The sequence below is a fragment of the Occultella glacieicola genome, from assembly GCF_004353825.1.
Classification (GTDB): Bacteria; Actinomycetota; Actinomycetes; order Actinomycetales; family Beutenbergiaceae; genus Occultella; species Occultella glacieicola.
The window spans coordinates 287697-513337 of sequence record NZ_SMNA01000001.1 but is presented as its reverse complement, the minus strand read 5'-3'; the positions used below and the strand labels follow the sequence as shown (position 1 = coordinate 513337).

General features: G+C 71.8%; 220 protein-coding genes, 1 tRNA gene, 1 pseudogene, 1 riboswitch and 1 other annotated feature (1 of these 224 only partly in view). Of the genes and pseudogenes, 110 read left to right on the top strand and 112 right to left on the bottom strand.

The features are described from left to right. Positions 1 to 231 precede the first annotated feature (231 nt). Positions 232 to 1329 (top strand): phospho-N-acetylmuramoyl-pentapeptide-transferase, encoded by a 1098-nt coding sequence (mraY, locus tag EXU48_RS02360; protein WP_133105949.1) that lies wholly within the window; start codon positions 232 to 234, stop codon positions 1327 to 1329. On the opposite strand, the gene EXU48_RS02355 is transcribed toward mraY, so the two are convergent. After that, complete coding sequence (locus tag EXU48_RS02355; protein ID WP_133105948.1) at positions 1319 to 1528, bottom strand: hypothetical protein; 210 nt, start codon at positions 1526 to 1528, stop codon at positions 1319 to 1321. The two genes, mraY and EXU48_RS02355, sit on opposite strands and share 11 nt — an antisense overlap. A gap of 26 nt (positions 1529 to 1554) precedes the next feature. On the opposite strand from EXU48_RS02355, the gene EXU48_RS02350 reads away from it, so the two are divergent. Beyond that, on the top strand, positions 1555 to 2079 hold the full coding sequence (locus EXU48_RS02350; protein WP_133105947.1) for a CGNR zinc finger domain-containing protein: 525 nt from the start codon (positions 1555 to 1557) through the stop codon (positions 2077 to 2079). Between the two features lie 342 nt (positions 2080 to 2421). Here the strand turns inward: EXU48_RS02350 and EXU48_RS02345 are convergent, their stop codons facing one another. After that, the gene (locus EXU48_RS02345; protein WP_207947585.1) at positions 2422 to 2940 is read right to left on the bottom strand and encodes a GNAT family N-acetyltransferase; all 519 of its coding nucleotides are present in this window, start codon (positions 2938 to 2940) and stop codon (positions 2422 to 2424) included. A gap of 128 nt (positions 2941 to 3068) precedes the next feature. On the opposite strand from EXU48_RS02345, the gene EXU48_RS02340 reads away from it, so the two are divergent. After that, on the top strand, positions 3069 to 3662 hold the full coding sequence (locus EXU48_RS02340) for an N-acetyltransferase (protein WP_133105946.1): 594 nt from the start codon (positions 3069 to 3071) through the stop codon (positions 3660 to 3662). A 32-nt stretch (positions 3663 to 3694) separates the two neighbouring features. On the opposite strand, the gene EXU48_RS02335 is transcribed toward EXU48_RS02340, so the two are convergent. The 3 genes from EXU48_RS02335 to EXU48_RS02325 are packed head-to-tail and all read right to left on the bottom strand — an operon-like array spanning position 3695 to position 6062. Beyond that, complete coding sequence (locus EXU48_RS02335) at positions 3695 to 4231, bottom strand: AAA family ATPase (protein WP_133105945.1); 537 nt, start codon at positions 4229 to 4231, stop codon at positions 3695 to 3697. 48 nt (positions 4232 to 4279) lie between these two features. Then, entirely contained in the window at positions 4280 to 5071 is a 792-nt protein-coding gene (locus EXU48_RS02330; protein ID WP_133105944.1) for an ABC transporter permease, read from the bottom strand. Next, positions 5064 to 6062: an ABC transporter ATP-binding protein gene (locus EXU48_RS02325; protein WP_133105943.1), complete on the bottom strand. Its 999-nt coding sequence runs from the start codon at positions 6060 to 6062 to the stop codon at positions 5064 to 5066. Before EXU48_RS02325 ends, EXU48_RS02330 begins: the two co-directional genes overlap by 8 nt. A 91-nt stretch (positions 6063 to 6153) precedes the next feature. On the opposite strand from EXU48_RS02325, the gene EXU48_RS02320 reads away from it, so the two are divergent. The 5 genes from EXU48_RS02320 to EXU48_RS02300 all read left to right on the top strand — a co-directional run bounded on the left by EXU48_RS02320 (position 6154) and on the right by EXU48_RS02300 (position 9978). Next, positions 6154 to 6849: a TetR/AcrR family transcriptional regulator gene (locus EXU48_RS02320; protein WP_133105942.1), complete on the top strand. Its 696-nt coding sequence runs from the start codon at positions 6154 to 6156 to the stop codon at positions 6847 to 6849. 169 nt (positions 6850 to 7018) lie between these two features. Beyond that, the gene (locus tag EXU48_RS02315) at positions 7019 to 7318 is read left to right on the top strand and encodes a DUF1540 domain-containing protein (RefSeq protein ID WP_133105941.1); all 300 of its coding nucleotides are present in this window, start codon (positions 7019 to 7021) and stop codon (positions 7316 to 7318) included. A gap of 130 nt (positions 7319 to 7448) precedes the next feature. Beyond that, positions 7449 to 7826 carry a YciI family protein gene (locus EXU48_RS02310; RefSeq protein WP_133105940.1) on the top strand — a complete coding sequence of 126 codons (378 nt, stop codon included), beginning with the start codon at positions 7449 to 7451 and terminating at the stop codon, positions 7824 to 7826. Next, positions 7823 to 9058 (top strand): RNA polymerase sigma factor, encoded by a 1236-nt coding sequence (locus EXU48_RS02305; RefSeq protein WP_133105939.1) that lies wholly within the window; start codon positions 7823 to 7825, stop codon positions 9056 to 9058. The genes EXU48_RS02310 and EXU48_RS02305 overlap by 4 nt, the downstream gene beginning before the upstream one ends. 65 nt (positions 9059 to 9123) lie before the next feature. Further along, the gene (locus tag EXU48_RS02300) at positions 9124 to 9978 is read left to right on the top strand and encodes a phosphotransferase family protein (RefSeq protein ID WP_133105938.1); all 855 of its coding nucleotides are present in this window, start codon (positions 9124 to 9126) and stop codon (positions 9976 to 9978) included. Between the two features lie 13 nt (positions 9979 to 9991). On the opposite strand, the gene EXU48_RS02295 is transcribed toward EXU48_RS02300, so the two are convergent. Then, positions 9992 to 10882 (bottom strand): sigma-70 family RNA polymerase sigma factor, encoded by an 891-nt coding sequence (locus tag EXU48_RS02295; RefSeq protein WP_133105937.1) that lies wholly within the window; start codon positions 10880 to 10882, stop codon positions 9992 to 9994. Positions 10883 to 10974: 92 nt separating this feature from the next. Here EXU48_RS02295 and EXU48_RS02290 point away from each other — a divergent pair, with 92 nt between their 5' ends. After that, positions 10975 to 11781, top strand: coding sequence for an SDR family oxidoreductase (locus EXU48_RS02290; RefSeq protein WP_133105936.1), 807 nt, complete (start codon positions 10975 to 10977; stop codon positions 11779 to 11781). A gap of 188 nt (positions 11782 to 11969) precedes the next feature. Here EXU48_RS02290 and EXU48_RS02280 read toward each other — a convergent pair whose 3' ends face one another. Both EXU48_RS02280 and EXU48_RS02275 read right to left on the bottom strand, forming a co-directional pair. Beyond that, complete coding sequence (locus EXU48_RS02280; RefSeq protein WP_235856790.1) at positions 11970 to 12581, bottom strand: GNAT family N-acetyltransferase; 612 nt, start codon at positions 12579 to 12581, stop codon at positions 11970 to 11972. 56 nt (positions 12582 to 12637) lie between these two features. Next, entirely contained in the window at positions 12638 to 13393 is a 756-nt protein-coding gene (locus tag EXU48_RS02275; RefSeq protein ID WP_133105935.1) for a class I SAM-dependent DNA methyltransferase, read from the bottom strand. A gap of 137 nt (positions 13394 to 13530) precedes the next feature. Here EXU48_RS02275 and EXU48_RS02270 point away from each other — a divergent pair, with 137 nt between their 5' ends. Both EXU48_RS02270 and EXU48_RS02265 read left to right on the top strand, forming a co-directional pair. Then, complete coding sequence (locus EXU48_RS02270) at positions 13531 to 14436, top strand: DUF4349 domain-containing protein (RefSeq protein WP_133105934.1); 906 nt, start codon at positions 13531 to 13533, stop codon at positions 14434 to 14436. Positions 14437 to 14507: 71 nt separating this feature from the next. Next, the gene (locus EXU48_RS02265; protein WP_133105933.1) at positions 14508 to 15494 is read left to right on the top strand and encodes an epimerase; all 987 of its coding nucleotides are present in this window, start codon (positions 14508 to 14510) and stop codon (positions 15492 to 15494) included. Positions 15495 to 15499: 5 nt separating this feature from the next. On the opposite strand, the gene EXU48_RS02260 is transcribed toward EXU48_RS02265, so the two are convergent. From EXU48_RS02260 to EXU48_RS02250, 4 genes are all read right to left on the bottom strand, one after another. Continuing rightward, the gene (locus EXU48_RS02260; protein WP_165962657.1) at positions 15500 to 16171 is read right to left on the bottom strand and encodes a PspA/IM30 family protein; all 672 of its coding nucleotides are present in this window, start codon (positions 16169 to 16171) and stop codon (positions 15500 to 15502) included. Further along, positions 16164 to 16775 carry a hypothetical protein gene (locus EXU48_RS24410; RefSeq protein ID WP_165962656.1) on the bottom strand — a complete coding sequence of 204 codons (612 nt, stop codon included), beginning with the start codon at positions 16773 to 16775 and terminating at the stop codon, positions 16164 to 16166. Before EXU48_RS24410 ends, EXU48_RS02260 begins: the two co-directional genes overlap by 8 nt. Positions 16776 to 17018: 243 nt before the next feature. Further along, positions 17019 to 17699: an ABC transporter ATP-binding protein gene (locus EXU48_RS02255; protein ID WP_133105931.1), complete on the bottom strand. Its 681-nt coding sequence runs from the start codon at positions 17697 to 17699 to the stop codon at positions 17019 to 17021. A 32-nt stretch (positions 17700 to 17731) separates the two neighbouring features. After that, on the bottom strand, positions 17732 to 18793 hold the full coding sequence (locus EXU48_RS02250) for an ABC transporter permease (protein ID WP_133105930.1): 1062 nt from the start codon (positions 18791 to 18793) through the stop codon (positions 17732 to 17734). A 200-nt stretch (positions 18794 to 18993) separates the two neighbouring features. Here EXU48_RS02250 and EXU48_RS02245 point away from each other — a divergent pair, with 200 nt between their 5' ends. Together EXU48_RS02245 and EXU48_RS02240 are read left to right on the top strand one after the other, a co-directional pair. Next, positions 18994 to 20403: a sensor histidine kinase gene (locus tag EXU48_RS02245; RefSeq protein ID WP_235856789.1), complete on the top strand. Its 1410-nt coding sequence runs from the start codon at positions 18994 to 18996 to the stop codon at positions 20401 to 20403. Continuing rightward, complete coding sequence (locus tag EXU48_RS02240; protein WP_133105929.1) at positions 20400 to 21041, top strand: LuxR C-terminal-related transcriptional regulator; 642 nt, start codon at positions 20400 to 20402, stop codon at positions 21039 to 21041. The genes EXU48_RS02245 and EXU48_RS02240 overlap by 4 nt, the downstream gene beginning before the upstream one ends. Here the strand turns inward: EXU48_RS02240 and EXU48_RS02235 are convergent, their stop codons facing one another. Together EXU48_RS02235 and EXU48_RS02230 are read right to left on the bottom strand one after the other, a co-directional pair. Next, positions 21042 to 21764: a hypothetical protein gene (locus EXU48_RS02235; protein ID WP_133105928.1), complete on the bottom strand. Its 723-nt coding sequence runs from the start codon at positions 21762 to 21764 to the stop codon at positions 21042 to 21044. A 2-nt stretch (positions 21765 to 21766) separates the two neighbouring features. Next, positions 21767 to 22462, bottom strand: coding sequence for a type III secretion system chaperone family protein (locus EXU48_RS02230; RefSeq protein ID WP_133105927.1), 696 nt, complete (start codon positions 22460 to 22462; stop codon positions 21767 to 21769). Between the two features lie 205 nt (positions 22463 to 22667). On the opposite strand from EXU48_RS02230, the gene EXU48_RS02225 reads away from it, so the two are divergent. Continuing rightward, the gene (locus EXU48_RS02225; protein ID WP_133105926.1) at positions 22668 to 23786 is read left to right on the top strand and encodes a GNAT family N-acetyltransferase; all 1119 of its coding nucleotides are present in this window, start codon (positions 22668 to 22670) and stop codon (positions 23784 to 23786) included. Positions 23787 to 23895: 109 nt separating this feature from the next. Here EXU48_RS02225 and EXU48_RS02220 read toward each other — a convergent pair whose 3' ends face one another. The 6 genes from EXU48_RS02220 to EXU48_RS02195 all read right to left on the bottom strand — a co-directional run bounded on the left by EXU48_RS02220 (position 23896) and on the right by EXU48_RS02195 (position 31515). Next, complete coding sequence (locus EXU48_RS02220; RefSeq protein WP_133105925.1) at positions 23896 to 24873, bottom strand: pirin family protein; 978 nt, start codon at positions 24871 to 24873, stop codon at positions 23896 to 23898. 49 nt (positions 24874 to 24922) lie between these two features. Further along, a complete protein-coding gene (locus EXU48_RS02215; RefSeq protein ID WP_235856788.1) occupies positions 24923 to 26383 on the bottom strand; it encodes a peroxidase family protein in 1461 nt (486 codons plus the stop codon). Between the two features lie 128 nt (positions 26384 to 26511). Continuing rightward, positions 26512 to 27393: a VOC family protein gene (locus EXU48_RS02210; protein ID WP_133105923.1), complete on the bottom strand. Its 882-nt coding sequence runs from the start codon at positions 27391 to 27393 to the stop codon at positions 26512 to 26514. 266 nt (positions 27394 to 27659) lie between these two features. Continuing rightward, complete coding sequence (locus EXU48_RS02205; RefSeq protein WP_133105922.1) at positions 27660 to 28658, bottom strand: ABC transporter ATP-binding protein; 999 nt, start codon at positions 28656 to 28658, stop codon at positions 27660 to 27662. Continuing rightward, entirely contained in the window at positions 28658 to 30391 is a 1734-nt protein-coding gene (locus EXU48_RS02200; protein WP_133105921.1) for an ABC transporter permease, read from the bottom strand. The genes EXU48_RS02205 and EXU48_RS02200 overlap by 1 nt, the downstream gene beginning before the upstream one ends. 11 nt (positions 30392 to 30402) lie before the next feature. Continuing rightward, a complete protein-coding gene (locus EXU48_RS02195) occupies positions 30403 to 31515 on the bottom strand; it encodes a thiamine ABC transporter substrate-binding protein (RefSeq protein ID WP_133105920.1) in 1113 nt (370 codons plus the stop codon). A gap of 57 nt (positions 31516 to 31572) precedes the next feature. Further along, a riboswitch (TPP riboswitch) is annotated at positions 31573 to 31675 on the bottom strand. Positions 31676 to 31775: 100 nt separating this feature from the next. Between EXU48_RS02195 and EXU48_RS02190 the strand changes: the two genes are divergently transcribed. Next, positions 31776 to 32024, top strand: coding sequence for a DUF4235 domain-containing protein (locus EXU48_RS02190; protein ID WP_133105919.1), 249 nt, complete (start codon positions 31776 to 31778; stop codon positions 32022 to 32024). Between the two features lie 38 nt (positions 32025 to 32062). On the opposite strand, the gene mnhG is transcribed toward EXU48_RS02190, so the two are convergent. The 8 genes from mnhG to dcd all read right to left on the bottom strand — a co-directional run bounded on the left by mnhG (position 32063) and on the right by dcd (position 40329). After that, positions 32063 to 32443 (bottom strand): monovalent cation/H(+) antiporter subunit G, encoded by a 381-nt coding sequence (mnhG, locus tag EXU48_RS02185; RefSeq protein ID WP_133105918.1) that lies wholly within the window; start codon positions 32441 to 32443, stop codon positions 32063 to 32065. Beyond that, positions 32440 to 32781 (bottom strand): monovalent cation/H+ antiporter complex subunit F, encoded by a 342-nt coding sequence (locus EXU48_RS02180; RefSeq protein WP_133105917.1) that lies wholly within the window; start codon positions 32779 to 32781, stop codon positions 32440 to 32442. The genes mnhG and EXU48_RS02180 overlap by 4 nt, the downstream gene beginning before the upstream one ends. Further along, positions 32778 to 33407: a Na+/H+ antiporter subunit E gene (locus EXU48_RS02175; protein WP_235856787.1), complete on the bottom strand. Its 630-nt coding sequence runs from the start codon at positions 33405 to 33407 to the stop codon at positions 32778 to 32780. Before EXU48_RS02175 ends, EXU48_RS02180 begins: the two co-directional genes overlap by 4 nt. A gap of 2 nt (positions 33408 to 33409) precedes the next feature. Next, positions 33410 to 34948, bottom strand: coding sequence for a Na+/H+ antiporter subunit D (locus EXU48_RS02170; protein WP_133105915.1), 1539 nt, complete (start codon positions 34946 to 34948; stop codon positions 33410 to 33412). Beyond that, positions 34945 to 35466 (bottom strand): Na(+)/H(+) antiporter subunit C, encoded by a 522-nt coding sequence (locus EXU48_RS02165; RefSeq protein ID WP_207947584.1) that lies wholly within the window; start codon positions 35464 to 35466, stop codon positions 34945 to 34947. Before EXU48_RS02165 ends, EXU48_RS02170 begins: the two co-directional genes overlap by 4 nt. Further along, positions 35463 to 38384 (bottom strand): Na+/H+ antiporter subunit A, encoded by a 2922-nt coding sequence (locus EXU48_RS02160; protein WP_235856786.1) that lies wholly within the window; start codon positions 38382 to 38384, stop codon positions 35463 to 35465. The genes EXU48_RS02165 and EXU48_RS02160 overlap by 4 nt, the downstream gene beginning before the upstream one ends. Before the next feature lie 357 nt (positions 38385 to 38741). Beyond that, a complete protein-coding gene (locus EXU48_RS02155; protein WP_133105913.1) occupies positions 38742 to 39743 on the bottom strand; it encodes a hypothetical protein in 1002 nt (333 codons plus the stop codon). 4 nt (positions 39744 to 39747) lie between these two features. Beyond that, positions 39748 to 40329, bottom strand: a complete 582-nt coding sequence (gene dcd, locus EXU48_RS02150; protein WP_133105912.1) for a dCTP deaminase — start codon at positions 40327 to 40329, stop codon at positions 39748 to 39750. A gap of 80 nt (positions 40330 to 40409) precedes the next feature. On the opposite strand from dcd, the gene EXU48_RS02145 reads away from it, so the two are divergent. Together EXU48_RS02145 and EXU48_RS02140 are read left to right on the top strand one after the other, a co-directional pair. Further along, positions 40410 to 40480: transfer RNA gene (locus EXU48_RS02145), tRNA-Gly, on the top strand. A 301-nt stretch (positions 40481 to 40781) separates the two neighbouring features. Further along, positions 40782 to 41018, top strand: a complete 237-nt coding sequence (locus tag EXU48_RS02140) for a hypothetical protein (RefSeq protein WP_133105911.1) — start codon at positions 40782 to 40784, stop codon at positions 41016 to 41018. On the opposite strand, the gene EXU48_RS02135 is transcribed toward EXU48_RS02140, so the two are convergent. After that, positions 41015 to 42220, bottom strand: coding sequence for a YihY/virulence factor BrkB family protein (locus EXU48_RS02135; RefSeq protein ID WP_133105910.1), 1206 nt, complete (start codon positions 42218 to 42220; stop codon positions 41015 to 41017). The genes EXU48_RS02140 and EXU48_RS02135 overlap by 4 nt on opposite strands. Positions 42221 to 42343: 123 nt before the next feature. Here EXU48_RS02135 and EXU48_RS02130 point away from each other — a divergent pair, with 123 nt between their 5' ends. Further along, the gene (locus EXU48_RS02130) at positions 42344 to 43966 is read left to right on the top strand and encodes a S49 family peptidase (protein WP_133105909.1); all 1623 of its coding nucleotides are present in this window, start codon (positions 42344 to 42346) and stop codon (positions 43964 to 43966) included. 37 nt (positions 43967 to 44003) lie between these two features. On the opposite strand, the gene EXU48_RS02125 is transcribed toward EXU48_RS02130, so the two are convergent. The 7 genes from EXU48_RS02125 to EXU48_RS02095 form a co-directional block, all read right to left on the bottom strand. Continuing rightward, a complete protein-coding gene (locus tag EXU48_RS02125; RefSeq protein WP_133105908.1) occupies positions 44004 to 44399 on the bottom strand; it encodes a type II toxin-antitoxin system VapC family toxin in 396 nt (131 codons plus the stop codon). Continuing rightward, entirely contained in the window at positions 44392 to 44649 is a 258-nt protein-coding gene (locus tag EXU48_RS02120) for a type II toxin-antitoxin system Phd/YefM family antitoxin (protein WP_133105907.1), read from the bottom strand. The genes EXU48_RS02125 and EXU48_RS02120 overlap by 8 nt, the downstream gene beginning before the upstream one ends. A gap of 100 nt (positions 44650 to 44749) precedes the next feature. Beyond that, a complete protein-coding gene (pgi, locus tag EXU48_RS02115; RefSeq protein WP_133105906.1) occupies positions 44750 to 46432 on the bottom strand; it encodes a glucose-6-phosphate isomerase in 1683 nt (560 codons plus the stop codon). 99 nt (positions 46433 to 46531) lie between these two features. Next, positions 46532 to 47212 carry a cation transporter gene (locus tag EXU48_RS02110; protein ID WP_133105905.1) on the bottom strand — a complete coding sequence of 227 codons (681 nt, stop codon included), beginning with the start codon at positions 47210 to 47212 and terminating at the stop codon, positions 46532 to 46534. Next, on the bottom strand, positions 47212 to 47547 hold the full coding sequence (locus EXU48_RS02105; protein WP_133105904.1) for an ArsR/SmtB family transcription factor: 336 nt from the start codon (positions 47545 to 47547) through the stop codon (positions 47212 to 47214). Before EXU48_RS02105 ends, EXU48_RS02110 begins: the two co-directional genes overlap by 1 nt. 66 nt (positions 47548 to 47613) lie before the next feature. Beyond that, positions 47614 to 49896 (bottom strand): LLM class flavin-dependent oxidoreductase, encoded by a 2283-nt coding sequence (locus EXU48_RS02100; RefSeq protein ID WP_133105903.1) that lies wholly within the window; start codon positions 49894 to 49896, stop codon positions 47614 to 47616. 2 nt (positions 49897 to 49898) lie between these two features. Then, positions 49899 to 50831 carry an LLM class flavin-dependent oxidoreductase gene (locus EXU48_RS02095; RefSeq protein WP_133105902.1) on the bottom strand — a complete coding sequence of 311 codons (933 nt, stop codon included), beginning with the start codon at positions 50829 to 50831 and terminating at the stop codon, positions 49899 to 49901. Between the two features lie 125 nt (positions 50832 to 50956). On the opposite strand from EXU48_RS02095, the gene EXU48_RS02090 reads away from it, so the two are divergent. Both EXU48_RS02090 and EXU48_RS02085 read left to right on the top strand, forming a co-directional pair. Then, the gene (locus EXU48_RS02090) at positions 50957 to 51478 is read left to right on the top strand and encodes a MarR family winged helix-turn-helix transcriptional regulator (protein WP_133105901.1); all 522 of its coding nucleotides are present in this window, start codon (positions 50957 to 50959) and stop codon (positions 51476 to 51478) included. A gap of 26 nt (positions 51479 to 51504) precedes the next feature. Continuing rightward, a complete protein-coding gene (locus EXU48_RS02085; RefSeq protein ID WP_133105900.1) occupies positions 51505 to 51831 on the top strand; it encodes a hypothetical protein in 327 nt (108 codons plus the stop codon). A 6-nt stretch (positions 51832 to 51837) separates the two neighbouring features. Here EXU48_RS02085 and EXU48_RS02080 read toward each other — a convergent pair whose 3' ends face one another. Next, on the bottom strand, positions 51838 to 52668 hold the full coding sequence (locus EXU48_RS02080) for a helix-turn-helix domain-containing protein (protein WP_133105899.1): 831 nt from the start codon (positions 52666 to 52668) through the stop codon (positions 51838 to 51840). 71 nt (positions 52669 to 52739) lie between these two features. On the opposite strand from EXU48_RS02080, the gene EXU48_RS02075 reads away from it, so the two are divergent. Further along, a complete protein-coding gene (locus EXU48_RS02075; protein ID WP_133105898.1) occupies positions 52740 to 53555 on the top strand; it encodes a phytanoyl-CoA dioxygenase family protein in 816 nt (271 codons plus the stop codon). Between the two features lie 101 nt (positions 53556 to 53656). Then, positions 53657 to 55135 (top strand): acyltransferase domain-containing protein, encoded by a 1479-nt coding sequence (locus tag EXU48_RS02070; RefSeq protein WP_165962655.1) that lies wholly within the window; start codon positions 53657 to 53659, stop codon positions 55133 to 55135. A 203-nt stretch (positions 55136 to 55338) separates the two neighbouring features. Here the strand turns inward: EXU48_RS02070 and EXU48_RS02065 are convergent, their stop codons facing one another. Next, positions 55339 to 56298, bottom strand: a complete 960-nt coding sequence (locus EXU48_RS02065) for a 5'-nucleotidase (protein WP_133105897.1) — start codon at positions 56296 to 56298, stop codon at positions 55339 to 55341. Positions 56299 to 56454: 156 nt separating this feature from the next. Here EXU48_RS02065 and EXU48_RS02060 point away from each other — a divergent pair. Continuing rightward, positions 56455 to 57712, top strand: a protein-coding gene (locus EXU48_RS02060) for an IS3 family transposase (protein WP_133105896.1) whose coding sequence is annotated in 2 segments (ribosomal slippage) — positions 56455 to 56744 and positions 56743 to 57712 — 1260 coding nt in all. Because the reading frame shifts where the segments join, the coding sequence is not laid out codon by codon here. Beyond that, positions 56739 to 56869: a sequence feature (AL1L pseudoknot), on the top strand. (Overlaps the previous gene by 131 nt.) Positions 57713 to 57973: 261 nt before the next feature. Further along, entirely contained in the window at positions 57974 to 60331 is a 2358-nt protein-coding gene (locus EXU48_RS02055) for a P-loop ATPase, Sll1717 family (protein ID WP_133105895.1), read from the top strand. Between the two features lie 277 nt (positions 60332 to 60608). Here the strand turns inward: EXU48_RS02055 and EXU48_RS02050 are convergent, their stop codons facing one another. The 3 genes from EXU48_RS02050 to EXU48_RS02040 all read right to left on the bottom strand — a co-directional run bounded on the left by EXU48_RS02050 (position 60609) and on the right by EXU48_RS02040 (position 63123). Further along, entirely contained in the window at positions 60609 to 61667 is a 1059-nt protein-coding gene (locus EXU48_RS02050) for an IS110 family RNA-guided transposase (RefSeq protein ID WP_235856785.1), read from the bottom strand. 311 nt (positions 61668 to 61978) lie between these two features. Continuing rightward, positions 61979 to 62296, bottom strand: coding sequence for a YciI family protein (locus EXU48_RS02045; RefSeq protein ID WP_235856784.1), 318 nt, complete (start codon positions 62294 to 62296; stop codon positions 61979 to 61981). Between the two features lie 119 nt (positions 62297 to 62415). Then, the gene (locus tag EXU48_RS02040) at positions 62416 to 63123 is read right to left on the bottom strand and encodes a M50 family metallopeptidase (protein ID WP_235856783.1); all 708 of its coding nucleotides are present in this window, start codon (positions 63121 to 63123) and stop codon (positions 62416 to 62418) included. 213 nt (positions 63124 to 63336) lie between these two features. On the opposite strand from EXU48_RS02040, the gene EXU48_RS02035 reads away from it, so the two are divergent. Together EXU48_RS02035 and EXU48_RS02030 are read left to right on the top strand one after the other, a co-directional pair. Beyond that, positions 63337 to 63528 carry a hypothetical protein gene (locus EXU48_RS02035; protein WP_133105891.1) on the top strand — a complete coding sequence of 64 codons (192 nt, stop codon included), beginning with the start codon at positions 63337 to 63339 and terminating at the stop codon, positions 63526 to 63528. 77 nt (positions 63529 to 63605) lie between these two features. Continuing rightward, positions 63606 to 64127 carry a hypothetical protein gene (locus tag EXU48_RS02030; RefSeq protein ID WP_133105890.1) on the top strand — a complete coding sequence of 174 codons (522 nt, stop codon included), beginning with the start codon at positions 63606 to 63608 and terminating at the stop codon, positions 64125 to 64127. 114 nt (positions 64128 to 64241) lie between these two features. Here the strand turns inward: EXU48_RS02030 and EXU48_RS02025 are convergent, their stop codons facing one another. Next, positions 64242 to 64940 (bottom strand): hypothetical protein, encoded by a 699-nt coding sequence (locus tag EXU48_RS02025; RefSeq protein WP_133105889.1) that lies wholly within the window; start codon positions 64938 to 64940, stop codon positions 64242 to 64244. An 83-nt stretch (positions 64941 to 65023) separates the two neighbouring features. Next, entirely contained in the window at positions 65024 to 65992 is a 969-nt protein-coding gene (locus tag EXU48_RS02020) for a small ribosomal subunit Rsm22 family protein (protein WP_133105888.1), read from the bottom strand. Between the two features lie 138 nt (positions 65993 to 66130). On the opposite strand from EXU48_RS02020, the gene EXU48_RS02015 reads away from it, so the two are divergent. The 4 genes from EXU48_RS02015 to EXU48_RS02000 are packed head-to-tail and all read left to right on the top strand — an operon-like array spanning position 66131 to position 70771. Continuing rightward, positions 66131 to 68704 carry a circularly permuted type 2 ATP-grasp protein gene (locus tag EXU48_RS02015; protein ID WP_133105887.1) on the top strand — a complete coding sequence of 858 codons (2574 nt, stop codon included), beginning with the start codon at positions 66131 to 66133 and terminating at the stop codon, positions 68702 to 68704. Next, on the top strand, positions 68701 to 69702 hold the full coding sequence (locus EXU48_RS02010) for a transglutaminase family protein (protein WP_165962654.1): 1002 nt from the start codon (positions 68701 to 68703) through the stop codon (positions 69700 to 69702). The genes EXU48_RS02015 and EXU48_RS02010 overlap by 4 nt, the downstream gene beginning before the upstream one ends. A gap of 46 nt (positions 69703 to 69748) precedes the next feature. Then, positions 69749 to 70225: a PPOX class F420-dependent oxidoreductase gene (locus EXU48_RS02005; protein ID WP_133105886.1), complete on the top strand. Its 477-nt coding sequence runs from the start codon at positions 69749 to 69751 to the stop codon at positions 70223 to 70225. Between the two features lie 12 nt (positions 70226 to 70237). After that, positions 70238 to 70771 carry an AAA family ATPase gene (locus tag EXU48_RS02000; RefSeq protein WP_133105885.1) on the top strand — a complete coding sequence of 178 codons (534 nt, stop codon included), beginning with the start codon at positions 70238 to 70240 and terminating at the stop codon, positions 70769 to 70771. 58 nt (positions 70772 to 70829) lie between these two features. Here the strand turns inward: EXU48_RS02000 and EXU48_RS01995 are convergent, their stop codons facing one another. The 4 genes from EXU48_RS01995 to map form a co-directional block, all read right to left on the bottom strand. Next, on the bottom strand, positions 70830 to 71384 hold the full coding sequence (locus EXU48_RS01995) for an isochorismatase family protein (RefSeq protein WP_133105884.1): 555 nt from the start codon (positions 71382 to 71384) through the stop codon (positions 70830 to 70832). Then, positions 71381 to 71518 carry a hypothetical protein gene (locus EXU48_RS24705; protein WP_207947583.1) on the bottom strand — a complete coding sequence of 46 codons (138 nt, stop codon included), beginning with the start codon at positions 71516 to 71518 and terminating at the stop codon, positions 71381 to 71383. Before EXU48_RS24705 ends, EXU48_RS01995 begins: the two co-directional genes overlap by 4 nt. Before the next feature lie 70 nt (positions 71519 to 71588). Continuing rightward, a complete protein-coding gene (locus EXU48_RS01985) occupies positions 71589 to 72485 on the bottom strand; it encodes an aminoglycoside phosphotransferase family protein (protein ID WP_207947582.1) in 897 nt (298 codons plus the stop codon). 124 nt (positions 72486 to 72609) lie between these two features. Further along, positions 72610 to 73377 (bottom strand): type I methionyl aminopeptidase, encoded by a 768-nt coding sequence (gene map / locus EXU48_RS01980; protein WP_133105883.1) that lies wholly within the window; start codon positions 73375 to 73377, stop codon positions 72610 to 72612. 1235 nt (positions 73378 to 74612) lie between these two features. On the opposite strand from map, the gene EXU48_RS01975 reads away from it, so the two are divergent. The 4 genes from EXU48_RS01975 (at position 74613) to EXU48_RS01960 (ending at position 77373) form a co-directional block, all read left to right on the top strand. Then, positions 74613 to 75071: a (deoxy)nucleoside triphosphate pyrophosphohydrolase gene (locus EXU48_RS01975; protein ID WP_133105882.1), complete on the top strand. Its 459-nt coding sequence runs from the start codon at positions 74613 to 74615 to the stop codon at positions 75069 to 75071. A 68-nt stretch (positions 75072 to 75139) separates the two neighbouring features. Continuing rightward, positions 75140 to 75751 (top strand): TetR/AcrR family transcriptional regulator, encoded by a 612-nt coding sequence (locus EXU48_RS01970; RefSeq protein ID WP_133105881.1) that lies wholly within the window; start codon positions 75140 to 75142, stop codon positions 75749 to 75751. Between the two features lie 45 nt (positions 75752 to 75796). Then, positions 75797 to 76549, top strand: a complete 753-nt coding sequence (locus tag EXU48_RS01965; protein ID WP_133105880.1) for a DUF5995 family protein — start codon at positions 75797 to 75799, stop codon at positions 76547 to 76549. 116 nt (positions 76550 to 76665) lie between these two features. Next, on the top strand, positions 76666 to 77373 hold the full coding sequence (locus EXU48_RS01960) for a biliverdin-producing heme oxygenase (protein ID WP_133105879.1): 708 nt from the start codon (positions 76666 to 76668) through the stop codon (positions 77371 to 77373). Between the two features lie 8 nt (positions 77374 to 77381). Here the strand turns inward: EXU48_RS01960 and EXU48_RS01955 are convergent, their stop codons facing one another. Both EXU48_RS01955 and EXU48_RS01950 read right to left on the bottom strand, forming a co-directional pair. Beyond that, positions 77382 to 79265: an NHL domain-containing thioredoxin family protein gene (locus EXU48_RS01955; protein WP_133105878.1), complete on the bottom strand. Its 1884-nt coding sequence runs from the start codon at positions 79263 to 79265 to the stop codon at positions 77382 to 77384. A 56-nt stretch (positions 79266 to 79321) separates the two neighbouring features. Further along, entirely contained in the window at positions 79322 to 80341 is a 1020-nt protein-coding gene (locus tag EXU48_RS01950) for an acyltransferase family protein (protein ID WP_165962653.1), read from the bottom strand. A gap of 159 nt (positions 80342 to 80500) precedes the next feature. Here EXU48_RS01950 and EXU48_RS01945 point away from each other — a divergent pair, with 159 nt between their 5' ends. Then, positions 80501 to 83203, top strand: a complete 2703-nt coding sequence (locus tag EXU48_RS01945) for a lamin tail domain-containing protein (RefSeq protein WP_165962652.1) — start codon at positions 80501 to 80503, stop codon at positions 83201 to 83203. Between the two features lie 106 nt (positions 83204 to 83309). On the opposite strand, the gene EXU48_RS01940 is transcribed toward EXU48_RS01945, so the two are convergent. Further along, entirely contained in the window at positions 83310 to 84698 is a 1389-nt protein-coding gene (locus EXU48_RS01940; RefSeq protein ID WP_133105875.1) for a dicarboxylate/amino acid:cation symporter, read from the bottom strand. Between the two features lie 255 nt (positions 84699 to 84953). Here EXU48_RS01940 and EXU48_RS01935 point away from each other — a divergent pair, with 255 nt between their 5' ends. The 3 genes from EXU48_RS01935 to EXU48_RS01925 are packed head-to-tail and all read left to right on the top strand — an operon-like array spanning position 84954 to position 87775. Beyond that, on the top strand, positions 84954 to 86123 hold the full coding sequence (locus EXU48_RS01935) for a winged helix DNA-binding domain-containing protein (protein ID WP_133105874.1): 1170 nt from the start codon (positions 84954 to 84956) through the stop codon (positions 86121 to 86123). Between the two features lie 52 nt (positions 86124 to 86175). Then, positions 86176 to 86535, top strand: coding sequence for a YciI family protein (locus tag EXU48_RS01930; protein ID WP_133105873.1), 360 nt, complete (start codon positions 86176 to 86178; stop codon positions 86533 to 86535). A gap of 7 nt (positions 86536 to 86542) precedes the next feature. Then, complete coding sequence (locus EXU48_RS01925; RefSeq protein ID WP_133105872.1) at positions 86543 to 87775, top strand: RNA polymerase sigma factor; 1233 nt, start codon at positions 86543 to 86545, stop codon at positions 87773 to 87775. Here EXU48_RS01925 and EXU48_RS01920 read toward each other — a convergent pair. Next, positions 87747 to 88349 carry a hypothetical protein gene (locus EXU48_RS01920; RefSeq protein WP_133105871.1) on the bottom strand — a complete coding sequence of 201 codons (603 nt, stop codon included), beginning with the start codon at positions 88347 to 88349 and terminating at the stop codon, positions 87747 to 87749. The genes EXU48_RS01925 and EXU48_RS01920 overlap by 29 nt on opposite strands. A 135-nt stretch (positions 88350 to 88484) precedes the next feature. Between EXU48_RS01920 and EXU48_RS01915 the strand changes: the two genes are divergently transcribed. From EXU48_RS01915 to EXU48_RS24405, 3 genes are all read left to right on the top strand, one after another. Next, entirely contained in the window at positions 88485 to 88901 is a 417-nt protein-coding gene (locus EXU48_RS01915) for a hypothetical protein (protein ID WP_133105870.1), read from the top strand. Continuing rightward, on the top strand, positions 88886 to 89500 hold the full coding sequence (locus tag EXU48_RS01910) for a hypothetical protein (RefSeq protein ID WP_133105869.1): 615 nt from the start codon (positions 88886 to 88888) through the stop codon (positions 89498 to 89500). The genes EXU48_RS01915 and EXU48_RS01910 overlap by 16 nt, the downstream gene beginning before the upstream one ends. Before the next feature lie 255 nt (positions 89501 to 89755). Continuing rightward, a complete protein-coding gene (locus EXU48_RS24405) occupies positions 89756 to 89908 on the top strand; it encodes a hypothetical protein (protein ID WP_165962651.1) in 153 nt (50 codons plus the stop codon). Between the two features lie 19 nt (positions 89909 to 89927). Here EXU48_RS24405 and EXU48_RS01905 read toward each other — a convergent pair whose 3' ends face one another. Further along, positions 89928 to 91037 carry a winged helix DNA-binding domain-containing protein gene (locus EXU48_RS01905; protein ID WP_133105868.1) on the bottom strand — a complete coding sequence of 370 codons (1110 nt, stop codon included), beginning with the start codon at positions 91035 to 91037 and terminating at the stop codon, positions 89928 to 89930. A 79-nt stretch (positions 91038 to 91116) separates the two neighbouring features. Continuing rightward, a complete protein-coding gene (locus EXU48_RS01900) occupies positions 91117 to 92004 on the bottom strand; it encodes a LysR substrate-binding domain-containing protein (RefSeq protein ID WP_133105867.1) in 888 nt (295 codons plus the stop codon). A gap of 103 nt (positions 92005 to 92107) precedes the next feature. Here EXU48_RS01900 and EXU48_RS01895 point away from each other — a divergent pair, with 103 nt between their 5' ends. The 6 genes from EXU48_RS01895 to EXU48_RS01870 are packed head-to-tail and all read left to right on the top strand — an operon-like array spanning position 92108 to position 98758. Continuing rightward, positions 92108 to 93094: a hydroxyacid dehydrogenase gene (locus EXU48_RS01895; protein WP_133105866.1), complete on the top strand. Its 987-nt coding sequence runs from the start codon at positions 92108 to 92110 to the stop codon at positions 93092 to 93094. After that, a complete protein-coding gene (locus EXU48_RS01890; RefSeq protein ID WP_207947581.1) occupies positions 93091 to 94272 on the top strand; it encodes a mandelate racemase/muconate lactonizing enzyme family protein in 1182 nt (393 codons plus the stop codon). The genes EXU48_RS01895 and EXU48_RS01890 overlap by 4 nt, the downstream gene beginning before the upstream one ends. Positions 94273 to 94277: 5 nt before the next feature. After that, a complete protein-coding gene (locus EXU48_RS01885; RefSeq protein WP_207947580.1) occupies positions 94278 to 95141 on the top strand; it encodes a sugar phosphate isomerase/epimerase family protein in 864 nt (287 codons plus the stop codon). A gap of 47 nt (positions 95142 to 95188) precedes the next feature. Beyond that, a complete protein-coding gene (locus EXU48_RS01880) occupies positions 95189 to 96190 on the top strand; it encodes an ABC transporter permease (RefSeq protein WP_235856782.1) in 1002 nt (333 codons plus the stop codon). Then, a complete protein-coding gene (locus EXU48_RS01875) occupies positions 96187 to 97074 on the top strand; it encodes a carbohydrate ABC transporter permease (protein WP_207947579.1) in 888 nt (295 codons plus the stop codon). The genes EXU48_RS01880 and EXU48_RS01875 overlap by 4 nt, the downstream gene beginning before the upstream one ends. A gap of 46 nt (positions 97075 to 97120) precedes the next feature. Next, a complete protein-coding gene (locus EXU48_RS01870; RefSeq protein ID WP_133105865.1) occupies positions 97121 to 98758 on the top strand; it encodes an extracellular solute-binding protein in 1638 nt (545 codons plus the stop codon). 51 nt (positions 98759 to 98809) lie between these two features. Here the strand turns inward: EXU48_RS01870 and EXU48_RS01865 are convergent, their stop codons facing one another. Further along, positions 98810 to 99412 (bottom strand): rRNA adenine N(6)-methyltransferase family protein, encoded by a 603-nt coding sequence (locus EXU48_RS01865; protein WP_133105864.1) that lies wholly within the window; start codon positions 99410 to 99412, stop codon positions 98810 to 98812. A 72-nt stretch (positions 99413 to 99484) separates the two neighbouring features. Continuing rightward, positions 99485 to 99940: a DUF6463 family protein gene (locus tag EXU48_RS01860; RefSeq protein ID WP_207947578.1), complete on the bottom strand. Its 456-nt coding sequence runs from the start codon at positions 99938 to 99940 to the stop codon at positions 99485 to 99487. A 96-nt stretch (positions 99941 to 100036) separates the two neighbouring features. Between EXU48_RS01860 and EXU48_RS01855 the strand changes: the two genes are divergently transcribed. Together EXU48_RS01855 and EXU48_RS01850 are read left to right on the top strand one after the other, a co-directional pair. Next, positions 100037 to 100756: a dienelactone hydrolase family protein gene (locus EXU48_RS01855; protein WP_133105863.1), complete on the top strand. Its 720-nt coding sequence runs from the start codon at positions 100037 to 100039 to the stop codon at positions 100754 to 100756. A gap of 18 nt (positions 100757 to 100774) precedes the next feature. Then, positions 100775 to 101485, top strand: coding sequence for an LmeA family phospholipid-binding protein (locus EXU48_RS01850; RefSeq protein ID WP_133105862.1), 711 nt, complete (start codon positions 100775 to 100777; stop codon positions 101483 to 101485). Between the two features lies 1 nt (position 101486). On the opposite strand, the gene EXU48_RS01845 is transcribed toward EXU48_RS01850, so the two are convergent. Continuing rightward, complete coding sequence (locus tag EXU48_RS01845; RefSeq protein WP_133106076.1) at positions 101487 to 103511, bottom strand: S9 family peptidase; 2025 nt, start codon at positions 103509 to 103511, stop codon at positions 101487 to 101489. Between the two features lie 352 nt (positions 103512 to 103863). Here EXU48_RS01845 and EXU48_RS01840 point away from each other — a divergent pair, with 352 nt between their 5' ends. Further along, positions 103864 to 104847, top strand: coding sequence for an acetylxylan esterase (locus tag EXU48_RS01840; protein ID WP_133105861.1), 984 nt, complete (start codon positions 103864 to 103866; stop codon positions 104845 to 104847). 189 nt (positions 104848 to 105036) lie between these two features. Then, the gene (locus tag EXU48_RS01835; protein WP_133105860.1) at positions 105037 to 105933 is read left to right on the top strand and encodes a hypothetical protein; all 897 of its coding nucleotides are present in this window, start codon (positions 105037 to 105039) and stop codon (positions 105931 to 105933) included. Positions 105934 to 105975: 42 nt separating this feature from the next. Here EXU48_RS01835 and EXU48_RS01830 read toward each other — a convergent pair whose 3' ends face one another. Then, positions 105976 to 108000 carry a cytochrome c oxidase assembly protein gene (locus EXU48_RS01830; protein WP_235856781.1) on the bottom strand — a complete coding sequence of 675 codons (2025 nt, stop codon included), beginning with the start codon at positions 107998 to 108000 and terminating at the stop codon, positions 105976 to 105978. A gap of 162 nt (positions 108001 to 108162) precedes the next feature. Between EXU48_RS01830 and EXU48_RS01825 the strand changes: the two genes are divergently transcribed. The 8 genes from EXU48_RS01825 to EXU48_RS01785 all read left to right on the top strand — a co-directional run bounded on the left by EXU48_RS01825 (position 108163) and on the right by EXU48_RS01785 (position 115787). Beyond that, positions 108163 to 109185 carry an AAA family ATPase gene (locus EXU48_RS01825; protein ID WP_133105859.1) on the top strand — a complete coding sequence of 341 codons (1023 nt, stop codon included), beginning with the start codon at positions 108163 to 108165 and terminating at the stop codon, positions 109183 to 109185. A 79-nt stretch (positions 109186 to 109264) separates the two neighbouring features. Beyond that, on the top strand, positions 109265 to 110155 hold the full coding sequence (locus EXU48_RS01820; protein ID WP_235856780.1) for a DUF58 domain-containing protein: 891 nt from the start codon (positions 109265 to 109267) through the stop codon (positions 110153 to 110155). Then, positions 110142 to 110669, top strand: a complete 528-nt coding sequence (locus EXU48_RS01815; protein WP_133105857.1) for a DUF4381 family protein — start codon at positions 110142 to 110144, stop codon at positions 110667 to 110669. The genes EXU48_RS01820 and EXU48_RS01815 overlap by 14 nt, the downstream gene beginning before the upstream one ends. After that, complete coding sequence (locus EXU48_RS01810; RefSeq protein WP_133105856.1) at positions 110663 to 111703, top strand: vWA domain-containing protein; 1041 nt, start codon at positions 110663 to 110665, stop codon at positions 111701 to 111703. Before EXU48_RS01815 ends, EXU48_RS01810 begins: the two co-directional genes overlap by 7 nt. Beyond that, complete coding sequence (locus EXU48_RS01805; RefSeq protein WP_133105855.1) at positions 111700 to 112785, top strand: vWA domain-containing protein; 1086 nt, start codon at positions 111700 to 111702, stop codon at positions 112783 to 112785. The genes EXU48_RS01810 and EXU48_RS01805 overlap by 4 nt, the downstream gene beginning before the upstream one ends. After that, the gene (locus tag EXU48_RS01800) at positions 112782 to 113726 is read left to right on the top strand and encodes a hypothetical protein (protein ID WP_133105854.1); all 945 of its coding nucleotides are present in this window, start codon (positions 112782 to 112784) and stop codon (positions 113724 to 113726) included. The genes EXU48_RS01805 and EXU48_RS01800 overlap by 4 nt, the downstream gene beginning before the upstream one ends. Positions 113727 to 113808: 82 nt before the next feature. Further along, positions 113809 to 114039: a hypothetical protein gene (locus tag EXU48_RS01795; RefSeq protein WP_328591615.1), complete on the top strand. Its 231-nt coding sequence runs from the start codon at positions 113809 to 113811 to the stop codon at positions 114037 to 114039. A 1298-nt stretch (positions 114040 to 115337) separates the two neighbouring features. Continuing rightward, positions 115338 to 115787, top strand: a complete 450-nt coding sequence (locus tag EXU48_RS01785) for a hypothetical protein (protein WP_133105853.1) — start codon at positions 115338 to 115340, stop codon at positions 115785 to 115787. Between the two features lie 444 nt (positions 115788 to 116231). Here the strand turns inward: EXU48_RS01785 and EXU48_RS01780 are convergent, their stop codons facing one another. The 4 genes from EXU48_RS01780 to EXU48_RS01765 all read right to left on the bottom strand — a co-directional run bounded on the left by EXU48_RS01780 (position 116232) and on the right by EXU48_RS01765 (position 121228). After that, entirely contained in the window at positions 116232 to 117698 is a 1467-nt protein-coding gene (locus tag EXU48_RS01780; protein ID WP_133105852.1) for a dihydrolipoamide acetyltransferase family protein, read from the bottom strand. A 32-nt stretch (positions 117699 to 117730) separates the two neighbouring features. Next, positions 117731 to 118747 carry an alpha-ketoacid dehydrogenase subunit beta gene (locus EXU48_RS01775; RefSeq protein ID WP_133105851.1) on the bottom strand — a complete coding sequence of 339 codons (1017 nt, stop codon included), beginning with the start codon at positions 118745 to 118747 and terminating at the stop codon, positions 117731 to 117733. Then, the gene (pdhA, locus tag EXU48_RS01770; protein ID WP_133105850.1) at positions 118744 to 119907 is read right to left on the bottom strand and encodes a pyruvate dehydrogenase (acetyl-transferring) E1 component subunit alpha; all 1164 of its coding nucleotides are present in this window, start codon (positions 119905 to 119907) and stop codon (positions 118744 to 118746) included. Before pdhA ends, EXU48_RS01775 begins: the two co-directional genes overlap by 4 nt. A gap of 178 nt (positions 119908 to 120085) precedes the next feature. Beyond that, on the bottom strand, positions 120086 to 121228 hold the full coding sequence (locus EXU48_RS01765; protein WP_133105849.1) for a histidinol-phosphate transaminase: 1143 nt from the start codon (positions 121226 to 121228) through the stop codon (positions 120086 to 120088). A 101-nt stretch (positions 121229 to 121329) separates the two neighbouring features. Here EXU48_RS01765 and EXU48_RS01760 point away from each other — a divergent pair, with 101 nt between their 5' ends. Beyond that, positions 121330 to 121722 carry a phage holin family protein gene (locus tag EXU48_RS01760; protein WP_133105848.1) on the top strand — a complete coding sequence of 131 codons (393 nt, stop codon included), beginning with the start codon at positions 121330 to 121332 and terminating at the stop codon, positions 121720 to 121722. A 2-nt stretch (positions 121723 to 121724) separates the two neighbouring features. Here EXU48_RS01760 and EXU48_RS01755 read toward each other — a convergent pair whose 3' ends face one another. Then, on the bottom strand, positions 121725 to 123287 hold the full coding sequence (locus EXU48_RS01755) for a hypothetical protein (RefSeq protein WP_133105847.1): 1563 nt from the start codon (positions 123285 to 123287) through the stop codon (positions 121725 to 121727). Further along, a complete protein-coding gene (locus EXU48_RS01750) occupies positions 123284 to 123586 on the bottom strand; it encodes a hypothetical protein (RefSeq protein ID WP_133105846.1) in 303 nt (100 codons plus the stop codon). Before EXU48_RS01750 ends, EXU48_RS01755 begins: the two co-directional genes overlap by 4 nt. Between EXU48_RS01750 and EXU48_RS01745 the strand changes: the two genes are divergently transcribed. From EXU48_RS01745 to EXU48_RS01735, 4 genes are all read left to right on the top strand, one after another. Further along, positions 123585 to 124253: a DUF1016 N-terminal domain-containing protein gene (locus tag EXU48_RS01745; RefSeq protein ID WP_235856779.1), complete on the top strand. Its 669-nt coding sequence runs from the start codon at positions 123585 to 123587 to the stop codon at positions 124251 to 124253. The two genes, EXU48_RS01750 and EXU48_RS01745, sit on opposite strands and share 2 nt — an antisense overlap. Continuing rightward, entirely contained in the window at positions 124253 to 124408 is a 156-nt protein-coding gene (locus EXU48_RS24925) for a hypothetical protein (RefSeq protein ID WP_235856778.1), read from the top strand. The genes EXU48_RS01745 and EXU48_RS24925 overlap by 1 nt, the downstream gene beginning before the upstream one ends. Before the next feature lie 78 nt (positions 124409 to 124486). Further along, positions 124487 to 124972, top strand: a complete 486-nt coding sequence (locus EXU48_RS01740; protein ID WP_133105845.1) for a low molecular weight protein-tyrosine-phosphatase — start codon at positions 124487 to 124489, stop codon at positions 124970 to 124972. Continuing rightward, entirely contained in the window at positions 124969 to 125766 is a 798-nt protein-coding gene (locus tag EXU48_RS01735) for a fructosamine kinase family protein (protein WP_133105844.1), read from the top strand. The genes EXU48_RS01740 and EXU48_RS01735 overlap by 4 nt, the downstream gene beginning before the upstream one ends. A 13-nt stretch (positions 125767 to 125779) precedes the next feature. Here EXU48_RS01735 and EXU48_RS01730 read toward each other — a convergent pair whose 3' ends face one another. Then, entirely contained in the window at positions 125780 to 126214 is a 435-nt protein-coding gene (locus EXU48_RS01730) for an SRPBCC family protein (protein WP_133105843.1), read from the bottom strand. A 47-nt stretch (positions 126215 to 126261) separates the two neighbouring features. Here EXU48_RS01730 and EXU48_RS24700 point away from each other — a divergent pair, with 47 nt between their 5' ends. Further along, positions 126262 to 127146 carry an AraC family transcriptional regulator gene (locus EXU48_RS24700; RefSeq protein ID WP_133105842.1) on the top strand — a complete coding sequence of 295 codons (885 nt, stop codon included), beginning with the start codon at positions 126262 to 126264 and terminating at the stop codon, positions 127144 to 127146. A 59-nt stretch (positions 127147 to 127205) separates the two neighbouring features. Next, the gene (gene purB, locus EXU48_RS01720) at positions 127206 to 128651 is read left to right on the top strand and encodes an adenylosuccinate lyase (RefSeq protein WP_133105841.1); all 1446 of its coding nucleotides are present in this window, start codon (positions 127206 to 127208) and stop codon (positions 128649 to 128651) included. 13 nt (positions 128652 to 128664) lie between these two features. Here the strand turns inward: purB and EXU48_RS25270 are convergent, their stop codons facing one another. Further along, a complete protein-coding gene (locus EXU48_RS25270) occupies positions 128665 to 129177 on the bottom strand; it encodes a TetR/AcrR family transcriptional regulator (protein WP_133105840.1) in 513 nt (170 codons plus the stop codon). A gap of 84 nt (positions 129178 to 129261) precedes the next feature. Here EXU48_RS25270 and EXU48_RS01710 point away from each other — a divergent pair, with 84 nt between their 5' ends. Then, positions 129262 to 130842 carry an MFS transporter gene (locus tag EXU48_RS01710; protein ID WP_133105839.1) on the top strand — a complete coding sequence of 527 codons (1581 nt, stop codon included), beginning with the start codon at positions 129262 to 129264 and terminating at the stop codon, positions 130840 to 130842. 12 nt (positions 130843 to 130854) lie between these two features. Here EXU48_RS01710 and EXU48_RS01705 read toward each other — a convergent pair whose 3' ends face one another. Beyond that, a complete protein-coding gene (locus EXU48_RS01705) occupies positions 130855 to 131778 on the bottom strand; it encodes a Ppx/GppA phosphatase family protein (protein WP_133105838.1) in 924 nt (307 codons plus the stop codon). A 43-nt stretch (positions 131779 to 131821) separates the two neighbouring features. Next, complete coding sequence (locus EXU48_RS01700) at positions 131822 to 133021, bottom strand: DUF2330 domain-containing protein (RefSeq protein WP_133105837.1); 1200 nt, start codon at positions 133019 to 133021, stop codon at positions 131822 to 131824. Between the two features lie 141 nt (positions 133022 to 133162). Here EXU48_RS01700 and EXU48_RS01695 point away from each other — a divergent pair, with 141 nt between their 5' ends. Both EXU48_RS01695 and EXU48_RS01690 read left to right on the top strand, forming a co-directional pair. Continuing rightward, entirely contained in the window at positions 133163 to 133462 is a 300-nt protein-coding gene (locus EXU48_RS01695; RefSeq protein WP_133105836.1) for a metal-sensitive transcriptional regulator, read from the top strand. A 42-nt stretch (positions 133463 to 133504) separates the two neighbouring features. Then, positions 133505 to 133732, top strand: a complete 228-nt coding sequence (locus tag EXU48_RS01690) for a heavy-metal-associated domain-containing protein (RefSeq protein ID WP_133105835.1) — start codon at positions 133505 to 133507, stop codon at positions 133730 to 133732. A gap of 96 nt (positions 133733 to 133828) precedes the next feature. Here EXU48_RS01690 and EXU48_RS01685 read toward each other — a convergent pair whose 3' ends face one another. From EXU48_RS01685 to EXU48_RS01660, 6 genes are all read right to left on the bottom strand, one after another. Then, positions 133829 to 134287, bottom strand: a complete 459-nt coding sequence (locus EXU48_RS01685; protein ID WP_133105834.1) for an Hsp20/alpha crystallin family protein — start codon at positions 134285 to 134287, stop codon at positions 133829 to 133831. 146 nt (positions 134288 to 134433) lie between these two features. Then, the gene (locus tag EXU48_RS01680) at positions 134434 to 135315 is read right to left on the bottom strand and encodes a CHAD domain-containing protein (protein ID WP_133105833.1); all 882 of its coding nucleotides are present in this window, start codon (positions 135313 to 135315) and stop codon (positions 134434 to 134436) included. Between the two features lie 180 nt (positions 135316 to 135495). After that, a complete protein-coding gene (locus tag EXU48_RS01675) occupies positions 135496 to 136299 on the bottom strand; it encodes an ABC transporter permease (protein WP_133105832.1) in 804 nt (267 codons plus the stop codon). Further along, complete coding sequence (locus tag EXU48_RS01670) at positions 136296 to 137207, bottom strand: ABC transporter ATP-binding protein (protein WP_133105831.1); 912 nt, start codon at positions 137205 to 137207, stop codon at positions 136296 to 136298. The genes EXU48_RS01675 and EXU48_RS01670 overlap by 4 nt, the downstream gene beginning before the upstream one ends. Continuing rightward, complete coding sequence (locus EXU48_RS01665) at positions 137207 to 137509, bottom strand: transcriptional regulator (protein WP_133105830.1); 303 nt, start codon at positions 137507 to 137509, stop codon at positions 137207 to 137209. Before EXU48_RS01665 ends, EXU48_RS01670 begins: the two co-directional genes overlap by 1 nt. Then, entirely contained in the window at positions 137506 to 138198 is a 693-nt protein-coding gene (locus EXU48_RS01660; protein ID WP_133105829.1) for a hypothetical protein, read from the bottom strand. Before EXU48_RS01660 ends, EXU48_RS01665 begins: the two co-directional genes overlap by 4 nt. A gap of 135 nt (positions 138199 to 138333) precedes the next feature. Between EXU48_RS01660 and EXU48_RS01655 the strand changes: the two genes are divergently transcribed. After that, on the top strand, positions 138334 to 139617 hold the full coding sequence (locus tag EXU48_RS01655) for a BNR-4 repeat-containing protein (protein WP_133105828.1): 1284 nt from the start codon (positions 138334 to 138336) through the stop codon (positions 139615 to 139617). 54 nt (positions 139618 to 139671) lie between these two features. Further along, a complete protein-coding gene (locus EXU48_RS01650) occupies positions 139672 to 140259 on the top strand; it encodes an HIT family protein (protein WP_133105827.1) in 588 nt (195 codons plus the stop codon). A 142-nt stretch (positions 140260 to 140401) separates the two neighbouring features. On the opposite strand, the gene EXU48_RS01645 is transcribed toward EXU48_RS01650, so the two are convergent. Next, complete coding sequence (locus tag EXU48_RS01645) at positions 140402 to 140629, bottom strand: hypothetical protein (protein ID WP_133105826.1); 228 nt, start codon at positions 140627 to 140629, stop codon at positions 140402 to 140404. A 110-nt stretch (positions 140630 to 140739) separates the two neighbouring features. Here EXU48_RS01645 and EXU48_RS01640 point away from each other — a divergent pair, with 110 nt between their 5' ends. The 5 genes from EXU48_RS01640 (at position 140740) to EXU48_RS01620 (ending at position 147834) form a co-directional block, all read left to right on the top strand. Beyond that, on the top strand, positions 140740 to 141561 hold the full coding sequence (locus EXU48_RS01640; RefSeq protein WP_133105825.1) for a CPBP family intramembrane glutamic endopeptidase: 822 nt from the start codon (positions 140740 to 140742) through the stop codon (positions 141559 to 141561). A gap of 78 nt (positions 141562 to 141639) precedes the next feature. Next, the gene (locus EXU48_RS01635; protein ID WP_133105824.1) at positions 141640 to 144405 is read left to right on the top strand and encodes a lysylphosphatidylglycerol synthase transmembrane domain-containing protein; all 2766 of its coding nucleotides are present in this window, start codon (positions 141640 to 141642) and stop codon (positions 144403 to 144405) included. Between the two features lie 132 nt (positions 144406 to 144537). Continuing rightward, entirely contained in the window at positions 144538 to 145773 is a 1236-nt protein-coding gene (locus EXU48_RS01630) for a PP2C family protein-serine/threonine phosphatase (protein ID WP_235856805.1), read from the top strand. A gap of 65 nt (positions 145774 to 145838) precedes the next feature. Then, positions 145839 to 146312 (top strand): Fur family transcriptional regulator, encoded by a 474-nt coding sequence (locus EXU48_RS01625; RefSeq protein WP_133105822.1) that lies wholly within the window; start codon positions 145839 to 145841, stop codon positions 146310 to 146312. 13 nt (positions 146313 to 146325) lie between these two features. Next, a complete protein-coding gene (locus EXU48_RS01620) occupies positions 146326 to 147834 on the top strand; it encodes a catalase (RefSeq protein ID WP_133105821.1) in 1509 nt (502 codons plus the stop codon). A 207-nt stretch (positions 147835 to 148041) separates the two neighbouring features. Here EXU48_RS01620 and EXU48_RS01615 read toward each other — a convergent pair whose 3' ends face one another. Then, positions 148042 to 148419 carry an ankyrin repeat domain-containing protein gene (locus EXU48_RS01615; RefSeq protein ID WP_133105820.1) on the bottom strand — a complete coding sequence of 126 codons (378 nt, stop codon included), beginning with the start codon at positions 148417 to 148419 and terminating at the stop codon, positions 148042 to 148044. Positions 148420 to 148488: 69 nt separating this feature from the next. Between EXU48_RS01615 and EXU48_RS01610 the strand changes: the two genes are divergently transcribed. Both EXU48_RS01610 and EXU48_RS01605 read left to right on the top strand, forming a co-directional pair. Continuing rightward, positions 148489 to 148989: an RNA polymerase sigma factor gene (locus EXU48_RS01610; protein WP_133105819.1), complete on the top strand. Its 501-nt coding sequence runs from the start codon at positions 148489 to 148491 to the stop codon at positions 148987 to 148989. Further along, on the top strand, positions 148986 to 149612 hold the full coding sequence (locus EXU48_RS01605; protein ID WP_133105818.1) for a methylated-DNA--[protein]-cysteine S-methyltransferase: 627 nt from the start codon (positions 148986 to 148988) through the stop codon (positions 149610 to 149612). Before EXU48_RS01610 ends, EXU48_RS01605 begins: the two co-directional genes overlap by 4 nt. A 13-nt stretch (positions 149613 to 149625) precedes the next feature. On the opposite strand, the gene EXU48_RS01600 is transcribed toward EXU48_RS01605, so the two are convergent. The 8 genes from EXU48_RS01600 to EXU48_RS01565 all read right to left on the bottom strand — a co-directional run bounded on the left by EXU48_RS01600 (position 149626) and on the right by EXU48_RS01565 (position 159625). Then, positions 149626 to 150660 carry a DUF916 domain-containing protein gene (locus tag EXU48_RS01600; protein ID WP_133105817.1) on the bottom strand — a complete coding sequence of 345 codons (1035 nt, stop codon included), beginning with the start codon at positions 150658 to 150660 and terminating at the stop codon, positions 149626 to 149628. Between the two features lie 111 nt (positions 150661 to 150771). Continuing rightward, positions 150772 to 152160, bottom strand: a complete 1389-nt coding sequence (locus EXU48_RS01595) for a hypothetical protein (RefSeq protein ID WP_133105816.1) — start codon at positions 152158 to 152160, stop codon at positions 150772 to 150774. 104 nt (positions 152161 to 152264) lie between these two features. After that, a complete protein-coding gene (locus EXU48_RS01590; protein WP_133105815.1) occupies positions 152265 to 153539 on the bottom strand; it encodes a hypothetical protein in 1275 nt (424 codons plus the stop codon). Beyond that, positions 153536 to 154825 carry a hypothetical protein gene (locus EXU48_RS01585; protein ID WP_133105814.1) on the bottom strand — a complete coding sequence of 430 codons (1290 nt, stop codon included), beginning with the start codon at positions 154823 to 154825 and terminating at the stop codon, positions 153536 to 153538. Before EXU48_RS01585 ends, EXU48_RS01590 begins: the two co-directional genes overlap by 4 nt. Then, a complete protein-coding gene (locus EXU48_RS01580; protein ID WP_235856777.1) occupies positions 154822 to 155799 on the bottom strand; it encodes a heme ABC transporter ATP-binding protein in 978 nt (325 codons plus the stop codon). The genes EXU48_RS01585 and EXU48_RS01580 overlap by 4 nt, the downstream gene beginning before the upstream one ends. Next, positions 155796 to 157037, bottom strand: a complete 1242-nt coding sequence (locus EXU48_RS01575; protein ID WP_235856776.1) for a FecCD family ABC transporter permease — start codon at positions 157035 to 157037, stop codon at positions 155796 to 155798. Before EXU48_RS01575 ends, EXU48_RS01580 begins: the two co-directional genes overlap by 4 nt. Beyond that, positions 157034 to 158173 (bottom strand): heme/hemin ABC transporter substrate-binding protein, encoded by a 1140-nt coding sequence (locus EXU48_RS01570; RefSeq protein ID WP_235856775.1) that lies wholly within the window; start codon positions 158171 to 158173, stop codon positions 157034 to 157036. The genes EXU48_RS01575 and EXU48_RS01570 overlap by 4 nt, the downstream gene beginning before the upstream one ends. A gap of 87 nt (positions 158174 to 158260) precedes the next feature. Further along, a complete protein-coding gene (locus EXU48_RS01565; RefSeq protein ID WP_133105813.1) occupies positions 158261 to 159625 on the bottom strand; it encodes an LssY C-terminal domain-containing protein in 1365 nt (454 codons plus the stop codon). An 88-nt stretch (positions 159626 to 159713) separates the two neighbouring features. Here EXU48_RS01565 and EXU48_RS01560 point away from each other — a divergent pair, with 88 nt between their 5' ends. The 4 genes from EXU48_RS01560 (at position 159714) to EXU48_RS01545 (ending at position 163543) form a co-directional block, all read left to right on the top strand. Further along, positions 159714 to 160136 (top strand): MmcQ/YjbR family DNA-binding protein, encoded by a 423-nt coding sequence (locus tag EXU48_RS01560; RefSeq protein ID WP_207947577.1) that lies wholly within the window; start codon positions 159714 to 159716, stop codon positions 160134 to 160136. A gap of 68 nt (positions 160137 to 160204) precedes the next feature. Further along, positions 160205 to 162190 (top strand): ABC1 kinase family protein, encoded by a 1986-nt coding sequence (locus EXU48_RS01555; RefSeq protein ID WP_133105811.1) that lies wholly within the window; start codon positions 160205 to 160207, stop codon positions 162188 to 162190. 96 nt (positions 162191 to 162286) lie between these two features. Beyond that, complete coding sequence (locus tag EXU48_RS01550) at positions 162287 to 162754, top strand: MarR family winged helix-turn-helix transcriptional regulator (RefSeq protein ID WP_133105810.1); 468 nt, start codon at positions 162287 to 162289, stop codon at positions 162752 to 162754. A 198-nt stretch (positions 162755 to 162952) separates the two neighbouring features. Next, positions 162953 to 163543 carry a GNAT family N-acetyltransferase gene (locus tag EXU48_RS01545; RefSeq protein WP_133105809.1) on the top strand — a complete coding sequence of 197 codons (591 nt, stop codon included), beginning with the start codon at positions 162953 to 162955 and terminating at the stop codon, positions 163541 to 163543. A gap of 6 nt (positions 163544 to 163549) precedes the next feature. Here EXU48_RS01545 and EXU48_RS01540 read toward each other — a convergent pair whose 3' ends face one another. Further along, positions 163550 to 164140, bottom strand: a complete 591-nt coding sequence (locus tag EXU48_RS01540; RefSeq protein ID WP_133105808.1) for a YqeB family protein — start codon at positions 164138 to 164140, stop codon at positions 163550 to 163552. Between the two features lie 59 nt (positions 164141 to 164199). Between EXU48_RS01540 and EXU48_RS01535 the strand changes: the two genes are divergently transcribed. Then, positions 164200 to 164808, top strand: a complete 609-nt coding sequence (locus EXU48_RS01535) for a TetR/AcrR family transcriptional regulator (protein ID WP_133105807.1) — start codon at positions 164200 to 164202, stop codon at positions 164806 to 164808. Position 164809: 1 nt separating this feature from the next. On the opposite strand, the gene recD is transcribed toward EXU48_RS01535, so the two are convergent. From recD to EXU48_RS01485, 10 genes are all read right to left on the bottom strand, one after another. Continuing rightward, entirely contained in the window at positions 164810 to 166666 is a 1857-nt protein-coding gene (gene recD, locus EXU48_RS01530) for an exodeoxyribonuclease V subunit alpha (RefSeq protein WP_133105806.1), read from the bottom strand. Then, a complete protein-coding gene (locus EXU48_RS01525) occupies positions 166663 to 170088 on the bottom strand; it encodes a UvrD-helicase domain-containing protein (protein WP_207947576.1) in 3426 nt (1141 codons plus the stop codon). Before EXU48_RS01525 ends, recD begins: the two co-directional genes overlap by 4 nt. Continuing rightward, a complete protein-coding gene (gene recC / locus EXU48_RS01520; RefSeq protein WP_133105805.1) occupies positions 170085 to 173564 on the bottom strand; it encodes an exodeoxyribonuclease V subunit gamma in 3480 nt (1159 codons plus the stop codon). The genes EXU48_RS01525 and recC overlap by 4 nt, the downstream gene beginning before the upstream one ends. Positions 173565 to 173597: 33 nt before the next feature. Continuing rightward, positions 173598 to 173954, bottom strand: coding sequence for a hypothetical protein (locus EXU48_RS01515; RefSeq protein WP_133105804.1), 357 nt, complete (start codon positions 173952 to 173954; stop codon positions 173598 to 173600). Between the two features lie 39 nt (positions 173955 to 173993). Next, on the bottom strand, positions 173994 to 174605 hold the full coding sequence (locus tag EXU48_RS01510) for a copper resistance CopC family protein (RefSeq protein WP_165962649.1): 612 nt from the start codon (positions 174603 to 174605) through the stop codon (positions 173994 to 173996). 234 nt (positions 174606 to 174839) lie between these two features. Continuing rightward, positions 174840 to 175463 carry a hypothetical protein gene (locus EXU48_RS01505; RefSeq protein ID WP_133105802.1) on the bottom strand — a complete coding sequence of 208 codons (624 nt, stop codon included), beginning with the start codon at positions 175461 to 175463 and terminating at the stop codon, positions 174840 to 174842. 189 nt (positions 175464 to 175652) lie between these two features. Then, positions 175653 to 176099, bottom strand: a complete 447-nt coding sequence (locus EXU48_RS01500; protein WP_133105801.1) for a hypothetical protein — start codon at positions 176097 to 176099, stop codon at positions 175653 to 175655. Between the two features lie 41 nt (positions 176100 to 176140). Continuing rightward, a complete protein-coding gene (locus EXU48_RS01495; RefSeq protein ID WP_133105800.1) occupies positions 176141 to 176947 on the bottom strand; it encodes a sulfite exporter TauE/SafE family protein in 807 nt (268 codons plus the stop codon). After that, on the bottom strand, positions 176947 to 177957 hold the full coding sequence (locus EXU48_RS01490; RefSeq protein ID WP_207947575.1) for a Gfo/Idh/MocA family protein: 1011 nt from the start codon (positions 177955 to 177957) through the stop codon (positions 176947 to 176949). The genes EXU48_RS01495 and EXU48_RS01490 overlap by 1 nt, the downstream gene beginning before the upstream one ends. 87 nt (positions 177958 to 178044) lie before the next feature. Next, a complete protein-coding gene (locus EXU48_RS01485; protein ID WP_133105798.1) occupies positions 178045 to 178590 on the bottom strand; it encodes a hypothetical protein in 546 nt (181 codons plus the stop codon). 83 nt (positions 178591 to 178673) lie between these two features. On the opposite strand from EXU48_RS01485, the gene EXU48_RS01480 reads away from it, so the two are divergent. The 3 genes from EXU48_RS01480 to EXU48_RS01470 all read left to right on the top strand — a co-directional run bounded on the left by EXU48_RS01480 (position 178674) and on the right by EXU48_RS01470 (position 182494). Beyond that, positions 178674 to 179600, top strand: coding sequence for a DNA-3-methyladenine glycosylase family protein (locus EXU48_RS01480; RefSeq protein WP_133105797.1), 927 nt, complete (start codon positions 178674 to 178676; stop codon positions 179598 to 179600). A 104-nt stretch (positions 179601 to 179704) separates the two neighbouring features. Then, positions 179705 to 180946, top strand: coding sequence for a hypothetical protein (locus tag EXU48_RS01475; protein WP_133105796.1), 1242 nt, complete (start codon positions 179705 to 179707; stop codon positions 180944 to 180946). 93 nt (positions 180947 to 181039) lie between these two features. Continuing rightward, positions 181040 to 182494 carry a hypothetical protein gene (locus tag EXU48_RS01470; RefSeq protein WP_133105795.1) on the top strand — a complete coding sequence of 485 codons (1455 nt, stop codon included), beginning with the start codon at positions 181040 to 181042 and terminating at the stop codon, positions 182492 to 182494. 67 nt (positions 182495 to 182561) lie between these two features. Here the strand turns inward: EXU48_RS01470 and EXU48_RS01465 are convergent, their stop codons facing one another. Beyond that, positions 182562 to 183263 (bottom strand): GAP family protein, encoded by a 702-nt coding sequence (locus tag EXU48_RS01465; RefSeq protein WP_133105794.1) that lies wholly within the window; start codon positions 183261 to 183263, stop codon positions 182562 to 182564. Between the two features lie 125 nt (positions 183264 to 183388). Next, entirely contained in the window at positions 183389 to 184624 is a 1236-nt protein-coding gene (locus EXU48_RS01460) for a winged helix DNA-binding domain-containing protein (RefSeq protein WP_133105793.1), read from the bottom strand. A 161-nt stretch (positions 184625 to 184785) separates the two neighbouring features. On the opposite strand from EXU48_RS01460, the gene EXU48_RS01455 reads away from it, so the two are divergent. The 3 genes from EXU48_RS01455 (at position 184786) to EXU48_RS01445 (ending at position 188023) form a co-directional block, all read left to right on the top strand. Beyond that, positions 184786 to 186408: a helix-turn-helix transcriptional regulator gene (locus EXU48_RS01455; RefSeq protein ID WP_165962648.1), complete on the top strand. Its 1623-nt coding sequence runs from the start codon at positions 184786 to 184788 to the stop codon at positions 186406 to 186408. 174 nt (positions 186409 to 186582) lie between these two features. Continuing rightward, positions 186583 to 186978, top strand: a complete 396-nt coding sequence (locus tag EXU48_RS24910) for a hypothetical protein (RefSeq protein ID WP_235856774.1) — start codon at positions 186583 to 186585, stop codon at positions 186976 to 186978. Beyond that, positions 186887 to 188023: a methyltransferase domain-containing protein gene (locus EXU48_RS01445; RefSeq protein ID WP_207947574.1), complete on the top strand. Its 1137-nt coding sequence runs from the start codon at positions 186887 to 186889 to the stop codon at positions 188021 to 188023. Before EXU48_RS24910 ends, EXU48_RS01445 begins: the two co-directional genes overlap by 92 nt. 85 nt (positions 188024 to 188108) lie before the next feature. On the opposite strand, the gene EXU48_RS01440 is transcribed toward EXU48_RS01445, so the two are convergent. After that, a complete protein-coding gene (locus EXU48_RS01440) occupies positions 188109 to 189206 on the bottom strand; it encodes an NADH:flavin oxidoreductase/NADH oxidase (protein WP_133105791.1) in 1098 nt (365 codons plus the stop codon). Between the two features lie 280 nt (positions 189207 to 189486). Here EXU48_RS01440 and EXU48_RS01435 point away from each other — a divergent pair, with 280 nt between their 5' ends. Further along, positions 189487 to 191166 (top strand): LuxR C-terminal-related transcriptional regulator, encoded by a 1680-nt coding sequence (locus EXU48_RS01435; protein ID WP_207947573.1) that lies wholly within the window; start codon positions 189487 to 189489, stop codon positions 191164 to 191166. Between the two features lie 123 nt (positions 191167 to 191289). Continuing rightward, positions 191290 to 192366, top strand: coding sequence for a flavin-containing monooxygenase (locus tag EXU48_RS01430; protein WP_133105790.1), 1077 nt, complete (start codon positions 191290 to 191292; stop codon positions 192364 to 192366). Between the two features lie 3 nt (positions 192367 to 192369). Here EXU48_RS01430 and EXU48_RS01425 read toward each other — a convergent pair whose 3' ends face one another. After that, a complete protein-coding gene (locus EXU48_RS01425; RefSeq protein WP_133105789.1) occupies positions 192370 to 193191 on the bottom strand; it encodes an LLM class F420-dependent oxidoreductase in 822 nt (273 codons plus the stop codon). Positions 193192 to 193317: 126 nt separating this feature from the next. Between EXU48_RS01425 and EXU48_RS01420 the strand changes: the two genes are divergently transcribed. Continuing rightward, entirely contained in the window at positions 193318 to 194112 is a 795-nt protein-coding gene (locus EXU48_RS01420) for a MerR family transcriptional regulator (protein WP_133105788.1), read from the top strand. Positions 194113 to 194169: 57 nt separating this feature from the next. On the opposite strand, the gene EXU48_RS01415 is transcribed toward EXU48_RS01420, so the two are convergent. After that, positions 194170 to 194739: a 1-acyl-sn-glycerol-3-phosphate acyltransferase gene (locus tag EXU48_RS01415; protein WP_133105787.1), complete on the bottom strand. Its 570-nt coding sequence runs from the start codon at positions 194737 to 194739 to the stop codon at positions 194170 to 194172. A gap of 230 nt (positions 194740 to 194969) precedes the next feature. Next, positions 194970 to 195932 (bottom strand): helix-turn-helix transcriptional regulator, encoded by a 963-nt coding sequence (locus EXU48_RS01410; protein WP_133105786.1) that lies wholly within the window; start codon positions 195930 to 195932, stop codon positions 194970 to 194972. Positions 195933 to 196018: 86 nt separating this feature from the next. On the opposite strand from EXU48_RS01410, the gene EXU48_RS01405 reads away from it, so the two are divergent. Both EXU48_RS01405 and EXU48_RS01400 read left to right on the top strand, forming a co-directional pair. Next, positions 196019 to 196585 carry a VOC family protein gene (locus tag EXU48_RS01405; protein WP_133105785.1) on the top strand — a complete coding sequence of 189 codons (567 nt, stop codon included), beginning with the start codon at positions 196019 to 196021 and terminating at the stop codon, positions 196583 to 196585. A gap of 32 nt (positions 196586 to 196617) precedes the next feature. Beyond that, complete coding sequence (locus tag EXU48_RS01400; protein ID WP_133105784.1) at positions 196618 to 197472, top strand: SDR family oxidoreductase; 855 nt, start codon at positions 196618 to 196620, stop codon at positions 197470 to 197472. Between the two features lie 12 nt (positions 197473 to 197484). Here EXU48_RS01400 and EXU48_RS01395 read toward each other — a convergent pair whose 3' ends face one another. Further along, positions 197485 to 198486: a glyoxalase superfamily protein gene (locus tag EXU48_RS01395; protein WP_133105783.1), complete on the bottom strand. Its 1002-nt coding sequence runs from the start codon at positions 198484 to 198486 to the stop codon at positions 197485 to 197487. A 299-nt stretch (positions 198487 to 198785) separates the two neighbouring features. Beyond that, positions 198786 to 200186 carry a dihydrolipoyl dehydrogenase gene (lpdA, locus tag EXU48_RS01390; RefSeq protein WP_133105782.1) on the bottom strand — a complete coding sequence of 467 codons (1401 nt, stop codon included), beginning with the start codon at positions 200184 to 200186 and terminating at the stop codon, positions 198786 to 198788. A gap of 111 nt (positions 200187 to 200297) precedes the next feature. Here lpdA and EXU48_RS01385 point away from each other — a divergent pair, with 111 nt between their 5' ends. From EXU48_RS01385 to rox, 3 genes are all read left to right on the top strand, one after another. Then, positions 200298 to 201536 (top strand): Nramp family divalent metal transporter, encoded by a 1239-nt coding sequence (locus EXU48_RS01385; protein WP_235856773.1) that lies wholly within the window; start codon positions 200298 to 200300, stop codon positions 201534 to 201536. A 160-nt stretch (positions 201537 to 201696) separates the two neighbouring features. Next, a complete protein-coding gene (locus EXU48_RS01380) occupies positions 201697 to 202155 on the top strand; it encodes a GNAT family N-acetyltransferase (RefSeq protein WP_133105780.1) in 459 nt (152 codons plus the stop codon). Between the two features lie 17 nt (positions 202156 to 202172). Continuing rightward, positions 202173 to 203630 (top strand): rifampin monooxygenase, encoded by a 1458-nt coding sequence (gene rox, locus EXU48_RS01375; protein ID WP_133105779.1) that lies wholly within the window; start codon positions 202173 to 202175, stop codon positions 203628 to 203630. Here rox and EXU48_RS01370 read toward each other — a convergent pair. The 6 genes from EXU48_RS01370 to EXU48_RS01345 all read right to left on the bottom strand — a co-directional run bounded on the left by EXU48_RS01370 (position 203624) and on the right by EXU48_RS01345 (position 208977). Beyond that, the gene (locus tag EXU48_RS01370) at positions 203624 to 204271 is read right to left on the bottom strand and encodes a hypothetical protein (RefSeq protein WP_133105778.1); all 648 of its coding nucleotides are present in this window, start codon (positions 204269 to 204271) and stop codon (positions 203624 to 203626) included. The genes rox and EXU48_RS01370 overlap by 7 nt on opposite strands. A 276-nt stretch (positions 204272 to 204547) precedes the next feature. Continuing rightward, positions 204548 to 206224, bottom strand: coding sequence for an ABC transporter permease (locus tag EXU48_RS24395; RefSeq protein WP_165962647.1), 1677 nt, complete (start codon positions 206222 to 206224; stop codon positions 204548 to 204550). Between the two features lie 3 nt (positions 206225 to 206227). Then, positions 206228 to 207133 carry an ABC transporter ATP-binding protein gene (locus EXU48_RS01360; protein ID WP_133105777.1) on the bottom strand — a complete coding sequence of 302 codons (906 nt, stop codon included), beginning with the start codon at positions 207131 to 207133 and terminating at the stop codon, positions 206228 to 206230. Continuing rightward, on the bottom strand, positions 207130 to 207828 hold the full coding sequence (locus tag EXU48_RS01355; RefSeq protein ID WP_235856772.1) for a TetR/AcrR family transcriptional regulator: 699 nt from the start codon (positions 207826 to 207828) through the stop codon (positions 207130 to 207132). Before EXU48_RS01355 ends, EXU48_RS01360 begins: the two co-directional genes overlap by 4 nt. A gap of 124 nt (positions 207829 to 207952) precedes the next feature. Then, positions 207953 to 208498 (bottom strand): class I SAM-dependent methyltransferase, encoded by a 546-nt coding sequence (locus EXU48_RS01350; RefSeq protein WP_207947572.1) that lies wholly within the window; start codon positions 208496 to 208498, stop codon positions 207953 to 207955. Between the two features lie 11 nt (positions 208499 to 208509). Then, complete coding sequence (locus EXU48_RS01345; protein ID WP_207947571.1) at positions 208510 to 208977, bottom strand: DUF6069 family protein; 468 nt, start codon at positions 208975 to 208977, stop codon at positions 208510 to 208512. 175 nt (positions 208978 to 209152) lie between these two features. On the opposite strand from EXU48_RS01345, the gene EXU48_RS01340 reads away from it, so the two are divergent. The 4 genes from EXU48_RS01340 to EXU48_RS01325 are packed head-to-tail and all read left to right on the top strand — an operon-like array spanning position 209153 to position 212122. Continuing rightward, positions 209153 to 210367: a sensor histidine kinase gene (locus tag EXU48_RS01340; protein WP_207947570.1), complete on the top strand. Its 1215-nt coding sequence runs from the start codon at positions 209153 to 209155 to the stop codon at positions 210365 to 210367. After that, the gene (locus EXU48_RS01335; protein WP_268958135.1) at positions 210364 to 211074 is read left to right on the top strand and encodes a response regulator transcription factor; all 711 of its coding nucleotides are present in this window, start codon (positions 210364 to 210366) and stop codon (positions 211072 to 211074) included. Before EXU48_RS01340 ends, EXU48_RS01335 begins: the two co-directional genes overlap by 4 nt. Before the next feature lie 20 nt (positions 211075 to 211094). Beyond that, on the top strand, positions 211095 to 211736 hold the full coding sequence (locus tag EXU48_RS01330; RefSeq protein ID WP_133105773.1) for a hypothetical protein: 642 nt from the start codon (positions 211095 to 211097) through the stop codon (positions 211734 to 211736). Next, a complete protein-coding gene (locus tag EXU48_RS01325) occupies positions 211733 to 212122 on the top strand; it encodes a YchJ family protein (protein ID WP_133105772.1) in 390 nt (129 codons plus the stop codon). Before EXU48_RS01330 ends, EXU48_RS01325 begins: the two co-directional genes overlap by 4 nt. A 65-nt stretch (positions 212123 to 212187) precedes the next feature. On the opposite strand, the gene EXU48_RS01320 is transcribed toward EXU48_RS01325, so the two are convergent. Together EXU48_RS01320 and EXU48_RS01315 are read right to left on the bottom strand one after the other, a co-directional pair. Further along, entirely contained in the window at positions 212188 to 212871 is a 684-nt protein-coding gene (locus EXU48_RS01320; protein ID WP_133105771.1) for a response regulator, read from the bottom strand. 124 nt (positions 212872 to 212995) lie between these two features. After that, positions 212996 to 214153 (bottom strand): histidine kinase, encoded by a 1158-nt coding sequence (locus EXU48_RS01315; protein WP_133105770.1) that lies wholly within the window; start codon positions 214151 to 214153, stop codon positions 212996 to 212998. A 156-nt stretch (positions 214154 to 214309) separates the two neighbouring features. On the opposite strand from EXU48_RS01315, the gene EXU48_RS01310 reads away from it, so the two are divergent. The 3 genes and pseudogenes from EXU48_RS01310 to EXU48_RS01300 all read left to right on the top strand — a co-directional run. Continuing rightward, a complete protein-coding gene (locus EXU48_RS01310; protein ID WP_133105769.1) occupies positions 214310 to 214849 on the top strand; it encodes a hypothetical protein in 540 nt (179 codons plus the stop codon). Next, complete coding sequence (locus EXU48_RS01305) at positions 214846 to 216381, top strand: multicopper oxidase family protein (protein ID WP_133105768.1); 1536 nt, start codon at positions 214846 to 214848, stop codon at positions 216379 to 216381. The genes EXU48_RS01310 and EXU48_RS01305 overlap by 4 nt, the downstream gene beginning before the upstream one ends. 120 nt (positions 216382 to 216501) lie before the next feature. Beyond that, positions 216502 to 216789: pseudogene (locus EXU48_RS01300) on the top strand (AfsR/SARP family transcriptional regulator); the annotation flags it as partial. A gap of 158 nt (positions 216790 to 216947) precedes the next feature. Here the strand turns inward: EXU48_RS01300 and EXU48_RS01295 are convergent. Next, positions 216948 to 217832: an MFS transporter gene (locus EXU48_RS01295; RefSeq protein WP_133105766.1), complete on the bottom strand. Its 885-nt coding sequence runs from the start codon at positions 217830 to 217832 to the stop codon at positions 216948 to 216950. An 87-nt stretch (positions 217833 to 217919) separates the two neighbouring features. On the opposite strand from EXU48_RS01295, the gene EXU48_RS01290 reads away from it, so the two are divergent. After that, complete coding sequence (locus tag EXU48_RS01290) at positions 217920 to 219590, top strand: HNH endonuclease signature motif containing protein (RefSeq protein ID WP_165962646.1); 1671 nt, start codon at positions 217920 to 217922, stop codon at positions 219588 to 219590. A gap of 273 nt (positions 219591 to 219863) precedes the next feature. On the opposite strand, the gene EXU48_RS01285 is transcribed toward EXU48_RS01290, so the two are convergent. Continuing rightward, complete coding sequence (locus tag EXU48_RS01285; RefSeq protein WP_165962645.1) at positions 219864 to 220460, bottom strand: SACE_7040 family transcriptional regulator; 597 nt, start codon at positions 220458 to 220460, stop codon at positions 219864 to 219866. Positions 220461 to 220691: 231 nt separating this feature from the next. Here EXU48_RS01285 and EXU48_RS01280 point away from each other — a divergent pair, with 231 nt between their 5' ends. The 5 genes in view from EXU48_RS01280 to EXU48_RS01260 are tightly spaced (at most 50 nt apart) and all read left to right on the top strand, a layout consistent with a single transcriptional unit that may run on beyond the window. Next, positions 220692 to 222260: a carboxyl transferase domain-containing protein gene (locus EXU48_RS01280; protein WP_133105763.1), complete on the top strand. Its 1569-nt coding sequence runs from the start codon at positions 220692 to 220694 to the stop codon at positions 222258 to 222260. Positions 222261 to 222267: 7 nt separating this feature from the next. Continuing rightward, positions 222268 to 224328 (top strand): acetyl/propionyl/methylcrotonyl-CoA carboxylase subunit alpha, encoded by a 2061-nt coding sequence (locus tag EXU48_RS01275; RefSeq protein WP_133105762.1) that lies wholly within the window; start codon positions 222268 to 222270, stop codon positions 224326 to 224328. A 50-nt stretch (positions 224329 to 224378) separates the two neighbouring features. Then, entirely contained in the window at positions 224379 to 224993 is a 615-nt protein-coding gene (locus tag EXU48_RS01270; protein WP_235856771.1) for a biotin transporter BioY, read from the top strand. Beyond that, positions 224990 to 225496, top strand: a complete 507-nt coding sequence (locus EXU48_RS01265) for a MaoC family dehydratase (protein WP_133105760.1) — start codon at positions 224990 to 224992, stop codon at positions 225494 to 225496. The genes EXU48_RS01270 and EXU48_RS01265 overlap by 4 nt, the downstream gene beginning before the upstream one ends. Next, a protein-coding gene (locus EXU48_RS01260) for an HpcH/HpaI aldolase/citrate lyase family protein (protein WP_133105759.1) crosses the window boundary here: on the top strand, positions 225493 to 225641 show its beginning. It continues 691 nt past the right edge of the window; only the first 149 of its 840 coding nucleotides appear in the window; its start codon is at positions 225493 to 225495; the stop codon falls past the right edge of the window. Before EXU48_RS01265 ends, EXU48_RS01260 begins: the two co-directional genes overlap by 4 nt.

The window sequence follows — 225641 nt, the reverse complement described above, 5'->3', positions numbered from 1 at the left end:
AGAGCTGGTGCAGCGCCCCCGGAGGTACCCGCCGAGCCTGGCGAGAGCCCTCCTGACGTCGGGTCGGGTTCCGTGTGTCTGCGCCGGATCGGAACGCGTCGTCGCCTACCCTTGCTTGCGGACGTCGGGAGCGCGACGGCGCGAGGAACAGCAAGGGGACCGAGGAACGATGCGCTGGGACCAGCGGAACCACCTCACGAACAGGTCGATGACCTGCCGGGGGCTCCGCCCGTGAGGCTGGTCGTGATCGGCGCCCTCGTGGCGTTCTTGATCGGGCTGCTCGGCACCCGCTTCTACATCACCCTCGCAACCCGCCGGGGATGGGCCCAGTTCATCCGCGAGGACGGGCCGACCAGCCACCTCACCAAACGCGGCACCCCTCAGATGGGCGGCCTCGTCATCATCGGTGGCGCTCTCATCAGCTACGCGGCGGCGCACCTCTTCACGTGGACGCCGCCAACGGCCTCAGGTCTTCTCGTCCTGTTCCTGATGGTCGGTATCGGATTCGTCGGGTTCCTGGACGACTGGACCAAGATCAGGCGCGAACGTTCGCTCGGGCTTCGGTCGTGGCAGAAGCTGGTCGGACAGACGGTCGTCGCGGTCATCTTCGCCATCCTGGCCTCCACGTTCGCGCGTGACGGCGTCACGCCCGCCAGCTACAACATCTCCTTCGTCCGCGACACTGCGGTCGATCTGGCACACTTCGGTCCGCTCATCGGCCTGGCCCTGTTCGTCGTCTGGGCCAACCTCATGATCGCCGGAGCGAGCAACGGCGTGAACCTCACGGACGGACTCGATGGCCTGGCGGCCGGCGCCTCGGCCATGGTGTTCGGCGCGTACGTGCTGATCGGGGTCTGGCAGTACAACCAGAGCTGTCGACTGGACCCGTCGGCCCAGTGCTATGAGGTCCGCGACCCGCTCGATCTCGCCGTCGTAGCCGCATGCGTCACGGGCGTCTGCTTCGGTTTCCTGTGGTGGAACGCCTCGCCGGCGCGTCTGTTCATGGGTGACACCGGCGCTCTCGGCCTCGGCGCCGCACTGGCCGGGTTGGCCATCATGACCCGCACCGAACTGCTCCTCGTGATCCTCGGCGGACTGTTCGTCATCCAGACGACCGCCGTGATGCTTCAGGTGAGCTACTTCAAGCTCACCAAGCGCCGCAATGGCGGCGTAGGCAAGCGACTCTTCCGGATGACACCGATCCACCATCACTTCGAACTGCTCGGCTGGGAACAGATCACCGTCACGATCCGCTTCTGGATCATCTGCGGACTGTGCGTAGCGACCGGACTCGGGATCTTCTACGCAGAGTGGCTCATCAGCGGCTGACGAGCAGTTTGCTGAGCGGTGCGGGCGGCGTGTCGTAGCGCTGCTGGAGATCCACCCGGCGGACTCCGCAGATCTCGCATCTCACGTAGAGGATGTGACCCGACGAGGTCGGGTGGCCGGACTCGGTCGACCATGCGTGTTCGTGCGGCGAGCGCTCGGCCCGCACGTGCGATGGGAGTCGGACGTGGCTGGTGGTCATGGGGTCCACCATGCTGTAATGGTCTTATGCATCTCAACCCTTACGGTGAGTATGCGGTCCTGCTCGCGGCCTCCCTCGCCAACGCCTGGCCCGCCGACCGCGCGGGGATCGAGGCGAGGACTCGAGAGTTCGGCATGACGATGGCATTTCCCACGGCGTCGGATGACCACAAGGCCGTGCGTCAGGTCATCGACGACTGGCTCCGCGTCGTCGATGCCGCCGATCCGGATCGGCGTGCGGTGCTGCTGAACGCGGAGATGGCCGCGGCCGCGGCCTATCCGCGGCTGACGGATCACGACGACGAGGGATGGCACCTGCACTATCGGGACGACCCCCAGTCCCTCCCGTCGGTGCTGCGCGCCGTGATCAGCGTGGGGACCTCCCTGCACCTCGTCACGCGGGGGATGCACAGGCTCGGCCGGTGCGCGTCGGAGCCCTGCACCGCGGTCGTGGTCGACATCACCCGCAACGGGCGGCAGCGCTACTGCTCCGTGCGATGCGCCAACCGCGCGGCCGTTCGACGGCACCGCGAGCGAACTCTCGCCTCCTGAGTGCAGTGGATGGGGCGTCGGCCCGCGGTCGCGACTGTCGACGGCCGAGACGTCGTGGTGGACCATGTGCGATGTCGGGTCCCGCTGGTCCGACGGTATCGGTCCGCCACGGAGGGAGGAGTCCGAGGTGCTGGAGGGCGAACTCACGGTCGAGCTCGGCCGGGCCGAACCCCGCGTCCTCGGAGTGGGGCAGAAGCTCACGATCACGCCGCGAACTCCGCACCGGATGTGGAACGCCGGGCCCGGTCGGGCGCGTGCGAACTGGCGGATCACGCCGGCGCAGCGCACGATCGAGCAGTTCCGATTCATGGCTCAGGGGACCGGACTCTACTCCGGCCGGGGTCAGCGCGAGGCGGGGAACGGCACGCCACTGCGCACCATGCGGATCTCGCGCACACCGTCCTCCACCTGCACCGCGCCGTCGGCAACGAATCCGTGCTTGCGGTAGAACGCCTGCGCCCGCGGATTCGGGTCCGCCACCCAGAGCGCGGCCGGTTCGCGAGTGCCGACGACGGCGTCCAGCAGCGCCGCGCCGGCGCCGGATCCGTGATGCTCGGCGAGCACGTAGAGCACGTAGAGGTGCAGGTTCCAGCCGGGTTCGGCAGCGGCCGGCGGGCCCGCCATCGCGACCCCGATCACGGCGCCGTCCCGGACCGCCACGGCGACCCGGTTCGCGCGGTAGCGCTCGTCGACCAGGGCAGCCGTCCAGAACCGCTCGCGAAAGGCAACCTGTCCGGGATCGTCGAGTACGCCGTCTGCCATCAGACCGCGATAGGTCTCCTGCCACGAGCGGACGATCACCCGTGCCATGGCCCCGACGTCCTCGAGCCGGGCTGGGCGGACCGCCACCGTGATGTCCATGTCCGAATCCTCCCAGGCGAAGGCGCCGACCACGCCGGCCGGCAAATTCGAGCGACAGCGTCGAGGGCCGACTGCTAGAACGGCAACCGAGCCACGCCTTCACCGCCGAGCCACCCAGGAGCCAGATCGTGCCGTGCACGGACCCGGAACTGGAGATCCCGGAGCGCCTGACGACGGCGGCGTTCCTCCTCCGGCCGATCCTGGCCACCGACGCCGAGCTGGACCACGCAGCCGTGATGGAGAGCCGGGACTACCTGCGCACGTGGGAGCAGTCGAGCTGGCCCGAGGACGGCTTCACCGTGGCCGCCAACCGGAAGGATCTCGAGGGCCTCGAAGAACGCCATGTCGACCGTCGGGCATTCACCTACACGGTGCTGAACCCGGACGAGACCGAGTGTCTCGGCTGCGTCTACCTGATGCCGACCGACGCGAGCATGTTCGACGGCGCCCGCATCACTGCGGTCGGGAACCACCTGTGGTCGGATTACGACACGGCCGTCTACTTCTGGGTCCGACGCTCGGCCCTGGAGACCGGTACCGATCGCGTGCTGCTCGACGAGCTCCGGGCATGGCTCGCCCGGGACTGGAGCCTCGGCGGCCATCTCATCGTCACCAGTGAGGGGTTCACCCAGCAGGTCGACCTGATCGAACGTACCGACCTGCAGCTGCGCTTCGAGATCGAGGAGTCCGGCAAGCCGGGCCGGTACCGCGCCTACTCCTAGCCGCCCGGCCCCGTGACCCGCGGGGCGCGAGGTCACCTGGCCAGATGGCGCTCGACCTCCGCAAGGATCGGCGCAAGGCGCTGCTCGGGAGAGGTCGACTCGGCGTCGAGGAGCACGTCATGGTCGAGAGCGGGCAACTCACGCTCGAACTGCGCGTAGACCCGCTCCAGGAAGCCCCGGTCCTTGCTGATCCCACGCGTCGGGTCGCCCTGCGCCCGCTCCCACGAACGCCGCACGTCGGCGACCAGGACCACCGTGATCACCGCGGTCGGACCGGGCACGCCCGCCAGCACCTGGTCCACCTCCGCCCGGGTCGAGGCGCCCTCGTCCACGACGACCTCGAGCGGCACCCGCGTCCAGTGCCCGACCAGCCGGGCGTGGATCTCGTGCGCCCAGGCCCAGTCCGGCAGCGTGGGGAGGGCCATCTCGGCCACCGTGTCGAGGTCGACGAGGGCCACGGAACGTCCCTGGTCGCGCAGGCGGTCGGCCACGGCACGGGCCAGGGTCGACTTCCCGGCCGCGATGGGTCCGGCGATCAGTACGAGCACCCTGGCCACGTCGTCACTCACCCGCCCATGGTGCCGGTTCCCACGAGGGAACCCCAGCCGATTACCGCATCACGGCCGGCGCACCAGCGCCCGAACCGAGACCGCCACGCCGGCCGCGCACCACACCGTCAGCACTGCCAGGTCCCGCAGGCTCGCCTCGAACACGTCCGAGGCCAGGCCCGCCCGGATCAGATCGGCCGCGGCCCGGACCGGCAGCACGTCGTGGACGGTCTGGAACCAATCCGGCAGCTGTTCGACCCGGAAGGTGATCGGCGAGAACAGCAACACGAAGAACACGAGCACCTGCGTGGACAGTTGCGCGAGCAACGGTGGCAGGCTCACCGCGATGGCATAGCCCACCGCCGTTGCCATCAACGTCGCGAGCAGCGTCGCCACGACCAGGATCGGCCAGTCGACCGAGAGCGCGATGCCATAGCGCAATTGCGCGACCATGACCCCGACAGCGACGCTCGGCAGCCCGATGATCAACCACACGGTCAGGTCGGCCGCCAGCAGCAGCGGCCGCGCGATCGGCAGGCCTCTCATGTAGCTGAACGTGCCGTCGGTGCGGGACCGGGAGACCCCCTGCGGCACCATCACGAACCCGATGGTGAGCAGCAGGACGGTCGGAGTGCCGGTGGACAGGTAGAGCGCAGTCGCCGCGTCGATGTTCGGGATGATGAACCCGAACCCGATGATGATCCCGGCCGCGAGCATCGCCTGGACCACGACGATGAGCGGGAGCATCGCGCCGATGCCGGCGAACGTCCAGCGCAGCAGCGTGACGTAGGTCGTAGAGAGCCCGACCTGGATCGGTGACCGGCGGGGCTCGAGGCGGCCGGCAGTCGCGAGGTCAGACATGGGCGGCCGCCTCGGTCCCGGCCGGGGCCGGCACGGTGTCGTCCTCGACGGCGGTCAGCGAGAGGTAGGCATCCTCAAGCGTGACCGGTCCGACGGCGTAGCCGTCCACGCGACCACGCTCGCGGAGCGCCGCCGCCCAGGTGACGGCGGCCGCGGCCTCCTCGGTCCCGATGGTGTGCAGCACCCGGCGGCCCACGCGGACCGTGCGGCGAACCGCGAAAGGCACCCTTGCGCCGTCGGGCGCCCCGACGTCGGCGGCATCGGGCGGGAACTGCAGCTCGAGGCGCAGATCAGTGCCGGTCGCGCCGCGCAGGCGCGCGGGCGAGCCGGTCGCGGCGACCCGGCCATGGTTCAGGACGATGAGGTCGTCGACGATCCGTTCCGCCTCGGCGACGTTGTGGGTGACGAGCAGCACGCCAGAGCCGGCGTCGGCACGGGCACGCACGGCCTGCCAGAGCAGCCGGCGGCGGGAGGCGTCGATGTCGTTCGTCGGCTCGTCCAGGATCACCAGTGGCGTGGGCGCGACGATCGCCATCGCGAAGGCGGTGAGCCTCCGGATCCCGCCGGAGAGGCCGCGATTCTCCGGCAGGGCCCTTCGGTCGATCCACTCGGTGATGTCGAGTTCCTCGGCAAGACTCTCGGCGGCGGCACGCGCGGCCCTCGTGGACAGCCCGCGGAGCCGCCCGGCCATCTCGATGGCCGACCGGGGGGTCAGCCCGTCGATGGGCGCCTGGCTCTGGGGCTGCAGGGCGACGTACCGCCGGGCCGTCGCCGGTTCCGCCACCGCGTCGATGCCACCGACGCGGATCGAGCCGTCGTCGGGCCGGAGGAGACCGACGACCTGGGAGACGAGGGTCGTCTTGCCGGCGCCGTTGTGGCCGAGCAGCCCGACCACGGTGCCGGACCGAACTCGAAGTGAGACACCGTCGTTGGCGACCACCGAGCCGAAGCGTCGGGTGACGCCGTCGACGCGTAGGACGTCGTCGCTCATGCCACTCCTTAGATACCGTTGGTATTGGAATACTCACGGTATTCGCGTACCGCCGGTACGTCAATGCTCGGGTTCGACCTACGATGACGTGATGGCCTCCCTCCCCCGCTCCCGCCGGGAACAGCAGCAGCAGACCCGCGACGCGCTCGTGGTCGCCGCACGGCAGGCGTTCGCCGAACATGGCTATCACGCCGCGAACCTGGAAGCGATCGCACGCGAGGCGGGCTTCTCCAAGGGAGCCGTCTATTCCAACTTCGACGGCAAGGCCGACCTGTTCCTCGCGGTGATCGACGCGAACGTCGAGATTGCGTTCGCGGACGGCGGTTGGAACATCACCACGGACGACCCGATCGAAGCGGAACACGGCGAGGGCCTCTCGGCGGCGATCGAGGGATTCGCGCTGGCGACCCTGGAGTTCATCGCGACCGCTGCTCGGGACTCGCGACTCAGTGCGGAGATGGGCAAGCGGATGGACCTCCTGGTCGACGGCTACGGCGCCGTGGCCACGCAGTCCGGGAGTGCGGACGACGTGCTGCCGACCGCGGAGCTCGGTGCGCTGCTTGCCGCGCTGGATCAGGGGGCGGCACTGCTCTCCCTTGGCGGCAGCCGCGCCATCGACCAGCGGGTTCTGCGCACCGGAATGCGCCGCATCCTCACCGCGGGCCCGCTCGAGGACACCCCCGGCGGTCGCGGCGAACCCGCCGTCCACGACGCCGCAGTGCGACAGCGGATCCGCGCCTCGATCATGACCCAGGACGTGAGCCCGACCGCCGAATCCTACGGTTGAATGATTAACGCATTCCGGCCGTCACGTTATTGACGAACTACTTTCGCATTGCGCGCGTCGCGTTATTCCGGAGAATCCGGTTAGGCAGTACTGCCTTGCTATACACATCGGCATTTCAGGATTACCGTGTGCCTATTCCTACCTCGACCTACGCCACACGGAGGACATCATGACCTCGCTCGCCGATCTCCCCTCCGTCACCGAGTGCACGGTGGCCGGCTGCTCCTACAACCACGACGGCTGCCACGCCGCGGCCGTGACGATCGGTGGCACCGGCGTCGACGCGCAGTGTGCCACCTTCATCCCGCTCACCACGAAGGGTGGGCTGTCCACGGTGCTTGCCGCGGTCGGCGCCTGCCAGCGCGTGGACTGCGTGCACAATGTCGACCTCGAGTGCAGCGCACCCGCCGTCCGGATCGGCGCCGGCACGGACCTGGCCGACTGTCTCACGTTCGAACCGCGCGCCTGACCGAACCTCACCCGATGGGGTCCCGAGCCACGCGGCTCGGGACCCCATCGGCGTTCCGGTGTCCATTCGGCGACGGCGTCATCGTCATCACCCTGTACGCACCCGATGACGAACGAGGAGTATGAGAGCCATGCGGTACACGATCATGCTGCACTACCCCGAGCAGAGCACCGAGACGCTCGGCGAGGAGGCCTGGGCGGAGGGTGAACGAGCCTTCAGTGCCTACGCGAAGGCGCTGCATCAGGCGGGCGTCCTGCTCTCCGGCGAGGTGCTCCAGCCCTCCACCAGCACCACCACCCTGACCACGGTCGACGGTGAGCTGCGGGTCCAGGACGGCCCGTACGCCGACACCAAGGACCAGCTGGGCGGGACGTTCGTCGTCGACGTGCCCGATCTCGACGCCGCCCTCGACTGGGCGAAGCAGGCGCCCGCCCTCGCGTGGGGCGGGGTCGAGGTCCGCCCGGGCGCGACGTACGTCCGGGAAGGCCGGTGGGAACCGAACGCATGAGCGTGCCCGAGGCGCGGGCGGCGGCCGAGCGTGCCGCCCGCGCCTCCTACGGCCGGCTGGTCGCGATCCTCGCGGCCCCGACCGGGGACCTCATGCTCGCCGAGGACGCCCTCTCCGACGCGCTCGAGCGCGCCCTGCGCAGCTGGCCCGAGCGGGGGGTCCCGGCGAACCCGGAGGGGTGGCTGCTCACGGTCGCCCGCAACCGCCAGCGGGACGTCTGGAGATCGGCCGCGCACCGGACCGCCCGGCCGCTCAGCGAGGTGGTCGTCGAGGCGGCGCGGACGACCTCGCCCCTGGACGCGGTCGACCCCGACGCGATCGGCGAGCGCCGCCTGGAACTGTTGTTCGTGTGCGCGCACCCGGCGATCGATGCTGCGTCCCGGACCCCGCTGATGCTGCAGGCGGTGCTCGGCCTCGATGCCGCCCGGATCGCGCGGGCCTACGGGGTTGGCAAGGAGGCCATGGCCAAACGCCTGGTGCGGGCCAAGCGCCGGATCGCAGGCACCCGGATCCCGTTCACCGTCCCGGGACGGGAGGCCAGGTCCGAACGGCTGCCCGGCGTCCTCGAGGCCGTCTACGGGTGCTACGCGGTCACCCTCACGGGCGGGCCGGACGAGGCTCCCCGACGATCCCCGGACTCCCTCGCCGGCGAGGCCCACTACCTGGCCACCACGCTCGCGACCCTGCTCCCGGACGAGCCCGAGGCGCTCGGCCTCGCTGCGCTGATCGCACTGTCGCTGGCTCGGGCGCCCGGTCGGGGCACGGACTATGTGCCGCTCGCGGAACAGGATCCGGCGGACTGGGATGCGGACCTGATCGCCGAGGGTGAGGCCTACCTGCGCCGGGCGTCCGCCGCCGACCGGCTCGGCCGGTTCCAGCTCGAGGCGGCCATCCAGGCGGTCCACTGCGACCGCCGGCGCACCGGGATCACGGACACCCGCGCGCTGCGCACGCTGTACTCGGCGCTGGTCACGCTCGCCCCGACCCTGGGCGCGCAGGTCGCGCTCGCCGCAGCGGTCGGCCGGCTGGACGGCCCCGATGCCGGCCTGGCAGCGCTGCCCGACGGTGTTGACGACTTCCAGCCGGCCTGGGCCGCCCGTGCCCACCTGCTCGCCGAGGCCGGCCGCTTCACCGAGGCTGCGGCCGCGTTCGACCGGGCTGCCACCCTCGCGCTCGATCCGGCTGCCCGGGGCTACCTCGCTGACCGCGCGGCCGGGCTCCGCGCACGCTGACCCGCGCGGGACCCACGGGTGGCCGGCGAGCCGAAGCAGGGGGCGGACCCGGATACGGTGGGTCGATGGAGCTCGAGACCCGGTACGTCCGGCCACCGCAGGAGGCCCTCGACGCCCTGGTCGCCGAGGGGTTCGCGGCCGCCGGCGAGTCCCCGGAGGCCTCGGCGGTCACCTGGATCGAGGTCGGCTCCGCCTCGATCGTGGTGCTCGGCGGGCGGACCGCGCTGCGGGTGGCACGCCAGCCGTCCGGGGCGCCGGAACTCCTGCGCGCCCAGGCGCTGGTCGACTCGTTACCGGACCTGCCGTTCGCGGTGCCGAGGTCCATCGGCGAACCTGTGACCGTCGAGGGCCACCTCGCGATCCCGACCCTGCGGGTCGAGGGCGAGCCGCATCCGCCGCATCAGGGCGAGCCGGGACCGTTGCGGGCACTGCTGGAGGCGGTGCACGGCATCGACCCCGAGCCGGTGCGGGTGCACCTGGCCGAGCCGCGCTCGTTCATGGGCGGCGCGGACTGGGAGCGGGTACTGCGCGATCGCGTCGTCCCGTTGTTGGGTTCGAACGTCCGAGACGAGGCCCGACGGCGCATCGACGCCCTCGTAGGTCTCGAACCCGTCGAGGTGGTCGTCAACCACGGCGACCTCGCCGGCTCGAACGTGCTCTGGCGCGACGGCCGGGTCAGTGGTGTCCTCGACTGGGACCTGACCGCGTTGGACGACCCGGCCGAGGATCTGTCGAGCCTCGCCTCCTGGCACGGCTGGGCGCTGGCCGCGCAGCTCGCCGATGCCGCCGGCGTGGCCCGGGCCGAGGTGTTCCACGGTTGCGGCCCCCTGCAGGTGGTCGCCTTCGCCGTGCTCAACGACCGACCGGCGGACGAGCTCGCCCGGGTCGTGGCGCGCGCCGAGGCACGGCTGGCCGGCTGAGGCGTCGGTCCGCTCACACCCCGAGGGGCGGCAGATCGAGCTCGGCCAGCCGGTCCGTGTCGGCGAGGACGTCGATGGCCAGGATTCGCCCGGTCCGCACGGTGAACGCCATCACGAACTGCGCCCGCCCGTGTGGTGCGACCACCACGCCGGCGACGCCGTTGACCAGGACCGGGTGCACGAACGGGGACAGCCTCGCCGCGGTGAACGCCTGCCGCGATACGGCAGCGGGCCCGTGCAGGGTCATCGACATCTGCGGACGGGACCGGCCGCCGTCGGACCGGAGTACGACGTCGGGATGCAGCACCGCGACCAGCGCGTCGAGGTCGCCGTCCCGGGACGCCGCGAAGAAGGCCTCCACGACCTCGCGCTGGGCACGCACGTCCGGGTCCGGCTCGGTGACCGAGGCGGCCACGCGCCGCCGTCCCCGGCTGGCGAGCTGGCGGGTGGCGGTGGGAGACCGCTGGAGCATTGGCGCGATCTCGTCAAAGGGCACCGCGAACATGTCGTGCAGCACGAAGGCCAGCCGCTCGGCCGGCGGCAGCGTGTCCAGCACCACCATCAGCGCCAGACCGACCGAGTCGGCGAGCACCGCCTCCTGCTCCGGGTCCGGACCGGCCGCCGGCCCGAGCAGCGGGTCGGGCACGTGCACGACGTCGTCCAGCTCGTCCTCGCGACGGTTCGCCCGCGCCCGGAGCCGGTTCAGGCAGGTGCGCACCACCACCGTGGTCAGCCAGCCCGCCGGATTCTCGACCCCGTCCAGACCGGCCCGGTCGGCGCGGAGCCAGGCGTCCTGCAGGGCGTCGTCCGCTTCGGCGAGCGAGCCGAGCATCCGGTAGGCGACCGCGCGCAGCCGCGGTCGGGCCCGCTCGAACAGCGCGGTGAGGTCGTCGCCGTCGTCCATGTCACATCCTTCCGTCCGTGGGTGTCACAGGGGTGACCCGCCGCACCGGCCTGGTGTGACCGGGACCCCGACGCAACCCTTTGGAGAACTTCATGACCTCCCCCATTCTCGTCACCGGCGGTACCGGCACCCTCGGCCGGCTGGTCCTGGCGCGGCTGCGCGCCGCCGGCCGCGACACCCGGGTGCTCAGCCGCCGCCCCCACGACGACGGGCCCGGCGCTCGCTACGTCGTGGGCGACGTCGCCACCGGCGCCGGCCTCGACGCGGCGTTCGACGGCGTCGACACGGTGCTGCATCTGGCCGGCGGTCCCAAGGGCGACGCCGCGGCGGCCCGTGTGGTCGCCGACCACGCGCGCCGCGCCGGGGTCGGCCACCTGGTGGCGATCTCGGTCGTCGGCGCCGGTGCGGTGCCCCTGGGCTACTTCCGCGAGAAGGATGGCCTGGAACGGGCCATCGCTGCGGCCGGCGTCCCCTGGACGGTCCTGCGCGCCGCCCAGTTCCACGACTTCGTGCTGATTCTCGCGACGTCGCTGTCCGCAGTACCCGTGGTGCCCGTGCCGCGGATGCGGCTGCAGTCGGTCGACGCCGACGAGGTGGCCGCGCGACTCGTGGACCTCGCCCTCGGGGCACCGGCCGGGCTCGTCCCGGACCTCGTCGGTCCCGAGATCTACGACGCGCCCGATGCCGTCCGGGCCTACCTGCGTGCGCGGGGCTCACGCCGCCGGGTGGTCAGCTTCGGGCTCCCGGGCAAGGTGGGCCGCGCCTACCGGGAGGGCGCCAACCTGAATGTCTTCGCCGGGACCTTCGGCGAGCAGACCTGGGCGGACTTCCTCGCCGAGCGGGTGGGGGTCGCCGGCAGGCCCGGGTCGTCCCGAGCCGAGCGGCGCCCGGCCGGCTGACCACCCATGCGCCCGGAGCCAGTACCGCGCCCATGGACCACGGCGACCGGGACTGCCACGGGCGTAGGTCCGGATCGCGCGACGGTCACCCGACCGTACTTCGTCGCCCAGCCGGGCGACCCTCCGGAGGCGTTCGCGGCCGAGGCGTCGCGGCACCCGGTCTTCGCCCTGACCCCGGCACCCTGATCTCAGAAGTCGATGCGCATGACGACGCGTCGCTTGCTCGGCGCGGCCACCTGCGTGAATCCGGCCCCGGCGAACGCGGCGATGGTGCCGACGTGCAGATCCTGCTCGATCGCGCCCGCCGGCCGGGTCGGGTACCCCTCGAGGGCGCGGGCGCCGCGCGCCCGCGCATGGTCGACGGCGGCCCGCACCAGGGCGTGGCTGATCCCCATCCGGCGATGGCCGGCCCGGGCGAACACGCACGTCACGGCCCAGATCCCGGCATCGGCGCGGTCCTCCTCGCGGCCGTCCCACGGCACCCGGTACACGCGCACGAGACCGTCGTGGTGCGGACGCGGCGCCACCGCGCACCAACCGACGGGCTCGTCGCCGTCGTAGGCGACCAGGCCGCTCGTGGTGTCGGACGTCGGGTTCTCGCACTCGGTCTGCTCCCGGAGCCGGGCCGCGCGCTCGGCGACCGGGAAGTTCCCGAACGCCTCCCCCGGGGCGAGCCGGTACCGCTGGCACAGGCACCGCGAGCCCTCCCCGCGACTGCCGAAGATGGCCGCCAGGTCGTCCCAGGTGGCCTCGTTCGCCGGCACGATCCGTAGTTCGGTCATCGCCGCGCTCGGTGCCATCGCGCCGCTCCCCTCGTCGGGACCGGACCCGAACCCCGGGGCCGCTCCCGGCGAGCCTACGCGGGCAGCCGGTACACCGACACGTGGGACGGGGACTCGGCCGTGAACTCCGTACCGGCGAAGTCCGCGTGCCGGCTCTCCAGCTCGAAGCCGGCCAGCCGTGCCATCAGGTCCAGCTCGGACGGCCAGATGTAGCGGTGCGGGGTGCGGCCGAGCGTCGCCTCGCGACCGTCCCCGAACCGGAAGTGGTGGGAGACCACCCGCTGGTTCAGCACGTCGTAGGTGTCCAGGCCGATGTAGTCCTCGCGGGCCTGCCACACCATCGCCGGTGCCCCGGGTGGGAGGCTGCGCAGCGTCGGCACCCACAGCTCGATCACGAACGCCCCACCCGGCCGGAGGTGGCGGGCCGCATTGGCGAAGCAGGCGACCTGCTCGTCCTGCGTGAGCAGGTTCGCGATCGTGTTGAACACGAGATAGACGAGACCGTACTCACCCGGGCCGGCCTGCGCCGTCGCCATGTCCCCGAGCACCACGGGGATCTCGGCCTCGCCGACCTTCGTGCGCAACTGCGCGACCATCGGTTCCGAGAACTCGATGCCGGTGACCGGCACCCGCCGGGCGAGCGGGACCGCAACCCGGCCGGTGCCGATCGCGAACTCCAGGGCGGGGCCGCCGTCGGCGAGCGCCGCGAGCCGCTCGACGGTCGGTCCGAGCACCTCCGGGGCGAACATGCCCTCGCCCGGGGTGTCGTACTCGGCGGCCGCGGTGGCGTCCCAGAGGTCGGACTGGCTGAGGTCCTCGATGCGCGTCATGTCCTCGATGCTCACGCCGAGGCCCGACGGCGTCCAGAGGTTTTCGAGGACTCCACCGGTCACGCTGGTGGCACGGTTCGGCCACAACTTGGCAACGACCCGCCCGCTGGGACCGATCCGCACCTACGGTTCGGGGCATGAGACGACCGCGGTGGGGCCTCGCTCTTCTTCTCGCAACGATGCTGCTGGCCGGCTGCAGCAACGCCGGTTCCGGATCCGGCGACTCCGGCGCCGACCCCGGGTACCTCTCGGGCGGCGACGGTGGCGGCGGAGTCGCCGAGCAGGAGGCGGCCGACCGGGACCTCGGCGGCGACGAGAACCGGCAGATCATCACCACCGGGTACGCGACCGTTGTCGTGGACGACCCGGCGGAGGCCGCGGACCGGGTGGCGCTGCTCGCGGAGACGGCCGGAGGACGGGTGGACCAGCGTTCGGAGGTGGCCGCCGGGTCCCAGGGACAGGACTCGCCGGGCTGGGCGAGCCTGACCATTCGGGTGCCGGCGGACGAACTGAACCGGCTGATCGAGGACCTCGACGACCTCGGCGACGTTCGCGACCTGAACCAGACCTCCCAGGACGTCACCCAGACGGCCGTGGATCTGGACGCCCGGATCCTCGCCCTGCAGGCCTCGACCGACCGGCTGCTGCAGATCATGGCCGACGCCGAGGACAGCGGGGACCTGATCGCCGCGGAGTCCGCGCTGAGCGACCGGCAGGCCGAGCTCGAGTCGCTGCAGGCCGAGCGCGCCTACCTGGCGGACCAGGTCTCGATGTCCACGCTCCAGCTCCAGCTCGAGGCGCGGGAGGAGGCCACGATCGAGGCCGGCGGCTTCCTCGGCGGTATCGAGACAGGGTGGCGGGCGCTCGTCACCTTCGCGAGCGGGCTGCTGGTGTTCCTCGGCGTGATCGCACCGTGGCTGCTCGTGGTCGGGGTCCCGGTGACCGCGATCGTGTGGTTGACCAGGCGCCGGCGCCGGCGCACCACGGCGGCCGTCCCCGGGGCGCCGCAGCCTCCCGACGACGGGGCCGCGCAGGAGGCCTGACCACCACGGCCGACGGCGTCCCCCGGGTCCCGGGGTGACGGCGCGGGGCCCGGCATGGTTGGGTCGGCATCATGACCCACCAGCCCCCCGCCCCGGAGCGGCCCCGCGCCGTCGTCGCAGGCAGCTCCGGCTTCATCGGGAGCGCCCTGATCGCCGACCTGCGCCGCCGCGGCTACGACGTGAGGCGGGTCGGGCGGTCCGGCCCGGACGCCCGCTGGGATGCGCCCGACGAGATCGACGCCGTCGTCGACGGCGCCGACCTGCTGGTGAACCTGGCCGGCAAGAGCGTCGGCTGCCGCTACCACGACCGGAACCGCAACGAGATCTACCGGTCCCGGATCGCGACCACCCTGGCGCTGCACCGGGCCGTCGCCCGCGCGGCGCAGCCACCCCGGCTGTGGCTAAACGCGAGCACCGGCACGATCTACCGGCACGCGATGGATCGTCCGCAGACCGAGGCGGAGGGCGAGCTCGGCGGCGGGTTCTCGGTGGACGTGGCGCGCAACTGGGAGCGGGTGTTCGGCCACGGCGACCTGCCCCGGACCCGCCGGGTGGCGCTGCGGATGGCGATCGTGCTCGGCGACGACGGGGCGCTGCCGATGCTGCGTACCGCGGCCCGCTTCGGGCTCGGGGGCCCGGAGTACGACGGGTGGTGGCTACCGCACCGTCGCTACCGCGGCATCGGGCCGCACCCCACGACGTCGAAGCCGTTGGACCACCACACCGGTGGGCGACAGCGGTTCAGCTGGATCCACATCGAGGACGTGCTCCGCGCGGTCGAGTTCATCGATACCCGCGAGGACCTCTCCGGCCCGGTGAACCTGGCCGTACCGGAGGCCAGCGACAACACCACCCTGATGGCGGGCCTGCGGGGCGCCGTCGGCGTGCCGGTCGGGCTGCCGGCGCCGCGGTGGCTGCTGGAGATCGGGATGCTCGTGCTGCGCCAGGAGTCCGAGCTCGTGCTCAAGAGCCGGTGGGTCGCCCCCGAGAAGCTACTCGCCGCCGGGTTCGAGTTCCGGCACACGGACCTGGGCGCGGCGCTGCGCGAACTCGCCTGAGGCGGCTAGCCCTGCGGGTGGTCGAGCCCGGTGATCAGCCGCTGGTTCGCCGCGATGGTCCGCTCCAGGTCCGCGAACGCGGCCCGCACCTGCGGGGAGTCAGGGTCGTCCCAGGCGATCTCGTCCCGGGCGGCCGTCTCGGCCTGGATCCGGCGCAGGTGGTCGCGCGCCTGCGCGGTCTGATCGGTCTGACCACCGGCGGCGCCGAGCGCGGACTGGATGTTCAGGGCGGCGGTCGCCGCGTCCCGGTCGGCGCGCAGGTCGTGCAGCTGCGCGGTGGCCTGTCCCAACTGGGACTCGAGCAGGTCGAGACGCTGCTCGAGGTGGGTGACCTGGCCGTCCAGGACGCCGAACCGCTGCCGCAGGGCGTCCCGGCGCCGTTCGGCGTCGACGGCGTCGCTCAGGTGCCGCCTGGCGATCGTGTCCTGCCCGTCCGCCACAGCCCGCCGAGCCCGTTCGGTGGCGGCGCGGGCCTCGTCGTCGGCGCGTCCCGCCTGCAGATCCGTGCGCCGCCTGCTCACGGCCAGCTCCACGAGCGAGCGCCGGGCGGTGGCCAGCAGCGCCTGCTGTTCGGACAGGTGCGCGGCGAGCCGCTCGGCGGGGTCGCCCGTGGGGGTGCCGGCTCGGCGCACCCGAACCAGGCGGACCAGCCGGGCCCGGATGCTTCCCTCAGCCACGACCACCCGTCCCGGAGTCCGGCAGGGCGTCGCGCTCCGCGCGGTGGACGTCCCAGGTCCGCAGCGCCTCACCCTCGATCTGCAGGCGATCGGCGGCCGCTCCCAGTTCCGCGGCGGCGCTGTGGTTGCCCATCGCCGACTCCCGCAGCCCGGTGGCGAGCCGCTGGTACTCGCCGACCTCGCCCGCGAGCCGCCGGGTGATCCGGTCCCGCAGGGCCGGATCCGGTTCCCGCTCGACGAGCCGGAGCCGTTCGTCGAGACCGTCGGCGACCGACTCCAACTGCTCGGCGATGGCCGGCAGGTCCCCGACCGGACGGCCCTGCGCCCCGGCCGCGGCGAGGGCCCTCGCGGTCGCCTCCCGCTCCCGTGCGATGGTCAACTGGAGCCGTGCGCCGTGGCGACCTGCGCCGTCGGACATCACACTGCGGGCGCCCAGCAGCCCGCGGTCCATGCCGCGGCGAAGCGCCTTCGAGCGGCGCACCCGACGCACCACCAGCCAGAACGTGGTGCCCACGGCCGCGACGCCCACGGCAGCGGTGCCGGCGAGCACGGCGAGGGTGGTGACGACGAACTCGGTGGCAGCGGTGATCGTCTCGGCGGGCATCTGCACTCACCTCGATCTCGGCCGCTGGGGTGGGGTTTCCACTCTACGACGCCGCGGCGGGTAGCACCGAGGGTCGATCGGGGCGGACCGGGCACGACCGCAGCGACGGGACCTGACCTGACTGCCGCGGCGGCACCATGCGCCGAGACCGTCGGCCGGCCCTCGAGTCAGCCAGGTGTTCGGGACTGAATCGAGGGCCAGGTGACTACCTCGGCGGCTCCGGTGGGACGCTCGGCGCGGTGCTCAGGCCGCGGCGAGCACGCGGGCCCGGCCGTCGGTGATCTCGACGACCTGGTCGGCGTGGGCGAGGTGGTCCCGGTCGTGGGTGACCACGATCGTGGCCAGGTCACGCTCGGTGGTGAGCCGGCGCAGCAGGTCCAGGATCGCGGCCCCGCGCTCGGTGTCCAGCGCGCTGGTGGGCTCGTCGACGAGGAGCACGGACGGGTCGTTCATGAGCCCACGGGCGATCGTGACCCGCTGGCGCTGTCCGCCGGAGAGCTGGTGCGGGCGGCGGTCGGCCCGGGCGGCGAGCCCGACGGCGTCGAGCAGTTCCGCGGCTCGCTCGCCGGCCGCCGTGGTCACCCCGCCCGCGAGGTGCGCCATCACGGTGAGCTGTTCGAGCGCGGTCAGGGAGGCGAGCAGGTTCGCGGACTGGAACACGATGCCGATCCGCTTGCGCCGGACGCTGGTGCGCTGCGCCCGGCTCAGCCCGACCAGGTCGGTGCCGTCGAGCAGGACCTGCCCGGAGTCCGGGGTGATCAGGGTCGCGGCCACGGCCAGCAGGCTGGACTTGCCCGAGCCGGACGGTCCGACGACGGCCGTGAGCGCACCCGGCTCGGCGTGCACGGTGACGTGGTCGAGAGCGGTGAGGCGGCCGTCCCCGTCGGGGTAGGTGAGGGTGACGTCGTTGAGGTGCATGGTCATGGCGGTTCTCCTGGTCAGGTGGGGTTGGGGGTTCAGCGGGCGCTGCCGAGCGCCGTCAGTGGGTCCACAGTGGCGATCCGGCGCAGTGAGGCGGCCGCCCCGACCAGGCCGAGCACCACCAGTAGCGCGGCCGGCAGCAGCACGGTGGCCGGGTCGAGGACGAACGGCACCGCGGCCGAGGCGAGCGCCCCCAGACCGGCGGCGAGCGCCGCGCCGAGCCCGGTCCCGAACAGCAGCAGCACGAACGCCTGCCCGACGGCGTCGCGCAACAGATAGCCGGTGGACGCGCCGACCGCCTTGAGGATCGCGATCTCGGGGCTGCGCTGCACTGTCCAGACCGTGAAGAACGCACCGATCACGAGCGCGGAGATGGCGAGCAGCAGCCCCCGCATGAGTTGCAGGGAGCCGTTCTCGGAGGAGTAGGAGCCGATCGCGTTCAGCGAGTCGGCGACGGTGACGGTCTCGGTGCCGAGGTCGGCGTCCGCCGCCGGGAGGTCCGCGGCGCCGGCGTGGATCGCGAGGACGGTTGCGGCGGTGGGGTCGGCGCCGGTCGTCGGCCGGTCCGCCGTGGAGATCCACGCGACGGGGGCGTGGGAGTAGGAGTCCCGCCCGGCGACCGCGGCCACCTCGAGCTCGGTCCCACCGACGGCGACGGTGTCGCCGGCGACCACACCGAGATCCTCGGCGGCCTGCTCGGCGAGCACCACCTCGCCGCCTCGCACGGCCGCCGGCGGCAGCGTGGAGGAGCCGCCGACGGCGAAGAACGCGACGCCGGTGGAGCGCTCGCCCGACTCCACCCGGGACATGCCGAGCGCGATCGGCTCGACCGAGGCGACGCCGTCGACCCCGGTCCAGGCCTCTTGCGTGCCCGCCGGGATCACGGAGTCGGAGAACGAGATGTCCTGCCCCTGCGCGGGTGCGGCGAACACCAGGTGGTCGGCGTCCAGGTCCGTGATGGCCGAGACGTTCTCGCGGCCGAGGCCGGCGGTGAGCCCGGACAGCAGCACGACGAGCAAGGTGATGAGGGTGACGACGGCGCCCATCAGGGCGAACCGTCCCTTCGCGAACTTCAGGTCCCTGAGGGCGACGAACACGAGTGATCTCCAGGCTGTGGATCGTGGGGCCGCACGGGGGCGGGCCGGGCCGCCGGGTGGGCGACCTCGATCAGCGTCCCGCTCGGGCCCCCTGCCCCACATCGCCCGCCGGACGGCACCGCGGGCAGCGATGGTCGGAGCACGCGATCCAACGTTCGACGGATGCCGCGCCCCCTGCGGCTCCGTAGGCTGAGACGGCCATGACCACCCTGCCGACCCTGCCAGCCATGCCGACCAGGCAACGCGCCACCGGGTCCGCCGGCACCTCGGCCGTGCCGTGGCTGCTGCGGCTGTGCCTGCACCTTCTGGTCGCGGCGCTGCTGGTCCTCGCCGTCGCGCGGGCGTTCGCCGCCGACGGCGGAACACCGGTCGGGGTCATGGTCATCGCCATCGTGGTGGGTCTGGTGTACGCGGTCGGCCCGCTGGCGCCGGCCGTGCGGCCGGGATCTCGGGCAGCCGGCCTCTGGCTCGCGGTGCTGCTCCTGGCCTGGCTGGTGCTGCTCTGGCTCACCCCGGATGCGATCTGGCTGGCGTTCGCGTGGTTCTTCCTGCTGCTGCACCTGCTCTCCTGGCGCACGGGCCTGGTCCTGGTGGCGCTGACGGCCGTCGCGGCGGTGGCCGGGTTCGCCTGGCACCAGCCGGCGTTCACCCCGGCGATGGCGATCGGCCCGTTCCTCGGCGCGGCCGTGGCCGTGGCCGTGGTGTGGGGCTTCGGGCAGTTGAGCGCGGAGTCGGAGCGGCGCCGGGCACTGATCGCCGAACTGCTGCAGACCCGGGCCGAGCTCGCCGTTGCCGAACGCGAGCAGGGCGTGCTCGCCGAACGGGAGCGCCTGGCCCGGGAGATCCACGACACGCTCGCCCAGGGCCTGTCGAGCATCCAGCTCCTGCTGCTGGCGTCCGGCCGCCGGCTCCGGGTCTGCTCCGACCTCCCCGGCCGATCCGATCTGGCCGAGGTGGCCGACCTCGTGGAGCAGGCCCGCAGCACCGCACAGGAGAACCTGCGCGAGGCCCGCCGTCTCGTCGCCGCACTCGCCCCGGCGGACCTGCAGGGCGGCTCCCTCGTCGCGGCCCTGGAGCGGCTCTGTGCGCGTACCACCGAACGCGCGGCGCTCCCGGTCGCGTTCCACCTGGAGGGCCGGCCGATCGCCCTGCCGACCCCGGTGGAGGTCGCGCTGCTGCGGGTCGCCCAGTCCGCCCTGGCCAACACCACCCGCCACGCCCGGGCCGGCCGGGCCACCGTGACCCTGACGGTGATGGACCAGCAGGTGTCCCTCGACGTGGTGGACGACGGCGTCGGATTCGAGTCCGGCGGCCTCACCGCCGCCGGGGTCGAGCACCCCAGGCCGGGGCCCGACGGCGGGTTCGGGCTGACGTCGATGCGGTCCCGGGCCGCCGAGCTCGGCGGCAGCCTGACCGTGGAGTCCACTCCGGGAGGCGGCACCGCCGTCGCCGTGAGGTTCCCGATCGGATCGGATGCAACAGGCGCGGCCGACGCGACCGGCTCGACGCCCTCGACCGGCTCGACCGAACGGGCGACCGCCGCCGGACGGACTCACCCGGGCTCCGCCGTCGGGCCCGACGACGCGGCCGCGGAAGGACCACGAACATGATCACCATCCTGCTCGCGGACGACCACCCGGTGGTGCGCGCCGGGCTGAGGGCCGTCCTGGAGACCGAGCCGGACCTGCGCGTGGTCGCCCAGGCCGGCACCGCCGACGAGGCGGTGCGAACAGCCGTCGACCTGACGTCGGCCCAGCCACCCGGCCTCGACGTGGTGCTGATGGACCTGCAGTTCGGTCGCGAGATGGCCGGCGTGGACGCGACCGCCCGGATCACCGCGCTGTCGGCGGCCCCCCGGGTGCTCATCCTGACCACTTACGACACCGACGCGGACATCCTCGCGGCGGTCGAGGCGGGCGCCTCGGGGTACCTGCTCAAGGACGCGCCGCCGGACGAGCTGCTCGCCGCGGTCCGGACCGCGGCGGCCGGGCAGTCCGCGCTGGCGCCCGCCGTCGCCCTGCGGCTGATGGACCGGATGCGCACCCCGGACCAGTCGCTGTCCCGGCGCGAGACGCAGGTCCTCACGTTGGTGGCGGACGGGCGCTCGAACCAGCAGATCGCCCGGGAACTGTTCATCTCCGAGGCGACCGTGAAGTCCCACCTGGTGCACATCTTCACCAAGCTCGGCGTGGACTCGCGGACCGCGGCAACCGCCGCCGCACGCCGTCGTGGACTGATCCGCCGCTGATCAGGCGTCGACCACTCCGGCCAGCGGGTCGTACCCCATGTTCAGCCACAGGTGCCGGGGGATCGCCTCGACGATCCCGTAGAGGAGGTTCAGGTAGGGGTCGATGTTCTGGATCTGCTGCGCCCCGTGGACCCACAACAGGAGGTCGCGCCCTTCGACGGTGATGTGCCGGCCGACCGCGTCCGGCGCCAGCAGGCGCTCCATCAGACGCGGGTGGATGAAGTCGAACGGGTACTGGCCCGGCGGGCCCTGGATCCGCCACACCTCGTTGAAGGCCGCCGACTCGAACTCGATGTCCTGGCCACCGAAGAACTTGGCGATCGATGAGCCCGCGCCGTCCGGGCTGAGCTGCAGCCACGGCAGCGGGACCGGCAGTTGCAACGCGAGCACGTGGTGGTGGTGCGTGGTGCTGTTCTCGCCGCTGCTCGTGACGTAGGTGTAGGTGAAGCTGAGGGCCTGCCGGCCGTGGAACAGGCCCGTGAAGACGTCGGTCGCACTGCGCCTGCTGCCCTGCCCGAACGGCGGGCTCTGCCAGCGGCGCTCCAGGCCGTGCACCTGGGGGTCGTAGCGCCAGCCGCGCGAGGCGGCCCAGTGTGCGTTCGCGGCCCGCCGGCGGCGGTTCGCGCGCCGGACCAGCAGCACCAGGCCGACCACGGCCGCGACCACGCCGCCGAACACCAGGGCCACGATGGCGAAGGCTGCCAATGCGGGGGTCAGGTCCACCGCTACTCCGCGAGCGGGTCGTGGCCCACGTTGAGCCACAGGTGCCGGGGGACCCGGTCGACGATCCCGTACAGCAGGTTCAGGTACGCGTCGATGTAGGCGAGTTGCTGCCGGCCGTTGGCCCAGAGGTAGATGTCCTCCCCCTCCACGGTGATGGACCGACCGACCGCGTCCCCCTGGAGCAGACGCTCCATCATCCGTGGGTGTATGAAGTCGTAGGCGAACCGGGCGGAGGAGGCCCTCACCCGCCAGGCGTCGTTGAAGGCCGCGGACTCGAACTCGATGTCCTGGCCGCCGAAGAACTTCGCGATCGCGGTACCCGCGCCCTCCGGGGTCAGCTGGAGTCCGGGCAGGGCCGTCGGTAGATGCAGGGACACCACGTGGTAGTGGTGCGTGGTCCTGTTCTTCCCGCTGCCGGTCGTGTACGTGTAGGTGAAGCTGGAGATCTGCTCACCGTGGAAGGTCCCGGTGAGGACCTCGCTGGCCCGCCGGGAGCTGCCCTGCCGGAACGGCGGGCTCTGCCACCGGTTCACGAGGGTGGGCACGTTCGCCGTGTAGACCCATCCACGCTGGGCGGCGAACGCCCGGAGCCGTTCCTGGCGCTTCTTGTTCGCCCGCCAGCCGATGATCGCGAGCACCGCGAAGATCACCACGAACAGGATCCAGATGCCTCCCGGGAAGAAGCCGTTCCCGTCCATGTGGTCCTCCTGTCGGTGGTGATCGACCGGCGGTTCGACCGGCGCTGGGCCGGTCGTGCGCCGGTACTGGCAAACGTCCAGCAGCGTAACAACGCGCGCCGCGCGCAGCGGACGCCGCCCACGGGCAGAACTGCCCCCGAGGGCGGCCGCCGTCGGGCGGGTAAATGTCTGGCGCACCGGCCCGGTGCGGGATCACCCTGAGGTCATGGACACGATCGCCACCACGTTCCGGATCAGCGAGGCACCGACGCCCGCCCGATCCGATGAAGCCCCCGACTGGCGGGTGCGCGGCGCCACCGCCGTCAGTGCCGCCGGCGTGCTCGAGATCCTCGGCAACACCGACCTGGCCGACTCCGCCGAGACCATCACCGCCTCCCGCGCGAACCAGAAGACGGCTCGCAAGCACCTGCTCGTCGGCCTCGACGCCAACACCGCCGACGGCGACCCCGACTCCGTCCTCGGCGCCGCCTGGGTCTACCTGCCGCTGAAGGACAACACCCACATGGCGTTCATCGAGGTCGAGGTCCTCGCCACGGCGCGGCGGCACGGACTCGGCGCTCAGCTCTGGGACGCCGCCGTCGCGATCGCCCGCGGGGCCGGCCGCACCAAGGTGATGGCCGACGCCGGCATCACCACCGAGCCGGACGCCGCGTCCCCCGACGCTCTGGTCCCGCCGACCGGGACCGGCCGCTTCGACGGCAGCACCCCGGGGGCCCGGTTCGCACTGGCCCGCGGTTTCGCACTGGAGCAGGTGGAACGCCACTCGCAGTTGCCGCTGCCCGTGGACCCGGACACGCTGGTCCGGTTCCGGCAGCAGGCGCGGGCGAAGGCCGGGTCGGACTACGACCTGGTCACCTGGATGGGCCCGGTACCTCAGGAGTGGGTCGAGCAATACTGCGTGCTGCAGACCCGGATGAGCACGGACGCCCCGTCCGCCGGCCTCGACCTGCAGGAGGAGGTGTGGGACGCCGACCGGGTCGCCAACCTCGACTCCGTCCGGGCCGCGATGGGCAAGATGACCTACACCACGGCCGCCCGTCACGTCCCGACCGGAACCCTCGCCGGCTACACCGAGATCGAGACCGCACCGGGCAAGCCGGACGTGCTCTACCAGGAGAACACCCTGGTGCTGGCCGAGCACCGGGGCAAGCGCCTGGGCATGCTGGTCAAGGCCGCGAACCTCGAGCTGATCGCCCGCGAGGTCCCCGCCGCTCGCCGGGTGCACACCTGGAACGCCGAGGAGAACAACTACATGCTCGACATCAACGTGGCTCTGGGCTTCCGCCAGGCCAGCGTCTGGGCGGCCTGGCAGCTCGCCCTCTGACCCGACCCGCCTCCCCCCAAAGCGCTGACATAGCACCTCCCACTCTGAGATCGCACCGCGCGACGGTGCGATCTCAGGGTAGGAGGTGCTATGTCAGCGCTGCCCTGGGCTAACTGGCGGGGCGGCGTCGCCGGGGGGACAGCCGCACGTTCGGCAGGTCCGGTGACGGGATGCGCTGCTCACCGTGGCCGGCCACGAACCCGAACCGGCGCTGCTCCGGCGGCAGGTCGGCATCCGCCTGCCAGTCCGCCCGGGCGGCGGCGACCTCCTCGTGGGAGCGGCCCACGAAGTTCCAGAACATCACCAGGTCCTCCTCGAACGGCGTGCCGCCGAGCAGGACGAACCGGGCGCCGTCGGGTCCGGCCGCGAGCGTGAGGTCGGACCGGCCGGCACCGAGGTAGGCGAGCGGTCCGGGCTCGAGGTCACGGCCGTCGACCACAAGGCTGCCGGAGATCACCAGGACCGCGTGCTCGAAGTCCGGGCGGAGTGCGAGGGTGGAGCGCGCTCCGGAGCCGAACGCGGCGTCCGCGCCGAGCAGCGGCGTGTGCACGACCGCCGGCGATACCACCCCGCCGAGGCAACCGACGAACACGATGATCCGGACGCCGTCGGCCTCCAGCACTGGCAGGTCCCTCACCTGCTGGAAGGAGGGCTCGCCCTCGGCGGCCCCGCTCGGCAGTGCCGCCCAGAACTGCAGCCCGAGCAGCTCCCCCGGCTCGGAGAACTCCGAGTGCGAGATGTTCCGCCCGGAGGTCATCAGGTTCAGCTCGCCGGGCCGGACCCAGACGTCGTTGCCGAGGCTGTCGCGGTGGTGGATCTCGCCGGACATCGGCCAGGTCACGGTCTGCAGCCCGGTATGCGGGTGCGGCAGTACCTCCATGGGCACATCGGTGGACGGCCCGAACTGGTCCAGGAAGCACCACCCGCCGACGGTCGGCAGGGCTCGCTGGGGTAGGGTCCGGCGCACCAGGATGCCGCGGATCCCGCCGAGCGGGACCTCCCGGGCGTCGAACACCTCGAACCGCGATTCACAGGTGCCCGACGGCGTCGCGAGCGTCTCGGTCGGCCGCACCTCGAGGTTCGTCATGGCCCCAGCATCTCAGGTGGGTCCGCCTCCGTCTCAGGCACAGGGCGGGTCAGGCGAGCGCGGCGACCACCCCCGCCTTGGTGAGCAGGTCCACCATCGTGAACCCGTCCCCGGTGCCGTATCGCGGCAGCCACTCCGGGTCCTGGCTGAGATAGGAGTTCGCGTCACCCTCGATCAGCCCGGTGAACACCTCACCGACGATCCGTCCGCCTACCGGCCCCAGATGCACACCGTCGGCCACCACGTCCGCCTCCCGCAGGATGTAGAACCACAGCGGCGTGCGTCCCTTCAGCGCCGTGGCCTCCACGTCCGCCAGGTCGGCGGGATCGAGCAGCGGCAAGTTCATGGCCTTCGCGACCCGTTGCCCGGACGGCACCTGCATGGTCAGGCCGCGCAGCAGGTTCCGGGCGGCGAGCGAGGTCGACTGTCCGGGGGTCTGACCCATGAGCGCGAACAGGGCCGTCGAGAGTGTCGTGTCGATCTTCTTGTTACGCCGCGCCCGGCCATCGCCGAAGTCGAAGAACGTCTGCCAGTCGATGAACCGCCGTGGCGCACGGCACCCACCGCGCAGGTCGTCCGGATCGTCGGAGGTGCTGGCGGGGTCGAAGATCGGCGCGAAGAACTGCTGGGCGGTGTCGATGGCGCTGGTCCCGAAGTTCGCGCGGTAGGTGGGCCGCACCTGCGAATGCCCGAACCGGTAGGCAGCGACCGAGAATTCCACCGGGATGTACGGCGAGTTGCGCCAGCTGTAGTGCTTGCGCCCGTTCGTGAGGATGTCGGTGCACAGGTCCGCGCCGATCGTCAGCGGCAGGAACTCGTGCAGCACCATCCACTGGTAGTGCCAGCGCACCTCACGATGCGCCTCGGCGAACACGTCCTCGGCGGAGTAGGCGCTGCCGAGTTCGTCCCGCACGTCCGCGACCACGGCGTTGTGGAACTTGAGCATCGCCAGGTGCAACTGGTCGACGATCAGGTTCTCGTCGTTGCGCGGGTCGCCCAGGATGGCGGTGTTCTGGGCGTTGCGCGGAACGTCGTAGCGGGTGGTGCCGTCCACGCTGAACGGCTCGCAGCCCGGGATCGGGTCGACGAGGAAGGTGGTCTGGCCACGGTCGACCCAGCGGTCGTACAGGTGCGGCGAGACCCCCGGCCCACCGCCGTAGACGCTGTCCAGATCCAGGGCGGGGATCCGGAAGTTGCGGATCGACTCGGGGTCCTGCCGACGGGCCAGGCTGGAAGTCGGGTCGAACGTCATGTCATGGTCGAGGAACTGACCGAGGAAGGTCATCCCCGCCGTCATCGTCGGGTTGTCCGGGTTGTGTTCGCTCAGGACCGGGTCGGTGATCGACGCGATCGGGTCGGTCACCAGATCACCGGCATCCATCGGCCCACCGGGCGCGCCGAGGTCGGTCAGCGCGTCCCGGATGAGTGGGGTGTCCGAGGCGAACGGGGGCAGGGTGGGGAACAACCTGCCGAACTTGCCCTGGTCGTAGAACTGGGACCGGGGCGTCATCACTCCTGCGTCTGCGTCTCCATGGCTCATAGCACATGATGAGCGTCCCGCCCGGACCGCCGATACGCCCTTTCGGGCACCATTTGGGGTCAGGATCGGACGGGCCCGGCGGTGCCGCCAGGCTCCGGTCAGACGGCGGTGGGGCGAACCTCGACGAGGGTCTTCCACGGGTCGTCGAACCGGAGCACGGCACCGTCGTGGCGGCGTTCGATCCCCTGCGCGGCCAGGCGGGCGGCGAGCGCGTCCAGGTCGTCGGTGGTCGGCACCTCGATGCTGACCTGGCCGAGGCCGAGCGAGGCGGCCCGCGGGCCGGCGCCGGCGCTGTTCCAGGTGTTCATGCCGATGTGGTGGTGGTAGCCGCCGGCGGCAACGAACAGCGCCTGGGCGCCGAACCGGGCCATCACGTCGAAGCCGAGCACGCCGACATAGAACTGCTCGGCGACGTCGATGTCACCGACCTGCAGGTGCACGTGTCCGATGTTCGCGACGGCGAGCTCCGGCTTGGTCAGCGCCTGGTCGGTGAGGTGGTCGCGCAGGTACGCGTTCGGGTCGAGCGGCAGGGTCGCCATCTGCACGCCACCGCCTGCGGTGCGGGTCCACACCTCACGCGGGCGGTCCCAGTACAGCTCGACGCCGTTGCCCTCGGGGTCGTCGAAGTAGAACGCCTCCGAGACCAGGTGATCGGAGGACCCGGTGAAGCTGCGCGGTGCGAACCGGGCCGTTGAGTTCACCGAACCGGCGAGCCCGGCCTGGGTGTCGAACAGGATCGCGGTGTGGAACAGGCCGGCGTCGCGCCGGTTGAACTCGGGCAGGTCCTTCTCCTGGCGCAGGTGCATGATTGGCGTGGTCCCGCGGCCGAGGATGGCGCTGGGGCCCTCGTGGGCGATCACGTCGAGGCCGACGCCGGTCGAGTAGTAGGCGATCATCGCGTCGAGGTCGCGGACCATGAGGTCCACGACGCCCATGGCGGTGTCCTGTGCGAGTTGATCGTGGTGGGCGATCGTGGCCATGTCTCCGGCTCCTTATTAGTTGACTCTTCAAGTATCGTACTCCCAGCAACGCGAGAGCGCCAGCGGTATTCCCGTGAGCCACGCCACCAGCGTCCAGCCGCGCGATCGAGAGTGCCGTTATGGCTGCCACTTCCGCACGCTCAGCCGACCCGGGCCAGAACGCCCGCCGCCGCTACACGCGGAAGAGCAGGTCTGGCCACTGCCGCTCGCTCGGCGCGCAGCCCGGGCCTGGACGCGGGTGCGTCCGCGCCATGTCCTTGGGCAGGTCAGAGGTCGACGAGGCCGGCCGGGTCCAGGCGCAGCCGCACCAGGTCACCGGTCTCGATCGCGGCGACGCCGGCGGCGACGGCGCGCTGTTCGCCCCAGTCGGGCAGGTCCACCGTCACGGTCGTGCGCCCGCGCGAGAATCCGACGGCGGTGACTCGCCCGGTCAGGTCGCCGTCATCGTTCGAGCCGGGCGGGCCGGGCGTGTGCGAGGAAGCGGCGACGACCCCGACCACCTGGAGCGCCTGCGGCCCGAGCCCGAGCCGCCCGCCACCGCCAACCCGGACCACCCGGTACCCCAGGAACGCGGCGACGTCGGAGTCGGCGGGGGCCGCCCACAGCGCGGCTGGGGTGCCCACCTGGACCAGTTCCCCGGCGCGCATCACGGCGACCCGGTCGGCGACGGTGAAGGCCTCGTCGTGGTCGTGGGTGACGTACAGGGAGGTGGTGCCGGCGCGCCGGAGGATGTCGTGCAGGTCGCTGGCGAGGCGTTCGCGCAGGGCCCGGTCCAGGGCCGAGAGGGGCTCGTCCAGGAGCAGCAGCCGGGGTCGGGGCGCGAGCGAGCGGGCCAGTGCGACCCGCTGCTGCTCGCCTCCGGACAGCGTGGCCACCGGGCGCCGCTGGTAGCCCGCCAGGCCGACCAGCTCCAACAGTTCGTCCACCAGGTCCCGGCGCTCGGCCGCGGGCACCCGGGCCATCTCGAGACCGTAGGCGACGTTCCCGGCGACGTCGCGGTGCGTGAACAACTGGCCGTCCTGGAACATCAGCCCGAACCCTCGCCGGTGCACCGGGACGTCGGCCAGGTCCGCCCCGTCCCACGCGACCCGACCGGCAGCGAGCGGCTCGAGGCCCGCGACCGCGCGCAGCAGCGAGGACTTGCCGCACCCGGAGGGCCCGAGCAGGGCGACCACTTCACCGACCGCCACGTCCAGATCGACCCCGGCCACCGCCGTCGTCCCGGCATAGGTGACCACGGCACCGGCGATACCCAGACCACCCATCAGAACTCCCCCGCGCCCTCGCGGCGCAGCCGTTCGGCCACACCCATGATGGTCGCGGTGAGCAGTGCCAGCACCACGGACGCCGCGAGCGCCATCCCGTAGTTCTCCGGTCCCGGCTGCCCGATCAGCCTGAAGATGACCACCGGGAGCGTCGGCCGGTCCGGGCGGGACAGGAACGACGTGGCCCCGAACTCCCCGAGCGAGACCGCGAACGCGAACCCGATCGCGAGCCCGAGGGAGCGGATCAGGAACGGCCCGTCCACGGTCAGCAGCACCCGCCAGGGCGCCGCGCCGAGGACGCCGGCCGCCTCCCGCAGGTGTGGGTCGATCGCCCGGAGCACCGGCAGCACGGTGCGCACCACGAGCGGGATCGCCACCACCGCCTGCGCGATCGGGATCAGGATCGCGGAACTGCGCAGGTCCAGCGGCGGGTGGTTCAGCGTGATCAGGAACCCGAACCCCACCGTCACCGCGGACACCCCCAGCGGCAGCATGAACACGGCGTCCAGCCACCACACCGCGCGCCTGCCCACCGGGTTGCGGGGCCGGCGGGATACCACGAGCGCGACCAGGGTGCCCATCAGCACGGCGAGGAGGGTGGCGTCCACGGCGATCCGCAGCGAGTTCGCGGCGGCCTCCCAGACCGGGACGGTCAGCGCGTTGTCCCCGCCGGTGGTGCCGAGCGCCGCGTAGTTGCCCAGGCCCCACCCGTCCGGGGTGCGCAGGGAGCGCACGAGCAGGTTCCCGAGGGGTAGGGCGAGCAGGGCCCCGACGACGGCGGAGGTCACCATGGTGGGAAAGAGGTCACCGCCGGGGCGGCGTCCGTCCCAGAGGCGTAGCCGCTGCGCGGCCCGCTCGTCGCGGCGGGCGCCCTGCAGGTCGAGCGCGCGTTCGCGGCGGGCCCGGGCCCGGGAGAACAGGGCCAGTGAGATCCCGACCACGACGAGCTGGACCACGGACAGCACGGCCGCCGTGCGCAGGTCCAGGAACTGGGTGGTCTGGACCCAGATCTCGGTCTCGATGGTGCCGTACCGGGTGCCGCCGAGGACCATGACCACCCCGAACGCGGTGGCGCAGAACAGGAAGACCACGGACGCCGCGGACACGATGGCCGGGGTGAGGGCGGGCAGCGTCACGGTCAGGAACGCCCGCCACGGCGGTGCGCCGAGAGCCCGGGCGGCCTGCTCGGTGCGCGGGTCGAGCCGCTCCCACAGACCGCCGACGGTCCGGACCACCACGGTGTAGTTGAAGAACACGAGCGCCAGGACGATCGCGGTGAAGGTCCCGTCCAGCCCGAGGAAGCCGAGCGGCCCGCCCTCGGTCAGCAGTGACCGGAAGGCGACGCCCACCACCACGGTCGGCAGCACGAACGGCACCGTGACGAACGCCCGCACCAGGGCCCGGCCCCGGAACGTGCGCCGGTACAGCACGTACGCGCCGGGCAGCCCGAGCAGCACCGAACCCGCGGTGCCGAGCAGCGCCTGGACGAGCGTGAGCCGGATGATCCGCCAGGTCCGCGGGCGGGCGAAGACCTCCGCGAAGCCGGAGAGGTCGAGCGCCCCGTCGGTGACGAACCCGCGTCCCACCAGGGTCGCGACCGGCCACGCGAAGAACACGCCGAGGAAGACGAGCGGGATCGCACCCGCCGTCACCCAGGCGAGCGCGCCGCCCCACCGGAGGGTGCCGGCGCGGCCGCCGGGGCGCCTCGTCGCGGGTCTCGCGTGGCCGGACATCGCTCGGTTCCTCAGCCGATCACGGTGTCGGTCCAGGTCTCGATCCACGCGTCCCGGTTCGCGTCGATCTCCTCGGTCGCGACCTCGAACGGCTCGGGGGCGAGCGGCGCGAACGCGGTCCAGGACTCGGGCAGGTCGATGCTGTCGTCCACGGGGTAGACGTACATCTGGCCCGGGATGTCCGCCTGCACCCCGGCGGAGAGCAGGAAGTCGATGAATGCCCTGGCCCCCTCGGGGTTCTCGGCCCCGGCCAGCACCCCGGCGTACTCGACCTGCCGGAAGCAGGTGTCCAGCAGGGCTCCGGTGGGGGCGGCGTCCGCACCCTCGGCCACCTCGAACGCCGGCGACGTGGAGTAGGAGAGCACGATCGGGTACGCGCCCTGACCGGAGGAGCCGGAGAAGTCCACGGAGTAGGCGTCGGACCAGCCCTGCACCACCTTGAGCCCGTTCGCGGCCAGCTGGCTCCAGTAGTCCACCCAACCGTCCTCGCCGAACGCGCCCACCGTGGCCAGCAGGAAGGCGAGCCCCGGGGAGGAGGTGGCCGGGTTGGACACCACGGTCAGCCCCTCGTACTCGGGCGCGAGCAGGTCCTCGAGGGTGGCCGGTTCGGCGATGCCGTGCTCGGCGAACCAGGTGTGGTCGACGTTCAGGCAGACGTCGCCCACGTCGATCGGGGTGAGCGAGCCGGCGTCGTCGGCCAGGTACTGCTCGGCACTGGCCGGCAGGTTCCCGGGTGTGTACGGCTCGAAGACCCCGGCGTCGATGGCGCGGCTGGCGAAGGAGTTGTCGACGCCGAACGCGACGTCCCCGAGCGGGGCGTCCGAGGTGAGGATCAGCTGGTTCACCAGGGCGCCGCCGTCACCGGGGGCGCTGAACTCCAGCGTGTAGCCGGAGTCGGACTCGAACTGGGCGATCAGGTCCTCGGACAGGCTGAACGAGTCGTGCGTGACGACCCGCAGCAGGCCGCCGCCACCGTCCTCGCTGGACTCTCCGGCGCCGTCGCCCCCGGTCAGCGAGCAACCGGCGAGCGCCAGCCCGACCGACACCGCGACCGCCCCCAGGCCGGCAGCGGCGCGGCGGCGGCGTGCGGGTGCGGCACCCGGAGCGTGTGTGTGATGGAACATGTGCTTCCTCCTCAACGGACATTGAGAAGGGGTCCAGATGGCGCGTGAACGCCACCTGGGAGAGAAGACTCGACTCCCTTCGCCGGTGCTAACCGGTGCAGGTTCGAGGGTCTGCGGCGGGCCGCACTCTCAGCGCTGTCGCGCTCCCCTGTCGTTTGTGGGCTCAACCGTACACCGCGCCCGGGTGCTCGCCTCGCCGGGCGGTGCGCGGTCCTTGACGGATAGGCTGGGGGCGCCGACCCGCAATCCGAGGAGCCCGCATGAACGCCCAGAAGATCGTGACCACCGTCGCCGCCATCGCCGCCGGGTTCGCCGCGAACAAGGTCATCGAACTGGCCTGGAAGGGCGTCACCGGGCACGAGCCGCCCACGGCGGACGATGGCGAGATCAGCCTGACCGAACTCGTGGTGTTCGCGGCGGTCAGCGGCGCCGTGGTCGCGTTCGCGCGGACGTTCGCCACCCGGACGGCCGGTAAGTGGTTGTCCTCCGGGGACCTCACGAAGGGCTGAGCAGCCCGCACCGGTGGTCACCGGCGCCCGACGACGGGTCAGCGGCCCGCTTGCTCGCGGTCCGTCTCCTCGCGAGCGGCCCGCAGGTCCTCGGTGAGTTCGTCGACCACGAGCAGGTCCGAACGCACCTTGCCGGTGCGGTAGCCGGCCCGCCCGACCATGTGCGCCGAGACGGGCGCGGTGATCAGTTGGAAGAGCACCACCAGGGTGAGCTTCCACCCCAGCTGTGAGTCACCCAGCGACAGGGCCAGGCCGGTCATCATCAGCACCAGGCCGAGCACCTGGGGTTTGGTCGCGGCGTGCATGCGGGCGAGCAGGTCCGGGAACCTGGTCACGCCGATGGCGGCGATCAGGGTGAGCAGGCTCCCCAGGACCAGGAGCACCGACGAGGCGACGGTGACGACGTCCGAGGCGTTCACGACTCCTCCTCCAGTTCGGCCCGCACCTTGGCGTCCGCCTCGGCGATCTCCTCGGGGGTGAGGATGCGGCGTTCCTCCTCGGGTTCGGCGGCCGCGAACCGGGCCAGCGTCACGGACCCGACGAACCCGACCAGGGCGAGCACCATGAGCACCGGCACCAGGTCGGAGCGTCCGGTCCAGGCCGACAGGATGGTGAGGCAGCCGATGATCGCGGCCACCATCACGTCGATCGCCACGATCCGGTCGAGCATGCTCGGCCCGCGCTCCACCCGGCTCATCGCAAGTATGGCGGCCGCCGTGAGCAGCACCCCGCACGTGATCAGCACACCCACACTCATCGGGTCACCGCCTGGTCGTCGCCGGCCGGGCCGGAGGGCCCGACGGCGGTGGTCGGGTCGGGCCCGTCGGTGCGGCCCCGCTTCCACGGCCGGGGCGGCAGCCCCGCCTCGGCGATGTCGGCGTCGGTCGCGAGCGCGTACAGCACCCGTCGCTCCTGGGCGAGCACGTCCGCCTTCGCCTTAGCGATCCCGCCCGCGGCCGGCACATCCAGGACGTGCACGTACAGGGTGCCGGACAGCCGGTGCGCCTCCACGATGATGGAACCGGGCACCAGGGAGCAGAGCACCGCGGTGAGGGTCAGGTAGAGGTCCGAGTGGGACCGCAGGGGCACCCTGATCACCGCGCCGTGCGGGTCGTGCCCGAACCTAAGGGCCTGGCGGGCCACCTGCACGGAGGCCAGGAGGACGTCGACGGCGAACTTCCCGAGCAGGATCGCGGTACCGATGAAGGAGACCCGGCCCTCGAAGCCGATCCGCGGCATCGGCATCACGGTCATCACGAAGAGCCCGATCAGCGCGCCGGCGAGCACGTTCGCCAGGCTCAGGTCGCCCCAGAACAGCACCCAGAGCACCGTGAGCCACAGCACCATCGGGATCTTCTCGAGCCACTTGCGTGATCCACTCACCCTCATCCGTCGTCACCCCCGGCCGCGTCGGAGTCGCCCTCGCCCCGGTCGCCATGCACCAGCACCGCGTCGACGTACGGGGTCTGGGCCTGCAGGTCCCGGGCCGCCGCGTCGGTGTAGTGGTACAGCGGGCCGCCGACCACCGCGAACAGCACCCCGAGGGCGGCGAGGACCGCGGCCGGGCCGAACATCGAACGCGGCGTGCTGTCGCCGGGCAGCTTCTCGGGGGCGTCCTGCCAGAACGCCTTGTTCCAGGCCTTGACCACGGCGTAGAGCGTGAGCAGGGACGTGAGCAGGCCGCCGGCGACCGTCGCCAGGGCCAGCGGCGACCCCAGTTCCAGGCCCGCCTGGAGCAGGCCGACCTTACCGAGGAAGCCGGACATCGGCGGGATCCCGGCCAGGTTCATCGCGGGCACGAAGAACAGGATCGCTAGGGCCGGCGCGAACTTGCCGAGGCTGCCGAGCTTCTCCAGCGACGTGGTCCCGCCACGGCGCTCGATGAGGCCGGCGACCAGGAACAGCGCGGTCTGCACGGTGATGTGGTGGGCCACATAGAAGATGGCCGAGGACAGTCCCGTCTGGTTCGCCAGCGAGATCCCGAAGATCATGTAGCCGATATGGCTGACCAGCGTGAAGGACAGCAAACGTTTGATGTCGTCCTGGGCCACGGCGCCGATGATGCCCACGAGCATCGTCAGGAGCGCCGCCCACATCAGGACGGTGTCCAGGGCGCCGTCGGTGAACAGCAACGTCTGCATCCGGATGATCGCGTACACCCCGACCTTGGTCAGCAACCCGGCGAACACGGCGGTGACCGGGGCCGGCGCCGTCGGATACGAATCGGGTAGCCAGGCCGAGAGTGGGAACACCGCGGCCTTGATCGCGAAGCCCATCAACAGCATCACCTGCAGGACCAGGCGCACCCCGGGGTCGATCTCGAGCAGCCGCTCGGACAGCTGGGCGAGGTTCAGCGTGCCGGTCGCCGCGTAGATCATCGCGATCGATATCAGGAACAGCACCGAGGACAGCAGCGAGACGATGACGTAGATCGACCCGGCCCGGATCCGTTCGCCGGTCCCACCGAGGGTGAGCAGGACGAACGAGGCCGCGAGCAGGATCTCGAACCCGACGTAGAGGTTGAACAGGTCCCCGGACAGGAACGCGTTGGCGACCCCGGCGGAAAGGACCAGATAGGTCGGGTGGTAGATGGCGACCGGCGCACCCTCGTTGCCGTCGGCGATGCCCTGCGCCAGCGAGTACAGGAGCACGCACAGCAGCACGATCGCCGAGACGAGCAGCATCAGGGCGGAGAGCCGGTCACCGACGAGCGCGATCCCCACAGGCGCCGACCAGCCACCGACGTTCACGACCTGCGGGCCCTGGGTGTGGGTGACGAAGATCAGGCCGATGGCGACCGCGAGCACGATGCTCAGGGCGGCCACCGAGATCGCGCCCTGGACCCGCGGGCGCCGGGACATGGCCAGGGCCAGGCCGGCCGCGATCAGCGGGACGACGACCGGTAGCGGGACGAGCCAGGTCATGATCGCTCTCCCTTGACCTCGTGGTCCTCGGCACCCAGCTGCGGCCCGTGTCCGGTGACCAGGGGTACCTCCTCGGTCTCGTCACGTGCCTCGGCGGCCTCGATGGCCAGGTTGGTGCCGACGTCGTCCGCTCGCCGGTCCACCGCACCGCGTTCGGCGCGGCGCGCGATCCGGCGGTCCTCGAGGTCGTCCTGCACCTCGTCATGGCCGTGCAGCTGCCAGCTCCGGTAGGCCATCGCGAGCACGAAGGCGGTCAGGCCGAGGTTGATGACGATCGCGGTGAGGACCATCGCCTGGGGCAACGGGTCGGCCATCTCCTCGTTGGGACCGCTACCGATCAGCGGTGGACCGCCGGCGGCTCCCCCGGCGATCAGCATCAGGACGTTCACGCCGTTGCTGATCAGGGTCACGCCGATGATGACGCGGGACAGGCTGCGCTCCAGGAGCAGGTACACCCCGGTACCGACGAGGACGCCGACCACGATCGCGAGGGTGACGTTCGGTGTCATGTCGATCATCGGGGGCCACCTCCGGCCAGGGCGTCCTCGAGGGGCTGGGCATCGTCCGCGGTGGATCGCGGCGAGTCGTGGGCGACGTCCGGCGCCGCGCGGCCCTCGGCCTCGCCCTGGCGGTCCACCTCGGCGCCGAGCGAGCGCAGGATGTCCAGCATCAGGCCGACGACCACCAGGAACACCCCGATGTCGAAGAAGAGTGTGGTGACCAGGTGCACGTCGCCGAGGTAGCCGAGGTGGAAGTCGATCACCGCGGACTGCAGCACCACACCGCCGAACGCGAGCGGCACAGCCCCGGCGCCGGCGGAGAGGAACAGCCCGCTGCCGAGGAGAAGACCGGGCAGGACCGGCGCCGCCTCGCCGAGCTCGTACCGGCCGCCGGCCAGGTAGCGGACGGTCAGCGCGATACCGGCCACCAGGCCGGCGACGAACCCACCGCCGGGTGAGTTGTGCCCGGCGAAGAGCAGGTAGACGGCGAACACGAGCATCGTGTGGAAGATCAGCCGGGTGGCGACCTCGAAGATCACCGACCGCCGGTGCGGCGCGAGGGCGACGCCGGCGCTGATCCACCGGCGGTTCCGGGTGCTGCGCACCGGCTGAGTCCGGGACCGCCGTACCAGCGCGTCGTCACCCGGGGAGTCGCTGGCCCAGACCGAGCCCCGGTCCATGTCATGGTCGCGGATCCGCTCGACGCGGCCCGCCCGGGCCCGGAGGAACACCAGGGACGCGACACCGGTGGCGGCGACCAGCAGGACCGAGATCTCACCCATCGTGTCCCAGGCCCGGATGTCCACGAGCGTGACGTTGACGATGTTCCTGCCGTAGCCGAAGTTGTAGGCCTCCTCGGGGAACAGCTCCGCGATGGTGTCGGTGACCCGCGCGTTCGGGATCACGAGCGCCACGAACGTCACGGTCACCCCGACGATGGTCGCGAGGATCGCCCGCCACCACCGGCTCGCCTTGAGCGGCCGGTTCGAGAAGTAGGCCGGCAGCCGGCGCAGGACCAGGATGAACACGACCAGGGTGATCGTCTCCACCAGGGCCTGGGTCAGGGCCAGGTCGGGGGCGCCCTGCAGCGCGAACAGCAGCACGACCCCGTAGCCGGTGATGCCCAGCAGGACCACGGCCTTCAGCCGGCGCCGGGCCCGCGCGGTCAGGAACGCGGCCACCGCGATCACGACCGCCACCCCCGCCTGGACCGGGTAGTCCCAGGGCTTGAGCGCACCGATGCGCAGCCCTCCGGCGTAGGCGGAGGTCCAGATCATCACCACGGTGGTGAGGAGGATCAGGCCCAGGTAGACGGGCAGCGAACCACGCTGGGTGATCGAGGTGACCGCGACCGAGATGCTGTCCAGCCGGCGCATCGTGCCGCGGTAGGTCCGGTCCGCGTCCGGACCGACGGAGACCAGCTCCTGGGCCCGTTCGATCGCGGTCCGGCCGAGCATCAGGAGCAGTCCGGCCACGATGATCACACCGGTCAGCAGCAGCGGGATCCCGAAACCGCCCCAGAGGGTCAGGTGCCCGGGCTCGCCCTGGGGGTAGGTGTCCGCGTACGGCGCCAGCAGGGTCTCTCCGGCCACCGGGAACAGGCCGGCGAACAGCCCGGCGAAGGCGAGCACGTTCGGCGCCACGTAGAGACCGGTCGCCTCCTTGTCCACCGACGTGTCCGGCACGCCCTTCTTCCGGGCGAACGCACCCCAGAGGAAGCGCATCCCGTAGGCGAACGTGAGGATGGACCCGATCACGACGACGACAAGCACGGCCACGGACATCGGGTCATCGAGGTGCACGAGAGCCTCGAGGGCCGCCTCCTTGCCGACGTAGCCGGCGAACGGGGGCAGCCCCACCATCGAGAACGCGGCGAGCACCCCGGGCACGGTGGCCCACGGGAGGTGCTTGGCCAGCCCGGAGAGCTGGCGCAGGTCCCGGGTGCCGGCGGCGGCGTCGATGACGCCGACGGTCAGGAACAGGGCGGCCTTGAACATGGCGTGTGCGCCGATGAGGGCGAGCCCGGCGAGCGCGACGGCCCGGTCGGCCTGCCCCACCAGCAGGATCAGGAAGCCGAGCTGGCTGACGGTGCCGAACGCGAGGAGCAGTTTCAGGTCGTGCTGACGCAGCGCACGGTAGCCGCCGAGGATCATCGTGGCGCCACCGGTGAGCAGGATCATCCACTGCCACACCGGCGTCTCGGCGAAGCCGGGCGCGAACCGGGCGACCAGGTACACACCGGCCTTCACCATCGCGGCGGCGTGCAGGTAGGCGCTCACCGGTGTCGGAGCGGCCATCGCCCCGGGGAGCCAGAAGTGGAACGGCACGAGCGCGGACTTGCTGATCGCGCCGACGAGGACCAGCACGATCGCGGCGGTCACCAGCCCACCGCCTGCCGGCGGTGCGGCGATCAGTTCGGAGATCGTGTACGAGCCACCCTCGGCCTCGCCGAGGATGAGGAAGCCGAACAGCATCGCGAGCCCGCCGAGGGTGGTCACGATGATCGCCTGCATCGCGGCCCGGCGGGCGCCCTTGCGGTCGAAGTAGTGCCCGATCAGCAGGTAGGAGAACACCGTGGTGAGTTCCCAGAACACGTACAGCACGAGCGTGTTGTCCGTGGTGACGAGCCCGAGCATCGCCCCGGCGAATGCGACGAAGACCCCTGCGAACCGGCCCAGGAACTTGGCACCGGAGGCGAAGTACCAGGCGCAGTAGCCGAGCACGATGGCGCCGACACCGCCCACCAGGATCACCATGAGCCAGGACAGGACGTCCAGCCGGAAGGACAACGACATGTCCAGCGCCGGGATCCAGGACACGTCCAGCGTGGGACCGCGCCCGTCCACCACGGCACCCGTGTTCACGACCGCCCAGACCGCCGCCGACCCGGGCACCAACGCCAGCGGCAGGAACCCCTTGCGACCGAATCGCCGCATGATGGCAGGCGCAGCCACGGCGGCGAGAAGGTGCAAAGCGAGTAGCTGCAGCACGTCCGCTCCTGATCAGTGGGCGTGGTCAGATTGTCAGTCGAACTTTGGCGTCACGCGAATGGGGATTTCGGTGGAACCGGCGGTGCTTAGGTTGTAAGGAGTGAAGGTGCGGCCATGCACGCCGACCCTGTTCGGGCGGCGTGATGGAGTGGATGGGAACCGTTCGGATCCTACCAAGGTGAGAGACCCTCCCGTCCCCGGCGTCCGCGATCCGGGGGCCGGACCACGGGCCGGGTCCGGGCTCGCCCGAGTGAGGTCCGGCGATCGGTCGAGCGCCCGGTACTGGTCCGGATCAGGCCCGGTTCACGGGTCGACGAGGAATCCGTCGTCGTCCGTCGTCTCACCGCCGATGGCCTCCAGGAGAGCCCGCGCGGCCCCCTCCACGAGCGCCGTGGCCCGGTCCCGGGCGGCGACCATCCGGGCGCCGGTCGGCCCGGCGTGGTAGGCCTCGGGGTCCACCGGGAACCAACGCACGTCGTAGCGGATCACTCCGGACCGGGCCCAGTCCAGGCCCTCGAGCACCAGGGGCACGGACACCTCCGCCTCGACCTCGACGGCGATCGTGCCGCCGTCGGGCAACGGGCACACGGCACCGTAGGCCTCGGTGGCGGGTTCGGCCGCGAGCGCATGCGCGTCGTAGGCGTCGGCCTCCGCGTGGATCCAGGCCCGTTCGCCGTCGTCCAGTTCCTCGGTGCCGGCCGGTGCGGCGGCTGCGGGCCGCGGCGTCGGCGACGCCCGGTGCGCGCCCGCGTCGGGCCCCGGGTCCGCACCCAGGTCCAGGCTCACCCCGGGCAGCGCCGGGGTCAGCACGTGCACGAGGGCGTCCGGATGCAGCCACACCTCGGAGTGCACGGCCAGGTCCACGCCCGGCTCGGGGACGATCAGGGCGCCGGTCCCGGCCACCCGCAGAGTCCCACCGAGCCGGCGGGCGGCGGCCTGGGCGAACTCGACGATCGCGAGTTCGTGTCCCTGCGGCTGCCCCCCTGCGAACGCGTCCAGGATGCCGCCGAGGCCGCGCAGGTGCTCGGGTACCGGGTCGCCGCGCTCGGCCGGGACGGTGATCGCGTACGCCTGGGTCAGTTCGACCCCGACGCCGAGCAAGCCGGGATCGGCGACCTCCCACGGGCCCTCGATGGCGGCCGTCGGGGTGAGCGCGAGCGTCGTGGCGTTCACCCGGCCCGCCTCCGGGAACCGGCTCAGCGCGAGAGCCTCGACCTCCTCGTCGGTGACGTCCGCGCCGAGCAGCAACAGGTGCTGCACCTCGGCGAGGCCGACCTGCAGGACCCGGGCTGCGCCGTCGGGCATGGCCCTACCGACCCACGTCGGTGCGGTGGAACCCCAGGTGCGAACGCGACGCCGTCGGGCCCCGTTGGCCCTGGTAGCGCGAGCCTTGGGCGCCGGACCCGTACGGGTGCTCGGCGGGGCTGGACAGCCGGAAGTAGCACATCTGCCCGATCTTCATGCCGGGCCAGAGCAGGATCGGCAGGGTCGCGACGTTCGACAGCTCGAGCGTGACGTGGCCGGAGAACCCGGGGTCGATGAACCCGGCCGTGGAGTGCGTCAGCAGTCCGAGCCGACCGAGGCTGGACTTGCCCTCGAGGCGGGCCGCGACGTCGTCCGGCAGGCTGATCAGCTCGTACGTGGACCCGAGGACGAACTCGCCGGGATGGAGCACGAACGGGTCGCCGGGGGCGGCCTCGACCATCCGGGTGAGTTCGGGCTGGTCCAGGGCGGGGTCGATCACGGGGTACTTGTGGTTGTCGAAGAGGCGGAAGAACCGGTCCAGCCGGACATCGACGCTGGAGGGCTGGATCATCGTCTCGTCGAAGGGATCCAGGCCGATCCGCCCGGTGGTCAGTTCGGCGCGGATGTCGCGATCGGAGAGCAGCACGCGCCCACGTTAGCGCGCCGGGGTGAAACCCATCCCCGGCACCGGGTATGCTGGCGGCGCGTTCGGGTCACCGGGCGCATGCGGGTGTAGTTCAGTGGTAGAACTTCAGCTTCCCAAGCTGATAGCGCGAGTTCGATTCTCGTCACCCGCTCGCAATGAGACGGCCGCCCGACGAAGTCGAGGCGGCCTTTCTCATGCGAGGGGTGCCGAGACTCGGGAGGAGGAACGCCCGGCGAGGCACGAGCCGGTCGTGACGACGGCTCTCGTCACCCGCCGAGACTCGGGGCGGCTCTCATCACCCCCCGGACCAGAGTGCGGCCACGTGTGTAGGCTCTGGTCACCCGCTCCGACGATGGGGAGACACCCTGACGACTGCACCTGCCGGACAGGAGAGCCCCGCGGCCGCCCCGGCGGTCACCGACGAGTCCCGTCGGCGCACGCTCTCAACCGCCGTGAGTCGGGCCGTCGAGCAAGGGGCTCGGCTCGAGTACCAGAGCGACTTCAACGCCGTCGTCGTCTTCGGTACGACGCCCAACCACATCCTGCACCTGCTGCTCTCGGTCTTCACGGCAGGTCTCTGGCTGATCGGCTGGCTCGTGGTGACGATCACGCAGCGGGAGAAGCGCGTGCTTCTCGAGATCGACGACCGCGGCAAACTGGTGATGACGGAGCCGCAGCGCCGTCGCTAGCGCGACCTCCGCAACGGCGCTGGCCGCTCACGCCTGCTCGGTGCCGCGGACCCTTCCTCACGCGTCCCGTCGCCGGACGACCCGGCGCCCACCGGAACCGCGTCCCCGCGGAGCAGGTCCTCCAGTTCGGCGATCGCCTCCTCCTCCCGCCGGCGTGCGGCCCGGCGCCGGTAGAACGGCGCGTCCCGACGTTGCGCCGTCGCGTCCCGGATCTTCTCGACGGCGGCCAGCACCTCGGCGATCCGGACGTCCTCCTCCCGTTCGGGCGCCGGCTCCGCCGCGAGCGACAGCCCCGCGTCGGTGACGGTGACCGCGACCCACGAGGCCGCGACGAGCAGCACCACGCCCGCGAAGCGGCACCACAGCAGCAGCCCGATGAACACCGCGAACGTCGCGAGCAGCGGGTTGGAGGGCGAACTGCTGAGCAGGTACCCGGCCGCGAGCTGCAGCACCACGGTCGCGGCCCCGCCGAGGGCGGCGCCGGGGACGATGAGCCGCCAGGGGACGCTCGCGCCGGCGAGGAACTTGAAGATCCCCGCGATGGTCAGGGTGTTCACGGCGAACGCCACCAGGTTCGTCGCCAGGCCGATCACGAGGCCGAACGCGGGCGACATGGTGCTCCAGCCCAGGGCCGCGAAGATCGTGGAGAGGAACCAGGAGCCGGCACTGCTCAGCACCCCGCCGGCGAGCAGCATCAGGCTGAAGACGAGGGCCATGACGAAGTCGCGCGCCTTCAGCAGCACGTACTGACGAGTGTCCGGCGGCAGGTCGAAGATGGCCCGCACGGCCAGCCGTGAGTAGGAGATCCAGCCGATCGCGGTCCAGATGAACACGATCACGGCGATCAGCCCGGTGATGCTCAGCAGCGCCGACGCGTCCTGGGCGATCGTGTACACCTGCTCCTCGGTGAGGACCCCGTTCTCCCCGATCAACCCGGGCAGATAGGAGTCGATGAGCGCGATCAGGGCGTCGATCGCGCGGGTGTTCGCGCCGAGCCAGAGTCCCACGCTCGCGAACGCGACGTAGAGCGTCGCGAAGATCGCGAACAGCGCCTGGTAGCTCACTCCGGCGGCGAGCACGAACCCGCGGTTCCGGGTGAAGTGGCTCCAGACCCGGGCCGGGAACAGACCGAGGGCCCGCTCGGCCACGGCCGCCACCCGCCGTGCGGGTGCGGCGGCTCGGCCTTTCACGGTGCCGGACATGCGCTGCCCATCACCCCCGCTTCCGACGTCGGGACGCGGTGCCCCGATGGCGTGGCCCCTTGAACGGCCTGGCGGCGGCATCCTATCGGGGCCCCGCCGGGACGGCCGGGTTAGCCTCGAACCATGCGCGCCCTCCCCACTCCCCTGGCTCCCCTGCTCGGACGACGCCCCGGCCCGGACACCGAACCCGACCGGGTGATCGTCGACCTGTCCGGCCCCTACCCCGCCCAGCGCCGCCCCGGCCTCGCCGCCCTGCTGCAGCGCACCTCCTCGCTGGACTCCCTGGCCGAGCGCCTGGACCGGATCGGGGAGGCCGACTGGGTGAAGTCCGTGGTGGTGCGCGTGCGCGGGCTCACCGCGGATCTGGCCACGGCGGGCGCGATCGCCGGGCTGCTGGCCCACCTCGCCGAACGCAAGCACGTGGTCGCCTACCTCGAGCAAGTCTCGATGACCGGGCTGCTCGCCACCGCCCCGGTGCCGGACGTCGTCGCGCCGGAGTCCGCGGACGTGTCCGTGCCCGGGCTCGCCGGCGAGCAGATCTACCTCGGCGCGTTCCTGCGCGGGCACGGCATCGGGTTCGAGAACCTGCGGATCGGCGAGTACAAGTCCGCGCTCACCCCGTTCAGCCAGGACCACATGGACGACGCCCAGCGCGAGCAGCTCGGCGCCTACCTCGACTCCGCCGAGTCGTCCTGGGTGCACGCGCTCGCCGCCGGTCGTGGCGTTTCCGAGGACGCGGCCCGCGGTTGGCTGGACGCCGGGCTGACCTCGGCCGCGGAGCTGCTCGAGGTCGGCCTGATCACCCGGATCGCCTACGACGACGAGCTCGTCACCGTCGCCGACACGTCGCTGGCCCGCACGCTCGATCTGCTGCGACGGCAACACACCGGCGCAGGGCGCCGAACGCCGCTGCGCGTCCGGCCCGACGGCGTCGCGGTCGTTCCCGTGGTCGGCGCCATCGTCTCGGGGTCGAGCGGGGGCGGCCCGCCGGTGCCGGTGCTGGGCGGCCCGCGGGCGGGGTCGGACACCGTGGTCGCGGCGCTCCGGCGGGCCGATCGTGACGAGCACACCAAGGCGATCGTGCTCTTCGTGGACTCCGGCGGCGGGTCCGCGCTCGCCTCGGACGTGATCCACCGGGCCGTGGTCGCCTGCCGCAAGCCGGTCGTGGCCGTGATGGGGTCCGTGGCCGGGTCCGGCGGGTACTACGTGCTCGCCGGCGCCGACCATGTACTGGCCAGCCCGTTCACCCTGACCGGCAGCATCGGTGTGGTCATCGGCAAGCCGGTGCTCACCGAGTTCTCGGACCGGCACGGCTTCAACGCGGAGCCGGTGGGCCGCGAGGACGCCCTCGCCCTCAGCACCGCCCGCCCGTTCACCGACGCCCAGCGCGAGCGGATGACCAAGCTGATGGGCGAGGTCTACGCCAGGTTCGTCGACCGGGTCGCGACCGGCCGCGGGCTGACCCCGGCGCGGGTCGACGAACTGGGGCGAGGCCGGATCTGGAGCGGACGCGACGCCGTCGGGCTCGGCCTCGTCGACGCGCTCGGCGACCTGCGTGACGGACTCGCCTACGCCCGCCGGCTGGCCGGGCTGCCGGCGGACGCACCGGCCCGGCCGGTGCGGACCGGGCTCACGGTGCCCGGGCTGCCCACGCTCGGCACCGACCCGGCCGCCGCTCTGGAGGCGTTGTGGCCGTTCGGCACCGAGCACGTGTTGGCCTGGATGGACCCGGTCAGGATCCGCTGATGGTCAGGGCGTCGTCGAGGCGCAGGAGCCCGCGCGCTCACGACGGCACGAAGATCTCGATGTACTCCGCCAACCCGGCGAAGTCGGCCGGGTTGCGGGTGACGAGGCGAGCATCGTGGGCGTGGGCGGTGGCCGCGATCAGAAGGTCCATCGTCCGCCGGCGAGGTTGGCGACCCGCCGCGCCCACGGCTGCGGCGAGCTGCCCATAACTGGCAGCGACGGCTTCATCGACAGGCAGCGGATCGAAGTTGCGCTCGATCATGCTGAGCCGGCGCAGACGTTCGGCCCGGACCTGAGCATTCCGGGCCACGAGCACCCCGAAGTGCAACTCGGCGAGCGTCGCCGCACTGATCGCCAGGTCCCCGCTGATGGCGGCCGGTTCCACGCCGATGACCACGCTGGTATCCAGGATGCTGCGATCAGTGTCACTCACTCGAGCGTTCCCACGGATCGCGCAGATCTCCGTCGACTAGGTCACGGTCAGCCGTCCAGTGCTCGTCTGCGGGGCCACGGAAGAGCCCGTCCAGTGCGCTCCAGGAACGCCATCGTGCAGGCCTGGCGGGCACGAGGCGAGCGCTCGGACGCCCAGCCACAGTGACAGTGATCTCCTCGCCGGCCGCGACGCGACGCACCAGGTCGGACGCGGACTGCCGCAACTCCCGAAGACCCACCGTCGTTTCCATGGTCCTATCCTAGCTCGCGAGGTAGCACAAGTGCTATCTGGGACCTCCAGGTCGCGTGACCGTCACCCACCGGGCGCCCCGACGGGCCGGCCGCGCCCACTCAGTCACGCTGGGCCAGGTAGTGCCGGATCAGCGCCTGCGTGGAGGCGTCCTGGGCGGCCAGCGCGTCGGCGTCCCCGGTGACCGCCGGGGCGATCTGGGTGGCGAGCTGCTTGCCGAGCTCCACGCCCCACTGGTCGAAGCTGTCGATGCCCCAGACCACGCCCTGCACGAACGTGATGTGCTCGTACAGGGCGATCAACTGGCCGAGCACCGACGGGGTCAGCGCCGGGGCCAGGATCGAGGTGGTCGGCCGGTTCCCGGTGAACACCCGGGCCGGGACGATCGCCTCGGCGGTGCCCTCGGCGCGGACCTCGTCCGCGGTCTTGCCGAACGCGAGGGCCTTGGTCTGGGCGAAGAAGTTCGCGAGGAACAGGGCGTGCACGTCCGTGTCCCCGTCGCGCAGCGGCCTGGCCGGGTTCGCCACGGCGATGAAGTCCGCCGGGATGATCCGGGTGCCCTGGTGGATGAGCTGGTAGAACGCGTGCTGGCCGTTCGTGCCGGGCTCACCCCAGAACACCTCACCGGTCTCGGTGGTGACCGGGGTGCCGTCCCACCGCACGCCCTTGCCGTTGGACTCCATGGTGAGCTGCTGCAGGTACGCCGGGAACCGGTGCAGGTACTGCGCGTACGGCAGCACCGCGTGCGTGTGCGCGTCGAGGAAGTTGACGTACCAGACGTTCAACAGACCCATCAGGACCGGCACGTTCTGCGCGAACGGGATCGAGCGCAGGTGCTGGTCGATGGCGTGGAAGCCGGCCAGGAACTCGGCGAACGCCTCCGGGCCGATCGCGATCGCGAGCGAGGTACCGATCGCGGAGTCGACCGAGTACCGGCCGCCCACCCAGTCCCAGAAGCCGAACGCGTTGCCCGGGTCGATGCCGAACGCGGCGACCTTGTCCAGGGCCGTGGACACGGCCACGAAGTGCTTGGCGACGGCGCCGGTGCGGGAGTCCTCGGAGCCGTCGATGGCGCCCGCGGACTCCAGGTTCGTCCACAGCCACTCGCGGGCGAGCCGGGCGTTCGTGAGCGTCTCCAGGGTGCCGAACGTCTTCGACGCGACGATGAACAGGGTGGTCTCCGGGTCCAGCCCGGCGGTGGTCTCGGCGACGTCGCTGGGGTCGATGTTGGAGATGAACCGGACCTCGAGCCCCTCCTGCACGTAGGGCGCGAGCGCCTCGTAGGCCATCACCGGGCCGAGGTCGGAGCCGCCGATGCCGATGTTGACCACGGTGGCGACCCGCTTGCCGGTGACCCCCGTCCACGTGCCCGAGCGCACCTGCTCGGCGAACGCGTAGACCTTCGCGAGTTCCGCGTGCACGTCCGCGTCCACGTCCTGCCCGTCGACCACGAGCGCGGGGCTCGCCCCGGCCGGCCGGCGCAGCGCGGTGTGCAGCACGGCCCGGTCCTCGGTGACGTTGATGTGCTCACCGGTGAACATCGCCTCGATTCGGCCCGCGAGCCCGACCTCCTCGGCCAGGCGCAGCAGCAGGGCCAGGGTCTCGTCGGTGACGAGGTTCTTGGACAGGTCCACGTGCAGGTCCGCGGCGTCGAACGTGAGCCGCTCGGCCCGGCCGGGGTCGGCGTCGAACCAGGCGCGCAGGTCCGGCCGCTGGGCGGAGGCGTGGCCGGTCAGTTCCGCCCAGGCGCTGGTGGTGGTGGCGTCGATCGGTGCGGTGCTCACGGGTCTTCCTCACTACGGGCTCGATGGTCGACGGCGGGGGGTCACCACGCCACTTCGCCAACCGTATTGCGCATCGCGGGTGGCCGCAGCGGGCTCCAACTAGTGGTCGTCGCGGTCGTGGTCGAGGTGGTCGTCGTGGCCGGTCTCCAGGATCATGCCGACGCTCGTGGCGCACGCGTCGCCCTTCCAGGCCTCGGCCCCCTCCCGCAGTGCGAATGCGGCGATCACGAGTCCGGCGACGGCGTCGGCCCACCACCACCCGAACAGGCTGTTCGCCACGAGGCCGAGCAGCACCGCGGCCGAGAGGTAGGTGCAGATCAGGGTCTGCTTGGAGTCGGCGACGGCGGTCGCGGAGCCGACCTCGCGGCCGGCGCGGCGCTCGGCGTAGGACAGGAACGGCATCACCACCACGCTCACGGCCGCGATCACGATGCCGACCGTGGAGTGCCGGACCTCGCCTCCGCCGGCCAGCGCGAACACCGAGGCGACGGAGACGTACGCCGCGAGCGCGAAAAACGCGATCGCGATGACCCGCAGCGCGGGCTTCTCCCACCGTTCGGGGTCGCGCCGGGTGAACTGCCAGGCGACGACGACGGCGGAGAGCACCTCGATCGTGGAGTCGAGGCCGAAGCCGATCAGCGCCGTCGAGGACGCCGCCGCGCCCGCCGCGAGCGCGACGGCGGCCTCGATGACGTTGTAGCCGATCGTGATCGCGACGATGATCCGGATCCGTCGGTGCAGCACCTCGCGCCGCTCGGCGGTGAGGGTCGGGAGGCTCATCAGCAGGCGCACCCGTCGCCGTCGCAGCAGTCCGGCTCGACGAACAGCACCACCCGCAGGAGCTCGTCGAGCGCCGGTGCGAGGTGTTGGTCGGCGAGGCGGTACCAGGTCCTCCGCCCCTCCGGGACCGCCTCGACCAGGCCACAGCCGCGCAGGCAGGCGAGGTGGTTCGACATCACCTGCCGGGACACCTCCAGCGCGTCCGCCAGGTCCGACGGGTAGGCGGGCGCCTCCCGGAGCGCAAGCAGGATGCCGGCGCGGGTCGGGTCGGAGAGCGCGTGGCCGAGGCGCGCGAGCGCGGCGGTGTGGGTGAGCGTTGCGGTGCCGGCGGTCATGTCGCCGACAGTACAGCGATACCTGAATTAAGGACAGGCTGAATCAAGACTCGTCGCGCCGGGACCTCAGCCGGCCACGGCCGTGATCCCCGGCTCCGCCGGCGCCACGTTGAAGTTGTCCCGGAACACGTTCTCGGGGTCCACTCGCGCCTTGATCTCGCGCAGCCGGGCCAGCGTGGCCGGCGGGAACGCGTCGGCGATCCGTTCGGGCCTCGGGTCGGTCTCGAAGCTCAGGTAGAGGCCGTTCGCGTGCGGCTGGATCTGGGTGTCCCAGACCGCGTCCAGGCGGGTGCGGCCGGCGCCGAACGCGGTCACGGAGAAGTTCGCGGACCGGTGCGCGTACGCCGTCTCCTCCGGCGGCACGTCGGCGACGGCGCCGCCCACGGAGCGGATCTGGAAGAAGTAGGACACCCCGCTGTGGATGAGCTTGGCCGCGGCCGCGGCGAACTCGGGCGTGAGGTGTTCCACGAGCGCGGACCGGGTGGCCGGCTCGCCCTGGCCGTGCTGGCCGCCGTCGGGCGTGGCCACGATCGCCGGGTAGGGCAGGATCTGCACGGCCTGCTGCAGCAGCGGGCCGAGCGTCGCGAACGGCTGGAGCCTGCTGATCACGGTGTCCGGGTCGTCGGAGTCGACCGTCGCCATCACGGTGGCGACCACCTGCCCCCCGCGCGGGCGCCCGATGATCAGGAAGCTGGTCAGGTCCCGCGGCGCCGCCTCCTGCAGGGCGCCCCAGTTCTCGAGGAAGGTGGCGACGTTACCGGCGTCGAAGACCAGCTGGGCGAAGCCGACGTCGCCGACCTCGTCCACCTCGAACTCGAACGCGGTGACGATCCCGAGGTTCGCACCCGCACCGCGCACCGCCCAGAACAGGTCGGGGTGGTGCTCGGCGTCGGCCCGCACCAGAGCGCCGTCGGCGAGGACGATCTCGACGGCGCGCAGGTGGTCGATGGTGAGCCCGTGCTTGCGGCCGAGCCAGCCGATCCCGCCGGCCGTGGCCAGCCCGCCGACGCCCACGCCCCCGAAGTCACCCGAGCTGAGCGCCCAGCCGTGCGGGTGCAACGCCTGCGCCACCTCGCCCCAGCGGGCGCCCGGCTCGATCCGGACCCGCCGGGTGTCGACGTCGAGGACCTCGATCCCGTTCAGGCGGGACAGGTCGATGACGATGCCACCGTCGTTCGTGGAGCGGCCACTGATGCCGTGCCCGGCGCTGCGGACCGCGAGCGGCACCGGCTGGGACCGCGCGAACGCGAGCGCCTGCGCCACCTCGTCGGCGTCGCCGGGTCGCAGCACCAGACCGGGTGAGCCGCCGCGCAGATAGGTGTTGCGCACACCCGCGAAGCCGGCGTGGCCGGGCTCGACGGCGGTCGCGGCCAGCGCGGCCGGCACGGTGTCGTAGTCGATGCCTTCGCGCCGCTTGGCGCGGACCGCCAGCGGCACCACGGCACCCACGGGGGTCGACCGGGCGTGCCGCTCGGCGGCGACGGCCTCGCGCAGGGCGGGCGCCACCTCGGTCGCGAACCGCTCGAGGTCCGCCCCACCGGAGGCCGCGTACACGAACGTGCCCACGCCGTCGTCCAGCACGTACGGGAGCAGTTGCTCCACCCAGGCCGACGGCGGTCCACTCAACTCGCCCTGCGCCGTCGGGCCGAAGGAGCCGGTGATGTTGAGGAGGCGACGGATCTCGCGGGGGTCGCGCCCGGCCTCGGTCGCGGCGGTGTCGATCACGGCGTTCCCGGCGGCCAGGTCGCCGGGTGCGAGGCGCCCGAGCGAGGGCCACCAGCCGTCCGCCTTGGCGCCGATGAGGCGCTGCATGCGCGGCTTGAGCGCGCCGATCCACAGCGGGATGGTGTGGGCGGGGGCGGGGCCGCCCTGGGCGCCGTCGAGCGCGTGGAAGGCGCCGGGTACCTCGAGCGGGCTCGAGGCGTCACCGGCCCAGACGGCGCGGAGCAGCTCGATCGCCTCCGTGAGCGCGTCCACGGACTCGCCAGGACTGAGCCGCGGGGTCCCCATCGCGGCGATCGCGTCCCAGAAGTGCCCGGCGCCGAGGCCGAGCTCGAGGCGCCCGCCGGAGAGCAGGTCGAGGCTCGCGGCGGCGCGGGCGAGCACGGCGGGCGGGCGGATCGCCATGTTCAGCACGTTCGGGGCGATCCGGATCCGGTCCGTGCTGCCGGCGATCCAGGAGAGCAGGGTCCAGGTCTCCAGCAACGCGGGTTGGTAGGGGTGGTCCTGCACGGTGACGAGGTCGAGGCCGAGCTCCTCGGCGCGCCGGGCGAGGTCGACGACGCCGGCCGGGTCGGCGCTGTCGGGGTTGACGAAGGCCCCGAACTCGAGGTGGTGTCCGTAGTCCATGGTCAGCGCCCGACGGCGGAGGTCGGGTCCGTCCGGTCGGCGCCACGTTCGGCGCGTACGAGTTCGCGGACGGCGGGGGCGACCTCCTGTCCGAGGATCATCATCGACCGGGCGTCGTCGCCGGAGAGGATGTAGGTGGAGAAGCCGTATTCGAGGGTGAGGTCGGCGAGCTGCTCGGCCCACTGCTCGGGCGGACCGGACAACAGGGCGTCGCCGCGCTGGGCGGAGAACGTGCCGCCGATGTTCAACAACCGGCGCACGTCGCCCGGGGTGCGTCCGGCGGCGAGCGCGGCCTCGTCGATGGTCGCGTTCGAGGTGGTCAGGTCGTTCAGGTCCTTCACGTAGCCGAGGGAGGGCAGCCAACCATCGGCCTTGCGCCCGATCAGGCGCAGCATCCGCGGCTTGTAGGCGCCGAGCCAGATCTGGATGTCGTGCGCCGGGGCCGGGCCGCGCTTGGCGCCGTCCACCCGGTAGAACTCGCCATCGACGACGAGGCGCTCCCGGGTGCTGGTGTCCCAGAGGCCCCGGATGATGTCGATGCCCTCGCTCAGAGCAGTGATCGACTCACCGGGCGTGCGGCGGGGGCCACCCATGGCCCCGATGGCGTCCCAGAACGCGCCGGCGCCGAGGCCCAGCTCGAACCGGCCTCCGGAGAGCAGGTCGAGGCTGGCGGCGGCGCGGGCGAGCATGGCGGGCGGGCGCAGCGGCAGGTTGATCACGTTGGCGGACAGCGAGACCCGCTCGGTCTGCGCGGCCACGTAGCTGAGCAGCGTCCAGGTGTCGAGGAAGCCCGCCTGGTAGGGATGGTCCTGGAACGTGGCCAGGTCGAGCCCGGCCGCCTCGGTGGCCTTCGCGAGGTCCACCACCGTCGCCGGCGCGGCGTTCGTGGGGGTGATGAAGGTTCCGAAGGTCAGGTCGTGGCCGTAGTCCGGCATGTGCGCACCTCGTGTGTTCCGGGTCGCCGTGAGCCCTCGGGGATCACGGCGATATGTGTTGTCTGGCAGATCATATGTCGATCCGATGATTGGATCAACCGCACATCCGGGCGTATCATTCCCCCATGGCCACGAACCCCGAAACCACGCACGAGCGGTGCCGAGCCCGCCGCGAGGGTGACTTCGGCTGGCACGTCGGGACCCTGCTGCGGGCCTACGAGGCGGCCGTGGCGGAGGTGGTCGCGGATGTCCCGCACGGCTCCCGCGGGTACCAGGTGCTCGACGTCGTGGTCCACGGGGACCAGCCGACCCAGGTCGCCCTGGCCGCCCACCTCGGCATCGACCGGACCGTGATGACCTACCTCATCGACGACCTCGTCGAGGCGGACCTGGTCCTGCGGGAGCAGAGCCCCACCGACCGGCGGGCCCGCCGGGTGGTGGCCACCGCCTCCGGCCGGACCACGCTGGCCGAGCTCGAGCGCCGGGTGCGGGCGGCCGAGGATGCCACCATGGGGGTGCTCGCGCCGGACGAGCGGGAGGTGCTGCGCGGCCTGCTGCGCCGGGTCGCGTGCGGGCTGCGGGACATCGACCTGACCGGCACCGGCGGCCCCCCGGTTGAACTCCCCATGGCCGCCGTTCGCTCCTGAGCCGCGGGGCTCCTACGCTCGGTCGAATGGACTACGCGAAGTTCCGCCGGCGCATGGACGAGATCGGCGCCCGCCTCGAGACCCTCGAACTGTCCGAGCAGGCGGGCCCCGAGCAGGAGGACGAGGCGAAGCAGTTGTGGGGCGAGATCATGACCCTGGCCAACCAGCACAGCCAGGCCGAGATCGACGCCGCCGCGGCCGCGTTCCAGGCCGAGCTGCCCGGCGCCGCACCGACCCTCGATGCCGCGGAGGACGTCGGCCAGGCGACCCTGCCCCCGGAGGAGGCCCACGAGATGCTCCGCCGCGCCGCACTGCGCTCGGCCGGCACCGAGGAGCGGCCGGGCGGCGACTAACGCCGACTAGCGCCCGGTGCGCCGTCGCCAGGCCCGTGGCGGCAGACCACTGTCGCGGCGGAACCGCCTCGAGAAGTACAACGGGTCCGGGTAGCCCACCCGGGCGGCGACCTGGGCTACCGTCAGGCCGGTGTGATCGAGCAGCTCGCGGGCGGCGTCCATCCTCATCCGCTCGACGACGGCCATCACCGACATGCCGGTCGCTTCCTTCATGGTCCTGCCGAGGTGGGATGGGGAGACCCCCGCGACCGCGGCGAGCGAGGTCAGGCTGTGCGGGGCGCCGAGGTGCGTTCCGACGTGCTCCAGGACCGCCAGCACCGTGGCGTCGGTGCGCCCGCTGCGGGGATTCTCCGACTCGCTCCACAGCAACCCCTCCTCGACCGCATTCATCGCGAGCGCCCGGGACTGCCCGAGCCCGGTCAGGTGGTGCGCGACCGCCCGGGTCAGCGCCACCTGGACCCGCTCGGCGATGACGGCGGAGAGGTCGAGCCGACCGATGCCGGGTGCGCACGGCGCCCACTCCAGCAGCGGCAGCCAGTCGGCCCGCGGGTGCACGTGCATCCACAGGACCTCCCAGGTGCCGGGGCTCGGCGCGGTTCCGTACTCCTGCGGCACGTGCGGCCGGTAGGCGACGATCGACCGCGGCGGCAGCTCGATCCAGTCGCGGGAGGTGGCGGGCCGCAGCCGGCCGCGACCGCCGACGGTGAGCATGATCAGCCACTCCGGCACCCCTCGGGGTCGCACGGTGTCGAACCCCGTCCCGACGCTCAACCGGCCGGGCAGCACCCCGTCGATCACCGGACCGCGGTCATCCCGGCGGGCACGCGCAGCAGGCATGAGTCGGATTGTCCATGTTTGCGGCGAGACCGTCCATTCTGGCCGGCACCGACGCGGGACACGCTGGGGGCATGACCACGCTAGTCGCCAGCCCCGCCACCCGCCGCGAGCAGTACGACCGGGACGGAGTCGTCCACGTCAAGGGTCTGCTCGACCCCGCGGAGGTGGCCGCCATCCGGGACACCTACATGGAACAGGTCGAGCGGGATCGCACCGCCGTCGGCGCCACCCACGAGGTCGACGAGGATGACATCCTCGCCCGCTATCCGCGGTTCATGCAGCCGCACCGCCGGCCCGACCTGGCGATCGGCCGGCTCGCCCGGCAGTACCTGAGCGATCCCCGCATCGTCGATCTCACGACCGACCTCGTCGGAAGCGTGTGGGGCGCGCAGTCGATGTTCTACTTCAAGCCACCGACGGCCCGCGGCCAGGCGATGCACCAGGACAACTACTTCCTGCGCGCCCACCCGGAGACCTGCGTGGCGGCGTGGATCGCCGTCGACGACTGCGACGCCGAGAACGGCGCGCTCGCCGTGGTGCCGGGATCGCACACGATGGAGGTCGTGTGCCCGGAGGAGGCCGACGCCACGGAGTCCTTCACGACCGGCCTGGTCCGCCCGCCCGAGGGCATGGCGGCCGTGCAGACCGAGATGCGCGCCGGCGACGTGCTGTTCTTCCACGGCAGCATGGTGCACGGGTCGCTGCCGAACACCTCGGCGGATCGGTTCCGCCGCTCGCTGATCCTGCACTTCGTGCCGCAGGCCAGCCTGGAGGTCTCCCGGTTCTACCTGCCGCTCGTCGACCCGAACACGGGTGCGGATGTCACGATCGACGAGGCGACCGGCGGCGGCCCGTGCGGCGACACCTGGGAGGGCGGCGCCCACTGAGGCACCGGGTCGAACGTGCGATCGTGCGGCCCACCGGCGCCATGGGCCGCACAACAACACCCGCCGGTAGGGCACGCGCTCGCACCCCGTACGGTTGCTCCATGCCTGCCGCGTACCCCCGCATGCTCACTCCCCTGACCGCCGCGGACGTCGCCGCCCGGCTCGGAGCGCCCGACCTGCCCGAGATCCTGGTCCTGCTCGGCCTGCGCCCGGAGGACCTGCCGGAGGCCGAGGCCGCCGTCGCGAACGCGCTCACCGACTCCGGCACCCTCGAGCGGGTCACCGGCTACGCGAACGCCCTCCGCGATCGCCTCGGCGACATCACCATGGACGCCCCCGGCCCGATCTTCCCCCGCGAACCGGGCACCAGCCGCGGCGGCGACGGGATCGGCGCGTTCCTCGCGTTCGTGGCCACCGCGGGCGACGTGCGCGAGTTCCACCGCGAGCGCGGCATCTCGGACGCGATCTCCTGGCGCTCCCTCGGTGACCTCGGCCAGCAGATGCACGTGCACCGGCTCACCTTCGGCGAGTTCGGGCTGCACACCCAGGACTGGCTGATCGGCCACTGGACCGGCGGCAACTACTGGCTCGGCCGCCTCCAGTACACCCCGCGCCGCCGCCCGGGCGCCGAGGGCATCGCCCTGTCCGCGCACATCCCGCGGACCGGACCGCTCACCCCGGCCGCCGTGGACGCCTCGTTCGCTCGCGCGGTCACGTTCTTCGCCCGGCACTTCCCCGACTACCCGGCCGCCAACATCCACTGCGCCAGCTGGCTGCTCGACCCGCAGCTGAGCGAGGTCCTCGCGCCCGGGTCGAACATGGCGTCCTTCCAACGGCGCTGGGAACTCACACCGGCCCGCACCACCGCGGACACCGACGTCATGTTCTTCGTGTTCAACCGCCGCGGCGAGGTGGACCTGGACACCCTCCCGCAGCACAGCTCGCTCGAGCGTGCGGTCGTCGCGCACCTGCGCGCCGGCGGGCACTGGTACGCCCGCGAGGGCGAGGTGCCGCTGCCGCAGGTGGCCGAGAACACCCTGCCCGACGGCGGCGGTGCGGTCGGGCGCCCGACCGCGCCACCGCCCTCGGGCACCCCCGGCACACCGCACTCGGGGCGCGACCCCGAGGTGCTCGTCGACGAGTTCCACCGCATCTACGCCATGCCGCTCACCGGCGGCGCCCCGAACGTCGACCGGCCGCGGGTGCCGATGCGCCTGGCCCTGGTCGCCGAGGAGCTCGCCGAACTGGTCCAGGCCGTCTACGGTGACGCCGCCGGCGCCGAGCTCGAGGTCGCGTTCGCCCGCGCCGAGGCCCTCGACGACGGCCGCCGGGACACCGTCGCCACCGCCGACGCGCTCGGCGACCTGGTCTACGTGGTCTACGGCATGGCGATCGAGTGCGGCATTCCGCTGGAGCACGTGCTCGCCGAGATCCACCGTTCGAACCTGTCCAAGCTCGGTGCCGACGGCCGCCCGATCCTGCGCGAGGACGGGAAGATCCTCAAGGGCCCCGCCTACACCCCGCCGGACCTGGCCGGAGTGCTCGCCCGGCACGGCTGGACCGACCGGCCCGAGGGCTAGGACCGGTAGCCCTCGACGCCGAAGTCACGCCTAACGCGCCTTGAGGTGAGTTGATGCGCGCTGCTGCGGGGGAGCGTCAAACCGCCCAGATTGGGGCATCCGATGCCGGACGGTCTCAGGGGTTAGCGACCTCCACAAGAACTCTAGTCGGCTCGCTGCAGGCCTCCCGTTGGCACCGGTGAGCGTCCGAGTCCGATGCGCCTTCAGTGGCGCGGCTCGTTCGACGCTGGCGGAGCGGCGTTCGCGATGCCGAAGGGCACGTGAACGCTAGGCGCGACCTTTGCGGCGCCCGCGAGGTGCCCCGCTTGATCGTCGAAGAAGATGTGCGGTTTGAGGATTTCAAGCACACGGGCCTTCTCCACGCCGCCCAGGAAGAACGCGTCGTTCACCCGTACACCCCACTCCTTCAAACTGCCCATGGCTCGCTCGTGCGACGGGGCGTTGCGAGCGGTCACGATCGCCACGTGGACTCTGATGCGGTACCCAGGGTCTACCAGGAACCGCGCCTGCTCGCGGTCCTGGATCCGGTTGATCGCTTCGAGGAACGCCTTTAGGGGACCGGGGCTGTGAGGCGTAGCGAGGTTGGCGACCTCGTGCGCGTGGAACGCCGGCAAACCCTGTGCCTGCATTACCCCCTCCGACGCGTCATCCGCCAGGACACCGTCGAAGTCGAAGGCAATGCGGAGGTCGCCGGAGTCATCCTCTTCGACGGCCGCCGAAGGCAGGACCTGGCCCGCGGGGAGGCGTGCGTCCACCGCCTCGCGTACGGCCTCGGCGCTCGCCGACAAGAATAGGGACATGTTGAAGGCGGGCATAAACTTGTGCGGTGACCGCCCCTGCATGAACACAGCGCGCGTGATAGGAAGGCCAAGTGCCTGGATCGATTTCATGACGCGCAGACCCGTGTCAGGATCATTGCGGGATAGCACGATCACCTCGACCAGGGGGTCATCCGGCGCGTCGGCAAGATCGTTGAGGGAGAGCAATCGCCTGATGAACGGGTATGCCTCGCCCGGCTTGAGCGTGTCGTTGAGGTGCTGCTCCTGGTACCGCCGATACTCCGCTTCGCCTTTCGCACGGAAGACTGCATCAGAGTCGGAGAGGTCGAACAGGGCACTGGAAGCGACTCCTACAACGAGTCGATTGTCAAGTTCAAACGGCATGGCACCCTCCCTGGGCGTCGAGGCTACGTCACGATAAGGCCCGCTGCGGAGTAGGCAGCGGAACTTCGCAGTCGTTTGGCTGATCAAGGAGATGGCAGCGGTGAACTGCCCTGGATCTCCTGGAGGGTGCTGATTTAGCAAAGGAGACTGGATCTCATGTCAGCACCGAGGAGATACGACGGTGAGTTTCGGGAGCGGGCGGTGCGGATGTACCGCGAGAAGCTCGCCGAGGGCACCGAGTCGAAGTTGGGAGCCCGGAAGCATGTCGGCTCGCTCCTGGACGTTAACCCCGCGACGCTGCGGAACTGGATTGAGGAGGCCGAGCGCGCCGGCGGCGGCCGGCCTGCGGCCGCTCGCTCGAGTGAGTCCGAGGAGGTGCGCGCATTGAAGAAGCGCGTGGCCGAGCTGGAGCGCGCGAACGAGATCCTCAAGACCGCGTCAGCGTTTTCGCTCAGGCGGAGCTCGACCGCCGACTCAAGTGATCGTGGCCTACATCGACACCTACAGGGACCGGTTCGGCGTCGAGCCGATCTGCGCCGTGCTAACTCAGCATGGAATGAAGATCGCGCCGTCCACCTACTACGCCCACAAGTCTCAGCCGGTGAGCACGGCGCTGCTGGAGGGGGCCTACCTGGCCAACGCTCTGGTGACGCTCCACCGGGAGAACTGGGGCGTGTACGGGGTGCGCAAGCTGTGGCACGCCGCCCGTCGCGCCGGCCTGGACGTGGGCCGCGATCAGGTCGCCCGGCTCATGGCCATCGCCGGGATCACGGGCGCGATCCGGGGACGGCACCGCACCACCACGACCCGCCGGTCGGCCGAGGCGCCACGGCATCCCGACCTGGTCAAGCGCGGCTGGCATGTGCCCACCGCGCCTGACCAGCTGTGGGTGGCCGACTTCTCCTACGTCTGGACGCTGACCGGGTTCATCTACGTCGCCTTCGTCGTAGACGTGTACTCCCGCCGCATCCTGGGCTGGCGAGTCGCCACAAGCATGCGCGCCTTCCTGGTCACCGACGCCTTGCGCCAGGCGATCGACGCGCGTCACCGCGCCGGAGCAACCTGGGAGCGCGGCCGGCTCGTCCACCACTCCGATGCCGGGTCTCAATACGTCTCGCTGGTGCTGACCGCCGAACTGGCCAAGGCAGGCATCGCCGGATCCATCGGAACCGTCGGTGATGCGCTGGACAACGCGCTGTGCGAGTCGACGATCGGGCTGTTCAAGACCGAGGCGATCAACGACGGTGGACCGACCTGGAAGAACCACGCTGAGGTCGAGTGGCAAGTCGCCCGCTGGGTCCACTGGTACAACCACGACCGCCTCCACTCCTCAATCGGGCAACTGCCACCCATTGAGTTCGAACACGCTCACCGGCAGGCTACGCCCGTGACCCCCATCCCGGAGGTCGCGTAACCAACCACCCTCCAGAACATTCAGGGCAATTCAGGCCGAGTCTGGCCAGACACCGGCCCTACCGGAGGTCTCTAGCAACCCACTATGGACGCTCAGCTCGTGCTAGCAAGCGAGCCGGCCGACGCTAGGATCATCCCTTCCGACCTGGTGGGGATCGGTTGGGTCGTGCCTTCCGCCAAGCGGCGCACCATTTGGCCCTTGCCAGCCGCCTCGCCGACGTGTAGAACCAAAGCAACCGCTTGACTCCAATGGGGAGGGCATATGATCGACGTGTTCTTTGGCTACCCTAGTAGCCCACGGAGTATCGGCGACACGATGAGACGCACCGTCACCCAACTCATCCAGCAAGGCGTGTCTGCCAAGAGTTGGGAAGATCTGGACGTCGACGGACGAGTGGTAATTTCACGAGTCCTCTCTCAAATCGACCAATCTGCCTCGGCCGTATTCGATCTAACCCAACTCAACTCAAACGTCGCTTTTGAGCTCGGCTATGCAATGGCACGGGGAAAGTCGATCCGAATCCTTCTCGACCAATCTGTGACTAGCGGCAAGCAAGACTTCAACGAGTTGTCCACGTTGAAACCGCTGGGCTATACCTCCTACTTCAACAGTACCGACTTGAGCTCACATCTTCTTGAGAGTACTCCGTGGGAAGATGAAAGGACCGCCTACGACGACTTGCTGGAGCCAAGCCTCCCTGAGGTTTCAGAGCCGCGCGATTCCCTGCTCTACTGTCCTACATTCGACCCTTTCGAAGCATCCTCACGATTGAGCGCATTCATCGATGAGCGTCGCAAGCGCGGCACTCAAGTCTTAGTCTCCGATCCAAAGGAGTCAAGTTTTGAGCCGATAACTTGGCTCGCCCCATCAATCATGCGTAGTGCTGGCGTACTGATTCACTTCGCAGGACCACACAGGAACAGATCCACTGTCATAAATGTTCGGCACGCCATTGCAGCTGGACTAGCACGCGGTTTGGATACGCCGATCTTCATGTTGGCCGAACCCGAGTACGACGCCCCGTTCGACTACGAGGCCCTTCTGCAGAAGTACACGTACGCCCGAGAGTGCGTGCAACTCGCTCGAGATTGGCTCGACTCGCTGCCGTTCGAAGGCGTTGACTGGAGTAGGCCCCGACGTTCTCCAAGGAACCCTCTCTCGCTCCTCAAATTCGGAGAGCATGTTGCCGAGAATGAGTTGAATGAACTTTCCGAATACTTCGTCGAAACGTCAGCTTACAACGACGTCATCGATGCGCGGGACACCATCTTCGTTGGCCACCGGGGGACAGGTAAGACGGCGAATGCATTTCGTGCACTCGACCACCTGCGCGCAAACAAGACGAACCTCGTAGTCCTCATCAAACCGCCCGCCTTCGAGTTCCCAGCCATGTTCGAGACCGTCATGAGCCTTCCTGCTGGACAACAGGACTACTTTTTCGATGCGCTCTGGCGCTTCGTCATACAATCCGAAGTCGGGTCTGCGGTCCTTCAAGCCATCGACGCACGAGGCCCGACCATCCCGGTGAGTGCTGACGAGCAACGGTTCATCAACTACGTTGAGAACGCGCCGTTCGACCTTCGCGCAGACATCTCGACACGACTTGAGCAGACACTCGACCACTTGTCGCACCGAGTCGCGTCTGGGGACTCGAGTTCACCTCGGCGGGACCTCATCAATGAGGCGTTTCACGCACAGGCGCTCAATCAGTTGCGGTCTGTCCTCGGAGGCGTGCTCCGCACGCGGAGGCGAGTCGCAATTCTTGTCGACAACCTCGATAAAGGTTGGGACAAGAATGTCGACTTGCGATTAGTGGCGAAGTTCATCCTGGGTCTGCTCGTGGCCCGAGGCAACGTAGTGCGCGATTTTGATCGCCAAGATTGGTGGCGCGACCGAGTGCGCCTGACAGTGTCCGTGTTCCTGCGCAGCGACATCTATCACTACCTGCGCACCGAGGCTCGTGAGCCCGACAAGCTCCCTCTCTCAACCGTGAAATGGCAGGACGCCAATACTCTGCTGCACGTGCTCGAGGCTCGGTACGAAGTCAAAGCCGGCGGACGGCCAGGCAAGAGCGTGTGGGACGAAGTCTTTCCGCCAGAGGTTAACGACATCGATACGCGTACGTTCATAGCGTCGAGCGTTCAACCCCGACCCAGAGATGTCCTGGTCTTGGCGAACGCGGCCGTAGCAAGCGCCATTGACCGCGGCAATAATAGGATAACGTGTAGCGACATGATTGCTGCACGCGAGGTGTACTCTAACTATGCGTTCGATGCGCTGTTGGTGGAGAACGGGGTTACTGTTCCCGAGCTCCGAAGCGCTTTGTACTCTCTCTTAGGCGCTCCTGCCATCCTCTCTCGTGCGCAGTTGTCGACTGGGCTGGTGGAGGCAGGTATTGCGGAGGACCGCGTGGATCGAACGATCGAAAAGCTGATATCGATATGCGTGCTGGGGCCGGAAGCACATGCAAATGACTTCGTTTACCCGGAGGTCGGAAGCGAAAGTGAACGGGTCGAGGCATTGGCGCGGAGGGTGCAACCACGGGTGCCCGAACAAAGGCTCAAGATTCACGACGCTTATCACCCATACTTGGAAACGGTTCCCACCGCCGGCAACTGATATGTAGCCGTTTCTGTCAAGTGGCAGAGTGAGGCGCCCGTCCCGTGTTGGTGGGGCGGGCGCCTCTGCTTCGTCGACGGTGTCGGTGGTGAGCGCGTCGTTGGCGACGCGCGGTCAGACTGATATGCGCGGGTTGGTTACCGCAGGACGGGGTGTTCGGCTGGAGCGGGCCGCGTGTCTAGGGTCGAGCGTCACCTGGCGGGACCGGGCTGCTCATAGTTGCGTCGCGGGTCGCTCCACGCGCTGCTTGCACCACGTTGGTCGGCGAAGCGGTGGGCTACTCCTCGAGAACGGCCAGGGACCAGCACCAGCCGGACAGCTCGCGGGCGATGGCGACGTTGGCGACCACGTGCCGCTTGCGGCGTTCGCGGAAACTGTTCCAGCGGGCGTGCAGGCGCCGGTTCCCGGCGTCTCCGCGGGCGCGGGCGGCCACTGGAGCCAGCTCCCATCGGTCTTGGATGGTCTTGCCGATGGCGTAGCGGGCGCGGTGGTGCCAGGCGGCCTCGACCAGCAGTCGCCGCAGGTGGGTGTTTCCGGTCTTGGTGATCGAGCCCTGTACCCGTGAGGCGCCGGAGTAGCACTCCGAGGGGACCAGCCCGACGAAGGAGCCGATGCTGTTACCGGTGAAGCGGTGCCAGTCGCCGACCTCGACCGCCAAAGCCAGCCCGGTTAGGTTGCTGATCCCTCGCAGACAGCCCAGTCGCCGCACAATCGGCGTGAACTCACTGTCCTGGGCCATCGCGATCGCTTCATCGAGTCGGTCCCGCCGCGCCTGCACCGTGAGCACGGCTTCGAAGTCGGACTCGAACGCCAGCTGCAGCGCCGGTGACTGGAAACGCTGCCGACGCAGCCAGGCCTCATGCGCCCCGGTCCAGGCGCGGCCTTCGGAGTAGACGAGGCCCTGACGCAGCAGCAGCTTGGAGAGTCGGTGCCGGGCCTGCATCAAGTCACCGCGGGCGTCCTCACGCGCCCGGACCAGATCACGGGCGGTCTCCTGATCCAGGGTCGGGACCCAGACCGCGGTGAACTCATCCAGTCGCAGCAGCCGCGCTAGGTGCACCGCGTCCCTGGCATCGGTCTTGACCCGGTCACCGCTGGGGCGCTGCAACTTCGAGGGCGCCACCACTTCACACCTGATCCCCGCCGCGGTCAGCGAACGGGACAGGCCGAAGCCAGTCGGGCCCGCCTCATAGGCCACCGCCACTGGGCCAGGCAGGTCGGCGAGCCAGGAGCGGATGTGCACATGCGACGGGGTCAGTCTGGACTGGATGAGCTCGCCCGTGACGCCGTCGATCGCTGCTGCAACGATCGATCGTGCGTGCACGTCGAGCCCCACGCTCGTACGCTCGGTAAACTCCGGGGCCTCCCACGAATGTCGGATAGGCCGAGCAGGCAGCCCCTACTCGGTAACCCACGAATCTCGTGAGCGAGGCCCCGGCCCGCACCCCCGTCACAGCGACCGGGTCGCTACATACCGTCTAGGCCGACGGGCCTGGGTTCCAAGTCCGCGCCCCACCACTGCTACGGGACGGGGACGGCCATGTTGGTATTGACATAGGGCATACCGCCGCCTATGTTGCGCGCGCAGATGTCGCCATCGAGCGACGGCCCGTAAGGGGCCCACCCGAATCCCCTCGACAAGTGAACTCAGTCGCCTGGCGGAACCTGGAAGGCCCTGACCTCGATCCGGCCGCCGAGGGCCTTCGATGCGCGCGCGGCCCAGTCAAGGGCGGTCTGCTCATCGGCCACGTCGATGATCCAGAAGCCGCCGAGGTACTCGGGGGCATCGACGAAGGGGCCGTTGACGGTGTTCAGCGACTCGCCGGTGTTGTCGACCGTCATCGCGCTCGATGGCGGCATCAGCCCGCCGGCGAAGACAAAGGCGCCGGTCGACGTCAGCTCCTCGATGATCGCACCGGTGGCAGCCATGGCTGCCTCCAGCTCGGCCGGGTCCATGGTCTCCATGGTCGGCTCCTCGTCGGAGTCGTGCGGAACGGACAGCAGAAATTGGCTCATGCCCAGTTGGACCGTCCCGGACGTGGAAACTCATCGGCCCGCCCGCGGCGTCGATCGGAAGGGCCGCGTCAACCGCGAAGCGCGAGCACCTCGACCGCACACACCCAGGAGGCAGCCGCGCAGACCAGCAGGAACGTGAGGTTCCACAGCGCCTTCGGCACCCGGGTCAACGAGGCCAAGACCGCCGGGTCGCTCGACCCGCCACGATCGCGCAGCACCGCGCCGACGTGCCGCCACGCGCCGACCACGAGCACCAGGCCGGCGCCGATGAGGACCTGCTGCTGAAGCGCGTCGGTGCGCCACCACCACAAGGCTCCGGTGCCGGCGATCACGCCGATCATCACCACGGCGGTCAGGAGCGATCGGACTCGGATCAAGGAGAGGACGAGGATCAGAAGCACCGCGGTCAGGACCGGCGCGGCCCAACCGCGTGCGGCGGCCCAGACCATGAGAGTGCCGACGATGGCGGGTGCCGGGTAGCCGGCCCAGGTGCTCGCCGCTCGCCCGAAGCCGCGGCTGGGACCGCGGGTCACGGCGTGCCCGGACATGTCCGCCCGGAGCACGAACCCGGTGAACTGGCGGCCGAACACGACGCCCACCAGGGCGTGCCCGAGTTCGTGCACGAGGGTCACGCCGAGGCGCGCCACGTTCCACGCCGGACGGATCACCACCACCGCGAGCGCGATACCGAGCACGAGGTACAGCGACCGCACGTCGAGCGCGACGGCAGCGGCCGAGGGCAGCACCCGCTGCCCGAGTTCATCCCAGAGATCCACGGATGCGAGGGTACGGGTGATTACTGACCGGACCGCACAATGATCCATAGGATTCGGGCACCCACCCTGCTTCAGAGGGACTCATACGATGGCCAAGATTCCGCCGATGGTCCGGCCGCCCCACGTGTCCGTTCAGGCAGCGATGGCTGAACTCGCCGCCGCGCTCGCGTCGTCCGCGATGGAACACCGGCCCCAGGCAGGAGGCACCCGTCGATGAGTGACCGACTGTTCGAGCTGCTCGTGGACACCATGACGGGCCGGGGGGTGTCACTCCACGAGCGTGACGTCGAACGGACGGAGGTTGTGATCGATGCGCTCGACGGCGAATCACTGCCGGCACCTGTGCGGTTCGTATTCCCGAGGAGGAACTCGCGGCCTTCGTCGCTCTGCTCCGCCCTCATCTGATCACGCCTCCCGACGAGAGCGCGCCCGAGCCGGTCGACTACCTCCTGGGCGAACTCGTCGACGATCTCAAGGAGTCGGTGCGGGCCTCGCTGCCGCTCTCGCCCGAGCGCCTCAGCTTTCGTCGCGGCAAGTTCGTCTACCAATTGCCACCGAGCGAGATCGTCGAACTCGCGCAGGCCTATGCCACCAACGTGCGAACGGACACCCACGTCGAGCCGTTCGAGCTGGACCCGTTGTTCCGGGTCCCGGACTACGCCCTGTGCGCCGACGACCCGCTGCCGCTGCTCGACGCGATCCTTGAACATGAGTCGGGCGACGAGGTCATCGTGGGCAACCTCGGTGCCGGGGTCCTTGAGGATCTGCTCAACTGCCGGCGCGACCTCTGGCCGCAGATCGACGATCGCGCCCGGCGCGAGCCGGTCTGGGCGGCGGCTGCATCCGGTAGCTGGCTGTCCGGGTACCTGCACGACCAGCTTCCTCGAAACCTCGCAAGCCTCGTCACCCGACTCGACATCGACGACGGCGCAGCGCCACGACAGCGTCCGAACCGACCACGACGGCCCTCGAAACGTCAGAACCGCAAGGGCCGGAGTCGGTAGGCCGCTAGCGCGCCCGAGGGTACGGCCAGTGCCAGACGGCGCGGCGCATCTGATGCGAACCGCCGATCACCGCGCACGGGACCCGCACTTCGAGTCAGGGGACCCGGTCGGGGCTCAGCGGGCCGTGGTCACCACCGCGTGCCACTGCTGCGGGGTCAGCGGGGCCGGCTCGGTGGTGGCCAGGCCCGCCCGGTCGCGGGCCATCTCGATCACGTCGGCGAGCAGGGCCCGCAGCCGGTTGGCCGGGTCCGGGACGCAGGCCTCGGCGATGCCGCGGACGGCGACCTCGACGATCACCTGGGCGGAGGACTGGTTCACCGGGCCGGAGCCCATCCGGGCCGCGAACGCCAGGCCCCACCGCTTGGCGTCGGCGTAGGTGTCCAGTTCCAGGGCGGCGTTGCGCATGACCTCCGCGGCGGCGCGGGTCCGGTAGGCGTCGACCAGGCCGAGGGTGCGCAGCATCCCGACGGCCAGGCCCCGTTGCCGGTCCATCGACGCCACCGGCAGCGCGTGCATGGCGGCCACCAGGGCGACCTCGTCCTCGAAGCCGGGCCCGAGGGCGCGCAGCCCGATCACCGACGGGATCAGCGGGGCGAGCGCGGGCCGGTGGGCGTCCGGGGTGAAGTCGTTGACCAGGCGCGCCAGGTGCGCGAGCGACTCGTCGGTGCAGGCCGGTGAGTCGGTCCAGGGCTCACCGGCGAGGTAGGACGCCAGCTCCATGAAGCAGGCGCCGCGGCGCGGATTGCGGTGTTTGCCCCGGGCGAGCATCGGCAGCACATCGGGGACCGGATCGGGAACTCGGCTGGCACTCATGTGCCCCACCTCCAGTGGCGATCGTGACCTCCATCATCCGCCACTTCCGCCGCTCGTGCCAGTGGTTTCCGGTCCTCGAGGACTCAGCCCCAGCCCTCACCCCACGCCACCCGGCGGGCCGCCTTGTACTCGGCGCCCTGCTTCTTCGAGACGGTCACCCCGGCCGCGGTCCCGTCGGCCCGGCACAGCTCCAGGCGCACGTGCCCGGGCCGGATCTGGGGGTGCCGCAGCACCCGGGCGGCGGGCCGGGCCACGGGCAGCCGGGTGGCGGCCACGTAGGAGAACTTCTCGTCCTCGTAGTCGCGGCTGCCGCCCTTCGCCTCCCGGTGCGCGACCGTCCGTTCGAGACGGGCGACGGCGTGGCACCAGTCGTCGCCGGCGAGCGGGCACGGTTCGTGGTGCGGGCACGGCGCCGCGAGCGTCAGTCCCGCGGCGAGCAACTGCTCGCGCGCGGCGAGGATCCTCCGGTACCCGGCCGGGGTGCCGGGCTCCACCACGACGACCGTCGGCGCGGCCGCGACCAGCTCGGCGACCACCGCCGCGCGAGCGGCGTCGTCCAACTCGCCCAGCACGAAACCGCACACCGCGAGATCGACCGCGCCTCCGCCGTCGGGCACGGGGTTGCCGCCGAGGCGGCGCTGGGTGGCGACCAGGCGCGGTCCGGCACCGGCGAGCAGGCGCTGCGCCAGCGCGAGGGCGTCGGCCGAGTAGTCGACCAGGCGGAGTTCGTCGATGCCGTCGAAGGCGTCCGCGACCGCGGCGCTGACACCGCCGGTGCCGCAGCCGAGGTCGAGCACGCGGCGCGGGTCGAGGTCGGGAACGCTCAGGCGGACCTGCTCGACGGCGGCGCGGGCGGCCGCGTAGGTCGCCGGCATCCTGGTCAGCACGTACGCCGCGGCCCGCAGCCGGGAGTCGATGATCGGTGCGGTGGCCGCGTGGTCGGCCAGGTACCGGTCGCTCAGCGACCGCGCGGCCGCGGCGACCTTCGACGCGGGGTGCTCGGCCACCACGGCGTCGATCGCGGCGGCGAGCGGGGCGGGCAGGCGGTACACGGGGCCAAGTATGACCCGCAACCACCTCGTGGGCGTCCGTGTCAACGCGAGGTAAATTCTCGGCGCTGCACCACTGCGGGTCCTTTACTTAGGGCATAGGATCGGCTCGGTTCATTCCCGCGACCGAGGACGGCGACCGTGACCGATCTGCTGGCCAGCTACCGTGCCGGTGGTCCGGGGCACGACGAGATGCTGCAGTCCAGCGGCGCGGCCCGGGCGGCGTGGGACCAGCTCGCGGATCTGGCCGGGGTCGGGTCCTGGGAGCAGCTGGCCGGCCGCCGGGCGGACGTGCAGGCGCTGCTGGAGGACCATGGCGTCCGCTACGGCGCGGACCCGCAGGACCGGCCCTGGCTGCTCGACCCGCTGCCGGTCCTGCTGGACGAGGTGGAGTGGGCCGGTCTCGAGGCGGCGCTGCGCCAGCGCGCGCACCTGTTGGACGCGATCGTGACCGACCTGTACACCCAGCGCCGGCTGCTCAGCTCCGGCGCCCTCCCGGCCGAGATCGTGCTGGCCCACCCGGGCTTCCTGCGGGCCGCGGACGGCATCACGATCCCGGGGCCGCACCAGTTGTTCCTGCACGGCGCGGACCTGGCCCGCAACGCGGACGGCTCCTGGCTGGTCCTCGCCGACCGCACCCAGGCACCCACCGGTCTGGGGTTCGCGATGGAGAACCGGCGGGTGATCGCGCAGGTGCTCGCCGGCCTGTACCGGCAGGCCCGGATCCGCAGGCTCGGGCCGTTCTACCACGCCATGCGGCTCGCCCTGCATGACGTGGCACCGCCCTCGGCCGGGGACGCGCCGCGGGTCGCCCTGCTCACCTCCGGGCCGCGCTCACGGACCACGTTCGACCAGGGCTACCTGGCCACGATGCTCGGCTACCCGATGGTCGAGGGCGAGGACCTGGTGGTCTCGGACGGGCGGCTCTGGCTGCGCTCCCTCGACGAGCCGGAGCCGGTGGACGTCCTGATCCGCCGGGTCGAGGGCGCCTACTGCGACCCGCTCGACCTGCGCGGCGACTCCAAGCTCGGGGTGCCGGGACTCGTGCACGCGGCCCGCTCCGGCGCGGTGACCGTGGTGAACACCTTCGGCAGCGGCGTGCTCGAGAACCCGGCGCTGCTCACGTACCTGCCGAGGCTGTGCCGGGAGCTGCTCGGCACCGACCTGCTGCTCGGGTCGGCGGTCACCTACTGGTGCGGCAAGCGCAGCATGTGCTCGCACGTGATCGCGAACCTGGACCGTCTGGTGCTCAAGACGACCGAGTCCGGTGGGCCGGAGTACAACGGGTGGGAGCTGAGCGTCGGCGAGCGCGCGGACCTGGCCGTGCGGATCTCCGCCGAGCCGCACCGGTGGGTGGGACAGGAGCCGGTGGACGCCTCCACCACGCCGTCGGTGGGCGCCGGCGCGCTCGAGGCCCGTTCCACCGTGCTGCGTACGTTCGCGGTGGCGCGGCCGAGCGGCTACCAGGTGCTGTCCGGGGCGCTGGCCCGGGTGACCCCCGAACACGCCCAGACGGTGGCCCGGGTGACGCTCGGGGCCGTGGCCAAGGATGTGTGGATCCTGTCCGCCGAGCCGCAGCCGATCAGCGACCCGTGGCTGCGGGACGGCGCGCCGGACGGTCCGCGCCGGCCCACCGCGAAGTCGATCTCGGCGGGCGCCGCGGAGGACCTGTTCTGGTTCGGACGCTACGCCGAGCGGACCGAGGCCACGATCCGCCTGGTCCGGGCGGTCACCGACCGGTGGGACGACGACCACCTCGCCCCCGGCAGCCACGGCGGGCAGGCGCTGGCGGTGCTCACCGCCGCTCTCGAGCAGGTCACCACGACCGGGAGCCTGTCCGAGCTCGTGACCGACGCCGCCCGCCCGGGCACCGTGGCCTACGCCGTGGACGCCATGACCCGGTCCGCGACCGCCGTGCGCGACCAGTTGGCGCCGGACACCTGGATCGCGATGGGGTCGATCGAGCGCGCCCTGAACCGCGAGCGCGCCCGCCGTTCCCAGCTGGGTTCCTCCGACGGCGGTCTCGGCCCGGTGCTGACCCGGGCGCTCGAGGGGTCGCTGGCCCTGGCCGGCATCGGCGCGGAGTCGATGGTCCGCGACGTCGGCTGGACCCTGATGGACATCGGACGCCGGATCGAGCGTGCCCAGCAGCTGGTCCGCACCCTCCTGGCCACCGTGACCACGCACCGGGACCCGGCGGTCGACTCGCTCGTGCTGGAGTCCCTGCTGATCGCGCACGAGTCCGTGATCACCTACCGGCGCCGGTGGCAGACCCACGCCCGCCTGGACACGTTCTGCGAGCTGCTGCTCCTGGACGAGCGGAACCCGCGCTCGCTGGCACACCAGGTGTCCCGGATCGGCGCCGGGTTCGCGGCCCTGCCGACGCCCGCGCCGCGGGTGCTGGCCCGCGACCGGCTGCTCGCGGACCTGGTCGACCTGCTCGCCGAGTTCGACCCGGTGGCCGCCGTCGCCCCGGACGGGAGCGGGGCCAGGCCCCGGCTCGCCGAGGCGCTGGAGTCGCTGCGCTGGCGCCTCGAGGAGCTCGGCGCGGAGATCGCGAAGGCGCACTTCGCCCGGCCGATGCCGGCCGAGTGGCTCGACGCGGCGGGCACCTGGGTACCGCGAGCCGACGAGACCGACCGGCCCGGCGCCGTCGGGCCGGATACGAAGCCGCCCGACGGCGCAGGTTCCGCCGCGTACGGGAGCGCGCCGTGAGCAGGGCGCACCAGGGCGACCTGCACTACCGGCTCACCCACACGACCACCTACACCTACCCGGAGGAGGTCACGGCCTCCTACGGGCGTGCGCTGTTGCTGCCGCGCCGCGGCGCCGGGCAGCAGGTGCACGCGAGCGGGCTGGTGGTCGAACCCGGCGCGGACGTGGTCGCCGAGCACAAGGACTGGGGCGGCAACCGTTCCACCTACTTCCACGTCACGCAGCCGCACCGGCGGCTGCGGGTCACGGGCCACTCGGTCGTCTCGACCGGGCGCCGCCGGGCGGATCCGGCCCGGCTGCCCCCGGTGCCGTGGGAGCAGGTCGCCCAGCAGGTGCGGACGCTGCGGCCGGTGGCCCCCGGGGACCCGATGGGCGGGCCGGGTGCGGCGGTCTCGATCGCGGAGTCCCGGCTGGCCTCGCCGATGGTCGAACTGAGCGAGGAGGTGCGCGAGTACGCGTTGCCGTCGTTCGAGCCGGGCCGCCCGGTGGCGCAGGTGGTGGCCGAGCTCGCCACCCGGATCCACACCGACTTCACCTATCGCCCGGGCGCGACGTCGGTGTCCACCACGCTGCCGGAGGTGCTCGCCGGGCGGGCCGGGGTGTGCCAGGACTTCGCGCACCTGCTGATCGGCTGCGTGCGCTCGATGGGTCTGGCCGCCCGGTACGTGTCCGGCTACCTGGAGACGATGCCGCCGCCCGGCCGGGAGAAGCTGCGCGGGGTGGACGCCTCGCACGCGTGGGCGTCGGTGTGGCTGCCCGGCGGGGGCTGGCTGAACACCGATCCCACGAACGACCAGTTCATCGACGCCCGGTACGTGGTGCTCGGCTGGGGCCGGGACTACCGGGACGTGTCCCCGCTGCGGGGCATCGTGTTCACGCCGGGATCGGGGTCCACGCTCGAGGTGGGCGTGGACCTGTGGCCGATCGAGCAGACGGACCTGGCCGACGCCGTCGCCGAGGTGGAGACGCTGGTCGCCCCGACGACGGCACTGGTCTGATCGCCTACGTTGGTCCCGACCGCCGCAGCTGACCCGAGGAGTCCCCGTGCCCCAGATCGCCACGAACACCACCGTCTCACGCACCGAGCTCGAGGACTTCGTCCGGACCCGCCACCAGGGCATCCTGCTCACCACCCGGGACGACGGCAGCCCGCAACTCTCCCCGGCCACCTGCGGCCTGGACACCGGCGGCCGGCTTGTGATCTCGACGTACCCGGACCGGGCGAAGGCCGTGAACCTGCGCAAGCGGCCGGCCGCGTCGGTGTGCGTCCTGTCCGAGAAGTTCGGGGACGCCTGGGTGCAGGTCAACGGCACAGCCGAGGTCATCGACCCGCCGGACTCCGTGGAGCCGCTGGTGGAGTACTTCCGGTGCATCTCCGGCGAGCACCCGGACTGGGACGAGTACCGCGAGGCGATGCGCCGGCAGGCGAAGTCGCTGATCCGGATCACGATCGAGACCTGGGGTCCGATCGCCACCGGCGGGTTCCCGGCGCGCCTGGTGGGGCCGGGCGACGGCGTGTGAGGATCGCCCATCATGACCGGGCCCACCTTGTTCCTGACGGTCGGCTTGCCAGGCTGCGGGAAGACGACCGCAGCACGCCGGTTCGAGGTCGAGCACGAGGCGATTCGACTGACCAAGGACGAGTGGATGAAGGCGCTCTACGGCGCCGAGAATCCGTCGTCGGCCAGCGACGTCATCGAAGGCCGGCTCGTGGCGATCGCGCTGCGCGCCGTGCGTCTCGGAGTCAACGTCGCACTCGATTTCGGTCTCTGGAGCCGTGCCGAACGATCGGCTCTGCGGTACGCCGGGGACCAGGCAGGCGGCTCCGTGGTCCTGTGGTACGCCCCGATCGGCGTGGAGGAGCAGCGACGACGCCACGACCTCCGACTCGCCTCGGACCCTGGCTCGACGTGGCCGATATCCGAAGCCGAACTGAGGGACTGGGCAAGCCGCTTCGACGTGCCGACACCAGGAGAACTGAACGGCACTGAGCCGATCGATTCACCGCCGACCGGCTTCGCCTCGTGGGCGGAGTGGATGCAGCACAGGTGGCCCTCGAGGGTCTGACCGCCACCCCCGGCCCCGTCGACCGAGGTCCGCTGACCGAGCCCGTCCGGCGCAGACGTCAGCGGTCGAACGTCACGTCCTTCGTGGCCGTGACCTCGGCGACCCGACCCGGTGCTCGCTGGCTGCGCCAATAGAGGTTGGTGTGGGCGATCACCTGCGCCGGCGGCGGCGCACCCCACGAGCTCAGATCCGCGGCGGCGTGGGCATCCTCGACGAGCGTCACGTCATACCCTCGGACGAGGGCGCCGTGGATCGTGGACCGGACGCACGCATCGGTGTGGGCCCCGGTCACCACCACCCGGCCGACTCCTGCCGCAGCCAGGGCCTCCTCCAGGTCGGTGTCCTCGAACGAGTCCTGGTAGGTCTTGTGGACGAGGGTCTCCGACTCCTCGCGGACCAGTTCCGGGATGTACTCCCAGGCCCGGCTCCCCCGCGGCGTGTCCGCACCGGAGTCCTGGATCCAGACGACCGGCGCACCCGCGCCGCGGGCGCTCTCCACGAGGGCGCCGATGTTCGCCACCACCTCGGCACGCCGATGGAGCCCGGCCACCACCCCGTTCTGCATGTCGATCACCAGCAGCGCGGTGTTGGGCCGGGCCGAGAGTGTGGTCATCGGGCCACATCCGCATCGGAGAACCGCTGGCGGATCGGCCGGGCCGGGATCATCGGCGCGGTGACCAGCGGCCGCAGGAACACCACCCGGCCGAAGGCGGGGATCGGGTGGACGGCGGTCGGATCGGGTGACATCGTTCCTCCTTCTGCGGGTGTGCTCGGCCGGGCGAGCCCTCGACGCAAGGGCAAGTTCCGCCGTCGGGCGTCAGCGTCGCACGCCGTCTGCGAGCACCTGCTCGACGGCGTGGGCCGACTGGCGCACGATGCCGGGGTTCGTCTCCCAGTAGTAGGGCAGGGCGATGACGGCCTGGGCGAGGGCCCAGCCACGCCCGCGCAGCCAGGACGCGTCGTCGACGCCGAGGGCGTCGCGGTAGGCCCGGCGGCTCTCGCCGCCGAACACGCTCCAGGCCGGCTGCAGGTCGCATGCCGGGTCGCCGACGTTGAGGGCGCCCCAGTCGATCACGGCGTCCAGCCGGCCGTCCACGGCGATCAGGTTCCCGGGGAGCAGATCCCCGTGGACCCAGACCTCGGGCTCGGCCCAGACGTCCGCGGCCAGGGACTCGTCCCAGGAGGCCAGGGCGGCGGTGGCGTCGATACGGTCGCCGAGCTGTGTGAGCGCCGCCCGGAACCCGTCGTCGGACTCGGCCAGCGGTCCGCCGCGCCATCCGGGCCGACGCTCATGCGCGTCGGCGGTGTCGATGCCGCGCAGCGCGGTCACGAACTCGGCGAGGTCATGGGCGGCGCGCACCGGGTCGGTGGGGGCGCGGTGGGCGCTCGAGGCGCCGTGCAGCCAGGTGCAGACCGACCACACGTGGGCGAATCCCTCCGCAGGTTCCCCGAGGCCGACCTGCTCGGGGACCCGCAGCGGCAGCACCGGCGCGAGCCGCGGCAGCCACACCGACTCGGTGAGGGCCTGGCGGGCGGACCACTCGGTGCGGGGCAGCCGCACCACGAGGTCGGCCCCGAGGCGGTAGATGTCGTGGTCGGTGCCGTAGTGCTCGACCGGCCGGATCGGCAAATCGGCCCACTCGGGGAACTGGGCGGCGAGCAGGCGACGGACCAGCGACTCGTCGGTGGGGGCCTGGCCGGGGTGCATGCTCATCGGCGCCATCCTGCGCGACCCTCGATCACCCGGCAAGGGTAAATCGGCCGCTCCCGACCGGTGGGAGTGCTGTTCTGGCTGCCACAACAGCACTGTCGCCGTGTGCGCGGCCGGAGCCGGGCGGTCAGTCGCGCGCGGTGAGGACGACCGGGCCGTCCGCGGTGACCGCGATCGTGTGCTCGCTGTGCGCGCCGCGGGAGCCGTCCTTGGAGCGCAGCGTCCAACCGTCCGGGTCGGTGTAGATCTCGTCGGTGCCGAGCATGAACCACGGCTCGATGGCGATCACCAGCCCCGGGCGCAGCGGCATGCCCCGGCCGGCCCGGCCCGCGTTCGGCACGTGCGGTTCGCCGTGCATGGTACGCCCGACCCCGTGGCCACCGAAGTCGGTGTTCACTCCGTAGCCGTTCGCGGCGGCGACCTCACCGATCGCGGCCGAGATGTCGCCGAGCCGGTTGCCGACCGTGGCCGCGTTGATGCCGGCCTCGAGGGCGAGCTCGGTGGTCTTGATCAGCCGCAGGTCCTCGTCCGCCGGCGTGCCGACCACGATGCTGAGCGCGGAGTCGGCGACCCAGCCGTTCACGCTGACGGCGAAGTCCACGGACAGCAGGTCGCCGTCGCGCAGGGTGTAGTCGTGCGGGAGCCCGTGCAGCACCGCATCGTTGACCGAGGTGCACAGCACCTTGCCGAACGGGCTCGCCCCGAAACTCGGGTGGTAATCGATGTAGCACGACTCGGCGCCGGCGTCGCGGATCATCCCATGGGCGAGTTTGTCGAGCTCCAGAAGGTTGACGCCGACACCGGCCGCCTCCTGCAACGCGGTGAGCACACCTGCCACGAAGGAACCGGCCGGTCGCATCGCCTCGATCTCGGCGGGAGTCTTGAGTTCGATCACGGCTCCACCCTAACGGCGTCCGGGGGACGGACCCCGCTTCGTGGCGAACGTCTCACCGCGGATGGGTGTGTCGGTGCGTGTGTGGCACCGCGGACCCGTCAAGATGGAGGGGCAAAGCAAAGGCCCCTCGGAGTAAGCGTCCGAGGGGCCTTGCTTGTACCGGGGCGATGAGCGGCTGGGGATGAGCCCGCCGGCTGCGCCTGCCTGAGCAGTGAGCCTTCCCTGGTACAGGTACCCGATCCGGGCCGTGCGATGCGGGTGTCATCCACACCCCCGATCCGTGGACCAAGTCCACCGACCGGTTCATCGTCGGGATCCGCTCCGGGCATCGAGTCCGCTGATGCGGGTGTGTGGGTCCCCGGCGTCCCAGGGTCACACGGTTGCGTCGTTGCCGAGCCGAAACTCCTGCGACGACGCGGTGCGCACGGTCCCAGCGTCCCAGGATCCGCACTCTGTCCGGATCAAGGTCCATCCTGACCCCGCGGTGTTCGGATTCGGGTCTCCCCGATTCCTCACTTGCTAGGGCCCGGGCTGTCCGGGATCCGTACAGTCGGCGCTGCTGGTTGTGCATCCGAGCCCTGCTCTGTGGATAACGGGTCTCCCCGCCGTCCGAGCCTGCAAGGACATCATTGCCTTTCCAGTACCGCCTACCGCCCCATCGAACGGTTGACCCGTCCGGTGGTCCGACCGCTTCGGCTGAACTCCGCCACATCAGTGCCGGCCCGTCTTCCCTGACGTCCCCTGGGATCACTCCCGGTTCTGCCCTGGATCTCGAACCCGCATCCGATGAGCCTGTGCTCCTCCTCTGCGACCGAGTCGGTGAACTCGATGGGTTATGTCTAGTCACGTCACTGACCGTTCGCAAGGGGTTCACCGAGCTTTCTTTTATCCCCAGTTGACCCACAGCTCGTTCCACAGGTTCACCTGCGGTTATGCCGGTTGTGCACACAGGTGTGGATCAAATTTGTGGATAACCCGGGCATCGACGGCGCCGTGGGACCCACCCGGCGCTCCGTTCCGGGGGCCGCCGGCACGGGCATCCGCTCGCCGGCCGGACCCAGGGTCCGGACACCCACCGGACACGTGCTCGCCACCGTGGCGTCGTTCGCTCGTCGCCCACTGGTTCCACACGCTCGTCGCCTACTGGCTCCACAAGCGTCACCTGCGCAAACGCCGGCGATACACACACCTGTGCACAAGGTCTGTGGATAGGCGGGGTCGATACGATGGCGGACATGACGTCAGCCCCTCGCTCCCTCGTGGTCGCCGCCGCGATCCTCGACGACCTCGACGCGCCCGCCCGCCTGCTCGCAGCCCGCCGGAGCGCTCCGAAGTCGCTGGCCGGCCAGTGGGAGTTCCCCGGCGGGAAGGTCGAACCCGGTGAGGACGACCTGGAGGCCCTGCGTCGGGAACTACGGGAGGAACTCGGCGTGGAGGTCGCGATCGGCACCGCCGTCCCCGGGCCGGACGGCCCCGACAACACGGACTGGCCGATCCTGCACGGACACCGGATGCGGGTCTGGCTGGCCAGGATCACCGACGGCGACCCCGCTCCGCTCGCGGACCACGACGAGTTGCGCTGGCTGGACCTCAGCGAGGTCGACTCGGTCACGTGGCTGTCGCTGGACGTCCCGATCGTGCGGGCCGTCCTGGACGCGGTCGACGAGATCGCCCGCCTCGACAGCGTCGACTGATCCCGGCAGGACCACCCGGTTTTACGACCGATTGGGTTCTGATGTCACGAAGTGGCATGATGGCGGCCGTGCCCAAGATCATCGGTTCCACCCTCGCCGAACACCGTGCGCATGTGCGCACCAAGCTCTTCACCGCGCTGTCGCAGCTCATGGCCGAGGCGGGTTTCGACTCCGTCAGCCTGGCGGACATCGCGGCCCGGGCCGGCGTCGGGCGCACGTCGGTGTACAACCACTTCCCCGACAAGGAATCGCTGCTGATCAGCTTCATCGAGCACGAGACGTCCCACTTCGTGGCCGAGCTGACCGCGGCACTCGCGCAGGTGGACGACCCGCACGAGCAGTTGCGTGTCTACGTACGCGAGCAGATCAGCCTCAAGCGGGTCTACCACCTCGCTCCGGGGCCGGACCTGCGCTCGGTGGTCTCCCACGAGACCGGGATGCGGCTGCGGGAGCACGTGATCCAGGTCGAGGTGCTGCTGCGTCGGATCCTCGAGGCGGGCATCGCCGACGGATCTCTGCCCGACCAGGACGTCTCCGCCGTGGTCCCGCTGATCAACTCGTGCCTGTCCGGTCGCACCTTTCCCGATTCCGGCCCCGACCGCGAGCGGGCGATCACCGCCACCGAGTCGTTCGTGCTGCGCGCCGTCGGGCTGTCCGAGGACGCCCTCCAACCCGCCTAGACATTCGCCGGACCGGAACGGCCCTGCAGGACTACCGTCTGGCGCATGGGCTGGTTCTCCGACCTGCTCGGCGCAGCCAGGGATCGCCTGCGCCGCCGACGCCGCGAACCGGCGCCCGCCGAGCAGCACCCGGACATCGAGTCCCTGCTCGTGCACCTGGACCTGCTCGGCTCCGGCTTCCCCACGGGCGACGGCGTCGGTGCCTTCCACGCCATGTACCGGCGGGTCACGGCGCTCGTCGGCGACGAGATCACCGCGGGCCGCTTCGCCGACCGGGAGTTCCTGACCCGCCTGGACGTGGTCTTCGCCGGCTACTACCTCGAGGCGGCGTCCGCGCCCTCCCCGAACCGCGCCTGGGCGCCGGTGTTCGCCGATCGCGCCGACTCCCGGCGCGCTCCCATCCAGTTCGCCCTGGCCGGGATGAACGCCCACATCAACCACGATCTCGGCCTCGCGGTCGTGCGCACCTGCCGTCAATTGGGCCTGACCCCGGACAGTCCGGGCGTGCGGGCCGACTACCGGAGGGTCACCGACGTCCTCGCCCTGGTGCAGGAGGAGGTCCGCCAGTCCTTCCTGAGCGGCCTCGCCCTCGAGGCCGACCGCCGGTTCGCCCCGGTCGCGAACCTGATCGCCACCTGGAGCATCGCGAAGGCGCGGGAGGCGGCCTGGGCGAATGCCGAGGTCCTCTGGGAACTGCGCGGGTCCGGCTCGGTGGAGGCCGCCTATCTGGACTCCCTCGCCGGATCGGTCGGCATGGTCGGGCGCTACCTGCTCACCCCGGTCACCGACCTGGTCTGATCGGGCGGACCTCCACATGGTTGCCCTCGACGCCCCGTTGGCCCACACTTGCGAAGTTAGGTAAGACTCACCTATCTTGGGATATCTTCCTGACACATCGTCGCGAAAGTTGTCACATGACCCTCAGTCCCACCCAGGCCGCCGCCGACCTCGACGAGCCCGCGAGCCTGCTCCTGCGCTCGGCCACGCGGGACGCCCACGAGCGCGCCGAGTCCACCGGCTTCGTGCAGAACCTCATGGGCGGCCACCTCGACGTGGCGGCCTACGCCGCCCTGGCCGTCCAGCATCGCGCGATCTACGCCGCGCTCGAGTCCGCCGGCGACCGTGTCCGCAGGACACCCACCGGCGCCGGGCTCGTCTTCGACGAGCTGCGCCGGGGGGACGCCCTGGCCACGGACCTCGCGTTCCTCATCGGGGCCGAGCACGCCCGGCGGGTCACGATCCTGCCAGAGACCCGTCGCTACGTGGACCGCCTCGAGGGGCTGGGCGAGGACGTGGTCGGCTACCTCGCGCACGCCTACACCCGCTACCTCGGCGACCTGTCCGGCGGTCAGGTGATCAAGCGGATGATGCAGCGTCACTACGGGCTCGCCGAGGACGGCCTGGCGTTCTACACGTTCGAGCAGATCGAGAAGATCCCGCCGTTCAAGGACCGCTACCGGGCCGCGATGGACGCCCTGCCCCTGACCGGCTCGGACCGGGAGCGCCTGGTCGCCGAGGCCCGCCTGGCCTTCGACCTGAACGCCGAGGTGTTCGGCGCACTCGGCCGGTTGCACCGACCGGAACCCTCGGTGCCCTCGGGACTGTCGGCGCCCTCGGCCTGAGGCGGCCGTCAGCCGAACAGCGGCAGGCTGAGCTCCGCGACACCGTCGGGGCCGACCCGCACCGGGATCCCCCAGTCCTGCTGGGCCAGGTGGCAGGCGGGGAACTCCACGGCGGGGTCGGCGTCACAGGACGCGGCCTGGGCGGTGACGTGCAGCACGCCCTCGCCGGGTCCCAGTGTGAGGCTGCGGCTCAGGTCCGTGGCGATCCCGGCGCCCTCCCGCAGCAGCGACGTCGGGGTCGCGGAGACACTGACCTGCGTCGACGGCCCGAACCGGTCGTCCAGCTTGCGACCGGCCGCCGGGGTGAACACCACCGAGAGCTCGAGGCGAGGACCGACGTCGGTGACCGGCCGCTGCGTGCGGTGAGCGCCGCCGTCGTGCGTCGTGCCAGTGTCGACCCTGCCGGCCTCCCCGAGCGGCACCCGGGTGAGCCGGTGCGCGGTGGACTCGACCACGAGCAGGTGCGCGCCGCCGTCGACGACGAGCAGTCCGGACGGTTCGGCGAGGTCGCGGGCGAGCGTGGTGACCTGCTCGGTCGCCGGGTCGTAGCACCGCACGGCGCCGTTGTAGGTGTCGGCGATCGCGACCGTGCCGTCCGGGAGCAGGCACACGTCGAGCGGGTGCTGCAGGAGCGCGTCCGCCGCCGGCCCGTCGACGTGGCCGAACTCGAACAGACCCTGCCCGACGGCGGTGCTCACGTCCGCGTCGAAGCCGCCGGTGAAGTGCACGAGCCGGAGGGCGGACGTCTCCGCGTCCGCCACCCAGACCCGGCCGTCGTCGTCGGCCGCCAGGCCGGACGGCTGGGCGAACCAGGCCTGCCGGATCTCCCCGCTCACCAGCCCCTCGTTCATGGTGCCGCCGACGTGCCACACGTGGTCCTGCTGGTCGTCGAACTCCCAGAGGGTGTGGGTGCCGGCCATCGCCACGAGGAAGCCGCCGATCCGCGGCACCCAGGCCACGTCCCAGGGCGAGGAGAGGTTCTGCAGGCGGGCGCCGGAGACGCCGTCGCGGGGCTCATCGGTGTTGTCCGGGGCGCCGACCCGGTAGGGGCGTCCGGTGCCGGCGACCGTGCTGACCTGCCCGTCGGATAGCCGCACGCCGCGCAGCCGGTGGTTCACGGTGTCGGCGACGATCACGTCGTAGCCGCTCCATGCGCGCAGCTCCTCCGGGACCAGGCACAGCCCGTTCGGCTCGTTGAACCGTGCGACGTCCGCCGGGCCGTCCGCCGCCCCCCGCTCACCGGAACCGATCCTGCGGACGAACGTCTCGCCGTCGGGCTCGAGTTCGACCAGGCTGTGGTGGCCGGCGTCCGCGACGAGCAGGTTGCCGCCCGGCAGCTCGATCACCTTCGCTGGGAACCGCAGCGTGCCCGACGGCGGTGCGGGCGCCACGTACGGGCCGTCGCCGGCGTGCAGGGTCCCCTTCGCGTCGTGCTCGGCGATCAGGTCGGCGATCAGGACCTCCAGGTTCGGGGCGTGCCCCTCCCCCGCCATGTGGGCGACGATGTAACCCTCCGGGTCGATCACGACGAGGGTCGGCCACGCGCGCGCCGTGTACGCGGACCAGGTCACCAGCTCGGGATCGTCGAGGACCGGGTGGGCCACGCCGTACCGCTCCACGGCGGCCACGAGCGCGTCAGGGTCCGCCTCGTGGACGAACTTCGGCGAGTGCACGCCGACGATCACGAGGCTGTCCCGGTGCCGCTCCTCGAGGTCGCGCAGCTCGTCCAGGACGTGCAGGCAATTGATGCAGCAGAACGTCCAGAAGTCGAGGATGACGATCTTGCCGCGCAGGTCCGCGAGGGAGATCTCGGCGCCGCCGGTGTTCAGCCAGCCGCGGCCGACCAGTTCGGAGGCACGCACACGGGGCGTGCGGGGGGTGCGTTCGCTCACCGCTCGAGCCTAGATCGCATCCCTGGGTGCCCGTGACGGGCGCGCCCTCGCGCGCGTCATCCGGAGACCGTGACCACCTCCATGTCCTCACGTGGCGCGAGGTGTGGTCGGTCCCAGAGCCAGGTGAGACGGCGGGTGAGGCGCCGCACCCCCAGCGGGACCAGCACCGCCACCGCCGTCAGGAGCAGTGGCAGGGTGAGGTCGAGCACCCGCGACTCGGCGATCCGGGCCGCGACGGGCGCGAGCAGCAGGCACAGGCCCAGGATCACGTAGAAGTGCACGAGGTAGACCTCGAGGGTGCGCCGACCCAGGGCCCGGAGCCAGTCCAGCGCTGCGACGCGGCTCAGGGCCACCGCGAGGGCGCACCCGGCGAGCACGGCGAGCGCAGCCAGGGTGAGCCGCACGAACGGGGCATCCTTGACACCGTTGAGGTCGACCAGCATCGCGGCGCTCCCGTACATCGTCAGGGCGAGCAGCGGGTGCCACCACCGCACCCGCGGGGCGAGCGCACGCACCCGGGGGCCCAGATGTACGGCCACCAGGAACCACACGAAGCCGCGGCCCATGCGGTCCACCGCGCCGTTGGTGGCGTCGAGCAGGCCGACGTCGAACGCCACCGCCAACGCGGCGGCAAGTCCGATCTGGAGTGCCGTGGGCAACCGACGCAACGCCCACGCCAGCAGGAAGTACAGCGCCAGCGCGTACACGTACCAGGTGTTCTGGTTGGGCGAGAGGAACAGCAGGACGAGTTCGTCCGGCCGTTGCCCGATCCTGCTCGTGCCGAGCGGGGGCGCCGCGTAGAAGGCAGCGAACCAGATCACGCTCCAGAGCACGAAGAGCCAGAGCAGCCGCGCCACCCGAGTGCGCCACAGGGCGCCGAGGCTGGCGCGCAGGGCCTTCGCCGCGAACAGCCCGGAGGTGAAGAAGAAGAACGGCATCCGGAACGTGTCGAGCAACGCGGCAAGGTCTCGCCACTCCTGCACCAGACCGAGGCTCGCGGGAAAGACGACGGCGTGGAACGACACCACCAGGACGATCGCGATGCCCTTCGCGAGGTCCACCCAGTCTTCCCGCACGCCTGGCAGCATGCCACTCGGTTGCGTCGACCGCCTCCACCGCGCCGGTCGGCCGCCGCCACCCGAGTCCCCGCGGTCATCCGCAGAACCCCGGCCGTTCACCGGGCGTTCGCCTGTGCCCGCAAGGATCGGCGCACCCCCAACACCATAGGAGAACCCGTGCGTCGACCCATCCCCGCTCCACTTGCCGCGGCCGGCGCCCTCGGCCTCGGCCTCGGCGCCGTGCTCATCGCGCCGGCCGCGGCCCAGGCCGCCGAGACCGACATCCGCATCAACGAGGTGCAGTCCAACAGCGCCGACGACGCCCCCGACTTCGTCGAACTCACGAACGTCGGCACCGACCCGGTCACGGTGACCGGCTGGATCCTGCGCGACGACAACGACTCGCGCACCCTGGCGCTGCCCGACGTGACGATCGCACCGGGCGGGTTCTACGTCATCGAGCCCGACTCCGGCGAGAACGGCTTCGGGCTCGGCAGCGACGACATGGCCCGGCTCTACCTGGCCGACGGCACGACCCTGATCGACTCCTACACCTGGACCGCGCACGCCTTCAGCGAGGGGCGCGTGCCGGACGGCACCGGCGACTTCGTCGACACCGAGCCCACGCCGGGCGCGGCCAACGTGGTGCGCGAGCTGCCCGAGTTCTACGACGCGGACTCCCCGGTCGTCGTCAACGAGGTCATGTCCGACGACCCGGACGGCGGCGAGGACTGGGTCGAGCTGTACAACACCGGTGCCGAGGCCATCGACGTGTCCGGCTGGATCCTGCGTGACAACGACCCCCTGAGCGAGCTCCCGATCGCGCCCGGGACCGAGATCGCGCCCGGCGCCTTCCTCGTGGTCGAGACGAACGTGACCGACGCCGGCTTCGGGCTGGGTTCCAACGACGAGCTCCGGATGTACCTCCCCGACGGGCTCGGGCTGGTGGACTCCTACGCCTGGACCGACCACGCGTTCGCCGAGGGCCGCCTCCCGGACGGCACCGGCGTGTTCGCCGACACCACGCCGACCCGCGGTACGGCGAACGTCCCCCGGCCGCGCACCCACGCCGTCGTCATCAACGAGGTGGAGTCGAACGGCGACCCGCGGGGCGACTGGGTGGAGCTCGCCAACACCGACCTGGCGCAGACGGTGGACGTGACCGGCTGGACCCTCGTCGATGCGGACCCGGAGCACGAGCCGATGGTCCTGACCGGCGAGATCGAGTCCGGCGGCTACCGCGCCTTCCTCACCGAGCCGCACTTCGGGCTCGGCGGCGCGGACAGCGTCACCGTGCGGGACGAGACCGGCGCGGTGGTCGACTCCGTGGCCTGGGCGACCCACGCGCCCGCCACGGTCGGGCGCTGCCCGGACCCGACCGGCCCGTTCGGGGACACCTCCGAGGGCACGTTCGAGCTCGTCAACGCGTGCGAGGACATCACCGAGCCCGAGGTGGTCGCGTCGCCGTGGCCGTTCGGGAACGACGTGCGAGAGGCCGTCGCCCCGGACACCTGGGGCGAGGACATGTCCGGCCTGGACCTCGGCGCCGACGGCACCGTCTACGCCGTCAACAACGACAACGGCGAGATCTTCGAACTCGCCGCACCTGAGGCGACCGGTGGGCTGTACGCGATCGCGCAGTCCTGGGTGCCGACCTACCCCGAGGGCACGGGCACGCCCGACGCCGAGGGCCTGAGCGTGGCCGGCGACGGCGCGATCTTCCTCTCGACCGAGCGCAACAACGACGCGAGCGGCACGAGCCGGCCGTCGGTGCTCCGAGTGGAACTGGGTGCCTCGGGAGCCTCGGACACGACCCACGAGTGGAACCTCACCGCGATCACCGGGGCGCTGGGCGCGAACGCCGGCCTGGAGGGGATCGAGTGGATCTCCGACGCCGACGCCACGGCACTCGGGGTCCGCGACGCCGACGGGGCGACGTACGACCCGGCCGCCTTCGGCGAGCACTTCGGCGGGATCTTCGCCGTGGCCGTCGAGCAGACCGGCGCGGTGCACCTGGTGGTACTCGAGTCCGACGGCGATGCGACGCTCCTGCAGACCGCGCAGGCGTCCGAGTCGGTGCCGGTGCTCATGGACCTGGACTGGCGGGCCGGGGCCAACGAGCTCTGGGGTCTGTGCGACGAGGCCTGCGACAACCGGACCTCGGTGTTCGCGTTCGTCGACGGCCTGCTCGCCTGGCAGGTGGACCACCACGCGCCGACCGGGATGAACACGTCGTACACGAACGAGGGGCTCGCGTTCGTGTGGTGCTCGGCCGACCCGGACGCGGCGCCGACCACCCTGTGGATCTCCGACACCGCGCACGACGGCGTCTCCCTGCGGGTGGCCGACGGTGCGGCGTGCGTCCCGGCCGGCCCGGGCGACCCCGACCCGACCGACCCCACGGACCCGGCGCCGACCGACCCGGCCCCGGCGGCACCATCCGCCGATGACCTGACCGAGGACAACCGGGGCGACCTCACCGGCCCGGAGACGGCGGAACCGGGCGAGACCGTCGTGTTCACCCTCCCGGGTGGCGCGGGCACGGCCGTGCACGTCTGGATGCTCTCCGACCCGGTGCTGCTGGCCAGCGTGACGGTGAACGCCGATGACACCCTCGAGGTGACCATCCCCGCGAACGCGCCGGCCGGGCCGCACCGGATCGTGGTCCAGGCGCAGGACGGGACGGTGCTCGGCTGGGCCGAGCTCGAGGTGCTGGCCGCGGACGGTGGCTTCGGCGGCCCCGGTGTCGGCCCCGGTGGCCTGGCCGCGACCGGGGTCGAGCCCGGCGTCACGGGCGTCGCTCTCGCCGCGCTCGCGTCCGTGCTGCTCGGCGGTGTGGCGCTGGCCGCGCGTCGCCGGATGGGCTCCGGCCGAGCCTGACCGGCGGTCGGGCCGGTCGGCGCACCATCGGCCGGTCCGACCATCCCTATGACGAACGCGCCGGCCCGGTCGGGATTCCCCGACCGGGCCGGCGCGTTCCGTCGGGTCAGCGGGTGCCGGCCAGCTCCGGCTCGGCGGCTGCCTCCTCGTCCTCGGTGAACAGGTCCTCGGCGTTCGCCCGTCGGTACTGCTCGACGTCGAGGATGCCCTCCCGCTTGGCCACGATCGCGGGCACGAGCGCCTGGCCGGCGACGTTCACGGCGGTCCGGCCCATGTCCAGGATCGGGTCGATCGCGAGCAGCAGACCCACCCCGGCGAGCGGGAGCCCCAGCGTGGACAGGGTGAGGGTCAGCATCACGAGCGCGCCCGTGAGACCCGCGGTCGCGGCCGAGCCGACCACGGAGACGAACGCGATCAGCAGGTAGTCCGTGATCGACAGGTCGATGCCGTAGAACTGGGCCACGAAGATCGCCGCGATGGCCGGGTAGATCGCCGCGCAGCCGTCCATCTTCGTGGTCGCGCCGAGTGGCACCGCGAACGACGCGTACTCGCGCGGCACCCCGAGGTTGCGCTCGGTGACCCGCTCGGTCACCGGCAGGGTGCCGATCGAGGAACGGGAGACGAAGCCGAGCTGGATCGCCGGCCAGGCGCCGCGGAAGTAGCTGAGCACGGACAGCCCGTTGGCGCGCAGCAGCACCGGGTAGAGCACGAACAGCACGAGCGCGAGGCCCACGTAGATGGCCACGGTGAACGTGGCGAGCGGGGCGAGCAGGTCCCAGCCGTAGGTCGCGATGGCGCGGCCGATGAGCCCGAGGGTGCCGAGCGGCGCGAGGCGGATGATCCACCACAGCACCTTCTGCACGATCGCGAGCGCCGAGGCGTTGAACGTGAGGAACGGCTCGGCCTTGCTGCCGGTGCGCAGCGCCGCGAGGCCGACCACGAGCGAGACCACCACGATCTGGAGGACGTTGAAGCTGACCGAGATCGAGCCGTCCCCGCCCGCGGAGGCCCCGAGCCCGAGAACGTTGCCGGGGATCAGCCCGGTGAGGAAGTCCAGCCAGCTGCCCGTCCGGCCCGGATCCTCCGCGGCGTCGGCTCCGATCGAGGTGTTCTCCCCGGGCCGCAGGATCAGGCCGAGTGCGATCCCGATGGCCACCGAGATCAGCGCGGTGATGGCGAACCAGAGCAGAGTCTGCCCGGCGAGGCGGGCCGCGTTCGTGACCTTCCGCAGGTTCGCGATGGACGCGACGATCGCCGTGAACACCAGGGGTGGGACGATCGCGCGCAGCAGGGTCACGAACGACGATCCGATCGTGCTGAGCGTCTCGGTGAGCCAGTTCGGCGCCTCCTCACCGTTGGCGTCGGTGACGGGACCGATGGTCAGTGCGAGCCAGCCCAGCGCGACGCCCAGGACGAGGGCGATGACGATCTGGGCGCTGAACGAGGGGAACCGGAGCCGCCGCTTGGCCTGCGGCTCGGATGTGCGGGTGGTCATGACGGGCGAGGACCTTTCGGGTGGGCGACGGGCGACCGCGGTCATCGCACGGTCGAGCGGGTCGCGGGACACTCGCCACGGGATCGTTCCGCAGCCGTACGACTCCGCGACCGCGTGTCATCGTGCCGCCTCCGCCGACGAGTCGAGTCGCACGCCCACGAACTTCCACGATGTGAGACGGAGCGGCTCCGTTCGGCAACGAGTCGCCACACGGGTCTCCCGCCCGCGGTCCCGGCTGCGCCATAGTGGGTGCCCATGGTGACGACGCGCGAGTGGGTGCTGCGCCGACGGATGGCCACCCAACGGTTGACCTCGCCCGGTCTGCCCGACGCCGTGGACGCGGTCCGGCTGCTGACCTGCGTCCAGGCGCAGGAGGCCCCGAACGCCCTGTGGTCGGTCGGGATGCGCACCAGGGGCGCCACCGACGACGGGATCCGCGCCGCTTACGACGCGGGCGCCTTCCTGCGGACCCACATCCTGCGGCCCACCTGGCACTTCGTGGCACCCGAGGACCTGCGTTGGATCCTCGGGCTGACGTCGCCCAAGGTGCTCTCCGGCATGCGCGGCCACTTCGCCAAACTCGGTCTCGACACGGAGGTGGCCGCCCGCGGGGCGGACGTGTTCCGGAAGATCCTCGCCGGGCGCACCGCGCTGACCCGCCGGGAGATCGCCCCGCACATGCGCTCCGCCGGCCTGCCGGACAAGGGGCTGCCGCTCGGGGACCTGCACCTGATGAACGAGCTCATGGGCGTGATCGTGAACGGGCCGATGAAGGGCGCCCAGCACACGTACCTGCTCGTCGACGAGATCCTGCCGCCCGAGCCCGAACTCGAACGGGACGAGGCCCTCGGCGCCCTGGTGCACCGGTTCTTCGCTGGGCATGGTCCAGCCTCGATCAAGGACCTGACCCGCTGGGCCGCCGTGACCCAGGCCGACGTGCGGCGGGGCCTGGACATCGTCGGCGATGCGCTGGAGTCGGTGGAGGTGGACGGGACCACCTTGTGGTTCGACCCCTCCGTTCCGGCGCGGACCGCCCCGGACGCGCCACGCGCGCACCTGCTACCGACCTACGACGAGGCGACCCTGACCTATCCGGCACTCGGGTTCCCGGTCGCCGACGGGCATCCGCGCGGGCCGGAGGCGGACCCCTGGATCGACCCGTACGCCTCGACCGTGGTCGTCGACGGGCTGAACGCCGGCACCTGGAAGCGGGCCCCGGGCCGCGGCGTCGCCCGCATCGAGCTCAAGCTCGCCTCGAGTCTGACCGCGGAGCAGACGGCGGCCGTCGAGACCGCGACCGACCGGCTCGCCACCTTCCTCGGCGCACCCCGGGAGGCCTTCGATCCGCGACGCGTCGAGGCGAGCGGGAAGAACCTCGGAAAGAATTCTGGCCGAGGTGTCGATCCGGGCACCCGTCGTTCGTAGCAGGGGTGAGAGGCAGGCCACCAGGGCCCGCCGTCGAACAGGAGGAACCGACATGACGCAGTACCTGCTCTCCATCTGGAGCACCGACCAGGAGATGGCCGACATCCCCGCCGAGGGTCTCGAGGAGGCCTACGCGCAGGTGGGGGCCTTCAACGACTCGCTGCAGCAGGCCGGGGCCTGGGTGTTCGGTGGCGGACTCGAGCCGTCCAGCACCGCCACGAAGGTCGACAGCACCCAGGGCGACGCGGTGGTCACCGACGGCCCGTTCCTGGAGACGAAGGAACAGCTCGGCGGCTTCTGGGTGATCGAGGCCCCGGACCTGGACGCGGCCCTGAAGTACGCCGACCAGGCCTCGAAGGCCTGCTTCTCCCCGGTCGAGGTTCGCCCGTTCCAGGCGGAACCGACCGAGTGAGCCGCCGATGACGCCGGACGCGACCGCCGCCGTCGGGCGGGTGTTCCGCGAGGAACACGGACGGTGCGTGGCCACCCTGACCCGCGTCCTCGGCGACCTCTCCCTCGCCGAGGACGCGGTGCAGGACGCGTTCATCGCCGCCGTGGAGCGGTGGCCCCGGGACGGGACACCACCGAACCCCGGGGCGTGGATCGTGGTGACCGCCCGCAACCGGGCCATCGACCGGCTCCGCCGGGAGGCGAAGAGCCATGACAAGTACGCCGAGGCCGCGCTGCTGCACGCACGCGACGAGCCCGAGCCGGTGGGTCCGGTGAGGGACGACCAGCTCCGGATGATCTTCACCTGCGCCCACCCGGCCATCGCCCCGGCCGCGCGGGTGGCGCTCACGCTGCGCACCCTGGGTGGGCTCACCACGCCGGAGATCGCCCGGGCGTTCCTCGTGCCCGAGGCGACCATGGCCCAGCGGATCGTGCGGGCCAAGCGCAAGATCACGGCCGCGAACATCCCCTACCGGGTGCCCGAGGACCACGACTTGCCGGACCGGCTGACGTCGGTGCTCGCGGTCGTCTACCTGATCTTCAACGAGGGCTACACCGCGTCGAGCGGGGATGACCTGGTGCGCGCGGACCTGTGCCGCGAGGCGATCCGCCTGGGCCGGGTGCTCGTCGAGCTGATGCCGGACGAACCGGAGGCCCGCGGGCTGCTCGCCCTGATGCTGCTGACCGAGTCCCGGCGTGCGGCCCGCACCGGGCCCGACGGGGAGTTCGTGCTGCTCGCCGACCAGGACCGCGACCGCTGGGACGCCGACCTGATCGCGGAGGGCCAGGATCTGGTCCGCGCCTGCCTGCGTCGGGGCGCCCCCGGCCCGTACCAACTGCAGGCCGCGATCAACGCGGTCCACAGCGACGCCGCGACCCACGCGCAGACCGACTGGTTCCAGGTCCTCGCGCTCTACGACCAGCTTCTCTCATGGAGCCCGACGGCGGTGGTGCGGTTGAACCGGGCCGTCGCCCTTGCGCAGGTGGCCGGGCCGGGGCCGGCCCTGGCCGAGGTGGACGTCCTCGACGGGCTCGACGGCTACCACCTGTTCCACGCGACCCGGGCCGAGTTCCTGACCGAGCTGGGCCGGACCGGCGAGGCGGCCGCCGCGCTGCGACGGGCAATGGAGCTGACCGACAACGCCGCCGAGACGGACCTGCTGCGGGGGCGGCTCACCGCGCTCGGTACTCCCCCGGCCTGAGCCCGGGCGGCTCGGGCAGATCCGGGCGGGCCGACCGGTCCGAATCCCCACCGGTCGGCGAACCCGGGCGACCCCCGGGTCGACGTCGCTCCGGCTCGGCGAGCATCGACCTGACCAGGCCGGTCACGAACGCCACCGCGATGCCGAGCCCGATCGCGACGACCGGGCCGGTGAGACCCTGCCCGGACATCGCCTGCACCGGTGCGGCCAGCCACGACGGCATCGGTGAGAGGTAGTAGAGGAGCCCCGGCTCGCAGGTGATCGACCCGCCTCCGGACGCGGTCACCTCCAGCGTGGCCTGCGCGAAGAACGCCACCCCGTTGATCTCGTAGCTGCCCGAGGACAGCGTCTCGACCTGCGTCAGCCCACCCTCGAACGTGCACCGGCCCCCGCCCAGATAGTCGTCCGTCAGCAGGGTGACCAGGGATCCCGCGTCCCCCTCGACGGTGGTGGTGCCCTGCCGGAAGTCGTGGCTGCCGATCACCAGGAGCAGCGGGCCGGCGAGCACGGTCACCGCACCGCAGGCCGCCACGAGGATGGCGATCACCCGCAGCAGACCGAGGAGGCTTCTCATACCGGCACGATCGCTGCGCCCCGGCTCCTACCGATCCCAGTGTCTGACGACGAGCCCACTCCTTCCGCGGATGCTTGTCCACAGCGGTTCCGAACGACAGCATCCGAGCCTCCGTGGTCCGCCATGATGAGCGACATGAGGGGACCGATCGCCCGGCTCTCGCACAGAGCCCACGCTAGGCACGCGGAACAGTCGGTCGCGCGGCGCGGCGCGGCGATCGCCGAACTCACGCTCTTCCCGCAGGCTTGGAAGCACCGACGCGTGGATAGCATGAGGCTCGAGAGCGGAGACCGCGGGCGTTGGCGCATCTCGATCGACTGCACGGTGCCGAACGACGTCAGACTTACCTGGTCCCGAGGGCGTGATGCCCAGTTGGTTGTTCCGATCACTCTCTTTCGCAAGGGCCCGCTCAAGGACTTCAATATCACCGGGCCGGATGGCGCCCCGCTGCCCGTGCTTGGGATGCGCGACAGCGCCGCGCTGGCCCTGGAGATGCTCCGATTCACATTGAGCGTGGATGGCCGACGAACCCGCAATTGGCAACGGCTCTGAAGCAGATTCTGCTGACGCCCGGCGGTTGGTCACCCGCAGGCGGATCACCGGCCGAACTTCTTCTCAATACGGGCTCATTCGGTGACGAACCCATCCTGGTCCCGAAGGAACTGGCGATGATCGGCGAGGCATCCCGGTCACTCCTGTTCGACCTGGAGGAGAACTTCATTCTGTTCGCGCTCGTCTCCCCCGAGCACGCTGGCGTTCGACGGGTACTGAAGACATCGCATTTCTTTCACATCGAACTCCGGGGGCCGGCGATACTTGCCAGCCTGGGGGCGCGTCCGGCGGCCCTCGCGATCCCGGTGCCAGCGGCTGGAGATGCAGCTTCGTACCACCTGGAGGTACACCTGCCGAGTGGCGTGGTGTCCGAGTCACTTGAACTTCCGTCCGGGTCCAGCAACCCAACTGGTGCACAGGACGAGTTCGGCGGCGTAGTAGCGCACGCCCACGGCGCCTTCGAGGTGCGCAGTGAGTCCGAACGATCGGCCTATGCGTACCTGGTCGCGTCCGGAGGACTCGGCGGCGTTGCTCTTCTCTTCTCGCCCTTCCTGCAGTTGTGGTCACGGTGTTTCTCGGAGTCCGCGAACATGCCCTGACGTCCAGGCTGTTGACGCCGCTACGACTCATCATCGGCGCGTGCACCGGTTTGCTCGTGACTGCGGCAGCATCGCTCACCTGGGAGTTACGAGATCCCTGGTTCATGATCTTCTGGTACGCCGCGCTCGCCATCTCAGGTGCGTTCGTGGCGATGTGCACTTGGGGATCGATCGTTCGTTCGCTGCGCCTCCGTGCATCGCGTCGGATGGCTGCAGTACGCTCAAGAGTCACGAATTAGCGAAGGCGAAAAGCCCATGGCGACACCACAGCGCGACCCGAGCAAGTTTGGCTCCTACGGCAAGGCCACCACACTGGAAGGCCGACGGACGGCGGTCGTGCCCGCCAAGCGCAGCGACTATGACCGCAGCGCTCAGAAGATCCGCGAGGCCGCACGCAAGACCCGCTGACGTCGGACGCTAGGGCGGCTCACGGCAGTTCGGTGTAGCGCCGGTCGATGGCGGCGCGGTCCCGCGGGCCGAGCGGGGCGAACGGCTCCGGCGCGATCCGGGTCCTCGCGCCCGTGCCGGCGCGCTTCCAGGTGGCGATCACCTGCCCGCCCTTGACGACGGTGGCCCGGAACATGCCGTTGCCGCCGGGCACGATCCGGGCCTCGAACTCCGCCGGCACGGCGAAGGTGCGGTCGGCGTAGCCGAGCATGAACTCGTCGAAGCCGGGCAGCAGCCGCAGCCGCCGAGCCTGCGCGCGGTGCTCGGCGAGCAGGTCGGGCAGCGCGGGGTCCATCAGGTGCTCGATGCCGTCGACCTCGACGGCGGTGAACTCCTCGCGTACGGCGCTCACCCCGGCGCGGGCGTCGGTGAGGGAGAGCGAGGCCCAGCGGGCGAGGTCCCGGTCGGTGGCCGGCCCGTGGCTGCGCAGGTACCGGCGGGCCCACTCGGCCAGGGCGCCGTCGCGGTCCAGATGCACGGGTTCGGGGATCCAGGCCCCGTAGGCGACCACGTGCTGCTCGGTGCCGGACAGCGGCCCGAGCACGAGGGTGGCCTCCTGGCAGAGCTGACCGAGCAGGTGCACGGCGGTCTGGGAGTGCGCCAGCAGGCCGGCCGCCTGCCAGAGTCCGAACAGGTCCGCCCGGCGCAGGCCCACGCGGTGGCTGGTCGCCCCACCGCCGGACGCGTCGTCCCGTGGGCCGGGGCGCTCGGCGAGCGCGTCCAGCGCGATCTCCCGGGCCCGGTCCAGGACCGCGTCGGTGATCCCCAGTTCGGCGCGACGACGCGCGGCACCGGCGATCATCCGCGGCGACGTGACGGCCAGCATCCAGCCGAGGTCCTCCGCCGGGACCAGGTGCAGCGTCCCGCGCATCGGCCACGAGCGCACCACCTGCCCCGTGGCCAGGGCCTCCTCGACGCCCCGGCGAGTTCCGCCGTCGACCCGGAGTGCGATCGAGGTGAGCGCACCCGGCAGGTCCTGCGCCTGCGCGGCGCCGAGGTGGCGCACCGCGTCCGCGGCCGTGGCGCATCGGGGACCGGCGAGGCGCTGCGCGATCAGGCGGAGCAGGGCGAGCTCTCGGCGCGTGATCATGGGGTGAGTATGGCAAGGACCGCCGACGCCCGAGCGGCCCGGGTTCGCGTCTCCGTCACCCGACCCCTGGCCCGTGGCGTCAGGGCTGCAACCGGGCCCGCAGGTACGCGATCACATTGATCAGGGCCGGATTCATCGTGTCGCGGCGCCAACAGGCGTGCAGCGTGACCAGTGGCGACGAGCCCGCCACCTCGCGGTGGATGACGCCGTCGAACCTCATGGCCGCCGCCGAGCGCGGGACGAGCGCGATGCCGCGGCGGGCCCGCACCAGAGCGAGGGCGGTGGACAGCTGGGACACGCGTTGCGCGGCCACGAAGTTCTCGCTGCCGAGCAGCCGCACGCAGAGGTCGTGGAGGTAGTCCGTGCCGTCCTCGGCGTACTCCAGGATCGGCTCGTCGATGAGGTCGTCCGCAGCGATCGGGCCGTCCTTCTCCGCGAGATGGTGGCCCACCGGGAGGGCCACGATCAACGGCTCGGCATGGACCGCTTGGGCATCGAACTCCTCGGTCGGCACCGGCGGGCGGACGAGGCCGAGGTCGATCCGGCCGTCGGCCAGGGCCTGCAGCTGTTCGGCACCGCTGAGCTCGACCAGCGCGACCTCCAGTTGCGCCAGTTCGAAGCTGATCTCGGTCAGGAGCGGCTCGAGCGTGCTCAGCGCCGCGGCGCTGATGAAGGCGACCTGGATCCGACCGGCCCGTCCCGCGGCAACTCGCCTGGCAGTCTCCGGTGCCCCCTCGGAGAGCGAGAGGATGCGCCGGGCGTCGCGCAGGAACACGTGCCCGGCGACGGTCAGCTGCACACCGCGAGGCCCACGCTCGAACAGGGAGACGCCGACGGCCCGCTCCAGGCCCTGGACCTGCCGGCTGAGGGAGGGCTGGCTGGTCAGCAGCGACTGCGCCGCTCGGCCGAAGTGACCGTGCTCGGCGACGGCCACGAAGCCGCGGAGCTGAGCCAGCGTGTAGACCATGCAGAGAACGTATCAAGCCATGCGATATCGGGCTTGGACGCGCATGACCCCTGCGGCCTAGCCTCCAATCAACCGCACCCGTTCCAGACCCTAGGAGTCCTGCGTGATCAGCCTCTCAGCCCTGATGACCCCAGCCCGAGCCGAGGATGTCTGCTCCCCGGCGACGCGCCACTGGTTGGAGTCCACCTTCTCCGTGCGCTGGGGGAGCACGGAACTCGGCGTCGAGGAGGTCGCCGACCTCGTCACCGGCGCCGACGTGGTGCTCAGCAGCTGGGGAACCCCGCACCTGGACACGACGCTGCTCACCGCCGGGCGCACGCCGAAGACCGTGGCGCATGCCGCCGGCTCCGTGAAGCGGTTGGTCGACCTCGACGCCATGGCGGCCGGAACGACCGTCTTCTCGGCGGGCGAGCGGATCGCGCTGTCCGTCGGCGAGTACTGCCTCGGTGCAATCCTGACGCTGCTCCGCCGCCTGCCTCAGCTCGACCGGGCGCTGCGGGACGGCGGCTGGAAGCAGCCCCGGCTGCGCGGCTCGGAACTGACCGGACGGACGGTCGGGCTGGTCGGGGCGAGTTCCACGGCACGCGCCCTCATCCGCCTGCTGCAACCGTTCGCCGTCGACCTGCTCGTCTTCGATCCGTACCTGACCGCAGAGCGGGCGGGCGCGCTCGGCGTGCGCCGGGCGTCCCTGATCGAGGTGATGGACGCCGACATCATCTCCCTGCACGTGCCGAGCACCCCGGAGACGGAGGGCCTGATCGGCGCCGACCTCATCGCCAGGATCCGGCCGGGCACGATCCTGGTCAACTCCGCACGGGCCGCGACCCTGGACGGTCCCGCCCTCACCGAGGCGATCCTCGAGGGCCGGATCCTCGCCGCCCTGGACGTGTTCCAGCCCGAACCACCCACCCTCTCCGCCGAGCTGCGCGCCGCGCCGAACGTCCTGCTCACACCGCACGTCGCCGGCGACACCATCCAGGGGCACGCGGACCTCAGCCGGTTCGTCATGGCCGACGTCGAGGCCTGGCTGCGCGATGGCACCCGGGGCACCTCCTACGTCGATCCGGCGCGGCTGGCGGTCAGCGCGTGAACGCCGTGCCGACCGCGTCACGCACCCAGCACGGTGTCGTCAGCAGGATCGACGCCGTCGAGGTGTTCGCGGTGCCGGTGCCGTTCAAACACCGGTTCGTCCTCGGCAGCGGATCGGTGGGTTCCGCGCACGAGCACGGTGACGTGCTGTTCGTGAAGCTCACCGCCACCGACGGCCACGTCGGCTGGGGCGAGCAGCGCGCCCTCCCGAGCTGGAGCCACGAGACCGTCGAGACGATGGCGGTGATCATCCGCCGCTACCTGGCGCCGCTGCTGATCGGCACCGACCCGACCCGGGTCGAGTCGTTCCATCGCCGCGCGAGCGCGGTCCTGAGCCCGTCTGTCTCCAGTGCGTTCCCGTTCGCCAAGGCGGCCGTCGACATCGCCCTGCACGACCTGGCCGGGCGGGTGCTGGGCGTGCCGGTGCACGCGCTGCTGGGCGGCGCCACCCGCACCGAGCTGCCGCTGTGCTCGGCGATCGGGGTGGACCCGCTGGACGTGGTCCGTCGGCGGGTCCTCGAGTCGAGCGAGCTGCACGCCTACAAGGTGAAGATCTCCGGCGACGTGAGCGCGGACGCCGCCGCCGTGCACACGGTCGCCGCGCACGCCCAGGGGAAGCCGATCTGGCTGGACGCGAACCAGTCCTACCGCCCCGCCGCCGTGCATCAGCTCCTGGGGCAGCTCGAGGACGTGCCGAACCTGTACTGCCTCGAGCAGCCGGTGCCGAGCGTGGACTGGGGCGGGATGCGCCGCGTGCGGTCGAAGACCGACCTGCCGATCGCGATCGACGAGGGCAACTTCAGCAGTGCCGACCTGGCCCGGAACATCACGCTCGACATGGCCGACCTGGTGGTGGTGAAGGTCTGCAAGGCGGGTGGACTGCGCGCGGCCCTGCGGACCGTCGCCGTCGCCGAGGCGCACGGCCTCGAGGTCCTCGCCAGTGGACTGACCGACTGCGGGATCGGCTTCGCGGCCGCCCTGCACCTGTTCAGCCTGGTGGACCTGGCGCTGCCGGCGGAGCTCAACGGCCCGGAACTGCTCGCCGAGCTGTTCGTCGACGGACTGCAGATCACCGACGGTGTGGCGCGGGTCCCGGACGGTCCGGGGCTCGGCGTCGACGTGGACGAGGACCAGATCCGGGCGCTGGCGCGCCCCCTGAACTACGGAGAGCAGGACTGATCACCATGACAGAAGCAGAAACCGCCGTGGGCGGTGTGATGTCACGGGAGCGGATCATCTGGTCCGTCTTCGCCAAGCCCTGGGCGGACCTGTCCGGCGCGCAGCTCGGCACCCTCGTCTCCGGCATCGGGTTCACCGGCGTCGAGATCCCGGTGCGGCCGAACAGTTTCGTGACCCCTCAGCGGGTCGAGGCCCGCCTTCCCGAGTTCGTCGCACAGCTCGGCGACTCCGGGGTGGTCCCGATCAGCGTCGCCGGCGACCTGACCGAGCCGACGTTCGCCGCCTGTCAGGCGTCCGGCGTGCCGACCATCCGGGTGATGGCACCGATCGAAGCGGACGGCTACATCGCGTCCGTGGCCAGGTTCCGGGCCCAGCTGCAACAGTCCGCACGGTGGGCCCGCCAGTACGGCGTCAAGGTCGGGGTGCAGCCCCACCATGGTCGGTACGTCGCCTCCACCGCGCAGGTCCTCGACCTGCTGGACGGTCTCCCGCACGCGGACTTCACGCTGATCTGGGATGCGGCGCACGACGCGCTCGCCGGGGACGACCCGATGCTCACCCTCGAGATCGCGGCACCACGGCTGGGCATCGTGAACCTGAAGAACGCCGTCTACCGCGCCCTGGCACCGCAACCAGGACACGACTCCGCGACCAGGACCCGGACCCAGTGGCGTCCCTGGTACGTGGAGGGCGCCGAAGGGCTGTCCGACTGGTCCGCGGTGATGTCCCAGGTGCGGCTGCGCAACTACGCCGGACCGGTCTGCCTGAGCGGCCAGTACACCGAACCGGACCGGCCACTGACCGAGGTGGTGGCCCGGGACCTCGCGCTCGCGCGCCGCCTCTACGACGCCGCCGCCGGCACCGACTGACTGCGGGCACTCGTCCATCCATCGACACGCGTCCAAAGGAGGAGAGCGTGAGTCACACCGCGACCGACCCGGTCGCCGTACGGGCCCCCGAGGCCCGGGCGGTCACCGGGGCGACCCGCCCGCCGTCACGCCGGCACAAGCAGCGTTGGTACCGGCGGCTGCACCGCGACCGGGCCCTGATCCTGATGGCCGTCCCCGGCATGGCCCTGGTCCTGGGGTTCCACTACCTGCCCCTGATCGGCAACGTGATCGCGTTCCAGGACTACGTCCCGTTCCTGCCGTTCGGGTCCAGCCCGTGGGTGGGGCTGGAGAACTTCGAGGTCATCCTCAACGGCGACCCGGCGTTCCTGCGTGCGCTGCGCAACACACTCGTGCTGACCCTCGTCCAGGTCGTGTTCGTGTTCCCGGCGCCGATCGCGCTGGCCCTGCTGCTGAACAGCCTGCTGTCCGAGCGGATCAAACGCGTGGTCCAGTCGATCCTGTACCTCCCGCACTTCCTGTCCTGGGTGATCGTGGTCGCGGTGTTCCAGCAGATCGTCGGCGGCAGCGGACTCATCAACAACACGCTGCGGGCGAATGGCCTCGACCCGATCTCGCTGATGGGCAACTCGGACCTGTTCGTGACCCTGCTGACCACCCAGGTGATCTGGAAGGACACCGGCTGGGCGACGATCCTGTTCCTGGCCGCCCTCTCGCAGATCGACTCCTCCCTCTACGAGGCGGCCAGCGTGGACGGCGCCTCCCGGATCCGCCAGCTCTGGCACGTCACCCTGCCGGGCATCCGCGGCCTGATCATCCTGCTGCTGATCCTGCGGCTCGGCGACTCCCTCACGGTCGGCTTCGAGCAGATCATCCTGCAGCAGCACAGTGTCGGCCTGGCCGCGAGCGAGGTCCTGGACACCTACGTCTACAACAACGGCATCGTCGGCGGGCAGTGGGGCGTCTCGGCAGCGGTCGGACTCGTCAAGGGAGTGGTCGGCGTGATCCTGGTCCTCGGCGCCAACAAGGTCGCGCACATCTTCGGGGAAGCGGGGGTGTACAAGTCATGAGCGCCTCCCGCCGCCTGGACGCACCGCCGATGCCGGCGCGTGCCGTCAAGGGCATCGCACTGACGGTGATCTGCGCCCTGGTGATCATCCCGTTCGTCGGCATCGTGTCCACCAGCCTGGCGACCCGTGAACAGGTCAACGCGGCGGGCGGGTTCGTGCTGTTCCCGTCGAGCGTCACCTGGGACGCCTACCGGTCGATCTTCGCCGGTGGCGTGGTCTCGCAGGCGATGCTGGTCAGCATCGGGATCACCGTGGTCGGAACCGCGGTGAGCCTGGTCGCCTCGACGCTGCTCGCCTACGCCCTCTCCCGGCAGGGTTCGTTCGGGCAGAAGCCGATGCTGATGCTGGTGCTGCTGACCCTGCTGTTCTCGCCCGGGATGATCCCGAACTACCTGGTGGTCAAGGAGTTCGGGCTGCTGGACAGTTACTGGGCCCTGATCCTGCCGACGGCCCTGAGCGGGTTCAACGTGATCGTCCTGCGCTCCTTCTTCATGGGCATCCCCGCGGAACTGACCGACTCCGCCCGCATCGACGGCGCCGGCCACCTTCGGATCTTCACGAACATCGTGCTGCCGCTCTCCAAGGCCGTGCTGGCCGTGATCGGGCTGTTCTACGCGGTGGGGTACTGGAACGCGTTCTTCAACGCGCTGCTCTACATGAACGACTCCGGCAAGTGGCCGCTCCAGCTCGTGCTGCGCACCTACGTCGTCAACAACGCGGAGCTGGGGGCCTCCGACCTCGGCGCCACGGTGGACGTGGTGCCACCGCAGGCCTCGGTACAGATGGCGATCCTCGTGGTCACGATCGTTCCGATCCTGATCGTCTACCCCTTCCTCCAGCGTCACTTCGCCAAAGGCGTCCTCACCGGAGCGGTCAAAGGCTGACCGCCCGCCCCGCGACGTCGTCCCCCGGAATCGAAAGGAACACATCATGAGCACGTTCATCTCCCGCCGCAACGTCCTGCGCGGAGGTCTCGGCGGCCTGGCCGCCCTCGCCGCCGCACCGACCCTGGCCGGCTGCTCGGACTCGTCCGGGGCGGAGCCGGGCGGCGACCCGTCCGGCCCGGCGGCGGTGCTGCCGACCTACATCCCCTACGAGGGGGTGCAGCCGGACATCGTGGGCGAGGGTGGGATCCCGCACGTGTTCTTCGCCTATCCGTCCGACCCGCAGCCGGCGACCTCCGAGAAGCCGGGCGACGGCGAACCGGTCTCGGCCTCGATGGGCACCTTCGCCCCGATCCCGCCGACGGCGGACCGGAACCCGTACTGGGCCGAGCTGAACGAGCGGGTCGGCTCGGAACTGCAGCTGTCCATCACCCCCGGCGCCGACTACCCGCAACGGTTCGCCACGGCGGTGGCCGGCGACAACCTGGGCGACATCTTCAACGTCGACGACTCGTTGTCGCAACTGCCGCAGTTCCTCGAGGCCAAGTGCCAGGACCTCACCGAGTTCCTGGCCGGCGACGCGATCGCGGACTACCCGTTCCTGGCGAACCTGCCCACCGACTCCTGGCGAGGCACCGTCTTCAACGGCAGGATCTACGGCCTGCCGGTGCAGCGGGGTATCACCGGCTCCCAGATCATCTTCACCCGCGACGACCTGTTCGAGGCCCGCGGCGTCGACCCGTCCTTCGCCGGCCTCGACGAGTTCCTGCAGCTGTGCCGGGACATGACCGACCCGCAGGGCAACGCCTGGGCGCTCACCGAGATCCCGTTCGTGGTCCTGCAGTCGATGGTCGGCATCACGAACGAGTGGATGGTCGACGACGCCGGGGCGTTCACGCACGCCCTGGAGGTGCCGGAGCAGAAGGATGCGCTCGAGTTCGGCCGCCGACTGGTCGAGGAGGGCCTCGTCCACCCCGACGGTGTGGGCGGCGCGAACGCCGACGCCAAGGCCTGGTTCAGCCAGGGTTCGGCCGCCGTGATCGAGGACACCTACACGGCCGTGGCCGGCTTCTTCGCCCGGAACACGATCGGCGACGCCTACCGGCTCGGGCTCCAGGTGGCGCCCGGCCCCGACGGCGAGCCGGCCCCGATGTGGCAGGGCATGCCCAACAACTCCTTCACCTCGCTGGCGCAGGCCGACCCGGACCGGATCCGGCTGCTGCTGCAGGTCCTGAACTACCTGGCCGCACCGTTCGGAACCGAGGAGCACCTGTTCCGCAGCTACGGCATCGAGGGCGTGACGTTCGAGTTCGAGGGCAGCGAGCCGGTCCTCACCCAGGACGGCCTGGCCTACACCTCCAACGGCGCGTTCCCGGTCGAGTACCTCGTCGACGCACCCAAGGAGACGTACTTCCCCGGGCGCCCGGACGTGGCCCAGGCGGTGTACGACCACCAGGCGGTCGCCGTTCCGGCCAGTTCCCTCACGGCCTCCTGGGGCCTGTACTCCGAGACCCAGGGCCGGGTCGGCGGGCAACTGACCACGATGCTGAACGACGCCCGCAACGGGATCCTGCTCGGTCGGGAACCGGTGGACTCCTGGGACGAGACGGTCGCCTCGTGGAAGTCCGGTGGCGGGGACGACATCCGGGCCGAGTACGAGGAGGCACACGCCGCACAGGCGTGACTCACGGCCGACGGTCGCTGGCCCGAGCGGCCGGCCGGCCGGTCGGCACGGTCAGCGGCGCATGGGGGCGGCCCGCCGGCCCCGTCGACCCCGCTGACCCTGCCGGCCCCGCTGACCCTGGCGTCGCTGCGGCGCCCGGGTCCGGCGCAGCACCAGCACGGCGCTGTCCGCCCGGGGCGGCGGGTCGAAGGCGGCGGCCGGCACGTGCGCGCCGACCTCGGCCGTGAACCCGCGCGGCGGGGCGGCGGCGTACCGGTTCGCCATCCACCGGGGCACCACCAGGTCGGCCCGGCGCAGCGCCGAGTCCCGGCCGGTCAGGCGCCGGACCAGGGCCGCGGCGACGGCGTAGGGCGGGTTCGCGACGACCCGGAACGGCCTCCGGGGCAGCGGTGTCTCCAGCAGGTCACCCTCCACCACCTGCACCCGGTCCTGACCGGCGACGGCGTGGCGCAGCGACCTGGCCCGGCCGGCGTGCAGTTCCACCGCGATCACCCGGGCGCCGCGCGCGGCCAGCGGCAGGGTCAGCGCACCCGTCCCGGAGCCGAGATCGAGGACGAGGTCGCCCTCACCGACGGCGATGCCGTCGAGGATCCGTTCAGCCCAGGTCGTCCGGAGCCGGTGCCAGCCCCAGCGTCGCTGCCCGTTCCCGGACACGACGCACCATCATGAAGTAGTTGCTCATGACGGCGACGGTAGGTTCCGATGCGCGCGCCGGGCAACGGAATTTCAGCGGTGCGCGCTCCGGTCACCGACGTCCGGACGGAACCGGGGCAGTGAGGCGACGATGAGCAGGATCGCGGGCACCAGGACCAGCAGGAAGCCGCTCGGTCCGACCATGTAGGCGCAGCCGAGGGACCAGCCGAGCAGCACCCAGCCGGCGTAGCCCGGCAGCCGCTCCCCGCGGCGCCCGAGCCGAACGGTCAGCAGCCCGAACAGGATGGCGATCGGCACGAAACTGCCGGGCAGGGCCCAGAACGTGGCGATCGCCCCGACGTCGGCCGTACCGTTCCGGATCGCGCCGCCGAGCCAGTCGGCCCAGTAGGGGTTGCCCGCGAAGACCGCCGTGTGAGCGGCGGCGATGACCACCGTCGACCAGCCGGCGACGATGGTGAGGCGGTTCGGTGTGCGAGCCGTCGTCGACGGCGCCACCTGGGCGGTCTGTCCTGCAGTCTGTGTGGTCATGCCTCCACGCTCGCCGACCGGGCAACTCGGCAGATCCCGCGATCCGGTGATGGTGCTCCCCCGCGGGAGGGAACGCGGCGAGCTACGGTGACGATCATGACCGACCCGACCCATGACGTGCTCACCCTCACCACGGACTCCGGCGACCTGCCCGTGCACCGGTGGCGGCCGCCGTCGGGCACCGGCCCCGGCCTGCTCCTGCTGCAGGAGATCTTCGGCGTCAGCGAGTACATCCGCGGCCGCGCCGCGGATCTGGCGCGGGCCGGGTACGTCGTGTACGCGCCGCAGCTGTACTGGCGGCTGGCGGACGGCGAGCTCGACGAGGCGGCGCCCGACGTGCTCGAGCGTGGGATGGCGCTGGCCGGGCGGTTGCCGTGGGCGGATGCCCTCGGCGACGCGCGCGTGACCCTGGCGGCGCTGCGGGCGGCCCCCGAGGTCAGCGGCGGCGTCGGCGTGGTCGGCTTCTGCTACGGCGGCGGGCTCGCGTTCAACGTGGCCGCGCTCGAGCCTGTGGACGCGTTGGTCTCCTACTACGGCTCGGCACTGCCGGCCCTGCTCGCCCTGGCGCCGGCGATCACGGCGCCGAGCCTGCACCACTTCGGGACCGAGGACGCCTACATCCCCCTGGAGTCGGTCGAGACGATCCGGGCCGCGGTCACCGCTGACAACGGCAGCGCCGAGTTCCGGTTGCACGAGGGCGCCGGTCACGCCTTCGACAACCCGAACCCGATGTTCCACCACGCGCGTGCCGCCGCCGCGGCCTGGCCGGTCACCCTGGCGTTCCTCGGTGATCACCTGGGTGGTTCCCAGGGTTGATCGCTTACCGTGGGGCCCATGTCCCGCGGATGGAAGATCCTGCTCGGCACCCTGGTGCTCCTGGTCGTGCTGCTCGGCGCCGCGTTCGCCGTCGACCGCTACCTGGTGGCGCAGACCGAGGCCCAGCTCGAGGACGAGATCACCACGTCGGTGCCGGAGCTCTCCGGTGACATCGACGTCGAGATCGGCGGCCTCCTGTTCCTGCCCCAGGTGCTCATGGGCCGGCTCGACGACGTGCGGTTCACGTCCGCATCGGCCACATATCAGGACCTGACGTTCCAGGACGTGGACGTGCGACTGCTCGGCGTGAGCACGGGTGAGCCTCGCACCATCGACGACCTCGACCTGCGGATGACCCTGCCGGTCGAGACCCTGCAGGCCGCCCTGGCCTCCTCCGAGGACGTGCCCGAGGGCGTCGGTATCGACGTGGTCGACGGCCAACTGGTGGCGACGGCGAGCCTGCTCGGGCTCCCGGTCACGGTCGGGCTGGAGCCGGTCGCGAACGGGAACGCGATCAGCGTGACCCCGGTCAGCTTCAGCATCGGCGGCGCGAGCGTGGCCGCCGAGGACATCCCGGGGAACCTGCTCGGCGACCTCGGCGGCATGGACGTGCCGATCGAGCAGTTGCCGGAGGGCGTCGAGCTCACCGAGGTCACCGTGGTCGACGGCGGCGTCCAGGTCGCGATCGTGGGCTCCGACCTCGCCCTGGACGACCTCGCCGTCGGCTGACCTACCCGAGCGACTCCGGCAGCGACGGCGCCTCGTCCCCGGTCCGGCCGAGCACGTGCTCGGCCAGGAAGGCGGAGACCACCTGGTACCAGACCTTCGCGTGCTGCGGGGTGAGCACCCAGTGGTTCTCGTCCGGGAAGTACAGGAACCGGTGTGGGCTGTGGCCGTCCTCGTCCGCCGGCAGCGCCGACTTGCTGAGCAGTTCGTACCAGAGCCGCAGGCCCTCGCCGATCGGCACCCGGTAGTCCTTGTCCCCGTGGATCACGAGCATCGGGGTGGCGATCTTCTCCACGGACAGGTGCGGCGAGTTGGCGAGCGCCATCTGCGGGGTCATCTCCCGGCCCCAGAAGTAGCCGGCGTCCGTGGTGGTGCCGAACCCGTCCAGGGCCCACAGGCTCGCGTGCGTGACGATCCCGTTGAACCGGTCGGTGTGGCCGGCCACCCAGTTCGCCATGTAGCCGCCGAACGAGCCGCCCATCGCGCCGGTCCGGGTGGCGTCGATCTCGGGCAACGCCTCCGCGGCGTCGGTCACCGCCATCAGGTCGGTGTACGGCGCCGCACCCCACGCGCCCCAGCCACGCTGGATGAAGTCCTGGCCGTAGCCGGTGCTCAGCGCCGGGTCCGGGAGCAGCACCGCGTAGCCCTGCGCGACCAGCAGCCAGGGGCACCAGCGCCAGCTCCAGGCGTTCCACGAACCGAGCGGGCCGCCGTGGATCCACAGCACCAGCGGGGCGGGGTCGGCCTCGGTGGCACCCTCGGGCACGGCCAGCCAGGCCCGCACCCGGGCGCCGTCGGCGGCGGTCGTCTCGACCTCCGTGAGGGTGCCGGGCAGGCTCGGGCGCGGGGCCGGCGAGCGCAGTGCCGTGACCGGGTCGGCGGCGCCCTCGGACAGATCGATCCGGACCACCTCGGCCGGGAACTCGTAGGAGCTGCGCAGCGCGTAGGCGGCCGACCCGTCCGGGGCCACGACCACGTCGGTGTACGCGGCGTCGTCCGGGGTGAGCCGGCTGCGCTCACCGTCCAGGGTGAGCTTGAACACCGGCGAGCGGCCGTCGTCGTCCGCGGTCACGAGCAGCCCGGAGCCGTCCGGCAGCCACGTCAGCGACGCCGGCCAGTCGTCCCAGTCGGCCCCGAGCCGCTGCGGGGACGTGCCGTCGATGCCGGCGACGTGGAGCGTGACCACGGGCGCGGTCTCCGGGGTGGACAGGGTCTCGCGGATGTACGCGACGCGGCTGCCGTCCGGGCTGATGCGGGCGCCGCCGAACTCCGCCTCCGGTTCGTCGGCGATCGTGGTGCGCTCTCCGGAGGCCACGTCGATGCGCACCAGGATCGACCGCACCGCGCCCTTGGCCATCGGGCGGTTCCAGGAGGTGACCACGGTGGTCCCGTCGGCGCTCAGGTCGAGCCCGGTGTTGGTCAGGTGGGCGCCGGCGTCCGGGGTCAGGTCGCGCAGGTCGAGGGGCGCGTCGGGGTCGGCCGGCGCCTCCGGCGCCTCGTCCGGAGCATCCGCGACGACGGCGGAGGTCGCCTCCGCGACGTACAGCCGGGGTCGGTCCGGGCCGAGGTCGGAGTCCCAGTACCGGACCGGGTAACCGGTGTGCAGGATGGCGTTCACCTTCGTGTCCGAGCGCAGGTCCCGCAGCCTCTGCTCGGACTCGGTGTCCGTGGCCGAGGGCAGCGTGTCCGCCGTGACGACCACCGTGTCCGCGGCGCGGGCCGCGGTGATGCCGCCGACGCCGCCGGGCCTGGTGGCCAGCACCCGGGCCTCCCCGCCGCCGGCGGGCAGCACCCACAGGGCCGGCTTGGCCTTGTCCTCGCCGGTCTCGGCGGTGGCCCGCTTCGCGACGAACAGCAGGTCGCCGGCCGCGGTGAACGTGGCCTGGCTCTCGCCCTTCGTGCCGCGGGTGATCCGACGCGCGGGCCGCTCCCCCGCCGGGTCCACGTCCCACTGCGAGGTGACGTACGCCGTCGAGTCGTGGTTCAGGGCGGCGACACCCACGACCAGGCGGGTGCCGTCCGGGGACATCGTCAGGCCGCCCACGCGGGGCAGCGCGAGGTAGGCGTCGAGGTCGTGGAAGGGGGTGGGCGGGGCGGCGGCCTCGCCGGACCCGGGAGCCGGGGAGGTGCCGGTCGCGTTGGCCGGGGTGTCGGCCGTGCTCGCCGCGGCGGCGGGTGGGGTGGTCGCGTCATTGCCGAACGTGTTGGTGGTCACCGCACGGTCCTATCACGCGAACCTGCGCCGTGTCGTCACTCGCGGCCGGACTCGGTACCGATCCGACGACGTTCACCTTCGAAGGTTTCAACCATCGTCGGACGAATCGTTCGAGGGTCGCCCTCGGCGGCGACGGCACCGGTGCGGGCATCGATAACGTTGCGGCGTGACCACGACGAGCCGGCGCCCCCCGTTCGAGGAGTGGTTCGGCACCGACACCGCCGACGCCACCTACGGCCACGACCTGCCGGACCTGCTCGCCGTCGAGCCGGTGCCGGCACCACCGGGCTTCGACGCATTCTGGCGGGATCTCGCGGCACGGGCCCGGGAGGTCGACCCGTCGCCGGTGCTCACCCCGATCGGGCGCACGGGCGTCCACGAGCTGCACGCCGTGCGGTTCCGGACCACCGACGGTCTGACGCTCGGCGGATGGCTCGCGCTGCCGGTGGCCGGGTCGCCGGAGCTCGGGCTCGTGGTCAGCCACGGGTACGGCGGGCGGATGGCCCCGGATCTGGCCGGGGTCCCGGCGGACGCCGCCGCCCTCTTCCCGGTCGCCCGCGGGCTGCCGGCCGCGAGCCTGATCGACGGCGTCCCTGCGGTCGGCGCGGAGCACGTGCTGGTGGGCATCGGCTCGGTGGCGACGTACATCCTCGGTGGGTGCGCCGCCGACCTCTGGTGCGCCGCGACCGCCCTGACCCGGCTCGCCGGGGACCTGCCGCTGTACTTCCACGGCGCGAGCTTCGGCGGCGGGCAGGGCGCCCTTGCGCTGCCCTGGGACGACCGCTTCTTCGGCGCCACGCTGGTGGTGCCGAGCTTCGGCCAGCACGACCTGCGGCTGCGGATGCCGTGCACCGGCAGCGGGGAGTCGGTGCGCCACCACGTCGCCGCGCACCCCGAGGCCCGTGAGGTACTGCGGTTCTTCGACGCCTCGACCTCGGCCACCCGGATCACCGTCCCGACCCGGGTGGAGGCCGCACTCTGGGATCCCGCCGTGCCGCCGCCGGGCCAGTTCGCCGTCCACAACGGCCTCGCCGGGCCGAAGGAACTGTACGTGCGCTCCGCCGGCCACACCGAGTACCCGGGTCAGGACCGGGAGGACGCGGAGTGCGTCGCCGGCACCCTCGCCCACATCGCGACCCATCGCCGCTGATCGCGCTGCCATCACCGAGTGACCGAGTGTGCCCTTGACGTCCCTACGGGTCCCGCGCACCGGAGAGGAGGTCTCGGCACTCCACGTCGAGACGCAGGTTCTGGCAGACTGGCGCGGTCGCCCGCCAGTGCCGGCAGGGAGCCGACGTCAAGGGGGCCGCTCGTGCATCGCACTCGGATCATCGTCGCAGTGAGCACGCTCGTCCTGACTCTGTCAGCGTGTGCCACGGCAGCCGCGGACGACCCGGCGGACACCACACCGCCGGCGGCCACCGCCACGAACGCCACGCCCGAGACGCCGGACTGCGCCGAGGCCGCAGCGGACCTCGTGGCGTACGAGCCGGGCTCGAGCTACGTCACCGTGTGGGGCTCCACCCCGGAGGACCCTGCCGACCTGGAGCCCGAGATCCTGGCACACCCTGCAACGGTCGTCGTCGACACGGTCACGATGACGATCGTCGACAGCATCGACCGGGACGCGAACGGTGTCGCGTACACGACCGAAACACCGCCGTGCCCCGTCCCGGTGAACCCGTCCTGGCCGGCGGAGTCCGCGCTGGTGCTCGACGCCTACACCTTCGAGATTCTCGAGACGTTCCCGTCCCTGAACACCCCCGAGGACGAGGACGTCGCCACCACCACGTCGTTGACGAGTGACGCGCTGACCACCGGAACGCTGCTCGAGGGCGCCGCCGCGGAGCCGTACGCGACCCTCGTGGCCGACGATCTCGGCGCCGAGCTCGGGCTCGAGTTCGCGGCGGCGGTCCGCGTCATGGACACCGTGGTCGGCGGCGCCTACGAGTCACCCAGCGGCGTCGGGTTCACATTCCGCACGAACCGGGGCATCGACATCACACCTGGTCAGCCGGCGGGCAGCCCGACGACGTCGCTCGAGGTCCCGGGCGCCGAGGGCCGCACGTACTCCGGCCCCGAGTGGGGTCTCACCGCCGAGGCGTGGACCACCGACCGCAGTTGCGTGGTGGCCGTACTCGCCTATCCGGTCACCACGGATGTCCCGGACTGGCCGCCCGGGTACGGCGAGTACCTCTCCACCATCGTGCTGCCCCGGCTGCTCGCCACCTGCTGACCGCTGGCAGGGTCGCGACCCGCCTCGGTCAAGGAGTGGCGGTCAGCCGTCCTTGGACATCCGCTCGAGCATCGCGTTGTAGGCCTTGAGCTCGGCGTCGTCGTCGCGTTCGGCGGCCCGGTCGAGGCGCTTGGCGGTGCGGGCGTCGTCCTTGGACCAGGCCACGGCCAGGCTCACCGCGAGGATCAGGCTCGGCACCTCGCCGATGCCCCAGGTGATCTCACCGCCGGTCTCCTGGTCCGCGAGCGCGTCCACGCCCCAGGGCAGCCCGAGCGCCCCGAAGTAGTCCGGGGCGAGCAGGGTGGTCATCGAGATCAGCGCGATGCCGAAGAACGCGTGGAACGCCATGGTCCCGAACAGCAGCAGCAGCCGCAGCGGGTAACTCGGCCGGGCCGGACCGGGGTCGATCCCGATCAGGACGTTCACGAACATGTACCCGGCCAGGCTGAAGTGCACCACCATGCCGATGTGCCCCAGGTGGGTGGTCAGGGCGAACTCGAACAGCGGCGTGAAGTAGAACACGATCATCGAGCCGACGAAGTTCAGCGCGGCCACCAGCGGGTTCCCGAAGAACCGCGCCGCCCGGGAGTGCACCAGGGCCAGCAGCCACTCGCGCGGCCCGCGGGACCCGTCGCGCCGGGCGGGCAGCGCCCGCAGCGCGAGCGTCACCGGGGCGGCCAGGACGAACAGGATCGGGATGACCATGACCGTGCTCATGTGCTGGAGCATGTGCGCGCTGAACATGATCCGGCCGTAGACGGCCGGGCCGCCGCAGGTCACCCAGGCGAAGGCGGCGACGGCGACGAGCCAGACCACCGTACGGGCCACCGGCCAGGCATCCCCCCGGCGGCGCAACCGCCACACCCAGCGCAGGTACTGCACGGCCAGGACCAGGCTGATCGTCCCGAACAGCAGGTCGGGGACCCACTCGGTGAACCAGCGGGCCAGGGTCGGCTCCGGCGGCACCGGGTACTGGGACAGCACCTCGGCCGGGCTCAGCCCCTCGACCGGTTCCTGCGCCACCGGCGGGCCGGTGGCGGCGAGCGCCACCGCGAGCCCGGTGGCCGCGGCCATGACGAGTACCTCCACCCCGGCGAGCCGCCAGAACACGGCGCGAGTTCCGCCGTCGGCCGGCAGTTTCGGGATGGTGCGCTCACGGTGCACGTACCCGAACACCCCGAGCAGCAGGAACGCGGCGATCTTCGCGAGCAGGATCAGCCCGTAGTCGGTGAGGAAGGCGGACAGCGTACCGAGCCGGATCCACGCGTTCGCGAGCCCGGACAGGCCCACCCCGAGGAACGCCCAGATCGCGACCGTGGAGTACCGCCCGACGGCGGCCCGCAGGTCCCGGCCCAGCCGCGGCGCGACCACGCACAGCACCACCAGCCCGCCCATCCAGATGCAGACCGAGGCCAGGTGGCCGAACAGGCCGGACATGCCGAGCTCGTGGTTCGCGGCGCCGGCCGCGTGCCCGGTGGTCGCGATCGGGATCAGGACCGAGAAGCTCAGCACGGCGGCCAGCATCGCGGTGCCGTAACCGGCGACGGCGACGCACGCCACGGAGGCGAGGGCGGCGACGATCGCGGTCACCAGGGCGGCTCGGCCGGTGGAGATCTCGGTGAGGTAGAAGGCGAGCTCGTCGCCGAAACCCGCACCGCCGAGCGGGCGGCCCGCGACCGAGGCGTAGCCGACGACCATGTCCACGACCAGCAGCAGCGCCCAGGCCGGCCCGGACCAGCCGACCACGCGGGCCGCGAGGGTCCAGGCGGCACCATCGGCCCTGTCGGCCCTGCCGGGCCGGGACCGGCCGCCGGCCCGGTCGCCCGCGCGCGGCCCCGTCGGGCGGGGCAGCACGAACAGCAGCAGCACGAGAGAGCCGAGGGTCACCGCCGCGGCCGCTTCGCTGAGCACCGTGACGACCGGAAGCCCCCACCGGACCAGTGCCCCGGAGTCGGCGACGAGCGTCGGCGCGGCCGCCCCGGAGAACGCGAGGCCGAGGACGCAGGCGAGCACCGCCGTCGGCAGGGCGGCGACCACCCAGCGCAGTGGGGCGGGGATCACGGGCACGACCTCGAGCCTAATCGGGGCCGGGAGCGGTTCGGACGCGGCCGCGTTCGCGGCCCTGCACCCGCCCCCGATGGGCAGGGCTGCCCGTCGTCGCCCAGGGAACTCCAAGGATCGGCTGGCATAATCGCGGATGCATCCGCCGCCGTCCTCGAGTGGGAGACCATGTCCAACCCAGCCCCGTCGCACCTCGCGCCATCGGCCTCACCCATCTCCTACGACGACTCCCGGCGCGCCACCGCGCTGCTCGGCCAGATCTCGCGGGTGTTCGATCAGCGCATCGTCGGGCAGGCCCCCCTGCGCACCGCACTGGTCTCCTCGCTGCTCGCCGGCGGGCACGTGCTCCTCGAGTCGGTGCCCGGTCTGGCCAAGACGACGGCCGCGCAGACCCTGGCCTCCGCCGTCGGCGGCTCGTTCCACCGGATCCAGTGCACGCCGGACCTGATGCCGAACGACATCATTGGCACCCAGATCTACAACTACGCCACCGGGGAGTTCGCCACCCAGCTCGGCCCGGTGCACGCGAACCTGGTGCTCCTCGACGAGATCAACCGGTCCTCGGCCAAGACCCAGTCGGCGATGCTCGAGGCGATGCAGGAGAAGCAGACCTCGATCGGTGGCGAGGTCTTCAAGCTGCCGAGGCCGTTCATGGTGCTGGCCACCCAGAACCCCATCGAGGAGGAAGGCACCTACGTGCTGCCCGAGGCCCAGATGGACCGGTTCCTGATGAAGGAGGTGCTCACCTACCCGGCGCCGGACGAGGAGGTGGACATCCTCGAGCGGATCAACTCCGGGTCGATGACCGCCCCGCTCACGGCGCAGCCGATCTCCCTGCCGGACCTGGAGTTCCTGCAGTCGCTGGTGGAGAAGGTCTACGTGGACACCGCGATCAAGCAGTACATCGTGGCCATCATCAACACCACCCGCGGCGGAGGTCCCCGCCCGCTGCCGAACCTGAACCAGCACGTGCGGGTCGGCGCGAGCCCGCGTGGTGGCATCGCCCTGATGCGGATCGCCCAGGCACTGGCCGTTCAGGCCGGCCGTTCCTACGTGGTCCCGGACGACGTCAAGGCCCTGCGCCACTCGATCCTGCGGCACCGCATCGTGCGCACCTACGACGCCCTCGCGAACAACGTGGCCCCCGAGTCGCTCATCGACGCCGTGTACGCGGCGGTGCCGAGCCCCTGACCGGGCCACGACCACCCGCCACGCGCTACCGACAGCACTGACGGCGACCACTCTCCCCATCGGCAAGGAGCCCCACCCCGTGGCACAGTCCCGATCGCGCCTGGCGAAGGTCCGAGCACGGCTCGACCTTCCCACGGTCCGGCGCGCCGCGGGCCTGCTCGAGGGGCGGCACCGGTCGATCTACTCCGGGCACGGCCAGGACTTCGACGAGATGGCCCTGTACCAGTTCGGCGACGACGTCGGCGACATCGACTGGAAGTCCAGCGCCTCCTCCGGCCACCCGGTGATCCGCCGGTTCGTCCGCGACTCCAACGTGGCCATGGTGCTGGCCCTGGACACCGGCCGGAACATGGCCGCCACTGCCCCGGACGGGTCCATGAAGTCCGACATCGCCCTGTTCGCGGCCGAGGTGATCTGCTACCTCGCCCGCGCCCGTGGGGACCTGGTGGCCCTCGTGGCCGGCGACGAGGACCGGATCGTGCAGATCCCGGCTCGCGGCGGCACCGAGCACATGGAGATGCTGCTGCGCCGGTCCGAGTCGATGCTCGACCTGGAGGCGCCGCCGAGCGACCTGAACCGGGTGTTCGACCGGATCCTGACCTGGTTCACGCGCCGGTCCCTGGTGGTCCTGATCACCGACGAGGCCCGTCCCCGGCCCGAGCACGAACTCGGCCTGAAGCGGCTGCGGACCCGCCACGAGGTGATGGTCATCCAGATCGGGGACGTGCTGCCCACCGCGTTCTCCGACCGGGTCATCGACGACGTCGACACCCACCTCGAGATACCCGAGTACCTGCGCTCGCGCAAGGACCTCTCCGCCGAGGCGGCCGACGCCGCGCTGCGCCGCCGCCACGACGTCGCGGCCATGCTGCGCCGTCAGGGTGTCGAGGCCGTGACCGCCAACAGTGAGGACGAGCTGATCGACCGGATGTTCGACCTGTTGAGGAGGCAGCGCCGTGTTCGCCACTGACCCGACCGGCGCAGCTGCCGCGGTGGCACCCGCCGTAGCCCAGATCGGTGCGGCCCCGATCAACGAGCCGGTCGACCCCGCGTCGTTCTCGACGTGGGTGTGGATCGTCGGCGCGGCCCTGCTGATCCTGATCGCCGCCTGGTACTGGTGGGTCTTCTACTTCACCCGGGAACGGGCCGCGAAGGATGCCGACGGCGGCCGTCGGGATCGGTACTCCGGCCTGCGGCGGGAGACGCTCGACGAGGTGGACGCGGCAGAGGCGCGGTACCGGGAGGGCGAGTCCGACCTGCGCACCCTGCACCTGGACCTGAACCACATCCTCCGCGAGTTCGCGAACGGCCGGCTGCGGATGGACACCAGCTCGCTGACCGTGAACGAGATCGCCACCCTCGAGGGCACCGGCCGGCTCACCACGCTGCTCGAGGACTACCAGGAGCCGGCGTTCGCCTCCGACTCCGACGCCGAGGCCCTCAGCGCCACGGAGAGCGCGCGGGGGGTGGTCCGGGAATGGTGACCGAGACCTTCCTGCACCCGTGGGCGATCGCCGCGGTCATCGCCGTCGCCGTGGCCGCGCTCGTGGCCGGCTGGTTCGCGCGGGCCGCGAAACGGGAGCGCACCTCGGTCACCTGGGTGGCGAACGCGTCCTACCTGACGACGCTGCCCTCGTTCCGGTCCCGGATGAGCAAGTACCGGGTGCTGCTCACTGGCCTCGCCGTGGTCCTGGTCGGTGCCGTGGTCGCGACCGGGTTCCTCGCGGCGCGGCCCGTCGACAAGGTGACCCGCTCCGACGAGCTGGCCACCCGGGACATCGTGCTGTGCCTGGACGTGTCCGGCTCGATGATCGAGTACGACACCCAGGTGGTGGAGAAGTTCCTCGAGCTGCTGCCGAGCTTCAACGGCGAGCGGATCGCCCTCTCGATCTGGAACTCCACCTCCCGGACCGTGTTCCCACTGACCGACGACTACGACCTGGTCGAGGAGGAGCTGCGCTACGCCGCGGATGCCCTCGACTTCGACCTGGACTCCCTCGACGACCTGTCCTTCGACCCGGCCGCCTACGACCGGCTGCTGGACTTCGTGCTCGGCACCACCGGCCTCGGGGACAGCTCCTCCTCGCTCGTCGGGGACGGGCTGGCCACCTGCGCCCTGTCCTTCGACCTGACCGACACCGAGAGATCCCGATCGATCATCCTGGCCACGGACAACGAGGTGTTCGGCAACGAGATCTACACGCTTCCCGAGGCGGGTGAGCTCGTAGACGAACGGGGCATCACGCTGCACGGCTTCTACGCCGGCGAGGTCACCGCGACGTCCGCGGCGCAGGAGAAGGAGTACCGCGACGTCGTCGAGCTGTACGGCGGCCTGTTCTACGCCAGCGACGACCCCGGCGCCGTGGACGGCATCATCGACAACATCACCTCCCAACAGGCGGCCGAGCTCGACGCCAACCCCGAGGTGGTGATCACCGACCGGCCGGAGGAGTACTTCCCCTGGTTGATGGCGCTTCTCGGGATCTACCTCCTCGCGGTCTGGAGGTTGCGCACATGATCCTGCGCATGCTGCTGCCGCTCTGGCTGCTCCTCATCGTGTTCGTGCCCCTGATCGCCCTGGCCGTGTGGCGCATCAAGGCCTCCCGTGGCGAACGTCGCCGCGACTGGGCGCGCCGGACCGGGATCATCGTCGCCGCCCTGGTGATCGGGCTCTGCCCGGCCGTGCCGCGCACGGACAGCGAGCTGCTCACCACGAACGCCGAGCTGTTCTTCGTGGTCGACCGCACCGGGTCGATGGCGGCGGAGGACTACGACGACGGCCGGGCCCGTCTCGAGGGGGTGCAGGCGGACATGGAGGCGTTGACCAACGCCATGCCGGGCGCCCGGTACACGATCATCTCCTTCGACTCCCAGGCCACCCGCCAGCTGCCGATGACCACCGACGCGCGCGCCGTGCGCTCCTGGGCGGACACGGTCACCCAGGAGATCACCGCCTACTCGGCGGGCTCCTCCATCGACCGGCCCCTGCAGGCGCTGACCGACTCGGTGAACTCCGCGATCGAGCGCAACCCGGAGAACGTGCGGCTGGTGTTCTTCCTCTCCGACGGCGAGAACACCGACGGCTCCGACTCCACCGCCGGCAGTGCCTTCGAGTCCTTCGAGCAGCTCGGTCCGCTGTTCGACGGTGGCGCGGTGATGGGCTACGGCACCACCGAGGGCGGCATGATGCGCTCCTACGACGGCACCTCGGACACCGGCTTCGGCACCGACGCCCCGTACATCACCGGGCCGGACGGACAACCGGGCATCTCGCACTACGACGAGGACAACCTGCGCACGCTCGCCGGCCAGCTCGGCGTGGAGTTCACCCACCGGATCACCCCCGATGACGTGACCTTCCTGGTCGAGGGCATCGACGTCGAGAACATCGCCGCGGACGGGCGCCGCGACAACACCACCTACCGGGACGTGTACTGGCCGGCCGCCGTCATCCTGGCGTTGCTGCTGGCCTGGGAGGCGTGGGACCTGACCCGCGAGGTACCGAAGACCCGCCGCAAGAACGAGGTCGAGACGAGGGACCGCCGTCGGGAGAACTCCCGCCGTGAACCCGAGCCGGCCGGAAGGGGAAACCCGCGATGAGCCTCGACATCCTGCCGCCGCCCGGGGAGTTCCAGACCACCGAGGAGATCCGGGACAAGCGGTTCGCGGACAAGCTGGCCAAGCGCCGTCGCGCGCTGCTGCTGTGGTCGCTTCCGGTCGTCGTGATCGCGTTCCTGGCCGCGCTCAAGCTGCTCAGCGCCGTCGCCATCAACACCGCCGGGCAGAGCGCCTACGACAACGCCAACCACAACACCTCCGCCGAGCGGTTCGGTGCGCTCGAGTTCTTCAACGTGATCGAGCCGTGGAAGCCCTTCTTCAACCAGGGCACCGCCATCTACGCGGGCGGCGACTTCTTCGCCGCGACCCAGGAGTTCGGGGTCGCGCTGGAGATGGTGCCGAAGGCGCCGGACGGTGAGCCCCGCGGCGAGGACGAGTGCATGGTCCGGACGAACTACTCCCTCGCCGTCGAGGGGCTCGGCGACGAGGCCCGCCTCGCGGGCGACTTCGCGCAGTCCACGTCCCGGTACACCGAGGCCCAGGAGATCCTGGCCGACTGCGGCGAGTCCGGGGGCAACGGCGGCGAGCAGGCCCAGCAGGCCGAGGAGCGCCAGCAGGAGAGCCAGGAACAGTCCGAAGAGCAGCAACAGCAGCAGGAGCAACAGGGCGAGGAGCCCTCCGGTGAACCCAGCGAGACCGGGACCGGCGAACCGAGCGAATCCGGGTCCGAGTCGGGCGAGCCGAGCCAGTCGGGGTCCGAGTCCGGCGAGCCGAGCGAGTCGGGATCCGAGTCGGGCTCCGGCGAACCCAGCGAGTCCGGCTCCGAGTCCGGCTCCGGCGAACCCAGCGAATCCGGCTCCGGGGGCGAGTCGGTCGACCCGCGCCAGGAGGAGCTACAGAGCCGGAACGAGGAGGCTCAGCAGTCCCGTGACGCGGAGGAGCAAGCCTCCGGCGGTGGGGACGGCTCCGGCCAGAACTGGTAGCGACGTGCCGAACCCGCCCAGGGTGGTGTGCCTGTGTGGCTCGCTGCGCTTCGAGCACCTCTTCCGTTCGGAGCGGCGACGATTGACGGCCACCGGCGTGATCGTGCTCGGCCCCGAGCCGATCGGTGAGGACCCGACGCCCGCCCTGCGCCACGCTTTGGGCGAGCTGCATCTGCGGCGGATCGACCTGGCGGACGAGGTCCGCGTGGTGAGCGAGGGCGGCTACGTCGGCGACGCGACCCGCCGCGAGATCGACTACGCGCGGGCGCAGGGCAAGGCCATCAGTTCCGTGGAGCCGACGCTCGACCTGTGATCGCCCGGCGCGCGGCCTCGCCCAGCGGTCCGGTCGCGGGTTCCACCAGCGTCGCTCGCCCATCGGTACCCTCGATCCGTGACGGCGACCACTGCCTACTCGGCGCGCGCCGATGAGTACACGGCCCTCCTCGGTTCGATGTCGGCGGTGCACCCCTCGGATCGGCAGGTGATCGACTCGTGGGCCGAGGGCATGAGCGGGAGAGTGCTGGACGCCGGCTGCGGCCCAGGGCACTGGACGAACCACCTGGCGGGACTCGGGCTGAACGTGCGCGGCATCGACTCCTGCCGTCGTTCATCGGCCACGCCCGCTCGGCCTACCCCGGCATCCCCTTCGACCGGCAAAGGATGGACCACATCGACGAACCCGACGACGCTCTCGACGGCATCCTCTAACGGTTCTCGACGATCCACCATGGGCCGTGCGCTGCGACCAGCCGATCGCCGAGTTCGCACGCACCCTGCGGCCCCGCGAGCAGCTTCGAGCTGGGCTGCTTCGACGGTGCGTCGATCGAACCGTTCAATCACGCCGTTCCGCGCGCCTCTCGATGGCTCGCGAAGGAACTGCGTCGGGTGCTCGAGGTAGCGGGTTTCGATGTGCATCGAGGGCGGTGCGCGGCGAGCGGCCGGTGGGCACGATCGCCTGTGAGCGGCACTCCGATGCCACCTGGTGGACCGAGACCGCGCCCTGAAACGTGGGCGTCCCGTAGCGGGAATCGATGCGTTTCCTGGAGCCGGCTCGGATGAGCCGCATTGCCGGTGTCGATAGGTCACCTTGGGTCAGTCAATTGGCAGCGCACGGGACGGTACGCGCTGCTAGTTTGCGACGAGGGGGAGGAAACGGGGTAGGGGATGCAACATCGAGCCATCGAAACGCTCGCGCTCTCTGAACATCAAGGGCCAGCGGGGTACATAGTCGGGCTGTACCGAAAGCAGCCCCCAAGTGATCCGGTCTACGACTCTGGGTACGACGTTTGGGCATTCGAGTTGATCAACGCGGTCGATGTGCGCGAGGTATTGGCGTGGGTCGCAGCGGAGGCCGGGCGCCGAGGAGCAGAAGCATGGTCGCTGGCCGTGCGAAGCGACAGCCGCGAACTGCCTGTCCACCTCGCCGGGACGATCCCGATCGAACCTCCGTGATCGAAGACGATCGCTGCATCAATGAAGGAATGGGGAGATTCAATGCATGGAAGAGTACGACGCCGAGGCGTCGGGGCGGTCCTCGGCGCACTCTTGGCCTTGACGATCGGGTTCATGTCAGCAGCGCCAGCGGAGGCTGCGACCGGTCCCGGAGGAGCAGTGATCACGTGTCACCTATCGGTCAACGACCCGCACAACTCGAGCCACGTCGGCGGCACGATCAATGTCGCGGTCAAGGTCAACTGCACCGCTGCAGTGCCGTCGATCAGCATCAGGGCTCAGCTCAGGGATCTGACCAACGGTCGCTCGGCCACGTCAGTCTGGACGAGCGGCTGGAACACGAACTACCACGCCAACACCGCGGCGCTGATCTGCAAGGCCGGAACCTACCAGGGCGCCGGCTACGCTTCGGTCATCTTTCCTGTGGGCTTCAACCCGTCAACCGGCTTGATGGAGGGAGCTGGGCGCACTCGGGCACTCCTGTGCAACGGCGCCACCGTTGCCCCTATGGCGGGGTCCGGTGTCGAGGTGATTCTGGAAGCGACATATGATCCCGCGCTAGACGTACCCGGCGGACAGCCCCAGGAGGTCATAGTGCCCCTGGGCTAGGAGGGCCGCTGGCTGGCGGCGCCAGAGCGCTACGTCACTCCCACCACCGATCGGGGAGGGGCCGGGTCGCCCGGCCCCTCCCACAACCACCGGACATGCGGGCGCGCATCCAGCGGTTCGCTAGATGACTGGCCTGAAACGATGCCATGCGGTGTACAGGCTGATGAGGTCCCGATGGTCCAGGCAGCGGCGCGGCAGGGAGCGTTGGAGCACCGCGGAACCCGCGATACGCCAGTACGCCTTGGGCGAGTTCGCCCACCGGATCGCGCTCAACGGTGGGATGCTCGCGCCTGCGCGTGATCCGGCGTTCAAGAACGTGGTCTAGCGACATATAGGCTGCTTCGAGACCTCGTGCCTGTCTGGGCGCTCGTTCTCCAGTCGTGAGGACTTCAACGCCCAGGTCGCTGACTGGCTGCCACGAGCGAACCAGCGACTCGATCCGGCTCAGCCCCAGATCAGCCCCTGGGCCGGGTCCGCCAGCGTGCGCGCGGTGTCCGCCAGGACCCGGGACCCGAGCTCGCCGTCGATGAGCCGGTGGTCCATCGACAGGGCGAGCTGGGTGACCCAGCGCGGCTTGATCTTGCCGTGGTGCACCCACGGGCGCTCGCTGATGGCCCCGAACGCCAGGATCGCCGACTCCCCCGGGTTCAGGATCGGGGTGCCGGTGTCGATCCCGAAGACCCCGACGTTGGTGATGGTGACCGTCCCGTCGCTCATCGCCGCGGGCGTGGTCCTCCCGGCCCTGGCCGTAGCGGTGAGGTCCCCGAGGGCCACCGCGAGCTCGTGCAGGTTCATCCGGTGCGCGTCCTTGATGTTCGGCACCACCAGCCCGCGCGGCGTGGACGCGGCTATCCCCAGGTTGATGTAGTGCTTGTAGACGATCTCCTGGGTCGCGTCGTCCCACGCCGCACTGATCGTCGGGTGCCTGCGGATCGCGAGGATCAGGGCCTTCGCCGCGATCAGCAGCGGCGTGACCCTGGTGTCGGCGAAGTCGCGGTCCTCCTTCAGGCGGGCCACGAGCTTCATCGTCTTCGTCACGTCCACGGTCTGGAAGACGGTGACGTGCGGCGCCGTGAACGCGGACGCGACCATGGCCTCCGCGGTCCGGGCCCGCACACTGCGCACCGGCACCCGGGTCTGGCGCCCGTCCGCGGACACCACCCCGCCGTCGAGCCAGGGCCGGTCGTCCGCGGGGTAGCTGGCCTGGCGCTCGGGTTCGGACCGCTCGGCCGCGGCCTCCACGTCGCCACGGGTGATGATGCCGCCGGGGCCCGTGCCCGGCACCCGGTTCAGGTCGATCCCGAGATCCTTGGCGAGCTTGCGGACCGGCGGCTTGGCGAGCACGGTCGACGACGGCGCAGCAGCTCCGGCGTCCACGCTCACCCCGGCCGTGGGGCGGCTCACGGGCGCAGGGCCCGACGGCGGCGCGGGGGTGGGCGCCGCGGGTGCGGGTGCCGGCTGGGGGGAGGGTGCGGCCTGGGAGGTCGGCGTCTCCGCCGGCTCGGCGGCCCGGCGGGGGCGGCGGGCCGCCGCCGCGTGCTTCGTGCCGTACCCGACCAGTACGTCGCCGCTCGTCTCGTCGTCGGCGACGGCATCGCCGTCGGCCGACCCACCGGAACCACTCGCGACGGCGGGCGAGGCGCCGTCGGGCTCCGCTTCGCCGTCGGGATCTGTGTCGATCACGACGATCGGCGTGCCCACCTCGACGGTCGCGCCGGACTCGACCAGGAGCCTGCTGACGACGCCCGCGTGCGGGCTCGGCAGCTCCACGAGCGACTTGGCCGTCTCGATCTCGACGAGCGCCTGGTTCACCGTCACGACGTCGCCGACGGCGACCTTCCAGGCCACGATGTCGGCCTCGGTCAGGCCCTCCCCCACGTCCGGGAGACGGAACTCGAGGTATTTCGGCATGGCTGAACTCCAGTTCTGCGCGGTCGCGCGGCTCAGTGCGCCAGAACGGCGTCGACGGCGTGCAGGACCCGGTCCAGGTTCGGCAGGTAGTCCTCCTCGATGTTGGCCACCGGGTACGGCGCGTGGAATCCACCCACCCGCAGCACCGGCGCCTCGAGGGAGTAGAAGCACTGCTCGGTGATCCGGGCCGCGATCTCGGCGCCGGCCCCGAAGAACACGGGGGCCTCGTGCGCCACCACCAACCGGTGGGTGCGGCGCACCGAGTCCGCGATCGTGTCGAAGTCGATCGGGGAGATCGAACGCAGGTCGATGACCTCGACGCTGTGCCCCTCCTGCTCGGCCACCGTCGCCGCGGCCATCGCGGTCGCGACCGTCGGCCCGTACGCGGCGATCGTCAGGTCGGTGCCCGGGCGCACCACGCGGGCCCGGTGCAGTCCGTTCCCGCCGCCGAGGTCGAGGACCTGGTCCGCCGCGGTCACGTCCACGTCCGCCTTGTCCCAGTACCGGGCCTTCGGTTCGAGGAAGAGCACCGGGTCCGGGGACGCGATGGCCTGCTGGATCATCGTGAACGCGTCCGCCGGGTTGGCCGGGCTGACCAGTCGCAGGCCCGCGGTGTGGGCGAAGAGCGCCTCGGGCGACTCGCTGTGGTGTTCCACGGCCCCGATGCCGCCGCCGTACGGGACCCGGATGACGACCGGCAGCTCGACGCGTCCGCGGGAGCGGTAGTGCAGTTTGGCCAGCTGGGTGGTGATCTGGTCGTAGGCGGGGAAGATGAAGCCGTCGAACTGGATCTCGCAGACCGGGCGGTAGCCGGCGAGTGCGAGGCCGATCGCGGTGCCGATGATGCCGGACTCGGCGAGCGGGGTATCGACCACCCGGGTGGTGCCGAAGTCCTTCTGCAGGCCATCGGTCACCCGGAACACCCCACCGAGGCGACCGATGTCCTCGCCCATGAGCAGGACCTTGTCGTCCCGCTCCATGGAGCGGCGCAGCCCGAGGTTGATGGCCTTCGCCATCGGGATCCGCTGGGTGCCGGTGTTCTCGCTCATCGCTGCGCTCCTTCCGTGGCGAAGCCTGCCTCGTACTCGGTGAACCAGGCTCGCTCGGACTCCACGAGGGTGTGCTCGGCGGCGTAGACGTGCTCGAACATCCGGGACGATTCCGCCTTGGGGATGGACCGGCAGTAGTCGCGGATCTGTTCTCCGTAGGCGTCGGCCTCGGCGTCCAGGGCGGTGAAGAACTCGGGCGCCGTACCCTCGGCGACCAGGTGCAGTCGGAGCCGGTCGATCGGGTCGCGGGTGCGCCAGTAGTCCTCCTCGGCCCGGCTGCGGTAGCGGGTCGGATCGTCGGAGGTCGTGTGCGCCCCCATCCGGTAGGTGACGGCCTCGATGAACGTGGGGCCACCCCCGCTGCGGGCGCGCTCGAGGGCCTCCTGGGTCACGGCGTAGCAGGCCAGCACGTCATTGCCGTCCACGCGCACGGCCGGCACGCCGAACCCGGAGCCCCGGCGAAACAGGGGGACCCGGCTCTGCCGCTCGGTGGGCTCGGAGATCGCCCAGTGGTTGTTCTGGCAGAAGAAGACCACCGGGGCGTCGTTGACGGCCGCGAAGACGAGCGCCTCGTTCACGTCCCCCTGGGAGGTGGCGCCGTCACCGAAGTAGGCGACCACGGCGCGGTCGCGGTCGGGGTCACCGGTGCCGACGTCACCGTCGCGCTGCACGCCCATGGCGAAGCCGGTCGCGTGCAGGGCGTGCGAGCCGATCACCAGGGTGTAGAGGGAGAAGTTGTGCTCGGCCGGGTCCCAGCCGCCGTGGTCCTCGCCACGGAACTGGTGCAGGACCTTGCGCAGGTCCAGGCCGCGGGTCCAGCCGACACCGTGCTCCCGGTAGGAGGGGAACACGTGGTCCTGGGCGGCGAGCGCCCGGCCGGAGCCGATCTGGGCGGCCTCCTGGCCGAGGCACTGGGGCCAGAGTCCGAGCTCGCCGTGCCGCTGCAGTGCGGTGGCCTCGGTGTCGAACCGGCGCACCAGGACCATGTCGCGGTAGAGGCCCTCGAGGGCCTCGGTGTCGAGGTGGGCGACTCGGGATGAATACGTCTGATGGTGCACGCGCTCGCCGGTGACGGTGAGCAACTGGATGAGGTCGTCATCCTGTGTGCCGACGTGGGGGGTCTCCCCGTGGATGTCGGACTGAATCACACCGAACTCCATTCGTGTGGATGTGTGGATCAATGGTTCGCGACGTGCAACCTACGCCAGCGTAGGCTACGGGACCGTAACTTGTGGGTTCGGACGATCCACCACGTCGCGGGGTCGTTTTTGTTGGATACCTCCAACTCTGCGTCGGTGAAGAGCTACCTGAGGTGCCCGGTCGGGGCGTGCTCGAAGTCTACTCGTCGCCCCTGCCCGTGCGCCGGTGCACCCACCGGGACGCGACGGCGAGTGCGATGTCGTTCGCCTCGGGCTCGCCGATCGAGATCCGCACCCCCTCGCCCGGGAACGGGCGCACGGTGATGCCGGACTGCACGGCGTCCTTGGCGAACAGGGAGCTGTGCTCGCCGAGCGGCAGCCAGTAGAAGTTGCCCTGGGGGTCGCCGACATCCCAGCCCTGGCTACGCAGCGCCGCCACGACCCGGTCCCGCTCGGCGACCAGTTCCGCCACTCGGGACTCGACCAGTGCCGTCTGCCCGAGGGCAGCCATGGCCGCCACCTGGCCGAGGTCGCTGACCCCGAACGGGGTGGACACCCGCCGCAGCACCCGCACCAGTCGTCGCCGAGCCAGGGCATAGCCGATCCGCAGGCCGGCCAGGCCGTAGGCGTTCGAGAAGGTCCGCAGCACCACCACGTTCTTGTGGACGGGCAACAAGGCGCGGGAGTCGATCGCATCTGCGGTGCGGTCGAACTGGACGTAGGACTCGTCCAGGATCACCATGACGTCGCTCGGCACCACCTCGAGGAAGGCGAGCAGGTCGGTGTGGGTGAGGGAGGCCCCGGTGGGGTCCGCAGGCGTGGCCACCACGATCACCCGGGTGCGGTCGGTGACGGCGACGGCCATCGCGGCCAGGTCGTGGCTGCCGTCCGGACTCAGGGGCACCGGCACGCCGACCGCCCCACTCGCCCGGGCCACGGCCGGGTAGGCCTCGAAGCACCGCCACGGGTGCACCACCTCGTCGCCGGGTGCGCACGTCGAGCGGATCAGCAGTTCGGCGAGCGCGACCGCCCCGTTGCCGATCAGCACCTGGTCCTCGACCACGCCGTGGTGGCTCGCGATCGCCCGCAGCAGCCGGGCGCCGTACACCTGGGGGTAGCGGTTCACGTCCTCGGCGGCGTCGTGGATGGCCGCGATCACCGCGGGCAGCGGCGGGAACGGCAGCTCGTTGGCGGAGAGCTTGAACACGGCTGCCGTGGCGCCGACGGCCCCGGGCACGTGCGCGGGCAGGTCCAGGAGTTCCTTGCGCAGTCGCACCGGCGGTGCCTCCGGGGGCGGCGCCGGGGCGTCGAAGGCGGGGGGTCCGGGGATGCGCGATGCCATTCGCCCAGCATGCCCGTGCGCGCGAACGGATGCACGCATCCCCCACGGCCGGGGCCACGTCGCACCTGCCATCCGGCGAGCGCGCATGGCAGGATCGAGGCATGAGCTTCGTCATCAGAGTGATCATCAACGGGATCGCCATCTGGCTGACCTCGTTGTGGCTGTCCGGGCTGGAACTGGCCACCGACGGCACGCCGCTCGGCACCCTGATCGTGGTGGCGGTGGTCGCGTTGGTCTTCACCCTCGTGAACGCGGTCGTCAAACCGATCGTGCAGGTCCTGTCGATCCCGTTCTACATCCTGACCCTCGGGCTCTTCCACCTGGTCGTGAACGCCCTGATGCTGATGCTCACCACGTGGCTGACCTCGTTCACGAACTACGGCCTCACGGTCGACGGGTTCTGGTCGGCGGTGCTGGCAGCCCTGGTGATCTCGATCATCGCGGTGATCCTGAGCGTCATCCTCCCCTCCGGGAAGAAGAAGCAGACCCGCTGACGTCACTCCCGCTCGATCTGGTAGTACCTCGAGGCCGCGGAGTCCGACGGCCCCCCGAGCACGTCCTGCGAGGCCGCGAGCCAGGCGCGCACGGCCGGGTCGGTCGAGGCGTCGATCATCTGCGCGGTGCGCACGTAGGCGGGGATGTCGTGCGCCTGCGCGACCGAGGTCACCGTTCGATCCGCCGGATCGGGTGAGGCGGCCAGGTCCCGGATCACCGTGGTCCGGCCGGACTGGCCCGGGTTGGCGGTGTTCTCCAACCCCGACGTGAGGTCATCGACGTGCTCGATGTTGAGCACCGCCACGTCGCCGGGGGTGTCGATGTGGCCCACCGGCCCGCCGACGGTGATCACGGACCGGACCTCGAACCGCTCGGTGAACGCCGGGTCCTCGGCGAGCCGCATCGTCGTCATCGCACCTTGGGAGTGGCCTACGAGCAGCACCGGCTCGTCCGGTGGGATGCCCGCCTGCTCCATGGCCTGGATCACGCCGTCCTCCACGGCGGTGTCCATCGCGGCGAAGGCCTGGAGGTTCGTGCCCCAGTCGAACGGGTTACCGCGGTTGTTGATCGGGTTGTCCGGCTGCCGCAGGACCAACCCCGGCGCGGGCATCGAGACTGCCCAGCCGGGATGCGGGGGCCCGAACGCGGGCTCGGGCAGCGCCAGCTCGGGGACCAGTTCGGTCTGGGTGCCGGGCACCAGGACCTGCCAGGACACCGCTCCGTCCGGCCCGACGACGCGGTCGATCCGGATCGCGGCCTCCGGGCCGCCGTGGCGGGGATACAGCCCGTACAGGCTGCCGATAGCCCCGGCGACCCCGGTCGGCGCCGGTCCCGTGGACGTGGCGGGCGATCCGGTGGGCACCGCGCCCGGTGGGTCGACCTGGTGGACGCGGGCCGTGGCACCGATGGTCAGACCGACGGTGAGCGCGGGAGCGAGCAGCCCGGCGAGCACCACAGTCGAGGAGTCGGGACGTTCCGTGCCAACCCAGGACACGCCCAACATCCCGGTCAGGGTTCCGGCCCATGACTCAAGGGCGGCGCCGAACTGGGCGTCGGTCGGTGTCAGTTGCCCGCGCGCGAGCGCCCCGGCGAACGCGACGCCCAGCATCGTCAGCGGCCGCAACATACCGATCGGGTCCCACGGCAGTCCCAGGGCAGGCGGCGCCGTCACGGTGAGACCCCGGGTGAACCCCGCTCGCGCCTCCGCCTCGGCCCGCTCGTAGTCGGTCGCCGCCGCGCGCAGCGCCGCCGCGATCGCGTCCGCATCCGAGATGACCGCACTGATCGAGAGCAGCACCTCCCAGCACCGGGCGATCGCCGGCCCGGCGGAGCCGGCGTCCAGGACGGCGGTCTCCTGCAGGATCGCCAGAGCCCGCCGGAGCAGGGCCCGGCCGCGCTCCACCTGCGCCGAACCACGGTCGACGGCGGCGGCCAGGTCCCGCAGTTCCGCCGGGTCCGCGGCCAGTGGCGTGCCGTAGACGACGAGTTGCGCGGCGGCGGAGTTCGCGGCGGCGCTGGAGGGCGCGCCGTCGGGCACCATCGCCACCCCGGGAGCGCCGCTCATCGCGGGGTCATGGCGGGGCCGGCGAGCGCCGCCCGGACCGCGGCGCTCTGGTTCTCGTGGACCCGGGCCGCCGCGGCCGCACCGTCGAGCGTCCCGGCGAGCCGGTCGGCGGCCGAGGTCAGCGCGTCGATCCGGCGCCGGTAGGCAAGGGCGGCCGGGGACTCCCAGTGCTCCGGCAGCACGGCGGCGTAAGCGGCCCGGCCGAGGCGGATCTGCTCGGCGGCCGCGGCCAGGAGGGCGGACGCGGCGCCGCCGGGCAGTCCGGGCGAGGCAAACATGGGCGAGGGTGAGGCTCTCATGGCCACGACGCTAGGCACCCGCTCCCGCCCCCAATGCGTGGGTGCCGGCACCGGTGCACCCGACTGCACCGCCTCCTGCCCTGTGGACTACAAGAACCTTCCCGACGACTACCCACGACTGCTCGACGACCTGAAGCGAACCGTCGCCGAGGCGCGCTGGCGGGCACAGCGGGTGGTGAACACCGAACTCGTCGGCCTGTACGGGCGGCTCGGCCGGACGATTCTGGAGAGGCAGGGCGTCGAAGGCTGGAGCACACGTGTCATCGCTCGACTCTCCACCGACCTGCGGGAAGAATTTCCGCAGATGCGCGGCCTCTCCCAGCGCAACCTCGTCTACATGCGCACGTTCGCGAACACCTGGCCCGACGAGGTCGCGCAACAGCCTGTTGCGCAGTTGCCCTGGGGCCACATCACCGTGCTCCTGGACAAGCTCGATGAGACGTCCGAGCGGGACTGGTACGCCACGGCCGCAGTCGAGCACGGCTGGTCCCGCAACGTCTTGCTGAACCAGATCATGAACCGCCTGCACACCCGCACCGGGCGGCGCCGTCGAACTTCCCGGCCCGCCTGCCGGCCGCGGACTCCGAGCTCGCCCAACAGCTCACCCGCGACCCGTACGTGCTGGACTTCCTCGACCTCACGGGTCCCGTCGCCGAGCAAGCGCTGATGACCCGCCTGCAGGACTTCCTGCTCGACGAGACCCTTCCCCGAGGCCTTCGCGAGGCGATCCCCAGCGAGGCCGACCTCTCCTCGGCCGCCGACGCCGCCTACGACGACCTCCGCGCCGCCCACGACCAGGACCAACCCGGCCGGCCCGGCTGACGGCGTCGGTCGGCGCAACCTGTCGCCATGGCCCGTGCCTGGGTGCGGTCGGTCGCCGCCATGGCCACAATGGCTGGCATGGCCGACCTCTTCACGATCGCCGTCGTGTGCACCGGGAACATCTGCCGCTCCCCGATCGGCGAGGTGGTGATCCGGGACGCGATCGCCGACGCCGGACTCACCGACGCCGTCCGGGTGTTCTCCGCCGGCACCGGGGACTGGCACCTCGGTGAGGACGCGGACCACCGAGCCCTCTCCGTGCTGACCGAGAACGGGCACACGCTCACCGACCACCGCGCCCGCCGTTTCGCGCCACCGGACTTCGCCGACGCGGACCTGATCCTGGCCCTGGACCAGAGCCACGTCGACGCCCTGCGCCGGCTCACCCCGGACCCCGCCGCGCAGGAGAAGGTCCGCCTGTTGCGCAGCTTCGACGCCGACCGCGAGGACGACGAGGTGGCCGACCCCTACTACGGCGACCGCCGCGACTTCGAGGTCAGCTACGCCCAGATCAGCGCCGCTGCGCCGGGTGTCGTCGCGCACGTGCGCGAACGGCTCGCGTGAGCTGGCGCAAGACCCGGTTCCCGGATCCGGACGCCGCGGTCGCCGAGGCCGACGGCCTGCGCTGGCTGGCGCAGGTTCCCGACGGCGCCCGGGTGGTCCGGGTGCACGGCGTGCGGCCCGGGGTGCTCGAGTTGGAGTCGGTCCGGTCCGGGCCGGCCTCCGCCGCCGCGGCCCGCGCGTTCGGCGCCGCACTGGCCCGCACCCACGCCGCCGGCGCCGACCATGTCGGTCAGGTGCCGGGCCGCACCGCCGGCTTCATGGCCCAGGGGCCGATGCCCGGACCGAGCGCCCCGGGCCTGCGCTGGGGCGAGTTCTACGCGACTACACGCGTGCTGCCGTTCCTGCGCACCGCCGTCGAGCAGGGCTCGATCACTCCCGACGGCGCTGCGAGGGTCGAGGCGGTCGCCGCCCGGCTCGTGGCCGGTGACCTCGAGCACGACCAGCCGGCCCTCGTGCGCGAGCGCGCGGGCGCGGGTGGGCACGCCGTCGCCCGCCTGCACGGCGACCTGTGGAACGGCAACGTGCTCTGGGATGCCGACTCGGGTGGTGAGGCCGTGCTGATCGACGCGACCGCACACGGCGGGCACGCCGAGACCGACCTGGCCATGCTCGACCTGTTCGGGGCACCGTTCCTGGACGAGATCCTCGACGGCTACCAGGAGGTCTCCCCGCTCGCCGACGGCTGGCCGGACCGGGTCGCGCTGCACCACCTGAATCCGTTGCTGGTGCACACGGTGCTGTTCGGCAGCGCCTACGCCGACGCCGCCGTCCGGGCCGCCGACGCGTACGTGTGAGTGCTGGGCCGGCTCAGGCGGCGTTGTCGTTGGTCGTGAGCAGGTGTGCCAACGCCTCGAGCTGACCGCCGTCGGCGTTCGCGATCGACCTGCGGATCACCGGACCGAAGGCCTTCATCGGCCCCCTGGCCGTGACGTCGGCGACGAGGTGGACCTCGGTGCCGCCGTCGCGATCGGTCAACGTGTAGGTGTAGACGGCGTGCACGCCGGGGCCGTCGCTCGCGAGCGCGATCATCCGGCCGGGTTCGAGCGCCTCGACCGTCGAGGTGCGCTCGGTGTTCTGCGCACGGAACCTCAACACGCTCCCCACCGCCAGCGTGGCGTCGTCCAGGCGCATGTCCGTCGCCTCGGTCATCCACTCGTGGGCACGGGTGAAGTCGGTGAGGAGGTCCCATACTCGGTCCCGCGGGGCTCGGATCAGCACCCGCGTGTCGATGGCTGCGGTCATGTGGCAACGGTAGGCGCCGGCGCGGCGGATGGGCTTGGATATTCTTCATGCCTCCCGAGCCGGAGCCGGCCTCAGCATTCGTCGAGCGAGCAGCGCCCGCAGATCTGGCGGGGGTCCTCACGGGCCTGTGGTTCGTGCGGACCGTGGCACCGACCCGGTTCGAGCGGATCCTGCCGGCCACGGACGTGCCGTTCATCGTGCCGCTGACGGTGCAGCCCTACGGCGTCCGCCGGGCCGATGGCTGGCATCTGCTCCGTGGCCCGTTCGTCGCCGGGCTCACCGATGAGGCCACGATCAGTTCGAACGGTGGACTGGTCGCGAACGTCGGTGCGCGGCTGCGCCCGGACGCCCTGCGGGCGGTCGGCCTGGATCCCCAGCGGCTGGCCGGTGGGGTGCATGAGGTCGACGGCTTCCCGGGCCTGCGCCGGCTCCGGCCGGATGTCGACCCCGGTACCGCCCTCGACGCGGTGGTCGCGGGTCTGCGGGACCGGCTCGAGGTGGCCTGGCGCCCCGATCCCGTCGTTCGGACGGCCCTGGCGTCGTTCGGCGCCGATCCGCAGCCGCGAGTGGGCGACGTGGCGACGCGGGCGGGCGTCTCGGCACCGGCACTCGTGGCCCGGTTCCGCCGCGCGTGCGGCGTCACCCCGAAGGCCTTCGCCGACCTGCAGCGGCTGCACGGGCTGCTCGAGCGACTGACCGCGGCCGCCCTCGCCGCCGGCGCCGGGCAGGTGGGCGACGGCGGCGACACGCCCGTCCCCGGGGTCATCTGGAGCGAGCTCGCCGCGGCCGCCGGCTACTACGACCAGTCGCATCTGACCCGTGCGTTCCATCGCTTCGTCGGCCTCACCCCGACCGCCTACTTCGACCGCGTGCGCCGGTACGGCCTGGAGACGGCGCGGTTCGTGCCCGAGCAGGACGTGAGCCCGGACTGACCGGCGCCGACGCGCGAGACGCTGCCGGCCCGTTCACCGGGCTCTGGAAGAATGACGCCATGCCCTCACGCCCTCGCACCGACCTCGCCGACCTGGCCGCCATCACCCCGCCGATCGCGCTGGGCCCGCTCGACGGGCGTTACCGCCCCGTGGTCGCCCCTCTCGTGGACCACCTCTCCGAGGCGGCCCTGAATCGGTCCCGGCTGCACGTCGAGGTCGAGTGGCTGATCCACCTGACCACCGGCGTGGTGCTGCCGGGAGCGCCGAGCCTGTCGACGGCGGAGGTCGCCTACCTGCGCGACGTCGTGGCCACGTTCGGTTCCGCCGAGATCGCCGAACTGGCCGAGATCGAGCGGGAGACCCTGCACGACGTCAAGGCGGTGGAGTACTTCCTCAAGCGGCGGCTCGCCGCCGCCCCCGAGGCGCTCGGTGAGACCGTCCTTCCGGACGTGACCGAGATCGTGCACATCTTCTGCACGAGCGAGGACATCAACAACCTGGCCTACGCCCTCACGGTGCGCTCCGCCGTCGGGCAGGCGTGGCTGCCGGCCGCGCACACGGTCGCCGATGCCGTCGCGGACCTGGCCCGCGCGAACGCCGCGGTGCCGATGCTGGCTCGCACGCATGGCCAGCCGGCCACGCCGGTGACTCTCGGCAAGGAGCTGGCCGTGCTCGCGCACCGGCTGCGGCGGCAGCTGAGTCGGGTCGAGGGCGCCGAGTTCCTCGGCAAGATCAACGGCGCCACCGGCACCTACGGCGCCCACGCGATCTCGGTACCCGGCGCGGACTGGGAGGCGGTGGCCCGGGAGTTCGTGACCGGTCTCGGCCTCACCTGGAACCCGCTCACCACCCAGATCGAGAGCCACGACTGGCAGGCCGAGCTGTACGCGGACGTGGCCCGGTTCAACCGGGTGCTGCACAACCTGGCCACCGACGTGTGGACCTACATCTCCCTCGGGTACTTCAAGCAGCGGCTGTCCGCGCAGGGGTCCACCGGGTCCTCGACGATGCCGCACAAGGTGAACCCGATCCGTTTCGAGAACGCGGAGGCGAACCTGGAGGTCTCCTGCGCGCTGCTGGACACTCTCGCCTCCACCCTGGTGACCTCCCGGCTGCAGCGCGACCTGACCGACTCCACCACCCAGCGCAACATCGGCGTCGCGTTCGGGCACTCGCTGCTCGCGCTGGACAACGTGCGCCGCGGTCTGGCCGGGCTGGACGTGGACGCCGAGGCGATGGCCCGGGACCTGGACGGCAACTGGGAGGTGCTCGGGGAGGCGGTGCAGTCCGCGATGCGTGCGGCAGCCGTGGCCGGTGCCGAGGGCATGGCCGACCCGTACGAGCGGCTCAAGGAGCTGACCCGCGGGCGCCGGGTTGACCGGGCCGCGATGCGCGAGTTCATCGGTGGGCTCGGGCTGCCGGGCGATGTCGAGGCTCGGCTGCTGGACCTGACCCCGGGCTCCTACACCGGCCTCGCGCAGCGGCTGGTCGCGCACCTGGACTGAGTCGCCGGGGCGGTCAGTGCGGCTCGACCTCGCCGAGCAGCCGCGCGATCACGGCGTCGTCATGCGGGCTGGCCGGGGCGGAGATCAGGGCGTTCAGGTAGAGCCCGTCCCCCACGAGCTGGATCAGGCGTGCCGTCACGGGGTCGGCGATGTGCGGGCGGACCTGCTCGAACCACTGCTCGCTCGCGGCGGAGAGCGCCGCGGGCACGTCGACGCCGGGGGCACCGACGAGTCGTAGTGCGGCCAGCAGGGTGGTGCTGAACGCGTCGTCGGCGACCATGGACAGGCGCAGGTACTCGGTGATGGCGCCGCGGGCATCGGTCGCGGGCGCAGGGTCCTGCGAGGAGTCGGTGAGCCGGCCGAGCAGGCCCTCGAACAGCGCCTCCTTGCTCCCGAAGTGGTAGAGCAGCCCGCCCTTGGAGACCCCCGCCCCCTCCGCGACGTGTTCGAGGGTCGCCGCGGCGGGCCCCTCCTCGATCAGGACCCGCTCGAGCGCGTCGACGATGCGCTCCCTGGCTGTGGACATGATCACAGTGTATCGCCAGGTAAACCGTCCAGACGGTACAGTAACTCCGAACCCCGATCCTGATACTCCGAAGGAACCACCGCGATGGACACGACCCCGGTCATCTCGCCCAAGCGGCGCTGGCTGGCCCTGGCCGCGCTCATGCTCCCGGTGCTGCTCGTCAGCATCGACAACACCGTGCTCTCGTTCGCCGTGCCGGCGCTCAGCCGGGACCTGCAGCCGAGCGCCACCCAGCTGCTCTGGATCGTGGACATCTACCCGCTGGTGCTCGCGGGACTGCTCGTCACGATGGGGACCCTGGGCGACCGGCTCGGCCGGCGCCGGCTGCTGCTGATCGGCGCCACCGGCTTCGGCCTGGTCAGCATCTGGGCCGCATTCAGCGCCGACGCCACGCACCTGATCGCGGCCCGCGCCGCGATGGGGGTCTTCGGTGCGACGCTGATGCCCGCCACGCTCGCGCTGCTGCGGAACGTGTTCACCGACGACGGCGAGCGCCGGTTCGCGATCGCGGTGTGGGCCGCCGGGTTCTCCGGCGGGGCGGCGCTCGGCCCGATCGTGGGCGGCTGGCTGCTCGAACACTTCTGGTGGGGCTCGGTGTTCCTGCTCAACGTGCCGGTGCTGGTGATCTTCCTGATCGCGGCGCCACTGCTGGTGCCGGAGTCGCGCGGGTCCCGCGTGGGCCGCTTCGACCTGGTGAGCGTGGCCCTGTCGATCCTGACGATGGTGCCGCTCGTGTACGCGGTCAAGACCGTCGCGCACGACGGTCTGGTCCCGCTCGCCCTGGTGCCGGCGGTCGTCGCGGTGACCGCCGGCGGCCTGTTCGTGCGTCGGCAACTGCGCCGAGCCGACCCGCTGCTGGACGTGCGGCTGTTCCAGCGGCCCGTGTTCGCGGCGTCGGTGGTGGCGAACCTGGTCGCCGCCCTGGCCATGGCCGGGCTGCTGTTCCTCCTCGCCCAGTACCTGCAACTGGTGCTCGGGCTGAGCCCGATGGTCGCCGGCCTGTGGCTGCTGCCGGGCCTGGTGGCCACGGTGGGCATGGGGTTGCTGGCCGCCGCCGTCGCCGAACGGGCGCCGCTGCATGTGCTCGTGCCGCTCGGCATCGCCGTCTCGGGCGCCGGCTACCTGCTCGGAACCACCCTCACCGGCCACACCGGGATCGGGATCCTGGTGGCGATCTTCGTCCTGGTCGGCGCCGGGGCCGGGTTCACCGAGACCCTCACCAACGACGCGATCCTCGCGGCGGTGCCCCCGCAGCGGGCCGGCGCGGCGTCGAGCATCTCCGAGACCGCATACGAGCTGGGTTCGGCGTTCGGGGTCGCGATCCTGGGTAGCCTCGCCTCGGCGATGTACCGCGCCCGGGTCGAGGTGCCCGCCGCCCTGGCCGGTGCCGACCGGACCGCGGCCACCGAGACGCTCGGCGGCGCCGTCGAGGTCGCGGGGGCCCAGTCCGACCCGTCGGTGGGTGCGGCACTGCTCTCCTCCGCCCGGGAGGCGTTCGCCTCCGGCATGGCGACGACGGCGGTCGCGGGCGTCGTGCTCTCGGCGCTCACCGCCGTCGGGGTCGGCCTGGTGCTGCGCCGGGCCGCAGGGACAGCAGGGACAGCAGGGACAGCACGGCCCTCCGACGCCACCGCGGCGGAGTCGGAGCCGGTCGGCGCGCGCTGACCCGGTGTTACCTCAGACCTGGTCGAGCCGCCGGAGCAGCGCACCCTCGCGCAGCGCCCACGGGCAGACCTCGACGATCTCCACCCGCAGGGCACGCAGGAGCTCCTCGGCCACCACGGCCCCGGCGACGATCTGGTAGGTCCGCTCGGGGGTGATGCCGGGCAGTTCCATGCGCTGCTCGGCGGGGATCCGGGCCAGCCGCGGCACCCAGTCCGAGAGCAGCGAGGTGCTCATCCGCCAGCGCTGGTCCGGGCCGACGCCGTCCACGGCCATGCCGGCCAGGCGGGCGAGCGAGCGGAACGTCTTCGACGTGGCCACGACATGGTCCGGGCGGGGCTCGGCCCGAACCCGCGCCACAAGCGGCTCGAGCTCGGCCCGGACCACGGCACGCAGGTGCTTGACCTCCTCCGGTAACGGGGGGTCGTGACGCAGGTGGGTGCGGGTCAGCCGGCCCGCGCCGAGCGGCAGCGACGCGGCGAGGTCCGGCACTTCGTCCACGCCGAGAGCGACCTCGAGCGAGCCGCCACCGATGTCCAGGACGAGCAGCCGCCCCGCGGCCCAGCCGAGCCAGCGGCGGGCCGCCAGGAACGTCAGGGCCGCCTCCTGTTCGCCGGAGAGCACCTGGACGTCGCCGTCGAGGCGGGCGCGGATCCGGGCGAGCACGGACTCCCCGTTCGAGGCCTCCCGCACGGCGGAGGTCACCATCGTGAGCACCTCGTCGACGCGCTGTTCGCGGGCACGCAGGACCGCGCCGTCGACCGCCTCGAGCAGCGCCGTGATCCCCTCCTCGCTGATGGCACCCTCGTCGGTGAGGTACTGCATCAGCCGCAGCGTGACCCGCTCGTCCAGGTCCGGGTTCGGATGGGCGCCGCGGACCACGTCGACCACCACGAGGTGCACCGTGTTGGAACCGATGTCGAGGACGCCGAGCCGCACCGGGCGAGTCTACTCGGCGGCTTCCCCGGACGACCGAGGCGGGTCAGAGGGTGCTGGAGTGCCGGCGCTCGGCGCCGCCGACGCCGGCCGGGTGCGGGTGGCGCGGCTCGGTCGCGGTCGCCGCTGCCGGGCCGGAGCCGCGGGGTGCCGCCGCGCGGCGCCGGGCTCGCCGGCTCACCGCGCGCCCGCCGAGGAGCAGGGCGAGCGCAACCGCGACCAGCCCGAGGAAGGTGAGCACCGGGCCGGCCGGCATTCCGAGGATCTCCCGCATCCGGGTCTCGTGGACGACCTCGCGATAGTCACCGGTCTGCGTGGACGCCGAGAACGTGAAGTCGGAGACGATCTCGCTGCCCGGCTCGTGGAACCACTGGTCCATCACGGTCAGGTACGGCGTGGTACCCGCGATGTCGGCGAGCGTGGGGTTCTCGACCTCCGCCGGATCGACGGGGCCCGCGAACCGGAGGTCGACCGGGGCGGTGCCATTGCTGGCGTCCGTGCGGGCCATCCGGCGGTCGGCGAACACGTAGGTCCGCACGAACTGGTCGGTCGCGGCGGCGGCGGAGAGCCGCATCGGGTAGATCAGGGACTCCGACGGGAAGGTCAGGTCCACCGGCTGCAGTTCACCGGTCAGATCGGCCGCGTCCGTGGTCAGCCGCATGGCCACGTAGTACCAGCCCTCGGTGATGTAGGGCCGCAACGCGGTGGCGAGACCGTCCTGCATCACGTAGCCATGCTCGTCGAGCCACTGCGCCAGGCCGTCCGCGTCATCGGCGGCGAGCACGCTGGCCTCGAGCGGCCCGAGGTCGACCGTCTCCAGGACATCCACACCGAGCGAGGGCGGCGCCCCTTCGGGCGCGCCACCGGCCCCGTCGCCGAGCTCGACGTCGGGCCACCAGGTGTAGTCGACCTCGACCTCGGGTGCGATCACCTCGAGGAGCTCGTCGAACATCTCGGCATCCCCGAGGGCGACCTCCGCCGGAGCCGGGGTGGGGATCAGCAGGGCCGCGTCGGGGGCGTCGGTGAGGACGTCCATCTCGAGCAGGATCCGCTCGGTCTCGCCGTCCCACGCGATCGTGGCGACCTCGCGGTTCACGGCCACCTCGTACCCGTCGGCTGCCACATACCCGCCGCAGGCGCAGGCCTGCGCCGGCGTGGGGAGCACCACGGCGCCGAGCGCGGCGACGGCGGCGGCGGCCGTCAGGGCCAGGCCGCGGCGCAGTCGGGAAGTGCGGTCGGAGGTCATGGCTCTCACGGTATGGGCCGGACCCGTCGCGAACTCCGGTCGATATCGGATCGATATCCGCAGGGCCCGGATCGTGACCGTTCCGTTGTCGAGTGACCACACTCTGGTCACGACGATACCCTCTAGGGGTATGATCGTGGGATGAACGAGCACGGACACGACCACGGGTACGTCGCAGACAAGGAGGCGTACCTGAAGCGGCTGCGCCGGATCGAGGGCCAGGTGCGCGGCATCGCGAAGATGGTCGAGAACGACACCTACTGCATCGACATCCTGACCCAGGTCTCCGCCGTCACCAAGGCCCTGCAGGCCGTGAGCCTCGGCCTGTTGGACGACCACCTCGCCAGTTGCGTGGTCGACGCCGCCCGATCCTCGACCGACGAGGGCGAGGAGAAGGTCCGCGAGGCCTCCGCCGCGATCGCCCGGCTCGTGCGTTCCTGAGCGCACGATTCAGAACCCAGAACCCAGACCGAAGGAACCCCGATGGACCGCACCACCACGATCGACGTCGCCGGCATGACCTGCGCGAACTGCGTCGCCCATGTCACCGAGGAACTCGAGCGCGTCGACGGCGTGCTCGACGTCACCGTGGAACTGCGCACGGGCGAACCCTCGCCCGTCACGGTCGTCTCGAACGTGGACCTGAACGAGGCCGCGATCCGCGCCGCCGTGGACGAGGCCGGCTACGACGTGGTGGCGATCCACGACTGACGGTGACCTCACCGATGCGAACGGGCCCCGACCGCAAGTAGCGGTCGGGGCCCGTTCGCATCGGTGGCGACCCGTCGTCACCACCGGGTCCGCGGATCAGGCGGCGGCGACCTCGTGGTCGTCCGCGCCGTCGACCGGGACCTCGGTCGAGGCGATCGCCGGCTTCGTGGTCCGCACCTCGATCTTGCGGGGCTTTGCCTGCTCCGCCACCGGGATGGTCAGGGTCAGCACGCCGTGGGCGTAGTCGGCCCGGATCGCGTCCACGTCCAGCCCGTCGCCGAGGCTGAGCTGGCGGCGGTAGGTTCCGGTCGCCCGCTCCTTGGCGATCCAGCGCTCCCCGTCGCCGAGGCTGGAGCCGCGTTCGGCCTGGACGGTCAGGGTGTTGCCGTCCACGTCCAGGTCGATGCTCTCCGGCGCGACGCCGGGCAGGTCGATGTCGACGACGAACGTGTCACCGCTGCGGTGCAGGTCCATCGGCATCCACCGGGGCACCCGGGGCGACGTGCGGTGGGCGAGCCGGTCCGCCTCGCGGAAGGGGTCGAAGGTGAGAGCCATGTCTATCTCCTCGTCTGGCTGGGCCCGGCCCTACGCCGGTCCCTGATGACTGCTCCAACCACCGACGGCGGAGGATCGTTCCCGAGGTTGAGTCACCTTCGCTCAAGGCGAACGTCGGACCCGTCGGGCCGAGAGGTTCGGGCCCGTCAGCCGAGGAGCTGTTCGGCCCGGTGGCGCAGCCGGTCGCGCCGGTGCGGCCAGTCCTGCTCGATCCGGCCGCGCCGTTCGTGCGCTCGGCCGACGAGCTGCCCGAGCGCGAACGTCGTGCCCGGAGCGCCGCCGGTCTCCGCGACGTAGGTACGCACCAGCCCGTCCAGAACGGTGGCGTCCTGATGCGCTCCGAGGAGGTCCTGCGTCCGCCGGGCCTGGGTGGCGAGCCGTTTCGCCGGCCGTCCGAGCGGGTCGGTGGCCAGCTCGGCGAGGTAGCGCAACCGCTTCACGGACTTGCGGACCTCGTGCAGGGAACCCGACCCTGTGTGGGCGGCGGCGATCCGGTCCCGGCTCCGACGCCAGTCCTTGCGCAGGCGCCGGCGCAGCGCCCGGCGCGCCCTGACCTCACCATCACGGACCGGGACCCGATCCACCTGAAGGTCGGCGATCAGCGCGGCGTGCTCCGGCGTGGCCACGTGCTCCTCGAGCCGGCGGACCGCGTCGGCCCGACGGTGCCGGAGCGAGTCGAGGAACGGCGCCACCTCCATGGCGAACGCGGCGGACGCCGTCGTCTCCCGGTCCAGAGCGGCCAGCTGGACGTCAAGGTCGCGGACCGCAGCGAGAACGTCGGAGAGTTCCGACAGCCTGCGGCGCAACGGACCGGAGAAACCCCGGTCGAGATACGGCCCGAACGCGGACAGCATGGCCCGGAGCTTGCGCACGGCCACCCGCAGCCGGTGCACCGCGCGCTCGGGGTCGACCTCGGAGTCGACGCTCAGCGTGTGGACCGCCCGCTCACGCCGAACCACACGCGCCACCGCCTTCTGGATGGTGCGCTCGACGATCGGCCCGATGGTCGCGGACCCCTTGCGACCCATCGCCCCATTCTCTCACCCGGCACAGGCCCTGCAGATCACGGAGCGTCGAGACCTGGCGTCGGTTCCGGCCGGCAGGTCGCCAGCCGACCCGACCGGACGCTTGGCCGTTCGCGCCCGACGCGACCACGAGACGGCCCGGACCTTTCCGGTCCGGGCCGCCGTCGCCGTCGGGCATCGCACTCAGTTGAACCGACGACCCTCGTCCCGGCGATAGGCCAGCACGGCGAGTGCCGTGAACACCAGACCCCAGGCGATGAGCACCGGCAGCGCCAGCGAGTACGCCTCCTGGCCGGTCAGCACCTGGATCAGCAGGTCTCGTCCGGCGCGGCTGGGCAGGGCCTGGGAGAAGGCGTTCAGCCAGGCCGGGAACATCTCGGCGGGCAGGAACAGACCGCCGGCGAACGCGAGCGGGAACAGCACCGCCTGGACCACGGCGATGGCCGCCTTGCTGCTCATCCGGTAGCCGATCGCGAGGCCGAGCATCAGGAACGGCAGGCCGACCACCAGCACCATCAACGCCGCGAGCACCACGGTCGCGGGCGGTGCGGTGGCCGCGGTGAGCAGCGCGCCCACCACGCCGAGCGGGACCAGGCTCACCAGCGCGAACAGGCAGCCGGCCAGGACCCGGCCGAGCATCCGCGGCGCCACCCCGGCCGGCAGCGTGCGCACGTAGCCGTCGAACGGGAGCGCCCGGTCCTCGGCCACCCCGGAGCCGAACGTGAACAGGAAGGTGGACATCACCGAGAACATCGCCAGCTGCCCGACGGCCGCGGTCGCGAACACCGGATTGTCGGCGACCGTCGCGTTCGGGACCACGAAGAAGACCATGGCCAGGGTCGGGAACAGCAGGTTGCCGACCACGGCGATCGGGATCCGGATGGTCTCCAGGACGGAGAACTTCGCGTGCAGCAGGACGAGGCTGGGCAGGCTCGGGCCGGGGCGGGGGGTGGCCCCGATCGGTGCCGGTGCGGTGGCGGTGCTCATGCTGCGACCTCCTCGGTCTCGGGCATGCCGGCTGTGCCGGTCAGGGACAGGAAGGCCTCCTCGAGCGAAGCGCCGCGGACCTCGAGTCCGGAGAACTCGGTACCGGAGGCCACCAGGCCACGGACGAATGCGTCGGAGTCGGAGACGAGCAGATGGGCCCGGTCGCCGTCGGTCTGCACCGCGGTCACCGTGGGCAGCGCGGCGAGGTCGGTCTCGGCTGCGCCGGTGCACAGGCTCACCCGCCGGGCATTCACGTGGGCGAGGACCTGGCCCAGACGGTCGTCGGCGAGGATGCGGCCGCTGCCCACCACGACGACGCGTTCGGCGAGCGCCTCGACCTCTTCCAGATAGTGACTGGTGAGGATGATCGTCGAGCCTTCGGCGTGGTAGTCACGCAGGGCCTGCCAGAGGGCGCGGCGACCCTCCACATCCAGGCCGGTGGTCGGCTCGTCGAGGAGCACGAGGGACGGGCGACCGACCAGCGAGAGGGCCACCGCGAGTCGGCGCTTCTGACCGCCGGACAGGCCCCCGGTCTGCCGGGTCACGAGGTCTCGCAGATCGAACCGGTCGAGGAGCTCGTCGCGGCCCATCGGGTCGCTGTAGTGGCCGCCGACGAAGTCGATGACCTCACCGACCTTCAGGGTGGCGGGCAGCCCGGTCTCCTGCGGAGTGGTGCCCAGCCCGAATCGCGACGAGGCCCTGCGAGGGTCGCCGCCGAAGAGCCGGACGGTGCCGGAGTCCGGCTTCCGGAGGCCGTTGATCAGGGACAACAGCGTGGTCTTCCCGGCGCCGTTCGGGCCGAGCAGACCGACGATCTCGCCGGGGTGGACGTCGAGGCTCACGCCGTCCAGGGCGACGACGTCGCCGAAGGTGCGGCGGACGTCACGGACGCTGACGATCGGTTCCATCACTGCGCTCCTCTCAGGAGTGCTTCCAGGGTTTCGGTATAACTCTCGAAGGCCCGGCGACCCTTCTTGGTGAGCTCGAGGTAGGTGGCCGGGCTGCGACCCTCGAACCGCTTGTCGATCAGCACGTAGTCGGCCTCCTCGAGCTTGCGCAGGTGGGTGGAGAGGTTGCCCGCGGTCATCTCGAGCAGCTTCTGGAGTTTCGGGAAGGCCAGCCGGTCACCTTCGTCGAGCGTCGCCAGGGTGGCGACCACCCGCAGTCGGGCCTGGGCGTGGATCACGGGGTCGAGCTCGATCTCGCTCATGGCACGGACCGCTTGGTGCGGCGCCTCGTCTGGTGCAGGTCGCCGAACGCTGCCACCAGGAAGCCACCACCACCCGCGAGCGCCATGACCAGGTAGGTGCCCGGCTGCGGGATCAGGGCGGCGGCGCCCGCGACCACCGCGATCCAGGCGCCGAGGGCGAACATCCGCCACACCCGCCAGAGCGCACCGCCGGCCATGTACATGACCGCCACGATCAGGGCGCTGACCCCGTTCGCCGTGATCGCCATCACCTCCGGCGAGGCACCCGCTCGGGACAGGCCGGCGAACAGCAGGCACGCCATCATGAATGCGATCACCCAGCTCCAGCCGTACATCGCCCCGGCGGCGGCGGATGCCCCACGCACCCCGGACGCTCGCCGCGCGACATGCACGGCGGTGAACGCCAGGGCACCGAGCAGGAAGAGGCCGAACACCACGAACCCCCAGGCGGTGGACCGGCCGAGGGTCTCGTCGTAGGTGACGTACAGGACCAGGTAGCCGATCAGCCAAGCGACCCCCCAGGCCCCGAAGAGGAGCGGCCCGTTCGGCTCGACGCCCTTACGCGTCGACGCGCGCTGCGCGGCGATCATCGCCAGGACGGCCGCCGGGTCCGACGGCGGTGCGTCGTCGGCGCGTCCGGCCACATCGGCCTCGTGGGCCCGCGGGCCATCGGGCTCGTCGGCGGACATCCAGGTCTCTCCTCACAGAGTGGTTTGTGTTGCAAAGTACTCTGCCACGACTCCGGTCGCTGCGCAAGGGACCCGGCGGCCGGACTTGTCCGGCGAGGTGCGGAAAGGGCTATCCACCTGGCAGGATCAGGGTTCATGGCGACGGTGCAACTCATCAACGACAACGGCGCGTGGTGCTGGTTCCAGGACGAGCGCGCTCTCATCGACCCGGTCACGAACACGCTCCTGGTGGGTTCGATCCCGGCCCCGGAGGGCCCGGGCGGCGAGGACCGCGCGGGCCATGTGGAACTCGCGGTCGTGGACCTGTCCACGGGCACCACCGAGGTGGTCGTGCTCCACGAACGACTGGAGGCCGACGACCACAACACGGCGGCCCTGTTCATCCGCCCGGACGGGCGCTACCTGGCCATGTACACCAAGCACAAGACCGACAACCTGACCCGGTGGCGGATCTCGACCGAGGCGCACGACGCGACCTCCTGGCAGCCCGAGCAGACCTTCGACTGGACCGACCTCACCGACGGGCGCGGGGTCACCTACTCCAACCTGCACCACCTCAGCGACGAGGGCCGGCTCTACAACTTCGCGCGTGCGATCAACGACGACCCGTCGATCCTGGTCTCCACCGATGACGGCACCACGTTCGACTTCGGCGGCAAGCTCTTCACCCGCCCCAAGATCGGCTACGTCAATGGCTACACCCGTTACGCCAGCAACGGCACCGACCGGATCGACCTGATCACCACCGACCACCACCCGCGCGACTACAACAACTCGATCTACCACGGGTACATCTCCGGTGGCGCGCTGCACGCCAGTGACGGCACCGTCGTGGGCGGACCGGTCCTCGACGAGCAGGCACCGTCCCAGGTCGAGCTGACCACGATCCTGGCCGCCGGCTCGGAGTTCGCGGGGGCCACGATCACGCACGCCTGGACCACGGACCTCCGCCGCGCGCCGGACGGCCGGATCGTGGCGATCCTCACCGGCCGCGCCGGCGACGACCCGGAGAACAGCGACTTCTCCGACCACCGGTTCTTCTACGGCACGTTCGACGGCGGAACCTGGCAGGTGCACCACCTCGCCAAGGCCGGCGCTGCTCTGCTCCCGCACGAGGAGGACTACACCGGTCTGGTCGCGATCGACCCCTACGACCTGGACTCGGTCTACGCCTCCACCCCGATCGACCCGCGCGACGACTCGGCGCTCGACCACCACGAGATCTTCCACGGCCGGACCACCGACGGCGGTGCGTCCTGGGACTGGACGCCGGTCACCGAGAACTCCGACGTCGACAACCTGCGCCCGATCGTGGTCCCGGGCGACCCCGACACCCGCGCCGTGCTGTGGTTCCGTGGTTCCATGACGGCGTCCCAGCACTACGCCTGCGAGGTCGTCGGCCTGATCGAGAAGCGCTGAGCCGGAGGGAGCGCGAGAGCCGTGACGGAGTCGGCGGCGCAGTGGTTCCGGCGTGTGAGTGCCACGATCGAGGCGACCGGATACCGCGAGCTCGGCTGGGCGGACTGGCCGAGTTGGCCGTTCGAGGGCGAGTTGCGGCCTCGCGCCATCGTCGAACCCGCCGAGGAGCCCACCCGTCAGGGCGCCGGCGGCGCGGACTGCTTCATGTGCGCTGCGGCTGCGCACCTCGATCCCTCGTATGTGATCTGGCACGACGAGCACGCCTTTCTCGGCGTCCCCCAAGCGGCCCAGTCCCTCCCCTTCGGCGCATTCCTGATGCCCCGTGCGCATGCCGACCTGCGCGACCTCCGACCGGCCACCGCCGCGCGGATGGGCGAGCTGTTGACCGCGATCGAGCGGGCCGCCTGCGATGTCCTCGACGTACCACGGATCCAGGTGGCCCGGTGGGGCGACGGCCAGGAGCACCTGCACTGGTGGCTGTTCGCGCGACCTACCGGAATGCTGCAACTGCGCGGCACGTTCCTGTCGCACTGGGGTGACATGCTGCCCACCCGTGACCGGGAGGCGGCCCGAGCCGATCTCGACCTGGTCGCGGCGCGCCTCGTCGACCTCACCGGCGGGCACGCCGTTCCCGCGGGCTGACCCGCGCGAGCCATAGCCTCCCGTCGTCAGGCAGAACCTCCCGTCCGATCAGCACCATGGAACGTTCTTCTTCAGACGGAAGTGTCTGCCTCACCGGTGGAGTCGCTCCGGACCGTTGGCCTGGCCGCGTCGGCAGGCCGACCTACGCGGGCCCCCGCCGTTCGAACCGCGAGCCGCCGTACTTCTTGTGCACGGCCTGCTTGGAGACCCCGAGCAGGACCGCGATCTCGGCCCAGGTCAGCCCCTCGCTGCGGGCCCGGCGGACGAGCACCGCCTCGCGGGCATCGGCCCGGTGGCGTAGTTCCACGAGCGCCGCGAGCCCGGCGAAGATGTCGCCGTCGTCCTCGGCAGCGGCGGACAGGGCACTCATCGACCTCACCTCCGAGTCGTTCATATCCGTCAATTTACATTGACGGTGCCAGGTGCGTCAATCGTTCTTGACGCCTGCTGCGGCGCAGGTGGATGCGCTATAACCGGCGTATGGCGACCCAGGGCGAACCGGAGACACCCTCCCTGACCGCACCCGCGCCGTCGGCCAGGGCCCGGTCCCGACGCCTGACCGTCGAGATCTGGATCGTCATGGGTCTGTCCCTGGGCAGGTCCGGCGTCTATGCCGTGGTGAACATCCTCGACCGCCTCACCCGCGGCCCCCTCGGGGACCAGACCGCCACCCTCAACCCGCCGCTGTCCGAGCGGCCCTACTGGGATCTGCTCTACCAGGTGCTCTCCCTGACGTTCGCGCTGATCCCGGTCGCCCTCGCGCTCTATCTGCTCAGCGACACCGGCCGCAACCCGTTCCGGCGGATCGGCCTCGACCTGAGCCGGCCCGGTCGAGACTTCGGCTGGGGCCTGGCCCTCGGAGCGATCATCGGCATCCCCGGGCTCGGGCTGTACCTGGCCGGACGCGCCCTCGGCATCACCGTCTCGGTCCAGGCCTCGGCCCTCGACCCGTACTGGTGGGCGGTCCCGATCCTGATCCTCGCCGCCCTCAAGAACGGTCTCCTTGAGGAGGTCCTCGTGGTCGGGTACCTGTTCGAGCGGTTGCGTGAGAAGCGCTGGCGGCTGTGGTCGATCATCGTGGTCTCCGCACTCATCCGCGGCTCCTACCACCTGTACCAGGGCTGGGGGCCGTTCTTCGGGAACGTCATCATGGGCGTCGTCTTCGGCTTGTTCTACTGCTCGCGGTGGGGCCGACGGCGCGTGATGCCGCTGGTGATCGCGCATACGCTGATCGATGTCGTGGGCTTCGTGGGCTACGCCCTGCTCCCGGTCGCCTGGCTGGCCGCGCTCGGCATGACCTGAGCACCCCCCGAATCCTCGGCCGCGCCGCGCCTGGACACACCTGCGGCCGCAGGGAGGCTCTCACCTAGGATCGTGGACATGTCCACCGATTCCGCAGAGCCGGTGACCCCGAGGGGGCCGGCTCGACAGGTGCGGATCCTGGACATCCCGCTCACCCGGGTGCGGCGTCCCGTCGACCTGGTCCTGATGCTGGTCTCGCTGCTGGGCATCGCGGTCGTGCTGGTGCTGGCCGTGTACGCCTACGCCACCACCACCGGGGTGACCGAGGACGTGCAGTCCGCCCTGGCCCGGGTGGTCCGCACCATCCTGCTGGTCCCGGTGAACGTGATCGAGGGCCTGCTCATCCTCGTGCTGCCGATCATCGTCGTGATCGAGCAACTGGCCCGGCGCAACGTCCGGGCCGTCCTGGACGCGGTCGCGGCCGCGGCGATCGGCTACGTCGTGGCCCTCGCCGCGATCTGGCTCCTGGACACGTTCGCCACGAACGCCCTGGCCCGCTCGCTGCTCCGGTTCCAGGAGGGCGCCTGGGTGATCACCATCTCCGCGCCGGCCGCGGCGCTGGCCGCGTTCCTGACCGCGGTCGGAACACGTGACCGGCGCCGCGTGGTGCGGATCTCGTGGAACCTGCTCTGGTTCGTCCTGATCGTCACGGTGATCACCGGGACCGCGACCCTCGTGGCGGCGATCGTCTCCGTGCTCATCGGGCGCGCCGCGGGCCTGGGCATGCGGTACCTGTCCGGAGTGCTGAGCCAGCGCGCCCACGGGCTCGAACTCGTCGAGGGCATCCGGCGGGCCGGCGTGGACCCGGTCCGGGTGATCCGGATCGGTGACTCCACGCTCGCCGAGGACCTGCGTCAGGACGTGGTCCAGGCGTCCGGGCCGATTGGGTACACGGCGCCGACGTTCGCCGCACCCACCGAGTTCGCCGACGCGCCCTCGTCGTGGCCGGCCGGCGCCGCGGCGGCGCCGACGGACCATACCGTCCATGGGGGACCCACCGACACCCCTACCGCACCGGACGAGTCCACCCGGGTGACCTCCGCCGTCGCCGACCCGCCCGGCGACCCCGCCCGACCGGACGAACCTGCTGCGTTCGCCCCGGCCGGCCCGAGCGACACCGAGACGAACCTGCTCGCCCAGTTGCCGGAGTCCGCCACCGTCGCGAACGAGCGCGAGGGCGCGAACCGGATGTACGCCGTCATCGACTCCGACAACGTGCGCTGGGATGCCGTCGTGCTCGACGGCGACCGTCAGGTGATCGGCATGCTCAGCGCCGTCATCTCCACGATCGTGCGCCGGGGGCTCGCCCGCCGGACCGCCGTCTCGCTGCGGCAGGCCGCCGAGCGCGCGGCCCTCATGTACTACGCGGCGAACGCCGCCGGGGTGAACAGCCCGCGCCTGCGCGGTATCGCCGAGACCGAGGACTCCGTGCTGCTGCTCGGCGAGCACGTCGGCCACGCCCGGCAGCTCTCCGACCTCCCGGCCGACGCGCTCACCGACGAGGTCATGGTGAACGCGTGGGAGCAGCTCCGGATCGCCCACAAGGCCGGCCTCGCGCACCGCAACCTCACCGCCGACTCCCTGATCATCGGCGAGGCCGACGGTCCGTTCGCGGGCGAGGTCTGGCTGAACGGCTGGGAGGAGGGGGAGATCGCGTCGAGCTCGCTGGCCCGGCGCGTCGACCGTACGCAACTCCTCACCCTGCTCTCCCTGCGGGTCGGCCCGGAGCGCGCGATCGCGGCCGCCGCCCGGGTCATCTCCATCGAACAGCTCACGGAGATCGCACCGCTGCTGCAGCCGGTCGCCCTGCCGATCCAGACCCGGGCCGAGGCCCGCGCCGACAAGGCCGGGATGACGGCGCTGCGAGCCCACCTCGTGGAGTTCATCCCGACGGCGGGCATCGTCGAGCCGATCCAGCTCTCCAGGTTCAGCGCCCGCACGGTGATCACCCTGACCATCGCGGTGGTGGCGGGCTGGGCGCTGCTGACCACCCTGAACTTCCAGGAGATCGCCCAGGTCATCAGCGACGCGAACCCGGTCTGGATGATCGTGGCGTTCGCCCTCGGCCTGATCACCTACGTCGGCTCCGCGATGGGCCTGGTCGGGTTCTCCCCCGAGAAGCTCGGACTCTGGCGCACCACCCTGGTGCAGGTCGCCGCCTCCGTGGTGACCCTGGTGGCCCCGGCCGGGGTGGGTCCGGCGGCGCTCAACCTGCGGTACATGCAGAAACGCGGTCTCGAGACGCCGGTGGCGCTGGCCACGGTGGCCCTGCTGCAGGTGTCCCAGTTCGTGACCACGGTGCTCCTGCTGATCGCGATCGCGCTGCTGACCGGCAGTTCCGGGGCGCTGCAGGGCTTCCCGTCCGGAGCCGTGCTGATCATCGGGGGTGCGCTCGCCCTGGTGGTCGGGGTCGCGTTCGCGGTCCCGGCCCTGCGCCGCTGGGTGATCGCGAAGATCACCCCCACCCTGCGGCAGGTCTGGCCGCGGCTGGTCTGGGTGGTGGGTCAGCCGCACCGTCTCGCGATCGCCCTCGGGGGCAACCTGGTGCAGACGCTCGGCTACCTGGCGTCGTTCGCCGCGGCCCTGGCCGCGTTCGGCGAGACCCTGCCGGCCACGACGCTGGCGATCATCTACCTGACGGGTACCGCCGTCGGGTCCGCGGTGCCCACCCCGGGCGGCATCGGCACCGTGGAGTTCGCCCTCTCCACCGGGCTGCGGACCGCCGGCATCGCCACCGCGACGGCCGCCTCCGCCGCGGTCCTGTTCCGGGTGCTGACGTTCTGGATCCGGGTGCCGCTCGGGTGGGCCGCGCTGCGGTACCTGCAGAAGCACAACGCGCTCTGACCGGACGGATCCCGATGGGCAGCCCGGTCCATCACAGCGGGCCTTCCACCGCCACGCCGCGTTGTAGGGTGAGACTCGCTCCCATGCTCCCCGCCCCCCGGGGGCGGCTGACAGTCAGAGGCGGTGCACACGATGGCGGTGAGTTTCCGCTACGCCGTGCAGACCGACCTCGGAACAGTCCGGACGAACAACGAGGACTCCGCCCTCGGCAGCCCGCGGCTCCTGGTGCTCGCCGACGGGATGGGTGGGCACGCGGCCGGCGAGGTCGCCTCGAGCGTGGCGGTCCGGGTGTTCGCCGAGGTGGAGCACTCCCCCGGCACCGACATCCCGACCCAGCTGCTGAACGCGGGACGGGCGTCCCGGCGGGCGCTGCACGGCATGTCCGAGGCCGACGCCATGCTCGAGTCGATGGGTACGACCCTGCTCGCCGTGGCCAGCGACGGCGAGCACGTCACCATCGGGCACATCGGGGACTCCCGCGTCTACGCCCTGCACGAGGGTTCGCTCTACCAGGTCACCACCGACCACACGCACGTGCAGCGACTCATCGACCAGGGTCAGCTGACCCCCGAACGCGCCCGCACGCACCCGTACCGGTCCATGCTGCTGCGGTCCCTCGACGACCAGGCCGGCGGCGCGGACCTGGACATCATCGCCCTGACCGTGACCCCCGGTGACCGGCTGCTGCTGTGCAGCGACGGCCTGTCCGACTACGTGTCCGCCGAGCACATCGGGGAGTTGCTCACCCGCCCGGATCCGGCCGAGGCCGCCCGCGCCCTGATCAACGCGGCGCTGGTGCTGGGCACCCGTGACAACGTCACCGTGGTGGTGGCGGACGTGATCGCCGAGCCCGACGGCGATACGGACCTGCTCGCCGCCGAGCCTGTTTTCGTGGGTGCGGTCACGGACGGCATCGCGCTCTCCCCGGACGCGGGCGCGTCCCTGGGCGAGTCGTTGCCGACCATGATCATCGAGGCCGCGAACCCCTCCGCCGGGGCGCACGTGCGCACCCCCCGCCCGGTCGCTGTGGGGGCATCCGGCGACGGCGGCGCCGACCCCGACTCCGACGAGGGCGTGACGCTGCTCGATCACCCGGACGCGGGCCGCGCCGATCTGGTGGATCCCACGGAGGCCGAGGAGCCGCCCGAGCCGGCCGGCACCGGACCGGACGGCGACGAGCCCGGCGAGGCCGCCTCGCCCGACCTCACCACGGACGAGGGCGACGGACCCACCGTGGCACTCCCCGCCGTCGCCCGTTCGATCGAGCCTGCGCCCACGACGGCTTCCGACATGTCGGTCCTGCCCGGCATCCTCGCCGGCGCGGCCGTGGTGGCCATCATCGCGCTGCTCTGGATCATCCTGGGCTGAGGCCGCCGCGGCCCGCGCTGGATCGCTGTTTGGAATCAATCCAGAAAAGGTGATTGACTGCAGGGGTGATCGAGTCCGAGGCCGAAGAGCTCCTGCGGGGGGCGGCGCTGCGCGTGACGCGCCCGCGGGTGACGGTCCTGACCGTGATCCACGAGCATCCGCACTCGGACGCGGCGACGATCATCGGGCTGGTCCGGGAGCGGATCGGCAGTTGCTCGACGCAGGCCGTCTACGACGTCCTCAAGACGCTCGTGGACGCGGACCTGGCCCGACGGATCGACCTGCCGAACTCGTCGGCGCGGTACGAGGGCCTGCGCTGGGACGACCACCAGCACGCGGTCTGCCGGCGCTGCGGCTCGCTCACCGACGTCCACGTCGCACCGAACGCGATCCCGCTCGCCGAACCGCAGGCGCCCGGCTTCGTCATCGACGCCGTCGAGATCACCTACTGGGGCACCTGCCCCGCCTGCCTGTCCGGCGGTGCGGCCGGACCCGCCGACCCGGCGCCGCCGCGCCCAGAGATGTCCCACCACCACTAAGGAGCACCCAGGAATGCCAGAGCAGTACCACGACAACACCCGCCCCCTGACCACCGCGGCGGGTGCCCCCGTCCCGGACAACGAGAACGCCGTGACCGCCGGCCCGCGCGGCCCGATGCTGCTGCAGGACGTCTGGTTCCTCGAGAAGCTGGCGCACTTCAGCCGGGAGGTCATCCCGGAGCGCCGCATGCACGCCAAGGGGTCAGGCGCGTTCGGCACGTTCACGGTCACGCGGGACATCACCCGGTACTCCAGGGCGGCGCTGTTCTCCGAGGTCGGCAAGCAGACCGAGATGTTCGCCCGGTTCTCCACCGTCGCCGGGGAGCGAGGCGCGGCTGACGCCGAGCGGGACATCCGTGGCTTCGCGCTGCGCTTCTACACCGAGGAGGGCAACTGGGACGTGGTCGGGAACAACACCCCGGTGTTCTTCCACCGCGACCCGCACCACTTCCCGGCACTGAACCGGGCCGTCAAGCGTGACCCCCGCACGAACCTGCGCTCCCCCGAGAACAACTGGGACTTCTGGACGAACCTGCCCGAGGCGCTGCACCAGGTCACCATCGTGATGTCCGACCGCGGCATCCCGGACGGGTACCGGCACATGCACGGGTTCGGCTCCCACACGTACTCCTTCATCAACGCCGAGGACGAGCGGTTCTGGGTCAAGTTCCACTTCCGCACCCAGCAGGGCATCAAGAACCTCACCGACGCCGAGGCCGCCAAGCTCGTGGCCGGCGACCGGGAGTCCGCCCAGCGGGACCTGTTCGACGCGATCGAGCGCGACGAGTTCCCGAAGTGGACGTTCTTCATCCAGGTCATGCCCGAGGCGGACGCCAAGGACTACCGGTTCCACCCCTTCGACCTGACCAAGGTCTGGTCGAAGAAGGACTACCCGCTGATCGAGGTCGGCGAGTTCGAGCTCAACCGGAACCCGGAGAACTACTTCGCCGACGTCGAGCAGGCCGCGTTCACACCCAGCAACATGGTGCCCGGCGTGGGCCCGTCCCCGGACCGGATGCTGCAGGGCCGGCTGTTCTCCTACGGTGACGCCGCGCGCTACCGGGTGGGCGTGAACCACCACCAGATCCCGGTGAACTACCCGCGCGGGGCCACGAACGTGAACACCTACCACCGCGACGGGCAGATGCGCGTGGACGGCAACCAGGGCGGCGTGCCCGGGTACACCCCGAACAGCTACGACCGGTTCTCCGACCAGCCCGCCTACCACGAGCCGGCGCTCGCGCTGGAGGGTGCGGCGGACCGATACGAGTACCGCGAGGACGACGTCAACTACTTCGAGCAGCCGGGCGACCTGTTCCGGCAGATGAGCCCGGAACAGCAGTCGGCCCTGTTCGCGAACACGGCCCGTGCGATCGACGGCGCCTCCGAGGCCACCATCGAGCGGCACCTCAACCACTGCGCGCAGGCCGACCCGGCCTACGGCCAGGGTGTCCGGCGCGCGATCGAGGCCCACAAGGCCGGCGCGCTCGGCGACGACGACCGGATCAGCGAGCTGGTCTGATTGCTGTGGGTCGCGGTGGTCGCGGCCCGTCACAAGCGGTCGACGGCGGCCCGGTCACCTCGCGTGGTGGCCGGGCCGTCGTGCTGTGGTCGGTGTCGAGAGTGCTGTGATGGCAGCCGATTCAGCACCCTCACGCGCGGGTCGGGTGCGCGAGAGTGCTGAAGTGGTCGCCACATCAGCACCCTCACCGACCCCTGCGGTGGACCGCTACTCGAGCAGGTGCGCCCGACCGAACAGCTCGGCGGCTGCGCGGGCGCTCGGGGTTCCGGCGTCGAGGTCGGCACCGGCCCCGCGCAGGGCCGCCACGATCTCGTCCTCGCCCTTGAACAGGGCGCCCGCGATCGGTGACTGGTCCCGGCCGTTGCGCAGGTCGATGTCGGCGCCGCGCTCGATGAGTGCGGCGACCGTCGACCCCCGGCCGTGATAGGCGGCCAGCATCAGGGCGGTGTTGCCCTCGGGGTCGCGGACGTCGACGTCGAGACCGTGGTCGAAGAACTCCAGGAGTTCCTCCGTGCTGCCGGCACGGGCCAGGTCCATGACGATGGCGATCACCGCGTTCGTGTCGGCTTCGGAGAGCGGATCCATGCTCGGATCCTAGGCTTGCCTCGCCGACCTCACATTCCGCCCCGACCGCGCGTCTACCTGGTGATGACGATGAAACAGCCCTTCGAACAAGCGGTACAGCGCCACGGCGCGACCGTCCTGCGGGTCTGTCGCGCGGTCCTCGGCCCCGGCCCGGACGCCGACGACGCCTGGTCCGAGACGTTCCTCGCCGCCCTGCGGGAATGGCCGGACCTCCCGGCCACCACCAACGTGGAGGCCTGGCTGGTCCGGGTCGCGCACCGCAAGGCGATCGACGTCACCCGGACCCGGGCCCGCCAGGCGATCCCCGCCGCCGAGATGCCGGAGCGGACCTCGACGCTCGGCGTCCCGGGCGAGGCGGACCCGGACATCTGGACCGCCGTCGCCGCGCTGCCCGAGCGGCAACGCCTCGCCGTCGCCTACCACTACCTCGGCGGCCTGCCCCACACCCAGACCGCCGAACTGATCGGTGGCACCCCCGCGGCCGTGCGCCGCGCCGCCGCCGATGGACTGCACGCGCTGCGCCGCAGTCGGCACCTGACCGGCCCCGCCCAGGAGGGACTCACCCGATGAACCCGAACACCATCGCACGTTCCGGCGAACCCGCCGACCTGATCGCCGGCACCACCCCGGACCGGGACACGCTGGACCGGCTGCACCAGCGCCTCGTGGAGACCGCCGGCCGGGAAGGCCTCGTCGACGTCGCCTACACCGAGGTCGACTCCCCGGTCGGGAGGCTGCTGCTCGCCACCACCGACGTCGGACTCGTGCGCCTCGCCTACGATCGCGAGGGCTTCGAGGAGGTCCTCGGCGGGCTCGCCGCCGGCATCGGGCCACGGGTCCTGCGCGCCCCGGCCCGGCTGGCGCCCGCGGCCCGGCAGCTCGAGGAGTACTTCGCAGGGAAGCGCACCGCGTTCGACCTCGCCCTGGACCGCCGGCTGTCCCATGGCTTCCGTGGCCTGGTCCAGCGGCACCTGCCGGACATCTCCTACGGACACACGGAGTCCTACCGCGAGGTCGCGCTCCGGGTCGGCAACCCCGGAGCCGTCCGGGCCGTCGGTTCGGCCTGTGCGACGAACCCACTGCCGGTCGTCGTCCCGTGCCACCGGGTCCTGCGCGCGGACGGCTCGCTCGGCGGCTACGTGGGCGGTCCGGACGCGAAGGCGGCGCTCCTCCGGCTGGAGCGGGCCGCCTGACCGGCGCGGTGGGTCAGCGCGTCCTCTCGCGACGGCCGCGACGCACCCCGATCACCACCGCCCCGGCGACGATCAGGAGCAGCACCGCCAGCCATCCCCACGGAATGGCCCAGGCGCCGGCGGTGGCGCCCACCTCGGCGCCGATCGCGCCGTCGACCGCCTCGGGCGTGAGGACCAGGTCCACACCGACCCGGATCACCGGCCAACCGCTCAGGACCACCGATCGCTCCACGGTGGAACCCGGCATGATCTCCTCGACGGTTCCCGTCACGGTGGAGCCGCCAGGGCCGCCGAGCGTGACGGACTCATGGGCCAGGGTGCGCACGTTGCCGACGTTCGTGACCGTGTAGGTCAGGACGGTCGGCACGGGCGTGACCGGATTGATCGCGATGTCCTGGCTCAGCTGCACGTTCGAGATCTCGAGCCCCACGTTCTGTTCGCCGGCGACCCGCACGTGCAGCCTGGAGCCGAGGCGTCGATCCAGCCGCACGGTGCCACCGTCAGCCGCGGAGGTGTAGGCCGCGACGATGCCGCCGGGGTGGTCGCCGGGGCTTGCGTCGACCGGCACCCTCAGGGTGAAGGGCACCTCGACGCTCTCGCCCGCTCCGAGGGTGATCTCACTGGTGTCGAGGGTGACCCAGGAGCCGAGGTCCGCCGGCACCACGTCGGCCGGTCGGAGGTCGAGGTGTCCCTGCGGGGTCGTGTAGCCGTCCGCGGCGTAGATGGTCAGCGGAAGTTCGCCCGTCCCGAGGTTGGTGACCACGAATGCGTCGGCGATGACATCGCCCGGGCTCACCGCGTAGGTGAAGTTGGGGCGGGCGGCGCCCCGGTCGTTGTCCGCCGGAGCCACGCTCCAGGTCAGCTCATCGGTTGCGACCTCCGCGGCCGCCGGTACCTGACCGCCACCGTTGAAGCCCACCAGCAGTGCGAGCGCGAGGCCCCACAGCACCCGCCGAAGGCGGCCCGACACGGCGGCCGTGGCGACATCGGGGGGTCGCACGCGCGCCGTCGGGGGCGCCTGGCCGGAACGTGCCGTGGCGCTGTCCATGTCGTTCCCTTCCGGCCGCGGGGGCGACCGCCGGTGACCCCGGCCGAGGGAGCGCTGGGCTCCGCCGACCGGGGTCGCCGTACTGCTCGGAGGATGCTGGACCGGTGCTGCTCAGCCCAGCGCGGTGAGGGTCAGGGTCGAGGTGTACGCCCCGGCCGGGGTGTCCGCGGGGGCGAGCAGCGCGAGCTGCGCGTCCACCGTGACCGTGCCGAGCGCGTGACCCGCCGAGCCGGAGACCAGGGTCTGGGTGCTGCCCAGGCCCGGGTTGCCGGCGGCCACCGCGGCGCCGGGCTGCACGCCCGCGAGCTCACCGGTCAGGGCCGGGGTCCAGCCGAGCGCGCCACCCGCGAAGCTGTTCGACCCGGACCCGAAGGCGCCGGCCACACCGGAGATCGAGAACTGCTGGCCACCCTCACGGGTGTCCTCGATCTCGATCGAGTGCAGGTTGCCGTTGGCGGCGAACCCGCTCGCGTTCGCGGTGGCCGTGCCCAGGCTCACGGCGCCGCTGCCCTGGATGGTCCAGGAGAACACCCCTGGCTCGGGCTCGACCGGCTCCTCGGGCACGATCACCTCGATCGGCACGTCGCCGTCACCGGGCTCGCCCTCGTCATTCACGGTCCAGGTCACCGCGACCGGCGCGGCCGGCTTCTTCGGGTCGGCCGAACCGCCCGAGGAGTACCAGTAGGAGGATTGCCCGGTCGCATACTGGAAGGTCACGTACGACTGCGGGAACGATCCCCAGTTCGCGCCGGTCCGGACCTGCGGGCTGACGCCCTCGCCCGGGTCCACCTCGATGCCGAGGTACTCCGGCGTCGCGGTGAAGCCGTCGGCGTCGACGCTCAGCCCGGTGAACGTCGCGAGCTCGATCACCGTCGGCGTGATTTCCTCCCACAGGGTCGGGTCCTCCATGGAGGCTCCCCAGCCCGACCCGGTGCCGGTGAGGGTACCGGTCCCGTCCGCGGCCACCGTGAGGGTGGGGTCGCTGACGGTCCAGTAGGTCAGGCCACCGTAGAACACAACGGTGTAGTCACCGTCCCACGAGATCTCCGCGGTGCCGGCCTCGGTGTCCACGGTGCCGGTTCCTGCGGACAGGACCACCTGGGCGCCGGTGGTGCTGCCGGCACCGGTGCCCACGGCCGCGCCGCTGGCGTTCTGGCACTTCGTGGCCCAGGTGGGCTGGACCCAGCCGCCGGCGGCGGTCGGCTTCTCGATCGCGACATTACCGACCTCGGTCTGGTAGAAGCCGTCGGCCTCGGTCCAGACCCGACTGCTGCCGGTGTTGCCGGCAGACCCGGCGACGAGGAAGTTGCAGCCGCCGAAATAGGCGCCACCGCCGGCCTCCTCGCTCATGGCCCAGCGCAGGGTGACGTCGTCGACCTCGGTCGCTGTGGCCTGGGCAGGTGCCGCGATCGCGACTCCCGCCGAAAGTGCGACCGCCAGGGCCCCCAGCCCGGCCAGGACGCGACGGCCGGACGACCCGGCCGCGGATGTGCTGTGCATGTGATGCCTCTCCTATCGTGGGGAAAGATACTAAATCAGGCAAGCCTTACCTTAGTTAGGTTGACCTTGCTAAATCTAGTGCGCCTTGCGTTGCGGTTACCGACTCAGCGGGAGATCAGCCACGGCAGGATGAGCCAGCCCTTGCGGAAGCCGACCAGGGCGGCCCCGGAGAGGGCGAACACGCCGGTCAGCGCCCAGGCGAGCTGCTCGGCCGGGTCCATGCCGGGCAGATACCCGCCGTCCGGGATCAGTCCCGCCGACGGGAGCAGGGTGTCCGGCGCGAACGCGGCGGTCTGGAGGAACGGCGGGTCCGGATCGGTCACCAGCGGCGCGAGGGGTGTGGGCGCCACGACCGACGGCGTCCGGCCGCCGCCGCCGCCCGTCCCGCTCCCGAGTCCGGTGCCGCCACCGGTTCCCGCGCCCGGGCCGAGGCCCGTCGGCGGGTCGACGAGCGTGGGTGGCGGCACGGTGACCGGGTGCTGCGCGTCGTACGAGACGTAGACGGCGGTAGCCGGCTTGGCGCGATCGCGCAGGCCACCGGAGGAGTACCAGTAGGAAGCCTGCCCGGTCCGGAACTGGAAGTCGATGAAGGACTGGGGGAACGAGCCCCAGGCCTCGCCCGTGCGCACCTGCTCGGTGGCGCCCGCCGGCAGGCTCACCGTGACCCCGGTGTACGCGGGCAGTCCGGCGAACCCGTTTTCGGCCTCCAGGTCGACGGCGCCGAGGTCCGCGAGCACGATCTGGCGCTCCGGCAGCGCGACCCAGGTCGAGGTGTTCTCCATCGAGGCCCCGAACCCGCCCGCGGTGGCCGTCAGCGTGCCGATGCCGTCGACCACCGTGAGGACCGGGTCGGATGCCCACCAGTACGTCATCCCCCCGTAGAAGACCACGGTGAACGAGCCGTCCCAGCGGACGGTCGCCGTGCCCGCGTCGGGGTCCATCTCACCGGTGCCGCCGTCGATGACCACCTGCTGGCCACTGGAGTTGAACCCGGTGGAGCCGAGCCGGTTGCCGGCCGGGTCCAGGCAGCGCTCGTCCCAGGTGGCCTCCCGGTAGGTGGCGCCGGCTTCGGACCCGACGGGTCGCTCGATCGTGACGTTCCCGTCCGACGAGGCGTAGTACGGGTTGTCGTTCGACCAGACGTGGGAGCTCCCGGCGTCCCCGGCGATGCCCGCCGAGAGGAAGTTGCATCCGCCGAAGAACGCACCGCTGCCGACCTCGCCGTTCAGGCCCCAGCGCAGCTGTGCGTCGCTGAGCGTGACCGGTCCCGCGGAACCGGGGATGGTCACGGTGACGTTGACGTCGTCGGCCTGCGCGGGAGCGGCCGCGAACGCGAGGGCGGCGGTCAGCGCGAGGGCCGCGAGGAGGCGCCGCTTCATACGCCCACCTCACGGCGGCTGTTGGTCCGGCCCGCCGGCGCCAGGACGGAAGTCTCGTCGGTCCGGCTGACCGCGGCGGTGCTCGTGCCACCGGCCCCGGGCGCCGGGCCCATCGGCACCTCGCTCCCCGAACCGGCGACCGGCGCCGCCGCGGCGGCACCGCGCTTGCGGCGTCGGCGCCGCACCAGGGCCGCGATCAGGGAGGACAGGATGAGCGCCAGGAGTACCGCCCCGACGATCACGACCGCGAGGAACGCCCAGGACAGTCCCGGCGGCCCCTGCGCGAGCGGTGGCGCGGCGTTCGGATCTGGCATGACGGTCAGCGTGATCTCGGGCGCCTGCCCGGACCCGGCGCCGGACATCCGCAGCACGTGGCTGCCGAGCCGGATGTCCGTAGGCAGGGCCAGCGTCCCGGCGACCTCGCCGAACTGGCCGGCGGTATAGGGACCGGCCGCGGCGAGACCTCCGGCGAGGGTCACCAGGACCTGCTCACCCGGTGTGAAGCCCTGCCCGGTGAAGCCGACCACCCGGCCCTGCACCACAGCCGTCTGGTCCACTCCGATCGTGGCCGGGCCGGTGGTGACCGTGGTCTCGTCGGCCCCCGCCACCGGAGTCTCGGTGTCGGTGACGCCGGCCGCCGTCGGTTCGGTCGCCGCGTCCGTACCGCCCGTGCCGCTCGTGCCCGGTGAACCCGAGGTGTCGATGAACGTCACGGGCGTGAAGGACTCATTGTTCGCATTGACCACGCCGTGCGCGCCGACGGTGATGATGCCACAACCGACCTCCCGGCAGTCCACGTTCGCGGCGTTGCCGTCGCGGTCCTGGGCGGTGAAGGTTGGCCCCGGGATGACCATCGAGAGCGAGAAGGTGCCGTCCGCGGCGAGCAGGCCCCCGTTCGCGGCGGAATCCGTGCTGGAGCCGGGGAACGAGACGAACCGCTGGTAGCCGTCGTTGTCCATGGCCTCGGTGTCAGGCACGTACAGGTAGGTGTCACCCGTGTGTCCACCCTCGCTGGGGCGCCAGGACCCGCCACCAGGGTCCGAGACCCACCCGAACAGCACATAGACGCCGCCGAAGCCGTTCTGGACGGACTGGAAGCCGGACCCGGTCACCGAGACCGTCGTGGGCCCGGTCAGCGACACCTGGGCGGCGCCGAGGTCGCTGTCGATGGTGACGTTCCCGGCCGCGGCCGCCGGGGCGGCGGTCAGCACGGATGCCGCGCACAGGGCGACCGCCGCTGCGGTGGCGGCGAGCACGGTGCGCCACCGGTCGTTCGTCGCGTTCATGACTCCTCCTTCTGCGGGCTGCGCCGATCGCGCAGGGGCAGGACCACGAGCGCGCCGGAGTCCCCGTGCTCGACGACGGCGATCGGGTACCGATAGACCTCGGTCAGCAGGTCCGCGGTGAGCACCACACGCGGGGGCCCGTCCGCGCGGACCCGCCCGTCGGCGAGCAGGACGATCCGGTCCGCGTACGCGGCGGCGAGCGTGAGATCGTGCAGCACGACCACCACCCCGACCCCGGCGACGGCCCGCTCGCGAACCTCGGCGAGCAGGCGCTCCTGGTGCCGGATGTCCAGGGCGGCCGTCGGTTCGTCGAGCATGAGTACGGCCGTCTCCTGCCCGACGGCGCGAGCGAACGCCGTGCGCGCCTTCTCACCGCCGGAGAGGGTCGGGAACAGGCGCCCGGCCAGGTGCTCGACCTCGCTCGTCCGCAGGGCATCCGCGACCACCGCGTCGTCATCGTCGGCGAACCGGGTCCCCCGCCACGGCGCCCGACCCATCCGGACCACCTCCTCGGCGCGGAACGCGAACGAGAGCCGAGCCTCCTGGACCTGCACGGCCCGGGCCCGGGCACGCTCGGCCACCGGCACCGTGCGCAGGTCGTGCTCGCCGAGCAGCACCCGGCCCTGTTCGGGGTCGAGGTCGCCCGCGAGTGCGGCGAGCAGGGTGGACTTGCCCGCGCCGTTGGGCCCCACCAGGGCCACGACCTCACCGGCGTGCACCCGCAGGTCCACGTCGACCAGGACCGGCCGCCCCCCAAGGCGCAGGCCGAGCCCTTCGCAGCCGATCAGTGCGGCACCGGGCTCCGGTGCGTCCCACGGATACGGGCCGGCCGGCGCCCTCGCACCGGCGTCGGGCAGCCCGGGATCGGGCCGGGTCAGCGCCGCCGGGGCCGCGTCCGGCAGAGCGACATCGGGCCGCCCGGCCCCCGCCGGGCCGGCGGACGTGCCCGGGTCCCGCACCACCGGCGCGCTCACGACCAACCCCCCGCGCCGCGTCGGGTCCGGCGGATCAGGTAGAAGAAGAACGGTCCGCCGACGAGCGCGGTGAGCATGCCGATCGGTAGGTCCGCGTAGGGCACCACCGTGCGGGCGGCGAGGTCAGCTGCGAGCAGTAGCACGGCGCCACCGAGCGCGCTGGCGGGCAGCAGCGCGGCATGTCCGGGGCCCACGAGCATCCGGATCAGGTGCGGCACCACGAGCCCGACGAAGGCGATCACGCCGCAGAACGCCACGGCCGCACTGGTCAGGACGGCGACGCCGACGATGACGACGATCCGGAGCCGCTCGACGTCGACGCCGAGGTGCCGGGCCGGCCGCTCCCCGAGGGCGAGCAGGTCCAGCCGGCGCGCGAACAGCCCGGCGGCGGCCACCCCGAGCACGATCACCGGCGCCGCGACCAGCACGTGCTCCCACCGGGTGCCGTTCAGGCTGCCCAGCTGCCAGAACACGATCTCCTCGCGCGCCGAGGTGTCCCCGAGGAAGGTCAGGAACGCGATGATGGCCCCCGCCACGGCGTTGACGGCCACGCCGGTGAGGACCAGGGTGACCACCTCGGTGCGCCCCTCCTGTCGCGCCGTCGAGTAGGCGACCGCGGTCGTGATCAGCCCACCGATGAAGGCTGCGGCCACAGCGGTCCAGGTGCCGAGGGTGTTCAGGCCGAGCACGATCACGGTGCAGGCGCCCACGGCCGCACCGGAGGACACTCCGATCACGCCGGGCTCGGCGAGCGGGTTCCCGAAGACGCCCTGCATGAGCACGCCCCCGGTGGCCAGCGCTGCCCCGACCAGGGCGGCGAGGAGCAGCCGGGGCATCCGGACCGCCCAGAGCGCGGACTCCGCGTTCGGGTGGGTGGGCCCGGGCAGCACAACCAGACCGAGTCGGCGCAGGATCGAGCCGAGCACCTCGGCCGGGGTGATCCCCATCTGCCCGAGCCCCACGGACAGGATCAGCAGCGCCACGAGCGCGACGGTGAGCGCGGCGAACAGCACCGCCACGCGTCCGGCCCGCGACGGCGCGAGCGGTGCGGCGCGACCTGCCGGAGCGTTCGACGACGCGGCACCAGCGCCCGCCCACTCGGCCGCCGGGCGCGCGCCGGCGCCAGGTTCCGGGTCGGTCCCCACGGGCGAACCGTTGGGGTCCGGGGCCATCACCTCGAGCGTGTCGCCGTCCCCCGGCGCCGCGCGGGCCAGCCGCACGGGTGCGTACGCGGTCATGGGTTGGCCTCGGGTGCGTAGATCGCGACCGCGAGCGCATCGAGCACGTCGGCGGTGTTCGGCCCGAAGGAGAGGATCTGACTGTCGTCCATGTCCACCACGCGGCGGTTCTCACCGGCCGGGGTGTAGGCGAGCGCCGGTACGGCCTCCAGCAGCCCGTCCACACCGTCGACCGACTCCAGGCCTTTGCTCATGACCAGGACGAGGTCCGGCTGCGCGGCGATCAGGCCCTCGTCGGTGAGCGGTCGCATCCCGTCCCACCCGATCTCGGTGGCGACATCGACACCGCCCAGCGCGGCGATCAGCGAGTCGGTCCCGGAACCGGTGCCGAACAGGTAGTAGATCCCGGACTGGCCCCGCACGTACAGGAACGCGATCCGCAGCCGTTCACCCTCGGGTGGCGCCACGGCGGCGATCCGCGCCACCGTGGCCTCGGTGTCGGCGTCGGTGCGTTCGGCCAGTTCGGCGCCCTCGGCAGGCAGCCCGACGGCGTCGGCCACCTGCCGGATGAGCAGTCCGACGCCCTCGAGACTGCGGTGGGAGTCGACCACCACCACGGGGATACCGGCGTCCCGCATCTGCAGGACGACGTCCCAGGGCCCCAGGCTGGTGTCGGTGATGATCAGCGTCGGCGCGAGGTCGAGGATCGCCTCGGCGTTGAGTTCGTGGCCGTTCGCGGTCACCAGCGGCAGGTCGGCGATCTCGGGGTAGGAGGACGAGGTGTCCCGGCCCACGAGATTGTCGCCGAGCCCGAGTTCGAACACGGTGCGCGAGGTGGACCCATAGATGTCCAGCGCGAGGATCCGGCTGACGTCGGTGACCGTGACCGCGGTCCCCTGGGCGTCGGTGACCGTGACCGGCAGCACCGGCTGCGGCTCGTCCGCGATCGGCACGATCGCGGAGTCGGCGAGCACTGCCGAACTCGGCCCGACGTACGCACCGGGATCGGCGAGCGGCTCCACCTCGGCCAGCCGCGCTCCGCCGTCGGCCGCGACACCGGCGCCGCCGGCGCCCCCGGCACACGCGGCCACGAGCGCGAGGACCGCTGCCAGCACGACCAACGGGCGGGCGCCGCGGTTGCGTCCGGTGCGGCCCGGCCGGCCGTCCGAGGAGACCATCGATCGACGTGCACCCACGCGCACCCACCTCCCTGTTCTCAGGAGAGGCTAACCTAAACAAGGCAAGGCTTGCCTAATAGGTTCACGGAGTGACCGGTCTCACACTCAGACGCCGTCGATCGGATGGTTCCGGGCGGGGTTCTTCCCACTCGTGAAGCGCCGCGCCGTCTCCCCCGAGAAGGCGAGGAGCACCAGGATCTCCAGCGAGGACCCGATCAGATTGCTCGAGAGCGCGCTCTCCGGGGCGCCGGTCAGCCACAGCACGGCGTACAGGATGATGCTCACCGCGCTGATCGCCATGGTGACCATCCGGGCCCAGTTGGAGCCGCGGTAGACCAGATAGGAGAGCAGGAGGTAGGCGAGCAGGTAGCTGACGATGACCAGGCGGACGAGCACGAATCCCTGCTCGACGCTGAAGCCGAGATCCATGATCGGGGCGAGGATCCGGAGGTCGCCGATCGACTCGCGGGCCAGGTGCAGCACCCAGCTCAGGGAGAACACCCCGGCCACGACGCGCAGCAGCATCATCAGCAGACCGAGGGCGACGGTCAGCGGCACCGCCCGGCCCTGCTCGGCGTCGCGGCGATCGGAGGCGACGGTCGCCGCGATCTCCGCCGACGCCGGCGGCAGCGCCCGCAGGTCGACGATCGGCAGGTCCCCGTCGGTGCGGATCGCGTCGCCGCCGCCGTTGCGCGCGTGGTACCCCGTGGAGAAGTTCTCGAGGTGCTTCACCCGGATGCCGGCGTTCTCGGCCTCGGGCGCGGTCAGGGTCGCGACGATATGGTCGCGCTCGGCATCGATGTCCGCGTCGATCCGGTGGGTCACCTGCAGCGTGAACAGATTGAGGCCGACGGCGGTGTCATAGGTCCCGGCAGCCAGCCAGTTCGCGCGGTGTCCGCCGGGCAGCCGCCAGCCCTTCGGGCAGGGCCAGAACCGCACGTGGTGGCGCTTGGCGGGGTTCCCCTCGACCTCCTGCTGGTAGGTGAACCGCTGCCGACGCCCGAACAGGTAGAGCGGGCTCACCGGCGCGTCCGGGTAGGACCGGCGCATCAGCGTGGAGACCACCATCCGGCGGCTGCTGGTCAGGTTGATCTCGTCGGCCCGGTGCCACCCGGCGCGGAGCATGGCCTCGTGGATGCGGTCCTCCTTGCCCCGGAATCCGACGTTCACCGGGTCCCCGAGCAAGCCCTCACGGGTCCGGGACCGGCCGATGAAGTAGTCCGGCACGTAGACCTTCGTGAGCAGCGAGTGGATCCGTGGCAGCAGCAGGTAGGTGACGATCAGCCAGAACGGCAGGAACGCCCAGAGGTGGCGCCAGCCGGCCGTGACGAACTGGTGGATCAGGAGGAACGCGAGCCACCCGGCGGCGATGGTCGCGAAGGTGAAGAACACGCGGTCCGCGAACCGGATCGGGTTCTCCTGCACCTCCTCGACGGCCGCATGGGCCCGTTCGCTCAGCGTCCCTCGCATGCTGCAACGGTAACGTGGCGGCGGGACTGCACGAGGGCCCCACGCTGTTGCCGACCCCGCTCTGAGAGGCACCATGGCGCACCCGCAGATGTTCGACGACGATGACCCCTACCTGGCCCGGGTCCGGGCGATCTGTGGCCGGTTCCCCGGGGTCTCCGAGCGGGTCAGCCACGGCCGGCCGACGTTCCGCACCGCGAAGATCTTCGTCACCTACGGAGGTGGCACGAAGGGCCCGGCCGCCACCCGGGTCCGGTACGACCACTCGATCCTGGTGCTGCCGGACGAGGCCGAGCGCCCGGCCCTGGAGCAGGACGAGCGGTACTACCTGCCCGCGTACGAGGGGGCGTACGGCTGGATCGGGCTGGACCTCGCTCGGGGCGGCACCACGGTGGCGCAGGTCGACTGGGACGAGGTGTTCGAGCTGGTGGACGCCTCCTACCGGCTGGTCAGCCCGCCCCGCCTGGTCGCCGAGTGGGACGACCTCGGTCAGGTTCCTCCCTCCTCCGGATGAGTGAGCGGCGCTGCACTCACCCCTGAGAGGTTTGCCGCCGCCCGCCTGTTGCCGGGAGACTCGGGCCCATGATCGACTTCCTGGGGAGCTCACTCACCGTCGTCAGTGTGATCTTCTCCGTGGTCGTCTTCGCACTGTTCGTGCGCAGGCTGCTGGGCGTGCGGATGGGCCTGCTGCGCACGATCGTGGCCGCCTTCATCGCGGGCACCCTGGGCCCGGCGGTGCTCGAGTGGATCCTTCCGGCGCCGGAGGTGGGCCAGGACCCGCTCACGCTGGGTCTGTACGTCGCGCTCCTGTCCGGGTTCGTGGTGATCATGGCGATGGCGATCCTCGTGATCATCGAGGCGCTGGTCCCGGACGGGTCCCTGCCGGGTCCGCTGGAGCTGTGGCGGTCCGGCCGGACCCGGCTGTCCCGCACGCGTCGCTACCTGCACATCCTGAGGGTGCTGGCCAAGCACGGACTGTCCAGGTTCCTGCGGGGACGGGTGCACCGGGGCGTGCGGACCGCCCCGGAGCGGCGCGACCTGGCCCGGTCGCTGCGCCGGGCGCTCGAGGACGGCGGCGTCACCTTCGTCAAGCTCGGGCAGCAGCTCTCGACCCGGCGCGACCTGCTGCCGGTCGAGTTCACGACGGAGCTGGCCGCGTTGCAGGACGACGCGCCGCCGGTGCCCTGGGACCGGGTCCGCCGCGTGCTGGAGTCCGAGCTCGGCCGCGACATCGCGGACGTGTTCGAGTCCATCGACCCCGAGCCCCTGGCCGCCGCGTCGGTGGCGCAGGTCCATGCCGCCCGCTTGTTGGACGGCTCCGAGGTGGTCGTCAAGGCACAGCGGCCCGGCATCAGCACGGAGGTCGAGCGCGACCTGGACATCATCGCCCGGCTGGCCCGCACCCTCGCGGCCCGAACCGAATGGGGCGCGACCTTCGGCCTGCCGGGGCTCGTGGACGGCTTCTCGGACGCCCTCGCCGAGGAACTCGACTTCACGATCGAGTCGGGCAACATGCTCTCGGTCGCGACCGCCCTGCGCGCCGAGGGAACCGCGGGGGTCCGGGTGCCGATCCCGCGGACGGACCTGTGCACACCGCGCGTGCTGGTCATGGAGCGGATGGCCGGCATCCCCCTCGGTGCGGCCGAGGAGCGGCTCGCCGCTCTCGGCGCGGAGCGCCGTCGGGAGGTCGCCGACACCCTCCTGCACGTCGTGATCGAGCAGCTGCTGACCAGTGGCATCTTCCACGTGGACCTGCACCCGGGGAACCTGCTCGTCGAGGCCGACGGCACCCTCGCCATGCTCGACCTGGGCTCCGTGGGCAGGCTCGGATCGGTCACCCGCGCGAACGTCGGCCGGCTCGTCGCCGCGCTCGGCTCCGGCGACTCCCTCGCCGCCACCGACGCGCTCCTGGAACTCGTGGACCGGCCCGAGCACGTCGACGAACGCGGCCTGGAGCAGGAGATCGGCATCATCATCCTGCGGTTCACCACGGCCGGCAGCACCGACGGCGCGGCCGCGTTCGGGGCGCTGTTCCGGCTCGTGGCGACGCAGCGGCTGGGCATCCGACCGGAGGTCGCGGCGGTGTTCCGGGCTGTGGCCACCCTCGAGGGGACGGTCACCAGCATCGATCCCGGGTACGACCTCCTCGGCGCCACCCGGGCCGCGGGAGCGAGCCGGATCGCCCGGGAACTCACTCCGGACGCGGTGCGGGCCAGCGTCACCCACGAGCTCGCCACCGCACTGCCGATCCTGCGACGGCTGCCCCGCCGGGCGGACCGGTTGGCCGACGCCGCCGAGCACGGGCGGCTGTCCCTCGGCGTCAGGCTGCTGGCCGACCCACGGGACCGGCGGTTCGTGACCGGGCTGTGGCACCTGGCGCTGCTGGCGCTCCTGGGAGCGACCGCGGGCCTCATGTCCGTCGTGCTGTTCGCCGTCGGCCCCGGTCCCCTGGTCACTCCGGAGATCGGGGTCTACCACGTGCTCGGGAGCACCCTGCTGTGCATCAGCGTCATTCTCGTGCTCCGGGTGCTGATCGTGATCTTCCGACGGGAGACCGACGAGGGCTGACCGCGGGGCCACCCCTCGGCGGCGCCGCTGCGCGGAGCCTTGACAGATGACACACCGCAACTAGGATTACTTGAACCATAAACAAAAGGAGTGGAGATGTCGGAGCCGCACTGGCTGACCCAGGAGGAGCGCGCAACGTGGCTCGCGCTCACGGGCCTGATCACGAAGCTGCCCGGCGCCCTCGACGCCCAGCTCACCCGGGACGCCGGGCTGAGCTTCTATGAGTACATGGTCCTGGCGATGCTCGCCGAGTCCGACGACGGCGTGCTGCGGATGAGCGCCCTCGCGGAACTCACGAACGGCTCGCTGTCCCGGCTGTCCCACGTGGTGCAGCGACTCGAGCGCCAGGACCTGGTCCGGCGGGAGACCTGTGCCGACGACCGCCGGGCCACGAACGCGATCCTGACCGACGAGGGCCGCGACCGCGTGGAGGCGGCCGCACCCGGTCACGTCCGGCACGCGCGCACACTCGTGGTCGACGCCGTCAGCGCCCAGGACCTGGCCACCTTCGGACGCGTCGGTGAGGCGATCCTCGACCGGGTCGCCGACCAGCGCCGCGGCTGACCGACCCGCGTTCAGCGGTGAGATCGCACGTGAGGCCCTGACCTCGCACCGTGTGGTCGTGCGAGGTCAGGGCGCCACGTGCGATGTCGGTCCCCACGCTTCCGCGGAAGCGCGCCGCGGCGAACCACCGGTCGACCCACCGGGTCGCCCCGCCCCGCCGTCGGGCACTGGACGAACCGTGTCCTACGGTGGGCACCGATGGAGATCACCGGAACCCGCGTGCAACTGCGGGACTGGACCGTGGCCGACGACCCGCGGGTCCGTTCACTGCTGGACCCGGCGCGCCCCTGGCACCTGACGAACGGCCCGTACTTCGCGGCGCCCACCGCGGAGTCGATGGAGGCGATGCGGGTCGGGATCCTCACGCTGGCGGCGACCGAGGAGGCGGCTCGCCCCGATCCGCGCGGCATGCTCGCGGTGGTGGACCGTTCCGAGGACACGCTCGTGGGTGCCGTGAGCTGGTACTGGGAGAGCCGCGAGACCGACTGGCGGCGCCTCGGCATCGGCATCCACGACGAGGCGTACTGGGGCCGCGGCCTGGCCACCGAGGCGATGGCGCTGTGGACCTCCTACCTCTTCGACACCACCGACGCCCTCCGCCTCGATTTCGCCACCTACTCGGGCAACGAGGGCATGATCGGCGTCGGCCGCCGACTCGGTTTCGTGGAGGAGGGGCGGTTCCGCCGGGCACGGCGCTGGTCGGGCGGGGTCCACGACTCGGTCGTCATGGGCGTGCTCCGCGAGGAGTGGGACGACCTGCGCGCGGCGTGGCCGGCCACCGACTCCTGAGGTGACTCAGCCCTTGGCGTCCACCATCTCCCACGGGTAGCCGTGGGCGACGAACGCATCCCGGACCTTCACCCGCGGCGCCTCGACGTCGCCCTTGTACAGCTGCCGGCCCTCGACGGAGTCGATCATCAGCGCGCTGCCCTCCCGGTACACGCCGGCCACCTGGGCCCGCTCGATGCGGCGCTCGTCGTCCCCCTTGACGATCCGGATCTCGGCGCCGGAGACGGTGATGCGAGGACTCCCGGAGATCACGACCGCGGCCACGACGAGACCGACCAAGGCACCGATGACCGGACGCAGCACCATCAGCTCCGGCGCCTCGAAGGAGCTGAGGTGTTCGATCGGCCCGGCGAACGGGATCGGGTACCGGGCGGCGACCGTGCCCAGCCAGGGCAGCAGGAAGCCCACGCCGACCCCGAGCGCGGCGCCGATCACCGCGACCAGCCACTTGTCCTGTGTGCCCATCGCGAGCACGGTGGCCGGCTCGTCGCTCGACGGCGGTCGGGGCCCGACGGCGGCGCTCGGCTCCGGTGCCTCGGCGGCGCCTTCCGCGAGACGTCGGTGGTAGTCGTCCATTGCGTTGAAGTCCCGTGCCATGATCCCCTCCCACGTGGTGGAACAGCACTGTACCAGCCCGGTACGGTAGAGTTCCACAGGTGACCAGGACGCGCGATGCCGACCACCCGGCCCAGGGCGTCGGTGCGCTCTCGCGGCAGGCGATGATCGACGGCGCGATCGAGATCCTCGCGGCCGACCCCTCCGCCTCGCTCAGCGAGGTGGCACGCCGTCTCGGCGTCGGCAGGACGTCCCTGTACCGGCACTTCTCCGACCGCGCCTCGCTGCTCGCCCGGGTGCAGGCGGAGGGGGCGCGACGCATCATCGCCGCGCACGTCGCCGCCGACCTGAGCGCGGGCACCGGTCTGAGCGCGTTGGAGCGCCTCTGTGAGCACCTGTTCGAGCTCGGCCCGGTGCTGTCCCTGCTCTTCGCCGACAACCCGCTGATCACCGACGAGGCCCTGGCCGATCCATCCGTGTCCGTCGCCGCCGGCGGCGACACCCTGCCGCGCGAGCCCGTGACCCGTACGGTCCGGCGCGGGCAGTCCGACGGTTCGATCGACCCGGGGCTGGACCCGGTCTGGGTGGAGCTGTACCTGTGGATGACCCTCGCCGCCGGACATCTGTACGCCACCCAAGCGAACTCGCGCCGGGCCGGGTTGGACCGGGTGCTGGAGGCGCTGGGCCGCACCTTGGGCCCGCCGGTCTGACTCAGCCGGTCGCGAGCCGCTGCCGCAGGCCGCTGGCGCGCTGGACCCGGCGTGTGATCGCGGCTCGGACGGCCGCCTCGCTGCCGACCACCCGCACGGTGCGCTCGGCCCGGGTGATCGCCGTGTAGAACAGCTCCCGGGTCAGCAGCGGCGAGTCCTCCGGTGGGAGCAGCACGGTGATCTCCTCGGCCTGGCTGCCCTGCGCCTTGTGGATCGTCATGGCGTGCATCGTGTCGACGTCGCCGAGGCGGCTCGGACCGAACGGCTGGTCGCCCGCACTGCCCCGGATCACGGCGACCCGGCCGCGGGTACCGTCCGCGCGCCGGGTCGCGACGACCACGCCGGTGTCCCCGTTGAGGACGCCCGTCGCGTAGTCGTTGGCGGTGACGAGCAGCGGACGGCCGACGTACATGGGGTCGTAGAGCACGTCCCCGGTGTCCTCGGTGAGCCAGTCCTCGACGTGGCGGTTCCAGGTGCGCACGCCCCACGGTCCCTCGCGGTGGCCACACAGGAGCCGGCGCCTTCCGAGCAGGTCAAGGGCGTCGTCGGCGCGACCGGCCTGGGCGGCCCGGTAGACGGCGAGGGCGTGGTCGGTCAGGATCGGCCGCAGGGCCCGGGTCGGGTCGGGATCCTCGACCCAGATCACCCCGGAGTCGTGGCCGCCCGCACGGAGGGCGTCGACGACGGCGTCCCCGTCGCCCAGGCGCACGGCGTCCGCCAGGGCGCCGATGGTCCGGCCGAAGCGGTGTGGCGTAAGCAAGCGGACGACGGCGACCGGGCCCGGGTCGGGCCCGGCGGCCTCCTCGGCGCCGGCGACGAGGTCCGCGAGGACCGCGCCGGCATCGACCGAGACGAGCTGGTCAGGGTCGCCGACCAGGATCAGCCGGGTCGTCGGGCGCAGGGCCTCGAGCAGCCTGGCCATGTGGGTCAGCGAGACCATCGACGTCTCGTCGACGAGCACCACGTCGTGGGGCAGGTGGTGGTCGCGGTCGTGACGGAACCGGGTCGAGGAGTCCGGCCGCCTGCCGAGTAGCCGGTGCAGGGTGACCGCTCGCACGCCCGCCAGCGGCTCGAGCAGCGCCCGGGTGACGGGCTCGTCGGTGCGCGCCAGGATCTGCTCGAGCGCGTCCGTGACCGCCTCCTGCATGCGCGCGGCGGCCTTGCCGGTCGGGGCGGCCAACCCGACCCGTAGCGGCCGCCCCGGCTCGGCCTGCTCGGCCAGCAGGGCGAGCACCCCGGCCACCGTGCTGGTCTTGCCCGTGCCCGGGCCACCGGTGAGGACACTGGTCCAGGAGCCGATGGCCACCCGGGCCGCGTCCCGCTGTTCCTCCCAGCCGTCCCCGAACACCCGGGACAGGCCCGCCTGGAGCAGGTCGGCGTCGACGACCGGCGCCGGCTGCGCAGCCCGCGCCATCAGGTCGGCGACGACCTGGACCTCCTGATGGTGGTAGCGCTGCAGGTAGACCAGCCCGTGCTCGAGCACCAGCGCGCCCTTGCGGACGAGCGAACTGTCCCGTAGCTGCTCGAGCCACTCGTCGGGATTTGCCCACGGCAGGACCGGCGGGTTCTCGAGGGCGCGCAGCGCCGCGTCGAGCTGGGCGAGGTCCACGGCCACGGATCCGGTGCGGACGGCGCGGGTCGCCAGCGCGGCCGCAACCAGGGCCGCGTCCGCGGACGTCACCTCGATGCCACCGGCGGCTCGGCCGAGGGTCCTGGCCACGTGCAGATCCGGCGCGGTCAGCAGGCCCGCCGCGTTCAGCGCCCCCAGGAGTCCGGTCGCGTCCCGGGCGAGCCGGCGGTCACGCTCGTCGGTGGGTTCGAAGAGCTCGAGCGGCGGTGCCGTCGTGGTCTCGGTCATGCCGCACCTTCCGAGAGGCCGTCGAGCAGGTCGGAGACGTCCTGCACGAGCGCGACCGGCGGTCGCCAGGAGAAGACCCCGCACGGTTCGGAGTCGATGACCGGCGTCTGCGGTCCACACATGCCCCGCACGTACAGGTAGAGGACGCCGCCGAGGTGCTTGCGGGGGTCGTAGTCGCGCAACCGCCAGCGCAGGAACCGATGCGCGACCACGGCGTACAGGAGGGCCTGCAGCGGGTAGGACGAGTGCCCCATCGCCTCCGCCAGCGCCTCGGGGCGGTAGGCCGCCGCGGTGAGCGGCTGCTCCGGGTCGTTGAACGGGCCGAGCCAGTTCGTCTTGTAGTCCACCACCAGGTAGGTGCCGGCCGTTCCGCTCGTGCGGAGCACGACGTCGACCGACCCGGTCAGGTAGCCGCTCAGTTCCTGCTGGGCCAGCATCGGCTGGGAGTCGAGGACGTCCGCCCAGTCCCGGACCGGGTCGCCTGCCTTCAGGTGCCGGCGCAGCAACGGCGCGAGGTCGCCCAACCGACCCCGGGGCCCGACGCCCCGGACGTCCCCGCCGCCCAGCGGCAACTCGAAGTCCAGTTCGCAGAGGCGGTCCCGGCTGCCGATGTCGCGCAGGGTGAGCCCGGGAGCGAGTGGCCCGAGGGGACTGTCGCAGACCGCGACCAGCGCATCGGCCAGGTCCTCGGGCTCCAGGTCCACCGGCCACCACACCAGCTGCTCCCGGATCTGCCCCAGCAGTTCGGCACGCAGGTCCCGAGCCTGTGGGTCGGCGTGTTCGAGCACACCGTGTACCAGGGAGCCGAAGGTCGCACCGACCGGGAGGTGCGCCATCGGGGAGGGCACGTCCGCCCCGGGGATCAGGGTGTCGAGCCCGGGCAGGGTCGGCTCGGCCGTCAGGACCGGCTGCGGGGTGTCCGGCTCGTCGTCACGTGGGGTGAGGTCGGGCTCGCTGCCCACACCGCCGGGTTCGGGTCCGTCGGCACCCTTCGGGGTGCTGAGCGCGGTGTAGGAGGTCCGCCGCCAGCCGGTGTCGATCGCCCGGTCGAGCCCACGGATCGAGAGCTCCGGCACCGGCGCGGCCGGGGGCGCGGGGACGACCGCGGCGTGGTCGGCGGCCTCGAGCGCGAACGCCCCGTGGTCGGCCCAGGCGCGCAGTTTCGCGGTGGCGAGGTCATCGGAGCGGGGCGTGGGGACCGCGTCCGGGACCACGGCGACGCCGTCGGGATCCCGTCCGAACAACAGGCGGTGCAGGGCCGAGTTCGGCGTGTTGTTGGTGGGTGACCACCACATCACCACCTGGGACTGGGCCCGGGTCACCGCGACGTAGAGCAACCGGAGCGCCTCCCCTGCCTCCTCGGCCTTGTGCCGGGCGACGGAGTCCGACCAGCCCTGGTTGTCGGTCTCACCACCCACGTCGCGGCACCGGGTGCGCGCCCCGTCCGCCTCGTGGAACTGCGGGATGTCCGGCGTCTTGGCCACGTGGCGGTCGAAGAGGGCGGGGCAGTAGACGATCGGGTACTGCAGCCCCTTGCTCGAGTGGATGGTGACGAGCTGTACGGCCGCTGCGTCGGAGTCGAGGCGCCGGGTCCGGGCCCCGGAGGCCTGCACGGCGTCGTCGGCCATCTGCGCCCGGAGCCACTCGATCAGACCGGCGAGCCCCAGCCGGCCACCGCCGGGTTGCTGGCTGGTCTCGTGCAGGAGTTCCCCGACATGTTGCAGGTCGGTGAGGGTGCGCTCCCCACCCACGTGAGCAAGGGTCCGAGCGGACAGACCCTCGATCCCCACGGCCTCGAGGACCGCCGCGGCGCCCTGCCGGTCGTAGACGTCGGCGAGGCGCCGGTGCCGCGCGGACAGCTCGTCGTCGAGGTCGTCGCCGCCCGCGTCCAGGGCGACGGCGGTCATCCCGCCCAGGTCGGTCAGAGCTGAGGCACGGGTCAGCGTGGCCCGGTGTGGGGCGGCCATCGCCTCGAGCAGGGCGAGCCAGTCGTGCGCCGCACGGCTACGCAGGACGCTGCCGCCCCCGGCGCTGACCGCGTGGATGCCGAGCCGCCGCAACTCCTTCTGGGCGGCGAGCAGGTCCCGGTTCGTGTGGGCCAGGACGGCGATGTCGCGAGCCTGGATCGGACGCGGCGGCAGCGGGTCACCGTCGAGGTCAGGAGCGTCGTCGAAGGTGGCACCCGACGCGAGCAGCTCGGCGATGTCGAGGGCCAGGTCCCGGGAGATGTGGTCACGGGTGGCGCCGATGGCGGCGCTGCCACCCAGGTGCTGCTTCCTGAGGACCTGCCTGAGCCGCACGGGTCCCGGGCGCGGCAGTCCGTGCAGCCGCGAACCCTGCCTCCGGGCCCGGACCGGAACCACGGCGATCTCGGTGTCGCCGAGCGCCGCACCCCGGAGCATGCCCTGGAGTGCGTCGACGACCGGCGCGTCGCTGCGGTGATTGGTCGGTAGCGTGCGCCTGTCCTGCGCGTGTGCCGCCGCCTTGAGGTAGGTGACGACGTCCCCGCCGCGGAAGGCGTAGATCGCCTGCTTCGGGTCGCCGATGAGAACCATGGTGGCGTGGCCCGCGAAGGCGCGCTCGAGGACCTGCCACTGGATCGGGTCGGTGTCCTGGAACTCGTCGACCAGCACGACCTTCCAGCGGGTACGCATCCGCTGCGCCGCGAGGGAGTCCGGAACGGCGAGGGCTCCGGCGAGCTGGGTGAGCAGGTCGTTGTAGTGCATCACCTGGAGCCGACGCTTGCGGCGTTCGAGCTCGGCGCGGACGGCCTGGGCGAACCGCGCCCGTCGCACCGGCTCACTGCGCCGGTCGCCGGTGTCCGGGTCGGGACGCAACTCGGCGTGGACGTCGTCGACGACCGCCCGGGCGATATCCAGGGCCTGCCGCCGACTGAAGAACGGCGCCTGCCGCGAACCGACGAAGCCGCGCAGGTAGAGGTCGTCGACCACCTCCACGAGCAACTCGTCGAGGTCCTCGACCAGTTGCGCGGACGCGTCGGAGGTCCCGGCCACGCCGAGGGAGCGCAGCACCTGGTGGCAGAACTGGTGGGTGGTGGCGATCGTGGCCTCGTCGAAGGACGTGAGCGCCCGGCGGACCCGGCCGAGCCTTCGGTCCCGCTCGGCCTCATCGACGTCGAGCAGGAGGTCGATCAGCGGGCCCGGGGCGCCGGCAGCGGGCTGCGGATGCTGCAGCGCCCGCTCGACCTGGACGAGCTGCTCGCGCACCCGGGCCCGCAGTTCCTGGCTCGCGGCCCGGCCGAAGGTGATGATGAGCATCTCCGTGAGCTGGGCGCGGCCCTCGGCGACGTAGCGGGCCACGAGCGCCGCGATGGTCCAGGTCTTGCCCGTGCCGGCCGAGGCTTCGAGCAGCACGGTGCCGGACGGCAGCGGGTCCGTGATGGAGAAGTCCTGGGAGATCACAACCGCTCCTCGCTCTCGGCGCCGAGGACCAGAACGGGCTCCCAGAGCTGCAGTGCGAGCTGGCCGAATCTGGTTCCGACCCCCGTGCGCCAGTGTTCGTCCTCGCGGGGTTCCCCGGCGACGTCCCAGAGGCCGGCGTCCGGACCGAAGACCCGGACGAAGGCAGGATCGTCCTGCTCCCCGACGCTCGTGTACCAGCCCGAGACCGTCTTCCACTTCTTCTCGGCCGCCTCCATGGCGGCGCCCTCGTCGCCCCCCTGCGCCCGGAAGGTCTGGGCGAACGCGTTCGCGGTCTGGATCGGCAGCGGCAGCGGCTCGGCCATGCCGCGGTCGTAGAGGTCGACCAGCTGGACCAGGATCGCGAGCGCCACCTGCTGGTCCACCGGCCCGTGTTCGTAGTGCCCGACGTAGGAGCGCCGGCCCAGCCTCAACTGGCCGAGGACGTGGCTGGTCGCGCCGGCATGACCAGCCGCGGAGAGCACGAGTGCGGTGACCCAGGACCGAAGGCGCTGCTTCGCGCGGATCGAGGAGTACGTCGAGGTGATCGCCCGCATCGGAGTGCCGTACAGGTCCGCGACCGTGCCGGTGAGCCGGCGACCGTCCGGGAGTTCGATGTCGATGTCCGTGCCCGTGGCCGGCCCGTCGCGGCGGGCGAGGGTCTCGCGGGCGATGCCGTCGACGTTCGCGGCGACGTCGGCCAGCAGGGCATTGCCGAGCTCACCCGGAGGCGCGCTGCCGCGCCAGTGTTCCTCCCGGCGGGCCTGGTCGAGGCGGGTGCCGCCGAGGACCGCGTCGAGCATGCGGTTGCCGATCTGCCACTTCTCGAGGCCGTCGAGGTCGATCGGGATGCCCTCGGACGCCGCCTCGGGGCCGTCGGGCAGGATCAGGCCGAGCCGCTGACGCAGGAACGCCTGGGCCGGCTGGGCCAGGAACCGCTGCAGGTTCGCCAGGTCGACGTCCTCGCCGCCCAGGGGCGGCAGCGGCTCGGGAACCAGCACGCCGGTCACGTCCGTCACGGCGACGCCGCCGCCAGCCGGACGGGACAGGTGGGCTCTGGCGCCCGCGAGCGCGCTCGGGTCGAAACTGAACGGCCGCCCCGCCGGGAGCAGCGCGGGCTCACCGGCGGTGGACCCGCCGAGGTTGCGCGCGTCGTAGGGCTGCAGCGGGTGCCGCCGCACCAGCGGGATCTCCTCGGGTCGCGTGGCGGTCCCGTGGAGCGCATCGAGCAACTCGCCGAGCGGCACCGCGGGCGGGCGTTCGGCACCGGTGTGCTCGTCGGCACCGGTGTAGGTGATGATGAGGGCCTTCTCGGCGGCCATGACAGCATCGAGGAGGAGCTGCCGGTCCTCGGCCCGGGTGTCCCGCTCACCGGTGACCGGACTCCGGGACAGGGCGTCGTCCCCATCGGGCGTGGTGGTGCGGGGAAAGACGCCGTCGTCGAGGCCGACCAGGGCGACGACCCGATGTGGCACCGACCGCATCGGCACCATGGTGCACACGGTGAGAGTGCCGGTCCGGAAGCTCGACCGGGTCGCCCGGCCGGCCAGGTGTTCGGCGAGCATCGTGTGCACGTCCGAGAGGGCGAGGTCGGTCGAGGATGTGCCGCGTCGGGCGGCGGACTCGATCCGGGCGAGCTCCCGTTCGAGCTGGGTGGCCTGCCAGGCGTCCGCCGGCGCCACGTCGGCGAGCCCGAGCACGCCCTCGCGCAACGTGCGGGTCCAGTCCCCCGCGGCCCGGCACTCATGCAGGGTACCGAGCGTGGTGCCGATCCGGTCGATCAGTTCCGCGAGCCGGCCGGCGAGGTCGATGTCACCGCTGTCGAGGTCGTCCAACGCCACGGTCTGCCCGAGGTGGGTGGTGTCCCGCCCGTCGAGGGCGGCGCCGGTGAGCACCCGGTCGAGTCCGGTCCGCCAGGTGTTCTGCGTGAAGTTGCCGAGCTGGTAGGTGGCCCGGTGGTTCGCGTCCAGCCCCCAGCGGATCGCGACCTCCTCGACCCAGCCCGCGATCCGGTCGAGGTCGTCGTCGTCGAGGGAGAACCGGCGCCGTACCGGCGCCGACCGGGCCAGGTCGAGGACCTCCCCGGCGGTCAGCCGACCGCCGGCCAGCTCGACCAGGCGCGCGGCGAGGCCGAGCAGCGGGTTGGTGTAGCCGGGCGCCCGGTCGGCGAGCATGACGCGCAGCCGGTGGGCCGGGTGACCGGCGTCGTCCGCGTCGGGTCGCACCGCACGCACCACCTCGCCGAGCCCGAAGCCGGCGTGCACGAGCGGCGCGTAGGCGTCGATGTCCGGGCACATCACGAGGATGTCGCGCGGCTCGAGCTCCGGGTGGTCCTCGAGGAGGCCGGTGAGCACGTCCCGCAGCACCTGGATCTGGCGTCCGCGCCCGTGGCAGGCGTGGATCTGGACCGACACGTCGTCGGCCGCGACGATCCGCGCGGCCCGCTCGGCTGCCGTCGGGACGTGGTCCGCCTTGAGGTCCTGCTGCAACCACCGCAGCAGCGAGGGCGGCTGCCCGGGCGACCCGTCGCCGTCGGGAAGCAGTTCGTCCTCCAGTTCGTCCTGCTCGGACGCCGTGGCCAGGGTGCGCTGCAGTTCGCGTGCATCGCGGCCGAGCGAGGCGAGCAGGGGGTGATCGATGTGGTCGACCGAGGCGTCCTCGATCCGCGGCGCGGGTCCGGCCGAGACGACCGCCCGCAGCGACTTCCACGCGGCCGGCGAGGCCTGCGGCAGCCAGAGGTGCACGTCCCGGTGCTCGGCGAGCGCGGCCAGGACCTCGACCTCGCTGGTGGCGATCCGGGTGTGCCCGAACAGCGAGAGGCGGCCCGGTAGTTCCAGGTCCGCGCCGCCGGCCTGCAGCGCGGCCACGACCTCCGCGTGGCGCAGGTCCGGCGCCGGTGCGTCGACGAGTTCGAGGACGGCCCGCCACAGGTGCGGCTGCCAGGCCAGGTCTTCGGGCAGTGGCTCGCCGAGCCCGTCGCCACCGCCACCGGTGCGCCAGTCGGCGACGATCGCGGGCCGCTGCACGGCGTACCCGGAGAGGAGCCCCGCGAGCCGCCGGGCGACGGCGTACCGGCGTCCCCGACGCAGGTCCTGCTCGGTCTCGTCGAGGGTGCCGTCCGCCCCGAGGTGGGTCGCCAGCGGGCCCGCCCAGGGTTCGTGCAGGGACTCGTCGATGGCCCGCAGCACGGTCCACGCGAGCTGGTCCGGGTGCCAGGGGTCGTCCCGCTCGATGCCGAGCACCAGCGAGATGAGCGAGTGCGGGTTGAGGAATCGCACGCCCGCGCAGACGCCGTCGCCTCCGCGTGTTCCGACACCGAGGCGGTGGGACAGCCGCTGCGCCAACCACCGCTCCACGCCCCTGGCGGGCACCGCGACGACCTCCTGCGCGAACGGGTCGGCCAGGGGCTCCGCAAGGAGGTCGGCGAGCCCGTCGGCCAGGGCGCCGGTGGCGGCCGCGCGGTGCAGGAACAAGGTCACGCCGGAACCATATCCGCGGGGTCGGACACGTGCTCAGCGCTCGTGGATACCGCTGCGGTCCGTGGTGTCCGGACCGGTGCCGCGCCGGTCCGCGGACCGGTCGTCGCCGGTGACCTCGACCGCCACGATCGCACCGTCGTCGCCGTAGACGAACGCCCCCCACGGCGGGTCGGCGGGCGTCGGCGATGGTGCCGGCAGTTCGCGCTGCTGCGCCAACTCCTGGAGCGCCTCGTGCCGGGTCGGGGCGAACACCTCGTCGATGATCCCGAACGTGCCACCGCCGTGGCCCTCACCGCGGCGGTCGCGCGGGCGCCGTTCCGTGCGCAACAGCGCCTCGATCATCACCGCGAGCGCCACCAGCGCGAGCAGGGCGACGAGCCAGGGTGACATCCACCCAGGCTACGCCGCCCCGCCCGCGACGGCTTGGGGTCAGGGGCGGTCTCCCGACCGCATCCGGCGTACCACCAGCGCGGCGGCCACCCCGATCACGGCCAGGGCGAGGGCCACGAAGGCGATGATCTCGCCGGGTCCGGATCCGCCATCGTCCGCATCCTCGTCCGCGGGCGAGGCGGACTCCGACGGCGCGTCCGACGCGGCGGGCTCGGCGTCGTCGGTGGTCACGGCCTCGGTCGGCTCGGTGGTCTCCGTGGGCTGCGCCGGCGTCGTGGTGGCCTCGGCGGGCGTGTCCACGGTGAAGTCGTACGTGCCGGAGATCGGGTGGCCGTCGGAGGAGACGACCCGCCAGGTGACCGTCCAGACGCCGGCGGGTACGCCGTCGGGCACTGGCAGTGCCACGTCGGCGCCGTCGACGACCGGCGGCTCCTCGGTCAGCACGGCGCCGTCGGGGTCGGTCAGGACGATGGCGGCGTTCAGGTCGAGGATCTCGTTGTTGAACGTGAGCCGGACCTCCGTGGGGGCCACGGTGAGGGTCTCCCCCTCCGCCGGGGCGGAGGAGACCAGGGTGTCGTGCGCCTGGGCGGCGCTCACGTGAAGGGTCAGGCCGAGGAGGCCGGCGACGGCGATCGTCGCCAGGGCGCGCACGCCCCGTGCCGCTCGGGATGCCGTTCGGCGTGGTGCTGCTCGGTGCGGGGTCGTGCCATTCTGTGCCGCTGAGGCCGCTGAGGCCGCTGAGGCCGCTGAGGCCGGGAGTGTGGCTGTGGACAGGGACATGGGTGAACCTCACAGGGGTCGGTCGGTGATGTCCGGGAGTACAGCCCCGGACGCAAGCGCTGATGCTCGCGCCACCGACCCCGCCGCACGCGTGAGCGTGCGGATTCAGGCGGCGGCGCGCGCCAGGGGTGGTCCCCGTCGTGGGGCAAGGTCCAACCAGACGATCCGCCCGTCGGGGCGTCGCGGTGTCGGGGACCTGCGACGGCCCCGGCCGACTGCCGCGGGCGTCGGGAGGACCCGCTCGGACAACACCGTGAGCAACGGCGTCAACCAGGTCCAGAGCGCGAACAGTGCCCGGTCCCCGCGCCAGAGCAGGGCGCCGTTGATCACGGTCGCGAGCAGGTGGGCGCCGAGCATCGTCATGGTGAGCGCGTGCCCACCGCCTGCGGGTGCGCAGTGCTGCATGGCCTCGGCGAGGGCCGCGCCGTGGGTATGGGCGCCCGCGGTGGTGCAGCCGGGAACTGCGCCGAGTCCGGCCGTGCTCGCGAACACGTGGTGCAGCGTAACCTGACCGGCGCCGAGGAGCGCCAGCACGGTGACGGCCCGCAGGCGGCGCCCGCAGGCCACGAACGCGACCAGCATCGTGAACGCCCCGGCGGCGGCCACCACGAGCAGGTCCCCGAGGCTGCCGCCGGCACCGACGTGCGCGCCGAGGGCGAGGCCGATGACGCTCACCGACACCGCGGTCGCGCGCAGCAGGCGCAGCGGGCCACGGCGAGGATCGGTCACCAGGCAACCCTACGCCGAGGGCCGGAACCCGGGTCCCGCCGGCACCGGTGGGGCGCTTCCGCGGAAGCGCCCGTGAGATAGCACCGGGCGCGTCGATCTCGTACTCGCGGAGGTCCGACGTCAGTGCGCCAGGTGCGATCTCGCCTCGGAGAGGCGGGGCCGGAGCCGACGCTTCGGGAGGCGGGTCGTTCAGTCCGCCGCCACCAGCGTCGCCACATCGACCACCACTTCGACAGCCCCACCGGTCGGACCATCGATGACGTCGCGTTCGGCGAGCGGGCGCTCCAGCCGGATCGTCTGGTACATCACGTACCCGACGTCGTCGCAACCGAAGTTGAACCGGGACCCGTGCGGCGCCACCACCAGCGTCGTGATGGTGACCGTGGTCTGGGTCTCCTCGACCTCGATCGAGTGCGGGTCCCCGCAACCGGGGCTGCCACCGGTGTACCGGACCACGAGCTCGCGCCCGCTCTCGCCCTGGACCGCCACCGCGTCGGTCCGGGCGTCGCCCACCACCGGGAACCCGACGGTCAGCGCCCACACGATCAGTGCCGCGGCCGCGGTCAGGATCGCGGCGACGAACCAGAGGGTCGAGGCCCGGATCCGTCGCCGGACGTTCTCATCGGGATCGGCCATGGCGTCATCATCGCGCACCCGAGCCTCACAGGAGCGGATCCTCAGAAGAGCAGGTACACCGCCCCCGCCACGGTCAGCACGATGACCAGCCTCTCGAACAGCGCCTGGTCGATCCGCGGTGCCAGCCACCGGCCGAAGAAGGCCCCTGCGATCACGGCCGGGATCAGCAGCAGATCCAGCAGCAGCCCGGGGACCGTGATCAGGCCGAGGCCGGCCTGGAACGGCACCTTCGTCACGTTCACGAGCGCGAAGAACCACGCGGACGTGCCGAGGAACCGCTTGACCGAGAACCGGGACGCGATGAAGTACATCGACATCACGGGCCCGCCGGCGTTCGCGACCATCGTGGTGAAGCCGCCGAGCGTGCCGTAGATGCCGGTCTGGAGGCGGCGGGCGAGCGAGCCGGCCGGCTCAGCCTCCACCGTCTCGGCCCCGGTCGCAGAGCGCGCCGCCGCCCGGATCTCCGCCCGCCGCCCAGCGGCCCGGCGCACGAGCGTCACCCCGATCACCAGCAGCAGGATGACCGCGATCACCCGCTGCACCCACGCATCACCGGCGAGCGCGAGGAACACCACGCCGAGGGCGACCCCCACCAGCACGGTCGGCACGAGCCGCCTCAACGTCGGCCAGTCGGCGTGTTTCCGGTACGCCCAGACCGCGAAGACGTCCCCGACGATGAGCAGGATCAACAGCACCGCCGTCGACTCCTTCGGCGGCAGCAGCGCCGCGAAGATCGCGATGGTGATCGTGTTCGCCCCCGGCAGGGCCGCCTTGGACAGCCCGACGATGAGCGCCCCGACCACGAGCAGCACCCAGGCGAGCGCGGTGAAGTCGGTGAGAGCGGGCATCAGACGAAGGTCAGCCCGTGCTCGGCGCGGTAGGAGGCGAGCAGGGTGTCGACGATCCGCGCGGTGCGGATGGCGCTGGTCCCGGTGCTCGGGCTGGTGCCCACCCCGGTGAGGTCGTCGACGACGGCCTGGATCAGGGGCTGTTGCACGGTGGCCGGGTACGGCGCCTCGATCCGTTCCTCGACGTCGCCGCGCAACAGTCGCAGCGGCTCCTGCGCGAACGTCGAGAAGGTCAGCGACCCGGCATCCCCGATCACCTCGACCTCGTCGCGGTACTCCCCGGCGGCGTAGCACCACAGGCCGGTGCCCCCCACGCCGGAGGAGAACTCGAACGCCGCGCTGACCAGGTCCTCCGCCGGGTAGGCGCCGGAACGGTTCGCGGCGTACCCGCTGACCCGCGCGATCGGCCCGAGCAGATGGTCGAGCAGGTCCAGCGTGTGGGACGCAAGATCCACGAAGTGACCGCCCCCGGAGATCTCCGGTCGCACCCGCCACGGCATCTCGCCGCCCTCGGCGATCGGCGCCGGCTGTTGGTTGCGGATGGCGACGGCCTGCACCGTACCGATCGCGCCGCCGTCGAGCAGGTCCTTGACCGTGACGAACCGCGGCATGGCGCGCCGGTAGTAGGCGACGAACAGCGGCAGCCCGGCGCGCTGCGCGGCGGCGTTCATCTGCTCGCACTCGACGGTGGTGCGGCCCATCGGCTTCTCGACATAGACGGGCTTGCCGGCCTCGAGGACGGCGATCGCGTAGTCGCGGTGCGAGTCCGGAGGCGTGGCGATGTAGACGGCGTCGACCTCGTCGTCATGGATCAGGGCCTCGGCGTCGTCGTAGGAGCGGGGCACACCGTGGCGACGCGCGTAGTCCGCGGCCTTGGCGCCGTCCCGGCGCATCACCGCGACGAGCTCGGAGGCGTCGGCCTGCTGGAAGCCGGGTCCGCTCTTGACCTCCGTGACGTTGCCGACGCCGATGATGCCCCAGCGCACCGTCGCGGGGGTGCGCGTGTTCACCGATGGATCCATGCCCCGCACCGTAGCCGTCGGCGCCGCACTCCGTCCGGCCCGCTCACCCCTCGGGCCGGCCGGTGCCGACGCCGCCTACGCCGCGTCGCGCGCCCGCTGCCCGATCGCCCGCAGCATGAGATGCCGGGTGAACCCGCTGCCCGGGCGGATCAGCAGCCAGTAACGCGCCATCGCCCGATGCGCCGCAGCGTCGGTCGTCACGATCCGCGTCCGGGTCACCACCCGGGTGCGCCCCGGCCCCGCATCCTCCAGTTCGAAGGCCATGATCGCCTTGCCGTAGCCGGGTTCGTCGAACGCGCGGAAGTCGTGGGCGTCGCGGACGTCGGCCCGGGAGTCGGCCTCGCCGAACCGCCACCACCGGCCGAGCAGCCCGAGCACACGCTCGCGGCCCTCCTCCTGCGCGAGCGGCAGGAACATCGCGCCCGACGGCGGCCGGTACCGTCGTCCGTTCAAGGCCACCCCGATCACGGCGCGGGCCGCGAACAGTGGGGCGGCGAGGCGCAGGTCCCGGAAGCGGAACGCCATCAGGGCGTCCCAGACGACGTCACGTGGCGCGTCGATGACGGTCGCGTGCCGTTCGGCGAACTCGGCGGTCGGCAGGAACTGGTCGGCGAGGCTCATGACCTTGAGGCTGTCAGCGGCCGGCCGGCGGCGGATCCCCCGCCCGGGGGAATCATCCCGGCAGCCGTGCCTACACTCGCGAGGTGAGCGGGCTGGAGCGCACCTGGCAGCCGGTCCGGGCGACCCCTCTGGGGCCGACGCTGTCGGCACTGCGCCGCGGCGCGTACGACCCGTGCTTCCGACGCGAGCCTGGTGGCGCCTACTGGCGCGGCGTGCGCACGCCCCGGGGGACCGCGGCGCTCCGGCTGCAGCAGGACGAGCCGGCCGCACCGGTGCACGCGCTGGCCTGGGGCGACGGCGCGGCGTGGGTCCTCGATGCCGTCCCCGCGATGCTCGGCGCGTTCGACGACGACACCGGGTTCGAGCCGGCCGCGCACCCGGCGCTCGCACCGCTCGCCCGTCGGCACCCGCACCTGCCCCTGACCCGTACCCACCTGGTCCTGGAGGCGCTGGTCCCGACGGTCATCGAGCAGAAGGTCACCGGGGCGGAGGCGTTCGGGTCCTGGCGCAGACTCGTCCAGCGCCACGGCGAACCCGCGCCCGGCCCCGCCGGTAACCATGGTCTGCGGGCGCCGCCCGCGGCGGCCGCGCTCGCGGCGATCCCCAGCTGGGAGTGGCTGCACCTGGGCATCGACCCGGCCCGCTCGCGCGCGATCGTCGCCGCCGCGCGGGTCGCGCCGTCCCTGGAGCGACTCGCCCGCGGCTCGTCCGCGGACGCCGACCGGGCCCTGCTCTCGCTCTCGGGCGTGGGCGTGTGGACCAGCGCGGAGGTGCGCTCGCGCGTGTTCGGCGACGCCGACGCGGTGAGTTTCGGCGACTACCACGTCGCCCGTAACGTCGGGTGGGCGCTCACCGGGAGAACGGTGGACGACGGCGAACTGGCCGTTCTGCTCGAACCGTTCCGTCCGCATCGCGGCCGGGTGCAACGCCTCGTGATGGCCGCCGGGGTGGCACCGCCGCGGCGCGGACCCCGGATGGCCGCGCGCACCCACCTGCCCGGGCGCGGCTGATGCCCTCGGGGAATCGGCACCCATCCGATCCTGTCCGGCTTCCGAATGGGTGGTGACGGACGAGGTGCGGATGTTCGTCGGTGTTCCAGACGGGAGGTGGTCCGATGGCCTCGGCAGTGATGGCCGAGCGGGCCCCCGCGCGCCCTCACCACGTCGCCGTCGCCCGATGGCTGCGCCTGCTGCTGCGGAGCCTGCTGCTGGTCTGCGGGGCGATCGGCGTCGGGGTACTCCTCGCCGGACCGGCCGCCGCGGACGACGGTGAGGGCGACGAGGGCGCCGGCCTGTTGGGCGGGCTCGTCGAGGAGGTCGGGCAGCCCGTGACCGACCCGGTCACCAGCGTGGCCGAGACCCTGGCCGAACCGGTCGCCGAGACCGTCGTGGCACCGGTCACGGAGACCGTCGTCGAACCCGTCACCGAGGCCGTCGTCGAACCGGTCGCCGAGACCGTCGTTGAGCCCGTCGTCGAACCAGTCGCCGAATCGGTCGTGCCACCGGTCACGGAGACGGTCGTCGAACCCGTCACCGACACCGTCCTCGAACCCGTCACCGACGCCGTCGTCGAGCCGGTCACCGACACCGTCGTCGAGCCGGTCACCGACACCGTCGTCGAGCCGGTCACCGACACGATCGTCGAACCCGTCGTCGCGTCCTCGGCCGGCGCGCTCACCGAGCCGGTCGTCGAGGCGATCGCTCCCGTCGTCGAGCCCGTGCTCGGCAGCACCGGCGGGGCTCTGGCGCCGGTCAACGACGCCCTGCGCCCGATCACGGCCGCGCTCGGCCCGGTCGTCGACGCCGTCGAACCGATCACGGGGGCACTCGCCCCGGTCACCGACGCCATCGCCCCGATCACCGACCCGCTGCTGCCCGGCTCGGGAGTCGTCCCCGGGAGCCCGACAACGCCGAGCCCGCCGCGCACCCCGGACACACCGCAGGACTCCTCGCGAACGATCCCGGCCGCCGTCGGGGGTCCGGACACCGGCCCAGCACCGACCGTGGACGACGCCATCCTGGACCCGGCCGGCGCCGTCGCACCCTCCTCGTCGCCCACCGCGGGCACCGTGGGCACCGTGGGCACCGTGGGCACCGTGGGCACCGTCGGGACCACGGCCGGCTCGGCCCCCACCGGTGACCGTCCGGGACCCGCCGACGGTCAGCCGCGGCCGCTGCCCGCCCCGCTGCCGCCCACCTCGGCGTTCGGCTCCAGCGGCGGTGTGCACGCCTCCTCCGAGCACGCGGTGCTGGCGGCAGCCACTCCCGTCCCGGCCCTGCTCGGGGCCGGTGACCGTGGCGAGGACGACCTCCTCGCAGATCCACTGAGCACGCGTCCGGGCTTCGCCCCGGACTGACCCCTCTCGCTCCGAACCCGGTGCCGGCGACCGCCGCGCACCATCCCGGGCGGACCGGCCACCGTCGGCTGCCCACCTATCGGAAGAGAGACCATGAAGACCTGGATGCAACGAAGCCTCGGCGTCGCGGGACTGGCGGGCGGGCTCTGGCTCGCCGGCTCGCTCGCCGCGTACGCCGACGACACCGGCAGTCACGAGCAGGACAGTTCCACCGAGTCCTCGATCGCCGCACCCATCGAGCTGGGCGGACTGTCGCTCGGCATCGAGACCGAGGACCACTCCTCGGAGCAGCAGTCCTCGTCACAGACCGACGAGAACGGCGACACCATCGAGACCGCGAGTGCGCAGGAGTCCTCCTCGCACAGCGAGCTCGGGATCGACGTCGGCGAGATCGCGGTCGACCCGGCTGCGATGCTCGACACCGAGAGCTGGACCTCGTCCGACGAGGCCGGTGACAGCGCCTCGACGGAGGACTCGCTGAGTTCCGCCGCCGAGGTGCAGGCCCCGATCAGCGTCGGCGGCGTCACCGTCACCGGCGCGCAGCAGTCGGAGAGCAGCTCCGAGGAGTCGGCCGCGACCACCACGGACGAGGGCACGGCGTCGACCACCGAGTCGACGTCGGAGTCCTCCGCCACCGGTGGTGCGCTCGAGGTCGGCCAGCTCGACATCGACCCGACCGCCGCCCTGAGCGGTGACCGCGAGTCGGCGGCCACCTCCACCGGTGACGAGCACGGCGTCGACGGCGCCGAGTCCTCCTCGCAGACCGCGATCGAGGCCTCGTCGCCGATCTCGTTCGAGGGGATCACCGCCGCGGCTGCGGACGAGCGTTCCTCCGAGCGGGAGACCGAGTCGAGCGTGACGAACTCCGAGCGAACCGCCACCACCTCCGAGGCCGTCTCGGAGTCGTCGTCGAACGCCATCGGCGTCGACGGACTGGACCTCGCCCTCGAGCCGGCGGCCGGGCTCTGGAACAGCACCGACTCGGCCGCCACCCAGGCGGGCGGGGTCGACGGTGTCGACGCCTCGGCGTCGGCGTCCGACACCGCGATCGTGGCGGGCGCACCGTTCCACCTCGGTGGCCTGACCACCGCGGGTGAGTCCGCCACCACCGGCGAGCGGCACACCACCTCGACCGTCGCCGACGACGAGGGCACCGCCACCTCGACGGAGCACGTGTGGGACTCCACCCGCACCGCGTTCGTCGGGCAGACCGGCGACGTCACCGGAGCGCCCTGGGTCTGGACCGACACCCGGTCGGACGCCTCGGCCTCGGCCGGTGACGCCGACCGTTCCGACAGCAGTTCCGTGCACCTGATCGGCTACGCGTTCCCGTTCGCGATCGGAGACTCGGGCTTCGCGTCCGAGATCGCCGACGCCTCGAGCACGCAGAGCACCGGTGCCGTCACCGACGACAGCGGCACCCGGACCGATGAGCGGAGCACCGAGAACCACTCGGTGAGCCGCCCCGGGTTCGTCCTCGATGGCACGGACGGTCACCTGCACGGGCTTCTCGACACCGAGAACGCCCAGCGCAACCGGCTGGCCTGAACGCTCACGCCCAGCCCGGTCCCCGCGTGCGGGGGCCGGGTTGCGGCCGCGTGAGGACCCCGGCCGGCTAGAAGCTCCCGATGCCCTGACCGATCAGAAGAACGCCGTAGACGAGCAGGAGGACGACGCCGATCGTGGCGTTGTTGCGCACGAGCCACACCTCGAGAGCCCGCAACGGCTGCTGCGTCCGCGCCGGGAACGCCAGGTGCACCCCGACCGGCAGCAGCACCGTCAGCGACGCGATCACGGTGTAGGCCGCGACGAGCAGGACGACATCGCCGACGGGCAGGCCCGCCGTGCCGATGGCGATGGCGGCGCCGGCCGCGAATGCGAGATTCTTCGGGTTCGCACCGGCGAACAACACGCCACCGCGCAACGACCGGGCCGGCGTGGTGCTCGCGACCGATGACATCCAGCCGGGCAGCTCCGGGACCGGGAGCCCGGTGTCCGGGTCGACCGCGGCCTCGGCATCGGGCTCGCCCGGTCGGAACTTGCGCCACGCCAGGACCAGCAGCCACAGCCCGAGTGCCAGTTGCAGCACACCGGCCACCGGGTTCGGACCGTCGCCGGAGTCGGTGGGCAGGTAGCGGGCGAGGGCGGTGAGGACGGCGACGACCGCGGCGACGCCGACCGTCCAGCCGAGCAGGAAGGCGAGGCCGTTCGCGCGCGAGCGCGGCGAGAGCAGGATCAGCACGCTCACGATGACCGGGACCGGGCTCACCGACACCCCGAGTGCGAAGGGAAGGATGGCGCCCAGCACTTCGAGCATCGTGCCCACCTCGCCTCTGGTGGTCCGCGAACGTCCGGCCGGCCGACGGCACAACCCGGCGGACCCCGCGGGCAGGCAGGTCGAACGCTAGCGCGCCCGCGTCCCGGCCCGGTAGCCGGCGCGGTTCAGGCGTGGGCGCCGACGGTGATCTCCCCGAACGTCAGGTCCGGCGTGGCCTCGAGCACGGCGGCCACCCGGTCCACCTGGTCCTCGACGGCGTTGCGCCGCGCCGCCGTGGGCGGCTCGAGCATCTCGACCGTGATCCGCACCCGCTTGCCGGCCAGGCGCTGGTGCCAGACGCCGGCCACCACCCCGTCGACGAGCACGACCGGGAAGTTCCCCGCCTGCCCGCCGGCGAGAGCCCGCTCGGACGCCCGGCCCGGAAAGATCCGCTCCCTCGGCCGGCTGCCCACCCCGTAGGCGTCGAAGAGCGGGAGCAGCCGGACCTGTCCCATTCCCGGCTCGACGTCCGGCGCGTCGGCCACGTCCAGGCAGGCGACGCCGACGCCGGCAGCGCCCCGGTCGACCCGGTCGACCCGGTCGACCCGGACCAGGCGCGGGTCCTGCTCGGCGCGTGCGAACAGCTCCACGGCGCGGGCGGGCCGGATCGCCAGCCAGGTCGCGAACTCGGCGGCGGTGGCCGGCCCGTACCCGGCCAGGTAGGCGTGCACGAGGTCGACGGCGGCGCGCGCCCCGGGCCGCGGATCGAACCCGGGCAGCCACGTCCTCGGACTCGTGTACGTCACCTTCCGGCCCCGCGGCCGACCGAAGCAGAGCAGGCCGCGATGACCCGAGGTGCCGATCAGCTGCCGCCACCTCGGCCAGTAGCCACCGAAGGCCGGCATCACCAGGTCACCGGCCCACGGTCCGGTGGCCCCGATGACTGCCTCGTCGAGTTCGTCGACGGTCAGCTCGGCACCGGCCAGGGCCGTGCCGAGCGCCGCCAGGACCGTCTCGGTCTGCTCCGGGGTGAGCCGCATCGCGACGGGAGGGGTCGAGCCCGAGGCCCCGATCCAGCTCATCGCACCGACCCACCGGGCCAGCCCGTCGGCGGAGAGCAGATGCACCGTCCCCCGCGGGCCGTGGGCCTTCACGAGGGTGCGCGTCTCCTCGACGGCGTGGCGCACGTCGGAGCGGGTCGCGCCGTCCACGCGCAGGCCGATCGACGTCTCACCGGCCACCATCACCTGGGCGTGCGCGCCCAGGATCGCATCGACGACGGCGGTCATCGCCTGCGCGCGGTCCGCTCCGGCCGGCTCCGGGTCGAGCAGGCGGTGGGTCGCGAGGCGGCGCGCCAGGAGCCGGTCCCAGTCCTCCGGCCGGCCGGTCGAGGCACCCGCCCCCGTCGTTCGTGCCGCCATCTGCTTCCCCTCGCCGTCGGTGTGCCACCCAGGCTAGGCGCGGTAGCGGTCAGCACCTGACCCCTACGGCCCCCTACGACCCCCTCGACCACGGCGACGATCGCGAGGAAAGGTGACCTTCCGCCGTCGGGCCCGGGTATACCGTTGTTCCGGAGCAGATCATGGATGATCCAACAGCGGTTCTGGATGCGGGGCGACTGGAGTTCGCCCGCGGGGACTGGCAGGCCGCGCACCGCGATCTGTCCAGGGCTCGCAACCTCGGCGCGCTCTCGACGGCCGACCTGGACCTGCTCAGCCGGGCCACCTGGTGGGTCGGCGCGGCCCGCGAGTCCCTCGACCTCTCCGAGGAGGTCTTCGACCGCTACCAGCAGGAGGGCGACCCCACCGGTGCGGCCATGAAGGCCCTCAACATCGGTCTGCTCTGGTTCATCCGCGGCGACATCGTGATCGCGTCCGGATGGGTGAACCGGGCCCGGCGGATCCTCGCCGAGCTGCCCGAGGGCGTCGAGCACGGCTACCTCCGCTACCTGGAGGCCGTCGTCGAGATGGACTTCTTCGGCGTCGGCCCGGCCCGGGAGACCGCGGCCACCCTGCGCGAGATGGGACGCCGGTACCACGCCCCCCAGCTGACCTCGCTCGGCCTCGTGCTCTCCGGGCTCGCGGACGCCCACACCGGCGACCCCGCGGGTGGTTTCGCCCAGTTGGACGAGGCGATGCTGCCGGTGCTCGCCGGGCAGATGCCGCCCGAGTGGGCCGGCGACGTCTACTGCACCGTGATCCACATCTGTCACAACCTCGGCGACCTGAGCCGGATGCGGGCCTGGACCGCGGCCACCGAGCAGTGGTGCGAGCAGTTCCGCGGCGAGGTGGTGTACTCCGGGATCTGCCGCATCCACCGCCTGCAGCTGCTCTGCACCGAGGGTGACTGGACGACGGCGGAGGCCGGCATCGTGCGCAGCGGCGCCGAGCTGGCCGGCGTCAACAACTGGGTGGCCGGTGAGGCGTACTACCAGCTCGGTGAGATCCGGCGGCTGCGCGGCGACACCACCGGCGCCCGTGAGTCGTTCGACCGGGCCCACGAACTGGGCGCGGAGATCCAGCCCGGTGCGGCTCTGCTCGATCTGACGCAGGGCCGGGTCCGCGAAGCCGGTGCGGCGCTGCGGGCGACCATGGCCGGCCGGGACCGGCTCGCCTGCGCCCGGCTCCTGGGGCCGGCGGTGGAGATCGCGATCGCCGAGGGCCGGGTCGACGAGGCGGACCGGCTGTGCCGCGACCTCGAGACGATCGCCGCCGAGTACGCCACCGAGGGCTTCCGAGCCTGGGCGGTGCACGCCAGGGCCGCGGTGCTGGTGGCCCGCAAGCGCCACGAGGAGGCGCTGCCCGTGCTGCGCCGGGCCGCCGCCGGCTACCGCACCCTGCGAGCCCGGTACGAGACCGCCCGGATCTACGAGTTGTGCGCCACCGCCCACACCGGGCTCGGCGACGACGCGGCGGCCGAGTCCGACCTGGCCACGGCAGTGGCGATCTACGCCGAGCTCGGCGCACTGCCGGACGTGGCCCGCCTGGGCACCGTCCCGCTGCCCGGTGGGCTCACGGCGCGCGAGGCGGAGGTGCTGCGGCAGATCGCCGCGGGCGCGAGCAACCGGGACGCCGCCGCCGCCCTGTTCATCAGCGTCAAGACCGTGGACCGGCACCTGGCGAACATCTTCACCAAGATCGACGTCTCGTCCCGCACCGCGGCCGCCGCCTGGGCGCACGAGCACCGGCTGACCCGGCTCGGGTAGCCGCGGCACGACCGCACCCCCGGCCGCGGAACCGCACCCCCGCGGCGGGGAGCGCCCTGGGACGAACACCCCATACCCGCGTCGCAGGTTTGGGTGATTCTCCCGATTCGCCAGGACCCCCGGAATTCCTAGCGTAGACGCACCAGTTCACGCCGAGTCCGAGGGAGGATCGTGATGGACGCCAGCGTCGCCGTGGTGGCGGGCAGCATCTCCACCGTGATCTTCGCGGGCAGCGTCATGCCGATGGTCCTCAAGGCCCTCCGCACCCGCGACCTCGCCTCCTACAGCCTCGGCAACCTGTTGCTCGCGAACACGGGCAACGTGGTGCATTCGCTGTACATCTACAGCCTGCCGGCGGGGCCGATCTGGTTCCTGCACGGCTTCTACCTCATCACCACCGGCCTGATGCTGGTCCTGTACCTGCGCCACACGCGCGGCGTGCCGGGGCCGGTGGCAACCCCCGAGAAGGAGAGTCACCTTGAGTACGACCTACCCCGCCCCGGCCCCGACCACCCTCCCGTCGCCGCCGAGCCCGTCGGAGCCCTCTGGGGCGTCGACGACCGAGGCTGAGGAGACCGCCGCCCTCACCGGCCGCTACCTCGAGATCCTCAACTCCAGCGCGATCGCCATCCTCACCAGCATCGGCCACCGGGCCGGGCTGTTCGAGACGATGGCGACCCTGCCGCCGTCGACCAGCCAGCAGATCGCCGACGCGGCCGGTCTCGACGAGCGGTACGTGCGGGAGTGGCTCGGAGGGCTGTCGGCAGCCGGGATCGTCCGCTACGACCCGGCCCGCGTGACGTTCGAGTTCCCCCGCTCGCATGCCGCTGTGCTGACCAGGGCGGCCGGTCCGGACAACCTCGCCCAGCTCATGCAGTACATCCCGATGCTCGGCGGCGTGGAGGACCGGGTGCTGGAGAGCCTGCAGCACGGCGGTGGGCTCGACTACGCCGAGTACCCGCGATTCCAGGCCACCATGGCGGAGGAGTCCGCCACCGTGAACGACGCGGTCCTGGTCGACGGGATCCTGCCGCTCGTCCCCGGGCTGCCGGACCGGCTGACGGCGGGGATCGACGTCCTCGACGTGGGCTGCGGCTCCGGGCACGCCATCAACCTGATGGCGAAGGCGTTCCCGGCCAGCCGGTTCGTCGGCTACGACTTCTCCGCCGAGGGCATCGCGAACGCCCGCGCCGAGGCCGCCGAGTGGGGACTGACCAACACCCGCTTCGAGGCTGTCGACGTCGCCGGCGTCGACGAGCCCGGTCACTTCGACCTGGTGACCGCGTTCGACGCCGTCCACGACCAGGCCCACCCCGCGCGGGTGCTCGCGAACATCCGGTCGGCGCTGCGCGAGGACGGGGTGTTCCTGATGGTGGACATCAAGGCGTCCAGCAACGTCGAGGACAACGCCGCCCTGCCGTGGGGCAGCTACCTCTACGCGATCTCGATGTTCCACTGCATGAGCGTCTCCCTCGGCCTCGACGGCGACGGCCTCGGCACCGTCTGGGGCACCCAGCTCGCCGAACGGATGCTCGGCGATGCCGGGTTCACCGACGTCGCGATCGTGGACGTCCCGGCGGACCCGTTCAACGCGTACTTCGTGGCGCGGCCGTAACCGCGGCGCAGGCGCCGCCGTCGGAGCCCGACGGCGGCGCTTACGTCCGCCGATCAGTGGCAGTACTCGGGTGGTGCGGCACGCGCTACCGGACGGGCTGCGGCGCACTGGCCCCGCGCGGGCGAGCACGCAGGTACTGCGGGGGCCAGCTCGCGGCCTCCGTCTCGCCCAACTCGGTCGCTGCCCGCAGCGCGAAGTGCGGGTCTCGCAACCACTCGCGCCCGGCCATGATGGCGTCGGCGTCCCCGGCCTCGAGGATCTGTTCCGCCTGCGGGCCGTCGGTGATCTCGCCGACGGCGCTGACCGGCACCCCGGCGAGACGGCGGACCTGAGCCGCCACCGGCACCTGGTACCCGGGTCCGACCGTGATCCGCTGGTGGGCGACGAGTCCGCCGCTGGAGATGTCGAAGAACTGCGCGCCGCGCTCGGCCGCCCAGGTCGCCACGGTCGCCGTCTGCGCGACGTCCCATCCGCCGTCGGCCCAGTCGGTGCCCGAGAACCGCACGAACACGGTCGCGTCCGGCGCGGCCGTGGCCACGGCCGCCACGACCCGCAGCAGCAGGCGAGCACGGTTCTCGAGCGATCCGCCGTAGGAGTCGTCGCGGTGGTTCGACAGTGGCGAGAGGAACTGGTGCAGCAGGTACCCGTGCGCGGCATGGATCTCGAGAACCTCGAATCCCGCTGCGACAGCACGCGTGGCGGCCTCGGCGAACGCGGTCACGACGGCGTCGATGCCGGCGAGGTCGAGGGCCACCGGTTCCGTGAGTCCCTCGAACGCGATCGCCGACGGCGCCACCGTCTGCCAGCCGCCGCGATCGCGGGGCACCGAGCCCCGCTCGTCGGCGAAGGGCGCGAACGTCGACGCCTTGCGGCCCGCGTGGGCGAGCTGGATACCGGCGACCGCCCCGCGAGCGCGGATCGACGCGGCGATCGTCGACCAGCCCTCACCGTGCGCCTCGTTCCACAGGCCGGTGTCGCCGGGCGAGATACGACCCTCGGGCACCACCGCGGTCGCCTCGGCGATGACAAGGCCGGCACCGCCCGACGCGAACTGCGCCAGGTGCACGTGGTGCCAGTCGTTCGGTACGCCGTCGACCGCCGAGTACTGGCACATGGGCGCGACCCAGAGCCGGTTGCGGAACGTGATCCTGCCGAGGTTGAACGGGGTCAGCAGCAAGCTCATGCGGTCGGGCTCCCGGAGATCTACGGCCGCGGTGACGGCGACGGGTGGGTCCGCGCCGGACCGCTCCGGGGTGGTCTGGTTCCCCGGCGGACGGGCCGGCGCGCCTCGTGTCCAACCTCCGACGACGACAGGTATTCCCCGGGGCAGCCGTGGTGCTTCGCGGTCGTCCCTGAGCATCCCGCCGGTCGGCCCCGCACGGGCCCGCACGCGCGTAGCATCGATGAGGTGAGCGACGCCGTCGGGTTCGGCTCGACGCGACGACCGGGCCGGTGACGTCCCGGTGTCCGTGCCGAGCGCCGACCCACTCCAGACCGGCCGGGCGCTGTACCAGCGGCGGGCCTGGGCGGGCGCGCTCCGCGCCCTGCGCGAGGCCGACGACCTCGCACCGCTCGGTTCCGCGGACCTGGACCGGTTCGCGAAGGCGGCCTACCTCAGCGGCAACGAGGCCGAGTGCATCGCCGCCTTCACCAGCGGGTTCCAGCTCGACGTCGACACCGACCCGACGGCGGCCGCCCGGACCGCGTTCTGGATCGGGTTCGTCCTGACCCAGGCCGGGCGATGGTCCGAGGCCGGGGCATGGCTCGAACGGGGCGGTGCCGTGCTCGACGGGGCGGGCCTGGACGGCGCCGAGCGGGGCCTGCTGCTGGTTCCGCTCGGCCTGCAGCGGGCGTTCGCCGGGGACACCGACGGAGCCAAGGACCTCTTCGGCCGGGCCCTCGACCTCGGCCGCGAACACCGCGACCCCGACCTCCTGGCCCTCGCCAGGCTCGGCACCGGCCGGGCGGCCCTGATGCCCGGGATGGCCTCGACGGCGGAGGCGGTCACGGCGGTCGGCCATCTGGACGAGGTGATGGTCGCGGTCACCGCCGGTGAGGTCACCGAGATGATCGCCGGGCTCGCGTACTGCGCGGTGATCGACGCCTGCCGGATCCTGCTCGACGTGCGCCGGGCCCAGGAGTGGACGGCCGCGCTCAGCCGATGGTGCGAGAGCCAGCCCGAGCTGGTCCCCTACCGTGGCCAGTGCCTGGTGCACCGCTCCCAGGTGCTGCAGCTGCACGGCGCCTGGGCCGACGCCGCGACCCAGGCCAGGCTCGCCCGGGAACGGCTCTCCGACCCGCCCGGTCAGGGCGCGGCCGGCGACGCCTGGTACCAGGAGGGCGAACTGCACCGGCTGCGCGGGGACTGGGACGTCGCCGAGGAGGCTTTCCGGCGGGCCAATACGTTCGGCCGCCAGCCACAGCCCGGATACGCGCTGCTCCTGCTCGCCCGCGGAGACGGATCCGCCGCCTCCGCGACCCTCACCCGGACCCTCGAGGAGACCGTCGACCCGTTCGCCCGGCCGGTGCTGCTCGCCGCCCGGGTCACGATCGCCCGGGCCCTCGGGGATACCGCCGCGGTGCGCGGCGCCGCCGACGAACTGACGACCCTGTCCGGGCAGCGATCCTGCCAGTACCTCGCGGCCCTCGCGGGCCACGCCGTCGGCGCCGCCACGCTCACCGAGGGCGATCCGTCCGCCGCCCTGCCACCGCTGCGAGCGGCCCTGAGCGTGTGGGCGAGCCTGGAGGCTCCCTACGAGCAGGCCGGCACCCGCGAACTCATCGGGCTGGCCTGCCGTGAGCTGGCCGACGACGCCGGCGCCGCCCTCGAGCTCGGCAGCGCCGCGGCGACGTTCGCCCGGCTCGGCGCGGCCCCGGACGCCGCGCGGGTGGACACGCTGCTGCACCCGAGGGCGGCGTCACGCCCCGCCCACCCGCTCTCCGCCCGCGAGGTCGAAGTGCTGCGGCTGATCGGCGCCGGGCACACGAACCGGGCGATCGCCACCACGCTGCACCTGAGCGAGAAGACGGTCGCCCGGCACGTCGGGAACATCCTCGCGAAGCTGGACCTACCCTCCCGCTCCGCGGCGACCGCGTGGGCCTACGAGCACGACGTGATCCGCGCCGGCACGGCGCCGAAGTAGCCCGACGCCGGCCGCGCCCGGCAGAAATACCCACGCTCCGCCGTCGGGCAATGCTCAGAACGGTCGATGCGCCCAGCGCGCCACCTTCCTAGCGTCGAGACACGACCCACGGAAGGAACGGCCATGAGTACGCACCACACGATCGTCATCGGCGGCGGCCAGTCCGGCCTGTCCGCCGGCTACCACCTCGCCCAGTCCGGCGTGGACTTCGTGATCCTCGACGCGCAGGACCATGTCGGCGCGCACTGGGAGGGGCACTGGGACTCCCTGCGCCTGTTCTCCCCCGCCAGGTACTCCTCGCTGCCCGGGCTCGACTGCCCCGGCGACCCGCGGCACTTCCCCGATCGCGACGAGATCGCGGCCTACCTGCGGACCTACGCCGACCACTTCGCCCTGCCGGTGCGCTCCGGTGTGCGGGTGGAGTCGCTGCGCCCGGTCGGCGGATCGTTCGTGGCGGAAGCGGGCGGGCAGCGGTTCGAGGCACCGAACGTCGTCGTCGCGACCGGGCCGCACCAGGAGCCGTACGTGCCGGGTTTCGCGGCCGACCTGGACCCGGGCATCCGGCAGTGGCACTCGACCACGTACCGGGGCCCGGCCGACCTGCCGCCGGGGGACGTCCTGGTGGTCGGCGCCTCGCACTCAGGAGCGGACATCGCCCACGAGACGGCCGCCACCCACCCCACGACCCTCGCCGGCCGGGCGAACGGTCAGATGCCGTTCCGGATCGAAGGGCCGGAAGCCCGCGTGGTCCTGCCGATCTGGTTCTGGGCCACCCGGAACCTGCTCACCATGCGCACCCCGATCGGACGGCGCATGCGCGGCGAGGTGCGTAGCCACGGTGCGCCGTTGGTGCGGGTGCGTGAGGAGGACCTGAGGGCCGCCGGGGTGCGGCGGGTCGGACGGGTGACCGGGGTCGACGACGGACTGCCGGTAGCGGATGGGACCGCCGTGGAGGTCGCGAGCGTGATCTGGTGCACCGGTTACCGCCACGACTACTCCTGGATCGACCTGCCGGTCACCGACGAGGCCGGGTTCCCGGTCAGCGAACGCGGCGTCTCGGAGTTCCCGGGGCTGTACTTCCTCGGGGTGCCGTTCCAGTACGCGTTCGCGTCGATGCTGATCGGCGGCGCGGGCCGCGACGCGGGCTATGTGGTGCGGCACCTGCTGCGCACCCGGGAGCCCGCCCGGCTGACCGCGTGAGGGTCAGAGGTCGAGCAGCGGCGCGAGCTCACCGAGGGTTCGCACGGGATCGGTCAGCGGCTGGACAGCCACGTGGTCGGCGCCCGCGTCCCGGTGCGCGCGCAGGCCGGCGGCCACGGTGACCGCGTCCCCGTGCAGCACGAGCTGGTCGACGAGCGCGTCGCTTCCGCCGTCGGCCAGGTCCGCCTCGGCGAAGCCGACATCACGCAGCATCCGGAGGTAGTTGGACAAGCCAAGGTACGGGGCGAGGAACTCGCGGGCGACCGCCCGCGCACGCTCCGGATCTGTCTCGAGGACCACCTTCTGCTCCGGGGCGAGCACGGGACCCTCGCCAAGGATCTCCCGCGCCCTGCGGGTATGCGCCGGGATGGTCAGGTAGGGGTGAGCGCCGGCGGTGCGGGACCTCGCCAGGCCGAGCACCCGGGGCCCGAGGGCGGCCAGTACGGTCCGGGCGGTCGGTACGCCCTGGGCGGCCAGGGTGTCCAGGTATCCCACGGTGGTGTCGTACGGGGAGGCGTACTCGCTCGTGTTCTCGGGGTGCCCGATGCCCACGCCGAGGACGAACCGGTCTCCGAAGGTGTGTGCGAGGCGCGCATAGGACCGCGCCGTGCGCTCGGCGTCCGTCGCCCAGATGTTGACGATGCCGGTGGCCACCGTGATCGACGACGTACCCGCGAGCACCACCTCCGGGGCGGCGAGCTCGGAGTCGTTGATGCCACCGAGCCAGAGCGTCCCGTAGCCGAGCCGCTCCACCTCCCCGGCCAGGATCGCGTCCACCTTGGGAGCGCCCAACCAGACGCCGTATCTGCCGAGTTCGAGAGTCATGCAGTGGCCAACCGGGTCGCCGCGCAGCCCATTCCCCGACCCGGCGCCCGTCGCCCCGGAACTCGCCTTGACTTTGACGCGACGTCAACGTCCACACTGGTCTCACCGACAACCCAGGAGGGCCCGATGAACCGGACCGACACAGTGCTCGAACACCGCGCGTCGTCCGACGCGCAATGGTCCATGCACGAGATCACCCGGCTCACCGGGACGACCAGTCGCACGCTGCGTCACTACGACCAGATCGGGCTGCTGGCACCGTCACGGATCGGTGCGAACGGCTACCGCCACTACGACGGCGAGGCCCTGGTCCGCCTGCAACGCATCCTGTTGCTGCGCGACCTGGGGCTCGGCCTCGGCACCATCGCCGAGGTCCTCGACCGCTCGCAGGACGAGGCCACCGCGCTGCGGACCCACCTGGACCTGCTCCAGCAGGAGCGCGACCGGCTCGATCGACAGATCGCGTCCGTTCGGACCACGGTGATCAGAAGGGAAGGAGGTGAAGAACTCATGGCAGAGGAGATGTTCGACGGTTTCGACCACACCCAGTACCGGGACGAGGTCGAGCAACGTTGGGGTCGTGACGCGTACGCCAAGGGCGACGCCTGGTGGCGCTCGCTGAGCGACGCCGAGAAGAAGGACTTCCAGCAGCGCCAGGCCGACATCGGGTCCGACTACGCCCGGGCCGCGGCCGAGGGGCTCGACCCCGACGACGAGCGGGTGCGGGCGATCAGTGCCCGGCACCACGAGTGGCTCGGGGTCGCCTCGAACGAGGTGTCCCGCGGCTACTTCCTCGGGCTGGCCGACATGTACGTCGCGGACGACCGGTTCGCGGCGAACTACGGCGGGACCGAGGGCGCCACGTTCGTGCGCGACGCGATGCGCGCCTACGCCGAGGGCGCCACGTTCAGCGGCGAGTAGGCCGCTGAGCCGCTGAGGACCTGGCCGGGGCTGCAGACCCGGCCGGGACCGAGCGTTTCAGCCCTCCTCGTCACGCAGGCGCGGCTCGATCGTCCTCGCCGGCCGGACCCCGGTCTTGCCCTGGTAGAACGCGCGGATGACGTCCATGTCCGCGACGACGTCCCCGGTCAGTTCGATCGTGGGGCCCAGGCCGGTGGTCATCGTGTTCCGGTCGACGTAGCCGAGGGTCACCGGCAGGTGGGTCTCGCGGGCGATCCGGTAGAACCCGGACCGCCAGTACGGCGCACCGGTGCGGGTGCCCTCCGGGGTGATGACGAGGTGGAACCGTTCGCCGGCGTTGACCCGTTCGACCACCTCGGCGACCACCGTGGAGGGGTCGCGACGGTCCACGGGGATCCCACCGAGGGCGCGCATGATCGTGCCGAACGGCTTCTTGAACAGTTGGTGCTTGCCGAGGAACCGGAGTTTGAACCCGTCCTTCCAGGCGATCGCGAGCATGAACACGAAGTCCCAGTTGGAGGTGTGCGGCGCGCCGAGCATGATGCCCGCGCCGCGCGGATCCACCGGTTCGGACCTCAGCGTCCACCGGCTCAGCCGCCAGTACAGGCGGGCGATGGCCCGCTTCACGTGTGCCTCATGAGCTTGACCTTACGGGCGTGACGAGGCGACCGCCGGGTCGATGGTCCCACCGGGGTGACGCTCCCTCGGACGGGCGGTGCCCAGCGAGGACCGTCTCTGTGCTTCGCTGGAAGACAGAGGCGCGGCTTGGACTCGTGGAGCAGCGAGGCCATGCGCTTGCGGCTGCGGCACTCGGTTGCGATCGCCGGCGCGCTCTCACGCCTCCGCAGCAGCACCAGCTAGCCGGCTTCGGTGGCGTGGAGCAGTCCGCGCCCCCACGCCCTCATGTGGTCGATCGCCTCGACCGGCCCGTGCACAACGAACGGGGCACCGATCGCAACGAGGCAGAAGGCCGCCCAGTCCAGCGACTCGGCGGCGATGTGGACCTCGCATGAGGTGTCGTCCACCGGCTCCACGGTCCCGTAGTGCAGGATCTCGGCCCGGATCCGTTCGGCGGGCGCGTGGACTGTGGCGTGTACGCGGTAGCGCGACGGCAGGACGCCGATCCGAGAGCGCACGTAGGAGACCGGGTCGTCATCGGGCAGACGGCGCGGCGCGAACCTGGCTCCGGTGCGCCGCGGCTCAGTGATGCGGTCGACGCGGAACGTACGCCAGTCCGCGCGGTCCAGGTCCCACGCGATGAGGTAGATCCGGTTCTCCACATTCGCGATCCGGTGTGGTTGCACCGTCCGCCGCGACGATTCGCCTGCCCGGGAGCTGTAGGCGAACACCACCGAGTCGGAGTCACGGCAGGCGAGAGCCAGCGTCGTGAGGGCGGTGATGTCGCCGATCATGGCGCGGTTCTCGGGGCCGCCCGCCGGAACCGCCACGGCCCGCAGACTGTCGATCCGACCTCGGATGCGGGGCGGCAGGACCTGCACGATCTTTGCCATCGCACTGACGGCGGACTCGGCCGAGGATGGGTGCACACCCGTGGCGATCTCCTTCAGCCCGAGCACCGTGGCCGCGGCCTCGTCCTCGCTGAGGACCAGTGGCGGAAGGGATGCCCCGGCGCTGAGCTGGTAGCCGCCGCCGGTCCCCCGGGTCGTGATGATCGGATAGCCGAGCTGCTGCAGGCCGTTGACGTCGCGGCGGAGGGTCCGCTGGCTCACGTTGAGCCGGCGGGCGAGTTCGGTTCCGGGCCAGTGCCGCCGGCTCTGCAGGAGCCCGAGGAGGTCGAGGGCCCGGGTGCTGGTCGACATTCCTCCAGACTAGTTTCACTTGTGGCCAGATACCGACCGGAAGTCGCGCGAGACTTGGAGGACCAACCAAGAACAGAAGGAGTCCCATGTCTGCTCCCACGCCGTCGACCGTTCCCGCCGCTCCCGTCGGCTCCGCGACCGTCGACCCGTTCATCTGGTCCGACGACGCCCCGGGCCTGATCGCCTTCCTGGCCGACGTGTTCAGTGCGGCCGAGGTCTCGGAAGCCCGTACCGCCGACACCGACGGGCTGGTGCTGCACTCCGAACTCCGGATCGGCGACTCCACCGTCACCATCGCCGACCGCAAGCCCGGATGGCCCTACACCCCGGCGTTCGTCCGCGTGTACGTCGACGATCCGGCAGCCGTCCTGGCACGCGCCGCCGCCGGCGGAGCCCGGATCGTCACCGAACCGACGGAGTTCTGGGGTGACGTGCTCGCACGCTTCGCCGACCCGTTCGGCCACCTGTGGTGGGTCTACCAGCACAACCCGAGTGCCACCACCTGGGACGGCGCAGAGAGCGACTGGTCCGAGGGCGACGCCTCCGGCGATGACGAACAGTCCTGGGAGTCGGCCTCCACGCCGGAGCTCGACTACATCCACTCCAGCCTGATGGACGCGATGTCCTCGCTCCAGGACCCCCGCACGCGCTGACCGCCCGACCAGAGGAGAAAGGACCGATCAGCATGCGCATCCTGGTCACCGGAGCAACCGGAAAGGTCGGACGCCACCTCGTCGAAGAGCTTCACCGGGGCGGCCATCACGTTCGAGCCCTCACCCGAAACCCCCGGAACACCAATTTCCCGGACGGCGTCGAGGTGCTCGGCGGCGATCTCACCATGATCGAGACCCTCGGAGACGCGTTCGAAGGAGTCGACGCGATCCACCTCATCACCTTCGGCGGCGACGACCTCGGCGACCTGACGAACGGGGCGGAACTCGTCGACCTGGCCGAGCGGAAGAAGGTCCGTCGCGCGTCCGTGCTCGGGAGCTGGTCCCGGACCAGTGTCGAGACCGCGCTCAAGGGCAGCGCGATCGGATGGACCCTGCTACACCCGGTCGAGTTCATGGCCAACACGTTCGACTGGGCCGACGAGCTCAGCACCCACGGCACCCTGTCCACGCTCGCCACCTACCCGAGCGCGATGGTCCACGAGGCGGACATCGCAGCCGTCGCCGCCAGCGCCCTGACCGAACCGGGGCACGACGGCCGAACCTATCCACTGACCGGCCCCGAGGCGCTCACGCCGCAAGAACGGATCCGCATCCTCGCGGAGACGACCGGCCGGGACCTCGCCCTCGTGCAGCTGACCGAGGCGCAGGAACGAGAACGCCTGCGCGGCTACGGATACGACGACGACTACGTGGAGTTCGGGATCAACCTGGCGACGAACCCACCTGCGACCGCGGGAAAGGTTCTCTCCACCGTCCAGGACGTCACCGGCGGCCCTGCACGCACCTTCGCCCAGTGGGCACAGGAGAACGCGGCCGGGTTCCTGCCGCGCGATGCCGGCGCGGTCTCGAGGTCGATCGGCCCCTGAAGGCCGGCCGCGTCAGACCGCCCGTGCCGCGGCCTCGAAGTGCGCCAGGATCACCGGCCAGTCGTTGAACTGCCCACGCCGTTCGCCGTTGCGCGCATCCCAGCCTCCGTGTTCCAGCCGAACCTCGGTGCCGCCGGCGACAGGCCGGAAGTGCACGTCCAGCCGGGTCGGCGTCGCGGGATCCTGGGCGAGCGTGAACGTCATCGCCCAGTGCGTGGGGCGGTGCCGGTGCAGCACGCGCCCGATCGGCAGCCGGCCCCGACCGTTCTCGAACGCCACCTCATCCGAGACCGTGACCGGGGCGCCGACCTCCCGGCCGTACTCGACCCACCAACTGAACGACGTGAACAGATCGAAGGCGGCCCCGGGCTCGAGCGGAACAGTGATCCCGGTGACGATCGGCGGCAGCTCCCGGTCGGCGCGGGCCCGATCCCCGTCGGCCTGCAGGAAGGTGAGCTGGTTGCCGGATGGGTCGTGGACCGTCACGGTCTGCCCCCAGGGCACCTGCTCCAGGCCCGGCGCAGCGAACGAGTAGTCCTTCGCGGAGAGCGTGGCGTGGACCGCGCCGGCGTCCGCGACTTCGATGAGCACCGCGGTCCCGGGCGTGCCGTCGCCGTGGTGCTCGGACAGGTGCAGCCGCGCACCGTCGGGCGAGGAGACCTGCACGTACAGCGGCGAGTGATCGGAGAACCGGTGCCCCCAGTCGACGGTCCAGCCGAGGTAGCCGAGGTAGAAGTCCTGGGCCTTGTCCCAGTCGAACATCCGCAGGATCGGCACGACGGCGGAGGTCGCCGTGGCAGCGCCGCCGGCGGTCTCGCTCGGGTCCCCTAGGCGGCCTGCGGCGCTGGTCGTGCGGGTGGTCCCGGTCAGGGTGTTCCAGTCCGCCAGCCCGTGGGTCCTCGCGATCAGTTCGAGCGCGGCCGCATGGCCGACCTCGAACCCGGCGGCGGTCAGGGCGGTGCGCAGGCGCCTGGCCTGCGCCTTGGCCTCATCGGGTGTGGGCACGGTGTTCATGACGAATCCTCACGGCGGAGCGACCATCCGGTGCCTGCGTTGCCGACGTCCTCCGCGCGGGGTTCGTCGAGTCCGTTGACGAGGCCGTGCGTGATCGGCATTCACCATCCCGAACGCGCGAGGCGATGCGGGGCAGGCGGCCGGCTGCCGGAGCCGTGCGCCCATGATGGACCCGTTGCGACGGCAGCGCCAGACCCGCTCACCGGCACCTTGGGCGATGAGTGCGCGCAAGCCCCCGGTCAACCCGCGCCGGACCAGGGGTTCCGCGCACTCGAGCCAGGGTGGCCCCGGTGAGCGAATCAGAAGTTGATCATGTGACCCGTCAGGCCGTGGAAGCCCTCCTGCAGCGCCTCGCTCAGCGTCGGGTGGGTGTGCACGTTGCGGGCCAGCTCGTTCGCCGTGAGGTCCCACTTCTGCGCGAGCGTCAGTTCCGGCAGCAGTTCGGAGACGTCCGGGCCGATCAGGTGACCGCCGAGCAGCTCGTTGTACTTCGCGTCGGCGACCAGCTTCACGAACCCGGTGGGCTCGCCGAGGCCGTGTGCCTTGCCGTTCGCGGTGAACGGGAACTTCACGACCTTGACGTCGTAGCCCTCGTCCCGGGCCTGCGCCTCGGTGAGGCCGAAGCTGGCCACCTGCGGCTGGCAGAACGTGGCGCGCGGCATCATCCGGTAGTCGCCGAGCTCCACGGTCTCCGCGTCGGCGATCGTCTCGGCGGCGACCACGCCCTGGGCCTCGGCGACGTGCGCGAGCTGCAACTTCGCGGTGACGTCGCCGATCGCGTAGATCCCGGGCACGTTCGTGCGCATCCGCTCGTCGATCGCGATGGCGCCGCGCTCGGTCAGTTGCACGCCGGTGTTCTCCAGGCCGTAGCCGTCCACCCGCGGGGCGAACCCGATCGACATCAGGACCTTGTCCGCGACGATCTCGCCGGCGTTGCCCTTCGCGTCGGTGTAGGCGACCTTGACCGAGGAGCCGTCGTCGGTGACGGTCTCGACCTTGGTGGAGGTGAGGATGTTCACGCCGAGCTTCTTGTAGCTCTTGGTGATCTCCTTGGAGACCTCGACGTCCTCGTTCGGCAGCGCCCGGTCGAGGAACTCGACGATGGTCACGTCCACGCCGTAGTTCTTGAGCACGTACGCGAACTCCATGCCGATCGCGCCGGCGCCGACGACCACGATCGAGGCGGGCAGGTCGCGGGTGAGGATCTGCTCCTCGTAGGTGACCACGTTCTCGCTCAGCTCGACACCGGGCAGCAGTCGCACGGTGGAGCCGGTGGCGATGATGACGTTGTCGAACGTGATCTGCTCGGTCCCGCCGGAGCTGAGTTCCACGTTCAGGGTCTTGGCGTCCGCGAACGACCCGAGACCGTCGTACTCGCGGATCTTGTTCTTCTTCATCAGGAAGTGCACGCCCTTGACGCGCCCGTCGGCGACGTCCCGGCTGCGGTCGAAGGCGGCGCCGAAGTCAAAGCTCACCTCACCGGTGATGCCGAACGTGTTCGCCTGATGGTTGAAGATGTGGGCCAGTTCCGCGTTCCGCAGCAGCGCCTTGGACGGGATGCAGCCGACGTTCAGGCAGACACCGCCCCAGTACTGCTTCTCCACGATCGCCACGCTCTGCCCGAGCTGCGCCGCACGAATGGCAGCGACGTATCCGCCGGGCCCGGCGCCGAGAACAACAACGTCATAGTGTCCAGTCACCCTCCCAACCTTAGTCCGACACGGCGGCGCGGAAGTGAGCCGTTGGTCACACCGCCGAGGGCCGGAGTGGGCTAAAGTTCGGTCACCCGAACTTTTCCCATGGAGGCACTCGTGGCGACCAGCACCACGGACACACAGGTCGATGCCCGACGTCGTCGCCTCCTTCCGCTGCTCGGTCCGGCCTTCGTAGCCGCCGTCGCCTACGTCGACCCGGGGAACGTGGCCGCGAACCTCACCGCGGGCGCACGGTACGGATATCTGCTGTTGTGGGTGCTGGTGGCGGCGAACCTGATGGCCGTGCTGGTCCAGTACCAGTCCGCGAAACTCGGGCTGGTCACCGGCGCCACGATGCCCGAGCTGCTCGGCCGCCGGCTGCGCCGCAAGCCGCGCCTGGCGTACTGGGCGCAGGCGGAACTGGTCGCGGCGGCCACCGACCTGGCCGAGGTGATCGGTGGCGCGATCGCACTGAACCTGCTGTTCGGACTGCCCCTGCCGCTGGGCGGCCTGATCGTCGGGGTGATCTCGATGCTGATGCTGCTGGTCGCGGACCGGCATGGCCAGCGGCGGTTCGAGTCCGTGATCGTCGCGCTGCTCGCCGTGATCACGGTCGGGTTCGTGGCCGGTCTGTTCGTCAACCCTCCCGACGGCGGCGAGATGGCCCGCGGTCTGGTGCCCCACTTCGCCGGCGCGGACAGCGTCCTGCTGGCGACCTCGATGCTCGGCGCCACGGTGATGCCGCACGCGATCTACGTGCACTCGGCGTTGGCACGGGACCGGCACGGCAAGGGCGAGGCCCGGCTCCCGACCCTGCTCCGGGCGACCCGCTGGGACGTCGTGGCCGCGCTCGGGGTGGCGGGCTGCGTGAACATCGCGATGCTGCTGCTCGCCGCGTCCAGCCTGCAAGGCGTCCCCGGCACGGACACCATCGAGGGCGCCCACGCCGCGGTCACGGACGCCCTCGGTCCGGCGATCGGCATGGTGTTCGCGATCGGGCTGCTCGCCTCCGGGCTCGCGTCCACCTCGGTCGGCAGTTACGCCGGTGCCACCATCATGGCCGGCCTGCTGCACCGCCGGATCCCGGTGCTGACCCGCCGTGCGGTGACCCTGGTGCCGGCGCTGGTGCTGCTCGCCGCCGGCGTGGACCCGACCTGGGCCCTGGTGATCTCGCAGGTGGTGCTGAGCTTCGGGATCCCGTTCGCCCTGGTGCCGCTGCTCCGCCTGACGTCGGATCGCACCCTGATGGGCGAGTCCGCGAACGGCCCCGTGATCCGGTGGGTCCTGACCGGCATCGTGGTCGCGGTGGTCGCCCTGAACCTGGGCCTGATCCTCCTGACGCTGACCGGCGGCTGACCCACGACTGACCGGCGACTGACGTGCGTTGCCTCACCCGGACGCCACTCTCCGGCTGCACCGTCCGGCGAACCCCGACCGGTGCCCTGGACGGCATGCTCGGGGTAACGTTCACGGCATCCGGTCGCTCGGTGGCCCCGATTCCCCGCGGAGGTAGGACATGACCACGTTGGTACGCGTCGAATGGACCGATCCCGACCTGCAGCGGCTCGTGGCCGCCCAGGAGGCCGAGGTGATCGAGCGGTACGGCGACGAGATGGCCGCGCAGCCCCTCGAACCGGGAACGGTGTCCGTCGGCCTGCTGGTCCGGGACGAGGCCGGCGTGGCCGTCGGCTGCGGCGTCCTGCGCGACCCGGCGCCCGCGTTCCAAGCCGGCACCGCCGAACTGAACCGGATGTACGTGGTCCCCGAGCAGCGCCGCAGGGGCCTGGCCAAGGTGATCCTGCGGGAGCTCGAGGCGATCGCCGTCGAGCGCAAGGTCACCCAGCTCGTCCTCGAGACCGGCGTGCTGCTCGAGGAGGCGATCGGGCTGTACTCCTCCGAGGGCTACCGGATCATCGACAACTACGAGCCGTACGAGGACTCCATGGACTCGCGCTGCTTCGCGAAGGCGCTGTAGCAGCGGGAGCCACGCACATGGTCGACGTGATCATCAGCGGCGGCGGGCCGACCGGGATGATGCTGGCCGCGGAACTGCGGCTGCAGAAGGTGGACGTCCTCGTCCTCGAACGGGACCCGGAGCCCACCACCGCGGTCCGGTCCCTCGGCCTGCACCCACGAAGCATCGAGATCCTGGACCAGCGCGGGCTGCTCGAGAAGTTCCTGGCCCACGGGCAGCAGTACCCGGGCGGCGTCGGCCACTTCGCCGGCATCGCAGGGCCGCAGCCGAGCCTGGACACCGCGCACGGGTACGTGCTCGGCATTCCCCAGCCGGTCACCGACCGGCTGCTGGCCGAGCGCGCCGAGGACCTCGGCGCCGAGATCCGGCGTGGCGTCGAGCTGACGGCGCTCGACTCCGGCGACGACGGGGTGAGCGTCGACCTCGCCGACGGCACCCGGGTCCACGCGCCGTGGCTGGTCGGCTGCGACGGCGGCCGCAGTCTGGTGCGCAGGTTGCTCGGTGTCGGGTTCCCCGGTGAGCCCGCCAGGACCGAGTGGATCCTCGGCGAGATGGAGGTGACCACGCCGCCGGAGGAGCTGGCTGCGGTCGCGGCCGAGGTCCGCAGGACCCATCGCGGGTTCGGCATCGGCCCCACCGGGGACGGATTGCACCGCGCCGTGGTGCCCGCGGCCACCGTGACCGAGGACCGTTCGGTCCCGCCGACCCTGACCGAGTTCCGGACCCAGCTGCGCGCCTACGCCGGCACCGACTTCGGCGCCCACTCGCCGCGGTCCCTGACCAGGTTCACCGACGCCACCAGGCTCGCCGACCGCTACCGGGTTGGTCGGGTCCTCCTGGCCGGCGACGCCGCGCACGTCCACCCGCCGCTGGGCGGCCAGGGTCTCAACCTCGGCATCCAGGACGCCTTCAACCTCGGGTGGAAGCTGGCCGCCCAGGTCCACGGGTGGGCACCGGACGGACTGCTGGACAGCTACGGCACCGAACGTCGTCCGGTCGCCGATGCCGTCCTGACCCTCACCCGTGCCCAGAGCGAGCTGATCTCCCCCGAGCCCGGCCCGCAGGCCGTGCGCCGGCTGCTGACCGAGCTGATGGAGATCGAGGAGGTCAACCGGTTCCTGGCCGAACGGGTCAGCGGCATCGGGATCCGCTATGACTTCGGCGAGGGACCGGCCCTGCTCGGCCGGCGGCTGCGTGACCTGCCCCTGTCCCGGGGTCGGCTCTACGAACTCATGCACGACGGCCGCGGACTCCTGCTGGACCGTACCGGCGAACTCTCCGTGGCCGGGTGGACGGACCGGGTCGACCACGTCGCGGACGGCGCCGCGGAGCTGGACGCACCCGCGGTACTGCTCCGTCCGGACGGGCACGTCGCATGGATCGGTGACGACGCCGACGATCTGCTTCGGCACCTGCCGACCTGGTTCGGCGCGGCCGCCGAGGACGCCGGAGCCGACCGGCGCGGTCCTCAGTAGGGACTGCGCAGCGCGAGCCGGTTCGTCGTGACGAGCAGCCACACCAGGCACAGGATCCGCCCGGCCGTGGACACCGGGCCCCAGGGCACGACCGGCAGGGCGAGCAGCCCCATCACCGCCACCACCGCGGCGACGACACCGATCACCCGCTCCGGTGGTGAGTAGGCGGCCGACCGGGACAGCGCGAGCACGTAGAGGCCGAGCGTCGCCACGTGCACCGGGCCACCGACCACGGTGAGCGTGGCGTGCAGCACCTGCACCGCCCGTTCGCTGCCCATCGCCCCCGAGAAGGCCAAGGCGAGTCCCGCGCCGGCGGCGACCGTCAGCGCCGCCACGGCAGCGAGGTGCGCCAGCCCGAGCCGTCGCTCGGACGGTACCGCCCGCGGCACCACGAGTCCGAACACCAGCAGCGCACCCGCCGCGAGCAGGTACAGCCCGCCGATGCCCAGGAGCAACTCGTCATGGGCGCGCAGGAACTCCTGGGCGCCGTCCGCCCGCGGTCGGGGCATCCGCTCCCCGGTCACCCAGCCGGCGAGTCCGGCCTCCACCACGCACGCGAGGGTCAGCACGACGGCGCACACGAACGCCGTCACGGCCGCGCCGCGCAGCCGGGGGCGGAAGGCCTGTTCCTGCTCCCTCATCGCCGGCGACCCTCGCTCTCCGATGCGGTGCCCGGCGTCGGCGCCGGCCACGGCGCCGGAGTTCGCGGCGCCCGGTCCCACCGTAGGGCGCGGCCGGCCCGCGGGCGAGCATTCGCCACCCGCGTCCCGGACCGGCGACCCAGCGATTCAGCCGCCGCTCCCTCGAGATGGTCGGCGGGCCCGGCTGATTCGAGGGCTTGGCAACGTCCTCGCCGCGCGGGTCGCGGGAGGTGGCAGGCGGACGGGCCACGCGCCCCCCGGCCTGATTCCGCCCGGCTAGCTGGAGCGGATGTCCCGACGGCGGATCCCGAGCAGGCCACCGATGGTCAGGACCGCGGCGATCGCCGTGAGCACCAGGAGCGGGCCGGGGTCGGCCGCCTCGACCGGCACCGTCGGGGTGCGGTCCACGGGCGAGATACCCATCAGTCCCGCCGGCAGGTCCAGCAGGGCACCCACCCAGCCGACGAAGACGACCCAGGCGACCAGCACCCAGGCGAGTCCCGCCAGCGGCGGCACGAGCCCGAACAGCGCGAGCGCGAGCGCGGCCATCACCAGCACCGCGGGCAGGTAGGCCAGCGACGACACGGCGAGCCGTCCGATCGCGTCCGCGGACCCGGTCGCCGCCTGCACGCCGAGCCCAAGCCCGAGCCCGGACAGCACCAGCATCACGATCGACGCCACGACCACCACGGCGAACCAGTTCGCGACCCAGCCGAGGCGGGAGGCACCGGTGGCCAGTACGGCCTCGCCGCGCCCGCCCTCCTCCTCGGTCTTGAGCCGCAGCACCGCCCCGACCGCGAACGCCCCGACGCCGAACACCAGGAAGGACAGCATCGCGCCCGCGAACGCGTCGATCAGGTCGCCGCCGCCCATCCCGATCCAGGCGCCGAGGTCCGGGACCTCGGCGAGCATGTCCTCGAGCGAGTTCGCGAGGCTGCCGAACGTGATCGCCATCAGCACCAGGCCGACCGACCATCCGATGATCGTGCCCCGCAGCAGCCGCAGGGCCAAGCCCTGTCCGCTCAGCAGGATCGGGTTCGCGGCCGCCCGTCCGCCGCGCTCCGGGCGCAGGCCCGCGCCGAGGTCGCGCCGCCGGGCCAGCCGCACGGAGACCGCGAGCAGGACGACGGTCAGCGCGAGCGAGAGGGCCAGCGGCCACCACCGCAGGTCCACGAAGAGCCGGGTCTGCTGCGCCCACGCGAGCGGGGAGAGCCAGGACAGCCAGGATCCCTGCGAGTCGATCACGTCGCCGACCCCGCGGGCCACGAACGCGGCGGCGAGGACCACCATGGCCATCCCGGTCGCGGCGCGCGCGTGCGCCGTCACCTGCGTCGTGACCGCGGCGACGGCGCCGAACACGAGTCCGGTCACCGCCGTCGCCAACCCCATCGCGGCGCTGCCGGCGACCTCCAGGCCACCGCCGAGCAGCGCCAGCGCCGTGCCGGCCCCGATCACGAGGTTCACGCCCGCGACATGGACGAGGGCCGCCGTCGCCGGCGCGTAGTGACCAACCGGCAGCCCGCGCAGGAGCTCGGTCCGGCCTGCCTCCTCCTCCGATCGGGTGTGCCGGACGGTCAGCAGGACGCTCATCACGGCGACCGTGACGAACAGGCTCAGGCTCAGCTCGTTGGCGACCATCGCGCCGAGCGTGTAGTCGTCGAGGCCGAACGCGGGCCCGGTCATCATGACCGCGGACGGGTTCGTCAGGATCGCGGCACGGGCCTGCCGGGCCGCGGCGTCCGGATAGGCGACCTCGAGGGCGGGGACGGTGGCCGCGACGGTCCCGACGATCGCGACGAACCAGATCAGGATCCGGATCCGGTCCCGCCGCAGCGCCAGCCGGAGCAGCTGCCCGGTCCCGGCCCAGGGTTCGCGCACCGATGTCCCGCTGCGTCGCTGCCGATCCGCGGGTGCGCGGTGCGCGGCGTGGTGGGTCTGCGTGGTCGCGGTCATGGCTCAGGCCCCCGCCGCGACGGTCTCGTCGCCGTAGTGCCGCATGAAGAGCTCCTCGAGCGACGGCGGCGCCACGGTCAGGTGGGACACGCCGGCCTCGTTCAGGGCCGCCAGAACGCCGCTGATCTCGGCGTCGTCGACGTCGAACCGCACCCGGGCGTCCTCGGCCACCAGGTCGTGCACGCCCGGCAGCGCGGCCAGTCGAGCGGGATCGGCCGCGGTGGTGGCGGTCACCGAGGACCGAGTGAGGTGGCGCAGGTCGCCGAGCGTGCCGGTCTCCACCGCCCGGCCGGAGCGGATGATCGTGACCGTGTCGCAGAGCTTCTCGACCTCGGCCAGGATGTGGCTGGACAGCAGCACGGTGTGCCCGGCGTCGCGCAGGGCCCTGACCTCGTCGGTGAACACGGCCTCCATCAGCGGGTCAAGACCCGAGGTCGGCTCGTCGAACAGGTACAGCTCGGCGTCGGTGCACAGCGCCGCCACGAGTGCGACCTTCTGCCGGTTGCCCTTGGAGTAGGTGCGCGCCTTCTTCGTCGGGTCCAGCTCGAACCGGTCGAGGAGGTCGGCCCGGCGGGCGTCCCGCCGCGGCGTGCCGCCGTGGATGCGGGTGAGCAGGTCGACGATCTCACCGCCGGTCAGGTTCGGCCACAGGCTCACGTCGCCGGCCACGTAGGCGAGGCGGCGGTGCACCGCGACGGCGTCGCGGAAGGGGTCCATTCCGAGCACGCTCGCGCTGCCGGAGTCGGCGCGCAGCATCCCGAGCAGGACCCGGATGGTGGTGGACTTACCGGCGCCGTTCGGGCCCAGGAAGCCGGCCACCTGGCCGGTCTCGACGGTCAGGTCGAACCCGTCGAGCGCCCGGGTGGTGCCGAACGTCTTGACGAGGTTCTCGGTGCGGATCGCAGTCATGTGTGATGCCCTTCCTGTTCCGGTTCGGTGCCCGGGGACTCGCCCGGCAGGTTCGCGGCGAACGCCTCCAGCAGGCTGCGGTCGACGAGCAGGCCCTCCGTGTAGAGCTCGAGGGTCGGCACCGTGACCTCCTCGGTGTAGGCCTGCAGGACGTCCGCGAGCGCATCCAGGTCGAGCCGGTCCCGGGCCGCCGGCATGCGCAGCAGCAGGGCCCCGAGACTCGACTCGACGATGTACCGCGCCCGGGCCCTGGGCGCCAGGCTCGGTCGGATCGACCCGTCCGCGACCCCGGCCTCGAGGTAGTCCACGGTGGCGGCGACCATCCGGTCCACGAACGCGGTCAGCACCGGCCCGCCGTGCTGCAGCAGGCGCAGCATGTAGCCGACCATGGCACTGTGCTGGCCGAGGCCGGCGAGCCAGGCCGCTGCCGTGCTCGCGCCACTGTCGCGAAGGAGTTCGTCATCGGCTCGGAACATCTCGTCCAGCACGAACTGGTCGCACTCATCGCGCAGCCCGTCCCGGGAGCCGAAGTGATGCAGGATCAGGCCCGGGCTGACGCCGGCGTCGGCGGCGATGGTCCGCAACGGTGCGGCGAGGCCGTCGGTCGCGAACCGCCTGACCGCCGCGTCGCGGATGCGAGCGCGGGCGGTCAGGTCGTCTGCGGACCGCTCTGGACCGGTCGGTGTTGAACGCACGTTCAGCATCCTACACACGCATTCAGCCGCCGTCGAGGCCGCAGTCCGGATGACGTGCCGCCGAGCGCGCGGTTGCCGCCGGTTGCGCGCCGTCGGACCCGTGGGAACCACGCGCTCGGCCGGCCTACGTGGTCGCGTGTCCGGCGATGAACGGGATCGCCAGGCCGAGGGGGCCAGGCTGGGTGAAGGTGGAGACCTGCACGTCCGCGAAGCCCGCGGCGCGGATGGAGGTCAGGGTGTCGCGGTTCGCACGGCACCCGTCGGGCGCTCGCCAGCTCCAGAGCTCCTGAGCCACCCGCACCGGTGTCCAGGCCGGCGCGGCGACGTGCTCCCAGAACACGAACCGGCCACCCGGGACCAGCACCCGCCGGACCTCGGCGAGCGCCGCCGTCGGATCCTGGACGGTGCACAGCACCGTGGTGCTCACGACCGCGTCGACCGAGGCATCGGGCGCCTCGAGATGCTCGGCGAAGCCGTCGTCGACCTGCACGTCCATGCCGAGGCCGTCCGCCCGGGCGAGCAGCCGGTTGCGGCGCCGACGGTCCGGCTCGATGCCGCACCAGGAGACGTCCGGGCCGAAGCTGGCCAGATTCGCTCCGTCCCCGGCCCCGATCTCCAGTACGGCACCGGTCAGCGGCGCCAGCAGCGCGGTCCGGGACGGAGCGTCCACGTGGGCGGGCCTCACCGGTCACCTGCCGAGGGGGTCGGGCCGGTGCCGCGGGCCGGAAGCAGCCCGATCAGCGCCGCGCCGACGCCCAGGTGCATCGCGCCGAGGGCGAGCGTGGCCTCCAGCGACTGCGCCTGCCCGACCGGCCCCAGCAGGGAGACCACGGTGAGGGCGAGCGCGAGCACGGTCCAGACCTTCGCGGCGCCGGTGGTCAGCCGCTCGAGCACGGCCAGTGAGCCCCACCCGGCCAGGCCCGCGACCACGCCGGCCACCAGCACGGACGCCGGTCCGACCGCCATGGCGCCGTCGGGCGTGGTCACCGACAGTTCGGCACCGAGGACGGGCACCGCGATCAGCCAGATGCCGATGCCGACGGCGGTGGCCACGCCCACGGCGAGAAGCCGGCGCAGGCGGCGTGCGCGGGTCGCCGTGGGCGCGCCGGTCCGGGGGGTCGGGGTGCCGGGGGTCGAGGTCGTCGTCATCATCTGCTCCTTCGGTGAGGGGGGTGCCGCACCGTGCGGTCACCGGTTCCACCGTCGCGATCGGCGCCGCGCACCGGTATCGGCCGGGGGGCCAGGACGCACCGGCCGTGCGGCGCGAGCGGTACCGACCTTCGGCCGTATCGGGGTGGGCCCCGCGATTCGTACGCTGAACGGCGTGAGGACCCTCCAGGAGATCTGCGCCGAGGACCGGCGGCGCCCGCCTCCGCGGGTCACGGCCGTGATGATGCTCGGGCTGGCCGCGCTCGCCGGCGTCAGCCTCATCGGCCCGATCCAGGACGAGAGCACGACGGCGGAGCTCGCTCTGGACATCGGCGTCGCCCTGGTCTCGGTCGCGTCTGTGCCGCTGCTGGTGCGCCGTCCGGTGCCGGGCGCCGCCGCACTCGCGGTGCTGGCGACGTTGTCGCCGCTGGCGACGCCGGGGTCGACCATGGGCACCTACTACGTGGCCCGCAACGCGCCGCTCCCGGACGCCGTCGGGATCGCCGTGATCGGGTTCGGGGCGCACCTGGTGCAGTACCTGTGGCGGCCGATACCCGGGATCGACACCTTCTGGTTCGTGTTGCTGGACGCCGCCGCGCACGCCGCACTGCTCGGCGTCGGGGCCCTGGCCCGGTCCCGCGCGGAGCTCGTCATGTCCCTGCGCGAACGCGCCGCTCGGGCCGAGGCCGACCGGGACCGGCAGGCCGAGAGGGCCCGGCTCGCCGAACGTGCCCGGATCGCCCGGGAGATGCACGACGTGCTCGCCCACCGGCTGTCGTTGCTGGCCACGTATGCCGGGGCGCTGGAGTACCGGCCGGACGCACCGGCCGACCAGGTGGCACGGGCGGCGGCGGTGTTGCGCACCGGCACCCACGAGGCGCTCGAAGACCTCCGCGAGGTGATCGGGGTGCTTCGGCTACCCGAGGGCGACGGGTCCGACCGGCCGGCCGGCCAGGACCTGCGGGACCCACACGACCGGCCCCGGCCGCAGCCGGACGTGCCCGAGATCGCCGCACTGGTCGCCACCACCCGGGCCGCGGGCACCGAGATCACCTACGCCCACCACTACGCCGATCCGGCCACCCTGCCGGGGCTGTCCGCGCGAACCGGGTACCGGATCGTGCAGGAGGCGCTGACGAACGCCCGCAAGCACGCCCCGGGTGCGCCGGTGCGGGTCCGCGTGGACGGCGAGCCGGGCGAGGGACTGACCGTCGAGGTCGTCAACGACGCCGCCTCCGCGCCGAGGGACCCCGCCCTCGCCGGGTCCTCGGCGGGTCTGATCGGGTTGGCCGAGCGGGTCGACCTGGCCGGCGGCCGGATCACCCACGGCCCGGACGGCCCGGACGGCTCAGGGTTCCGGGTCGCCGCCTGGCTACCATGGCCACGGTGACCCGGAACACCGACGCAGTGACGCAGGAACCAGGCCCCGAGCGCACCCTCCGGGTCCTGATCGTCGACGACGACGCGCTGGTACGGGCCGGGCTGACCATGATGCTCGACGGAGCCGGCACCGACGCCACCACGATCCGCGTGGTCGGCGAGGCGGGCGACGGCGACGAGGTCCCGGACGCCCTCGCGGCCCACCCCAGTGACGTGGTGCTGATGGACCTGCGGATGCCCCGGGTGGACGGGATCGCCGCCACCGAGCGGCTGCGCGCCACCCCGGGAGCGCCCGAGGTGGTGGTGCTGACCACGTTCCACACGGACGCCGAGATCGTCGGTGCGTTGCGGGCCGGTGCGAGCGGGTACCTGCTCAAGGACACGCCGCCGCAGGAGATCGTGGCCGCGCTCGCGCGGGTGGCCGACGGCGACGCGGTGCTCTCCCCGGAGGTCACCCGGCACCTCATCTCGCGGACGGTCGGCGAGGTCGGCCCCCGGGAGGCCGCTCGACGCCGTCTCGACCGGCTCAGCGAGCGGGAGGCGGAGGTGGCCCGTGAGATCGGCCGGGGCGCCACGAACGCCGAGATCGCGGTCGCGCTGTTCCTGTCGGTGGCGACGGTGAAGGCGTACGTCTCGACCGTGCTGACCAAGCTTGAGGTGGGCAACCGCACCCAGATCGCGCTGCTCGTGCACGACGGCGGGTGGCTGAGCGGGTAGCGGTCTGGCAGGTTGGGAGCATGGACCGTTGGGAGACCTTCCACTCGGGGCGCTCGGGCACGCTGGAGCACGACGGGGCTGTGCACCGCCTCTTCGACGACCTCGTCCTGCGGACCCGGATCGCGTTCCCGATCGCGGGCGCCGAGTACCTCCGCGCCGAGTCGGTGGTCCGGTTCGCCCACGGGGCCCGCACCTGGGAGACCTCGACCTACCGGGCCGAGCCGGAGGCCGTGCGGGCGCAGGTGGACCGGGTGAGCGCGGGCCTCGACACCGACACGATGCCGAGCTACGGGGAGTTCCTGCTGCTCGCGGACCTGATCGCCTCCGGTGAGCCCGCCGTCCGCTACATCCGGCTCGAGGACTCCGACCCGGTCGACGGCGCCGACCGGGCCACGCTGGAACGGCAGCGGCCCGAGCGTGTCACCCCGCCCGGCGGCACGCCGGTCGAGGCGCAGCGATACGGCGTCGTCGTCGACCGCGAGCAGATCGGGACGCACTGGGTGGTCGACGGGCGGGTCCGGATGAGCGACTGGAACGGCCCGGTCTCGGTGCACGTCGACTCCGCCGGGGCCGCCCTGGTCGGGCTGCCGGAAGCCGTGGTCACGTTCCTGCGCGAGGGGTTCGAGAGCGCCGACCCACGCGGTAAGGCCACGAGCGGGTGAGCCTCGAACGTGCCTGCGCGTGCGGTGGCGGCGCGACCTACGACGCCTGTTGCGGCCCCCTGCACCGGCAGGAGAGGTGCGCGAGTACCGCGGCGGAACTGATGCGGTCCCGGTACTGCGGCTACGCCGTCGGGGCGTTGGACCATGTGTTCCGGACCTGGCACCCGCGCACCCGGCCCGACGAGATCGAAGCCACGCCCGGGCTGACCTGGCTCGGCCTGACCATCCTGGGCACCGAAGCCGGCGGACCCGACGACACCGACGGCGTGGTGGAGTTCCGTGCCGGATTCCGGACCGCCGCGGGCCCGGGCGAGCTGCACGAACGGAGCTCATTCACGCGGCGCGCCGGTCGCTGGGTGTACGTCGACGGTGACATCTACCCGTGACTCGGTCCTCCCAGCGAGGCGGCCGATCGCGTCCCGCCACCTTCGAGATCAGTCCCCGTCCGAGGTCAGTCCCGACCCGGGCTGACCAGGCCGGACTCGTAGGCGAGCACCACGAGCTGGGCCCGGTCGCGAGCGTTCAGCTTGCTCAGCAGCCGGCTGGCGTAGGTGCGGGCGGTGGCCGGGCTGAGGAACAGCTCGGCCGCCACCTCCTGGTTGGAGCGGCCGCGGCCGATCAGCGTGAGCACCTCGCGCTCGCGTTCGGTGAGGGAGTCGAGCACGCCGGAGACGGTGCGCGGCACCGGGGCATCCGCGACCTGCCGCATCAGGGTCCGGGCGACGGCCGGCGACAGCGTCGCCTCCCCCGCGGCGACCGTGCGGATCGCGTTCCGCAGGTCCGACGGCGCCACGTCCTTGAGCAGGTAGCCGCTGGCTCCGGCACGGATCGCCTCGAGGATGTCGGAGTCCTCGTCGAACGTGGTCAGCACCAGCACACGGACGTCGGCGAGGTCGGGGTCGGCGCCGATGGCGGCGGTCGCCTCGATCCCGTCCAGCTCCGGCATCCGCAGATCCATCAGGACGACGTCGGGGTGGGTCCGCCGCGCCTGAGCGATCGCCTCCCTGCCGGTGCCGGCCTGGGCGACGACCTCGATGTCCCCCTCATGGGTGGCGAGCGCGAGCAGGCCCGCGCGGACCAGGGTGGAGTCGTCGGCCATGACGACGCGGATCGGGGCGGGTGGGTCCGGGGTCATCGCGGGTGCCTCATCGGTCGGTGATCGGTCGGGTCTCGGTCGTCGCGCGCACCATCGGTCAGCCCGGTCGCCACCGTGTTCGGTCCGGGCGCGGTCGTCGTGGATCCGAGCGCGGCTGCGTTCGTCATCTGTCCAGCCTCGCCGGCAGATGCGCGTGCACCGCGAAGCCGCCGCCCTGCCGGGGTCGCGCGGTCAGGGTGCCGCCGAGCAGGTTGGCTCGCTCGGACATCCCGGCGATGCCGTGACCTCCGGCGCCCGCGGCACTCCCGGCATCCCGTCCGGCACCGACCCCGTCGTCCACCACGCTGAGGTGCAGGCGACCGTCGGCGACCTCCGCCGAGATCTCGACCCGGTGCGCCCGCGCGTGCCGGAGCACGTTCGTCAGTGACTCCTGGACGATCCGGTAGGCGGCGGCGTCGATCGCCCCCGAGAGTGCCCCCTCGGGGACGTCGACCTCGGTGCCGACCTCGAGGCCGGCCTCGCGCGCGGGGTCGGTGAGCCGCGCCAGCCCGGCCAGGCCGGGGGCGACGGTGCCGGGGTCGCGGAGCAGCCGGACCGTGGCCCGCAGCTCCCCCATGGTCTCGGCGGTCGTCGCCCGGATCTGGGCGACGGCGTGGTGTGCGGCCTCGTCGTCGTGCCCGATCGCCTCGTCCGCGACGTTCGCGTGCACGGCGACCACCGACAGCGTGTGACCGACGACGTCGTGGACGTCCCGGGCGATCTGGACCCGTTCGGTCTGCAGCCGCTGGTCGGCGAGATACTGCTGCTCGGCACTGGTCAGGGCGGCGATCCGCTCGGCCTGGGCGCGAGCCCGCCTGCGGGTCCGCACGCTCACCCCGAGGGCGATGGCGGCGGCGGCGAGCGCCACATTGGTGAGCAGCTCGTACCCGAGCAGGTACGCCGTCGGCTGACCCTCGGCGATCCGGAAGTAGGCCGCGACGCCGATGAGCAGGGCGCTCCAGGCGGCGGACCACCAGGGGTGCCCCTGCTCCGACGCGGAGTACAGCGCCGCGACCCCGGGCAGCGCGATCCCGATCGGCGGGAACCCGAGCGCGTAGTACACGAACACCCCCGCGACGGTGAGCACCAGCACCAGCCGCGAGAACCGCCGTCGGATCGCCATCAGCAGCCCGAACCCGACGGCGAACAGGTACGCGACCGCGGGTGCGGGCTCGGGATCGACCCGGCCCGGGTCGGCGAGGATCAACAGCGCGACGCTCATGGCGATGCCGACGCCGAGGAGCGCGTCGAGCACCCTCGGGTCCACCTCGCCGGCTCGCATGTCCCCCAGCCTAGGAAGAACCACCCCTGGGGGACATCCCGCAGGGGTCGGGGATCGCAGTCGCCTGGGAGCGACATCGGGTACCGACAACCTGCGACGGCCGGACGCACCTCCGGGCCGATGTGTGCGCGGGCGTGGATTCCTAGCGTCGAGGACATGAGCACACAACCCGAACGAGGCAACCCCGACCCCCGGCGCGCGCTGCCGGCCGAGGTCACGTCCCGGCACTTCGAGCAGCACCACGCCTCGGCGTCCGGCAATGCGGGCCCGGCCCCTTACCAGGGCCGTCCCGGCCCACCCGCCCCCGCCACGAAGCCGACCCCGGCGCCCCTGTCCTGGGTGCTGATCGTCGGCCTCGGCGCCCTCACCCTGCTCTGGCCGCTCACCGCGGCCAGCCCGATCGCCGACGAGTTCGGCGGCCCCGAGCGCGCCCTCGTGCTGCGCTCGGTGATCGCGATCGCCTGGATCGCCGTGGTCCTGCTCGCCAGGGTCGCCCGCCCGCTGGCGACCCTGACGCTGGCCGGGCTCGCCTCCGGGGTGATCACCCTGCTGGTCGACGTCATCCTGGCGCCCGCCGGGCTCGGTGAGGGGCTGATCGCGCTGCCGTTCGCGGCGATCCCGATCCTCGCCGTCCAGACCCTGTTCGGTGCCGTGACCGGCCTGATCGCGCTCGGCCTGCAGAGGCTGTTGCGATGACCGGGGCGAGGACACCGGACCGAGCGAGCCTGCGCCGTCGGACGTTGTTGCTGCTTGCCGCCGGGGCACCGGCGGTCGTCGCCGCGGGGAGCCTGGCCGCGTGCGGGGCGAGCGTCAGCCCGGTCACCGAGCCGGACGCGTTCGACCGTCCGCTTCTGATCCCGCCGTTGGCCGAGTCCAGCGTGGCCGCCGACGGCACCCGTGTGTTCACCCTCGAGGCGCGCGCCGGGACGTCCCGGTTCCTCGACGACGCGACCACGTCCACCTGGGGCTTCAACGGCGACTTCCTCGGCCCCACCCTGCGCGCCGAGCGCGGCGAGCGGGTCGCCGTCGAGGTCACGAACTCCCTGCCGGAGACCACGAGCGTGCACTGGCACGGCATGCACCTGCCGGCCGCGATGGACGGCGGGCCGCACCAGAGCGTCGAGCCCGGCCAGACCTGGCGCCCGGAGTGGACGATCGACCAGGCCGGCGCCACGCTCTGGTACCACCCGCACCCGCACGGCACCACCGAGCAGCACGTCTACCAGGGCCTGGCCGGCCTGTTCCTGATCGACGACGGCGAGACCGAGGCCGCCGCCCTGCCGGACGAGTACGGGGTGGACGACATCCCGGTGATCGTGCAGGACAAGAGCTTCGACGACGGCGAACTCACCATCGACGACGGCGGCAACGAGGTGGGGCTGCTCGGGTCGACGATCATGGTGAACGGGACGATCGGGGCGGTTCTCGACGTCACCACCGAGATCGTCCGGTTGCGGATCCTGAACGGCTCGACGGCGCGCACGTACTCGTTCGGCTTCGCCGACCGCTCGTTCACGCTCGTGGCGAGCGACGGCGGGCTGCTGCGCTCGCCCGTCGAGCTCGATCGGATCCGGCTCTCGCCCGCCGAACGCGCGGAGATCCTGGTCCGGATGGAGCCGGGCACCGAGGCGATGCTGCACTCGTTCAAGCCGGAACTCGGGCGGGTCGCCGTGCCGTTCGCGGTCGGCGGGAACGACGAGTTCGACGTGCTGAGACTGCGGGCCGCGGACTCGCTCGCCCCGTCCTCGGAGCCGGCCGGGGCGTTCTCCGAGTTCGGGCTCGATGCCGCGGCCGTCGCGACCACCCGGACGTTCCAGCTCCAGGGGCGGGAGATCAACGGGCAGCGGATGGACATGGGGCGGATCGACGAGTCCGTGCAGGTGGACACCACCGAGATCTGGGAGGTCCGCAACCAGGACCTCTCGCCGCACAACTTCCACGTGCACGACGTGCAGTTCGAGGTGCTCGACATCGACGGCGACGCCCCGCCGCCCGAGCTCGCCGGACGCAAGGACACCGTCTACACCGAGCCACAACGGACCTACCGGCTGCTGATGCGGTTCGAGGACTACAGCGACCCCGCGATGCCCTACATGTACCACTGCCACCTGCTCCGGCACGAGGACGAGGGGCTGATGGGGCAGTTCGTCGTGCTCGCGCCGGGTGAGGTGGCGCAGCCACCGGCGGGGGCGTCCTCAGGAGGTGGATCGGGCGGGCACGAACACTGACGCCGACGCGGCCGGGCCCGCGATCGTTGCGGTCGTAGTCTGGCTCGATGCTCACCCTCAGGGTGCTGGGGCGGTTGACCGTCAAGCGCGAGGACGAGGAGTTGGAGCGCGGGGGCCCTCGGGCACGCCTCGTCCTTGTGGCAGGGACCGGTGCTCGCCGGCCTCGACAGCATCGCGTTAGAGCCATCGATCCAGCGGTGGGAGGACACCCGGCTCGCCGTGCTGGAGGATCTGGCCCGGCTGACCCTCGGGACGGACGCGGCCCGCGGGCTCGTCGGCGAGTTGTCCACGGCGGTCGCCGATGCCCCGCTGCGGGAGCGCCTGCGCTGCCTCCTCGTGGACGTGCTGTGGCGATCCGGGCGCCGGGCGGAGGCGATGACCGTGTTCCGGGAGGGCGAGCGGCTGTGACGAACGGAATTGGGCCTGGAGCCGGGAGCCGAACTGAAATCACTGCACGAACGGACACTGCAGGGCGACGCCCCGTGCGGTCCGGTCAGCACAGTGAGACCGGGGCAGGCCACGGAGTCCGGTCGGAGGCCGACGCCCTACCAGTTGCCTGTCGACGTCTACGGGTTCGTCGGCCGCACCGACGAGTTGGCCACCATCGACGCTCTCACGCAGGACGCGAAGATCCCAGGCGAACGGACGACCTCGACCGGACAATCGGCGAGCATCATCGCACCGGTCAGCAAGGTGGTTCCGGCCAGGTCAAGTTCCCGGTCCCGGGATCCCCGCAGCCCGCGAAGCGGCCAGGCCGCGACGGCGACGACGAGCACGACAGGAAGCACCACGAGGAAACTGGCCCGCCACCCCACCAGGCTCACCACGATTCCCGGCACCACCAGCCCGACGGAGAAGCCTGCCGCGCCCATGGAGCCGTAGAGGGCCACGGCCTTGTTTCGGGCCACGCCCGCCGGCAATCCCTCGGTGATCAGCGCGAGCGCCGCCGGGGCGCTCAGCGCGGCCCCGATGCCCTGGATGATCCGGCCGAGCATCATCAGCCAGATCGTTCCGGCCGCCGCACACACGACGGATCCCGGGGCGAAGGCGATCACGCCCGCGAGGAACACCGGACCTCGGCCCCGGACGTCAACGAGTCGCCCGGCGCCAGGCAACAGCCCGGCGTAGGCGACGAGGAATGCCGCCGCACCAGACCCAGTTCCGGCCCGTTCGGGTCGAACGCCTCGTCGAGTGCAGCCACTTGGACGTTGATGCTGGACGAGCTCATTCCCTCCACCAGCATCGCGAGACAGATGGCGGTGACGCGTAGGCCGCGAACCGGTGTGCGTGCGGTGCTCGACGGCTGTCCCATCGTGATCTCCTCCTCCAGCCACCGACGTCGATGGCACTCGGAGGACCGTAGGAGCCTGCGGTTGATGCTCGGTTGCAGTTCGATTGACCGGGCGCCGGGGCAGGCCAAGTCGGGCCCCCCGATGCACCGCTATCCACATTGGCTTGACACCCTCATTGCCTTGTGGTCGTACCCGCGTAACGTGGTTCTCATTGGTACGCGCGTTCGAGGTGGGGAGGTGAGGATCATGGACTGGACCACCGGTCACACGTCGGGCGAAGGCAGCCCGGAAGGTGGCGGCGCGCAGCCCGCGGACCTGGCCACCGACCCGCGCCGCGATGCCGCCCTGGCCGACCTTCTGACCGGGTCCCTGGACGACCGGCTCTACGTCCTCGACGCGGTGACGGCGGCGCTCGCCGACGTCGACCGGCTCCAGGAACAGCACGACCACACGGGGCGGGCGCTGGGCGAAGCCAGCGTTCGGGCCCACCGCGACGTCGAGATCCTCACCGGTCGGCGGTTGGACTGGCTCGCGGCGGAGAAGGCCGAGGGCATGTGGGACCTGTCCGGGCGCGTGCGCACCTACACCCAGCACGTGGCCCGCACCCACAAGATGTCCTTCGCCCGGGCCTCGCGCGAGGTCCGACTCGCCGAGCGACTCTGCAACGATCTGCCCGAGGCCCGCGAGGCCATCCGACGCGGCGACCTCGGCGTCGAGCAGGCCGCGCTGATCTCCAGCGTCGCCGCCTCGAGTGCCGCTCGCCGCGCCGCCCTCCGGCTGCCGGCCCGCGGCCTGAGCCAGGGAAGTGACGCCGAGCCGAGCCAGCCGGGCGAGGCAGCCGACTCGACGAGCACAGGCACCGAGGCCGGTGCGGCCGGCGCCACCGGTGAGGCGTCCTTCGACGACGATGCGACCGCGGAGTCGGTGATCCTGCACCTGGCGAGCACCGGATCCTTCGAGGACCTGCGCGTGGTCTGCAAGTACTTCGCCGCGCTCTCCGACGCTGAGTCCGACGAACGCGGCTACAAGGAAGCCTGCGAGCGCGAGTTCCTCGACCTCGCCGCCACCACCGGCGGCTTCCACCTCTCCGGATTCCTAACGGACGAACATGGCCAACTCGTCAAGCAGGCACTGGCCGCCCTGACGCCCGTCCCGGCAGCCGACGACACCCGCACCGCCAGCCAGCGCCGCGCCCAGGCTCTCGCCGACGGCGCCCAGTTGATTCTCAACCAGGGCCTGGCCGGTAAGGGTCAGTCCGTGCGCCCCCATATGGGCGTCCTCATCAGCGCGCCGGAGTTCGAACACATCGTCGCCACCAGCGCCCGGCACGGCTGGGGAGGCGGGGACGCCACATCCGTGCGCGACTCGGCCATTCCCGACTGGGCCCGCGCAGCCGACGCCTGTGACGCGCGCCCGGAGTTCGGTCGGGACCTACCGCCGCTGCGGCCCGGCACCGGCGGTCTGACCAACCTCAAGGCCCTCGAGAACGTGGACTGGCACGCGATCCTGTCCCAACCGCCGGCCACCTGGGCCGATGGCACCGGCCCCGTCCCACCCTCCGTGCTGCGCCGGATCGCCTGCGGCGGCGAGATCTACCGGATCATCTTCGGACCGGACTCCGAGGTCATCAACGTCGGGCGGGTCCACCGCCGCTTCACCTCCGCGCAACGCCGCGCCATGATCGCCCGCGACCGACACTGCACCTACCCCGGTTGCACGGCCCCGCCGGCCCTGTGCGAGGGCCACCACGCAAACGTCCATTGGGCCGCCGGCGGGAACACCGACCTGCCCAACGGCGCCCTGCTCTGCTTCTATCACCACCGGTTCGTGGATACCCGCCAGATCGCCATGGTCTGGGAGGGCAACCAGTGGGTGTTCTACACCGCCGACGGTGACCGCATCGGACCCGGGCCGTAAGGGGAGCCGGGCCGGTCCGGCCCCCTCCTCGGGCGCGCCCGCGCATCGGCCTCAGACCACCAGATTGCAAGCCGCAAATCGGTGGAGGATCGCCGCAGCGACCCAGCGACCCCGGCGACCCAGCGCCCCAGCGACCCAGCGACCCCGGCGACCCAGTGCCCCAGCGCCCCAGCGCCCCAGCGCCCCAGCGCCCCAACGCCCCAACGCCCCAACGCCCCAACGCCCCAACGCCCCAACGCCCCAACGCCCCAACGAGCGTCACATCCTGGCGACCTACACGGATGAGGCGTCCCCGGCGACCCGGACGGATGCCGCGACGCTCGCCAGTGCCGCGAGAGCCATGGTGCGCAGCAGGACCTCCATCTCAGACCGGGCCAGCCTGGCGCTGTGCGGGGTGGAGTTGATCAGTCCGAACACGGCGTGCGCCCCGGATCGAGCGGTCGGCTCTCCGACCTCGGGATGCAGCTCACGGATCAGCCGGACCCAGATCTCGACATACTCCCGCTGTAGCCGGCGGACCTCATCGCGGTCGGGCTCGCCCAGGCTGTCCAGGTCCCGGAACTGGATGGTGATCAGCGGGAGGTGATCCAGCGCGAACTCGATGTGCCAATCGACCAGGGCAGCGAGGGCGGCGGGAGGGTCCTCGGCGGCCTCCGAGCGGCGCCGGCCCTCGGACAGCAAAGTCGCGCTGATGGAGACCAGCATCTCGCTGAGGAGAGCGCCCTTGCTCCGGAAGTGCCGATAGAGGGCGGGCCCGGAGATCCCGACCGCTGCGCCGATGTCATAGATGGAGACCCCGCGGTAGCCGTGGCGCGCGAAGAGGTCCGCCGCCGCTGCCAGGATCTCCTCGCGTCGGGACCCAGCAGCCACGGGTCCGGTGCGAGTCCGTCCGGCCACGGAACCAGCACCCCGTGCGCTTGTAGCAGAACCCGACCCGGCCGCCGCCGTTCGGGGCCCGGCAGCCGCTCCCCGCGCCGGCCCAACTCCCGACCCTGAGGCAGATGTCGCGGATGCGCTCATACCAGGGAGTCTAGACGCTGCAGTTAGCGACTGCTAACGTCGTCGTTATCGACTGCTAACTCGCAGAGGAGGGTCGCCCCGGTGAAGACCGATCCCGTCACGACGCTCTCGTCGCTCACCGCCGAGTTGCGTGAGCGGCTGATCACGGTCCGGCTGGGCGGCAGTGAGTCCTCCCGCGAGCGCCATCTCGCCCGCGGCAAACTGCTGGTCCGCGACCGGATCGACCGGCTGCTCGATCCGGGGTCGCCGTTCCTAGAACTGTCACCACTGGCCGCCTACGACATGTACGGCGGCGACGTCCCCGCCGCGGGGATCGTCACCGGCCTCGGGCAGGTCGCCGGGCGGACCTGTGTCGTCGTCGCCAACGACGCGACCGTCAAGGGCGGTACGTACTACCCGATGACGGTCAAGAAGCATCTGCGGGCCCAGGAGATCGCGGCCGCGAACAGACTGCCCTGCCTCTACCTCGTGGACTCCGGCGGCGCCTACCTGCCCCTGCAGGACGAGGTGTTCCCGGACCGGGACCACTTCGGCCGGATCTTCTTCAACCAGGCCAGGATGTCGGCCAGCGGGATCCCCCAACTCGCCGCCGTGATGGGCTCGTGCACGGCCGGCGGCGCGTACGTACCCGCGATGTCCGACGAGTCGGTGATCGTGAGGGACCAGGGCACGATCTTCCTGGGCGGGCCGCCGCTCGTGAAGGCCGCGACCGGTGAGGTGGTCACCGCCGAGGAACTCGGCGGCGGCGACGTGCACGCGCGACTGTCGGGGGTCGTCGACCACCTCGCTACCGACGACGAGGACGCCGTCGGCATCCTGCGCCGGATCGTGGGCACGATCGAGCGGTCGACCAAGCCCTCGATCCGACAAGTCACCGTCGAGGAGCCGGCCCAGGACCCGGCGGCCCTGCTGGACCTCGTGCCGACCGATCCCCGCGTGCCCTACGACGTGCACGAGGTGATCACCCGGATCGTCGACGGCTCCCGGCTCGCCGAGTTCAAGGCGCTCTACGGGGAGAGCCTGGTCTGCGGGTTCGCGCACGTGTGGGGCTTCCCCGTCGGCGTCGTGGCCAACAACGGGATCCTGTTCGGCGAGTCAGCACTCAAGGGCGCGCACTTCATCGAGTTGTGCAACCAGCGCGGGATCCCCCTCGTCTTCCTCCAGAACATCAGCGGCTTCATGGTGGGGCGCGAGTACGAGCGTGGTGGCATCGCCAAGGACGGCGCGAAGCTGGTCACCGCCGTCGCGTGCTCCGTGGTGCCGAAGTTCACCGTGGTCATCGGCGGCTCCTTCGGTGCCGGGAACTACGGCATGGCCGGGCGCGCGTTCGACCCGCGGTTCCTGTGGATGTGGCCGAACGCCCGTGTCTCGGTGATGGGTGGTGAGCAGGCGGCGGCGGTGCTGGCCACCGTCCGCCGGGACGGCATCGAGGCCCGCGGTGGCGAGTGGCCGGCGGATCAGGAGACGAAGTTCGTCGATGGGATCCGCGAGCAGTACGAGCGGCAGGGATCGCCCTACTACTCGACCGCGCGACTCTGGGACGACGGCATCATCGATCCGCTCGACACGCGCCGGGTCCTCGGGATGGGGCTGGCCGCGGCCGCGAACGCCCCGATCCCTGCGCCCGGCTATGGCGTCTTCCGGATGTGAGGAGCGCATGTCCTTCGGAACACTCCTGGTCGCCAACCGTGGCGAGATCGCGGTACGGGTGCTGCGGGCCGCCCGCGACGCCGGCCTGCGAACTGTCGCCGTCTACTCCGACGCCGACCGCGACGCCCCGCACGTGCGGGTCGCCGACACCGCGGTCAGGCTGGGTCCGCCCCCGGCCGCCGACTCCTACCTGTCGATCCCCGCGCTGATCGACGCCGCCTCCCGGTCGGGTGCGGACGCGGTGCACCCTGGCTACGGGTTCCTGTCCGAACGCGCGGAGTTCGCGAGCGCGTGCCGGGAGGCGGGTCTGGTGTTCGTTGGCCCCTCCCCCGAGGTCATCGAGCTCATGGGCCGCAAGGACGAGGCACGCCGGATCGCTGCGGCGGCGGGCGTGCCGATGCTGCCCGCCGTCGAGGGTGCCGACGACGCGGCGCTGATGACCGCGGCGCGCGTCGAGATCGGCTTCCCGCTCCTGGTGAAGGCCGTCTCGGGTGGCGGGGGCAAGGGCATGCGGATCGTCCGTGAGGACGCCGCGCTGCCCGCGGCCCTCGCGTCCGCTCGCCGCGAGGCCAAGGCGGCCTTCGGTGACGACACGATGCTCATCGAGCGCTACGTCGAGCACGGTCGCCACATCGAGGTCCAGGTGCTCGCCGACTCCCACGGCAACGTGCTGCACCTGTACGACCGGGACTGCTCAGTCCAGCGGCGCCACCAGAAGGTCGTCGAGGAGGCGCCCGCTCCCACCATCAGCACCGCCGTGCGGGACACCGTGACGAGCGCCGCCGTCCGGCTCGCGAGCCAGGTCGGGTACGTGAACGCGGGCACCGTGGAGTTCCTGGTGCAGGGCGAGGAGGCGTACTTCCTGGAGATGAACACCCGGCTCCAGGTGGAGCACCCGGTCACCGAGCTCGTCACCGGCGTCGATCTGGTCGCCGAGCAGCTCCGCATCGCCCAGGGCGAGGCCCTCGCCTTCACCCAGGAGCAGGTCACCGTCACCGGGCACGCGATCGAGGCCCGGGTCTACGCCGAGGACCCGGGCGCCCAGTTCCTTCCGCAGGCCGGGGTCGCACGGACGGTGCGCTGGTCCCCGCGCGCCCGGGTCGACGAGGCACTCGTCGGCGGTCAGGAGGTCGGCACCTGGTACGACCCGATGCTCGCCAAGGTCATCAGCCACGCGCCCACCCGGGAGGCCGCCCGGCAACGGCTCGTCGAGGCGATCGACGACTCCGCCATCATCGGACTCACCACGAACCTCGGGTTCCTGCGCCGGCTGCTCGCCGGCCGCGAGTTCACTGCCGCACGGATCGACACGGCGTGGCTCGACCGCGCCGACACACCGTTCCCGGTCGATCTCCCCTACCTTCCGCTCGTCGTCGCCGCCTGGCTGCTTGCCGACGACGGCGATCCCCCGCACCCGTTCCGGGCGCGGGACGGCTGGCGCGACGGCGGACCTGCCGCCCCGATCGTCCGAACCCTCACCGTGGGCGAGGTTCGGCGCATCGTCCGGGTCGACCGGAGCGCGCACGAGGTGCGCCTGGAGGGCGGCCGCCCGCCAGGCGCCGGTCGACCGGGCTCCGCAGAGCACGCCGGAGGTGACGGTCACCGGGTCGCGACCGTGCACCCGATGCTCGCCCTGCCCGGCCGAGCACGGCTGGAGATCGACGGCGTCGTGCACGAGGTGACGCACGAGCTCGACGAGTTCGAGGCGGGGTCCGCCGTCGTCTGCCTGCACGGCCAGAACCACACGATCCGGCCCGCCAGCAGCCTGGCCGCCGAGCACGCCGCGCCCACCGAGGATGTCGTTCGCGCACCCATGCCCGGCCTCGTCCTGAGCGTCGTCGTCCAGGCTGGACAGACCGTGGTCAAAGGAGAACACCTCGGCGTGCTCGAGGCGATGAAGATGGAGGTGACCCTGACGGCGCCGCACGACGGGACCGTCGGCACCGTCGCCGTGGCCTCGGGCGACCAGGTCGCGGCCGGGCAGGAACTGTTCTCGGTGACCTCCGACAGCCACGACAGTGAGACGGGCGGGGCGGCCACTGTGGCGACGGGCGCGCCTGCGCCATGATCGACCACGTCCACGCGTATCGCCCTCCCGATCGGAGAATCCGAATGTCGATGACTCTCAGTCCACCCGTGCTCGGCGATCTGCTGCCCGGGACCCGCGTGCGCGACGCCGCCCTCGTGGTCGGCGGCGCCACCACCGTTGCTCTGGTCGGCCAGATCTCGGTCCCGCTGCCGTTCACTCCGGTCCCGCTGACGCTCGGCACGTTCGCCGCGCTCGCCGTCGGAGCCGCGCTGGGTCCCGTCCGCGCCATGCTCAGCCTCGGCCTGTTCCTGGTCGCCGGGATCGTCGGCGCACCGGTGTTCGCGGGCTGGGGCTCCGGATGGGAGGCCGCCTCCTTCGGCTACGCCCTCGGCTACCTGCCGGCCGCCGCCCTCGCGGGCTGGCTGGCCGCCCGCGGCGCCGACCGCTCCGTCTGGCGAGCGGCCGCCATGTTTGCGGCGGCCGGCGCGGTGATCTACCTGTTCGGCGTTCCGTGGCTCATGGTCGCCCTAGGAGTTGGCCTGCCCGAGGCGATCGCGCTGGGCGTGCTCCCCTTCCTGGTCGGCGACGTGCTCAAGGCAGCCGCCGTCGCCCTCCTCCTGCCCGGCACCTGGCGACTCCTGGGCAGCCGCACCGGATCGGATGACCCCGCCGACCCGGCCCTGCAGGGGTGGCACTCGACATGACACAGCCGTCACAGCCGCGCGCCGTCGTGGTACAGCGGGGTCTCTACTACGAGGAGTTCGACACCGGCGTGCTCTACCAGCACCGGCCGGGGCGCACCGTCACCGAGGCGGACAACGTGCTGTTCACGACCCTCACCATGAACACCCAGTCGCTGCACCTGGACGCCGCCTGGTCCGCGAGCCAGCCGTTCGGACAGCGGCTGGTGAACTCGATGTTCACACTGGCCACCCTCGTGGGTTCCTCGGTCGCCCAGTTGACCCAGGGCACCATCGTGGCCAATCTCGGGTTCGAGGCGGTCACGTTTCCGCATCCGCTCTATCACGGTGACACGCTCTATTCGGAGACGCGTGTGCGCTCCAAGAGGCTTTCCTCCTCACGCCCCGGTCAGGGCATCGTGACCCTCGAGCACACCGGTCGGAACCAGGACGGCACCATCGTCGCCACCGCCGTCCGGTCCACCCTGGTGTGGTGCGCGGACGCGATCGGCGAGGGCTCCCGGTGAGTGCGGCAGCCCCGGCGAACCGGGCGAACCGGAACTGGGGTCCGGCACTGTTGTTCTGCCCGGCCGACCGGCCGGACCGGTTCGCCAAGGCGTCCGAGCGAGCGGACGCCGTCATCCTCGACCTGGAGGACGCCGTCGCCCCGGA

Coding starts and splice junctions, on each gene's coding strand:
- EXU48_RS02355 (WP_133105948.1), bottom strand. CDS start 1,528: ATGACCACCAGCCACGTCCGACTCCCATCGCACGTGCGGGCCGAGCGC.
- EXU48_RS02350 (WP_133105947.1), top strand. CDS start 1,555: ATGCATCTCAACCCTTACGGTGAGTATGCGGTCCTGCTCGCGGCCTCC.
- EXU48_RS02345 (WP_207947585.1), bottom strand. CDS start 2,940: ATGGACATCACGGTGGCGGTCCGCCCAGCCCGGCTCGAGGACGTCGGG.
- EXU48_RS02330 (WP_133105944.1), bottom strand. CDS start 5,071: ATGTCTGACCTCGCGACTGCCGGCCGCCTCGAGCCCCGCCGGTCACCG.
- EXU48_RS02325 (WP_133105943.1), bottom strand. CDS start 6,062: ATGAGCGACGACGTCCTACGCGTCGACGGCGTCACCCGACGCTTCGGC.
- EXU48_RS02320 (WP_133105942.1), top strand. CDS start 6,154: ATGGCCTCCCTCCCCCGCTCCCGCCGGGAACAGCAGCAGCAGACCCGC.
- EXU48_RS02315 (WP_133105941.1), top strand. CDS start 7,019: ATGACCTCGCTCGCCGATCTCCCCTCCGTCACCGAGTGCACGGTGGCC.
- EXU48_RS02310 (WP_133105940.1), top strand. CDS start 7,449: ATGCGGTACACGATCATGCTGCACTACCCCGAGCAGAGCACCGAGACG.
- EXU48_RS02305 (WP_133105939.1), top strand. CDS start 7,823: ATGAGCGTGCCCGAGGCGCGGGCGGCGGCCGAGCGTGCCGCCCGCGCC.
- EXU48_RS02300 (WP_133105938.1), top strand. CDS start 9,124: ATGGAGCTCGAGACCCGGTACGTCCGGCCACCGCAGGAGGCCCTCGAC.
- EXU48_RS02295 (WP_133105937.1), bottom strand. CDS start 10,882: ATGGACGACGGCGACGACCTCACCGCGCTGTTCGAGCGGGCCCGACCG.
- EXU48_RS02290 (WP_133105936.1), top strand. CDS start 10,975: ATGACCTCCCCCATTCTCGTCACCGGCGGTACCGGCACCCTCGGCCGG.
- EXU48_RS02280 (WP_235856790.1), bottom strand. CDS start 12,581: ATGGCACCGAGCGCGGCGATGACCGAACTACGGATCGTGCCGGCGAAC.
- EXU48_RS02275 (WP_133105935.1), bottom strand. CDS start 13,393: ATGACGCGCATCGAGGACCTCAGCCAGTCCGACCTCTGGGACGCCACC.
- EXU48_RS02270 (WP_133105934.1), top strand. CDS start 13,531: ATGAGACGACCGCGGTGGGGCCTCGCTCTTCTTCTCGCAACGATGCTG.
- EXU48_RS02265 (WP_133105933.1), top strand. CDS start 14,508: ATGACCCACCAGCCCCCCGCCCCGGAGCGGCCCCGCGCCGTCGTCGCA.
- EXU48_RS24410 (WP_165962656.1), bottom strand. CDS start 16,775: ATGCCCGCCGAGACGATCACCGCTGCCACCGAGTTCGTCGTCACCACC.
- EXU48_RS02255 (WP_133105931.1), bottom strand. CDS start 17,699: ATGACCATGCACCTCAACGACGTCACCCTCACCTACCCCGACGGGGAC.
- EXU48_RS02245 (WP_235856789.1), top strand. CDS start 18,994: ATGACCACCCTGCCGACCCTGCCAGCCATGCCGACCAGGCAACGCGCC.
- EXU48_RS02240 (WP_133105929.1), top strand. CDS start 20,400: ATGATCACCATCCTGCTCGCGGACGACCACCCGGTGGTGCGCGCCGGG.
- EXU48_RS02230 (WP_133105927.1), bottom strand. CDS start 22,462: ATGGACGGGAACGGCTTCTTCCCGGGAGGCATCTGGATCCTGTTCGTG.
- EXU48_RS02225 (WP_133105926.1), top strand. CDS start 22,668: ATGGACACGATCGCCACCACGTTCCGGATCAGCGAGGCACCGACGCCC.
- EXU48_RS02220 (WP_133105925.1), bottom strand. CDS start 24,873: ATGACGAACCTCGAGGTGCGGCCGACCGAGACGCTCGCGACGCCGTCG.
- EXU48_RS02215 (WP_235856788.1), bottom strand. CDS start 26,383: ATGACGCCCCGGTCCCAGTTCTACGACCAGGGCAAGTTCGGCAGGTTG.
- EXU48_RS02210 (WP_133105923.1), bottom strand. CDS start 27,393: ATGGCCACGATCGCCCACCACGATCAACTCGCACAGGACACCGCCATG.
- EXU48_RS02205 (WP_133105922.1), bottom strand. CDS start 28,658: ATGGGTGGTCTGGGTATCGCCGGTGCCGTGGTCACCTATGCCGGGACG.
- EXU48_RS02200 (WP_133105921.1), bottom strand. CDS start 30,391: ATGTCCGGCCACGCGAGACCCGCGACGAGGCGCCCCGGCGGCCGCGCC.
- EXU48_RS02195 (WP_133105920.1), bottom strand. CDS start 31,515: ATGTTCCATCACACACACGCTCCGGGTGCCGCACCCGCACGCCGCCGC.
- EXU48_RS02190 (WP_133105919.1), top strand. CDS start 31,776: ATGAACGCCCAGAAGATCGTGACCACCGTCGCCGCCATCGCCGCCGGG.
- EXU48_RS02180 (WP_133105917.1), bottom strand. CDS start 32,781: ATGAGTGTGGGTGTGCTGATCACGTGCGGGGTGCTGCTCACGGCGGCC.
- EXU48_RS02170 (WP_133105915.1), bottom strand. CDS start 34,948: ATGACCTGGCTCGTCCCGCTACCGGTCGTCGTCCCGCTGATCGCGGCC.
- EXU48_RS02165 (WP_207947584.1), bottom strand. CDS start 35,466: ATGATCGACATGACACCGAACGTCACCCTCGCGATCGTGGTCGGCGTC.
- EXU48_RS02160 (WP_235856786.1), bottom strand. CDS start 38,384: ATGCGGCGATTCGGTCGCAAGGGGTTCCTGCCGCTGGCGTTGGTGCCC.
- EXU48_RS02155 (WP_133105913.1), bottom strand. CDS start 39,743: ATGCCCGACGGCGCAGCCCGGGTCCTGCAGGTCGGCCTCGCCGAGGTG.
- EXU48_RS02135 (WP_133105910.1), bottom strand. CDS start 42,220: ATGTCCGGCACCGTGAAAGGCCGAGCCGCCGCACCCGCACGGCGGGTG.
- EXU48_RS02130 (WP_133105909.1), top strand. CDS start 42,344: ATGCGCGCCCTCCCCACTCCCCTGGCTCCCCTGCTCGGACGACGCCCC.
- EXU48_RS02120 (WP_133105907.1), bottom strand. CDS start 44,649: ATGGAAACGACGGTGGGTCTTCGGGAGTTGCGGCAGTCCGCGTCCGAC.
- EXU48_RS02110 (WP_133105905.1), bottom strand. CDS start 47,212: ATGAGCCTCCCGACCCTCACCGCCGAGCGGCGCGAGGTGCTGCACCGA.
- EXU48_RS02105 (WP_133105904.1), bottom strand. CDS start 47,547: ATGACCGCCGGCACCGCAACGCTCACCCACACCGCCGCGCTCGCGCGC.
- EXU48_RS02100 (WP_133105903.1), bottom strand. CDS start 49,896: ATGGACTACGGACACCACCTCGAGTTCGGGGCCTTCGTCAACCCCGAC.
- EXU48_RS02095 (WP_133105902.1), bottom strand. CDS start 50,831: ATGCCGGACTACGGCCACGACCTGACCTTCGGAACCTTCATCACCCCC.
- EXU48_RS02090 (WP_133105901.1), top strand. CDS start 50,957: ATGGCCACGAACCCCGAAACCACGCACGAGCGGTGCCGAGCCCGCCGC.
- EXU48_RS02085 (WP_133105900.1), top strand. CDS start 51,505: ATGGACTACGCGAAGTTCCGCCGGCGCATGGACGAGATCGGCGCCCGC.
- EXU48_RS02080 (WP_133105899.1), bottom strand. CDS start 52,668: ATGCCTGCTGCGCGTGCCCGCCGGGATGACCGCGGTCCGGTGATCGAC.
- EXU48_RS02075 (WP_133105898.1), top strand. CDS start 52,740: ATGACCACGCTAGTCGCCAGCCCCGCCACCCGCCGCGAGCAGTACGAC.
- EXU48_RS02070 (WP_165962655.1), top strand. CDS start 53,657: ATGCCTGCCGCGTACCCCCGCATGCTCACTCCCCTGACCGCCGCGGAC.
- EXU48_RS02065 (WP_133105897.1), bottom strand. CDS start 56,298: ATGCCGTTTGAACTTGACAATCGACTCGTTGTAGGAGTCGCTTCCAGT.
- EXU48_RS02055 (WP_133105895.1), top strand. CDS start 57,974: ATGATCGACGTGTTCTTTGGCTACCCTAGTAGCCCACGGAGTATCGGC.
- EXU48_RS02045 (WP_235856784.1), bottom strand. CDS start 62,296: ATGGAGACCATGGACCCGGCCGAGCTGGAGGCAGCCATGGCTGCCACC.
- EXU48_RS02035 (WP_133105891.1), top strand. CDS start 63,337: ATGAGTGACCGACTGTTCGAGCTGCTCGTGGACACCATGACGGGCCGG.
- EXU48_RS02025 (WP_133105889.1), bottom strand. CDS start 64,940: ATGAGTGCCAGCCGAGTTCCCGATCCGGTCCCCGATGTGCTGCCGATG.
- EXU48_RS02000 (WP_133105885.1), top strand. CDS start 70,238: ATGACCGGGCCCACCTTGTTCCTGACGGTCGGCTTGCCAGGCTGCGGG.
- EXU48_RS01995 (WP_133105884.1), bottom strand. CDS start 71,384: ATGACCACACTCTCGGCCCGGCCCAACACCGCGCTGCTGGTGATCGAC.
- EXU48_RS24705 (WP_207947583.1), bottom strand. CDS start 71,518: ATGTCACCCGATCCGACCGCCGTCCACCCGATCCCCGCCTTCGGCCGG.
- EXU48_RS01985 (WP_207947582.1), bottom strand. CDS start 72,485: ATGAGCATGCACCCCGGCCAGGCCCCCACCGACGAGTCGCTGGTCCGT.
- EXU48_RS01975 (WP_133105882.1), top strand. CDS start 74,613: ATGACGTCAGCCCCTCGCTCCCTCGTGGTCGCCGCCGCGATCCTCGAC.
- EXU48_RS01965 (WP_133105880.1), top strand. CDS start 75,797: ATGGGCTGGTTCTCCGACCTGCTCGGCGCAGCCAGGGATCGCCTGCGC.
- EXU48_RS01960 (WP_133105879.1), top strand. CDS start 76,666: ATGACCCTCAGTCCCACCCAGGCCGCCGCCGACCTCGACGAGCCCGCG.
- EXU48_RS01940 (WP_133105875.1), bottom strand. CDS start 84,698: ATGACCACCCGCACATCCGAGCCGCAGGCCAAGCGGCGGCTCCGGTTC.
- EXU48_RS01935 (WP_133105874.1), top strand. CDS start 84,954: ATGGTGACGACGCGCGAGTGGGTGCTGCGCCGACGGATGGCCACCCAA.
- EXU48_RS01930 (WP_133105873.1), top strand. CDS start 86,176: ATGACGCAGTACCTGCTCTCCATCTGGAGCACCGACCAGGAGATGGCC.
- EXU48_RS01925 (WP_133105872.1), top strand. CDS start 86,543: ATGACGCCGGACGCGACCGCCGCCGTCGGGCGGGTGTTCCGCGAGGAA.
- EXU48_RS01920 (WP_133105871.1), bottom strand. CDS start 88,349: ATGAGAAGCCTCCTCGGTCTGCTGCGGGTGATCGCCATCCTCGTGGCG.
- EXU48_RS01915 (WP_133105870.1), top strand. CDS start 88,485: ATGAGGGGACCGATCGCCCGGCTCTCGCACAGAGCCCACGCTAGGCAC.
- EXU48_RS24405 (WP_165962651.1), top strand. CDS start 89,756: ATGGCGACACCACAGCGCGACCCGAGCAAGTTTGGCTCCTACGGCAAG.
- EXU48_RS01905 (WP_133105868.1), bottom strand. CDS start 91,037: ATGATCACGCGCCGAGAGCTCGCCCTGCTCCGCCTGATCGCGCAGCGC.
- EXU48_RS01900 (WP_133105867.1), bottom strand. CDS start 92,004: ATGGTCTACACGCTGGCTCAGCTCCGCGGCTTCGTGGCCGTCGCCGAG.
- EXU48_RS01885 (WP_207947580.1), top strand. CDS start 94,278: ATGACAGAAGCAGAAACCGCCGTGGGCGGTGTGATGTCACGGGAGCGG.
- EXU48_RS01875 (WP_207947579.1), top strand. CDS start 96,187: ATGAGCGCCTCCCGCCGCCTGGACGCACCGCCGATGCCGGCGCGTGCC.
- EXU48_RS01870 (WP_133105865.1), top strand. CDS start 97,121: ATGAGCACGTTCATCTCCCGCCGCAACGTCCTGCGCGGAGGTCTCGGC.
- EXU48_RS01860 (WP_207947578.1), bottom strand. CDS start 99,940: ATGACCACACAGACTGCAGGACAGACCGCCCAGGTGGCGCCGTCGACG.
- EXU48_RS01855 (WP_133105863.1), top strand. CDS start 100,037: ATGACCGACCCGACCCATGACGTGCTCACCCTCACCACGGACTCCGGC.
- EXU48_RS01850 (WP_133105862.1), top strand. CDS start 100,775: ATGTCCCGCGGATGGAAGATCCTGCTCGGCACCCTGGTGCTCCTGGTC.
- EXU48_RS01845 (WP_133106076.1), bottom strand. CDS start 103,511: ATGTCCCCGGACGGCACCCGCCTGGTCGTGGGTGTCGCCGCCCTGAAC.
- EXU48_RS01825 (WP_133105859.1), top strand. CDS start 108,163: ATGTCCAACCCAGCCCCGTCGCACCTCGCGCCATCGGCCTCACCCATC.
- EXU48_RS01810 (WP_133105856.1), top strand. CDS start 110,663: ATGGTGACCGAGACCTTCCTGCACCCGTGGGCGATCGCCGCGGTCATC.
- EXU48_RS01805 (WP_133105855.1), top strand. CDS start 111,700: ATGATCCTGCGCATGCTGCTGCCGCTCTGGCTGCTCCTCATCGTGTTC.
- EXU48_RS01800 (WP_133105854.1), top strand. CDS start 112,782: ATGAGCCTCGACATCCTGCCGCCGCCCGGGGAGTTCCAGACCACCGAG.
- EXU48_RS01780 (WP_133105852.1), bottom strand. CDS start 117,698: ATGCCGAAATACCTCGAGTTCCGTCTCCCGGACGTGGGGGAGGGCCTG.
- EXU48_RS01775 (WP_133105851.1), bottom strand. CDS start 118,747: ATGAGCGAGAACACCGGCACCCAGCGGATCCCGATGGCGAAGGCCATC.
- pdhA (WP_133105850.1), bottom strand. CDS start 119,907: ATGGAGTTCGGTGTGATTCAGTCCGACATCCACGGGGAGACCCCCCAC.
- EXU48_RS01765 (WP_133105849.1), bottom strand. CDS start 121,228: ATGGCATCGCGCATCCCCGGACCCCCCGCCTTCGACGCCCCGGCGCCG.
- EXU48_RS01760 (WP_133105848.1), top strand. CDS start 121,330: ATGAGCTTCGTCATCAGAGTGATCATCAACGGGATCGCCATCTGGCTG.
- EXU48_RS01755 (WP_133105847.1), bottom strand. CDS start 123,287: ATGAGCGGCGCTCCCGGGGTGGCGATGGTGCCCGACGGCGCGCCCTCC.
- EXU48_RS01745 (WP_235856779.1), top strand. CDS start 123,585: ATGGCCACGACGCTAGGCACCCGCTCCCGCCCCCAATGCGTGGGTGCC.
- EXU48_RS01750 (WP_133105846.1), bottom strand. CDS start 123,586: ATGAGAGCCTCACCCTCGCCCATGTTTGCCTCGCCCGGACTGCCCGGC.
- EXU48_RS24925 (WP_235856778.1), top strand. CDS start 124,253: ATGACCCGCCTGCAGGACTTCCTGCTCGACGAGACCCTTCCCCGAGGC.
- EXU48_RS01740 (WP_133105845.1), top strand. CDS start 124,487: ATGGCCGACCTCTTCACGATCGCCGTCGTGTGCACCGGGAACATCTGC.
- EXU48_RS01730 (WP_133105843.1), bottom strand. CDS start 126,214: ATGACCGCAGCCATCGACACGCGGGTGCTGATCCGAGCCCCGCGGGAC.
- EXU48_RS24700 (WP_133105842.1), top strand. CDS start 126,262: ATGCCTCCCGAGCCGGAGCCGGCCTCAGCATTCGTCGAGCGAGCAGCG.
- purB (WP_133105841.1), top strand. CDS start 127,206: ATGCCCTCACGCCCTCGCACCGACCTCGCCGACCTGGCCGCCATCACC.
- EXU48_RS25270 (WP_133105840.1), bottom strand. CDS start 129,177: ATGTCCACAGCCAGGGAGCGCATCGTCGACGCGCTCGAGCGGGTCCTG.
- EXU48_RS01710 (WP_133105839.1), top strand. CDS start 129,262: ATGGACACGACCCCGGTCATCTCGCCCAAGCGGCGCTGGCTGGCCCTG.
- EXU48_RS01700 (WP_133105837.1), bottom strand. CDS start 133,021: ATGACCTCCGACCGCACTTCCCGACTGCGCCGCGGCCTGGCCCTGACG.
- EXU48_RS01695 (WP_133105836.1), top strand. CDS start 133,163: ATGAACGAGCACGGACACGACCACGGGTACGTCGCAGACAAGGAGGCG.
- EXU48_RS01690 (WP_133105835.1), top strand. CDS start 133,505: ATGGACCGCACCACCACGATCGACGTCGCCGGCATGACCTGCGCGAAC.
- EXU48_RS01685 (WP_133105834.1), bottom strand. CDS start 134,287: ATGGCTCTCACCTTCGACCCCTTCCGCGAGGCGGACCGGCTCGCCCAC.
- EXU48_RS01680 (WP_133105833.1), bottom strand. CDS start 135,315: ATGGGTCGCAAGGGGTCCGCGACCATCGGGCCGATCGTCGAGCGCACC.
- EXU48_RS01675 (WP_133105832.1), bottom strand. CDS start 136,299: ATGAGCACCGCCACCGCACCGGCACCGATCGGGGCCACCCCCCGCCCC.
- EXU48_RS01670 (WP_133105831.1), bottom strand. CDS start 137,207: ATGGAACCGATCGTCAGCGTCCGTGACGTCCGCCGCACCTTCGGCGAC.
- EXU48_RS01665 (WP_133105830.1), bottom strand. CDS start 137,509: ATGAGCGAGATCGAGCTCGACCCCGTGATCCACGCCCAGGCCCGACTG.
- EXU48_RS01660 (WP_133105829.1), bottom strand. CDS start 138,198: ATGTCCGCCGACGAGCCCGATGGCCCGCGGGCCCACGAGGCCGATGTG.
- EXU48_RS01655 (WP_133105828.1), top strand. CDS start 138,334: ATGGCGACGGTGCAACTCATCAACGACAACGGCGCGTGGTGCTGGTTC.
- EXU48_RS01645 (WP_133105826.1), bottom strand. CDS start 140,629: ATGAGTGCCCTGTCCGCCGCTGCCGAGGACGACGGCGACATCTTCGCC.
- EXU48_RS01640 (WP_133105825.1), top strand. CDS start 140,740: ATGGCGACCCAGGGCGAACCGGAGACACCCTCCCTGACCGCACCCGCG.
- EXU48_RS01635 (WP_133105824.1), top strand. CDS start 141,640: ATGTCCACCGATTCCGCAGAGCCGGTGACCCCGAGGGGGCCGGCTCGA.
- EXU48_RS01630 (WP_235856805.1), top strand. CDS start 144,538: ATGGCGGTGAGTTTCCGCTACGCCGTGCAGACCGACCTCGGAACAGTC.
- EXU48_RS01620 (WP_133105821.1), top strand. CDS start 146,326: ATGCCAGAGCAGTACCACGACAACACCCGCCCCCTGACCACCGCGGCG.
- EXU48_RS01615 (WP_133105820.1), bottom strand. CDS start 148,419: ATGGATCCGCTCTCCGAAGCCGACACGAACGCGGTGATCGCCATCGTC.
- EXU48_RS01610 (WP_133105819.1), top strand. CDS start 148,489: ATGAAACAGCCCTTCGAACAAGCGGTACAGCGCCACGGCGCGACCGTC.
- EXU48_RS01605 (WP_133105818.1), top strand. CDS start 148,986: ATGAACCCGAACACCATCGCACGTTCCGGCGAACCCGCCGACCTGATC.
- EXU48_RS01600 (WP_133105817.1), bottom strand. CDS start 150,660: ATGGACAGCGCCACGGCACGTTCCGGCCAGGCGCCCCCGACGGCGCGC.
- EXU48_RS01595 (WP_133105816.1), bottom strand. CDS start 152,160: ATGCACAGCACATCCGCGGCCGGGTCGTCCGGCCGTCGCGTCCTGGCC.
- EXU48_RS01590 (WP_133105815.1), bottom strand. CDS start 153,539: ATGAAGCGGCGCCTCCTCGCGGCCCTCGCGCTGACCGCCGCCCTCGCG.
- EXU48_RS01585 (WP_133105814.1), bottom strand. CDS start 154,825: ATGAACGCGACGAACGACCGGTGGCGCACCGTGCTCGCCGCCACCGCA.
- EXU48_RS01575 (WP_235856776.1), bottom strand. CDS start 157,037: ATGACCGCGTACGCACCCGTGCGGCTGGCCCGCGCGGCGCCGGGGGAC.
- EXU48_RS01565 (WP_133105813.1), bottom strand. CDS start 159,625: ATGCGAGGGACGCTGAGCGAACGGGCCCATGCGGCCGTCGAGGAGGTG.
- EXU48_RS01560 (WP_207947577.1), top strand. CDS start 159,714: ATGTTCGACGACGATGACCCCTACCTGGCCCGGGTCCGGGCGATCTGT.
- EXU48_RS01555 (WP_133105811.1), top strand. CDS start 160,205: ATGATCGACTTCCTGGGGAGCTCACTCACCGTCGTCAGTGTGATCTTC.
- EXU48_RS01550 (WP_133105810.1), top strand. CDS start 162,287: ATGTCGGAGCCGCACTGGCTGACCCAGGAGGAGCGCGCAACGTGGCTC.
- EXU48_RS01545 (WP_133105809.1), top strand. CDS start 162,953: ATGGAGATCACCGGAACCCGCGTGCAACTGCGGGACTGGACCGTGGCC.
- EXU48_RS01540 (WP_133105808.1), bottom strand. CDS start 164,140: ATGGCACGGGACTTCAACGCAATGGACGACTACCACCGACGTCTCGCG.
- recD (WP_133105806.1), bottom strand. CDS start 166,666: ATGACCGAGACCACGACGGCACCGCCGCTCGAGCTCTTCGAACCCACC.
- EXU48_RS01515 (WP_133105804.1), bottom strand. CDS start 173,954: ATGTCACCCTGGCTCGTCGCCCTGCTCGCGCTGGTGGCGCTCGCGGTG.
- EXU48_RS01500 (WP_133105801.1), bottom strand. CDS start 176,099: ATGGCCGATCCCGATGAGAACGTCCGGCGACGGATCCGGGCCTCGACC.
- EXU48_RS01495 (WP_133105800.1), bottom strand. CDS start 176,947: ATGCCCGCTCTCACCGACTTCACCGCGCTCGCCTGGGTGCTGCTCGTG.
- EXU48_RS01485 (WP_133105798.1), bottom strand. CDS start 178,590: ATGAGCCTCGCCGACCAGTTCCTGCCGACCGCCGAGTTCGCCGAACGG.
- EXU48_RS01475 (WP_133105796.1), top strand. CDS start 179,705: ATGGCCTCGGCAGTGATGGCCGAGCGGGCCCCCGCGCGCCCTCACCAC.
- EXU48_RS01470 (WP_133105795.1), top strand. CDS start 181,040: ATGAAGACCTGGATGCAACGAAGCCTCGGCGTCGCGGGACTGGCGGGC.
- EXU48_RS01465 (WP_133105794.1), bottom strand. CDS start 183,263: ATGCTCGAAGTGCTGGGCGCCATCCTTCCCTTCGCACTCGGGGTGTCG.
- EXU48_RS01460 (WP_133105793.1), bottom strand. CDS start 184,624: ATGGCGGCACGAACGACGGGGGCGGGTGCCTCGACCGGCCGGCCGGAG.
- EXU48_RS01455 (WP_165962648.1), top strand. CDS start 184,786: ATGGATGATCCAACAGCGGTTCTGGATGCGGGGCGACTGGAGTTCGCC.
- EXU48_RS24910 (WP_235856774.1), top strand. CDS start 186,583: ATGGACGCCAGCGTCGCCGTGGTGGCGGGCAGCATCTCCACCGTGATC.
- EXU48_RS01440 (WP_133105791.1), bottom strand. CDS start 189,206: ATGAGCTTGCTGCTGACCCCGTTCAACCTCGGCAGGATCACGTTCCGC.
- EXU48_RS01430 (WP_133105790.1), top strand. CDS start 191,290: ATGAGTACGCACCACACGATCGTCATCGGCGGCGGCCAGTCCGGCCTG.
- EXU48_RS01425 (WP_133105789.1), bottom strand. CDS start 193,191: ATGACTCTCGAACTCGGCAGATACGGCGTCTGGTTGGGCGCTCCCAAG.
- EXU48_RS01420 (WP_133105788.1), top strand. CDS start 193,318: ATGAACCGGACCGACACAGTGCTCGAACACCGCGCGTCGTCCGACGCG.
- EXU48_RS01410 (WP_133105786.1), bottom strand. CDS start 195,932: ATGTCGACCAGCACCCGGGCCCTCGACCTCCTCGGGCTCCTGCAGAGC.
- EXU48_RS01405 (WP_133105785.1), top strand. CDS start 196,019: ATGTCTGCTCCCACGCCGTCGACCGTTCCCGCCGCTCCCGTCGGCTCC.
- EXU48_RS01400 (WP_133105784.1), top strand. CDS start 196,618: ATGCGCATCCTGGTCACCGGAGCAACCGGAAAGGTCGGACGCCACCTC.
- EXU48_RS01395 (WP_133105783.1), bottom strand. CDS start 198,486: ATGAACACCGTGCCCACACCCGATGAGGCCAAGGCGCAGGCCAGGCGC.
- EXU48_RS01380 (WP_133105780.1), top strand. CDS start 201,697: ATGACCACGTTGGTACGCGTCGAATGGACCGATCCCGACCTGCAGCGG.
- rox (WP_133105779.1), top strand. CDS start 202,173: ATGGTCGACGTGATCATCAGCGGCGGCGGGCCGACCGGGATGATGCTG.
- EXU48_RS01370 (WP_133105778.1), bottom strand. CDS start 204,271: ATGAGGGAGCAGGAACAGGCCTTCCGCCCCCGGCTGCGCGGCGCGGCC.
- EXU48_RS24395 (WP_165962647.1), bottom strand. CDS start 206,224: ATGACCGCGACCACGCAGACCCACCACGCCGCGCACCGCGCACCCGCG.
- EXU48_RS01360 (WP_133105777.1), bottom strand. CDS start 207,133: ATGACTGCGATCCGCACCGAGAACCTCGTCAAGACGTTCGGCACCACC.
- EXU48_RS01345 (WP_207947571.1), bottom strand. CDS start 208,977: ATGACGACGACCTCGACCCCCGGCACCCCGACCCCCCGGACCGGCGCG.
- EXU48_RS01330 (WP_133105773.1), top strand. CDS start 211,095: ATGGACCGTTGGGAGACCTTCCACTCGGGGCGCTCGGGCACGCTGGAG.
- EXU48_RS01320 (WP_133105771.1), bottom strand. CDS start 212,871: ATGACCCCGGACCCACCCGCCCCGATCCGCGTCGTCATGGCCGACGAC.
- EXU48_RS01315 (WP_133105770.1), bottom strand. CDS start 214,153: ATGCGAGCCGGCGAGGTGGACCCGAGGGTGCTCGACGCGCTCCTCGGC.
- EXU48_RS01310 (WP_133105769.1), top strand. CDS start 214,310: ATGAGCACACAACCCGAACGAGGCAACCCCGACCCCCGGCGCGCGCTG.
- EXU48_RS01305 (WP_133105768.1), top strand. CDS start 214,846: ATGACCGGGGCGAGGACACCGGACCGAGCGAGCCTGCGCCGTCGGACG.
- EXU48_RS01295 (WP_133105766.1), bottom strand. CDS start 217,832: ATGTGGATAGCGGTGCATCGGGGGGCCCGACTTGGCCTGCCCCGGCGC.
- EXU48_RS01290 (WP_165962646.1), top strand. CDS start 217,920: ATGGACTGGACCACCGGTCACACGTCGGGCGAAGGCAGCCCGGAAGGT.
- EXU48_RS01275 (WP_133105762.1), top strand. CDS start 222,268: ATGTCCTTCGGAACACTCCTGGTCGCCAACCGTGGCGAGATCGCGGTA.
- EXU48_RS01270 (WP_235856771.1), top strand. CDS start 224,379: ATGACTCTCAGTCCACCCGTGCTCGGCGATCTGCTGCCCGGGACCCGC.
- EXU48_RS01265 (WP_133105760.1), top strand. CDS start 224,990: ATGACACAGCCGTCACAGCCGCGCGCCGTCGTGGTACAGCGGGGTCTC.